This window comes from Pectobacterium parvum (assembly GCF_020971565.1).
In the GTDB taxonomy this organism is placed as follows: Bacteria; Pseudomonadota; Gammaproteobacteria; order Enterobacterales; family Enterobacteriaceae; genus Pectobacterium; species Pectobacterium polare.
In genome coordinates, this window is the sequence record NZ_CP087392.1 from 2,131,732 (window position 1) to 2,362,417 (window position 230,686).

General features: G+C 49.7%; 199 protein-coding genes, 1 tRNA gene, 1 other RNA gene, 17 pseudogenes and 1 riboswitch (1 of these 219 cut by a window edge). Of the genes and pseudogenes, 113 read left to right on the top strand and 105 right to left on the bottom strand.

Annotation, left to right across the window (positions count from 1 at the left end; all coding sequences use genetic code 11):
• Positions 1-89 precede the first annotated feature (89 nt).
• On the bottom strand, positions 90-851 hold the full coding sequence (kduD, locus tag LOZ86_RS09640; protein WP_039480559.1) for a 2-dehydro-3-deoxy-D-gluconate 5-dehydrogenase KduD: 762 nt from the start codon (positions 849-851) through the stop codon (positions 90-92).
• 81 nt (positions 852-932) lie between these two features.
• Positions 933-1,141, bottom strand: a pseudogene (locus LOZ86_RS09645) (5-dehydro-4-deoxy-D-glucuronate isomerase); the annotation flags it as partial.
• A 312-nt stretch (positions 1,142-1,453) separates the two neighbouring features.
• Between LOZ86_RS09645 and LOZ86_RS09650 the strand changes: the two are divergent.
• The gene (locus LOZ86_RS09650) at positions 1,454-1,786 is read left to right on the top strand and encodes a cupin domain-containing protein (RefSeq protein WP_010275594.1); all 333 of its coding nucleotides are present in this window, start codon (positions 1,454-1,456) and stop codon (positions 1,784-1,786) included.
• A gap of 109 nt (positions 1,787-1,895) precedes the next feature.
• Here LOZ86_RS09650 and hxpB read toward each other — a convergent pair whose 3' ends face one another.
• A complete protein-coding gene (hxpB, locus tag LOZ86_RS09655; RefSeq protein WP_039480560.1) occupies positions 1,896-2,561 on the bottom strand; it encodes a hexitol phosphatase HxpB in 666 nt (221 codons plus the stop codon).
• A 307-nt stretch (positions 2,562-2,868) separates the two neighbouring features.
• Here hxpB and LOZ86_RS09660 point away from each other — a divergent pair, with 307 nt between their 5' ends.
• Positions 2,869-3,417 (top strand): YniB family protein, encoded by a 549-nt coding sequence (locus tag LOZ86_RS09660; protein WP_039480564.1) that lies wholly within the window; start codon positions 2,869-2,871, stop codon positions 3,415-3,417.
• Positions 3,418-3,504: 87 nt separating this feature from the next.
• On the opposite strand, the gene LOZ86_RS09665 is transcribed toward LOZ86_RS09660, so the two are convergent.
• The 5 genes from LOZ86_RS09665 to LOZ86_RS09685 form a co-directional block, all read right to left on the bottom strand.
• Positions 3,505-4,365 (bottom strand): fructosamine kinase family protein, encoded by an 861-nt coding sequence (locus LOZ86_RS09665; protein WP_039480567.1) that lies wholly within the window; start codon positions 4,363-4,365, stop codon positions 3,505-3,507.
• A gap of 396 nt (positions 4,366-4,761) precedes the next feature.
• Positions 4,762-5,619 (bottom strand): metal ABC transporter permease, encoded by an 858-nt coding sequence (locus LOZ86_RS09670; RefSeq protein ID WP_039480570.1) that lies wholly within the window; start codon positions 5,617-5,619, stop codon positions 4,762-4,764.
• The gene (locus tag LOZ86_RS09675; protein WP_039480573.1) at positions 5,616-6,479 is read right to left on the bottom strand and encodes a metal ABC transporter permease; all 864 of its coding nucleotides are present in this window, start codon (positions 6,477-6,479) and stop codon (positions 5,616-5,618) included. The genes LOZ86_RS09670 and LOZ86_RS09675 overlap by 4 nt, the downstream gene beginning before the upstream one ends.
• On the bottom strand, positions 6,479-7,369 hold the full coding sequence (locus LOZ86_RS09680) for a manganese/iron ABC transporter ATP-binding protein (RefSeq protein WP_039512600.1): 891 nt from the start codon (positions 7,367-7,369) through the stop codon (positions 6,479-6,481). The genes LOZ86_RS09675 and LOZ86_RS09680 overlap by 1 nt, the downstream gene beginning before the upstream one ends.
• Positions 7,366-8,280: a metal ABC transporter substrate-binding protein gene (locus tag LOZ86_RS09685; RefSeq protein ID WP_039480578.1), complete on the bottom strand. Its 915-nt coding sequence runs from the start codon at positions 8,278-8,280 to the stop codon at positions 7,366-7,368. The genes LOZ86_RS09680 and LOZ86_RS09685 overlap by 4 nt, the downstream gene beginning before the upstream one ends.
• A 994-nt stretch (positions 8,281-9,274) precedes the next feature.
• On the opposite strand from LOZ86_RS09685, the gene LOZ86_RS09690 reads away from it, so the two are divergent.
• The 3 genes from LOZ86_RS09690 to rlmA all read left to right on the top strand — a co-directional run bounded on the left by LOZ86_RS09690 (position 9,275) and on the right by rlmA (position 10,604).
• Positions 9,275-9,391, top strand: coding sequence for a DUF2627 domain-containing protein (locus LOZ86_RS09690; RefSeq protein WP_106389030.1), 117 nt, complete (start codon positions 9,275-9,277; stop codon positions 9,389-9,391).
• 41 nt (positions 9,392-9,432) lie between these two features.
• Entirely contained in the window at positions 9,433-9,642 is a 210-nt protein-coding gene (gene cspE, locus LOZ86_RS09695; RefSeq protein WP_005968829.1) for a transcription antiterminator/RNA stability regulator CspE, read from the top strand.
• Between the two features lie 128 nt (positions 9,643-9,770).
• Positions 9,771-10,604, top strand: coding sequence for a 23S rRNA (guanine(745)-N(1))-methyltransferase (gene rlmA / locus LOZ86_RS09700; RefSeq protein ID WP_039480581.1), 834 nt, complete (start codon positions 9,771-9,773; stop codon positions 10,602-10,604).
• A gap of 188 nt (positions 10,605-10,792) precedes the next feature.
• On the opposite strand, the gene mntP is transcribed toward rlmA, so the two are convergent.
• The 5 genes from mntP to manX all read right to left on the bottom strand — a co-directional run bounded on the left by mntP (position 10,793) and on the right by manX (position 15,118).
• Complete coding sequence (gene mntP, locus LOZ86_RS09705; protein WP_039480585.1) at positions 10,793-11,365, bottom strand: manganese efflux pump MntP; 573 nt, start codon at positions 11,363-11,365, stop codon at positions 10,793-10,795.
• Positions 11,366-11,788: 423 nt separating this feature from the next.
• The gene (locus tag LOZ86_RS09710) at positions 11,789-12,247 is read right to left on the bottom strand and encodes a DUF986 family protein (RefSeq protein WP_039480588.1); all 459 of its coding nucleotides are present in this window, start codon (positions 12,245-12,247) and stop codon (positions 11,789-11,791) included.
• Between the two features lie 77 nt (positions 12,248-12,324).
• Positions 12,325-13,167 (bottom strand): PTS mannose transporter subunit IID, encoded by an 843-nt coding sequence (locus LOZ86_RS09715; protein ID WP_039512598.1) that lies wholly within the window; start codon positions 13,165-13,167, stop codon positions 12,325-12,327.
• A 14-nt stretch (positions 13,168-13,181) separates the two neighbouring features.
• Positions 13,182-13,979, bottom strand: coding sequence for a PTS mannose/fructose/sorbose transporter subunit IIC (locus tag LOZ86_RS09720; RefSeq protein ID WP_039300201.1), 798 nt, complete (start codon positions 13,977-13,979; stop codon positions 13,182-13,184).
• 176 nt (positions 13,980-14,155) lie between these two features.
• Positions 14,156-15,118, bottom strand: a complete 963-nt coding sequence (gene manX / locus LOZ86_RS09725; RefSeq protein WP_039480596.1) for a PTS mannose transporter subunit IIAB — start codon at positions 15,116-15,118, stop codon at positions 14,156-14,158.
• Between the two features lie 569 nt (positions 15,119-15,687).
• Here manX and LOZ86_RS09730 point away from each other — a divergent pair.
• Positions 15,688-17,244, top strand: coding sequence for a TerC family protein (locus LOZ86_RS09730; RefSeq protein ID WP_039480599.1), 1,557 nt, complete (start codon positions 15,688-15,690; stop codon positions 17,242-17,244).
• 127 nt (positions 17,245-17,371) lie between these two features.
• Here LOZ86_RS09730 and LOZ86_RS09735 read toward each other — a convergent pair whose 3' ends face one another.
• From LOZ86_RS09735 to pabB, 3 genes are all read right to left on the bottom strand, one after another.
• Positions 17,372-18,736, bottom strand: a complete 1,365-nt coding sequence (locus LOZ86_RS09735; RefSeq protein WP_039480601.1) for an L-serine ammonia-lyase — start codon at positions 18,734-18,736, stop codon at positions 17,372-17,374.
• Between the two features lie 396 nt (positions 18,737-19,132).
• Positions 19,133-19,726, bottom strand: coding sequence for a CoA pyrophosphatase (locus LOZ86_RS09740; protein WP_039480603.1), 594 nt, complete (start codon positions 19,724-19,726; stop codon positions 19,133-19,135).
• Positions 19,723-21,165 (bottom strand): aminodeoxychorismate synthase component 1, encoded by a 1,443-nt coding sequence (pabB, locus tag LOZ86_RS09745; protein WP_039480605.1) that lies wholly within the window; start codon positions 21,163-21,165, stop codon positions 19,723-19,725. The genes LOZ86_RS09740 and pabB overlap by 4 nt, the downstream gene beginning before the upstream one ends.
• Before the next feature lie 143 nt (positions 21,166-21,308).
• Between pabB and LOZ86_RS09750 the strand changes: the two genes are divergently transcribed.
• Positions 21,309-21,557, top strand: a complete 249-nt coding sequence (locus tag LOZ86_RS09750) for a YoaH family protein (RefSeq protein WP_039481546.1) — start codon at positions 21,309-21,311, stop codon at positions 21,555-21,557.
• Between the two features lie 41 nt (positions 21,558-21,598).
• Here the strand turns inward: LOZ86_RS09750 and LOZ86_RS09755 are convergent, their stop codons facing one another.
• Positions 21,599-21,943: a RidA family protein gene (locus LOZ86_RS09755; RefSeq protein WP_039480608.1), complete on the bottom strand. Its 345-nt coding sequence runs from the start codon at positions 21,941-21,943 to the stop codon at positions 21,599-21,601.
• Positions 21,944-22,168: 225 nt separating this feature from the next.
• Here LOZ86_RS09755 and yoaA point away from each other — a divergent pair, with 225 nt between their 5' ends.
• The 5 genes from yoaA (at position 22,169) to rnd (ending at position 28,837) form a co-directional block, all read left to right on the top strand.
• Positions 22,169-24,088 (top strand): DNA repair helicase YoaA, encoded by a 1,920-nt coding sequence (gene yoaA / locus LOZ86_RS09760; protein WP_039480611.1) that lies wholly within the window; start codon positions 22,169-22,171, stop codon positions 24,086-24,088.
• A gap of 115 nt (positions 24,089-24,203) precedes the next feature.
• The gene (tsaB, locus tag LOZ86_RS09765) at positions 24,204-24,905 is read left to right on the top strand and encodes a tRNA (adenosine(37)-N6)-threonylcarbamoyltransferase complex dimerization subunit type 1 TsaB (RefSeq protein WP_039480614.1); all 702 of its coding nucleotides are present in this window, start codon (positions 24,204-24,206) and stop codon (positions 24,903-24,905) included.
• A gap of 99 nt (positions 24,906-25,004) precedes the next feature.
• The gene (locus tag LOZ86_RS09770; RefSeq protein ID WP_039480616.1) at positions 25,005-25,616 is read left to right on the top strand and encodes a Slp family lipoprotein; all 612 of its coding nucleotides are present in this window, start codon (positions 25,005-25,007) and stop codon (positions 25,614-25,616) included.
• Between the two features lie 200 nt (positions 25,617-25,816).
• Positions 25,817-27,502, top strand: a complete 1,686-nt coding sequence (gene fadD, locus LOZ86_RS09775) for a long-chain-fatty-acid--CoA ligase FadD (RefSeq protein WP_230243112.1) — start codon at positions 25,817-25,819, stop codon at positions 27,500-27,502.
• A 210-nt stretch (positions 27,503-27,712) separates the two neighbouring features.
• Entirely contained in the window at positions 27,713-28,837 is a 1,125-nt protein-coding gene (rnd, locus tag LOZ86_RS09780; RefSeq protein ID WP_039480622.1) for a ribonuclease D, read from the top strand.
• A gap of 219 nt (positions 28,838-29,056) precedes the next feature.
• Here rnd and minE read toward each other — a convergent pair whose 3' ends face one another.
• The 3 genes from minE to minC are packed head-to-tail and all read right to left on the bottom strand — an operon-like array spanning position 29,057 to position 30,849.
• Positions 29,057-29,326 carry a cell division topological specificity factor MinE gene (gene minE, locus LOZ86_RS09785; protein WP_005968801.1) on the bottom strand — a complete coding sequence of 90 codons (270 nt, stop codon included), beginning with the start codon at positions 29,324-29,326 and terminating at the stop codon, positions 29,057-29,059.
• 3 nt (positions 29,327-29,329) lie between these two features.
• Positions 29,330-30,142 (bottom strand): septum site-determining protein MinD, encoded by an 813-nt coding sequence (gene minD / locus LOZ86_RS09790; RefSeq protein ID WP_039480625.1) that lies wholly within the window; start codon positions 30,140-30,142, stop codon positions 29,330-29,332.
• 20 nt (positions 30,143-30,162) lie between these two features.
• Positions 30,163-30,849: a septum site-determining protein MinC gene (minC, locus tag LOZ86_RS09795; protein WP_039512594.1), complete on the bottom strand. Its 687-nt coding sequence runs from the start codon at positions 30,847-30,849 to the stop codon at positions 30,163-30,165.
• A gap of 136 nt (positions 30,850-30,985) precedes the next feature.
• Here minC and LOZ86_RS09800 point away from each other — a divergent pair, with 136 nt between their 5' ends.
• Complete coding sequence (locus LOZ86_RS09800) at positions 30,986-31,243, top strand: YcgL domain-containing protein (protein ID WP_039480629.1); 258 nt, start codon at positions 30,986-30,988, stop codon at positions 31,241-31,243.
• Between the two features lie 186 nt (positions 31,244-31,429).
• On the opposite strand, the gene LOZ86_RS09805 is transcribed toward LOZ86_RS09800, so the two are convergent.
• Both LOZ86_RS09805 and LOZ86_RS09810 read right to left on the bottom strand, forming a co-directional pair.
• Positions 31,430-32,575, bottom strand: a complete 1,146-nt coding sequence (locus tag LOZ86_RS09805; protein WP_080728027.1) for an AAA family ATPase — start codon at positions 32,573-32,575, stop codon at positions 31,430-31,432.
• Between the two features lie 5 nt (positions 32,576-32,580).
• Entirely contained in the window at positions 32,581-33,465 is an 885-nt protein-coding gene (locus LOZ86_RS09810; RefSeq protein ID WP_039481549.1) for an RNA ligase family protein, read from the bottom strand.
• 497 nt (positions 33,466-33,962) lie between these two features.
• Here LOZ86_RS09810 and LOZ86_RS09815 point away from each other — a divergent pair, with 497 nt between their 5' ends.
• The gene (locus LOZ86_RS09815) at positions 33,963-34,556 is read left to right on the top strand and encodes a hypothetical protein (protein ID WP_039480635.1); all 594 of its coding nucleotides are present in this window, start codon (positions 33,963-33,965) and stop codon (positions 34,554-34,556) included.
• Positions 34,557-34,801: 245 nt separating this feature from the next.
• The gene (locus tag LOZ86_RS09820) at positions 34,802-35,866 is read left to right on the top strand and encodes an MBL fold metallo-hydrolase (RefSeq protein WP_230243114.1); all 1,065 of its coding nucleotides are present in this window, start codon (positions 34,802-34,804) and stop codon (positions 35,864-35,866) included.
• 421 nt (positions 35,867-36,287) lie between these two features.
• Here LOZ86_RS09820 and LOZ86_RS09825 read toward each other — a convergent pair.
• Positions 36,288-37,232: pseudogene (locus LOZ86_RS09825) on the bottom strand (omptin family outer membrane protease).
• Positions 37,233-37,505: 273 nt separating this feature from the next.
• Here LOZ86_RS09825 and LOZ86_RS09830 point away from each other — a divergent pair.
• Positions 37,506-38,728 (top strand): IS3 family transposase gene (locus tag LOZ86_RS09830; RefSeq protein WP_230243115.1). Its coding sequence is split into 2 segments (ribosomal slippage): positions 37,506-37,839 and positions 37,839-38,728, totalling 1,224 coding nucleotides; the frame shifts between segments, so codons are not numbered across the junction.
• A 252-nt stretch (positions 38,729-38,980) separates the two neighbouring features.
• Here the strand turns inward: LOZ86_RS09830 and LOZ86_RS09835 are convergent.
• A pseudogene (locus tag LOZ86_RS09835) lies at positions 38,981-39,742 on the bottom strand (IS5 family transposase); the annotation flags it as partial.
• A 228-nt stretch (positions 39,743-39,970) separates the two neighbouring features.
• Here LOZ86_RS09835 and LOZ86_RS09840 point away from each other — a divergent pair.
• The 13 genes from LOZ86_RS09840 (at position 39,971) to LOZ86_RS09900 (ending at position 54,053) form a co-directional block, all read left to right on the top strand.
• Positions 39,971-41,089 carry an MFS transporter gene (locus LOZ86_RS09840; RefSeq protein ID WP_103199495.1) on the top strand — a complete coding sequence of 373 codons (1,119 nt, stop codon included), beginning with the start codon at positions 39,971-39,973 and terminating at the stop codon, positions 41,087-41,089.
• Between the two features lie 23 nt (positions 41,090-41,112).
• On the top strand, positions 41,113-41,814 hold the full coding sequence (locus tag LOZ86_RS09845; RefSeq protein WP_103199494.1) for a CDP-alcohol phosphatidyltransferase family protein: 702 nt from the start codon (positions 41,113-41,115) through the stop codon (positions 41,812-41,814).
• On the top strand, positions 41,811-42,206 hold the full coding sequence (locus LOZ86_RS09850; RefSeq protein ID WP_103199493.1) for an FAD synthase family protein: 396 nt from the start codon (positions 41,811-41,813) through the stop codon (positions 42,204-42,206). The genes LOZ86_RS09845 and LOZ86_RS09850 overlap by 4 nt, the downstream gene beginning before the upstream one ends.
• An 11-nt stretch (positions 42,207-42,217) precedes the next feature.
• Positions 42,218-42,646 carry a cupin domain-containing protein gene (locus LOZ86_RS09855; RefSeq protein ID WP_230243117.1) on the top strand — a complete coding sequence of 143 codons (429 nt, stop codon included), beginning with the start codon at positions 42,218-42,220 and terminating at the stop codon, positions 42,644-42,646.
• Positions 42,647-42,657: 11 nt separating this feature from the next.
• A complete protein-coding gene (locus tag LOZ86_RS09860) occupies positions 42,658-43,866 on the top strand; it encodes a hypothetical protein (protein WP_230243118.1) in 1,209 nt (402 codons plus the stop codon).
• A 68-nt stretch (positions 43,867-43,934) separates the two neighbouring features.
• Entirely contained in the window at positions 43,935-45,458 is a 1,524-nt protein-coding gene (locus LOZ86_RS09865; RefSeq protein ID WP_230243125.1) for an asparagine synthetase B family protein, read from the top strand.
• Complete coding sequence (locus LOZ86_RS09870) at positions 45,455-46,759, top strand: class-II aminoacyl-tRNA synthetase family protein (RefSeq protein ID WP_103199489.1); 1,305 nt, start codon at positions 45,455-45,457, stop codon at positions 46,757-46,759. The genes LOZ86_RS09865 and LOZ86_RS09870 overlap by 4 nt, the downstream gene beginning before the upstream one ends.
• Entirely contained in the window at positions 46,759-48,075 is a 1,317-nt protein-coding gene (locus tag LOZ86_RS09875) for a hypothetical protein (RefSeq protein ID WP_103199488.1), read from the top strand. The genes LOZ86_RS09870 and LOZ86_RS09875 overlap by 1 nt, the downstream gene beginning before the upstream one ends.
• Positions 48,076-48,081: 6 nt before the next feature.
• Entirely contained in the window at positions 48,082-49,980 is a 1,899-nt protein-coding gene (asnB, locus tag LOZ86_RS09880) for an asparagine synthase (glutamine-hydrolyzing) (protein ID WP_230243128.1), read from the top strand.
• Between the two features lie 15 nt (positions 49,981-49,995).
• On the top strand, positions 49,996-50,841 hold the full coding sequence (locus tag LOZ86_RS09885) for a pantoate--beta-alanine ligase (RefSeq protein WP_103199486.1): 846 nt from the start codon (positions 49,996-49,998) through the stop codon (positions 50,839-50,841).
• A gap of 251 nt (positions 50,842-51,092) precedes the next feature.
• A complete protein-coding gene (locus LOZ86_RS09890; protein WP_146043915.1) occupies positions 51,093-51,290 on the top strand; it encodes a hypothetical protein in 198 nt (65 codons plus the stop codon).
• A gap of 114 nt (positions 51,291-51,404) precedes the next feature.
• Positions 51,405-52,513 (top strand): IS3-like element ISEca11 family transposase gene (locus tag LOZ86_RS09895; RefSeq protein ID WP_103164902.1). Its coding sequence is split into 2 segments (ribosomal slippage): positions 51,405-51,657 and positions 51,657-52,513, totalling 1,110 coding nucleotides; the frame shifts between segments, so codons are not numbered across the junction.
• A 26-nt stretch (positions 52,514-52,539) separates the two neighbouring features.
• Positions 52,540-54,053 (top strand): IS3 family transposase gene (locus LOZ86_RS09900; RefSeq protein WP_230243130.1). Its coding sequence is split into 2 segments (ribosomal slippage): positions 52,540-52,987 and positions 52,987-54,053, totalling 1,515 coding nucleotides; the frame shifts between segments, so codons are not numbered across the junction.
• A 36-nt stretch (positions 54,054-54,089) separates the two neighbouring features.
• Here LOZ86_RS09900 and LOZ86_RS09905 read toward each other — a convergent pair.
• The 4 genes and pseudogenes from LOZ86_RS09905 to pth form a co-directional block, all read right to left on the bottom strand.
• Positions 54,090-54,449: pseudogene (locus LOZ86_RS09905) on the bottom strand (cell filamentation protein Fic); the annotation flags it as partial.
• Between the two features lie 154 nt (positions 54,450-54,603).
• Positions 54,604-55,279 (bottom strand): annotated as a pseudogene (locus LOZ86_RS09910) (tyrosine-type recombinase/integrase); the annotation flags it as partial.
• A 97-nt stretch (positions 55,280-55,376) separates the two neighbouring features.
• Positions 55,377-56,468: a redox-regulated ATPase YchF gene (gene ychF / locus LOZ86_RS09915; RefSeq protein WP_039480662.1), complete on the bottom strand. Its 1,092-nt coding sequence runs from the start codon at positions 56,466-56,468 to the stop codon at positions 55,377-55,379.
• A 129-nt stretch (positions 56,469-56,597) separates the two neighbouring features.
• Positions 56,598-57,185 carry an aminoacyl-tRNA hydrolase gene (pth, locus tag LOZ86_RS09920; RefSeq protein ID WP_039480664.1) on the bottom strand — a complete coding sequence of 196 codons (588 nt, stop codon included), beginning with the start codon at positions 57,183-57,185 and terminating at the stop codon, positions 56,598-56,600.
• Positions 57,186-57,499: 314 nt separating this feature from the next.
• Between pth and ychH the strand changes: the two genes are divergently transcribed.
• The gene (gene ychH, locus LOZ86_RS09925) at positions 57,500-57,769 is read left to right on the top strand and encodes a stress-induced protein YchH (protein WP_039480667.1); all 270 of its coding nucleotides are present in this window, start codon (positions 57,500-57,502) and stop codon (positions 57,767-57,769) included.
• A gap of 289 nt (positions 57,770-58,058) precedes the next feature.
• On the opposite strand, the gene prs is transcribed toward ychH, so the two are convergent.
• The 3 genes from prs to lolB form a co-directional block, all read right to left on the bottom strand.
• On the bottom strand, positions 58,059-59,006 hold the full coding sequence (gene prs, locus LOZ86_RS09930; RefSeq protein ID WP_010274915.1) for a ribose-phosphate diphosphokinase: 948 nt from the start codon (positions 59,004-59,006) through the stop codon (positions 58,059-58,061).
• A 137-nt stretch (positions 59,007-59,143) separates the two neighbouring features.
• The gene (gene ispE, locus LOZ86_RS09935; RefSeq protein WP_039480669.1) at positions 59,144-60,016 is read right to left on the bottom strand and encodes a 4-(cytidine 5'-diphospho)-2-C-methyl-D-erythritol kinase; all 873 of its coding nucleotides are present in this window, start codon (positions 60,014-60,016) and stop codon (positions 59,144-59,146) included.
• 3 nt (positions 60,017-60,019) lie between these two features.
• The gene (gene lolB / locus LOZ86_RS09940) at positions 60,020-60,643 is read right to left on the bottom strand and encodes a lipoprotein insertase outer membrane protein LolB (protein ID WP_039480672.1); all 624 of its coding nucleotides are present in this window, start codon (positions 60,641-60,643) and stop codon (positions 60,020-60,022) included.
• Between the two features lie 231 nt (positions 60,644-60,874).
• Here lolB and hemA point away from each other — a divergent pair, with 231 nt between their 5' ends.
• The 6 genes from hemA (at position 60,875) to kdsA (ending at position 66,236) form a co-directional block, all read left to right on the top strand.
• A complete protein-coding gene (gene hemA / locus LOZ86_RS09945) occupies positions 60,875-62,131 on the top strand; it encodes a glutamyl-tRNA reductase (protein ID WP_039480675.1) in 1,257 nt (418 codons plus the stop codon).
• A 33-nt stretch (positions 62,132-62,164) separates the two neighbouring features.
• The gene (prfA, locus tag LOZ86_RS09950; RefSeq protein WP_039480678.1) at positions 62,165-63,247 is read left to right on the top strand and encodes a peptide chain release factor 1; all 1,083 of its coding nucleotides are present in this window, start codon (positions 62,165-62,167) and stop codon (positions 63,245-63,247) included.
• Positions 63,247-64,092 carry a peptide chain release factor N(5)-glutamine methyltransferase gene (gene prmC / locus LOZ86_RS09955; protein ID WP_039480682.1) on the top strand — a complete coding sequence of 282 codons (846 nt, stop codon included), beginning with the start codon at positions 63,247-63,249 and terminating at the stop codon, positions 64,090-64,092. The genes prfA and prmC overlap by 1 nt, the downstream gene beginning before the upstream one ends.
• A 5-nt stretch (positions 64,093-64,097) precedes the next feature.
• The gene (locus LOZ86_RS09960; RefSeq protein ID WP_039480684.1) at positions 64,098-64,499 is read left to right on the top strand and encodes a SirB2 family protein; all 402 of its coding nucleotides are present in this window, start codon (positions 64,098-64,100) and stop codon (positions 64,497-64,499) included.
• 2 nt (positions 64,500-64,501) lie between these two features.
• Positions 64,502-65,311: an invasion regulator SirB1 gene (sirB1, locus tag LOZ86_RS09965; protein ID WP_010304662.1), complete on the top strand. Its 810-nt coding sequence runs from the start codon at positions 64,502-64,504 to the stop codon at positions 65,309-65,311.
• Positions 65,312-65,381: 70 nt separating this feature from the next.
• The gene (gene kdsA, locus LOZ86_RS09970) at positions 65,382-66,236 is read left to right on the top strand and encodes a 3-deoxy-8-phosphooctulonate synthase (protein WP_039480687.1); all 855 of its coding nucleotides are present in this window, start codon (positions 65,382-65,384) and stop codon (positions 66,234-66,236) included.
• Between the two features lie 174 nt (positions 66,237-66,410).
• Here the strand turns inward: kdsA and ydgH are convergent, their stop codons facing one another.
• The gene (gene ydgH / locus LOZ86_RS09975; protein WP_039480689.1) at positions 66,411-67,364 is read right to left on the bottom strand and encodes a DUF1471 family protein YdgH; all 954 of its coding nucleotides are present in this window, start codon (positions 67,362-67,364) and stop codon (positions 66,411-66,413) included.
• 580 nt (positions 67,365-67,944) lie between these two features.
• Between ydgH and pntA the strand changes: the two genes are divergently transcribed.
• Positions 67,945-69,474 carry a Re/Si-specific NAD(P)(+) transhydrogenase subunit alpha gene (gene pntA, locus LOZ86_RS09980; RefSeq protein WP_039480693.1) on the top strand — a complete coding sequence of 510 codons (1,530 nt, stop codon included), beginning with the start codon at positions 67,945-67,947 and terminating at the stop codon, positions 69,472-69,474.
• A 10-nt stretch (positions 69,475-69,484) separates the two neighbouring features.
• Positions 69,485-70,873, top strand: coding sequence for a Re/Si-specific NAD(P)(+) transhydrogenase subunit beta (gene pntB, locus LOZ86_RS09985; RefSeq protein WP_039480696.1), 1,389 nt, complete (start codon positions 69,485-69,487; stop codon positions 70,871-70,873).
• A gap of 140 nt (positions 70,874-71,013) precedes the next feature.
• On the opposite strand, the gene uspE is transcribed toward pntB, so the two are convergent.
• The 3 genes from uspE to ogt all read right to left on the bottom strand — a co-directional run bounded on the left by uspE (position 71,014) and on the right by ogt (position 73,719).
• Complete coding sequence (gene uspE, locus LOZ86_RS09990) at positions 71,014-71,964, bottom strand: universal stress protein UspE (RefSeq protein ID WP_039480699.1); 951 nt, start codon at positions 71,962-71,964, stop codon at positions 71,014-71,016.
• A 190-nt stretch (positions 71,965-72,154) separates the two neighbouring features.
• The gene (gene fnr / locus LOZ86_RS09995) at positions 72,155-72,901 is read right to left on the bottom strand and encodes a fumarate/nitrate reduction transcriptional regulator Fnr (RefSeq protein WP_005968491.1); all 747 of its coding nucleotides are present in this window, start codon (positions 72,899-72,901) and stop codon (positions 72,155-72,157) included.
• 281 nt (positions 72,902-73,182) lie between these two features.
• A complete protein-coding gene (gene ogt / locus LOZ86_RS10000; protein ID WP_039480701.1) occupies positions 73,183-73,719 on the bottom strand; it encodes a methylated-DNA--[protein]-cysteine S-methyltransferase in 537 nt (178 codons plus the stop codon).
• Positions 73,720-74,122: 403 nt separating this feature from the next.
• Between ogt and LOZ86_RS10005 the strand changes: the two genes are divergently transcribed.
• Positions 74,123-75,418: a Gfo/Idh/MocA family oxidoreductase gene (locus LOZ86_RS10005; protein ID WP_039480704.1), complete on the top strand. Its 1,296-nt coding sequence runs from the start codon at positions 74,123-74,125 to the stop codon at positions 75,416-75,418.
• A 111-nt stretch (positions 75,419-75,529) separates the two neighbouring features.
• Positions 75,530-76,849 carry an ABC transporter substrate-binding protein gene (locus LOZ86_RS10010; protein ID WP_039480707.1) on the top strand — a complete coding sequence of 440 codons (1,320 nt, stop codon included), beginning with the start codon at positions 75,530-75,532 and terminating at the stop codon, positions 76,847-76,849.
• Positions 76,850-76,916: 67 nt separating this feature from the next.
• Here LOZ86_RS10010 and sodC read toward each other — a convergent pair whose 3' ends face one another.
• The 7 genes and pseudogenes from sodC to LOZ86_RS10045 all read right to left on the bottom strand — a co-directional run bounded on the left by sodC (position 76,917) and on the right by LOZ86_RS10045 (position 83,123).
• Positions 76,917-77,441, bottom strand: a complete 525-nt coding sequence (gene sodC / locus LOZ86_RS10015) for a superoxide dismutase family protein (protein ID WP_039480709.1) — start codon at positions 77,439-77,441, stop codon at positions 76,917-76,919.
• Between the two features lie 54 nt (positions 77,442-77,495).
• The gene (locus tag LOZ86_RS10020; protein ID WP_039512587.1) at positions 77,496-78,725 is read right to left on the bottom strand and encodes an SAM-dependent methyltransferase; all 1,230 of its coding nucleotides are present in this window, start codon (positions 78,723-78,725) and stop codon (positions 77,496-77,498) included.
• The gene (locus LOZ86_RS10025; RefSeq protein ID WP_039480715.1) at positions 78,722-79,447 is read right to left on the bottom strand and encodes a DUF1365 domain-containing protein; all 726 of its coding nucleotides are present in this window, start codon (positions 79,445-79,447) and stop codon (positions 78,722-78,724) included. The genes LOZ86_RS10020 and LOZ86_RS10025 overlap by 4 nt, the downstream gene beginning before the upstream one ends.
• Positions 79,440-80,708, bottom strand: coding sequence for an NAD(P)/FAD-dependent oxidoreductase (locus LOZ86_RS10030; RefSeq protein WP_039480718.1), 1,269 nt, complete (start codon positions 80,706-80,708; stop codon positions 79,440-79,442). The genes LOZ86_RS10025 and LOZ86_RS10030 overlap by 8 nt, the downstream gene beginning before the upstream one ends.
• Before the next feature lie 4 nt (positions 80,709-80,712).
• Positions 80,713-81,436 (bottom strand): annotated as a pseudogene (locus LOZ86_RS10035) (SDR family NAD(P)-dependent oxidoreductase).
• Complete coding sequence (locus LOZ86_RS10040) at positions 81,433-81,912, bottom strand: nuclear transport factor 2 family protein (protein WP_039480727.1); 480 nt, start codon at positions 81,910-81,912, stop codon at positions 81,433-81,435. Before LOZ86_RS10040 ends, LOZ86_RS10035 begins: the two are co-directional and overlap by 4 nt.
• Positions 81,913-82,082: 170 nt before the next feature.
• Positions 82,083-83,123: an IS630 family transposase gene (locus LOZ86_RS10045; RefSeq protein ID WP_230243131.1), complete on the bottom strand. Its 1,041-nt coding sequence runs from the start codon at positions 83,121-83,123 to the stop codon at positions 82,083-82,085.
• 298 nt (positions 83,124-83,421) lie between these two features.
• On the opposite strand from LOZ86_RS10045, the gene LOZ86_RS10050 reads away from it, so the two are divergent.
• Entirely contained in the window at positions 83,422-83,820 is a 399-nt protein-coding gene (locus LOZ86_RS10050) for a hypothetical protein (protein WP_131522964.1), read from the top strand.
• A gap of 308 nt (positions 83,821-84,128) precedes the next feature.
• Here LOZ86_RS10050 and LOZ86_RS10055 read toward each other — a convergent pair whose 3' ends face one another.
• The 5 genes from LOZ86_RS10055 to LOZ86_RS10075 all read right to left on the bottom strand — a co-directional run bounded on the left by LOZ86_RS10055 (position 84,129) and on the right by LOZ86_RS10075 (position 94,007).
• On the bottom strand, positions 84,129-86,591 hold the full coding sequence (locus LOZ86_RS10055; RefSeq protein WP_039487038.1) for a putative virulence factor: 2,463 nt from the start codon (positions 86,589-86,591) through the stop codon (positions 84,129-84,131).
• Positions 86,588-89,575, bottom strand: coding sequence for a virulence factor SrfB (locus LOZ86_RS10060; protein WP_230243132.1), 2,988 nt, complete (start codon positions 89,573-89,575; stop codon positions 86,588-86,590). Before LOZ86_RS10060 ends, LOZ86_RS10055 begins: the two co-directional genes overlap by 4 nt.
• 2 nt (positions 89,576-89,577) lie before the next feature.
• A complete protein-coding gene (locus LOZ86_RS10065) occupies positions 89,578-91,002 on the bottom strand; it encodes an SrfA family protein (RefSeq protein ID WP_230243133.1) in 1,425 nt (474 codons plus the stop codon).
• Between the two features lie 288 nt (positions 91,003-91,290).
• Positions 91,291-91,479, bottom strand: a complete 189-nt coding sequence (locus LOZ86_RS10070; protein WP_225969941.1) for a hypothetical protein — start codon at positions 91,477-91,479, stop codon at positions 91,291-91,293.
• Between the two features lie 119 nt (positions 91,480-91,598).
• A complete protein-coding gene (locus LOZ86_RS10075; protein ID WP_230243134.1) occupies positions 91,599-94,007 on the bottom strand; it encodes a hypothetical protein in 2,409 nt (802 codons plus the stop codon).
• Between the two features lie 514 nt (positions 94,008-94,521).
• Here LOZ86_RS10075 and LOZ86_RS21535 point away from each other — a divergent pair.
• Positions 94,522-94,566: an IS1 family transposase gene (locus LOZ86_RS21535; RefSeq protein ID WP_072012438.1), complete on the top strand. Its 45-nt coding sequence runs from the start codon at positions 94,522-94,524 to the stop codon at positions 94,564-94,566.
• Positions 94,550-94,851: pseudogene (locus LOZ86_RS10080) on the top strand (IS1 family transposase); the annotation flags it as partial. The gene LOZ86_RS21535 and the pseudogene LOZ86_RS10080, both read left to right, overlap by 17 nt.
• 10 nt (positions 94,852-94,861) lie before the next feature.
• Here LOZ86_RS10080 and LOZ86_RS10085 read toward each other — a convergent pair.
• A pseudogene (locus tag LOZ86_RS10085) lies at positions 94,862-95,524 on the bottom strand (winged helix-turn-helix domain-containing protein); the annotation flags it as partial.
• A gap of 139 nt (positions 95,525-95,663) precedes the next feature.
• On the opposite strand from LOZ86_RS10085, the pseudogene LOZ86_RS21350 reads away from it, so the two are divergent.
• From LOZ86_RS21350 to LOZ86_RS10115, 6 genes and pseudogenes are all read left to right on the top strand, one after another.
• Positions 95,664-95,798: pseudogene (locus LOZ86_RS21350) on the top strand (OsmC family peroxiredoxin); the annotation flags it as partial.
• 298 nt (positions 95,799-96,096) lie between these two features.
• Positions 96,097-96,492, top strand: a complete 396-nt coding sequence (locus LOZ86_RS10095; protein ID WP_039487041.1) for a cytochrome b562 — start codon at positions 96,097-96,099, stop codon at positions 96,490-96,492.
• Between the two features lie 105 nt (positions 96,493-96,597).
• Positions 96,598-97,152: a TetR/AcrR family transcriptional regulator gene (locus LOZ86_RS10100; RefSeq protein ID WP_039487042.1), complete on the top strand. Its 555-nt coding sequence runs from the start codon at positions 96,598-96,600 to the stop codon at positions 97,150-97,152.
• Positions 97,153-97,288: 136 nt separating this feature from the next.
• Positions 97,289-98,485 carry an MFS transporter gene (locus LOZ86_RS10105; RefSeq protein WP_052012100.1) on the top strand — a complete coding sequence of 399 codons (1,197 nt, stop codon included), beginning with the start codon at positions 97,289-97,291 and terminating at the stop codon, positions 98,483-98,485.
• A gap of 137 nt (positions 98,486-98,622) precedes the next feature.
• On the top strand, positions 98,623-99,111 hold the full coding sequence (locus tag LOZ86_RS10110) for a GNAT family N-acetyltransferase (protein WP_039487043.1): 489 nt from the start codon (positions 98,623-98,625) through the stop codon (positions 99,109-99,111).
• A gap of 170 nt (positions 99,112-99,281) precedes the next feature.
• Positions 99,282-101,255: a methyl-accepting chemotaxis protein gene (locus LOZ86_RS10115; protein ID WP_039487045.1), complete on the top strand. Its 1,974-nt coding sequence runs from the start codon at positions 99,282-99,284 to the stop codon at positions 101,253-101,255.
• Positions 101,256-101,455: 200 nt separating this feature from the next.
• Here the strand turns inward: LOZ86_RS10115 and LOZ86_RS10120 are convergent, their stop codons facing one another.
• On the bottom strand, positions 101,456-101,722 hold the full coding sequence (locus tag LOZ86_RS10120; RefSeq protein WP_039487047.1) for a YjbD family protein: 267 nt from the start codon (positions 101,720-101,722) through the stop codon (positions 101,456-101,458).
• A gap of 155 nt (positions 101,723-101,877) precedes the next feature.
• On the opposite strand from LOZ86_RS10120, the gene LOZ86_RS10125 reads away from it, so the two are divergent.
• Together LOZ86_RS10125 and LOZ86_RS10130 are read left to right on the top strand one after the other, a co-directional pair.
• Entirely contained in the window at positions 101,878-102,213 is a 336-nt protein-coding gene (locus LOZ86_RS10125; protein WP_039487049.1) for a nuclear transport factor 2 family protein, read from the top strand.
• A 230-nt stretch (positions 102,214-102,443) separates the two neighbouring features.
• Positions 102,444-103,697 carry a D-amino acid dehydrogenase gene (locus LOZ86_RS10130; protein WP_039487050.1) on the top strand — a complete coding sequence of 418 codons (1,254 nt, stop codon included), beginning with the start codon at positions 102,444-102,446 and terminating at the stop codon, positions 103,695-103,697.
• Positions 103,698-103,734: 37 nt separating this feature from the next.
• On the opposite strand, the gene LOZ86_RS10135 is transcribed toward LOZ86_RS10130, so the two are convergent.
• The 4 genes from LOZ86_RS10135 to yeaG form a co-directional block, all read right to left on the bottom strand.
• Positions 103,735-104,934, bottom strand: a complete 1,200-nt coding sequence (locus tag LOZ86_RS10135; RefSeq protein WP_039487052.1) for a multidrug effflux MFS transporter — start codon at positions 104,932-104,934, stop codon at positions 103,735-103,737.
• Between the two features lie 189 nt (positions 104,935-105,123).
• The gene (locus tag LOZ86_RS10140; protein ID WP_039487053.1) at positions 105,124-105,534 is read right to left on the bottom strand and encodes a hemerythrin domain-containing protein; all 411 of its coding nucleotides are present in this window, start codon (positions 105,532-105,534) and stop codon (positions 105,124-105,126) included.
• Between the two features lie 137 nt (positions 105,535-105,671).
• On the bottom strand, positions 105,672-106,946 hold the full coding sequence (locus tag LOZ86_RS10145) for a YeaH/YhbH family protein (RefSeq protein WP_039487111.1): 1,275 nt from the start codon (positions 106,944-106,946) through the stop codon (positions 105,672-105,674).
• Positions 106,947-106,982: 36 nt separating this feature from the next.
• Entirely contained in the window at positions 106,983-108,917 is a 1,935-nt protein-coding gene (gene yeaG, locus LOZ86_RS10150) for a protein kinase YeaG (protein WP_039487055.1), read from the bottom strand.
• Positions 108,918-109,372: 455 nt separating this feature from the next.
• Here yeaG and LOZ86_RS10155 point away from each other — a divergent pair, with 455 nt between their 5' ends.
• Both LOZ86_RS10155 and LOZ86_RS10160 read left to right on the top strand, forming a co-directional pair.
• Positions 109,373-110,122 (top strand): MipA/OmpV family protein, encoded by a 750-nt coding sequence (locus tag LOZ86_RS10155; protein WP_039487057.1) that lies wholly within the window; start codon positions 109,373-109,375, stop codon positions 110,120-110,122.
• A 157-nt stretch (positions 110,123-110,279) separates the two neighbouring features.
• Complete coding sequence (locus LOZ86_RS10160; RefSeq protein WP_039487059.1) at positions 110,280-111,131, top strand: aldo/keto reductase; 852 nt, start codon at positions 110,280-110,282, stop codon at positions 111,129-111,131.
• A gap of 93 nt (positions 111,132-111,224) precedes the next feature.
• On the opposite strand, the gene LOZ86_RS10165 is transcribed toward LOZ86_RS10160, so the two are convergent.
• Both LOZ86_RS10165 and gapA read right to left on the bottom strand, forming a co-directional pair.
• A complete protein-coding gene (locus tag LOZ86_RS10165; protein WP_039487060.1) occupies positions 111,225-112,094 on the bottom strand; it encodes a D-hexose-6-phosphate mutarotase in 870 nt (289 codons plus the stop codon).
• Positions 112,095-112,201: 107 nt separating this feature from the next.
• Positions 112,202-113,197 carry a glyceraldehyde-3-phosphate dehydrogenase gene (gapA, locus tag LOZ86_RS10170; protein ID WP_010295247.1) on the bottom strand — a complete coding sequence of 332 codons (996 nt, stop codon included), beginning with the start codon at positions 113,195-113,197 and terminating at the stop codon, positions 112,202-112,204.
• A gap of 342 nt (positions 113,198-113,539) precedes the next feature.
• Here gapA and msrB point away from each other — a divergent pair, with 342 nt between their 5' ends.
• Both msrB and LOZ86_RS10180 read left to right on the top strand, forming a co-directional pair.
• Positions 113,540-113,959 carry a peptide-methionine (R)-S-oxide reductase MsrB gene (gene msrB, locus LOZ86_RS10175; RefSeq protein ID WP_039487061.1) on the top strand — a complete coding sequence of 140 codons (420 nt, stop codon included), beginning with the start codon at positions 113,540-113,542 and terminating at the stop codon, positions 113,957-113,959.
• Between the two features lie 131 nt (positions 113,960-114,090).
• A complete protein-coding gene (locus tag LOZ86_RS10180) occupies positions 114,091-114,369 on the top strand; it encodes a YeaC family protein (RefSeq protein ID WP_039487063.1) in 279 nt (92 codons plus the stop codon).
• Positions 114,370-114,424: 55 nt separating this feature from the next.
• On the opposite strand, the gene pncA is transcribed toward LOZ86_RS10180, so the two are convergent.
• From pncA to sppA, 3 genes are all read right to left on the bottom strand, one after another.
• A complete protein-coding gene (gene pncA / locus LOZ86_RS10185; protein WP_039487065.1) occupies positions 114,425-115,072 on the bottom strand; it encodes a bifunctional nicotinamidase/pyrazinamidase in 648 nt (215 codons plus the stop codon).
• A 19-nt stretch (positions 115,073-115,091) separates the two neighbouring features.
• Positions 115,092-116,111 (bottom strand): asparaginase, encoded by a 1,020-nt coding sequence (ansA, locus tag LOZ86_RS10190; RefSeq protein WP_039487066.1) that lies wholly within the window; start codon positions 116,109-116,111, stop codon positions 115,092-115,094.
• Between the two features lie 236 nt (positions 116,112-116,347).
• The gene (gene sppA / locus LOZ86_RS10195) at positions 116,348-118,198 is read right to left on the bottom strand and encodes a signal peptide peptidase SppA (protein WP_039514133.1); all 1,851 of its coding nucleotides are present in this window, start codon (positions 118,196-118,198) and stop codon (positions 116,348-116,350) included.
• A 268-nt stretch (positions 118,199-118,466) separates the two neighbouring features.
• Here sppA and LOZ86_RS10200 point away from each other — a divergent pair, with 268 nt between their 5' ends.
• The 3 genes from LOZ86_RS10200 to LOZ86_RS10210 all read left to right on the top strand — a co-directional run bounded on the left by LOZ86_RS10200 (position 118,467) and on the right by LOZ86_RS10210 (position 121,327).
• Positions 118,467-119,018 carry an NAD(P)H nitroreductase gene (locus LOZ86_RS10200; protein WP_039514135.1) on the top strand — a complete coding sequence of 184 codons (552 nt, stop codon included), beginning with the start codon at positions 118,467-118,469 and terminating at the stop codon, positions 119,016-119,018.
• Positions 119,019-119,114: 96 nt separating this feature from the next.
• A complete protein-coding gene (locus tag LOZ86_RS10205; protein WP_039487073.1) occupies positions 119,115-121,040 on the top strand; it encodes a DNA topoisomerase III in 1,926 nt (641 codons plus the stop codon).
• Positions 121,037-121,327 (top strand): YnjH family protein, encoded by a 291-nt coding sequence (locus LOZ86_RS10210; RefSeq protein WP_039514138.1) that lies wholly within the window; start codon positions 121,037-121,039, stop codon positions 121,325-121,327. The genes LOZ86_RS10205 and LOZ86_RS10210 overlap by 4 nt, the downstream gene beginning before the upstream one ends.
• Before the next feature lie 131 nt (positions 121,328-121,458).
• Here LOZ86_RS10210 and xthA read toward each other — a convergent pair whose 3' ends face one another.
• Positions 121,459-122,265, bottom strand: coding sequence for an exodeoxyribonuclease III (gene xthA, locus LOZ86_RS10215; RefSeq protein WP_039487079.1), 807 nt, complete (start codon positions 122,263-122,265; stop codon positions 121,459-121,461).
• A 410-nt stretch (positions 122,266-122,675) separates the two neighbouring features.
• Positions 122,676-122,771, top strand: a riboswitch (glycine riboswitch).
• Between the two features lie 21 nt (positions 122,772-122,792).
• Between xthA and LOZ86_RS10220 the strand changes: the two genes are divergently transcribed.
• A complete protein-coding gene (locus tag LOZ86_RS10220; protein ID WP_230243135.1) occupies positions 122,793-123,419 on the top strand; it encodes a trimeric intracellular cation channel family protein in 627 nt (208 codons plus the stop codon).
• Between the two features lie 182 nt (positions 123,420-123,601).
• Here LOZ86_RS10220 and LOZ86_RS10225 read toward each other — a convergent pair.
• The 4 genes from LOZ86_RS10225 to LOZ86_RS10240 all read right to left on the bottom strand — a co-directional run bounded on the left by LOZ86_RS10225 (position 123,602) and on the right by LOZ86_RS10240 (position 125,413).
• Positions 123,602-123,731: non-coding RNA, RtT sRNA (locus tag LOZ86_RS10225), on the bottom strand.
• A 43-nt stretch (positions 123,732-123,774) separates the two neighbouring features.
• Positions 123,775-123,859: transfer RNA gene (locus tag LOZ86_RS10230), tRNA-Tyr, on the bottom strand.
• A 154-nt stretch (positions 123,860-124,013) separates the two neighbouring features.
• Positions 124,014-124,862 carry a formyltetrahydrofolate deformylase gene (gene purU, locus LOZ86_RS10235; protein ID WP_010295235.1) on the bottom strand — a complete coding sequence of 283 codons (849 nt, stop codon included), beginning with the start codon at positions 124,860-124,862 and terminating at the stop codon, positions 124,014-124,016.
• Between the two features lie 83 nt (positions 124,863-124,945).
• Positions 124,946-125,413: a YchJ family protein gene (locus LOZ86_RS10240; RefSeq protein WP_072012437.1), complete on the bottom strand. Its 468-nt coding sequence runs from the start codon at positions 125,411-125,413 to the stop codon at positions 124,946-124,948.
• A 132-nt stretch (positions 125,414-125,545) separates the two neighbouring features.
• Between LOZ86_RS10240 and rssA the strand changes: the two genes are divergently transcribed.
• The 3 genes from rssA (at position 125,546) to galU (ending at position 128,694) form a co-directional block, all read left to right on the top strand.
• Positions 125,546-126,451 carry a patatin-like phospholipase RssA gene (rssA, locus tag LOZ86_RS10245; protein ID WP_039487086.1) on the top strand — a complete coding sequence of 302 codons (906 nt, stop codon included), beginning with the start codon at positions 125,546-125,548 and terminating at the stop codon, positions 126,449-126,451.
• 115 nt (positions 126,452-126,566) lie between these two features.
• On the top strand, positions 126,567-127,583 hold the full coding sequence (rssB, locus tag LOZ86_RS10250) for a two-component system response regulator RssB (protein WP_039487087.1): 1,017 nt from the start codon (positions 126,567-126,569) through the stop codon (positions 127,581-127,583).
• 199 nt (positions 127,584-127,782) lie between these two features.
• Positions 127,783-128,694, top strand: a complete 912-nt coding sequence (galU, locus tag LOZ86_RS10255) for a UTP--glucose-1-phosphate uridylyltransferase GalU (RefSeq protein WP_039487089.1) — start codon at positions 127,783-127,785, stop codon at positions 128,692-128,694.
• 146 nt (positions 128,695-128,840) lie between these two features.
• Here the strand turns inward: galU and hns are convergent, their stop codons facing one another.
• On the bottom strand, positions 128,841-129,248 hold the full coding sequence (gene hns, locus LOZ86_RS10260) for a histone-like nucleoid-structuring protein H-NS (RefSeq protein ID WP_039487091.1): 408 nt from the start codon (positions 129,246-129,248) through the stop codon (positions 128,841-128,843).
• 662 nt (positions 129,249-129,910) lie between these two features.
• On the opposite strand from hns, the gene LOZ86_RS10265 reads away from it, so the two are divergent.
• Positions 129,911-130,507: a thymidine kinase gene (locus tag LOZ86_RS10265; RefSeq protein WP_039487093.1), complete on the top strand. Its 597-nt coding sequence runs from the start codon at positions 129,911-129,913 to the stop codon at positions 130,505-130,507.
• Between the two features lie 153 nt (positions 130,508-130,660).
• On the opposite strand, the gene adhE is transcribed toward LOZ86_RS10265, so the two are convergent.
• Positions 130,661-133,336 carry a bifunctional acetaldehyde-CoA/alcohol dehydrogenase gene (gene adhE, locus LOZ86_RS10270; protein WP_039487095.1) on the bottom strand — a complete coding sequence of 892 codons (2,676 nt, stop codon included), beginning with the start codon at positions 133,334-133,336 and terminating at the stop codon, positions 130,661-130,663.
• Between the two features lie 1,081 nt (positions 133,337-134,417).
• Here adhE and oppA (LOZ86_RS10275) point away from each other — a divergent pair.
• The 8 genes and pseudogenes from oppA (LOZ86_RS10275) to LOZ86_RS10310 form a co-directional block, all read left to right on the top strand.
• Complete coding sequence (gene oppA / locus LOZ86_RS10275) at positions 134,418-136,016, top strand: oligopeptide ABC transporter substrate-binding protein OppA (protein WP_230243156.1); 1,599 nt, start codon at positions 134,418-134,420, stop codon at positions 136,014-136,016.
• 191 nt (positions 136,017-136,207) lie between these two features.
• Positions 136,208-137,845 carry an oligopeptide ABC transporter substrate-binding protein OppA gene (oppA, locus tag LOZ86_RS10280; RefSeq protein WP_010295222.1) on the top strand — a complete coding sequence of 546 codons (1,638 nt, stop codon included), beginning with the start codon at positions 136,208-136,210 and terminating at the stop codon, positions 137,843-137,845.
• 53 nt (positions 137,846-137,898) lie between these two features.
• A complete protein-coding gene (gene oppB, locus LOZ86_RS10285; RefSeq protein ID WP_039487100.1) occupies positions 137,899-138,819 on the top strand; it encodes an oligopeptide ABC transporter permease OppB in 921 nt (306 codons plus the stop codon).
• An 11-nt stretch (positions 138,820-138,830) separates the two neighbouring features.
• A complete protein-coding gene (oppC, locus tag LOZ86_RS10290; protein WP_039514141.1) occupies positions 138,831-139,739 on the top strand; it encodes an oligopeptide ABC transporter permease OppC in 909 nt (302 codons plus the stop codon).
• Between the two features lie 11 nt (positions 139,740-139,750).
• Entirely contained in the window at positions 139,751-140,746 is a 996-nt protein-coding gene (oppD, locus tag LOZ86_RS10295) for an ABC transporter ATP-binding protein (protein ID WP_039487104.1), read from the top strand.
• On the top strand, positions 140,743-141,777 hold the full coding sequence (gene oppF, locus LOZ86_RS10300; RefSeq protein WP_039487107.1) for a murein tripeptide/oligopeptide ABC transporter ATP binding protein OppF: 1,035 nt from the start codon (positions 140,743-140,745) through the stop codon (positions 141,775-141,777). Before oppD ends, oppF begins: the two co-directional genes overlap by 4 nt.
• A gap of 228 nt (positions 141,778-142,005) precedes the next feature.
• Positions 142,006-142,964 (top strand): annotated as a pseudogene (locus tag LOZ86_RS10305) (IS3 family transposase); the annotation flags it as partial.
• 144 nt (positions 142,965-143,108) lie between these two features.
• Positions 143,109-143,609: pseudogene (locus tag LOZ86_RS10310) on the top strand (IS256 family transposase); the annotation flags it as partial.
• Between the two features lie 226 nt (positions 143,610-143,835).
• On the opposite strand, the gene LOZ86_RS10315 reads toward LOZ86_RS10310, so the two are convergent.
• Both LOZ86_RS10315 and cls read right to left on the bottom strand, forming a co-directional pair.
• Positions 143,836-144,159 (bottom strand): HI1450 family dsDNA-mimic protein, encoded by a 324-nt coding sequence (locus LOZ86_RS10315; RefSeq protein ID WP_039480014.1) that lies wholly within the window; start codon positions 144,157-144,159, stop codon positions 143,836-143,838.
• A 55-nt stretch (positions 144,160-144,214) separates the two neighbouring features.
• Complete coding sequence (gene cls / locus LOZ86_RS10320; RefSeq protein WP_111778707.1) at positions 144,215-145,675, bottom strand: cardiolipin synthase; 1,461 nt, start codon at positions 145,673-145,675, stop codon at positions 144,215-144,217.
• A 395-nt stretch (positions 145,676-146,070) separates the two neighbouring features.
• Here cls and LOZ86_RS10325 point away from each other — a divergent pair, with 395 nt between their 5' ends.
• The 7 genes from LOZ86_RS10325 (at position 146,071) to LOZ86_RS10355 (ending at position 152,231) form a co-directional block, all read left to right on the top strand.
• Positions 146,071-147,033: an N-acetylmuramoyl-L-alanine amidase gene (locus tag LOZ86_RS10325; RefSeq protein WP_230243136.1), complete on the top strand. Its 963-nt coding sequence runs from the start codon at positions 146,071-146,073 to the stop codon at positions 147,031-147,033.
• A 461-nt stretch (positions 147,034-147,494) separates the two neighbouring features.
• Positions 147,495-148,517 (top strand): methionine ABC transporter ATP-binding protein, encoded by a 1,023-nt coding sequence (locus LOZ86_RS10330; protein ID WP_039480018.1) that lies wholly within the window; start codon positions 147,495-147,497, stop codon positions 148,515-148,517.
• On the top strand, positions 148,510-149,169 hold the full coding sequence (locus LOZ86_RS10335) for a methionine ABC transporter permease (RefSeq protein ID WP_039480020.1): 660 nt from the start codon (positions 148,510-148,512) through the stop codon (positions 149,167-149,169). Before LOZ86_RS10330 ends, LOZ86_RS10335 begins: the two co-directional genes overlap by 8 nt.
• 41 nt (positions 149,170-149,210) lie before the next feature.
• A complete protein-coding gene (gene menC / locus LOZ86_RS10340) occupies positions 149,211-150,323 on the top strand; it encodes an o-succinylbenzoate synthase (RefSeq protein WP_039480022.1) in 1,113 nt (370 codons plus the stop codon).
• Between the two features lie 302 nt (positions 150,324-150,625).
• Positions 150,626-151,450 carry a MetQ/NlpA family ABC transporter substrate-binding protein gene (locus LOZ86_RS10345; protein ID WP_039480024.1) on the top strand — a complete coding sequence of 275 codons (825 nt, stop codon included), beginning with the start codon at positions 150,626-150,628 and terminating at the stop codon, positions 151,448-151,450.
• An 87-nt stretch (positions 151,451-151,537) separates the two neighbouring features.
• On the top strand, positions 151,538-151,876 hold the full coding sequence (locus tag LOZ86_RS10350; protein ID WP_039480026.1) for a type II toxin-antitoxin system RelE/ParE family toxin: 339 nt from the start codon (positions 151,538-151,540) through the stop codon (positions 151,874-151,876).
• Positions 151,877-151,943: 67 nt separating this feature from the next.
• On the top strand, positions 151,944-152,231 hold the full coding sequence (locus LOZ86_RS10355) for a helix-turn-helix domain-containing protein (protein WP_039481503.1): 288 nt from the start codon (positions 151,944-151,946) through the stop codon (positions 152,229-152,231).
• A 103-nt stretch (positions 152,232-152,334) separates the two neighbouring features.
• On the opposite strand, the gene LOZ86_RS10360 is transcribed toward LOZ86_RS10355, so the two are convergent.
• The gene (locus tag LOZ86_RS10360) at positions 152,335-153,753 is read right to left on the bottom strand and encodes a M20 family metallopeptidase (RefSeq protein ID WP_111778705.1); all 1,419 of its coding nucleotides are present in this window, start codon (positions 153,751-153,753) and stop codon (positions 152,335-152,337) included.
• 142 nt (positions 153,754-153,895) lie between these two features.
• Here LOZ86_RS10360 and LOZ86_RS10365 point away from each other — a divergent pair, with 142 nt between their 5' ends.
• The gene (locus LOZ86_RS10365) at positions 153,896-154,828 is read left to right on the top strand and encodes a LysR family transcriptional regulator (protein WP_111778704.1); all 933 of its coding nucleotides are present in this window, start codon (positions 153,896-153,898) and stop codon (positions 154,826-154,828) included.
• A 125-nt stretch (positions 154,829-154,953) separates the two neighbouring features.
• Here the strand turns inward: LOZ86_RS10365 and LOZ86_RS10370 are convergent.
• Positions 154,954-155,443 (bottom strand): annotated as a pseudogene (locus LOZ86_RS10370) (EscU/YscU/HrcU family type III secretion system export apparatus switch protein); the annotation flags it as partial.
• A 136-nt stretch (positions 155,444-155,579) separates the two neighbouring features.
• Here LOZ86_RS10370 and LOZ86_RS10375 point away from each other — a divergent pair.
• The 3 genes from LOZ86_RS10375 (at position 155,580) to LOZ86_RS10385 (ending at position 157,169) form a co-directional block, all read left to right on the top strand.
• Positions 155,580-155,723, top strand: a complete 144-nt coding sequence (locus LOZ86_RS10375; protein WP_230243157.1) for a LuxR C-terminal-related transcriptional regulator — start codon at positions 155,580-155,582, stop codon at positions 155,721-155,723.
• 610 nt (positions 155,724-156,333) lie between these two features.
• Positions 156,334-156,546 (top strand): transcription antiterminator/RNA stability regulator CspE, encoded by a 213-nt coding sequence (cspE, locus tag LOZ86_RS10380; protein WP_005967874.1) that lies wholly within the window; start codon positions 156,334-156,336, stop codon positions 156,544-156,546.
• Positions 156,547-157,022: 476 nt separating this feature from the next.
• A complete protein-coding gene (locus tag LOZ86_RS10385; protein ID WP_165707433.1) occupies positions 157,023-157,169 on the top strand; it encodes a hypothetical protein in 147 nt (48 codons plus the stop codon).
• 42 nt (positions 157,170-157,211) lie between these two features.
• Here the strand turns inward: LOZ86_RS10385 and LOZ86_RS10390 are convergent, their stop codons facing one another.
• Positions 157,212-157,694, bottom strand: coding sequence for a cupin domain-containing protein (locus LOZ86_RS10390; RefSeq protein WP_039480033.1), 483 nt, complete (start codon positions 157,692-157,694; stop codon positions 157,212-157,214).
• Positions 157,695-157,929: 235 nt separating this feature from the next.
• On the opposite strand from LOZ86_RS10390, the pseudogene LOZ86_RS10395 reads away from it, so the two are divergent.
• Both LOZ86_RS10395 and LOZ86_RS10400 read left to right on the top strand, forming a co-directional pair.
• Positions 157,930-158,997: pseudogene (locus LOZ86_RS10395) on the top strand (malate/lactate/ureidoglycolate dehydrogenase).
• Between the two features lie 39 nt (positions 158,998-159,036).
• Positions 159,037-159,732 (top strand): extensin-like domain-containing protein, encoded by a 696-nt coding sequence (locus tag LOZ86_RS10400; protein WP_039480037.1) that lies wholly within the window; start codon positions 159,037-159,039, stop codon positions 159,730-159,732.
• 19 nt (positions 159,733-159,751) lie between these two features.
• On the opposite strand, the gene LOZ86_RS10405 is transcribed toward LOZ86_RS10400, so the two are convergent.
• From LOZ86_RS10405 to yebS, 4 genes are all read right to left on the bottom strand, one after another.
• Positions 159,752-159,943 (bottom strand): YdfD/YebW family protein, encoded by a 192-nt coding sequence (locus LOZ86_RS10405; protein WP_010302631.1) that lies wholly within the window; start codon positions 159,941-159,943, stop codon positions 159,752-159,754.
• A 125-nt stretch (positions 159,944-160,068) separates the two neighbouring features.
• Entirely contained in the window at positions 160,069-161,523 is a 1,455-nt protein-coding gene (gene rsmF, locus LOZ86_RS10410; protein ID WP_039480038.1) for a 16S rRNA (cytosine(1407)-C(5))-methyltransferase RsmF, read from the bottom strand.
• A gap of 144 nt (positions 161,524-161,667) precedes the next feature.
• Positions 161,668-164,307 carry a PqiB family protein gene (locus tag LOZ86_RS10415; RefSeq protein ID WP_039480040.1) on the bottom strand — a complete coding sequence of 880 codons (2,640 nt, stop codon included), beginning with the start codon at positions 164,305-164,307 and terminating at the stop codon, positions 161,668-161,670.
• Positions 164,297-165,574 carry a membrane integrity lipid transport subunit YebS gene (gene yebS / locus LOZ86_RS10420; RefSeq protein ID WP_230243137.1) on the bottom strand — a complete coding sequence of 426 codons (1,278 nt, stop codon included), beginning with the start codon at positions 165,572-165,574 and terminating at the stop codon, positions 164,297-164,299. The genes LOZ86_RS10415 and yebS overlap by 11 nt, the downstream gene beginning before the upstream one ends.
• 312 nt (positions 165,575-165,886) lie before the next feature.
• Here yebS and LOZ86_RS10425 point away from each other — a divergent pair, with 312 nt between their 5' ends.
• The 3 genes from LOZ86_RS10425 (at position 165,887) to prc (ending at position 169,256) form a co-directional block, all read left to right on the top strand.
• Positions 165,887-166,393: a GAF domain-containing protein gene (locus LOZ86_RS10425; protein ID WP_039480043.1), complete on the top strand. Its 507-nt coding sequence runs from the start codon at positions 165,887-165,889 to the stop codon at positions 166,391-166,393.
• Positions 166,394-166,477: 84 nt separating this feature from the next.
• Positions 166,478-167,221 (top strand): RNA chaperone ProQ, encoded by a 744-nt coding sequence (gene proQ / locus LOZ86_RS10430; protein ID WP_039480045.1) that lies wholly within the window; start codon positions 166,478-166,480, stop codon positions 167,219-167,221.
• 19 nt (positions 167,222-167,240) lie between these two features.
• Positions 167,241-169,256, top strand: coding sequence for a carboxy terminal-processing peptidase (prc, locus tag LOZ86_RS10435; protein WP_039480046.1), 2,016 nt, complete (start codon positions 167,241-167,243; stop codon positions 169,254-169,256).
• A 155-nt stretch (positions 169,257-169,411) separates the two neighbouring features.
• Here prc and LOZ86_RS10440 read toward each other — a convergent pair whose 3' ends face one another.
• The 6 genes and pseudogenes from LOZ86_RS10440 to potA all read right to left on the bottom strand — a co-directional run bounded on the left by LOZ86_RS10440 (position 169,412) and on the right by potA (position 175,008).
• A complete protein-coding gene (locus LOZ86_RS10440; protein WP_039480048.1) occupies positions 169,412-170,278 on the bottom strand; it encodes an AraC family transcriptional regulator in 867 nt (288 codons plus the stop codon).
• Between the two features lie 22 nt (positions 170,279-170,300).
• Positions 170,301-170,933: pseudogene (locus LOZ86_RS10445) on the bottom strand (YbhB/YbcL family Raf kinase inhibitor-like protein).
• A 209-nt stretch (positions 170,934-171,142) separates the two neighbouring features.
• Positions 171,143-172,186, bottom strand: a complete 1,044-nt coding sequence (gene potD, locus LOZ86_RS10450) for a spermidine/putrescine ABC transporter substrate-binding protein PotD (RefSeq protein WP_039480050.1) — start codon at positions 172,184-172,186, stop codon at positions 171,143-171,145.
• 89 nt (positions 172,187-172,275) lie between these two features.
• Entirely contained in the window at positions 172,276-173,052 is a 777-nt protein-coding gene (potC, locus tag LOZ86_RS10455; RefSeq protein ID WP_230243138.1) for a spermidine/putrescine ABC transporter permease PotC, read from the bottom strand.
• Positions 173,049-173,909 (bottom strand): spermidine/putrescine ABC transporter permease PotB, encoded by an 861-nt coding sequence (potB, locus tag LOZ86_RS10460; protein ID WP_039480053.1) that lies wholly within the window; start codon positions 173,907-173,909, stop codon positions 173,049-173,051. The genes potC and potB overlap by 4 nt, the downstream gene beginning before the upstream one ends.
• Positions 173,893-175,008: a spermidine/putrescine ABC transporter ATP-binding protein PotA gene (gene potA / locus LOZ86_RS10465; RefSeq protein WP_039480054.1), complete on the bottom strand. Its 1,116-nt coding sequence runs from the start codon at positions 175,006-175,008 to the stop codon at positions 173,893-173,895. The genes potB and potA overlap by 17 nt, the downstream gene beginning before the upstream one ends.
• A 359-nt stretch (positions 175,009-175,367) precedes the next feature.
• On the opposite strand from potA, the gene pepT reads away from it, so the two are divergent.
• Entirely contained in the window at positions 175,368-176,600 is a 1,233-nt protein-coding gene (gene pepT, locus LOZ86_RS10470) for a peptidase T (protein WP_039480056.1), read from the top strand.
• A gap of 78 nt (positions 176,601-176,678) precedes the next feature.
• On the opposite strand, the gene LOZ86_RS10475 is transcribed toward pepT, so the two are convergent.
• The 8 genes from LOZ86_RS10475 to rluE form a co-directional block, all read right to left on the bottom strand.
• On the bottom strand, positions 176,679-177,800 hold the full coding sequence (locus LOZ86_RS10475; RefSeq protein WP_039480057.1) for a ribosomal protein uL16 3-hydroxylase: 1,122 nt from the start codon (positions 177,798-177,800) through the stop codon (positions 176,679-176,681).
• Between the two features lie 262 nt (positions 177,801-178,062).
• Complete coding sequence (gene phoQ, locus LOZ86_RS10480; RefSeq protein ID WP_039480059.1) at positions 178,063-179,517, bottom strand: two-component system sensor histidine kinase PhoQ; 1,455 nt, start codon at positions 179,515-179,517, stop codon at positions 178,063-178,065.
• A complete protein-coding gene (gene phoP / locus LOZ86_RS10485; protein ID WP_039480061.1) occupies positions 179,514-180,203 on the bottom strand; it encodes a two-component system response regulator PhoP in 690 nt (229 codons plus the stop codon). Before phoP ends, phoQ begins: the two co-directional genes overlap by 4 nt.
• A gap of 243 nt (positions 180,204-180,446) precedes the next feature.
• Positions 180,447-181,817, bottom strand: coding sequence for an adenylosuccinate lyase (gene purB / locus LOZ86_RS10490; RefSeq protein ID WP_039480063.1), 1,371 nt, complete (start codon positions 181,815-181,817; stop codon positions 180,447-180,449).
• A gap of 122 nt (positions 181,818-181,939) precedes the next feature.
• Positions 181,940-182,578 (bottom strand): high frequency lysogenization protein HflD, encoded by a 639-nt coding sequence (gene hflD, locus LOZ86_RS10495; protein ID WP_039480065.1) that lies wholly within the window; start codon positions 182,576-182,578, stop codon positions 181,940-181,942.
• A 2-nt stretch (positions 182,579-182,580) separates the two neighbouring features.
• Entirely contained in the window at positions 182,581-183,687 is a 1,107-nt protein-coding gene (gene mnmA / locus LOZ86_RS10500; protein ID WP_039480068.1) for a tRNA 2-thiouridine(34) synthase MnmA, read from the bottom strand.
• 143 nt (positions 183,688-183,830) lie between these two features.
• Positions 183,831-184,277 (bottom strand): NUDIX hydrolase, encoded by a 447-nt coding sequence (locus tag LOZ86_RS10505; protein ID WP_039480069.1) that lies wholly within the window; start codon positions 184,275-184,277, stop codon positions 183,831-183,833.
• The gene (gene rluE / locus LOZ86_RS10510; protein WP_165707487.1) at positions 184,270-184,896 is read right to left on the bottom strand and encodes a 23S rRNA pseudouridine(2457) synthase RluE; all 627 of its coding nucleotides are present in this window, start codon (positions 184,894-184,896) and stop codon (positions 184,270-184,272) included. Before rluE ends, LOZ86_RS10505 begins: the two co-directional genes overlap by 8 nt.
• A 130-nt stretch (positions 184,897-185,026) precedes the next feature.
• Here rluE and icd point away from each other — a divergent pair, with 130 nt between their 5' ends.
• The gene (icd, locus tag LOZ86_RS10515) at positions 185,027-186,280 is read left to right on the top strand and encodes an NADP-dependent isocitrate dehydrogenase (protein WP_111778702.1); all 1,254 of its coding nucleotides are present in this window, start codon (positions 185,027-185,029) and stop codon (positions 186,278-186,280) included.
• A gap of 141 nt (positions 186,281-186,421) precedes the next feature.
• Here icd and LOZ86_RS10520 read toward each other — a convergent pair.
• Positions 186,422-186,633 (bottom strand): annotated as a pseudogene (locus tag LOZ86_RS10520) (site-specific integrase); the annotation flags it as partial.
• Positions 186,634-186,665: 32 nt separating this feature from the next.
• Here LOZ86_RS10520 and LOZ86_RS10525 point away from each other — a divergent pair.
• From LOZ86_RS10525 to LOZ86_RS10535, 3 genes are all read left to right on the top strand, one after another.
• The gene (locus LOZ86_RS10525) at positions 186,666-186,776 is read left to right on the top strand and encodes a hypothetical protein (protein ID WP_080728023.1); all 111 of its coding nucleotides are present in this window, start codon (positions 186,666-186,668) and stop codon (positions 186,774-186,776) included.
• A 47-nt stretch (positions 186,777-186,823) separates the two neighbouring features.
• Positions 186,824-187,012 (top strand): hypothetical protein, encoded by a 189-nt coding sequence (locus LOZ86_RS10530; RefSeq protein WP_131522947.1) that lies wholly within the window; start codon positions 186,824-186,826, stop codon positions 187,010-187,012.
• Between the two features lie 99 nt (positions 187,013-187,111).
• Positions 187,112-187,990 carry a hypothetical protein gene (locus tag LOZ86_RS10535; protein ID WP_039480074.1) on the top strand — a complete coding sequence of 293 codons (879 nt, stop codon included), beginning with the start codon at positions 187,112-187,114 and terminating at the stop codon, positions 187,988-187,990.
• Positions 187,991-188,125: 135 nt separating this feature from the next.
• Here the strand turns inward: LOZ86_RS10535 and LOZ86_RS10540 are convergent.
• A pseudogene (locus tag LOZ86_RS10540) lies at positions 188,126-188,752 on the bottom strand (IS4 family transposase); the annotation flags it as partial.
• Between the two features lie 25 nt (positions 188,753-188,777).
• Positions 188,778-189,954: pseudogene (locus LOZ86_RS10545) on the bottom strand (IS3 family transposase).
• Between the two features lie 757 nt (positions 189,955-190,711).
• Here LOZ86_RS10545 and LOZ86_RS10550 point away from each other — a divergent pair.
• The 6 genes from LOZ86_RS10550 (at position 190,712) to LOZ86_RS10575 (ending at position 197,244) form a co-directional block, all read left to right on the top strand.
• The gene (locus LOZ86_RS10550) at positions 190,712-191,833 is read left to right on the top strand and encodes an ABC transporter substrate-binding protein (RefSeq protein ID WP_010295561.1); all 1,122 of its coding nucleotides are present in this window, start codon (positions 190,712-190,714) and stop codon (positions 191,831-191,833) included.
• A 695-nt stretch (positions 191,834-192,528) separates the two neighbouring features.
• Positions 192,529-193,587, top strand: coding sequence for a hypothetical protein (locus LOZ86_RS10555; RefSeq protein WP_130621518.1), 1,059 nt, complete (start codon positions 192,529-192,531; stop codon positions 193,585-193,587).
• A 21-nt stretch (positions 193,588-193,608) separates the two neighbouring features.
• Positions 193,609-194,721, top strand: coding sequence for an HBL/NHE enterotoxin family protein (locus tag LOZ86_RS10560; RefSeq protein WP_039480080.1), 1,113 nt, complete (start codon positions 193,609-193,611; stop codon positions 194,719-194,721).
• Positions 194,722-194,793: 72 nt separating this feature from the next.
• Complete coding sequence (locus LOZ86_RS10565; RefSeq protein WP_039480083.1) at positions 194,794-195,483, top strand: hypothetical protein; 690 nt, start codon at positions 194,794-194,796, stop codon at positions 195,481-195,483.
• Between the two features lie 198 nt (positions 195,484-195,681).
• Positions 195,682-196,164: a PI-PLC domain-containing protein gene (locus LOZ86_RS10570; protein WP_165708520.1), complete on the top strand. Its 483-nt coding sequence runs from the start codon at positions 195,682-195,684 to the stop codon at positions 196,162-196,164.
• Positions 196,165-196,221: 57 nt separating this feature from the next.
• The gene (locus tag LOZ86_RS10575) at positions 196,222-197,244 is read left to right on the top strand and encodes a PI-PLC domain-containing protein (protein ID WP_161546996.1); all 1,023 of its coding nucleotides are present in this window, start codon (positions 196,222-196,224) and stop codon (positions 197,242-197,244) included.
• Between the two features lie 173 nt (positions 197,245-197,417).
• Here the strand turns inward: LOZ86_RS10575 and LOZ86_RS10580 are convergent, their stop codons facing one another.
• The 4 genes from LOZ86_RS10580 to LOZ86_RS10595 all read right to left on the bottom strand — a co-directional run bounded on the left by LOZ86_RS10580 (position 197,418) and on the right by LOZ86_RS10595 (position 202,001).
• A complete protein-coding gene (locus LOZ86_RS10580; protein ID WP_111779107.1) occupies positions 197,418-199,124 on the bottom strand; it encodes a pectate lyase in 1,707 nt (568 codons plus the stop codon).
• A gap of 314 nt (positions 199,125-199,438) precedes the next feature.
• Positions 199,439-200,191 carry an oligogalacturonate-specific porin KdgM family protein gene (locus tag LOZ86_RS10585; protein ID WP_039487622.1) on the bottom strand — a complete coding sequence of 251 codons (753 nt, stop codon included), beginning with the start codon at positions 200,189-200,191 and terminating at the stop codon, positions 199,439-199,441.
• A 131-nt stretch (positions 200,192-200,322) separates the two neighbouring features.
• On the bottom strand, positions 200,323-201,141 hold the full coding sequence (locus LOZ86_RS10590; RefSeq protein ID WP_039487633.1) for an oligogalacturonate-specific porin KdgM family protein: 819 nt from the start codon (positions 201,139-201,141) through the stop codon (positions 200,323-200,325).
• Between the two features lie 683 nt (positions 201,142-201,824).
• Positions 201,825-202,001, bottom strand: coding sequence for a hypothetical protein (locus LOZ86_RS10595; RefSeq protein WP_165707478.1), 177 nt, complete (start codon positions 201,999-202,001; stop codon positions 201,825-201,827).
• A gap of 145 nt (positions 202,002-202,146) precedes the next feature.
• Here LOZ86_RS10595 and LOZ86_RS10600 point away from each other — a divergent pair, with 145 nt between their 5' ends.
• From LOZ86_RS10600 to urtE, 9 genes are all read left to right on the top strand, one after another.
• Positions 202,147-203,154 (top strand): Gfo/Idh/MocA family protein, encoded by a 1,008-nt coding sequence (locus LOZ86_RS10600; protein ID WP_039487620.1) that lies wholly within the window; start codon positions 202,147-202,149, stop codon positions 203,152-203,154.
• 192 nt (positions 203,155-203,346) lie between these two features.
• The gene (atzF, locus tag LOZ86_RS10605; protein ID WP_230243139.1) at positions 203,347-205,149 is read left to right on the top strand and encodes an allophanate hydrolase; all 1,803 of its coding nucleotides are present in this window, start codon (positions 203,347-203,349) and stop codon (positions 205,147-205,149) included.
• Complete coding sequence (uca, locus tag LOZ86_RS10610; RefSeq protein WP_165707479.1) at positions 205,142-208,756, top strand: urea carboxylase; 3,615 nt, start codon at positions 205,142-205,144, stop codon at positions 208,754-208,756. The genes atzF and uca overlap by 8 nt, the downstream gene beginning before the upstream one ends.
• An 85-nt stretch (positions 208,757-208,841) precedes the next feature.
• On the top strand, positions 208,842-209,630 hold the full coding sequence (locus LOZ86_RS10615) for a GntR family transcriptional regulator (protein WP_111778696.1): 789 nt from the start codon (positions 208,842-208,844) through the stop codon (positions 209,628-209,630).
• On the top strand, positions 209,627-210,895 hold the full coding sequence (gene urtA, locus LOZ86_RS10620; RefSeq protein WP_111778695.1) for an urea ABC transporter substrate-binding protein: 1,269 nt from the start codon (positions 209,627-209,629) through the stop codon (positions 210,893-210,895). Before LOZ86_RS10615 ends, urtA begins: the two co-directional genes overlap by 4 nt.
• 55 nt (positions 210,896-210,950) lie before the next feature.
• Positions 210,951-212,540 (top strand): urea ABC transporter permease subunit UrtB, encoded by a 1,590-nt coding sequence (urtB, locus tag LOZ86_RS10625; protein ID WP_230243140.1) that lies wholly within the window; start codon positions 210,951-210,953, stop codon positions 212,538-212,540.
• A gap of 11 nt (positions 212,541-212,551) precedes the next feature.
• Positions 212,552-213,628, top strand: a complete 1,077-nt coding sequence (gene urtC, locus LOZ86_RS10630; protein WP_230243158.1) for an urea ABC transporter permease subunit UrtC — start codon at positions 212,552-212,554, stop codon at positions 213,626-213,628.
• An 85-nt stretch (positions 213,629-213,713) separates the two neighbouring features.
• Complete coding sequence (urtD, locus tag LOZ86_RS10635; protein ID WP_205625206.1) at positions 213,714-214,502, top strand: urea ABC transporter ATP-binding protein UrtD; 789 nt, start codon at positions 213,714-213,716, stop codon at positions 214,500-214,502.
• Between the two features lies 1 nt (position 214,503).
• The gene (urtE, locus tag LOZ86_RS10640) at positions 214,504-215,202 is read left to right on the top strand and encodes an urea ABC transporter ATP-binding subunit UrtE (protein WP_230243141.1); all 699 of its coding nucleotides are present in this window, start codon (positions 214,504-214,506) and stop codon (positions 215,200-215,202) included.
• A gap of 247 nt (positions 215,203-215,449) precedes the next feature.
• Here the strand turns inward: urtE and LOZ86_RS10645 are convergent, their stop codons facing one another.
• Positions 215,450-215,845: a hypothetical protein gene (locus tag LOZ86_RS10645; RefSeq protein ID WP_039487605.1), complete on the bottom strand. Its 396-nt coding sequence runs from the start codon at positions 215,843-215,845 to the stop codon at positions 215,450-215,452.
• A 328-nt stretch (positions 215,846-216,173) separates the two neighbouring features.
• Between LOZ86_RS10645 and LOZ86_RS10650 the strand changes: the two genes are divergently transcribed.
• Positions 216,174-216,377 carry a hypothetical protein gene (locus LOZ86_RS10650; RefSeq protein WP_039487603.1) on the top strand — a complete coding sequence of 68 codons (204 nt, stop codon included), beginning with the start codon at positions 216,174-216,176 and terminating at the stop codon, positions 216,375-216,377.
• 121 nt (positions 216,378-216,498) lie between these two features.
• Here LOZ86_RS10650 and LOZ86_RS10655 read toward each other — a convergent pair whose 3' ends face one another.
• The 6 genes from LOZ86_RS10655 to LOZ86_RS10680 all read right to left on the bottom strand — a co-directional run bounded on the left by LOZ86_RS10655 (position 216,499) and on the right by LOZ86_RS10680 (position 222,346).
• A complete protein-coding gene (locus LOZ86_RS10655; protein ID WP_039487602.1) occupies positions 216,499-217,323 on the bottom strand; it encodes an amino acid ABC transporter ATP-binding protein in 825 nt (274 codons plus the stop codon).
• Between the two features lie 24 nt (positions 217,324-217,347).
• Complete coding sequence (locus LOZ86_RS10660) at positions 217,348-218,292, bottom strand: amino acid ABC transporter permease (protein ID WP_039487601.1); 945 nt, start codon at positions 218,290-218,292, stop codon at positions 217,348-217,350.
• An 82-nt stretch (positions 218,293-218,374) separates the two neighbouring features.
• The gene (locus LOZ86_RS10665; protein WP_039487600.1) at positions 218,375-218,929 is read right to left on the bottom strand and encodes a GNAT family N-acetyltransferase; all 555 of its coding nucleotides are present in this window, start codon (positions 218,927-218,929) and stop codon (positions 218,375-218,377) included.
• An 85-nt stretch (positions 218,930-219,014) separates the two neighbouring features.
• Positions 219,015-219,986 carry an ABC transporter substrate-binding protein gene (locus tag LOZ86_RS10670; RefSeq protein WP_039487598.1) on the bottom strand — a complete coding sequence of 324 codons (972 nt, stop codon included), beginning with the start codon at positions 219,984-219,986 and terminating at the stop codon, positions 219,015-219,017.
• A 73-nt stretch (positions 219,987-220,059) separates the two neighbouring features.
• Positions 220,060-220,995 (bottom strand): ABC transporter substrate-binding protein, encoded by a 936-nt coding sequence (locus LOZ86_RS10675; RefSeq protein ID WP_039487596.1) that lies wholly within the window; start codon positions 220,993-220,995, stop codon positions 220,060-220,062.
• A gap of 22 nt (positions 220,996-221,017) precedes the next feature.
• Complete coding sequence (locus LOZ86_RS10680) at positions 221,018-222,346, bottom strand: LLM class flavin-dependent oxidoreductase (RefSeq protein ID WP_230241840.1); 1,329 nt, start codon at positions 222,344-222,346, stop codon at positions 221,018-221,020.
• A gap of 319 nt (positions 222,347-222,665) precedes the next feature.
• Between LOZ86_RS10680 and LOZ86_RS10685 the strand changes: the two genes are divergently transcribed.
• Positions 222,666-223,211 carry a flavin reductase gene (locus LOZ86_RS10685; protein WP_165707480.1) on the top strand — a complete coding sequence of 182 codons (546 nt, stop codon included), beginning with the start codon at positions 222,666-222,668 and terminating at the stop codon, positions 223,209-223,211.
• A 184-nt stretch (positions 223,212-223,395) separates the two neighbouring features.
• Here the strand turns inward: LOZ86_RS10685 and LOZ86_RS10690 are convergent, their stop codons facing one another.
• Positions 223,396-224,592, bottom strand: a complete 1,197-nt coding sequence (locus LOZ86_RS10690; RefSeq protein ID WP_052012115.1) for a M20 peptidase aminoacylase family protein — start codon at positions 224,590-224,592, stop codon at positions 223,396-223,398.
• Between the two features lie 331 nt (positions 224,593-224,923).
• Between LOZ86_RS10690 and LOZ86_RS10695 the strand changes: the two genes are divergently transcribed.
• From LOZ86_RS10695 to LOZ86_RS10705, 3 genes are all read left to right on the top strand, one after another.
• Complete coding sequence (locus LOZ86_RS10695) at positions 224,924-225,904, top strand: LLM class flavin-dependent oxidoreductase (protein WP_039487589.1); 981 nt, start codon at positions 224,924-224,926, stop codon at positions 225,902-225,904.
• A gap of 205 nt (positions 225,905-226,109) precedes the next feature.
• On the top strand, positions 226,110-226,616 hold the full coding sequence (locus LOZ86_RS10700; protein WP_039487626.1) for a ClbS/DfsB family four-helix bundle protein: 507 nt from the start codon (positions 226,110-226,112) through the stop codon (positions 226,614-226,616).
• A gap of 180 nt (positions 226,617-226,796) precedes the next feature.
• Positions 226,797-227,024 (top strand): hypothetical protein, encoded by a 228-nt coding sequence (locus LOZ86_RS10705; protein WP_072012457.1) that lies wholly within the window; start codon positions 226,797-226,799, stop codon positions 227,022-227,024.
• 294 nt (positions 227,025-227,318) lie between these two features.
• Here the strand turns inward: LOZ86_RS10705 and LOZ86_RS10710 are convergent, their stop codons facing one another.
• Together LOZ86_RS10710 and LOZ86_RS10715 are read right to left on the bottom strand one after the other, a co-directional pair.
• Complete coding sequence (locus tag LOZ86_RS10710) at positions 227,319-228,113, bottom strand: hypothetical protein (protein ID WP_165707482.1); 795 nt, start codon at positions 228,111-228,113, stop codon at positions 227,319-227,321.
• Between the two features lie 319 nt (positions 228,114-228,432).
• Positions 228,433-229,458 carry a LacI family DNA-binding transcriptional regulator gene (locus tag LOZ86_RS10715; RefSeq protein WP_165707483.1) on the bottom strand — a complete coding sequence of 342 codons (1,026 nt, stop codon included), beginning with the start codon at positions 229,456-229,458 and terminating at the stop codon, positions 228,433-228,435.
• 357 nt (positions 229,459-229,815) lie between these two features.
• Between LOZ86_RS10715 and ascF the strand changes: the two genes are divergently transcribed.
• Positions 229,816-230,686, top strand: the 5' portion of a protein-coding gene (gene ascF, locus LOZ86_RS10720) for a PTS cellobiose/arbutin/salicin transporter subunit IIBC (RefSeq protein ID WP_165707484.1). The gene runs 590 nt beyond the window's last position; 871 of the gene's 1,461 nt are visible here — the first part of the coding sequence; its start codon is at positions 229,816-229,818; its stop codon lies beyond the right edge, outside the window.

Below are 230,686 nucleotides of genomic sequence, written 5' to 3' on the forward strand. Positions count from 1 at the left end.
AAATAACAACTTGAAAAACAAATAAAAAGCACAACCGAAATTGTGCTTTTTATCGTAGGTTGGCGAAATGCCGCTAAGAAAAATTTCCCTTAGCGAGCCAGCCAGCCACCATCAACGGCAATCGTGTAACCATTGATGTAGTCAGATGCGCTGGATGCCAGGAAGACGGACGGGCCCATCAGGTCCTGTGGCAAGCCCCAACGGCCAGCTGGGATACGATCCAGAATTTCTTTGCTGCGTTCTTCATCGGCGCGCAGTTGCTGGGTATTGTTGGTAGCCATATATCCAGGTGCAATTGCGTTGACATTAATACCGTGTTTTGCCCACTCGTTCGCCATCAGACGGGTTACACCCATAACGGCGCTTTTTGATGCGGTATAAGAAGGAACGCGGATACCACCCTGGAAGGACAGCATAGAAGCGATGTTGATGATCTTACCGCCTTTACCTTGCTTGATGAACTGGCGAGCAACGGTCTGAGACATAAAGAAAACGCTCTTAATGTTCAGGTTCATTACGTCGTCCCAGTTTTTCTCGCTGAAATCGATCGCATCTTCACGACGGATGATACCGGCGTTGTTGACCAGAATGTCAACGTGACCAAATTCAGCAACGGCTTTTTCTACCAATTCGGCATGACCAGCGACATTGCTCATGTCGGCAGTCAGGCTGAGGAAACGGCGTCCCAGAGCGGTGACTTTCTCGATAGTGTCTTTCGGTTCAACGATGTTGACGCCGACGATATCACAGCCTGCTTGTGCCAGGCCGATAGCCATACCCTGACCCAAACCCGTATCACAACCCGTGATCAGAGCAACTTTACCTTGCAAATCAAAAGAATTTAAAATCATATCTGTAATCTCTCTATAAGCGACAATACATAGTCGTTAGCTGTTACTGTAGGGAACACCGGTAATTCCGGTTGAAAGCGATTAACGTAACTCGCTAACCTTGACGTGATCCATGTCACCGAAAACGTGATTCTCGCCAACCATGCCCCAGATAAAGGTGTAGCGTCTGGTGCTAACACCGGAATGAATCGACCAGATCGATGAAATCACCGCCCGCTCGTTTTTTATTACGCTATGACGGGTTCCTGCTGCTGACCCACCATGTGGAAAACTGCCGTTTCATTACTGACTGTTTCGGGTGAAAGCGCCGGGCGAAACAGATGATGTTGCGTGGCAGTGACAACGTCACCTGTTCCTCAACCTGCCCGGTTCTTTCTTGTTATGCGGGATGATAGTTTGGATGGGATGTGAATTCAATAAAAATGAAATAATGTTTTATTTATTTCTTGAGGGCCGTCATGGTTTTGCTTATTTTATGTTTCTTCTGGTACTGATGTGGCTAAAATGTCGCAATCCATAGTCATACCCTTGTTGTCGGTCGTACACGGTTTGTTGACGCAATAAAAGGTATGGGCAATAAAAGCGTTAGAGGAGAGATGATGATGAGAAGATACTTTATTGATGATGAAACGCCATGGGAAGAGTTGGGCGGTGGCATTAAACGTAAAATCATGACCTGGAGCGATGAGCTGATGATGGTTTACGTGCACTTTGATAAAGGTGCGATTGGTACGCCACACTTCCATGAGATTCACGATCAGATTGCTTATGTTGCCGCTGGCAGCTTTGAAGTCGTGATCGAAGGTGAGAAACGTATCCTGAAAACCGGCGACGCCTATCTGGCGGTGAAAAACGAGATGCATGGCGTGGTCTCGCTGGAAGACGGCAGCGTTCTGATCGATGCTTTTTCGCCTAAGCGAGCTGATTTCCTGTAATGCTTCAAAGCGTGGTCAGCCAATAGACTGACCACGCTTTCGTCATATCCCGCAAGGTCTGTTTTTCTATTCCTTTCCTTCTTTATTCCTAATTCCTACACCCAAATTTCTAGACTACGTGTTTAGCGGCAAGCTGATTCAGAGAATCCAGCTTATAATCGGCCAGCGCCCAGCGTGCGTCATCGCGAAACTCAGCCTGTGGAATAACGATTGAACGCATGCGTGCCGCCTTGGTTGCGATCATGCCGTTCACCGAATCTTCCAGCGTCACACATTGTGTCGGAGGAACGCCGAGTCCGTTTGCTGCATTCAAATACACTTCTGGATGAGGCTTGCTATACGGCAGCGTCTCGGCTGACATTAAGACATCAAAGTCGTGTTCCAGATTAAACATTCGCAGCACCTGCTGCTGCATGTGAAGCGGCGAAGCGGAAGCCAGCCCGATTTTGAGATTCTGTTTACGACACAGTTGCAACGCGTGTTCGACGCCGGGCAGGAGGGGACGCTGTTCGGCAACGAGCTCAATGGCGCGATCGATAATACGGCGGACAACCTCGTCCCGGCTTGGTGTCGCCCAGGGGGAATGCTGATACCAGAGTTCAACCACCATATCGATGCGTAAACCCAGAGTATCTTTCATGGATTCTCGTCGTGAAATATCGACGCCAAGCGAGGCGATAACCTCCAGTTCAGCTTTGTCCCACAACGGTTCTGAATCAATCAGCAGCCCATCCATATCGAAAATCGCCGCTCGTATAGAAGAATCAAAGGACATACCACTGGCTCCGTCAGCAAAGGAAAAGAAAATTTACTGGTAAACTATACCCTAAATAAGTCGAGTTGCAGGGCGCTACGCGAGCATTTTGAACAATGCGAAGCGCTGGACCAGTAGGGAGAGGCACTTGGAAGGGCTGAGTGACAGCCAACGTACACGTAGCGTGATGTATGACGGGGTAAACCGCTATTGTGGCCGATCAGGCGGTGCGGGAGATAAAGTGTTGACTGCGCGTAAAGTTACAGTAGGCTACCCGTCGTACTAAAACGATACATTACCGATGTTGCGTCGCTAAGAAGGGGTTCTCATGACGTATCAACAGGCTGGCCGTATTGCCGTCGTTAAACGCATTGCCGGATGGATCTTTTTTATTCCCGCGCTGCTTTCAACCTTCGTCTCGCTAGCTAATTATCTCTACGCTTATACCCAGAAAAAACAGGGTATTGATGCTGTTCTTCTGGATTTTGTGCACCTGATGGTCGACATGGTGCGCTTTAATACGCCTTTCCTGAACATTTTTTGGTACAACTCGCCAGTACCGGATTTCACGCGTTTTTTTAGTGGGGCGACGCTGATGTTTTGGCTGATTTACATCCTGATTTTTATTGGCCTAGCTTTGCAAGTTTCGGGTGCCCGGATGTCGCGTCAAGCGAAGACCATTAAGGAAGGCATTGAAGATCAACTGATTCTGGAAAAAATGAAAGGTGATGGCGGGAATACGCGTGAGACACTGGAATCACGTGTTACTGTTCCTGGACACTCGATTTTTGTGCAATTCTTTCCGCTTTATATCCTGCCAGTGATTATCGCGGGTATTGGCTACCTGGTGTTACGTTTACTCGGGTTGCCAGTCTGATTGACGGTCTGGCGCAACGATTGCGCCAGACGCTGTATTCTTCTCATTTTTTAGATCAAGCCCTCATCTAAGTGCCACCGTCTCGCCTTAGATCAACAGCTGCTGCTCAATGAGCTGTTGTGCCTCAACAATATGTTTACCACCGAAAAGATTGGCCCGGTTAAGCAGATAATAAATCTGGTAAATGGGCTGGCGATCGATAAAGCCTTTATCCAGCGGCCACACGCTCTGGTAACCATCATAAATCTGTGGGGGCAGGGCCGGATAGCGTGGTAGCATCGCTAAATCACATTCTCTGTCTCCCCAATAGCAGGCCGGATCGAACAGATAAGCGCCATCCTGACTATTCGCACAATTATCTGGCCATAGGTCACCATGCAAGAGCGACGGCTGAGGCTGATGTCCTGCCAGACGTTCCTCAACGCGTGCGATCAGCGTTTCAATGTGGCCAAAGTGCATCCCTTTTTCTGCCGCCAGCTGTAATTGCCAGCCAATACGCTGTTCGGCAAAAAAGGTCGCCCAGCGCCGCTGCCAGCTGTTTGGCTGCGGCGTTGTTGAGAGGTCGTTATCGAAATCCAGCCCAAATTGCGGCTGGTCGCTCCATTGATGCAGGCGTGCTAACTGTTCACCCAGGCACCAGGCGCTGTGCGCATCCAACGGTTTGACGGGAAGATATTGCAGAAGCAGGAAACTGTTATCGCGTGAGCTACCGACACCATAGACGATGGGTACACGCACCGTATTACTGCGGCTCAGCAAATGAAGTTGATCGGCTTCAGCCGTGAATTTAGCCAGCATCTCACGACTATCGCATTTTACGAAGACGTCATGCTCACCGTAGCGGACGTACCAGGCGGGATGTATTTCACCGCCGGATAATTCTCGACGCTCCTGAATATCCGCAGCACCGTGATGTTCTTCCAAAAGTCGGCTGATAGCTTGCCACATAAGGTCATCCTCCCGTTGATGTTGCCAGATACCCTGCTGTTCACTGAGGTGATTTGTTTACGGTAACCCATTGAGCGCAATAAAAATGGAATCTATACCTCAAATAATTCGAGTTGCAGGAAGGCGGCAAGAGAATGAATCCCGATGAGCTTACTCATGTAAGTGATTCGGGTGAGTGAACGCAGCCAACGCACATGCAGCTTGAAGTATTACAGGTATATAGCACAGTGATAACCGATAGGCGGTGATAGCGAGAAACAAGTATAGCCGGAATTAAAAATAGCGGGGTTAGGATGACGCTCAATCTGCTGGATGAAGATATGACATCGCAGATTAATGACGTAACCGGCGTTTTTTCCGGTTACGTCATGCAAAGAGGCCTTTGAATCGAGGGAATTACAGTGTGTCGGTGACAACCTGAGAGGTTGCCTGACGACGCTGTTTAAACTGGTGGTAGGTCAGTGCTAGCGTAAAGAACAGTGCCTGAACGATGACGATGCAAGGGCCTGTGGCACCATCGATGTAGAAACTGATCAGGGTGCCAGCAATGCAGGAAATGACGGAAACCAGCGTGGCAACGAGAACCATCCGTTCGAAGCGCTTACAGACCATGAAGGCAATAATGCCCGGAGCAATCAGCATCGCGATCACCAGAATAACGCCGACGGCTTGTAATGACGCAACAATCGTCATCGCCAGCAGACTCAGTAATCCGTAGTGCAGCAGCTTAACGGGCAGGCCGATAACGCGGGCATGGTTGGGATCGAAGCAGTACAGCATGAAATCTCGCCGCTTCAATAAAATGATGACTAGCGTCACTCCGGCAATCAGTAAGATTTGCGTCAGCTCTTGCTGAGTGATGCCCAGCACGTTACCAAACAGAATATGGTTCAGGTGCTGATCGGTATCGATGCGCGCAAACATCACGAGCCCCAACGCAAACATGCCGGAAAAAATGATCCCCATTACCGTGTCTTCTTTTACCCGGCTGTGTTCTTTCACGTATCCCGTTGCTACCGCACAAAAAATACCGGAAACGAAAGCGCCGATAACCAGCGGGATCCCCAGTAAGAACGCAACAACGATGCCGGGCAGCACGGCATGGGAAATGGCATCACCCATTAACGACCAGCCTTTCAGCACCAGATAGCACGACAGCACGGCGCAGACCGTACCGGTGACGACGGCGGCGAGTAGCGCACGCTGCATGAACGGGTAGGTCAGGGGATCGATGAGCCAGCTAATAAGCGTCATAATGCATCTCCTGATTGATCGCGTAACCGTAGGCGGCGCGAGGCCAGCAACCCATGCTTAGGTGCAAAGACAAACGCCAACAGGAAGACGACGGTTTGCAACGTGACAATCACGCCGCCGGTTGCACCATCAAGGAAGAAGCTCAGATACGCCCCGACCGCGCTGGTGATCGCGCCCAGTGCAATAGCAATCACAACCAGACGACCAAACCGATCGGTGAGCAGGTAAGCCGTGGCACCCGGTGTAATCACCATCGCAATGACCAAAATTGCGCCGACAGTTTGCAGCGCCGCGACCGTACAGGCACTCAGCAGCGTAAAGAACAGAATTTTCAGCTTCAGCGGGGAAAGACCGATCGAGCGGGCATGGTTCTCATCAAAGAACACGGCCAGCAGATCCTTCCACAGCAGGCAGAGAATCATGAACGTCACGCCGATGATGATTTCAACTTGCAGGACATCTTCGTCGGCGATGCCCAAAATATTGCCGAAAATGATGGATTGCACGTTAACCGATGTCGGGTTGAGCGAAATAATCAGCAGGCCAACAGCGAAAAACGTTGAGAAAATAAAGCCGATAATCGCATCTTCGCGCAATCGGGTAATGTGACGGATGAGGGTCATTGCCAGTGCGGCGAGCATGCCGGTAAAAAAGGCACCCGCCGCGTAGGGCAGGCCCAGAGCATAGGCTCCTGCAACACCGGGGACGACAGAGTGGGAGAGCGCATCGCCCATCAACGACCAGCCTTTCAGCATCAGGTACGCCGAAAGAAAAGCACACACGCCGCCGACAATCGCGCTGACCCAGATCGCCTTGACCATGTAGTTATAGCTGAATGGCTGCAACAGGATATCGATCATCAGGGCTTTTTCTCCTCCGGTATCACGCGTGACGCAGGAGGATCGCTCTTGGTCGACCCATAGAACACGGCCGGACGCTCATCGTCGGTCAACACCGTCACCGAACGGACATCATCATCATCGTGAAGATGAGATCCCCCGAGGTTGATGTGTCGCAGAACACCGCCGAATGTTTTCTCCAAGTTGCTTTGGGTAAAGGTACTGTGCGTCGGTCCTGCGGCTAAAACGGTGCGATTGACCAAGATAACGTTGTCACAAAACTCAGGAACGCTACCGAGGTTATGGGTTGCCACCAGAATCAAATGCCCTTCATCACGCAAGGTGCGAAGCAGGTCGATAATGGCGTTCTCTGTCTTGACGTCTACGCCAGTAAAAGGCTCATCCAGCAGCAACACGCTGCCTTGTTGAGCCAGCGCCCGCGCCAGAAAGACGCGCTTTTTCTGGCCGCCGGACAGTTCACCAATCTGGCGATGTTGCAGCGTCGATAGCCCGACGCGCTCCAGCGATTCCGCCACAATAGCGCGGTCTTGTTTGCTGGGAATGCGTAGGAAATTCATCCTCCCGTAGCGCCCCATCATGACCACGTCGGAAACCAAAACGGGGAAATTCCAATCCACGTCTTCCGTTTGTGGAACATAGGCAACCAGATTCTGTTTCAGCGCCTGGTAGATCGGTTGCTGGTTGAGCAGTACCTGCCCTGAGGTTGGTTTAACCAACCCCATGATGCTTTTGAACAACGTCGACTTTCCGCTGCCGTTGATGCCAACCAAGGCGCAAATCGTTCCACCGGTCAGGGAAAAAGAAGCATGGCGAATAGCCTGATGCCCGTTGCCGTAAGTAACCGAAACATCATTGACGTCTAATGACTGTACTGCTCGATCACTACTCATTGATTAAATCCTTTAGCGATGGTCTCCACCGTCACTTGTAACAGGTCGATATAGGTCGGCACAGGGCCTTTCTCTGTAGACAGCGAATCAACATACAGCACGCCGCCATATTTCGCCCCGGTTTCTTTACTGACCTGCTTTGCTGGCTTATCGGAAATAGTACTTTCGCTGAATACGACAGGGATAGCCTTCTCTCGCACGGTATCAATAACCCGACGTACCTGCTGCGGCGAACCTTGTTCGTCAGCATTGATTGGCCAGAGATAGACTTCATTGAACTGATAATCCTTCGCCAGATAGCTGAATGCGCCCTCACTGGTGACTAACCAGCGTTGTTGCTCTGGGATACGGGAGAGACGTTCACGCAGCGGCGCGTCGAGAGCCTTGATTTTTTCCACATAGGCTTTGGCGTTACGGTTATACGTCTCTGCATTGGTGGGATCGGCTTGCACCAGACCTTTGCGGATATTTTCAATATAGATTAATGCATTGGAAGGGGACATCCAGGCATGCGGGTTTGGGTTGCCATTATAGGCACCTTCGCGGATAGGAAGCGGCGTGATGCCTTCCGTCACCACAACGGCCGGCACATCTTTCACGTTCTCGAAAAAGCGCGTAAACCAACGTTCGAGATTCATGCCGTTCCACAGCACCAACTGTGCGGACTGTGTTTTAACAATATCACGCGGTGTCGGTTGATAATCATGAATCTCCGCGCCGGGTTTGGTGATGGACTCAACCGTTGCGGCATCGCCTGCAATATTCTGTGCGATATCCTGAATGATGGTAAAGGTCGTGATGACTTTAAGCTTTTCAGCCGCCTGAACAGAGGTGCTGGCTAAAAGCAGTAAAGCGCACGGCAGCGCGATGCGACGGAATAGGGCAGGTAGATGAGCGTGAAAACCGATCATGCGGATATCCTTACAAACCGTGAAAGTGTTATTTGAGAATAATTATCAATATCATTTAAGTCAAGGGGCAGAAAAGGTCGGGGAGTGAATATTAGAAGGTGTCTCATGACACAAGGAATCACTGTTCGCAGGCACGTAGCACGCACTTTCACGGGTAAGGAATGCATCATGCCCCTTTGATAACAGAAATGTTGCCTTAATTTAATGAATCGTACTTAAGGTTACAACGAAAATCTAACGGTAACGACGATAGCCGGTGTGCACAGAGTAAGGTTTATATCCGTTATACTTCAAACTGCTTGTGTGTTGGCAACACTTGGGTTATCTCTGAGCCTCACCTGATTTGAGCAGCGTTGTTCAAAAGTGTTAGCGTTTTGTCATACAACTCGAATATGTCAAAAAACGAGAAAAAAACGATACAACCTTAAAAAAACCTCGATAGCTGCCGATAAATTAGAAATCATGTAGATGATGATATTTCTTGATTTAATATGAAAGGGTTACAGTGATATGAGTACTAAATCAGAACGACGTTGGAAGCTGGCAAGTATAGTCTTATTGACGTTTTTGGTGATGTTATTAGCTTTATTGATTCAAACAAGTTAATTCATCTCATGGCTGAACAATTAGGTTATAAATAATATCCATTATGTAGTGTATTAATGAAAATTAATAGATAGCATAAAATAGATAATCGATTTTAAACATCGAAATAGGTATGCAAATTATAATTTTTTGTTATTTTTGCAGTCGCTTCTGTAGCAGAAGCATGACGATTCTTGCGTATTTATTACATAATAGAACCTGAAATGCGCTTATTGTGTAGCTTCAAAGAAGCTGGTGAATATAGATGCCAACGTGTGCTATCGAGTATTAATGAATCAGTGATGACGTGAATTTGTGCGGCATATCCACGACTGATAAAAAAGCCCTTGCCATCGTTTACAGAGTGTGTAATAAACCTTTCTGGGTAAAACGAGGTACAGTTCTGTATATGAATGGCATTTTCAGTAAAGAAGACCTAAGTACAACCTTCAGTGTTGCATGCTGCTTCTCTGCCGATCTTTATCTTAGTGCCTCAAGCAGTAACGACTTTGGTTTGTCTGTATAACGCCTTTTTGGCGGTTTAAACAATTAAAGGAAATATTTGAAATGGCAAAGATTAAAGGTCAGGTTAAGTGGTTCAACGAGTCTAAAGGCTTTGGTTTCATCACTCCTGCTGACGGTAGCAAAGATGTATTCGTACACTTCTCTGCAATTCAAGGCAACGGCTTCAAAACTCTGGCTGAAGGCCAGAACGTAGAATTCGAAATTCAGGATGGCCAGAAAGGTCCTTCTGCAGTAAACGTTACTGCGCTGTAATTTTACAGCTCTGTTGCAAAACCCGCCATGGTGCGGGTTTTTTGTTGTCTGCGTTTTATCTACACCCGTAATACTTTTATCTACACGCATAATGCAATGAAGACGTTTTTAATGAGGAAAATGTGCCGATGAGTTATCAGTGTCCGCTATGCCAGTTACCTCTGGAGCGACACCCGCGGCAATGGACGTGTGGTAAACATAGTTTTGACCGTGCGAAAGAAGGGTACGTTAACCTGTTGCCGGTACAGTTTAAGCGTTCAAAGCAGCCTGGTGATAGCGCTGAAATGATGCAGGCGCGTCGCAGCTTTCTGGAGGCCGGTCACTATCAACCGCTACGTGACGCCGTTGCGCAGCACGTTGATCGTATTGTGACAGATGACGCTGCGGCGTTGTTGGATATCGGCTGTGGTGAAGGGTATTACACTGCAGAGTTTGCCCATCGTCTGACATCTCGCAGAACGATGACGATATACGGGCTGGATGTTTCCAAGGCGGCGATTCAGCGGGCGGCAAAGCGGTATGACAACGTTGAGTTTTGTGTCGCATCCAGCCAGCGACTGCCTTTCCAGGACCAATCCCTTGATGCTGTGGTAAAGATCTATGCGCCCTGTAATGACGCGGAATTGCAGCGCACCGTTAAGGTTGGCGGTTGGGTGGTGACGGTATCTCCGGGGCCACGACATCTTTATCAACTGAAAGCAGAAGTCTACGATGAGGTGTTATTACACCCAAGTAAAGATGAAGTGCTTGCAGGTTTTCAGCTTATTGATCAGCAAACGCTCGCGTACCCAATGCAGTTATCTGGGAATGAGGCCGCGGCGCTATTGCAAATGACGCCCTTTGCCTGGCGGGCAACGCCAGACGTTAGCGAGCGACTGCAAGCGGCCACCGCTTTTAGTTGTGAAACGGATTTTATTATCCGCTTGCATCAGCGTGTTGATAGCGATGCGGTAGGTGCGTAATCAGGAATAATAAAAACGGGCAGCGCGATAATCGGGCTGCCCGTTAATGTGAAATGTATTTTATACCCTAGATAATTCGCGTTGCGTGAAGGCGACAATCGCGGGAATCCCCAGAAGCTTACATGAGTAAGTGACTGGGGTGACTAAGAGCAGCCAACGCACAAGCAACGTGAAGTATGACGGGTATATCAGGCGGCGTAGCCGAGGTGCTCGTACAGAATATTGCAGCCGATACCAATCAGAACCAACCCGCCAACAACTTCCGCTTTCTTGCCGAAGATAGGGCCGATATAGCGGCCAATCATCATTCCGAGCGTCACCATAATCATGGTGGCACAGCCAATGACCATCGCGGTATGGAAAATATTGACCTGAAGGAAGGCCAGACCGACGCCAATTGCCATGGCATCCAGGCTGGTGGCGATGGCGGTACAAACTAACAGTGCCAGGCTATGGTTTTTGACTTTTTCGCAGCGGCAGTCTGAGGAGTTTTTGAGCCCCTCAACGACCATACGACCGCCCAAAATGACTAACAGGGTAAAGGCAACCCAGTGATCCCATTCGAGAATATATTGGCTGGCAAAAAGACCAAGTGCCCAGCCGATGAGCGGGGTGATAGCTTCGATAACGCCAAAGATGAGGCCGGTACGAATGGCATCGCGGAAACGGGGGTTATGCAGTACGGCACCTTTACCAATTGACGCGGCGAAGGCATCCATTGACATACCAAATGCTAGGATAAGTGTTGCTGACATGTTCATTGTAAGTAGCCTCGGCTGGACGATTAACCATATACACGCAGATCATCCCCAACCCGAATGACGATCTTACGTGTCTATGGTCTCGCCTGCCAATCACGCTTGGCCGCCCGCACCACGTCTATGCTCCGGTAATAGGAGATAAAACGAGTATGTTGATACGAGCATTTCTGATGAATTATTGTGAATGTTAATTAATCAGAAATCGGCTACTCCCCAATGACGGCGCAACCTTACCATATTATTTGTGGTGCAAACAACACTAAAAGTTTTAAGTGTTAATAATGCAATTGATAATTATTTTCATTTGGGCGTTGATAATGGAGGATCGTATAAAATAACGACAAAGTCATTGTGGTTAAAATACCATCTAAATATGAGGTGTATAGCCAACGTTATTTTAAATAATTTAAAGGTAAACTTACCTCATTGATTCTCAATCATAAATTTATATATTCTCTCTAAATCGTCGAGCTGTGCAACCTGTATCAATAAACGGCGTTTCTCCAGTTCAATAACTAATATGCCATCCTCAGATAAATTCATATTTTTAATTCTGGTATAAGGAATGAATATATTCGCATAAAAGAATCCGGTTGATTTAAACACCAGTTTGGGACGACGAATATAGGCCAGATAGCACGCCATGAAGGCCAGCGAAATCAAAAGATAGGTGGTGATAATGGCACCATTACTCATCACATTCTGGTAAATAAGAATGCCGACTAAGCCGACAAAAATCAGCGTATCGAGTCGATTCATCCGCTTCAGCGGGACGAGGAGTTGGGTTTTTCCTTTGAGTTTATCCATGATGAACTCATCATAGATGGCATAAACCAGTGCTAACGCAATCAACACCACCAGCGTGATATCCGTCATCGTCATCCGTATTACCCTTGTCCGTTAACTATCTGTGTTCGTGAATAAAATGGCCGGGCGTGTTGGCACCCGGCCACTGAACATTACACGCCGAGCAGGCCGATCCAGTACCCGAAGATACCAATGGCGAAGAAGCCCATAATTAGCCACAGCGCATTTACCTTGCGCCGTAATAGCCACATACAGCCGAACGTCAGCAGCAGGGGAACAAGCCCCGGCATGAGCTGGTCAAGGATGGATTGAACGGTGGTCACCGTGGTTTCCCCGTTCTGATTCGTCACTGTCGACACCACCATCGGGATGTTGACGTGAGTCCATTTATTGACCAATGCCCCCATGACGAACAAGCCGAGGATAGAAGCCGCTTCGGTCATTTTTTGCAGGAAACCGCCGCCCATATCACTGACGATATCGATCCCTTTGCGGTAGCCGTAGGCGACGCCATAGTAACGCACCAGCAGGCGAACCAGGTTAAACAGGACGAAGAAGAGCACTGGCCCCAACAGACTGCCGCTCATGGCAATCCCTGCGCCTAGCGCAGCGAATACCGGACGGGCGGTACCCCAGAATATTGGGTCGCCGACACCCGCTAGTGGCCCCATCAGCCCGACTTTCAGACCGTTTATTGCCGCGTCGTCAATAGGAGCACCGTTAGCACGTTGCTCTTCCATCGCCATTGTTACGCCGAGTATCGGAGCGGCAACAAAAGGCTGCGTATTGAAAAACTCCAGATGGCGCTTGATTGCTTGTTTACGCTCTTCCGAATTTTCAGGATAAAGACGGCGAATCACTGGCACCATGGAAAAACAGAAGCCGAGTGCCTGCATACGTTCAAAGTTCCAGGAGCCTTGAAACAGGTTGGAACGGATAAACACCGCGCGGATATCGCCGTCAGTGAGTTTTTTGACTTTCGTATTTTCGACCATTTCTCTCACTCCTGTTAATCCAGTTCGTTATCAAGACCGTTATTGCCTGATGCGACAGACTGGCCTTGAACCTTGTTATATTTCGGGCTGAGTTGGATATACAGCACCGCCATCACAATACCGATTACGCCCAAAGCCACCAGATTGAACTCAGTGAAGGCAGCGGTAACGAAACCAAGATAGAAGAACGGCATCAGGTAACCCGCGCGCATCATGTTGATGACCATCGCGTAACCAACAACGACAATCATCCCACCGGCGATATTCAAGCCGTTAGTGACAACGTCTGGGATGGAGTTCAGCAGAGCGTGAACGGCGTCGGTGCCAACGGAAACGGCAACGATCACGGCAGGAATCGCGATACGCATGGCTTGAAGCAGCAAGGCGGAGACGTGAATCCAACTGATAGCCGTTAGATTACCTCGCTCTGCCGCGCTGTCCGCCGCATGCTGGAACGCAACCGTGATGGTACGAACAATGATGGTTAAGACTTGCCCAGCTGCCGCAAGCGGAATTGCCAGAGCAATCCCAGCACCAATCCCTTGACCGCCAGCAATAACCAGAATGGTTGAGATAATGGACGCCAGCGCCGCATCTGGTGCCACAGCTGCACCGATGTTCATCCAGCCTAACGCGATCATTTCCAGCGTACCGCCAATAATGATCCCGGTTTTTAAATCACCTAATACTGCGCCAATCAGCGTACAAGCGACGAGTGGACGGTGGAATTGGAATTCATCAAGAATCGAACCCATCCCCGAAACACAAGCGACGAGAAATATCAGCACAATTTGAAGTGTGGTAATCTCCATCGTACTTCTCCTATAAAATGTGTCTGAGTAAAAATAAATCGCCATCCCCGTTGATTTTCTATGTCAACGTAAAATTTTCAATGTCGACATAAATACCTATCTTGAAAATCGTCAGGTCGATAAAACTATTATTGATGGTGACAGTAGCGTTAATAACCTTCGCAGCACGATAGGTATCAACGCGGCATTTTGTTAATCAAGTCCATCATTTTAATCCGGGAATCGGTTGATACTTTTCGAACCTCCAATTCAATACCGCGTTTATCTAATTCACGGAATGCCGCAATATCCTTCTCATCGATAGAGACGGCATTATTCACCTGCGTTTTTCCTTGTTTGAATGCCATCCCGCCAATATTGACCGAGGTGATATTTACGCCATTTTCGATCAGCGTTAAGACATCCGTCGGATTGGTGAACAACAGCATCACGCGGTCGGCGGCATATTTCGGATTGTCATAAACACGAACGGCCTTTGCCACATCCACCACGTGCGCGGTAACGCCCGGTGGCGCAACTTGAGTCAGCAACGTTTTACGCACGTGATCGGCAGCAACTTCATCGCTGACAACAATAATGCGTGAAACATTGGTTTCTTTCGTCCAGCGGGTGGCGACCTGACCATGAATCAGACGGTCGTCGATACGCGCCAACCCAATCTTCATATGTTCGCCGGGTCCTGCCGGTGTGGGGACAGCTTTTGGGGGCGGTGGAGGAGAAAGGGGGGCTACTTTGGCTTTTTCCTGATGCTTTAGGGCTTTTACGCCATCTCTACCAGCTTCCAACGCGATAGAAACCAGATCGGAGAAGGACGGGTTATCATCCCGAGCCATAAAGGTTTCCGCTAGCATGGGAATATTTACGCCGGCGATAACATCATGGTTTTCTTTGTCGGTGACGAGGCGGCTGGCGGCGTTGAACGGGCTGCCGCCCCAGGTATCAACGAGAAACAGCACGCCTTGTGATGTGTCTAACTGCGTGAGTTTTTCCTGATATTTTTCTATCAATGTTTCGGCGTTTTCTCCAGGAACGAAATCAATCCAGGCGACATTACTTTGCTCGCCAAGAATCATTTCTGCTGTCTTTAACAGCGGTCCCGCAGTGGCGCCGTGAGTGCATAACATGATTGCAATACTCACTTGCTACCTCCTCACGTTCACGATCAAAAAAGAGTCAATGTGTCAGGAAACCGGGTCAGCGTTCACAAGCTGAACGTTAACCGTCGCGGTATTAGTATGGCTGCAAGAAAAAATTTTACCGTGGATTCATGACATTCACTGTGTTCCTCCAGGTTGTCAGGTTAGAAATCGTGACTGACAGATTTATTTTACTTATCGAAAAAATAAATAGTGTGATGATGCTCTAATGCTGACCAGTTAAACCAAGGGCTAAAAGGGCTCTGAATGGGAAAGTTTGGGCGTGTTATCAATGCGAAGTCGGCCGGAAGAAATTCTTTGTGAAAATTGGTAACAACCTGTTAGAGTAAACGTCCCTTAAATTGCTTAGGAGCACTGGGCATCAGCCCTTCCCATGGACTGTCACCGACAAAACGTTCTCTGTTTTCCCGCTAATGCTGGCGGTTTTCTGTACTCAGCTGGTCACTCAGACCACATTCAGAATCTCTCTGATTCACACCAACTCTTTTTATTACCATTCAATGCGGCTCATGCATTGATGTCATCTGCTCGTTCATTTTCTGGAGTCTGACATGGAATTTTTGCTAGATCCTTCAATCTGGGCAGGCTTATTGACGCTGGTGGTACTGGAAATTGTTCTGGGTATCGACAATTTGGTGTTTATCGCCATTTTGGCGGATAAATTACCCCCCAAACAGCGAGATAAAGCCCGCATTATCGGTTTAAGCTTGGCGCTGTTAATGCGTCTGGGGCTGTTGTCTTTGATTTCCTGGATGGTCACACTGACGCGTCCATTGTTTAGCCTTGGCGATTTCAGTTTCTCGGGTCGTGACCTGATTTTGCTGTTCGGTGGTGTGTTCCTCTTGTTCAAAGCTACGATGGAGCTGCATGAACGGCTAGAGAATAAAACGCACGATGGCAACGGCAATCGTGCCCACGCGAGTTTCTGGGCTGTGGTGGCGCAGATCGTCGTGCTGGATGCCGTGTTCTCGCTGGATGCTGTGATTACTGCGGTGGGCATGGTCGATCACTTGGGCGTCATGATGACGGCGGTGATCATCGCAATGGGTGTCATGCTGATTGCTTCTAAACCGTTGACCAACTTTGTTAACGAACATCCAACGGTGGTTGTCCTGTGTCTCAGCTTCTTGCTGATGATTGGTTTGAGCCTGATGGCGGAAGGTCTTGGCTTCCATATTCCTAAAGGTTATCTGTACGCGGCGATTGGCTTCTCTATCCTGATCGAAATGTTTAACCAGATTGCCCGTCATAACTTTATGAAGCATCAGTCGCACCGTCCTTTGCGTGAACGTACCGCAGAGGCCATTCTGCGCCTGATGGGCTCACGGAAAAACACGGACGATGTGGATTCTGATGAACCGCAGAAGAAGCTCACAACAGAGGAATTCGCCGAAGAAGAGCGCAATATGATCAGCGGCGTGCTGACGTTAGCCTCGCGTTCACTGCGTAGCGTGATGACGCCGCGGACTGAAATTTCCTGGGTGGATAGTGCAAGTTCTGTCGAACAGATCCGTATGCAATTGCTGGATACGCCTCACAGCCTGTTCCCAATCTGTCGCGGGTCGCTGGATGAAATTATCGGCGTGGTCCGTGCCAAGGATCTGCTGGTGGCGTTGGAAACACAAACTGATGTGGAAAATTTTGCTGCGGCTAACCCACCTATCGTCGTGCCGGAAACGCTGGATGTGATTAACCTGCTGCCCGTTCTGCGTCGTGCGAAAGGTAGCCTGGTCATAATTGCCAACGAATTTGGTGTGGTGCAAGGGTTGGTCACGCCACTGGACGTACTGGAAGCGATCGCGGGTGAGTTCCCGGATGAAGACGAAACGCTGGATATCATCCCAGACGGCGAAGGCTGGCTGGTGAAAGGCGGAACGGATCTACACGCTTTGCAACAGGTGGTGGATAGCAGCGAGCTGGTTGATCCGAAGGAAGAGTATGCATCACTGGCAGGAATGCTGTTGGCGCATAGTGATGAATTCCCGAAAGTCGGTGCCATCATTGAGTTGTACAACCTGCGCTTCCACATCATCGAAGTGTCCGAATACCGTATTGAATTGGTGCGTGTAGAACGTATCGTCGATCGGGAAGAGGATGAAGACGCGTAAGTCGTTCTGCGTAAGTAGATGACAAAATGAAGCCCCGCCAATGTGGCGGGGCTTTTTCGTGGTGTGAATAAAAGCAGGTGTGGAGTTAAAACGAATGGCTCACACTGCTTTTTAATTACAGAGTACGTTAATCACACTGTACTTTAATCGCCAGTCCGCCCCGTGAGGTTTCGCGGTATTTGGCGTTCATGTCTTTACCCGTTTCGTACATGGTTTCAATCACCTTATCCAGCGAGACGCGTGCTTCGCTAGTGCGGCGGGTCGCCATGCGGGCAGCGTTAATCGCCTTAACGGAAGCAATCGCGTTACGTTCGATGCACGGAACCTGTACTTGGCCGGCAACCGGATCGCAGGTTAAACCCAGATTGTGTTCCATGCCGATCTCGGCGGCGACGCAAACCTGTTCCGGGCTCGCGCCCATCAGCTCTGCCAGTCCAGCGGCGGCCATGGAACAGGCGACGCCCACTTCACCCTGACAGCCCACTTCGGCACCGGAGATGGAGGCGTTCATTTTGTACAGAATGCCGACCGCGCCCGCTGCGAGGAAATAACGAATATAAATGGTCGGACTAACGGGCTCGATGAAGTGGTCGTAATAAGCGAGGACGGCAGGGACGATGCCGCACGCACCGTTCGTTGGCGCGGTAACCACTCGGCCACCTGCGGCGTTTTCTTCGTTCACCGCCAGCGCGAACATATTGACCCAGTCCACCACGTTCATCGGGTCGTTGGACAGCTTATCGGTAGACACCAGCATACGACGCAGAGCAGAGGCACGACGTGGTACGCGCAGCGGGCCGGGCAATACGCCTTCGGTGTTCATGCCACGATCGATACAGGCACGCATTGTCTGCCAGATATCGGCGAAGTAGGCGTCAATGTCCTGACGGCTGTGCAGCGCCAGCTCGTTACGCATCACCATCCCGGAAAGCGACAGGCCACTTTGTTTGCAGTGATCCAGCATCTCTTTGGCGGAATTGAACGTATAAGGAACGGATACATCAGTGGCGCTGTCTTTGCCAAAATTCTCTGCATCAACGATGAAGCCACCACCGATGGAATAATAGGTTTTGCTATAAATTTCTTTATTGCCAGCAAAGGCGGTGACCGTCATGCCGTTTTCGTGCAGCGGCAGATTTTCACTGCGGAAAACCATACCGCCTTCGCGTGGGAAATCTACCTCGTGCTGCCCGTTAGCCAGCAGCAGGCGTTCGCGTTGCTCAACATCGCGGATGAAACCGGGAATGGCATCAATATCAACGGTATCTGGCATGTTGCCCGCCAGACCCATAATGATAGCGATATCTGTATGGTGGCCTTTACCCGTCAGCGACAGCGAGCCATACACATCGACGGCAATGCGCGTGGTTGCGGTCAGTCGATCCTGGTCGATCAATTCATCGACAAATTGTTTACCGGCTTTCATCGGTCCAACCGTATGAGAGCTAGAGGGGCCAATACCGATCTTAAACATGTCGAAAACGCTTATCACGCGAAACTCCTCAAAGACTCAGAGCCGTACTCACTCTTTGTTATCTGATCGCCTGCATCCGGTTCCTTCATCATAATCAGATAGTTATGCTGAGAATTATCTGATGATTTCAGTTCCAGCGAGACATGACCTGAATTTTAGTGAATACATACCCCCAAGATTAGAATAAAACTCGTCAAATCGCGCTATTGTAGTGTGGAATATGTCGTGTGGCTTTCTTTTTCGCATGAAATAAACTTATGTCATCACATAATTTAACTTATCCTAAATACGATCTAAGTCATTGTAAATGCTATGGGTGGGTGTTTTTTGATCGTAAAGGCCTCTTTTTAAATAAGGATATTTGGCGAGGGAAAAGAAGTGGTGAGCCAAAAGCCGCTGAACGCGGCCTTAAGCTTAGAGCCTGTCGGAAATCTGTAAGGCGAGCTGGTGGATGATGGCGGCGGTTAGCCCCCAAACAAACTGCTGCTGATACCAGGAAAGATAAACCCGATGCCGTTGCTGCTTGCGCTCGATATCCAGTGGATAATAGCGCGTCAGCGCGAAGGCCTCGTCCAGCGGCATTTCAAACAGTTCGGCGACTTCATCTTCATTGGGATGGAAGCGAGTCTGTGGAGCGATCAGCCCGACAACCGGTGTGACCTGAAATCCACTGACGCTGTCCAGCGGCGGTAATACGCCCAACACCTGTACGTTTTCCGGTGGGATAGCTACTTCTTCCTGCGCTTCACGCAGCGCCGTTTCGATGATTGAACGATCTTCTTTATCCGCCGCCCCGCCGGGGAACGCCACTTGCCCTGCATGCTTACGCAGTTCAGCAGAACGTCGGGTCAATAACAGCGTGGGCGTAGGGTGACAAATAATTGGCACCAGAACCGCAGCCTGACGCTGCTGGTGCACAGGCCGCAGCGATGGCGGAAGCTGTAACTGAAAGCGCGTAATAAAATCGTTCAGCGCAAAAACCGTTGGCGGCAAGGCGATCTCACTCATTGACTCGGTACCTGAATTGTCTGGGAGCCATCCAGCAGGGGAAGAATGCGGCCCACTTTATCAAACGTTTCCTGATATTCAGCCTGTTCCTGACTGTCAGCGACGATGCCGCCGCCCGCCCAGCAGTAAATTCTGCCGTGTTCGGTTAATAGCGTTCTGATGGTGATATTGGTATCCATGGTGCCGCACAGGCTGATGTAGCCGACGCTGCCGCAGTAGGCGTTGCGACGCTGAGGTTCCAGTTCTTCAATAATCTGCATCGCGCGGATTTTGGGCGCGCCGGTAATCGAGCCGCCGGGGAAACAGGCGCGTAGCAGCGTGGTTGCGGGGCAATCTTCCGGTAGCTGTGCTTCAATGGTGCTGACCAGATGGTGCACCGCGGGGAAAGGCTCGACGACGAACAACTCCGGCACGCGGACGCTGCCCGGCACGGCGACGCGACCGATGTCGTTACGCAGGAGATCGACAATCATCAGGTTCTCTGAGCGATCTTTCTCCGAATTAGCGAGCCGCACCGCCTGTTGTTTATCGGCATCTGGGTCGGCGAGGCGCGGCAGTGTGCCTTTAATCGGGCGCGTTTGAATGCGGTGATTTTCCAGCCAGAGAAAACGCTCTGGCGATACGCTGATGACGGTATTTTCCGGCAGGCGCAGGAAGGCGGAAAAGGGCGCTTTATTGCCTACTGACAGTCGTAAAAATGCCTGCCATTCATCGCCCTCGTAAGCCGCAGAAAAGCGCTGTGCCAGATTGACTTGATAGCAGTCTCCCGCCAGAAGGTAGTCCTGTATTTTGCAGAATTTTTCGCCATATGCTTCGCGTGACATATTCGGCTGCCAGGCGCTGGTAAGGCTGAAATCGGATTTTGGGGCGTTAACGGACGGAGTCGCTAACCAATCGAGCCGTGCCTGAAGGGAATGATGTACGATCAACGTTAACGTTTTTCGATGGTGATCGGCAACCAGCGCCCAGTCGTAGAGACCCACCGCCATATCCGGTAAATCAATATCTTGCTCGGCCTGTGCGGGCGGCGTTTCAATCTGCCGTCCCAAATCATAGCCGAACAGGCCAAGTGCACCTCCCTGAAAAGGGAAATCAGGATGTACTTCAGCGGGCAACGCCAATGAATCAAGCTGCTCTTGCAGTAAAGTGAATGGATCGCCGTCCACGATGTTCGTTACACCGTCACGTGTGATTTCCGTTTTGCTTCCGCGCGTGCAAAGTGTGACTCGCGGATCGGCGACTATAATATCGAAGCGATTATGCGGATGATCGGCAAACCCGGAATGCAGCAACATCGCCCACGGCTGGTGGGAAAAGGGCGCAAAGCGATCGAGCAGCACGGTCGGGTAGTAAGGCTGCGCGTGATAAATAGCGGCGGCAGCCGTCGCGATAGTCGAATCGCTGGTGTCAGTTACGTGAGTCGTATTGGCGGCAGTCATGTTCTTCGTGTTGTGTCTACAGTATGGTTGTGTTGATAGCGCGTCGATTTTCCTGACCACAGCGTACCACAAAGCAGAAATGCTGGTGTATGCTGAAGCGGGCATGCGATGATACGCGCGAATTTACCAACCAGGAAACTATCATGATTGCAGGTATGCCCGCGCTGACGCACAAGCAGCAGCAAGATGCTGTAGAGCGTATTCAGGAACTCATGTCTGAGGGCATGAGCAGCGGCCAGGCGATAGCACTGGTTGCGGCGGAGATCCGTCAGAATCATCAAGGTGACACCGTCGCGATGATGTTTGACGAAGAGAATGACGAATTTAATGACAGTAATGACAGCGACGAAGAACACCATTTTGATGATGGTGAAGAAGAGGAAGAGCAGTAACCACAATGTCTCTCCCTCTTCTGGATATATAAGACGGTGGCTTATATCGCCGCAATCGCTTTGATTTCGACTTTGAATTTCGGATGCATCAATTTAGCCTGCACGGTGCAGCGTACAGGCGCACTACCCGCCACGACCCAGGCATCCCACGCGACGTTCATCGCGGCAAAATCATCCGCATTGGCGAGAAAAATCGTCACGTCTAACAGCTTGCTCTTATCCGTTCCCGCCTGTTGCAGGATCGCATCTAACTCGCCCAGCGCGTTTTCCGTTTGCGCCTGTGCGTCATCATCCAGATTTTCTGGCACGCTGGTGTAATAGAGAGTGTTGTTATGGATGACGGCGTCTGACCAGCGTGCTTCAGGATTAATTCGTGTGATCGCCATGAGGTGGTGTTTCTCCATTGTGGGGATAATTAAAGTGGGGATAATTAAAAGAGTGACATCAATCAATGCCAGCCGCCAAGCCTAACACAGCAGGTTGCGGCACGCTTTCCTGATTTAAGGTGGTAGCGTTGGGTGACTCTTGGCATAATCAGCGCGATATTTTGCCGCGACCTGAAACGGTTAGCGGCTTACCGATACAGCATTCCCTTGAAAAAGAGAGCAGGCGTGACGAACGATCGTGTAATTGATGATTTTGCTAATGACGGTGTGCTGGCGAAAGCGATCACAGGCTTCAAGCCTCGTGAACCACAGCGGCAGATGGCGCAGGCCGTCATGCAGGCTATCGACGATAAAACTGCGCTGGTGGTGGAAGCGGGCACCGGAACCGGTAAAACCTATGCCTACCTCGCGCCCGCCTTGCGTTCAGATAAAAAAGTCATCATTTCAACCGGTTCGAAAGCGCTACAGGATCAGCTCTATAGCCGTGATTTACCGACGATCGCGCAGGCGCTGAAGTACAAAGGCAAATTAGCGCTGTTGAAAGGTCGCTCGAACTACCTCTGTCTGGAACGGCTTGAACAGCAATCGCTGGGCGGTGGTGATTTACCCGGCGAAACGCTGAGCGAACTGGTTCGGCTGCGTGGCTGGTCGTCGGAAACGACGGAAGGCGATGTCACGACCTGTTCAGGCGTTGCGGAAGACAGCGCGATCTGGCCGTTAGTGACCAGCACCAACGATAACTGTCTGGGCAGCGACTGTCCGCACTATAAAGAGTGTTTCGTAGTGAAAGCACGGCGTAAGGCGATGGATGCCGATATCGTGGTGGTTAACCACCATCTCTATCTGGCCGATATGGTGGTGAAGGAGAGCGGTTTTGCGGAGCTGATCCCAGAAAGCGACGTCGTCATTTTCGATGAAGCCCACCAGATTCCCGATATCGCCAGCCAATATTTCGGGCAGCAGCTTTCCAGCCGCCAACTGCTGGATCTGGCAAAAGACATCATCATTGCTTACCGCACCGAAGTGCGCGACGCCTCTCAACTGCAAAAAAGTGCCGATCGTCTGACGCAAAGCACGCAGGATTTTCGGCTGGCGCTGGGCGATCCGGGGTTTCGCGGTAATCTGCGTGATGTGCTCGAACAGCCGTTGATTCAGCGTGCGCTGGTGCTGCTGGATGATGCGCTGGAGCTGTGCTACGACGTTGCGAAACTGTCGCTCGGGCGTTCAGCGCTGCTGGATGCCGCCTTTGAGCGCGCTACGCTTTATCGCAACCGCCTGAAACGGCTGAAAGACGTGCAGCAACCGGGTTACAGCTACTGGTACGAATGTAATTCACGTCATTTCGTGTTGGCGCTGACGCCGTTGTCCGTCTCCGATCGCTTTCGTGAACTGATAAAAGAGAAGCCTGCGGCCTGGGTGTTTACCTCCGCGACGCTGTCTGTTAACGATCAACTCTTCCACTTCACCGATAGACTAGGGCTGGATAACGCGAATACGCTCCTGTTACCCAGCCCGTTTGATTATGCCAATCAGGCGCTGCTCTGCGTCCCCCGTAATTTACCGGAAACCAATCGTCCCAGTGCAGCAAAAAGGCTGGCGGCGATGCTGCGACCGTTGATTGAGGCGAATCAGGGGCGCTGCTTTATGCTGTGTACCTCGCATCAGATGATGCGTGATTTGGCAGCCGAATTCCGCGCCACGCTAACGCTACCGGTGCTGTTACAGGGCGAAACTGGCAAGGCGCAATTGCTGTCGCAGTTTGTGTCGGCAGGTAATGCCTTGCTGGTGGCGACCAGCAGCTTCTGGGAAGGTGTGGATGTGCGTGGCGATACGCTCTCCTGCGTCATTATCGATAAGCTGCCGTTTACCTCACCGGACGATCCGCTGCTGAAGGCGCGTATTGAAGACTGTCGCTTGCGTGGCGGTGAGCCTTTCGGCGATGTACAGGTTCCCGATGCGGTGATTACCCTGAAGCAAGGCGTGGGTCGCCTCATCCGTGATGTGGAGGATCGCGGTGTGATTGTGATTTGCGATAATCGACTGGTGATGCGTCCGTATGGTGCCGTGTTCCTTAATAGCCTGCCGCCGACGCCACGTACCCGCGACATTGGGCAGGCGATTAATTTCCTGACGCGTAACACATAATTCCTCACTGGCGATTACTGCATGGCCTGACCGATGGTGGGAATGGCTGCGGCACGGCAGGGGCTTATGCTATGATACGGGCCATTAAGATTTATTTATCCTGCCTGAGGTTGGCATGTCTACGCGAATTCTAGCGCTTGATACCGCAACGGAAGCCTGTTCCGTCGCACTCTGGAATGAAGGTGAAATTCATTCTCTGTTCGAAATTTGTCCCCGTGAACACACACAACGTATTCTGCCGATGGTTCAGCAGGTGCTTGCCGACAGCGGCCTGACGCTCAAGGATCTTGATGCACTGGCCTTTGGTCAGGGGCCGGGAAGCTTTACCGGCGTGCGGATTGGTATCGGCATTGCCCAAGGGCTGGCGTTGGGAGCGGATTTACCGCTGCTTGGCGTCTCGTCATTGGCGACCATGGCGCAGGGCGCTTTCCGCCTGACGCAGGCAACGCAGGTGCTGGCGGCCATCGATGCGCGGATGGGAGAAGTATACTGGGGCTGCTATCAGCGCGATGCTGACGGCGGCTGGCAGGGAGAATCTGAGGAGGCGGTCTTGAAACCTGAGCAGGTGCAGGCGTTAACTGCCGCGCTGTCAGGCGAATGGGCCACGGTAGGAACCGGATGGGAAACTTACCCTGAACTGGTAAACCATTCCTCACTGGTGTTATCAAAGGGCGAGGTGCTGTTGCCGCAGGCGCAGGACATGTTGCCGCTGGCCTGTCAGCTATGGCAGGCAGGAAAAGCGGTCAGCGTCGAGAATGCGCAACCACGCTACCTGCGCAATGAAGTGACCTGGAAAAAACTGCCCGGCCGCGACTAGTCAGAATGCACATTTGGCGTGAAGTATACCCGTCATAAACAGCAACTTATTCGATGCTGAGCAGTCTAACTATCAGATATCTGAAGAGGGGGTTGTGCTATGTCCGTACAAATAAAAAGTGTGCATCTGAATCAGAAAAAAGCACGCCTCGGTATGCTGGTTGCGACAGCGCTTCTGCTGTCAGGCTGTGTCACGGTGCCGGATGCCATTAAAGGCACGTCGCCAACGCCGCAGGACGATTTAGTACGCGTGATGAATGCGCCGCAGATTTATGTCGGTCAGGAATCACGTTTTGGCGGACGAGTAGTCAGCATTCGCAATGAAGCGAATAAAACGCGGCTGGAAATTGCCAGCATGCCGCTGGATAGCGGCGCAAAACCGCTGCTGGATATGCCGTCAGAAGGGCGCTTTATTGCCTATGTGAATCGCTTTCTGGAACCTGTCGATTTTAAAGACCAACTGGTTACCGTTGTCGGGCCGATTGTCGGCACCGAACAGGGCGCTATCGGGGATAAACCCTATCGCTATGTCGTGATCGACGCGCAAGGCTACAAACGCTGGAATGTTGTGCAGCGTCTGATAACACCACCCGGCGGCTATGGCGGCCCGTGGGGATGGCGTGCAGGTTACGGCTACGGCTGGGGGCCTGGATGGGGATTTGACGGCGGTTGGCCTGGCCCGGCGCGTATTGAGAATATTGTCACAGAATAAGAACTTATCCATAGGGCTATTGAGATCAGGCGACGCAGGTTGCCTGATTTTTTTTGAATAAAGAATAAATTAGTGATCGCTCTCGCAACCTTAACATTGTTTGTTAGCTAACTGGTAAGCTGAGTTAAAATAATGTTAATAACAACAAGCCTCTGAGGGCGACGACGATGCCACTAAAAAAATATCTCGGGAGTGACGTCTTGGCAAAAATTTGGTTATCACGTTATCCGGCGGATGTGCCGGCGGAAATCGATCCAGACCGCTATTCGTCGTTGATTGACATGTTTGAAAATAGCGTGAAGCGCTATGCCGACCGACCTGCATTCGTCAACATGGGTGAAGTGATGACGTTTCGTAAGCTGGAAGAGCGGAGTCGGGCGTTTGCGGCCTATTTGCAAAACCAGCTTAAATTGCAAAAGGGCGATCGTGTCGCGTTGATGATGCCCAACCTGCTGCAATATCCCGTTGCGCTGTTTGGCGTGTTGCGCGCGGGTCTGGTGGTGGTTAACGTTAACCCACTGTATACGCCGCGTGAGCTGGAACATCAGCTAAAAGACAGCGGTGCCAGCACGATTGTTATCGTGTCGAATTTCGCGCATACGCTGGAAAAAGTCGTCCATAATACGGCGGTGAAGCACGTAATCCTGACCCGTATGGGAGATCAGCTCTCCACGGCGAAAGGGACGCTAGTCAACTTCGTGGTGAAGTACATTAAGCGGCTGGTGCCGAAGTATCATCTGCCGGATGCGATATCGTTTCGTCGTGCTTTGCAAGAAGGGCGGCGTCAACAGTATATTCGCCCCGATATTATCAATACCGATCTGGCATTTCTGCAATATACCGGCGGCACCACAGGCGTCGCTAAAGGTGCCATGCTTACGCACCGCAATATGTTGGCGAATCTTGAGCAGTGTAAAGGCGCATACGGTGCCGTTTTGCGTGAAGGAACTGAGCTGGTAGTAACCGCACTCCCGCTGTACCACATCTATGCGCTGATGGTGAATGGCCTGCTGTTCTTTGAACTGGGCGGGAAGAATCTCCTGATTACTAACCCCCGCGATATTCCCGCAGTGGTGAAAGAGCTGAAGCAGTATCCGTTTACCGCAATCACGGGCGTGAATACGTTATTTAACGCGTTGCTCAATAATAAAGAATTCCATGAACTGGATTTTTCGGCACTGCGGCTATCCGCAGGTGGCGGCGCGTCGGTGCAGCAGTCGGTGGCAGAGCGCTGGGAAAAATTGACCGGTAAACATCTGCTCGAAGGCTACGGATTGACGGAGAGTTCTCCGGTAGTATCGGGCAACCCGTACGATCTGAAGCATTACAGCGGCAGTATTGGGCTACCGATGCCGTCAACGGATGTCAGAATCATTGATGATAACGGCAACGACGCAGGTCCGGGGGAATCCGGTGAGCTGTGGGTGCGTGGGCCGCAGGTGATGTTAGGGTACTGGCAGCAGCCTGCCGCAACGGATGAGGTGTTAAAAGACGGCTGGCTGGCGACGGGTGACGTTGTCATGTCTGATGATGAAGGATTCCTTCGGGTTATCGACCGTAAGAAAGACATGATTCTGGTCTCCGGCTTTAACGTCTATCCGACCGAAATTGAAGATGTGATCAGCCGTCATCCCAAAGTGTCCGAGTCGGCAGTGGTTGGGGTGGAGAATGAGGTCTCCGGTGAGGCAGTTAAAGCCTTTGTCGTCAGACGCGACAACTCGTTAACGAAAGAAGAACTCATTACCCACTGCCGCCGTAACCTTACGGGCTACAAAGTGCCGAAAGAGATCGAATTCCGCGACGATCTGCCGAAGTCTAACGTGGGGAAAATTCTGCGTCGCGAATTACGCGGCGAGAAAACGGCGAAGAAAGACGCTGCCGCCTGACGATTTTCCACGAAAACGACTGCCAGAGAGAGGCAGGACGCGATATGATGTTTTCACGCCGGTTTATCCGGCGTTCTTTTTTATGGCGGACTTGCAGCCGTCCCCTATGGGCCGTCGCTTGCGACGTTAAAAATATCCGCCGGGAATTTTTTACGGCGATACGGATTTGACCCAGAACCGTAAAGTAAAAACAACCAAGAGAATGACGTTTTGAATTATCAGTTGATCACTTCCGACATCGGGTTACAAGAGGTTTGCGCCCAGGCGCGACGCTTTCCGCAGGTGGCATTGGACACGGAGTTCGTCAGAACCCGCACGTATTACCCGCAATTAGGGTTGATTCAATTGTATGACGGCGAACAGCTTTCACTTATCGACCCGTTAACGATTACCGACTGGGCACCTTTTCAGGCGTTACTGCGTGACGAACAGGTCACTAAATTCCTGCACGCGGGCAGCGAAGATCTGGAAGTGTTTCTCAATGCATTTGGAACACTGCCGACGCCTTTCATTGATACACAGATTCTGGCCGCATTTTTAGGCAAGCCGCTCTCGTATGGTTTTGCTGCGCTGGTGGCCGACTACATGGGCGTGACGCTGGATAAAAGTGAGTCGAGAACGGACTGGCTGGCACGTCCGCTGAGCGAAAAACAGTGTGATTACGCCGCTGCCGATGTGTTCTATCTGTTACCGATGGCTATTCAACTGGTGGCCGATACGCAAGCCGCAGGGTGGATGAACGCGGCGCTGGATGAGTGTCTCCTGCTGTGTCAGCGCAAACAGGATATTTTAGCGCCGGCGCTGGCCTATCGCGAATTTGGCAACGCCTGGCAGCTGCGTGGCCGGAATCTGGCTTGCCTTCAGCGTCTGGCTGAGTGGCGTTTGCGTAAAGCGCGTGAGCGAGACAGCGCAGTGAATTTTGTCGTACGTGAAGAGAACCTGTTGCAGGTGGCGCGTTGTCTGCCGACGTCGCTGGGTGAACTGAGTTCACTGGGGCTGAGCGGCCCGGAAATTCGCTACCACGGCAAAACGCTGCTGGACTGCGTTGCACAGACGGACGGTATTGCTGATGCGGATTGCCCACCACCGGTGATTAATTTGATCGACTATCCCGGCTATAAAAAAGCGTTTAAAGATATCAAAGCGCTGGTGCAGCGCGTGAGCGAACAGAGTGGATTATCCGCTGAACTATTGGCCTCACGTCGCCAAATTAATCGTCTGCTGAACTGGCACTGGAAATTAAGCGGGCAAGATGCGGGAATGCCGGAAATGTTGTCTGGCTGGCGCGGTCAGTTATATGGCGATGAACTGCGTGAAATTGTGCAGGGCTATTAATCACCGATAAACACGTCTTATCAATCCGCCTTATTTGCTGTGATGATGTAATCATGAAAAAAGCAGCAAATAGGGTGATAAGAATGCGGTGAAAAAACAAAACAAGAAAAAAAGGCTGGCTAAATATACAGTTTATTATGAAGTGAAACGCACTTAATTTTATGTATGACGGGAATAGATATCCCCTGCATAAAAGCAGGGGATACTACAGCAGAGAAATCATTTAGGTGTTTCTTCCGCTTCCGGTAATGTAACGTTCAATTCAAGCACGGAAATATCATCTCCTTTTTGCTCAAGCTGAACTGTCACCATCTCAGGATCAATCTGTACATATCTACAGATAACCTCAAGAATGTCTCGCTTTAATTGCGGCAGATAATGGGGTTCGCTATCTCCCCGGCGTCGCTCCGCGACAATAATTTGCAGCCGTTCCTTGGCAATATTGGCTGTCGTTTTTTTGCGGGACAGAAAGAAGTCCAGTAAAGCCATAATTTATCCCCCAAAAAGTCGTTTAAGGAAACCCTTCTTCTCTTCTTCAACAAAGCGGAAAGGGCGTTCTTCACCAAGCAGACGTTCAACGGTGTCCGCGTAGGCTTTACCTGCATCGGCTTCCGCATCCAGAATGACCGGCTCGCCTTGGTTAGAGGCGCGGAGTACGGATTGGTCTTCAGGGATCACTCCAAGCAGTGGAATCCGCAGGATCTCAAGAACGTCTTCCATACTCAGCATGTCGCCACGGCTCACTCGGCCTGGATTGTAACGCGTCAACAGCAAATGCTCTTTGATCGGATCTTCAGAACGCTCCGCACGACGTGATTTCGAAGACAGAATGCCCAGAATACGGTCGGAGTCGCGAACGGAAGAGACTTCTGGGTTGGTGGTGATAATCGCTTCATCAGCGAAATAGAGCGCCATCAACGCACCGGTTTCAATCCCGGCAGGTGAATCACACACGATAAAATCAAATTCCATATTGCCCAGATCGTTGAGCACTTTCTCTACGCCTTCATGCGTTAACGCGTCTTTATCACGCGTTTGTGATGCTGGCAGAATGTAGAGATTATCCGTTCTCTTATCTTTGATCAGCGCCTGATTCAGCGTGGCATCACCCTGAATCACGTTGACGAAGTCATACACTACGCGACGCTCGCATCCCATGATCAGGTCGAGGTTACGCAGACCAATGTCAAAATCGATGACAACCGTCTTTTTTCCTTTCTGGGCTAAACCGGTAGCAATGGCCGCGCTTGATGTGGTCTTGCCAACGCCCCCTTTACCCGATGTAACAACAATGATGCGTGCCATAAATGTTTCCTTGGGAGATTCTAGTCTAGAGGTTTTATCGTTAAAACATTGTCCAGCTGGTTCAGATTGATCCGTGCTGGCTGCCCAAAATACGGTTCAGGGATCTGATCGCTCAGCCAGTAACGGCCAGCAATCGAGACCAGTTCTGCGGCCAGATGCGTACAGAATATCTGGCTCTGAACATCGCCAGAAACGCCTGCGAGGGCTCGGCCGCGCATCATGCCGTAAATATGAATATTGCCATCGGCAATCACCTCAGCACCCGCGCTAACGCTGCTTGTGACGATTAAGTCACAGTTCCGAGCGTAAATCTGTTGGCCGGAGCGAACGGGGGTGTTGATGACTTTTGTTTTCACCGCAGCAGGAACGGCGGCGACGGGCTCGACTACCCGGCGTTGTGCTTTACCTTCGCTCAGAAGGGGAAGCCCCGCTTGTGCAATGGTTTTCTTTAATTCGTCGTCGTTGCATCCGCTGACGCCAACGACATGCAGGCCAGTTGACGAAATGGCCTGCTGCAATTTTATCCAGTCGGTTTCCGCTGTTAATGCAGCAACATTAATGACAACAGGGGCATTTTTCAGGAAAGCAGGCGCTTGCTCTATTTTTTCCTGTAGTGCCTGGTAAATTACCTCAGGTTGGGAATCATGCAAATGAACAACCGATAAGGTAAAGCTGCTGCCTTTTAGCTCTATTGGCGTTTGTGACATCTATCCTGACTCAGTTTCAGCATCTTTTAATCCCTAGAGTAACATTTAAGGCATGATATTCCAGAGCGCTGTAAGCATGTTATAGTCACAATTATATACAGGCAAGATGGCATTCCCATCAAATAGAGTAAAAAAAATGTTTTGTGTGATCTATCGAAGTGCGAAACGCGATCAGACCTATCTTTATGTTGAAAAAAAAGACGATTTCTCACGCGTGCCGGAAGAATTAATGAAAAGTTTCGGCACGCCGCAGCTAGCCATGCTCTTACCGTTAGATGGGCGTAAAAAATTGGCGAATGCCGATATAGAAAAAGTGAAACTTGCGCTAGAGGAACAGGGTTTTTATCTGCAAGTTCCTCCTCCGGTCGAGAGCTTATTAAACATGCCCGTGTAAGTGTAAAAAAATAATACCAAGGTACACTTTCAGATAAAGCCGCAAACATAATTTGGCGTGGAATATCTCGGTTATTTATAGGATATTCCGCGCGATAAATATTCATCTTCCACGTTTTACTCCGTCATAATTTAATTTTTTCATTTTGGTGGTATACGACGCCGCTTCCCTCCTTAAATGGATTGCTTAGCTTTCATAGCTAACCGCATGGGCTTCCGTCGGTGCGGGAAGCTCCCATTTCGTCAGCATGCCTTGCAGCGTTTTATTGCTCAATGTGGTGTCTCGTTTCCCGTTGCGGCGCAGCAATTCCTGACGCGGACGCTCCAGATAGACAATCTCCACTTCTGCGCCGTAGGCGTAGCACAGATCCAACGTGCGGGTGCGCATTTGCTGGCTGAGATGCGTGGCATTCCACACGAACGGTTCATGCGTTCGCAGCAGTGAACGGGCTTTGTCGGTTGCCCAGTGCACGGCTTTTCCTTCATTCTCTCCGTGTTTCAGCCCCAGCTCTGTTCGCGCATCGTCGAAAGACACCACGGGTAAATCGCGCCGATGCGTCCGCACCCAGGTGTCTTTTCCCGACGCGGGCAAACCGCACATCACGGTGACTTTCGATCCCGGCTCCTGAAACAGCGGATAGTCTGGATGAACATCGGCACCGCGAAAATAGCTCAGGCGCGTGTGGGCATCGACAAACGATCTCGGCTGGCCGTAACAGCCTTCTTCCCGCGCCAGCTCGCGAAACAGCTCAATACTGTCGAGCACGCGTGATTGATCCTGACAGATGCGCCCACGCATATCGGCTTCCGCCAGCGTTGCGAGCAGCGGAATGCTCAACTGCCAAGATAATTCGCGAATCGTAAAGATCGGCGACATCCGACGGCGTTCATCCTCAAGGCAGTAAAACGGCACCTGATGCACCGAAATTAAGCGGCAAATTGCTTCCCGAATCGCAAACGGGACGCCTGCATCCCATAGCAGCACGCGGGCGTCGATGGCGCCTTTGCGCGAGTGTCCCGGCTGACCAATCTGACCCGTTACCGGGTCAATTACCGTCGTGCGGTACTTTGCAACGTCATGCAGCAACGCAGCAAAAAACAAGATTTCTTGCTGCTCACGCGTAGCATTCTGGTAATCGGGAAGCTTCAATAGCGACTCGACCACCATGATGGTGTGTGTCCAGACATCGCCTTCGCCATGATAGCGCGGCTCCTGCGACGTCTCTTTGGCGCGTTGAAGCACCGGAAACGCGTCCAGACAATCAGCAAAATCTGGCTGCGCGCCAGAGGCGGGGACCAATCCCCTAATGGTATTCCAATCCATGATAGTCATACTCCTTACTTATTGGGCATGGCGGCGGCGAGTGCGTCTAAAGAACGCAGCGTATTCAGCCCCAGCATTTCCCAGGATAGGGTTGGACAGGGCGCGTACAGATCAACGCCTTCAGCCAGTTGGTTCGGTAAAATTGGGCGTCGGGAATGATGCGATCCGCTGTCCAAAATGGTCTGGATGAAGTCATGGCGTACCAGTTTGTAGCGTGCCAGTACCTGTTCATCATCTTCAACCTTTAAATACAGTCCTTCCGAACGGTCCGATTTATCGGTTTGCTGCCAGCACAGCGCGAGCGGTAAGCCTTCACGCTGAACGGTGGATTCAAACGCCGTCTTCCAGTTCTGGCTTTTCGCCAGCGAACGGAACACCAGTTTCCACAGCAACGCCGGATTCGTTGGCATCTCCCCGGCATAGAGCACCGGAACGGACAACACGGGCGAACCGGCCAGCATCGCGTGTCGGCGTGCCGTCGATAAAAAAACACCGTCACGACGATCGTAAATATCAAATTCGTGAAAGTAGTGCGGCAACCGGTCGTAAAACACGGAATGCTTGCTGTAAGCCCATTCGCCGTACATCACGAAACGGTCTTCCAGCAGCTCAAGAAAACGCATTTCGTGCGCGGTAGCCCAGAGCTTGAACTGGTTGAACTGCCGTTCCCGTGAACCGCCAGCCAGATAGTGGCCGCGTGACTGGAGCAAAAGTTCTGCCGTTTCATTGAAGGACACGCCGCTGTTTGCGCCGTCGATCTTTTCTTCGATCACGACGTAACGGCCTGCCAGCGCTTTCAGTGCAATTTGATCCGACGCATCATCGCCGGGTTGTAAACGTGAACCTTCCAGATGCGGGGTTCGCGGATACTTTAATAACGGTATTGAATGTAAATACATGTTTTTCGCCTGCTGCGTTATTGGCGCAGCCAGGCCCATCTACGGTAAAAAAGAGGGCCGACGAACGTATTCTGGCGCGAGTCAATAGCTGGCCGCTGGCATTCAAGAGGTCAGAGTCGCGGGGGAGGACGCGGGAGGTTCGTTTTCTGCTCCGCACGATAGCGGGGAAAACAGGGAACTTGTACCGCAGCCAACGCTGGCGCAGACTGCGCCGAATCGAGGCTGCTTAATGCAGTCGTCGGCGGTTAGTGGGGGGCTGACGTACAGGGCACTTTGGGGCTCCAAATGACACATGGGGGTGAGTAAACGGCGCGATTCTAGCGAAGGAATTCTCCGACAACAAGTTTTTGTATAAAAAATGCTATTCTTTCCTGTAGTTGTAAAATGCGTTGTCGCGTGTAAACGTGGTAAAAAGGCCAGAGGCTATCGACGTCAGCGTGATAAGAATAGCGAGTGGTGAGATAGGGGATGCACACAATGAAGAGTCGAGGAATATAATGAAAATCAGTGTGATAAAGAAAGGGATTGCGGGTCTGTTACTGGTGCTGCCGCTGTACGGTGTCGCAGAGAAAAAAGATCCAGATTTATTCGTTGGCTATACCACGCAGGATCTTACCGATGCGTTGCCTGCGCAGCTGTTGAACATGATTCAGCGAGACAAAGTGGTCGATCCGGCAAACCACATGGTGCAGACCGAATATGTTGACCCTACGACAGGCAATAAGGCGTTGGTTTCATTGTTCATGCTGCCGCCAGATAGAGATGGCAATGTCCCGATTGCCTCCAAACCCAGCGATCTGGATGCGGTGATCGCCAGTACCGAAAAAGAGATGCTGCGCCAACGTATTAAGCCCGACCAGCGTGCGGGAAACATTGACGGTGCGACGCCTTTTCGCTGCTTACAAACGATTCTGAATAACAAGGTTCTGCATTCGCTGTGTTCGACGCTGATTAAAGGCCGCGTGCTGGAAGTGCAGGCGATCAACACGGTTGAAAATATTCAGGATGAAGCCGGACTGAATAAGGTCATCGGGCAACAGAATGAATTCGTTGTCGAGATGGGGAAAACGCTGCTGGCGCTGAAAAAGTAATCCGTACTGACGTAGCAGGACAGGCGTCAGCGGTGACAGACCACCACGGTTTCTCATCAACATTTCTGAGCGAAGGCGAACACCTTCGCTTTTTTTGCACCAAAAATCCCCCGGTTCTCCCTTGCCAGATTCTCAGCGTTCGTGCATAACTGCCGGTGCCCAAGGGCCGATGCCTGAAATCAGGCATGACGAAACGACATTCATGACGAAATATATTCATCACGAAACGACACCGGATAAACGCTATGCTTTTGTTACTCGTTTTGGCTGTGATTGTAGTCGCCGTTTACGGTTGGTTAAAACAGCCGCAGTATGTATCACCAGAGGTCAAGCCCCAGCCGGAAAACCCACTCTTTCGCGATGGCGCGTTTCATAACCCAGTGGCTCGCCCGACGGTCGATAGCCCGAACCGATTCGCGCTGCTGTACCGCTTTCTTTTCGAGAAAGACGCTGGCGCGTTGCCAGATACTCGCCTGCCGTCGGAAAAGACCGATCTGCACCAGTTGAGTAAAACGGATAACGTCATCATCTGGATGGGACATTCCAGCTATTTCATTCAGCTGGAAGGGAAAACGTTCCTGCTGGATCCGGTATTTAGCGACAACGCCTCGCCAGTGCCGCGCACCAATGTCGCCTTCAAGGGCAGCAATGTGTATTCACCGGACGATGTTCCCACCATCGACTATCTGCTGATCACCCACGATCACTGGGATCATCTGGATTATCCCACGCTGAATGCGCTACGCGGAAAAATCCGCCGCATCGTCACGCCAACGGGCGTAGGTTCCTATTTTGTAAAATGGGGTTTCCCGCAGAAAGATATTACGGAAGGCGGCTGGTTCAGTTGCCTGAAAGAGAACGGGGTCGACATCCATGTGCTTCCGACACAGCATTTTTCTGGCCGACTCCTCAAACATAACCAAACGCTGTGGGGCTCATTTGCGCTGATTACGCCACAGTATCGTCTGTATCTCGGCGGGGATAGCGGCTATGGCGCGCATTACAAAGCGATCGCTGAGCGTCTGGGCGGATTCGATATCGCGATACTGGAATGTGGGCAATACGATCGGGACTGGCCATACGTGCATATGACACCGGAAGAGAGCGCACAGGCAGCCAGTGATTTGCAGGCCAAAGCGGTATTGCCGAGTCATAACAGCAAATTTAAGCTGGCGCACCATCGCTGGAACGATCCGCTGGAACGTATTGCGCAAGCCAGCGAAAACCAAGACTGGCGACTGATGACGCCCCGCATTGGTGAACGCGTTCAGGTTGATAATCCGCAGCAGACGTTTAGTCAGTGGTGGTAGCGGGGCGGAACGAGAGTTAAGCTTGTGCCCCTCCGCCACGGAGCGCTATTCGTGTTCCTTAAAATATTCTGGCGCACCGACCAGCACACGGCGGAACGTGCCCATCTGACGGCGCTTGAGCCCTGAATCCGCCAGGGTTCCGGTGCGTACCATCACCAATAACATCCACTAAACGATCGTGGGGGCTTATGGACGCGTTGGCTGTCAACGTGGTAACGCCTGAGCGGGTCGGAATGGCAACGGAGATTTTTCAATACCGTGCGGGTCTCCGTTGACGGTGTCGCTATCGCCATCATTAGCGCTTTACTCGCCGCCCATGAGCATGTTGCTGAAAACTTCGGCGCGGAGCCATTCGTCCGGCGTCCCCCTACTCAGAATATACGAACTGAGGAAATCAGATAAATGATCCGGCTAACTGAATTTAAAAAGAGTACCTCAGGCCGACTGTTGTCATAAAATTATAGCTCTCAATAGCGCTGCTATTCACTGCGCTATTTATCTCGCCAGTGCTGTAATCATTGGCAGACAAACTGCCTTTTTTGTTGTTTATGCGGTTCCAGGATCCCTCCACATAAACTTTTGCATTGGGCGTTAAGTAATAACCAGCGTTCGCGGCAAGAGAGTAAAAATTCTGGTTCTTAATATTTGCTCTGAAGGTTGTATTTGTTAGGTAGTGTTCATCGTTGTCAGATGCGCGTACCCATCCACTATATTTAAAGCTGCCACCGAACTCGAAACGTTCATAACGGTAGCTACCCACAAGGCCGATATACGGCATTTTAAAGCGCTGCTTGTAGCCGATTACTACTGTCTCGGCAGGGAAAGAGCCAATATCAGGTAAGCCCGTATTCTCATTAGTATAGTGGTAGGATCCTCCAGAAGCCTTGAAGCTGTAGCGACTCTCCTGATAGCCAGCCATCACGCCGAAACGATAATCAGGTTCGTTTAGTACCCACCCTTTTACGTTGAAATCAAATTCGTTTGCGTAGTTTAAGCGGGTATCAGAATGCTTACTCTGATCCGTCCATCCTTCCTGGCTTTCGTCCAGCCAGTCAGTGTCATCCATATAGCCACCACGGCTGGAGAGAGTTGTTCAGCCTGAAGCGCCGATCGATATCAATGGAGTTAAACCCCAGTCAAGAGAACCTTTAATGATTGCGGCATTACTGTATTTCCAGTTTAGTTGGCTGTTCTTATGTCCGGCAGAATCTGGGTCGTAAACCTGTTCCTTGGTCTTGCCACTCAGGCTACCCAAACCAATTTCACCGTTAACACTTTCGGGGGTAAAAAAATGATTTCTCGCATCCGCCATGGCAGCAAAAGGAATAGACACGGCAATGGTTAGAGCCAGAATTGAAAACCTCATTAATATCTATCCTTATACATTAATTAATGTGCTTTAATTTTATTCTCGTAACCACTTTTCGAGTCAACTGCTAACCAATTGTGGTTTAGGTTATATTTAGAACCAGATGAATTTGAATTGCACTATTCTGTACTTCGTAATATTCCTTTCGCTCAACTATAAGCGTCAGCCCCCGTGACTATCGGCAGGTAATTGGTCGATCGTGCATTATCGAGATTGTAGTAGCCCCCATTTAAACCGGACACTTCATCAATAAGACATAGGCATAGACCTATGTTTAAGGAGTGTCTTGTGCAAAGAATCGAAGTGATCACTGGCGAGCAGAAGCGACGCCGTTATACTGCCGAAGAAAAGTCCCGTTTTGTTGCGCTGTCCATGCAACCCGGCTATTCCATTTCTCTGGTTGCCCGGCAATATGGCATTACACCCAGTCTACTTTTTAAATGGAAACGACTTATGAACGAAGGTGGCCAATCTGCGATCGCTGCTGGCGATGACGTTGTCAGTGTTGCTGAAGTTAAGGCACTGGAAAAAAAGGTAAAACAGCTTGAGCAGATGCTGGGACGTAAAACAATGGAAGCCGAAATCCTCCGCGATGCGCTGGAGATAGCGCAGTCAAAAAAGTTGATATCGCGCATGCCATTGCTGCCACCGGACGATATCCCCTAATCCGGATAACACAGGTACTGCAGGTATCACGATCTAATCTTTATGAACGCCTGAGTGGGCAGCGACTGCCCCGTATGGCGCGTTACAGCAAAGAAGCGGATGAGGAATTATTGCCATCAATCAGACAGATATGCAGCCAGCGCTCGACAAATGGCTATCGCAGGGTCACCGCACATCTGAATCGCAGGTTAAAGGAAGGCGGTCGCCGGGTAAATCCAAAGCGGATATACCGGATCATGAAACACCATAACCTGCTGCTGGCAAAATCGGGTCATGAGAAAAAACACCGCAACCATATCGGTAGTGTGATCACACTGAAACCGGATACCCGGTGGTGCTCTGACGGCTTTGAAATCCGCTGCTGGAACCGTGAAGTAGTACGAGTGGTGTTCAGCCTAGACTGCTGTGACCGAGAGGTTATCGGCTGGAGTGCCACCACAGGGGGTATCAGCAGTGTAATGGTACAGGATCTGCTGACAGAAAGTCTGGAGAAGCGGTTCGGTAACGCACTGATGGTTCCACATGCAGTAGAATGGCTGACTGATAACGGCAGTTGCTACATAGCCGATGCCACGCGTACGTTCGCCAGTTCACTGGGGTTCATCGTGTGTACCACCCCAGTACGTAGCCCGGAAAGCAACGGCATGGCAGAATCGTTCGTCAAGACGTTCAAGCGGGATTACGTCTACGTAAATGACCTGCCGGATGCAGTATCAGTGATGGAAAAAATGGCAGAATGGATGGAGGACTATAATAACCTGCATCCGCACAAGGGGCTGAATATGAAATCCCCCACGCGAATATCGCGATGCCATGTTAGCTGTTAATTAGCCGTGTCCGTTTTAGTAGGGGCAACTCCAGAGATTGAACTCTGACCATTTCGCTTTGGTGATTTCGGCAGGCCGTGCCTGCGTCCTTAAAATGAAGATGGGAACTGATTGTACTCATGCCAGTACTCATTTTTGACTGCGCTGTCATGAGATAACCTGAGGCGCCATGAAAAGCAATTGCGTGGATTTTATGGGGCGTGTTGGTCTTCATGCGATGTATTGCGATCCCATGAGACAACCGAAGCAAATTAGACGCTGATTCGCTACTGCACGATGACGATCTCTGTACTCTCCGGGCCAGTAACCTGCGCCTTTTCTCGGCGGGATGAGAGCACTGATTTTCTTACGCCGCAGTTCATCGTGACATAACCGGGTGTCGTAAGCACCATCTGCAGCGGCTGACCTGATTTTTCGGTGGGTCTGCCGGATTAATCCGGGGAAAGCCTCTGAGTCCGTGACGTTGTTTAGCGACAGGTCGGCACAGATGACCTCATGTGTTTTGCTGTCAACGGCCAGATGCAGCTTTCGCCAGATACGACGGCGCTCTTTGCCGTGTTTTTTGACTTTCCACTCGCCTTCACCGAAGACCTTAAGCCCGGTGGAATCAATCACCAGATGGGCAATCTCACCCCGGGTGGGCGTTTTGAAACTGACATGAACCGACTTTGCCCGCTTACTGACACTGGTGTAATCCGGACAACGCAACGGAACGTTCATCATGGCAAAAATAGAATCAATAAAACCCTGCGCAGCCCGCAGGGTCAGCCGGAATAGACGTTTAATCACCAGGACAGTCGTGATGGCAAGATCTGAATAGCGCTGAGGTCTTCCGCGGGATGAAGGCGTTGCTGACTCATACCAGGCCTGAATCGCCTCATCGTCCAGCCATAAAGTGAGGGAGCCACGGTTGATGAGGGCTTTGTTGTAGGTCTTCCAGTTGGTGATTCTGAACTTTTGCTTTGTCACGGAACGGTCTGTGTTGTCGGGAGAGTGCGTGATCTGATTCTTCAACTCAGCAAAAGTTCGATTTATTCAACAAAGCCGATGGCCGATTATGAATAATTATAATTTTATCAGATAGTTAGTGCGTTTGACGCTGGGAAATAGAGAATATAAACAATGATTAAACATTAAATGATGTTTAACAATTAGGAAGCTAATTTGTCATGTTTTTGAAACAAAAGATGTCTATTTTTTACGGTAGCGCATTAGCATACGTCAATCTGGAGTAAGGAAACTATGACACAACGCTGGGTAGCATACACATTTTATTTCCTCCTCTACTTCCAGTCAGGCATGTTATTAGGATTTATGCCACTCTTTATTACAGAGAAAGGATTTAGCCTAAACCAGTTTGGTATTATATCTTCGGTCGCGATTTTAAGTCGACTGTTAGTCAACCCACTTGTAGGATGGTTTGCAACGAAACATTATCTTGCATATAAAACGCTCAGTGCCCTGGCATTAATTTCGGCTATTTTATTTTTGTTGGTAGCCTATAGTGTAAAGCCAGCTATAATTCTCTTTTTTATGCTGGCAAATATTGTTAGCCTGCCTATTCGGCCTTTAGGTGATGCGCAGATAATTTCATGGGTTAAGCAAAGTGGGCAAAACTATAGTACATTAAGAATATGGGGGTCAATTTCATTTCTTATTGCTATTATGCTTTCTCAAAGGATTATAGAACAAACAGGTTTGGTTGTCGTGCCACTTGTTGCATCCTTATCTTATATGCTCATATCATCAATTTTTTTCATAGGTGGCAAGAATTCATCAGTACCGAAAAAGAAGGAAAAACTACAACCTGTTTCTTTAACTATATTTAAAGATATGACCGTTGTAGGTGCGGCTATATGTCAAGCAACACATGGGGTTTTTTACGCATATGCAACATTACTATGGGTCAGTAAAGGCTTCAGTATAACTATAATTTCATATGTTTGGATGTGCGGGATTATCTGCGAAATACTTGCATTTTATTATTTGTCTGCTTTCAAGTTGAAGTTAAAGGAAATTCATTTGATTATAATTTGTTTGATGGCGGCAACTATTAGATGGCTTGGAATTAGTTGTTTCGAAAGCATAATTTTGATATTGGTCTGTCAAGCGTTGCAAGGGTTTACGATAGCGTTGATGCAATATACTTTATCAATGATATGGAGAAAGAAAGAAACAGAAGAAGAAATTGTTCACGCGGTGACACTATATGACGCTGTGAGCTATGGTGGTTTACAGGCTTTATTGGTTTTTATAGCTTCATTCTTATCATTATCTCAAGCGTTTGCAATGGCTGGTGCACTGACATTTATAGCGATAGTTCTCATTGTACTTCAACAAAAAGGAAATATGAGAGCTTAAGGTTCAATATCTCGAGACAATATATGTTAATAAAATATTTTGTAGTGAATGTTCTTACGCTTTTTATCGCAGTTATAAGCATCTTTGCAATACGGTATATTGAGTATCCATCCGTATATGGACTTATATTATGCTTGGCATGGTTTACTGACGCCGTTGATGGCCCACTAGCTAGAAAACTAAAAGTCACATCTAAAGCTGGCGATGATATCGACCGCTTGGTCGATTACGTGGCTTATGGGGTAGTACCTGGCACGATCCTGATTTTTTATGGCTTGGATTATGAAGGCTCAAATTTCTGGCTTTATATATCACTGGGTATTTTATTTATTATGTCAATCACATTACGTATAACATGTTTTTTGGACCCCTTATTTTCTGAACGTTGGAAAATAAATCGAAGTTCACTTTGGCAGCCACGTTATACAATTGGAATGTCACTCCCTATAGCTACGATTATTTTCACATGCGGTTTGCAGTTGATCACCCGCAGTCAATATGAAACCTTAGGCTGGGTGTGTTGTTTACTTTCTATAATGTCATTACAAGTGCCGTTACCATTTATTCGATTCAAAAAACCAGAGTACTTTATTGTATGGCCATTATTGATGGTTTTATTCTATATAGGAAATATAACCTGTCTAATATTAACTCCTGTGATTTTATTAATTGTTTCATACGTAAATATTTTTATTTTTCGATATAACTTGAAGGTGACTGCATGAAAACAGTCATAACATTTGGGACCTTTGATCTTTTTCATGTTGGTCACCTCAATATTATAGAAAGGGCTTCTAAGCTTGGGGGGCGTTTAGTGGTTGGAGTGTCTGCGGATGAGTTAAATATTGTAAAAGGAAAGGAACTTCCTGCAATACCTCAAAATGAGAGGCTGGCGATTATCAAGGCGTTGTATTGTGTAGACGAAGTGTTCCTTGAAGAATCTCTAGAGCTTAAAAGTGAATATATTGTTAATTATAAAGCTGATTTATTGGTAATGGGGGATGACTGGAGGGGGCGATTTGATGATTGCTCACAGGTCTGCGAAGTGATTTATCTACCAAGAACCCCCGGCATCTCAAGCACCTTAATCAAAGCGAAATTATCCAACATTCTATGAAGGAATAAAAAATGCTTAAAAGTAATGCATTTGCGGAATATATTGACGGTAAGCTTGTTTTTGATGACAGTGAAAAAAAATTTAGAATGGCAAACAGTTTTGGTACAGGGATACCTTTGGTTAAACATGATCAATTCGGTGCCGATCTTATTCGTTTCGAAGCTGGAAAAGGTGTAGGCAATCACATCCATGATGGAGACCATATTTTATTCGTTTTGTCTGGCAGTGGCTATGTGGTGTATGCCGGTGAAGCTAAAAAATTAGAGCCGGGAATCTGTTACTTAATTGAAGGTGAAATTGATCATGCAATAAAGGCAGAGACAGATTTGCTGATGATAGCCGTTGGGAATGCACATTTTGATGTTGATAGTAAAAGTAGAATGACACCTGTTCCTTATCGTGATGAAACAGCCCAGAAATACAGAATACATAGCAACTAAGAGAGTAGACGATGTTAAATAAATTAATTAGTGATTACATAGATAATAAACGCTACAAGATAAACTTGGTTGCTAGTGAAAATGTGACATCACCTTTAGTAACTAAGGTTATCGGTTCTGACTTAAACCATCGTTACTGTATTCCTCCTAAAGGGGAGAGACCTGAGGCGATATGGGACTATCCTGATCAGATAGAGCCTAGACAAATATATAAGATTACACAGGACCTTGCCTGTGAGTTATACAACGGTTCAGCAGCTGATATTCGACCGCTTTCGGGTAATCAGGTCGCCCATATAATTATTTCTACCTTGGTTAAACCAGGCGAAACAGTGTGGTCTGTACCTGCTGACTGTGGTGGACATTTCGCGACTAAAGTTATATGTGAAAAACACAACATCGTTCTCCGTGACTTACCATATGATCGTATTAAAGAATGCATAGACCTTAAGGCTATAATGCGTAGGGTAAACATTGAAAAACCTAAGCTTGTCTTTTTAGATTCAAGCATGTTAACACATCCCTATGACGTGAAGGGACTACGTGCTGCGGTTGGTCCAGATGTCATTATTTCATATGACGCTTCACATGTATTTGGTTTGATAGCAGGTAAAGGCTTCCAGTCGCCACTTAACGAAGGTGCTGATCTTATCCATGGTAGCACGCATAAATCTTTATGGGGCCCTCAAAAAGGCATAATCATTTTCAAGCGACGTGACACATTGTATGAGAAAATTCATACTGCAGTGCTTCCCGAATACGTCTCCAATATCCATCTGCACCATGTTGCGGCACTTGGATTGGCTCTTCAAGAACACCAGAAGCATGGTGTTTCCTATGTTGCGGCGATTAACAATTTGATTTTAGCATTAGCACAAGGTCTCGATAGTGTATCTATGAAACCTAGATCTCTAGGGGGGATATACAGTTCTTCTCATCAGCTTATATTGCGCATAGGAAGCCGGGAAGAGGCTGAGTCAGCTTTTGCGCGACTCGAAAAGGTCGGACTAAATCTTAACTTGATCAAAGTACCTTTTACAGATGGCTACGGATTTCGAATAGGCGTTAGCGAAATTGCACGTCGTGGTTTTTGTTCTGAAGAGGCCAATCTTATTGGGATTATGATTGAGAAGGTTATTAGGAACAATTGCGATTTAGACAGTATTCATAAGCAAGTTAGAGATTTAGCTGAAAAAAATAACCAAATTTTTTTTTGCTGAGAGTAAACAATATGTGTGGAATAGCTGGTGTCATTGGAAGAGATGCAAGTCATAACGATCTAAATCTAATGTTAAATACTATCAAGCATCGCGGTGAAATAAGATATAGCCATGAAAGCATATGTACGTCTGGCGTATGTATGGGTACTAACCGTCTGGCGATTGTTGACGAAAGCTACGGGGTTCAGCCAGTAATAACGTCAAATGGTCGATTTTCATGTTGCATGAATGGTGAGATCTACAATCATAAAGAATTGAGAAGGGAATTATCTTTTCATTATGATTTTAAAACCGAAAGTGATACTGAGGTTTGTTTGGCTGCGTGGGTACACTGGGGGAAAGAATTTGTCGAAAAGTTACAAGGAATGTTCGCGATTGCTATATATGACCATGCCGAATCAAAATTTTTACTTATAAGAGACTACTTAGGAGTTAAACCTTTATATTATACCACCATTGGTGAATCGATTTATTTTTGCTCTGAGATTAAAGGAATTACTGCTGTTTCAGATAGCTCGAAAGTTAATCTTCTGGTCCCAGGTTCTTATTATGATGGTGAAAATATTATAACCTATTACACTCCTAAACTAACCTACCTCGATTTAAGCAATGCTGAATATATTTCTGAACAACAGGTAATTAATGAATTAGATGATGTGCTGTCTGGTGCTGTATTAAAAATGATACCGGAAAGTACCTCAAAAATCGCATGCTTACTTAGTGGTGGTGTGGACAGTAGTTCTGTATTGAAAATACTAGCGAAGTATTATAAAGGAGATGTGGTCGCTTATACATTCAGCATAAACCCTGAGTCATCGGAGGATTTATTACATGCCAAACAACTTACTCATGAGTTAGGTATTAAGCATGAAGTGGTTATACCATCGTTATCGGAAATTACGCAATTCTACCTCGAACAAGGAGTGCGTATGACTGAAACATTTGAGCCAGCTTTAGTTCGTAATGCGGTTAGTTACCATTTTTTATGTAAGCGTGTTGTTCAGGATGGATTTAAATGGTGTTTTAGTGGAGAAGGGGCTGATGAAATATTCGGTGGCTATGATTATTTTAAACATGTATCGAACTCTGATGAAGCAATACTTGACTCATTGAAGAATATTCATCAAACATACCTTCAAATGGCTGATCGTGCCTCAATGTTTACTACTCTTGAAGTGAGGGTGCCGTATATGGAAAAGGAGGTTGTTGATTTTGTTTTCAGCTTGCCTCCTGAATATCGCATACGGAATGGACAGGATAAATGGATTCTTAGGAAACACTATTCTGAAGATGGAATAGCTGTCGGGATTGCCGCAAAAGCAAAATTAGGCATGAATGCAGGAGCAGGGGCAGGTAATAATGATTCAGGAAATGGTATCTATTATGATTCAATAAGAATGTTTTATAAAGATTATCCGGAACTACGATCTTATCATCAAAAAATTGCTACTGATATTGGAAGTGATTTTTCCGTTGACCTAAACGATATTGAGGAGGTTTATAATTTCTTTAAGTACTGCGAATATGGATACAAACAGTATGGCAATGGTGCCACCAGACTCCAGCTTAATACAAAGAAAATTGTAAAATGACTAAATATAATAAATATCAATTCCGTGATAAAAAGGATTTTAGAACTTCTTCGAAAGTTGAAAGCGAACAGCTTTTACAAAGATTCAATTTAAGGCGTAACAAAGTTAGCTCCTGTTCTGCCATAACGGAAAATGAGCTTTATAATTTTTGCATTGAAAATGGCTATATAGATGCACATGAGATGTCAAAAGGTTTTACGGTTACTACACCCAAGGGAATGATTTTCGAGGACGCGGCTAGAATCATAAATGAAGAATTTATGGGCGCAGATGATAGCGAATGTCAGCTTCCTGTTGTTTACAAGCTTAATAATGCGTTAGTGAATTTAACTGATCGATTTGAAAAAACGAAACAAGTCTTTAACGTGGTTGGAAAAGATGAGGCTCGACTTAGTTATGCTGCAGATCCTAATCTATTTAACTGGTTGAGCGGGCGTATTTTAGCTGACTCTATCTTAGGGACAAGAATACGTACCTGTATTCCAGCGTTACGTAATTTTCCATCGGGGGCACTTAATAAACTGACTCGTGTGAAGCAGTTTATACTCTATGATGCTCATACCTTCGTTTTGCCGGAAGATGCATGTTCAACATTAGCATCCATCATCGAAAGGAATTATCGTATTTTAGATTCTATTGGTGTTTATTCTCGTTTTGTTTGGCTTGAAACAACCAAAGATTATTATTCACAAAATTCGTGGTTGAAAAATGTAATCACACAGAATGAAAAGGAGTTATGCTGTATCGACTTGATTGAACATCAGAGTCATTACTATATAGCAAAAATAGGATTTATGGTTGACTGCGGATATGGTGAGATGATGCTATTCAATATCCAAATTGATGAAAGGAATGGAGAATCGTTCGATATAAAAATAAAAGATGGACGGCATCCAATTATTATTCATCATAACGAGATAACTGGTTCTGGATTGATGACACTTTATGCTGGTCAACTCTTGGCCTATAAAAAACCATTACCACTATGGCTTGCTCCTTGGCAAATAGAAGTGATTTATTCTCAAGATGCAAGTAGTTATCTTAAAATAATTAATTCTGCTCTGAAATCCTTTTATTTAAGAATTAAATATACAGTTTGTGATGAACCTGAATATTATAATGTTGACTGTTCTGTTCCTTATAAAGTGTTTGTAGATAGTAAGAATATTAGCATAATAGAATGCAAGACGGGGCTACAAATAGACCTTTCTTATTTGGTCAGAAAATTTAAGGATATAGAGATTTTCTCCAGAAATAAAATAATGAAAAAATCTTATGTCAATAACATTATGGTGGGATAATGAATGTTGCTATTATAGGAACGGGCGATGCCCGGGATTTTTCTACTTTTCGAAAGTTAAAGTCTGAAGCGATTTTGGACACGGATGCTGTTTTTCTTTTTATTTATAACATGAGTCCATCTGGCTGTTTTAAAGATACTGACGTTCATTATGTCAAGTCAGATTCTGAACTCATCGGGTTATGTTCTGATTATTCGATAGATTGTGCAGTTGTATTTAATACAAATATTTTATTCTCACCAGTCATGAAAGACTTGTATCAAGTTGGCATGAGGATTTATGGCCCCTCAGAGCAAGCAATCCCGTTAGAGAAAAGTAAAGCATTTGGTAAAAAAATCATTAATGAGGCTGGGATCAAAACCCCGTCATCTAGGGAGTTTGACATTTCTGAAAGCCTTAATAAAATGCTTCCTGAACTAATGCAGAATTCATCTAGGTGGGTTGTTAAATCCGATTTTATGCTGAAGGATGCCAATATCAGAACATGCATTGTCAAGTCAGTAGAACAGGCACAAGAAGCTATCAAAGCAATTGATACTCAAGCAAAACTTGAAGGCTCCACATCACGGATATTACTTGAGGAATTTGTAAGTGGTTCGGAGCTTTCTGTTCATTTATTTATTAGCACTGAAGGATATACATTAATTCCTCCCGTACGTGATTATAAAAAGCGCTATATTGATGGTGAGGGTCTTAACACCCATGGTCTTGGGGCTATTTGTGCCTCAAACTTTCCACTACCTTTATTGGTTAAGATCGAAGAAGAAATTGTAGCGCCTTTATTCCAATGTATGAAGAAAAAACAATTAATTTATACAGGTGTTCTTTATCTTGGAGTAATCTTGACTGATACTGGCCTTCAGCTTCTTGAAATAAATGTAAGGCCAGGCAATCCTGAATGGATTTCAATACTTTCTCTTATGAAATCACCTTTACTCCAGTGTATAAAAAACTCCATAATAGGTTCGCATGGCTCCATAATTTTTCATTCGAATTCAATTTCAATTTCTCGTTTTATTGTTTCTGTTCGTTACCCTCTGATTGACAATGACACAACTATAGATGTTGCAGATAATTATCTAGAGCATGCTCATTCTCTATCTATAGATATTAGCCCAGAAAATTTCTTTCTTGAGCGAGCCGGTAGATACTCCATCAAAGATAGAGCTTTATGTATTACTCTTCGAGGCAATGATTTCTTGCAAATAGTGGAGGCTTTAGATTCATACATTAATCGGAATTTCCCAAAAAATGTGTTTTCTGCATGGAATGTCGGATTCGATTTTAATCGAGAATTCTTAGTTGGTTTAAGGTGATTGAATATGTGCGGTTTATTTGTCGCAATAAGCAAGTCTAAGCCTTTTGAAGATATCAAACCATTCATAGATGCCACAAGAAAAATGAACTCTCGTGGCCCTGACTCATTTAATTACTGGAGTAACGAGTACGTTTTCCTCGGACATACAAGGCTAGCTATTGTAGATATTGAGGGTGGCGCACAACCAGTAAAAAATGAAGATTTAACATTATATGCTGTAGTTAATGGAGAGTTTTATGATTATATAAAAATTTCTAAAATGTTAGATGGAAGAGGGCATAAACTCAACAGTGCAAGCGACTCGGAAGTTATATGTCATCTTTATGAAGAGTTGAAAGGTGATTGTGTTAATGACTTAGATGGTATGTTCGCCATTATTATATTTGACAGTGCCAATAACAGCATTTTCATAGCGCGGGACCGTCTCGGCATTAAGCCGCTAGTTTATTATGAAAATGATGATCATATTTATTTTTGCTCATCGATCTTACCAATAGTTGAGCTACTTCCCGAAAGTCATAGAAAAATCAATCGTGAAGCTGTAAGACAGTTTTTGATTACGGGATATTTACCACCTGATTCCACCCTTGTTAAAGATGTTATGATTTTCCCGGCGGCCACTACCCGCCTTATCAATTTAAATAAAAAATCAAACAATCATACCGAATTTTGGAAGCCTCAATTTGTTGCATCAAAAGAAACTTCATTTTCTGGCGCTACCATGCATGCACTTTTGAAAAACGAAGCTGAAAAAACGTTACCATCTGTACCATTCGCAATTTACTTAAGTGGCGGCATTGATTCATCTTTAATATATAATGTAGTTAAAGATCATGGTGGTAAGGCTCTTAGTCTGCGTTTCGATGATCATTTTGATGAGGGTAAGTTTCAACATCAGGTATGTCCGGAAACTATCGAAACTACTTTCAATAGAAGTGATTATACTTCTGGATCAGACCAATTTCGACAAGTTGTCATTGCTCTAGAGCAACCTCAAATCTTTTCATTAGATTTTCCGATGCAGCTACTTGCTGCTACTGCTAAAGATTTGGGATGTAAAGTTGCCTTGACTGGAGATGGAGTTGACGAACTTCTTGGTGGTTATGATCACTTCCAGGCTATTACAGTTGGGATGGCTATGCGTCGTAAACTCACTAATTATGCTGAGCAACAGTCTTTTCTACGTTATTTAAAGCATCTTGGCTTTCCTTCCGACTACGGGGAAAAACTTATTTCACTTCTTAACACTCACTCAGAGCAAGAAGAAGGGCTGGGTATGTTGTTACCTTGGTCTGTGGTATGGGCATTCAGTGAAGAAGCCAGTGCCGTTGTTCTCAAGGATCCCCCCCCTCCTTTTTGGAATAAACAAGATGCTTATTTGACAAGACAAGCCAGGACTATTTTGGAACAGCATTCAGAATCAGGAGAGTTCAATCGGTTCATTGCGTTTGAGATAAAATCTCGTCTCGTTGCTTGGACACTCTGGAGAGCAGATAAGAATTCTATGACCCATGCCATTGAAGTTAGGCCTCCCTTTTTAACGAATAAAATGACAGAATTTTTACTTACATTACCTGAGAGTAAGAAAAAGGGACTATATAGAGAAAAGTTGATATTAAAATGGGCTGCTAGAGGAAATTTACCCAAAGCGATATATCAACGTAAGAAATTTGCTTTTAACATAGACAATAATAATTTTTTCTGTAAAAAGGAACTTCAGGAGTTATTAGCTAAAAATAGTATTTCAACATATGACATGTTTGACGAGAATGGCGTCAATTTATTGATTGAAAAAATTTTACAACCGAAGTCAAAATTATACTTTAAAGACATCATTGAACAACAAACACTAATAGGCGTTTTATCATGCCTGATTCTATTTGAACATTTTAATATAACCTAGAATGGATATGACAATATGATTTTATATAATTTATCTGATGCTGTATCTATGGTTAATAGTATTAAGGAAAAAGGAACTCTCGGAAGTATTCATACTCTTGGTGCCCTCCACGAAGGGCATGCTGAATTGATCAGACGCTCAAGTAAAGAAAATGACTTCACTTTAATTACAATATATCCTAACAAGTTACAACTTAATCCAAATAAGCCATATGTTTATAATATTGATGATGATATAGCGTTGGCGCAGTCAGCAGGTGCAAGTATTATATTCATTGGTGATAGCGATCAAATGTACCCAGATGGTTTTACTACTTTCCTTGATCAAGGGGATATGTATCATAGACTCGATTGCTTAGCATTACCCGGGTTATATCGAGGTATGGTTTCAATGAGCTTTCGGTGGATAAATCTTTTTCGTCCTACCCGTTCTTACTGGGGAACTAAAGACATTGCACAATATCTTTTAGTAAAGCGTGCTGTTAAAGATTTCTTGTTAGACGTTGAGATTGTTCCGGTTCCTTGCGTCCGTTTGCCGAATGGCATTCCTGTCTCATCAAGGCTTAAGGGGCTTGAACAATGTCATTTAAATGATGTCGTGATGATTTACCAGCAGCTTGAAAAAATAAAAAATAAACTTACTGAAAATATGATTTCTCAGTTCATTATTGAAGATGTCTCGAAGTATTTGGAGTGGAATTTAACTAAATTTAGACTAGTGTATGTACAAATTGTATCGCCAAATGATTTCGCTCCCCTCAAGGTGATAACATTTCCATTGGTTGTTCATATATGTATTCAAAAAGACACGCTTTATCATTTTGATGGACTCTATCTCGAAAGTAAGGTTAGAGAGTTTTAAGTACTGTCATTTTTCAAGAATGCTTTATAATTTTAATTAAACGCCAACAATCACTGTTGGTGTTCTTTTACAAATTGCACTTTTAAAAAATGAACCTTAATTAGGCACTGGTTCGTAAGGAAAGCGCTGGCGGAGGCGGCGGCGATACTGGTGCTGCGAAAGCAGTTGCGGGATTTTTACGGGGAAACCGACGAGGACGACTGACGCCCGGAACAGAGCGGCAGGCACTTATCGGTTACGTGCGGGAAGCGATGGCGTCAGGAGCTCGGCTGTCAATAGCGCTGACGGAAGCTGGATTAAGTGAACGGACGTGGCGACGCTGGCAAACGTCGTGGGAAGACAAGCGTGTCAGCGCGGTCAGGCCCTCCCCAGTGAACCAGTTAAGTGAGCAAGAAGAGCAACAGATACTGGCAGTGTGCCATCAGCCAGACCCCTCAGTGTCAGGATAGTTGTCACCCCCACTGAAAATAAATTCGAGGGTGATGGAATTGTAGTCCCCCCTAAATTTAGTCTTACCGCTTAATGGAGTTCTCTGGTTAAAATACAACCAATGGAGGCTCATCATGAAGAAAGCGCGTTTCACTGAGACTCAGATCCTGCGGGTTTTGAAAGAAGTTGAAGGTGGTCGGCATGTGAAGGATGTGTGCCGTGAAAACGGTGTGTCGGAAGCCAGCTATTACAACTGGAAATCTAAATACGGCGGCATGGAGTCCTCTGATATCAAACGGATGAAAGAGTTGGAAGAGGAAAATCGCCGGTTAAAGCAAATGTACGCATCCCTGAGCTTAGATCATGAAATTCTTAAGGATGTTGTTTCAAAAAAACTTTAACGGTGCCTGAGAAGCGTGAACTGGTGCATTATGTTATGACGGAACATCAGGCCAGCGAACGACGCGGGTGCCGGATTATCGGTATCAGTCGAAGTCTGTTGCATTATTGCCCGAATACGGCGCGGGATCTGCCTGTAGTCGAGGCGCTACAAAAACTGGCGCATCAGTATCCGGCCTATGGTTTTGGACTTATGTTCAATAAGTTACGACAGGCAGGGTTACTGTGGAATGCAAAGCGGGTTTACCGGATCTATCGATTGTTGAAACTCAACTTTCGGCGCAAAGGGAAAAAACGTTTACCTAACAGGCATCCACAGCCGTTAGTTATACCGCATAAAATGAACCACTGTTGGTCAGTTGATTTTATGAGTGATGCCTTGAGCGACGGGCGGCGATTCAGGTTATTTAACGTCGTTGATGACTTTAATCGGGAAGCGCTGGCCATCGATGTTGATTTGAATATACCGGCTCATCGTGTTGTGCGAATTCTGGAACGATTAAGCGCAGAACGAGGCTACCCGGCTTTTATACGAAGTGATAATGGGCCAGAGCTCACCGCCGCAGTCTTAGCCGAATGGGCAGAACGCCACGGTGTGAAACTCGATTTTATTCAGCCCGGAAAGCCGATGCAGAACGGATTTATCGAGCGATTTAACAAAACGCTACGAACAGAAATACTCGATATGTATCTGTTCAGAACCTTGTCTGAAGTGCGTGAACTCACAGAGGACTGGCGCACAGAATATAACGAAGAACGCCCGCATAGCTCACTGGGTGATATGCCACCTGTTATCTATGCGCGGCAAAAACTGGCCGGAGATCCTCATTGGCGGTGGTACTAAAAACCGGAGGGACTACAGAATGACAAATGAAACGTATTTCCCCTGAACGAAAAGCCAGCATACTGGCAAAACTGCTGCCACCCTACAATATGACCGTGGCTGCTGTTGCACAGATGGAAGGAATATCCGAAGCTACCCTCTATAACTGGCGAAATCAGGCTAGATCAGAGGGAAAACCCGTGCCCGGAGCAGAGAAAACAACAGACCAGTGGTCAGCAGAAGCACGCTTTGCCGTGATAGTCGAAACCGCCACGTTCAGTGAGGCAGAAATTGCGGAATACTGCCGCAAGAAAGGACTCTACCCGGAGCAACTTATTCAGTGGAAACAGGGCTTTATGCAGACTGAAAACCCCGGTGATAACGCTGCCCTGAAACAGAGTCAGAAAGAAATTAAACAGCTGAAAAAAGAGCTGCTTCGTAAAGAAAAGGCCCTTGCGGAGGCGGCAGCCATACTGGTATTGCGAAAAAAGCTTACAGACTACTACGGGGAAGCCGACGGGGACGACTGACACCTGAAGGTGAGCGACAGCAGTTTATTCTCTGGATAAATGAAGCGGTAACCTCGGGAGCGAGACTTGCCATTGCCTGCCGTGAAGTCAACATCAGCCTGCGTACCTGGCGACGCTGGCAGTGCTTTCCCCGTGACCGGCGAGCTGAGGCGGTAAGAGCCGTGCCGTTTAATCGGCTGAGTCCGGAGGAAGAAAACCGGATACGGGATGTCTGTCATGAACCGGAATATGCCAGCCTTCCCCCCTCACAAATCGTGCCGCGCCTGGCCGACAGAGGTATTTACCTGGCCAGTGAGTCAACATTCTATCGGGTGTTGCGTCGCTCAGGTGAAGTCCATCGCAGAGGACGTCAGGCACGGCAGCAGAAGGTATCAGCACCGACAACCTTTATAGCGTCCGGGCCTTGTCAGGTGTGGTCGTGGGACATCACCTGGCTACCCTCTGTAGTGCGTGGTCGCTGGTTTTATCTGTATATGATACTCGACCTGTACAGCCGAAAAATCACCGGTTATGAGGTGTATGAGACGGAAAGTGGTGAACAGGCAGCGGCACTGATGCAACGTAGCGTGATACGGGAAGGCTGCTGGCGTCAGCCCCTGGTGTTACATGCTGATAATGGTGCGGCGATGAAATCGCAGACGCTGCGGATGAAACTACATGAACTGAATATCACAGCGTCTCACAGCAGACCGCGAGTCAGTAATGATAATGCGTATGCAGAGTCGCTGTTCCGGACGCTGAAATATGTGCCACAGTGGCCCTCGTCGGGGTTCAGAACGCTGAGTGAGGCACGTCAGTGGGTGGATAAATTTACCCACTGGTATAACGAAGAGCATCGTCACAGTGGAATACGCTATGTGACACCGGCAGAACGACGTCGTGGTAAAGACAGAGCTCTGCTGACCCAGCGGGATGAACTGTATCGTCAGGCACAGAAAGCGCATCCTGAGCGCTGGTCAGGGAAGACAAGAAACTGGCAGCCGGAAGGCCCGGTAACGTTGAATCCGGAACGGGAAAAACAGGCGGCTTAAATTAACCAAGGGTGCCAACTTCCTTGACACTTACCGTCCACTACACGGCGTGTATTGAGCCAGATACCTGGTGTCGAATTCGTTTAGCAGTTTTGGCAACTGTAATGAGAGGGCAAACATAAAGCCGCCCTTGCTGATATTCACAGTTCTTTCTTGTCCAGCCCACTCGTAGATGTTACCTAATCAACGGCGGTGCCAGCTTTTTAGCATGGCTACGCTGATTTGACCTTCCGGGAACTGTTCTTCAAAAACGGACTGGTAGAGTTGTTCTAACAGGACAAGTTCAGCCCCATCCATCTCATCAGAAGTAGCGATCCCCAGCTTATTAGCCAAAACTTGCTCACCAGAGCCTTTCTCATATTGGCCCTCACTGCTGGATACCTGGTATCGGCTCATGGAGGTGCTCTGTGTCAATGGAGGGATGGACATCAGAGAGATGTATAACGCCAAGTATGAATGGCAAAAAATTATGGTAGAATCAGTTAGTTAAATAAATTTAAGTTAATTTATAGCTTTTATCATATTTATGAAAAAAATCGTTATTTATCAATCATGACACACGCAGCATCATCGTTTGCGAAACATCAGTACTAATGTCAGTGCTTCTTACCCATACATCAAGCTTATCTGCCCATTCCTGCATCATCACTTCACGTTCACCAAGATAGGTCGCATGGTTATATGTGCGACGAATATTGTTGGTATCAGCATGCGCAAGCTGAGCCTCAATAGCATCTGGCCAATATTAAACGCGTACTCCCTGTAGTTCTGGTGGCATGGGGGCTGTAAGTGCCACTCCAGCCGAGATTTTTAAGTAGTTGACGTAGAGAGTGCGATGTCATTGGGCCTAGCGGATTATCTCTTCCCGGGAAAAGGTGCTGCCGATGCCCGGTTAATCCCTGTAGTGTTCTGAGCATTTTGACAGCTTGGGAGGGAAGGGGAATAACATGTTCTCTTCGGGCTTTCATTCGCGCTGCCGGAATGGTCCAGAGGGCATTATCTAGATCGATTTCTGCCCACTCCGCTTCAGTGGCTTCTGCTGGACGAGCCAGCGTCCACCACATTAGCCACATGCAATAGTTAACCTGATATGAGCCTCGACTATTGTCAAAGCAGCTTAACAGCTTCCCAATTTGCTGCGGATTCAATGCTTGTTTGTGCTGTGTTTTGTTTGCCGGAAGAGCTTTACGCACCGGCCAGACAGGATCGCTGTCATGAGATAACGTGAGACACTATGAAAAGAAAAATCCACGCAAACGCGTGGATTTTATGGTTTTTGTTGGTCTTCATGAGGCTCGCTAAAACTTCATGAGACAAAGCGAATTAGACGTTGAACAGGAAGTTCATCACATCGCCATCTTTTACGATGTATTCCTTGCCTTCTGAACGCATTTTTCCGGCTTCTTTCGCGCCTTGTTCACCTTTGTAGGTGATGAAATCTTCAAAGGCGATAGTCTGGGCGCGGATGAAGCCTTTTTCGAAGTCGGTGTGAATCTTACCGGCGGCCTGCGGGGCGGTTGCGCCGACAGGGATGGTCCAGGCACGAACTTCTTTCACGCCAGCGGTGAAGTAGGTTTGCAGATCCAGCAGTTCATAGCCCGCACGGATTACGCGATTCAGGCCCGGCTCTTCTAACCCTAACTCAGCCATGAATTCTTCACGGTCTGCATCATCCAGTTCGGCAATATCCGATTCAACGGCGGCGCAGACGGCCACAACGACAGAACCTTCAGCGGCGGCGATTTCACGCACTTTATCGAGGTATGGATTGTTTTCGAAACCGTCTTCGTTGACGTTAGCGATGTACATCGTTGGTTTCAGCGTCAGGAAGCTCAGGTAGCGGATAGCTGCTTTATCTTCATCGCTTAAATCCAGCGAGCGCAGCATGCCAGCATTTTCCAACTGCGGTAAACATTTCTCCAGCGCGGCCAGCTCAGCTTTAGCGTCTTTATCGCCGCCTTTGGCTCTCTTCTGCACGCGATGAATGGCGCGTTCACAGGTGTCGAGGTCAGACAGTGCTAATTCAGTGTTGATGACTTCGATGTCATCAGCTGGATCAACTTTGTTGTTTACATGGATGATGTTGTCGTTTTCGAAGCAGCGTACAACGTGGCCGATGGCTTCCGTTTCACGAATGTTGGTCAGGAACTGGTTACCCAAACCTTCACCTTTGGACGCGCCTTTTACCAGACCGGCGATATCAACAAATTCCATGGTGGTAGGGAGGATACGCTGCGGCTTAACGATTTCAGCCAGCTTGTCCAGACGTGGATCGGGCATTGGCACTACGCCGGTGTTCGGCTCGATGGTACAAAACGGGAAGTTGGCCGCTTCGATGCCGGCTTTGGTCAGCGCATTGAACAGAGTGGATTTACCGACGTTAGGCAGCCCAACGATACCGCATTTGAATCCCATGTTTATATCACCTTAAATAACTTATTAATCAGACAATTACTATCTCTTGCCTGTCAGAATGGAAATATTTCGGCCGATTATACACGGAATGGCGATTTATCTCGATCTGCTATCCGCATTCTGACCAGATTATGCCGCTTTAAAGGCATGCAAGCGGTTCATCGCTTTGATCATATCTTCTTTCATCAGGATTTCTGTGCAGCGTACGGCTTCATCAATGGCATCGTCGATCAGCGTCTGCTCGCTCGTCGGCGGTTTGCCCAGCACAAAACCGGTCACTTTGCTTTTATCGCCCGGATGGCCGATACCGATGCGTAAACGATGGAAGTTCGGGTTGTTACCCAATTTACTGATGATGTCTTTCAGACCGTTATGGCCGCCGTGTCCGCCGCCCAACTTAAGTTTGGCAATTCCCGGTAATAAATCCAGTTCATCGTGTGCAACCAGAATTTCATCAGGCTGGATGCGGTAGAAGGTGGCCATTGCCGCGACGGCTTTGCCGCTCAAGTTCATGAACGTGGTGGGAACCAACAGGCGTACATCTTGCCCAGCCAGATTCAGGCGGGAAGTGTAACCATAAAACTTACTTTCTTCTTTCAGCGGCTGACGGTAAGACTCGGCCAGACGATCGACAAACCAGGCGCCCGCATTATGGCGGGTGGCGGCGTATTCAGCGCCGGGATTCGCCAGGCCGACAATTAATTTAATGCTGCTCACGGTATATTCCAGATTACGTGCTTAAACTGACGCAGGGTCGCGTGATAAACGAGAGCGCTAGTTTACACACCGCGTAGTCGATAGCAAAATCTCCATGTCGGAATGTAAAAGTATTGTTATTTGTTTAGTGATGTGATTATTCGGATTTTTGTCTATTTGTTTGTTTAAACGTAAAAAAATATTAATCATTCCCCTTATCTGTGATCCCTCCCGCAATCATCTAAGTACATTATTGTCTATAATTACATCAATAATAAGACAGTAAACAGTAATGGCACTCCGATTCATCCACAGAATTAATCTGGAGGTGGCAGATGAAACGCAAGAACATGACAGTACTAGGTAATGTATTGATGGGTATCGGGATGATCATGATGATTGGCGGCATCGGTTTTTCTATCGCCAGCCAGTTCCCGAAACTGAATGTTCCTGAATATATGACTTACATTGATCTGGTCAGTATTTTTTCTGGTGCAATATTTTGGTTGGCGGGGGCGCGTATTAGCGGGCGTGAAGAAGTTGCAGACCGTTATTGGTGGGTTAAGCACTTTGATAAGCGTTGCCGCCGCCAGCGTCATCCATAACCGTCAATGACGTCATTGTGGCGTTAATGAAAATGAAATAATAGAGCCGCTGTAGCCTCGCTATGGCGGTTTTTTGTTTTTTACAGCGATATACACTAAATAATTCGAGTTTCAGGCAGGCGGCAAGGGAAGGAATCCCGATGAGCTTACTTCAGTAAGTGATTCGGGTGAGTGAACGAAGCCAACGCACATGCAACTTGAAGTATGACGTGTATAGAAATAAGAAAGCCACCTTGTTACAGGTGGCTCCTTCATTATCGTTTTTGAACGGTTACCCGATCAGCGGCGATTAATGCTCAAACATCGCAGAAATGGATTCTTCGTTGCTGATACGACGAATCGCTTCGGCCAACATCCCGGACAGCGTTAGCGTACGAACATTCGGCAGTGAACGAATGTTTTCCGCCAGCGGAATGGTATCGCAGACAATCACTTCATCAATCACAGAGTTCTTGATGTTCTCGTAAGCATTGCCTGAGAAGATTGGGTGTGTGGCATAAGCGAATACACGTTTAGCCCCACGTTCCTTCAGCGCTTCCGCCGCTTTACACAGCGTACCGCCGGTGTCGATCATATCATCAACCAGCACACAGTCACGGCCAGCGACGTCACCGATGATGTGCATCACCTGAGAAACGTTGGCACGCGGACGGCGCTTGTCGATGATCGCCATGTCGGTATCGTTCAGCAGTTTAGCGATTGCGCGGGCACGCACAACGCCACCGATATCAGGAGAAACCACGATCGGGTTTTCCAGATTCTGTTGCAACATGTCTTCCAGCAGGATCGGGCTACCAAATACGTTATCTACCGGCACATCGAAGAAACCCTGAATCTGCTCAGCGTGCAGATCCACTGTCAGAACACGGTCAACACCCACGCTGGACAGGAAGTCAGCAACGACTTTCGCGGTGATTGGCACACGTGCGGAACGCACGCGACGATCCTGACGGGCATAGCCGAAGTAGGGGATAACGGCGGTAATACGTCCCGCGGAAGCGCGACGCAGAGCATCGACCATCACAACCAGTTCCATCAGGTTGTCATTGGTGGGTGCACAGGTGGACTGGATGATGAAAATATCACCACCGCGTACATTTTCATTGATTTGCACGCTGACTTCGCCATCGCTAAAACGACCGACAGCGGCGTCGCCAAGGCTAGTGTACAAACGGTTGGCAATACGTTGTGCTAGTTCCGGGATGGCGTTACCAGCAAAAAGCTTCATATCAGGCACGAGAAGAACCTCAGGCTTGCGTCCAGAGAAATATTGCACCTGCCAAGCAAGGAAAAACAACAGGTACAACATGCATACGGGTGTATGAATTAAGTTTGCTACAGACTGGCCGCATGGCAGCCGGTGTGTGGCAAAACCTAACGTTGCCCAGAGAGCGTACGGTGTAACGGAGAGATATTAACACCTTTCGCGACGAAACCGTTTAACCATTCCGGGGCCTGGTCAAGCACCTGACAGGCTGCGAACTCGGTGTCAAACTCTGCAAACACACAAGCCCCCGTTCCAGTCAGGCGCGCCGGGGCATATTCTAGCAGCCATGAAAGTAGCTGTTCAACCTCACGAAAACGTTTTCTTGCGATAGCTTCACAATCATTGACGAAGGTCTGGTTTAATAAAGTTTCTAAATCACGAATTGGCGAATTCCGCGTCAACTCAGGATCGCTGAAAATCAACGGTGTGGCAATACTTACGCCAGGGTGAGCGACCAGATACCATTTCTCTGGCGGATTTGCGGGGGTTAACCGCTCGCCAATGCCTTCGGCGAAGGCAGAATGCCCACGAACAAAGACGGGAACATCTGCACCCAATTGCAGCCCCAGCTCGGCCAACGTATCCACGTTCAGCCCACTTTGCCACAAATGGTTGAGGGCGACCAAAACGGTCGCTGCATTGGATGAACCGCCGCCCAGCCCGCCGCCCATCGGCAGACATTTCTCAATACTGATGTCTGCGCCGAACTGGGCAGGGCGAATATTGTCGCGTTCGCAGTGTTGCTGTAATAAGCGTGCTGCGCGGACGATCAGGTTTTGCTCGTTCTCTACACCGTCGACAGGAGTAAGCAGGTTAATCTGGTCGTCATCACGCGGTCGAATCGTCAGGGTGTCACCGTAATCCAGAAACTGGAATAACGTTTGCAGCAGGTGATACCCGTCCTCTCTCTGGCCGGTAATATAAAGAAACAGGTTCAGTTTGGCGGGGGCAGGCCATGTCTCGATAACCGTCGGTTGCATCGCTTATTTAACCATCCAGTTATTCATCTTCAGCTTAATACGCTGTTCGCCCTGAACCAGTTCCAGACTGGTTGGCAGCGGAGGCGTTAACTCAGTGTTGTAGCTCTGATAGCTGACATTCCAGTTTTGGTTGCCTTGCCGATAGGTGATGGTTTTCAGCAAATAGCGTTCATCCAGCGTGAATTCGGTGGCATCACCTGGAATGCCGAGAATCCACTGGCGCAGATTGTTCAGCGGGATCGCCATGCCGGTCAGTTGCTGAATCATGTATTCGGCATCTTTACCCACGTAACGCTTGCCCTGATTGTCGGTGATTTGCACGCCGTCAGGTTGGGCACGCAGTTCTAATTCGGTGCTACCGAGCGGGTTAGTCAGCAGCAGCCGATAACGCTGCGGCGGTGTGTCCTGCCAGAAGAAATTGGCTGATACTCTTTTACTATCGGAGATATAGGCAAAAGCGCCGCGCGTCTGATATTGGCTGAGCTGCTGGACTTTTTGCTGATGCTGTTGCCACTCTGGCGAGGTGGGGCTTGTGCCCGTTTGGGTTGGTTGATTAATGCTACAGGCGGCGAGCAATACGCTGGTTAAAGGCAGTAAACGCAGGCATCGGACGGTTTTGGTTGGCATATCGATCGTATCCTGTAATGAACGAAGTCCGTGAAATACGTCACGCTAACGGGCTTACCGCTCAGCGTCAATGGTTGTTATTCGTTAATGGCATTTATTATTTTTTGTCAAAAAGTGACTACCTCAGACGAGGTGTATCGCGTGCTGTCGCTTTTATTGCACTCCTGCATCAAGTAGAATGCGGTTCAAACGAAATCCATACTAAGACCGGTATTACTCAGAAACAGCCTAATGACCCTGCTTGCGCTTGGTATTAATCACAAAACCGCACCGGTTTCTCTGCGTGAACGTGTTGTGTTCTCACCAGATAAACTCGGTGTGGCCCTCGACAGTCTGTTACAGCAACCGCTGGTGCAGGGCGGCGTTGTGCTGTCTACCTGCAATCGCACAGAACTCTACCTTAGCGTTGACGAACAGGAAAACCAGCGTGAACAACTGATTCGCTGGCTGTGTGAATATCATCAATTGCGCCCGGAAGAGGTCAACGGCAGCCTGTATTGGCATCAGGATAATGCTGCCGTTAGCCATCTGATGCGCGTTGCCAGCGGTCTGGACTCTCTGGTGTTAGGCGAACCACAGATTTTAGGGCAGGTGAAGAAAGCGTTTGCCGAATCACAGCGTGGTCATTCCTTGTCCAGCGAGCTGGAGCGGCTGTTTCAGAAATCCTTTACCGTGGCCAAACGCGTTCGTACGGAAACGGATATCGGCGCCAGTGCGGTGTCGGTGGCGTTTGCTGCCTGTACGCTGGCGCGGCAGATCTTTGAGTCACTATCGGATGTCACGGTGCTGCTGGTTGGTGCCGGAGAAACCATTGAATTGGTCGCTCGCTATCTTCGCGAGCACAAAGTACAGAAAATGGTGATTGCAAACCGCACCCGTGAACGCGCACAAGCGCTGGCAACGGAAGTCGGCGCAGAAGTCATCACGCTGGCAGAGCTGGACGAACAACTCGTTCAGGCCGATATCGTGATCAGTTCAACGGCAAGTACGTTGCCGATTATCGGAAAAGGGATGATGGAACGGACGCTGAAGGCGAGACGGAATCAGCCAATGCTGATGGTGGATATTGCGGTGCCACGTGATATTGAGCCTGAAGTCGGCAAATTGCCGAACGTTTATCTCTATAGTGTGGACGATCTGCACGCGATCATTCAGCATAACCTCGCGCAGCGCAAAGCAGCAGCGGTACAGGCTGAATCTATCGTGCAGCAGGAAAGCTCCGACTTCATGGCGTGGCTGCGTGCGCAGTCCGCGGTGGAGACCATTCGCGATTATCGTGCTCAGGCCGATGAATTGCGTGCGGAAATGACGGCCAAGGCGCTGGCTGCCATCCAACAAGGCAATGACGTTGAAGCGGTGATTCAGGAACTGACACACCGTTTGACCAATCGTCTGATTCACGCGCCGACCAAATCTCTTCAGCAAGCCGCTCGTGACGGCGACCAAAACCGGTTACAAATTTTACGTGACAGCCTTGGGCTGGACTAGCATTCATCTCTATTACAGGATTTAACCGCCCGCATGAAGCCTTCTATTGTTGCTAAACTGGAAGCGTTACAAGAACGCCATGAAGAAATCCAGGCGTTACTCGGTGAGCCCAGCGTCATCGCTGATATGGATCGCTTTCGCGCGTTGTCGCGAGAATATGCGCAGCTCACTGATATTACCCGCTGTTTCCAGCAATGGCAGCAGGCGCAAGAGGATCAGCAAACCGCAGAAATGATGCTGGACGATCCTGAAATGCGCGATATGGCTCAGGAAGAGTTGAAAGAAAGCAAAGCAACAATTGAAGCACTGGAGCAGCAGCTTCAGGTGCTATTGTTGCCGAAAGATCCCGACGATGAGCTCGGCTGTTTTCTGGAAGTGCGCGCCGGAACGGGCGGCGACGAAGCAGCGATCTTTGCCGGCGATCTGTTCCGTATGTACAGCCGTTATGCCGAATCACGCCGTTGGCGTGTTGAGGTGGTGAGCGCCAGCGATGGTGAACATGGTGGTTACAAAGAGGTTATCGCCAAAATTTCCGGCGACGGCGTGTACGGCCAGCTCAAATTTGAATCCGGCGGCCATCGTGTGCAGCGCGTTCCTGCCACGGAATCGCAAGGGCGCATTCATACGTCAGCCTGTACGGTCGCCGTCATGGCAGCCGTGCCGGAAGCCGAACTGCCAGAAATCAACCCTTCAGATTTACGTATCGATACCTTCCGCTCTTCTGGCGCGGGCGGTCAGCACGTTAACACCACCGATTCCGCCATCCGTATTACCCACTTGCCAACCGGTATTGTCGTGGAGTGTCAGGACGAGCGCTCACAGCACAAAAACAAAGCTAAAGCGCTGTCTGTGTTGGGGGCCCGTATTCGCGCAGCAGAAGTACATAAACGTCAGCAGGAAGAAGCGTCAACGCGCCGTAACCTGCTGGGTAGTGGCGATCGCTCAGACCGCATCCGTACTTACAACTTCCCACAGGGAAGGGTGACCGATCACCGTATTAACCTGACGCTTTACCGGCTGGATGAAGTCATGGAAGGGAAACTGGACACGCTGATTCAACCGGTCGTGCAGGAATACCAGGCCGATCAGCTTGCTGCGTTGTCCGAGCAGGAATAATGACGTATCAGGATTGGTTAATCTCGGCTACGGCGCAGCTCGTAGCGGGAGAAAGCCCGAAGCGAGATGCGGAGATTTTGCTGGGCTTTGTGACTGGCAAGTCCCGCACGTTCCTGCTGGCGTTTGGTGAAACTGAGCTGAACGCGGCAGAACAGCAGCAATTAACTGAACTGCTGGCGCGTCGTGAACAGGGAGAACCTATCGCTTATTTGATTGGCGTGCGCGAGTTCTGGTCACTGCCGCTGGCCGTTTCACCCGCCACGCTGATTCCTCGGCCTGATACCGAATGTCTGGTCGAACAAGCCTTGCTACGCTTGCCTCAAACGCCGTGTGCCGTTCTGGATTTGGGCACGGGAACCGGCGCGATCGCGCTGGCGCTGGCCAGTGAACGGTGTGATTGCCGGGTGACTGGCGTTGATGTTCAACCCGATGCCGTGGCGTTAGCGACAAAAAACGCCCAGCAATTGGGGCTCGATAACGCCCATTTCTTATCTGGAAGCTGGTATTCACCGCTTGATCACACGCGCTTTGCGCTTATCGCCAGTAACCCACCCTATATCGATGCGGATGATGTGCATCTGTCGCAAGGAGATGTCCGTTTTGAACCTGCCAGCGCGCTGATTGCTGCCGATAACGGACTGGCGGATCTACGTACCATTATTGAATCCGCTCCGCAGTATTTAGACGCCGGTGGCTGGCTGCTGCTAGAACATGGCTGGCAGCAGGCTGACGCGGTGCGTCAGCTATTGCAGGCCCGAGGATTTACACAAATAGAAACTTGTCAGGACTATGGTGGCAATGACCGCGTGTCGTTAGGACGCTGGTTGGATACCCCAATTTATTAGGAGCAATGGACGTGATCTCTCTTTACCCAGCCACGATATATCTGCATCTGGCAACGGTTGGCATCAGTATTTCTCTGTTTGTAATTCGTTTTTTTTGGCTGTGCCGGCAATCCGCTATGCTGCAACAGCGCTGGGTGAAAATCCTGCCGCATATTAACGACACCTTGTTATTAATCAGCGGTATTGGTTTAATCGTTCTCAGCCATACGTATCCGTTTACTCCCGAGCAAAGCTGGCTGACGGAAAAACTGTTTGGCGTTATCATTTATATCCTTCTTGGCGCTATCGCCTTGGGGAAACGCCCCCGTAGTCAGAACGTTCGCTGGCTGGCGTTTGTATCTGCTTTAATATGCTTTGGTGTGGTCGTGCTGTTGGCACTGACGCAGTCACCGTTGCTGATGGAATAATTATGAGTGCTATTGCTGATTTTGAATTCAACCAGTCACTGCTAAGTGATGGTGTCGTGTTGGTTTCACAGGCGATTCGCCGCGACTTTCCCGCTCAGGATGTGCGGCAAAATCTGCAACAGCTGGTTGAGAGCGCCCGAGCCGCTATTCCTGACGGCCTTGAGCAAGATCTTCAGCTTGAAAAACTGATTGAGCTGTTTTATCACACCTGGGGATTCGGCGGTGCGGGCGGCGTTTATCGCCTGTCTGATGCACTGTGGCTGGATCAGGTGCTTGAATCTCGTCAGGGCCTGCCTGTGTCGCTGGGTATCATCTTTCTGCATATCGCCAATGAGCTTGGTCTGCCGCTGATGCCGGTGATTTTCCCGACACAGTTGATTCTGCGTGCCGACTGGCTTGATGAAGAGATGTGGCTGATCAATCCGCTAAATGGCGATACGCTGAGTGAGCACGTTCTGGAAGTGTGGCTGAAAGGTAATATTGGCCCGTCAACTCGTCTGCTGGATGAAGATCTGGATGAAGCTGAGAATGTCCTGATCGTGCGTAAAATGCTCGACACGCTGAAAGTTGCCCTGATGGAAGAAAAACAGATGGAGCTGGCGTTGAGAGCTAGCGAAGCGGTGCTGCAGTTTGACCCGGACGACCCTTACGAAATCCGCGATCGCGGCCTGATTTATGCTCAACTGGATTGCGACCATATTGCGCTGTCCGATCTCAACTATTTCGTTGAACAGTGCCCGGAAGATCCGGTGAGTGAAATGATAAAAGTACAGATTCACTCGATAGAGCAGAAACAGATTGTCTTGCATTAAAAAAACAGTCTTACATTAAGAAACCGTTTTGCAGTTACGTTAATTTATTTCCCGACATGAAGGTAAAAGTATGACGAATAAAGTGGTCAAGATAGGGGATATCCCAGTCGCCAACGATCTGCCTTTTGTGCTGTTTGGCGGCATGAATGTTCTTGAATCACGCGATCTGGCGATGCGCATTTGTGAGCATTACGTCACGGTCACGCAGAAGTTGGGCATTCCTTACGTGTTCAAGGCGTCATTCGATAAGGCTAACCGCTCCTCGATTCACTCTTACCGTGGTCCAGGTCTGGAAGAAGGGATGAAAATCTTCCAGGAACTGAAACAGACCTTTGGCGTAAAAATTATCACTGACGTGCATGAATCACATCAGGCCCAGCCCGTTGCTGATGTCGTTGATGTGATCCAGCTTCCTGCATTTTTGGCGCGTCAAACCGATCTGGTGGAAGCAATGGCGAAAACCGGTGCAGTAATCAACGTGAAAAAACCGCAGTTCGTCAGCCCGGGGCAAATGGGTAACATCGTCGACAAATTCATCGAAGGTGGCAACGATCAGGTGATTCTGTGCGATCGCGGCAGCAACTTCGGTTACGACAATCTGGTTGTCGATATGCTGGGCTTCAATGTCATGAAGCACGCTTCTAACGGTGCGCCGGTGATTTTTGACGTGACACATGCGTTGCAGTGCCGCGACCCGTTTGGTGCGGCGTCTGGTGGCCGTCGTGGACAGGTCACTGAACTGGCGCGTGCTGGTATGGCTGTCGGTCTGGCGGGGCTATTCATTGAAGCTCATCCAGATCCTGCGAATGCGAAGTGTGATGGTCCATCTGCGCTGCCGCTGGATAAGCTGGAACCGTTCCTGCAACAGATCAAAGCGATTGACGATCTGGTGAAAAACTTCCCAGAACTGGATACCAGCAAGTAATCTTACTCACAGTCGATTGATTGTTGACGTAAAAAAACGTAGGGAACGTTTTTCAACGTCGCTTGCGACGGCCCGCAGGGTGGCGGGCAGGACGCTCGCCATAAAAAACCCGCGATATCGCGGGTTTTTGTGTTTATAACGTTCGGCGTTTTCTACGACACAGCGTGATGGCGGTTATTTATAGAGGTCGGCGCTGATCGTGAGGTTGTTGCCTTTACCTTCCCACTGTCTGGTGATGTGGTAATACTTAGCCCCTTTCTCGCCTGCACGTTTAGCAACGGCTTCAGACACCTGCGTCATGTTGGTGTAGTTGCCGCGGAATTTAATCGAATCGAAAGGCACCATCTGCGCTGCCGTAGCATTGTTCAGTTCCTGAATTTGGGAACCATCCGCTAACGTTACCGTGTAACGTCCACCTTTTGACGACTGCGTTTCGAAGAAATTACCTACGTTACGGCTAGGGCTGCCAGAGTTGGCAACACCAGGAATTTCCACTTTGGCGGCTTCTGCACCACCCGCAGCCAACGCGGCACGGCCTGCATCAGAATCTGCAGGGATGACGTCGGTACTCTGGGTCTGGCGCTTCGGTGCGTCAGCTTTATAAATGTAGGCGGTAATTTTTTGGTTGCCGCTATTCGAATTCACATCAACCTGACGAACGATGTAGAACGAATCGGCATTTTTCTCTTTTGCCGCTTTCGCAATGGCGTCGTTCACGTCCGGTTGGCTGCGGAAGAATCCGCCAACGGTTACCGTGTCATAGGGTTCCAACCCGTACGCCACATCTTTCGGCAGCTCTTTCACACCGTAGAAGGTGCGGAATTGGACGTCCTGATTCGCCTTTGGTGCATCTTTGCGATACAGGTCGACCGTGACATTCCAGTTGCCACTCGAATTAGCGTCATCCATCGCTTGTACATAAAACGACTCTGCACCCAGCTTGTCGGCGCGTTTTGAGGCTGCGGCTACCGCTTCATTGATCGCGTTAAAACGTCCTTTAAACGTAATTCGTTCAAAGGGTTGCAGGGATTCTGCCTGCTCAGGCGTAAGTTCCTGTGCAGCCTGCGCTGAAAATGCTGAGAGTGATAACAACAATGTGGATGCAATAACAGTAGTCTTCAGCTTCATAAAAAATCCTTTCGCCTTCCTGCCACTCGAATTATTTAAGGTATAGCAATCAACCTGTAACGGAATAGGGCTGATTATCGCACGGAATAAATTCTTGTGCTTTAGCATTTTCAGCGGGCTGAAAAGCCATGATACTTCGGCTCGCAACAAGAAAAGTGCTAATAATAACGGTTAATGATTGTTTTAGCATCATAAGGGATATTTATACAATTTATCGCGTTAACAACCTTGTAACACGTCATTTTTGTGAAACAGCCCAGAAAAATACTTCTGTAATAATGCTACAAAAGGCGGAGAAAACCATGATTTTCGACCAAGAAAGGTCGGCAGAACCTGTGATAACTCGGCTTTTCTGTGAAATTCATTTTATTTATGGATCATCGATCACATTTTCAGTACGTTATAAATGAGTTCGCCTACAGTGAGACGCCTCAAAAAACGTGTGGTAAGAAGATGATAAGACCCTCTTCCTACCGCGTGAATGTGAGGATACAGGGTGCGGTAGGTCTCGGCGAATTCGTATAACAGAATAGGGTGAGAATAATAACCTTCGTTAAAAATAAGCGAAAAGGGTATCAGCATGCGTATTGGTGTACCAAGAGAGCGGTTGGCCAATGAAGCCCGTGTAGCAGCGACGCCGAAAACGGTTGAACAGCTGCTGAAACTGGGTTTTACGGTCTCGATAGAACGTGAAGCGGGAAAACTGGCAAGTTTTGACGATGCGGCATATGAAGAAGTCGGTGCGTCAATTGTTGACAGTTCGGAAGTCTGGCAAGCCGATATTGTCCTGAAGGTGAATGCGCCGCAGGATGATGAAATCGAACTGACCCGAGCGGGCAGTACGGTTGTCAGCTTTATCTGGCCAGCGCAGAACCCAGAACTGCTGGCGAAGCTGTCTGCCCGTCAGGTGACGGTGATGGCGATGGATTCCGTGCCGCGTATTTCGCGCGCGCAGTCACTGGATGCGCTCAGTTCGATGGCTAACATCGCGGGCTACCGTGCCATCGTTGAGGCCGCCCACGAATTTGGCCGCTTCTTTACCGGACAGATTACCGCTGCAGGTAAGGTTCCGCCTGCTAAGGTCATGATTATCGGTGCTGGCGTGGCTGGTTTGGCTGCGATCGGTGCCGCAGGTAGCTTAGGTGCTATCGTGCGTGCTTTTGATACCCGCCCTGAAGTAAAAGAGCAGGTTAAGAGCATGGGGGCTGAGTTCCTCGAACTCGACTTTGAAGAAGAAGCAGGCAGCGGCGACGGCTATGCCAAAGTTATGTCCGAAGCCTTTATCAAAGCGGAAATGGAACTGTTTGCCGCTCAGGCAAAAGACGTCGACATTATCGTCACTACCGCCCTGATCCCTGGAAAGCCGGCACCACGCCTGATCACCAAAGAAATGGTGCTGAGCATGAAGCCCGGCAGCGTGATTGTCGATTTAGCGGCGCAAACAGGCGGGAACTGCGAACTGACCGTAGCCGATCGCATCACCGTGACGGAAAACGGCGTCAAAATTATCGGTTACACCGATTTGCCTAGCCGTCTGCCGACGCAATCTTCTCAGCTTTACGGCACGAACCTGGTTAACCTGCTGAAATTACTCTGCAAAGAGAAAAATGGCGAAATCGACGTCGATTTTGACGATACCGTGATTCGCGGTGTGACCGTCATTAAAGACGGTGAAATCACCTGGCCAGCACCGCCGATTCAGGTTTCCGCACAGCCACAGCAGGCAAAACCCGCCGCTGCGGTGGTGAAGGAAGCAGCTAAACCGACGTCGCCGTGGAAGAAATATGCCTTCCTCGTGATCGCTATCCTGCTGTTTGGCTGGCTGGCCGATGTTGCGCCTAAAGAGTTCTTGTCTCACTTTACCGTTTTTGCGCTGTCCTGCGTGGTGGGCTATTACGTGGTCTGGAATGTCAGCCACGCATTGCACACGCCATTGATGTCAGTCACTAACGCAATATCAGGCATTATCGTTGTCGGAGCATTGTTGCAGATCGGCCACGGTGGATGGGTGTCGTTCTTCTCATTCATTGCCGTATTGATCGCCAGCATCAATATTTTCGGTGGTTTCACCGTGACTCAGCGCATGCTGAAAATGTTCCGTAAAAACTAAGGGGTAACACATGTCTGGTGGATTAGTAACTGCTGCATACATTGTTGCCGCAATTCTCTTTATTTTCAGTTTGGCTGGGTTGTCCAAGCACGAAACGTCGCAACAAGGGAACATCTTTGGTATCAGCGGTATGGCGCTTGCGCTGATCGCGACGATTCTGGGGCCGGATTCTGGCAACGTAGGTTGGATTATCGTCGCGATGGCGATCGGTGGGTCAATCGGTATTTATCTGGCGCGTAAGGTTGAAATGACCGAAATGCCAGAACTGGTCGCAGTTCTTCACAGCTTTGTGGGCTTGGCTGCGGTACTGGTTGGCTTTAACAGCTTCCTCGATCACGGTGAAATCACCGATCCGGTGATGGTCAATATCCATTTGACGGAAGTCTTTCTGGGTATCTTCATCGGTGCCGTGACCTTCACGGGCTCGGTGATCGCGTTCGGTAAACTGCGTGGCAATATCTCCTCCAAGCCACTGATGCTGCCTCATCGCCATAAAATGAATCTGGCGGCGCTGATTGTGTCCTTCCTGCTGCTGCTGGTTTTCGTCAATACAGGCAGCGTGGCGTTGCAGGTACTGGTGCTGATCCTGATGACGGCTATTGCACTGGTATTTGGCTGGCATCTGGTTGCATCGATTGGCGGCGCGGACATGCCAGTAGTCGTTTCTATGCTGAACTCCTACTCCGGTTGGGCAGCAGCAGCAGCGGGCTTCATGCTGAGCAATGACCTGCTGATCGTGACCGGTGCTCTGGTGGGTTCTTCTGGTGCGATTCTGTCTTACATCATGTGTAAAGCGATGAACCGTTCCTTTATCAGCGTGATTGCCGGTGGTTTTGGTACGGATGGCGTTTCCTCTAGTGAAAGCGAAGAGGTGGGTGAATATCGTGAGGCTTCAGCGGAAGATGTGGCTGATTTGCTGAAGAATTCGACCTCAGTCATCATCACGCCAGGATACGGTATGGCCGTCGCACAAGCGCAGTACCCTGTGCATGATATCACCGCAAAACTGCGTGCGCGTGGTATCAAGGTTCGCTTTGGTATCCACCCGGTTGCAGGACGTCTGCCTGGCCATATGAACGTGCTGTTGGCTGAAGCAAAAGTCCCTTACGACATCGTGTTGGAAATGGATGAAGTTAACGACGATTTCACCGATACCGATACCGTTCTGGTCATTGGCGCGAATGACACCGTTAACCCGGCGGCGCAAGAAGATCCACACAGCCCAATCGCTGGCATGCCAGTGCTGGAAGTGTGGAAAGCGCAGAATGTCATCGTGTTCAAGCGTTCCATGAACACCGGTTACGCTGGCGTACAGAACCCGCTGTTCTTTAAAGAAAACACGCAGATGCTGTTTGGCGATGCCAAAGATAGCGTTGAGGCGATTCTGAAAGCGCTGTAAGCGTGGCAGGAAGTAGAAAACGAAAGGGGCGATTTCGCCCCTTTTTTACATCTTAAGTATAGCGATGCATGACATCGCCAAAAAATAATGCCAGCGCTGAGGCTGGCATTATTTGGTGCTGAGTGTGATGACACCAGCAATCAGCTGTTGTCGCCTTCTTCGAGCGTAATTGGTGACACGAAATCATCGGGTTTGATCGCAAGTAAATCGCACTTCAAGTGGTCGATAACATGCTCGACGGTGTTGCCGATAAAGGCCGCGGAAAGGCCGGTTCTACCCAGCGAGCCTAACACCACGACACCCGCCTGCAAATGCTCCGCCAGATCGGGAATCACTTCTTCCGGCAACCCTTTTTCTACGTGCGTCACGCGTTCATCCAGGCTGAATTTCTGCCTTAGCGATTTCATGGCGATAAGGTGCTGCCCTCGAATCGCATCGTTGTAGACGCTGGGATCGAAATCAGGCAGTTCAATGGCGATATTGATGGGGGTAACAGGGTAGGCACCGACCAGATGAACCTCGGTCTGGTCAACCTGCTGTGCCAGCTCCAGCGTTTCCGATACCAGTTTGATATTGAGCGGATCGTGATAAGGGTCTTCGCTAGCCAGATTGACGGCAACCAGCGCACGGCCTTCGACTGGCCAGGGCTGATCTTTCACCATCCACACAGGGCAAGGGCATTTGCGCAGTAGTTGCCAGTCGGTTGGCGTAAAGATAACCGCTTCCAGCCGATCGTGCTGATGTGCCATTTTCAACAACAGGTCATGTTGCCCGGCAATGACTTCCCGGATAATGGCTTCAAAGGGTTTATTGTGCCACACCACTTTGATTTCTATCGACACGCCAGCGTCAAGGTAGTATTTGCACTGTTCCGCAATCCACTCGGTCCGCTGCTGAATAACGCCCTGACGCATTTCCACCCGTTCATCGGGGGAAAGTAGGGTGGTCATTTCATAAGAGAAATCATAAATCGGCAGAAATGCCTTGATACGGCCGCCAAGTCGCTGAACCAGATAAACCGCCCGACGCAGTGCTGGTTGGTCATCCTGATTTGGGTCAATAGCTACCAGTAAGTTCTGATACTTTGCCATAGCTCCTCCAAACAGCTGTTACTCCACAGCCTGTCATTCAAGAGTACCGCAATGGAATCGTTTTGGACAACAGAGATAAGCCGCAGAATAACAAAATAGGAAATATCACGGATGAGGCGGAAAAGAGGGGATAAAATTGACGTTGCCACAGTAAAAAAAGCGGCAACGTCAAATAGTTAGGCTGGAAAGATTATTTGCGTGAGGAACCGGCTAATTCGGAAAGCGCATCAATATTTTCGATCGTGATGTATTTTCCTTTTACCGCCAGCGTACCGCTTTTCTGGAAACGCCCCAGCAGACGGCTGATGGTTTCAACGGTCAGCCCCAGATAGTTACCGATATCACCACGCGTCATGGTCAAACGGAACTCACGCGGCGAGAAACCACGCTGAGCGAAACGGCGGGAGAGGTTGTAGACAAAGGCCGCCAGACGCTCTTCAGCATTCTTTTTCGACAGCAGCAGAATCATGTCCTGATCGCCACGGATTTCGCCGCTCATCAGACGCATCATCTGCTGGCGCAGGTTAGGCATTTTCCCTGAGAGATCGTCCAGCGTCTCGAAAGGAATCTCGCAGACCATTGAGGTTTCCAGCGCCTGCGCGAAGCTCGGGTGTTGGGCTGTACCGATAGCATCAAAGCCCACCAAGTCACCCGCCAGATGAAAACCGGTGATCTGCTCGTCGCCTTGCTCCGTGATGGTATAGCTTTTTATCGTACCGGAGCGGATGGCGTATAGCGATCTCAGTTCATCGCCAGCCTTAAACAGCGCCTGCCCCTTCTGGATAGGCTTCTTCCTTTCAATGATGTTGTCGAGCTGATCGAGCTCGTGTTCATTCAGGGTGAAAGGGATGCATAGCTGACTGATACTGCAATCCTGACAGTGGATTGCACAACCGCCAGACTGGATGCGTCGGATAATTCGCTTTTCCGGGATCATAGGCTTTGCTCAGGCAATAATTGATATTGGTCAATTTTAACAGCTTTTATCGGCTCTGATAAGACCGATAATCACCGGAATAGACCAATAAATAGTGAACTAACTATAATTTTTCGATTTTGCTGGAAAATATTCCGATATATAAATCCCGTGTGGCGATAATATTTTCGTCCATTACGTTACCGAACGGTTAACACGTTGATTAATCCGAATCACTTACGATGATAGGCAATTCGGAAGGCATTTTCGTGTGTCGCGAAGCGTAAAATTATAACGGCAAACTATTCTGTTGAAACAAATAGCGGTTTAGGTAAATAGCCTTCGTGAGTGAGCAGCCACTGCTTACGGTGAATGCCACCCGCATAGCCCGTCAACGCACCGCCAGTACCGATAACACGATGGCACGGAACCACGATGCTGACAGGGTTTGAGCCGTTTGCCATGCCGACTGCACGCGCTGCGCCGGTGCGTCCCAGCAGCGTCGCGAGCTCGCCGTATGTGGTAATTTCTCCACAAGGGATTCGACGTAATTCCTGCCAGACCTGCTGTTGAAATTCGGTCCCGACAGAAGCAACGGGTAGCGTATCAATAATCGCTAATTCACCCTCAAAATAGCGTTGCAGGCTCTCTGTCAGACCACCGGGATTATGACGCGACTGTAACGAAAAGGGATCATTTCGATAACGGCGATTGAGCGAGCGAAATAAATCGTCTTCATACTCGCGCCACTCGACGGCACGCAAATGATTATTTTCATCCGCAATAATCAATAACTCTCCAAGCGGGGTTGCCATCGTGTCCTGAAAAAAAGTCTGCATAGTAATTCCTTACGCGCTCGTCGCTTTCTTGCTTCTCTCGTGAGTGACGTGTCGATTATCCGGCATCCTCAGGCGGATTGAAAATAAAGTTTGAATGTGGCGATCGGCATCCCGTCAGAACGAATTCCGTTGACGTACGAACACTGAAGAAAGGCAATGCACCTCCAACGTGAGGTATGAGATGCCATCCATCTAATATTGCTAATAAAATCAATTGTTAATGTGGAAGATGCTCAATTTGTATTTATGAGAGATGGAACATGCCAATCTTCATCTTACTGCCAGACAACATCATCACATGGCAATAATATGAAGGTGAACGAGGTTGGGATGTTTTATTTTTTTATGGCAAAGGCTGTATGAATAGCTATGTGCCCTACGTTATTTGGAGGAAATGCGCAGAATGAAAAAAAAATATGCCGTAGTGGGAACGGGAGGCCGCGCGGGCCTTTATCTGGAGTCGATCGCCAGGGATTATCAGGATCAGGGACAGTTTGTTGCTTTTTGCGATACCAACCAGACGCGAATGAATTACGCCAACCAGATTGTCCATAAATATGGACACGATAATGTGCCGACGTACCTCGCCGAACAGTTTGAGCAGATGATCGCGGAAACCAAGCCGGATGTGGTTATTGTGACGTCTCTGGATCGTACGCATCATCACTATATTATCCGGGCAATGGAATTAGGCTGTGATGTCATCAGTGAAAAGCCGATGACGATTGATGAAGAAAAATGTCAGGCGATTATCGATGCGATTGACCGTACTGGCCGTCAATTGCGTGTGACCTTTAATTACCGCTATGCACCGCATCACAGCAAAGTCCGTGAATTAATTGCTGCTGGCGTGATTGGCGAAGTCTATTCCGTTCACTTTGAGTGGCTGCTGAATACCGAGCACGGGGCGGATTATTTCCGTCGCTGGCACCGTGACAAACGCAATAGCGGCGGGCTGTTGGTACACAAATCCACGCACCATTTTGATCTGGTGAATTTCTGGCTGAATAGCGAACCGGAAACGGTCTATGCGCAGGGCGATTTACGTTTTTACGGTAAAGCGAATGCTGAAGCGCGCGGTGTCACAGAATTTTATTCCCGTTCACATAATAGCGCGGCGGCAGAAAACGATCCGTTTGCGCTGCATATGAATAAAAGCGAACAGCTGACCGCCTTATATTTAGACGCCGAACATGAAGACGGCTATTACCGCGATAAAAGCGTGTTCGATGACGGTATTAATATTGAAGATGTGTTAGGTGTGATGGTGCGCTATAAGAGCAAAGCCATCATGACGTACTCATTAAACGCCTATTTGCCCTGGGAAGGGCTGAATGTGATGTTTAATGGCAGCAAGGGCCGGTTAGAAATGAAACTGGTAGAAAAATCTTATGTAAACGGAGGCGGACAAAAAGAGGATGAAGGTGCGCTGAATGAATGTGAAATAAAGATCTATCCGATGTTTGACGAGCCTTATGTCGTACCGGTTGAATTTAAATCTGGCGGACACGGCGGCGGCGATCAGGTCATGTTAAACGATCTGTTTGGTACACCGGAACCCGATCCATTACATCGCGCAGCAGATTATCGTGATGGGGCAATGTCTATTTTAACTGGCATCGCTGCCAATCGATCATTACGCACCGAACTGCCAGTGAAAATAAGCGAACTGGCCGTTAACCTGAAAAGAGGGAATTAATCAGAGTACCTGCCATTTCAGGCAGAAAACGCTTCCGCATCCGTAGTACCCGTCTGTCTGCATACCGGCAGACGGGTGGAAACCTCCGAATACTATTATAAGGGTTCTATTATGGCGAAAACACGGAAAAAATTATCTCACCTACTCCTGCTCTGTGCTGCGCTTCCGGTGGGCGCGGCATTTTCTCACTCTGCTGACGCCGCCGAGATCCGTATCTCCTGGTGGGGTGGCAATCAGCGGCATGAGGCGACACTCGCTGCTATTAACGCGTTCCAAAAAGCCAATCCGACGATTACCGTCAAAGCCGAATATGCTGGCTGGGACGGCTATCTCTCCCGCTTATCAACCCAGATGGCGGGTGGACAAGAACCTGATGTCATGCGTATTGACTGGAACTGGCTGCCGCAGTTTTCACGCAATGGCGACGGCTTTTATGATTTGAATAAGCAAAAAGAGGTGCTGGGGCTTGGAGATTTTCCGCCTAGCGCCCTGAAAACGGCGGACGTAAAAGGGAAGCTGCAAGGTCTCCCTATTTCCATGACGTCCCGTAGCATGATTTACAACAAAACCACCTGGGATAAAGCAGGCGTCGCCTACCCGCAAACCTGGGATGAGCTGTTTGCCGCTGGCCCGGTGTTTAAACAAAAACTGGGCGACAATTATTACCCGCTTGGCGTTGCTCAAGGTTCAAGCGATGTGCTGGATATTTTGACGCTCGGCCGTAGTTACATGGCACAGAAATACGGCATTGATATGATCGATGAGAAAAAGCAGAGCATTGCCTATAGCCGCGATCAGGTACGGGAACTCTTCAGCTTTTATAAAAAGCTGGTTGATTCCCATGTGATACCCGATCAGCGCTATTTCTCCTCGTTCGGCCGCACCAACGTCTATGAAATTCGCCCCTGGATTAACGGTGAATTAGCCGGGATGTATTTATGGGATTCAGCCATCTATACCTATTCCAGCAATATGCCGAAGGATGCGGTGCTGGAAACCGGGCCGTTCCTCACCATGCCCAATGCCAAAGATTCAGGGCTGACCACCAAACCGTCTTCGCTGTTCGCCATCAGCAAGAACAGCAAGCATCCTAAAGAGGCGGCGATTCTGATGAGTTTCATGCTGAGTAACCCGGAAGGCGTGAAAGCATTAGGATTGCAAAACGGGATGCCTGCTAACCCGAAAGCGCAAAAATTGCTGGAAGATATCGGCGTGATCAACCCCGGTAATCTGTTAGCGAATGCCTATCGGGCGGCAGCGGAGCAACCGGCGTCTAAGGTGCCCGTTTCACCGTTTATGGAAAATCAGGAGTTGGTTCAGCTGTGGACAAGCAGTCTGCAAAAACTGGATTACGGTAACGGAGAAGTGAATAAAGTTGCTGATGATTTTCTGAACGGCGCTAACCGTATATTAAAACGTGCTATCCGCTAACTACCGCTGTTAATGTGCGATGCCATGTCAAAAACGATATGGCATCGCATTTCTCGAACGCTACGCTTTACTTAATCACACCACACGCCATTCTGGCACCGCCACCGCCCAGTTTTGCTGGCATGTCAGCGTAGTTATCTCCACCGGCGTGAACCATCAGCGCGTGATTTTTTACTTCAGACAGCGATTTTATCCGAAGAGCCAGAATCGGATAGGTTGATGTTCCATCCGCATTCACGACCAGACCGGGGAGGTCGCCCAAATGCCCCTGATCGTTATAAGGCCCAAGGTGTTTACCGGTTTTTTTCGGATCGAGATGGCCGCCTGCCGCCAGTGCGGGAACTGACTTACCGTCTTGCTCGGCAGGTTCACAGCTGGCATTTTCATGCACATGGAACCCGTGAATCCCCGCTTCCAATCCCTTCAGATTCGGCGTGAAAAGCAGGCCGTACGGCGTTTCCGTAATGGATATCTCCCCGATGCTGTTTCCCGCTCCCGTTGGCAGCGCTTCATTTAGCGTCACCGTGGTATCTGCCGCGAAGGTGGAACAGGAAAAGAACACGCCTGTCAGGATAAGTGCCTTCAGTTTCATTGCCTTTTGCCTCTTAGGGGGTGAGTGTAAAGGATCGAACACCATGCTTTTTGCTCATGGCCTTTCTGCGGTGAGCTGTACCGTGCTGATGGTGCGTGCGCGAAAGCCCGCTTCGCAATAGCACAGGTAAAACACCCACAGACGTTGGAATGGTTCATCAAAGCCCTGAGCACTAAGCATATGCCACTGCTGATAAAAGCGTTGCCGCCATTCGCTAAGGGTGCGGGCATAATCCTGACCGATATCAAACAGATCGCGAGTGATAAAATCGGTATGCCGCGTCATGGTGGTGGTCATCGCGGTAATCGAGGGTAGAAAACCGCCGGGGAAAATATAGCGTTGGATAAAATCGACATTGCGGCTGTAGTGGCTGTAGCGTTGGTCGGCAATGGTGATTGCCTGAAGCACCATGCGACCTTGTGGACGTAGCAGTTGCTGGCAGCGCTTGAAGAAGGTGGGTAAATACGCTTTTCCGACCGCTTCGATCATTTCGACCGACACCAGCTTGTCATACTGACCGGTCAACGCGCGGTAATCCTGTAGCAGCACCGTCACTTTATGGCTCAGACCGGCTTGCTGAATGCGCTCAACCGCGTAGTCATACTGCTGTTGCGACAATGTAGTCGTGGTGACATGACAGCCATATTCACGCGCGGCCAGCTCGGCTAATCCTCCCCAGCCAGTGCCAATTTCCAGTAAATGATCCGTTTCACAGAGTGCCAACTGTTCGCAGAGGCGATGCAGTTTGGCGCGCTGTGCGTCTTCCAGCGTCATCTCGGGTTGCTGATACCAGGCGCTGGAGTAGAGCATCTCGCTATCGAGAAAGCTGCGGTAAAAATGGTTACCCAGATCGTAATGGGCGGCGATATTTTTTTGCGCCTGCTGTGGACGGTTACGGCGGCACCAGTGGATGAAACGATGAAATGGCCCCGTCAGCCAGCCAAAGCGCGTTTCAAGCGTATCGACTAGCGCCTGATTCTGCGCCAAAAGCTGGAGAACGCGCGTGAGGTTAGTTGAGCTCCAGTCGCCATCGATATAGCTCTCACCCGCAGCGATACTTCCACCTAGCAAGACGCGGCGATAAACACGGGAGTTATGTATCGTGATATCGCCTTGCAGTGCCGCGTGGCGATCGCCGAATAACGTTTCATTGCCTTCTGGTTCGCGAAGGCGCAACCCTCCGCCTTCTATCCGACTAAGCAGAAGAAAGACCACTTTTCTGGCCCGAGTATAGCGAGCGCTATTGCTTGGGTGACGCACCAACTGTGTTTCCGTTGAACTCATGAGTTGTCCTTCTTTCCAGACTGCGGATGAGGATAAACGGGCGAGCGTTTAATCAACAGTTTCAAAGCCTGCCAATATATGGTGCAGGCGGTTTTCATCGTCATTAACGGCAGAGACCAAAGCTGAGCGCGCAGGGCGGCACGAGTGAGCGGCTGACGATGCAGCACCAGCGTCGCGTCAAACTCGCGTCCTTGCCTGTGGTTCTCGATGTGGATCCGCAGACGCGCGTCGGGCGGCGTGAGACGCCAGTGATACACCATGTCCATCGGGTTAAAAGGCGACACATGAAACGCTTTGGAAATCGGCATAGAACCATCGGGGACGACGGCATAAGTATGACGTTCGTTCCAGGGGGTATTACGCACTTCCGCCAATAACCAGCGTAGTTCGTTATGCTCATCGTACAAATAATAGAAATTGACCGGGTTGAAATAGCAGCCCAGATAGCGTAACTGGCACAGTAGCAGCACTTTCCCGGTGAGGCGTTCCTCAGTTAGTTCCGCAATCCGATCCTGTGCTTTGGTTTTGATATCGCCGCCACCGAGATAATCGCCGCGACAAAATGACGCAGGGGAAAAACGCTCCAGTGCAATGCCGATATGCGGCAAAGCGGGAATCTCATCTAAATCGATTAACGTCATGAATAACGCATAGTCGAAACGATGCGTGACGGGCGTGAAACGTCGATGACGAACCTTGCCAACATATAAAGCGCTATTCATCTTGCACACTCTGATGGAGGAGGTTGACGACATCCAGCGCGCTTTTGACGCCATCTTCATGAAAACCGTTGTACCAATAGGCACCACAAAACCAGCTGCGGTTGTGCCCATTAATACGTTCACGCTGCTGCTGGTACTCTGTCGTCTGTTGAGTAAATACCGGGTGATGATAAATCGCGTGGTGCAGTATTGTATTCGGGTCGATATCCTGCTGAGGGTTCAGCGAGACACAGAAGGTGGTGGATGAATGAATACCTTGCAGGATGTTCATGTTATAGGTCACAGAGGCACGCGCGCGGCTAAACGCCTGATCGACCGGCAGACGGTAATTCCAGCTTGCCCACGCTCGCCGACTATGAGGTAGAAGCCGGGTATCGGTATGCAGGATCACGTGGTTCGGCTGATAGTGCATGCCGCCGAGGATTCGCTGTTCATCGGGCGTACTCGTTGCCAGCAGCGCCAGCGCCTGATCGGAATGGCAGGTGAAAATCACCTGATCGAACCGATATGTCTGATCGGCGGTACATACCGTAACACCCGCGTCATCGCGTATGACCTGACTGACGGGCGTCTGGAGGTGGATCGTCGCCCGATCGCGGATACGTTCTGCGAGTCGCCGTACATACTCCCGTGAACCACCGGGTACGACCATCCACTGCGGGCGATTGACCAAATCCAGTAACCCGTGATGGTTGAAGAAGGTCAGGAAAAGCGACAGAGGAAAATGCCGCATATCCTCAAGCGACGACGACCAGATCGCCGCGCCCATCGGCAAAAGATAGTGCTGGGCAAAGAACGGCGAAAATTTTTCCTGCTGCAACAAATGGCTTAGCGTCAGCCCTTGATAATCGCCGTTGGCAAGATACCGCTTGCAGACGCGGTTAAAGCGCACAATCTCCGCAACGAAACGATAGAAACTGAGGCGGAGCAGGTTGCCGCGTTGGGCGAACAGCGTGTTTAACGTATGGCCGTTATATTCCAGACCCGAAACTGGATTACTGACTGAAAAGCTCATTTCTGTTGGCTGGCCGATTAATCCCAGCTCATCCAGCAGCGCAATAAAATGGGGATAGGTCCGCTCGTTGTAGACAATAAATCCCGTATCGATGGCGTAGGTCGTGCCATCCTGAACCACATCGACCGTTGCCGTGTGGCCACCCAGATAATCGTTCGCTTCAAACACCGACACCTGAAAGCGCTCGGATAATCTGAGTGCGCAGGTTAAGCCAGAAATACCGCTACCAATAATGGCAATCTTCATACTTTTACCTTACTAACCGGCTGGCGAGCAGACGTTGCCATGACTGCGGGAGCACAGAAATCGCTTTGAGCAGTAGCGCAAAGCGCAAAGCGCAAAGGGAAGGCGATCTCGCGTTTTTTCTTTGCCAGACCACGGCGAATAGCTTCTGAGGCGTGTGATACGGAAATCAGCATCGGCATCGGGAAGTCATTACGTGCGGTCAACGGGGTATCGACAAAACCGGGCAGGATCAGCGACACGGTGATATTGCGAGCCTGCAGATCCAGCGACAGGCTGCGGGCGAAGTAGGCCAGCGCGGCCTTTGAGGCACCATAGGCTTCCGCTCTTGGCAGCGCAACGAGGCTGGCGGTCGAGCCAACCAGCGCCAGATGGCTTCCGTTGGCAAGTTGTGGCAATAACACCGACAGGCAATTCACCGGGCCGATCACATTGGTTGTTAGCACCCGACTGACTTTTTCCGCTTCAACGACGCCGTTATCCAGATACTCACCGATTCCCGCACTGAGAATCACCAGATTGACCGTGACGCCGTCCAACGCCTGCTGTGTATCTGCCAGATTCGTCATATCAAAGGCTATCGTGCGAATGGTTGGGAAGGCGACAGTTAATGCGTTAAGTCGTTGTTCATCGCGCCCGCAGGCGAGGACGTCCCAGCCGTCTCTGGCATAATCCAGCGCCAACTGCTGGCCGATTCCAGAACTCGCCCCGGTAATCAACACGCGGTTCATGTCTGAAGTCTCGACTTCAGGTGGCTGATGAGCGAGCCAAGCAAGGGAACATGCTGATAAAGCATCGCGCCCATGTCGTAATAATCACGGTGATAGATAACTTTGTTGTCGGCGAAGAGCAGGTGGCTACAGCCTGCTAACGTCAGCGGTGCGTTACGCTTTAACGACGGATGCGCATAGTGCATCGTCCAGAACATTGTCGCACCGCCGCGGAAGGTATGGATATCGGCGATCTCGAACTGACAGTAGCTCAGATTGTCGAGTGAATGAGAAAAGTAGCGATGCAAAGCACTCAACCCATGATGGCTGGAAACAGGGTCGATAAAGTGGATATCCTGATGATAGATACCACCCAACTCCGTTAATCTCTCGGCTGTCAGCCCTCGATAAAATGCCCTTATTTTCAGCAGAATAGGTTCATACTCGCCATTTTCTACCGAGATGCCGTCTTCCTCGCGCGCTTTTTCTATCGTCATAACCACTCCTGTTAAGGTCACCCATTCCCACACGGTGGAAATGGCTAACAGATAGAGGAACGTCAACGCTTATTAATTGAAAGATATCAACTTAGGTATAGATTGAATCCGCCGTTCGTCAATAAGATTTTTCAGAATGGCTAAGGTTCAGTGATCCTAAATAGCTGCGCCTAATACCGCTCCACTTTTGCCAACCCATGTTTACCTCCCGGGAATGGACTGACAGTTTTCATAAAATGGTGAACCTTTCTCAGTAACTGCCACATCGAACGGCACTGATGGTTGCGGGTTATCGTGTCGTGAAGCGCCTGCCATAGACGCTCAACATGGTTCACCCACGGCGAGTAGACCGGCTGATAAATTACGCTGAACTTCGGGTTACCTTTCAGCCAGCGCTGTGTTTCACGGCTCTTGTGGATGATGTAGTTATCCACTATAAGCGTGACGGTTTTTGCCCGTCGATAAGTGGATTTCAGGTGCTTCAGCAGGCCGATGAACAGTACCGAACTCTTGCTGTTGCCGCCAACGTAACTGACTTTACCCGTACCACTGTGCAACGCTCCGGCCAGGTAGTATTTTTCATTCTGCCCCGGCGTAACTACACGCTTTTGGTGACCACGCAACTGCCAGTCTGCACCGATTTTTGGATTAAGGTGGATATCCACCTTATCTTCGTAAAACACCGGATGTTCAATGCTACATTCATCCAGAGCCTTACGGATTACCGCCATTTTTTCATCTTTATGCGGGTCACGGATACGCAATGTAGGCGCGGCTCTGCGCCACACAAGCCCCGCTGACGGAAGCCAGCGACGGACGGTTCCGGCGTGTAACCGGCACCCGGTTATCTCATTGATTTTTATTGCCAGAAGTTCGGTGCTCCAGCGTGAACGCTGATAGCCAAAATCAGCGGGAGAGTGCTTTATCAGTTCCCGTAATAAGGTACAGATGTGCTCAAAAGGCCAGCGACGGGAGCGCCCTGCGGGTAAGGATGTCAGGCCTTCAACACCCGACAACGTAAACCAGTTAATCCAGCGACCGACGGATGAACGGGCGCAACAGAGCGTTTTGGCGACATCGCTGACACGGTCTCCTCGGTGCAACATCAGTATGGCGGTGAGTCTGCGGGCATGATTTTTATCGCGCGTTTTATGGATAGCTTTCTGCATCAGGCGTCGCTCGTCGCGAGGAATGGGTGCTATGATCGGCATTGCTCAGTCCGGTTGGTGATTTGTTTTGATTTGGCGATTGATCAGATCGCACAATCCGGGCTGAGTTCCCTCAAAGTGATCTACTATTCCGCGCAGCTATTTAGAGTCATATAGAAAAGGGGGATATTTAATTATTTTTAATAAAATCATTAATAAATAAATGATTGCCGGTTGATTTTTTATTTTATTTGCAATTTTTAAATGTTCGGTTATATAAATTTTTTCTGGAGTTATATGCTTGATGTGTGAAATTTAATTTCCATATGTGGAATATATTAAAAATAAACAAGGATAAACCATGCCAATAGTTTTTAAATCAATAAACAACACAGTTAGCACTTCATCTCAATCATGGGAAGATATCCCTGACCTTGCTATTAGTGTAACCGATTTTGCCTATCAAGGTTCAAAGGAAGCATTAGTTACATTAACTATCCCCTCTCCATACGCTACTGGTAATAATTATCCTGGGATAGGTTTTGCAATCACTATGAATGGTAAAATCCTTTCATCTGGTTCAGTGACTAACTCTATTGAAAAGCCCACGGCCTTCGGGAGAACTCCATTTTCTCTTCAAGTGCTTGTAGATTTATCTAACCATACTCAATTGGGTTTAATAAAAGCACAATGGCACGGTATTCGGGGTAGCAAAATAAATATTGATAGTCCCTGCAGTATTAGTGCGGTTGTTAATTAATTTAATTGCCCTAAATATAATAATTCTGGATATTATCAATTAAATCTATTTGGTTAATTTTCGATATGTAGTAATCGAGAAGTCAGAATATCAAGCTTATGATGTTTGGTATTCTGATCTTTACAAAGAGTGTATTATGTTTTTTAATTTATGAGATTCTCTTCCAGTGTATAAATATTAATTAAGTATGTCTGAGACTTAGTTGATTTTCCTCTCAAACCTTGTATTGCAGAAAAAAGGAAACATGACGTAAAATGTAGTGACGACGTCACGCCATGTTTCCTCGGTCGACAGCAGTAGGTCGAATGTTATTTCTCAGCAGGCTTAATCAACGTCAGAATCGTGCCCAACTGCTCACGCTGTTCATCACTGACTTCGCGCGCAGCGGAATAGCCCGCATTCTGGATGATCATCTCATTCAGACCCACCAGCCAGTCATAGATATAAAACGCCGTATTGTTGGTCGGCGTCAGCGACAGTTTGGTTAAGCGCTGTGAAGCACCAAAGCTGACCGCCTGTTTTTCGGGTTTAGCGAAAATTTTATGACCACGATTGATACGGCTTGCAGGGCGCAGGGATTCATCGAGCTGCTGAAAGCCGAGCCAGGCAACGAAGTCGCCGAGAATGGTCAGCACGCGTGAAACCTGACGGTCTGCCTTATTCTCGCGGTTGATGCCCAATTGCTCGCCGTCGACCAGCATATCGACCAGCGCCTCTTCGATCCGTAAGCGGATGCTGCCGGTAATCAATTCTTCAACCAGCATTTCGATCGTCGCTTTCGGCACGTTCAGCAAATCGAGAAGCGGGGCATTTTCCGGCAGGCCACGCAGATAGTTAATCCAGTAACGATAAACGCCGTGCGCGTAGTCCGCCTCATAGCTGTGGTCGATCGTCAAAATCGGCGGTGCAGGCTGATCGATAGCGATCGGCTCATCGGCAAACAGATCGATTTCGATCCCGACACCAAACGGATCGCTATGAGCGGACGGGGCGGAGAGGTCTTCGGCATCAGCGTGGAAACCGCCATAGCTTGCCCCTTTCTGTTGCAAGTACAGACGGCGCAGTTCATCACGCGAAGGCAGCAGCCGTTCCAGCAGTTCACCGTGTACGCCGGTGCGAGTCTGGAGCGATTTGAGCAAGGTTTCTGCGATGCGTTGTTTTTCCGCCGGATCGTCAACATCAACGGGCAGATACCAGTTACCCAGCAAGTTATCGCTGAGTTCACGTTGAATCTCGCTAAGCTGTTCGCTGATGCGCCCCAGTTTTACATCCCGGTGAACTTCCGCGCCCAGCCACGTTGCCATCCGCGCTACGCCGCGTTTATCCATCGCCAGCATCGTTCCCCAGGCGTCGCCCGGATTACCGACATAGCGCTGTACCGCGGCATCATAGTTTTGCCCGTGCGTAATACGGCGGTCGTGACGGGTGACCGCCCAAATCAGCCCCGGTTTACGGTGGCTACGAACCTGTGCGTTTTCGCCTTGAGTCTGTTTAACCCAGTGATCCAGCGCCTTGCCGACGACTTTAACGTCGGCGCGGTTGCCTGCGGCGCTGCATACCATCAGTACGTTCATTTCCTGATTGTCGGTATAGCGCTCCAGCAGATAGGCACGTTTCGCCCGCAATAGCGTGTGCGCCAGTGGATGCTGCGTGCTTTGCTGTTTTGCTGGTGGCTCGTTCCGCGCCTCGCGGATCTCACCAAAGCCGGGGAAATCCAGCACATCAACCTGCTCGAACAGCGCTTCTTTAGGCGGCAAATGCAGTGGGATAAGCAACTCCGCCGTCAGCATTGTTAATTCAGCCAGCGAAAGCTCCGTTGTTTTCCCTGCGCGACCATTCTGAACCGGCCGCACCAGCACGCCGGGATCGTCGGCACTGTGTAAGCGTTCCAGCGCCGAACCGTCGATCAGACCGTCTGCCGGATTTAACTCATCATCCACCAGTATTCGCAACGGTGCTAACAGCTTGCGCGTACCGGACAGGTGTTGCAGCGTGTGGCTGAAATGACGATATGCAGTGGTCAGCGAATTCAGCTCGCCCCACAGTACGGAGAAGAGCTGGGCGCGATCGTCAACGGTGAGATAAGGCGCTAATTCAATCGCCACCGGCCAGAAGTGGGCTTCCAGCTGTTTTTGCCGTTTGACATCGTGACGCGCGAGATAGTCCCAGAGTTCGACGACTTCATCGCGGCTCATCCCCTCAACGGGTTCTGGCTGACGGTGCATCAACAGCGTTTTAATGTGTTCGGCAATATGGCGCTCGTCCAGCTCTTCAAACGTGCTCTCTTGATTGAGATCGTTTAAAAACGCGTTGGCCATGATCTTGCCGATATCCAGCTCGCTGAGCAGTTGCAGCTGAACGGGGAACGATTTGTTCTTCACGCCCGACTGTCGGCTAAAGCGCGTAACGAGTGCGGTTGCTCGGTCGGACGGATTAATATGATCGATAAAATCCAGCTGTTGCCCCTCAAACGAGGTTTCCAGCTTGCCGTTTTCGCCCCCGGCCAGCGCTGCGATCAGATAGGATTTTCCCGCCTGAGACAGGCCAAAAAAGCCGATGGCGATCTCTTTCTGCGCCACGTCGGACAGGTGCTGCGCTTTATTGTGATTACGGCGCAGTTTGACGATAAGACGGTCGGCTTCGATATCCAGACGCGGAGCGTTCTGGCGTGTGCTGTCAACCCAGTCGATGGCCTGTTCAACACCTTGCGCGACGGCCTGTAGCTGGCCGTGAAGTCGGGTAGAGAGCTGTTTGGGCGTTAATCGTTTCATTTTTTAAATACACTCCCACTATCGATCCAATAATGGGTCGCACCTGAGCCGTTAGCGGATAATGTGTTCAATTTGAGTCGTAAATGATGTGACGGAACGCGAGTGCCGTCTTCCAGTACCGCATCGGCAATTTCAAAGCGCTCGGGGCTGTCTTGATCGTCGCTTTTCGTCACGGCCAATCGGACACGCAGCTTACTGTCACCGACGACTTTACGCGCTAAATCCTGATCGACAATTGAGAGCATATAGAGCGAGGATGCAGGCCAGCGTTCGTTGTCCAACTGGCGGAAGCCGAGGCAGAGTGAGCCACGTACCTGGAAGCTGAGTTTCGGGTCAAGCTCGAAATCCGGCGCATCCAAATCGATATCGCTGTAGTAAACGTTATCCAGCGTCAGCGCGTTGCTGCTGTCCATCATGCCGAGGTAGCGCACTGTAGAATAAGGCTGGAAATCACCGACCTTAAAGTAAAAGCCCGGCAAGCGCAGATCGAGCGCCAGCAGGCACAGCATCGCGCCGACGGCGGCAGTAGATTTCGGGTTATCGATGCGTCCACGTTTGTTAAACGGATACCAGTCGTTGGTGTGATAACCATCCAGCGATAGCATCCGGTTAATCGGCAGCGGCTGCAGGTGGCGGAACAGCGCCTGAATTCCTGGGAAGCGCGAAGGGCGACCGGTCAGCAGCAGCACATCGCATGAATACAGCGATACCACTTCAGACATCAGGCGCAGATTCTGCGTGATGTTCATTTTGTTAGACAGGAATTCGCCGTGCAGCTTGTTCAGTTTAAGAATCAGCGGCACCTGCAAAATATCGAAAACTTTGTCGCTGACTGGCAGCTCGCGCTGTACTTCCGTATTGATGTATTCCAGCACTTTTTCCGTTGGTGCCTGTTCCAGCAATTCGCCGAAGGTGGATTCGATCTCGGCGCTGGTATCCAGCGGGTCAAAGCGCTCATAGGCTTCCAGAATCGCGCGACCCATCGGGATGAAGACCTGCAACGTTATCTGTTGACGCAGCGTGAGCTGTGCGTCCATACGGCCTTCATTGCCAAACAGTTTCGCCATTAGCGCATCTGGGCTGGCCATTCCGGCGGTTTTTAGCGCAGTCTGTAGCGCGGGGAGGATATAAAGCTGAATCACATCCAGCAAGATATCGTCGCCCGCGACCTTAAAGCCTTCGCGGAACAGCAGGCGGGGAATGATTTTAACGTTGTTGCCGACGCCGTCATCAAGCAGATATTGCGTAATGGCGAGGTCGGTGGTGCCGCCGCCGATGTCGATTGAGGCAATGCGCAGCGTTTTGCCCGCGGGTTCACCTTCATCGAGTTCTTTATCGGGGCGAGCCATGCTGGCGAAGAAATCTTCCGCACGGCCACCAAAGTTCACCTGCGCTTCGTTATACAGATAAACCATCTGTCCGCATGTGGCTTCATCCCATTCGATTTGCACGTCAGGCACCGGAACTCGGCTCTGCTGCTTGGCGGCTGGCGTGGTGAAATCCTCATCCATCGGGTGCCAGTCCATCGCTTTCCAGACCAGCGCGATCGCTTCATGCATGCGGCGGCGGAAAATTTCACGCTCGGGTTTCGGCATCGCGGAAGGCAACGTCAGAATGATATTTCGTAATTGGCGCGGTGCGCTGCTGTGGATCATCTTCAACCGCTGAGCGGCGCTGTTCATCTGCATCAGCGCTTGGGCCAGCAGTTCGGAGAGCATGAATGTCATGATCGAACTGCGGCTGTAGTGCGGTGAAAACACCGGTAGGCGCTCTTCCAACGGCTGGTTATAGAGCGGCTGGCCTTCATCATTCAGCATGATGGTCAACGGCATGGCTGTCGCTAACGGTTCAGTCTGCGAATGGGCATCCGTCTGGCTAAAACGCCAGCCTGGTGCATAGCTTTCTTCGTCCCATAGATAGCGGCCCGGGCTGGAAATACCGCTCGATCCTTCCGTTCCCTGACGCAGCAGCGCCATGTGGCTGGCTTCGCGTCCGACGCGGGTGATTGACGGCCAGATGAACGCGTCATCACGACCGCTTTCCACGGAGAAGTTGTCTTTACCGAATTTCGCCTGCGAGAACTCAACGCGGCTCTCAAACAGTTCGTTGTACAGATAATGTGGCTCACTCAGATCGCGCAATTGCAGTTCATAGGTCTGCTTCAGGCCGTTACTTTCGTCCGCATGGTCCTCAACCAGAATGCCGCAAGTGTGCGAGTTACCGACGTCCAAAATCAGGTCAACGTTGACTGCAGGTTCCTGTAGCGTGCTGGTATTGATGCGAATTTCGGGTATTTCGAGTTGGTTGCCCAGCATATCCAACACATTCAGGTAATGTGCCTGATACTCAAAGCCCCTGAGCGCCACTTTCACATCATGGCTGTCACGGTTTTCCTGTTTTTTGACCTGTTGGGCAAAAACTTCGCGCAGCCAACCGTCGACCCAGGTTTCATCAAGGAATTCACCCAGCTCATCGCTGTGGTAAGCGAGTGCGAAGTTCCCGCCAGTTTTGATGTCATTGGCATTAGGTGCCAGCGACTCGTACTCGTGGCCTTCCGGATAGGTTTTGGTATCGAATGCCAGACAAATGCGGTGCGTATTGCCGTCCTGATCGGGCTTATCCAACGCGAGAATCTGCATCCGCGCCCAGTTATCCGGCCCGCCCATGAAGGTGCGCGGCGGGTTAAAGCGGAAGAAGGGCAGCGGCAGCCAAATGTTCTCTAGCAGCTTCAGCGATTGCTCAAGCGAAACACTCAACTCAGGTTTCACGACTTCAGGCGGCATACCCGTTGCAGAAGGCAGCAGGAATTTGTCCGACTGCTCATCGTACAGCAGGTGCAGCAGGGGGCCGTTAGCACTTTTGCGCACATAGCGGTTAGGTTGTTCAGCCGAAAATTGCGGCTTTAAAGCAAAATCCAGAAACTGAATTCCGCTGTCCTGAATCAACGTAATGCGTTGTTTATAATCGGTAATCGTCGCCAGCATGATTATTTACTCTCGCGCTTTATCGTCATCGGGAAAACGGTGTCTGCATCATAACGACCAATACACTCCGCCGCGGTGCCGGATGCGCCTTGTTTACAGACCAGTTCTGGCATTTGGAAACGAGAATTATCGGAACAGCGGGCGCCGGAACGACTGTTGATGATCAGATTGCCGGAGCTCATTAATCCTGCCTCAATATTGGCGCGACACGTGACACCGTCACCATGAGTGATGCGCGCGGTACCTTTTCCATTTTGAATCTGGTAACGCAGGCTAGGCGGTCTGCCGGTAATCGGGGCTTTGCTATCAACGATGACGCGCCAGTTGCCGTTCAGGAACTTGATGGAGCCAATTTTCACCGCGTCGGCTGGCATGACTAAATCATCCTTGCCTGCAGGAATCGCTGGCACTTGCTCGACAACGGGCTCAACTGGCGGTGCAGCAGGCTCTTTCGGTTCCGTGACTGTAGGCGCTTCCGGTTTGGCCGCATCTGCTACAGGCGCAGCAGCAACCGGTGCCGTAGCAACTGATGGCTCAGCGGCTTTCACGACCTCTTTTTCTGCGACAGGCGGAACGGGTGTGCTTTCTTGCGGTGGCGCAGGTTCAGCCGGAGTAGAAGAAGGCAGGGCGCGTTTTTCTGACTTGACCGTCGCGGCTACATCGGATGTCGGTTTGTCGTCTTGTCCTGATACGCAGCCACGTATTTGCAGTGACAAAATCGCTAACAGCGCAGCGGCAGGTAACAGCCACCACAGGCGGAAGAACGGTGCGCGAACAGGCGCTGCCGCAGCGGCGACAGGCGCAGGCGTTGGCTCGGTGGCTTCCGGTGGGCTGACTGGCTGTGGTTCGGGTTCGGGTTCTGGCTCGGGAACGGGTTCAACCAGCGGTAATGTTGGGGCGCTTGCTGCGGGGGGGGGGGCAACAAAAAGCGGTTCCGCTTCCTTGATGAGCGGTCGCAGGCAGTCCAATGCATCAAGACGGGATTTCTTATCGAGATTGACGAAGCCCCAGAACGTTAAGACCGGTTTGCCATCAACCAGATAGACGTGGTTCGCTCCAGGGAACTGTATCGCTTTTGCCAGCAGGACACCGAAAAGTTTCTGCCCGGCTTTTTCTGCATTTTGCGCACGCTGGCTGATGTCGGCAACCGCAGCTTGATAGGTTTCCAGTAACGCCAGCGCCTTTTCTCGTTCTTCTTCGCTCGCGGCAATCCAGGAGGTGACTTTACCGTCAACCGGCGAATACCAGTCAATGCGGTCGCCATGCTCGTTGGGTTGGGGAATCGCCAGGCAATCGGCAATCTGCTGCTGTTTTCTGAGACGTAACGTTTCCCGCAATTGAAGTGCTGATGCGTAAACTGGCTGCCCGTTCTCACCCAGCGCCAGAAAATCATCCAAACTTCCACTACGTAAAAATAATTTTGCCACGCAAAAGAGACCTTTTGTAATGATGCCTAAAGCAGAAAATAGAGTGTAATCTGCGACAGGGTATACTGTAGTGCGAATGATGGCGAATCAAACGCTTAAAGAAGTGATAAAACTAACAAATATTTGAGCAATAGAAAAAGTGGGAAGCGGGAAGTGTACGCACGTGCAGCCGACGACGTCCAGATAATATGATGAAAACGCTGATAAAAACGAGGCATTCTCTTTCAGTAATGATGTGCGGAAACGAGGGACGCTGCGCGACGTCAGCCTCCCTCAAGGCAGTGAGAATTAAAGCTGGACGTTACCCGTGATCAGGTAAGCGGATGAGGTACTTTGTGACATCGGCGGCAGCGTATCGCTGAGGACATTACCTTTTACGTCGGTAAATTCAACGGGAATATCGTTCATTCCAACGTGCTCAACAATAAAGTGGTTATAATCGGTTTTCTGTGCAGCAATCCATTGGTTATTGCGCATATATTTCATCTCAATAACGGGATATTTTACATTCCTGAATTGCACCGCAGCCCAATGTCCTATCAGCATTCCCATTCACTGGCGATGCCGATAGGACAAGCCACCTTCTCAGCAGTATATCAATAAAGAAATTGTAGGCGCTTCTCAAATCCGGAAAGTTCGGTATCAGTAGAATTCTTATATAAAAAATCAATCTCACCTAAGAATTCGTTGTACAATACTCCATTTTTACTAGAGAAACTAATGATTGAAAGCGGTACGGTTGCATTTTCATGATAAAACGAACCTATGCGCCGTATTTCTATTTTTCTTAATCGATAGGTTTTTTCTTCGGTTAAAGAACTTACCCTTTCATAATGAGAAATGACATTAATTTTGCAATTTTTATTTAGACTTGTTCGTTCCTGAGAAGTCATCGCCTTTTTTATCCTACCTAGTTCCATTATAAATTCATTCATAATATCATGTTTTTTTCCTTCTTCCCCTAATCTATTAAGTTTATTCATGGAACCATCTTTTTTTTCTTTCATTATCAAGGGTATTTTCTCAAAGTCACGCAAAAAACAACTGGCGCGATAATTGCTATCAGTGTCATTTTTTTTATATTTTCCAGTTTTATCATTTAATGGTGGTATATCTCTGTTTGGTTTCTTTTTACAAATTTTAACTCCAAGGGCAGGCCTGTAAGATTTAAGCGCTACGGATTTTTCGGGCAATGGTAAGGGGAAACACCAGAGTTCATTCCCCTGAACCATCGGAATAGGCATGATCTTCGCTTCTCTGAAGACATCACATTCGGGAACTAACCCATCAATGTCGATGCTACTATACTGGGTGAGGTTGTTATTTTCGTTAATAACAGATTCAGTCGTCGAATTAATTTTTAATAAATTTATAGCAGCTCTGGCCCCCAGAGCAGTACGTGGCATCACCATGTAGGTATTTTCATTAATCATCCTCCCATACTGTAACCTGAGCTCACTTTTCGCTTCTAGCATAGCGACTAAATTTTTTTCTTTTATACTCTTTAATTCTGAGTTATTGAAAATAAATTCATTTAAGCTTGAGTTTTTATTTTTTATATTAAATTGTTTGGCGAAAATTTCAAAATTCTCCGGTGATAATGAGAAAGTAAAATTGTGGATATGATTGCGATTCATAGCCAGAATGAAATTTGCTTCAGCAGGTAACACTGTCATATAATCTACCAAACCTGCATTAAGAAAGGCTTTTTCTAACCCTTGGCCAGTACCGGCAAGACCGATAACTCCGCTCTTAGTTTTATTCGAAAATGCTATACTAATATTCCCATCCTTTTTCTTGGATAATAAAAAATGATGTGTGTCGGAGAACTCCCCCAACACGCCAGCAAACCATCCAGGACTAAATGGTATCCCCCCAGCAGCGATGCCAAAAAAACCAGATATCCGGTCGATACTTTGCAGAGTAATTTCATCTCTGGTTTTAAGATTTTTAGTCACCTCGATTAACGAATCCCCTAAATCAAGTTGACCTCTTTTCCCTAAAATATCTGTCAATACATTAGATGACGAATTAGTGCGCGCCTGCATATAGCTTAATATTTCATTTTTATCTTTAACATTGCGGCAAGATTGACGTAATTTAGTATTTTTAGCTATCCCTGATGTGGTAGTGATAATTCCGTTAATACCTAAATCCACACCTTTGATAAAATCAATTGTGGCACGACCTTTATTTCCTTGATATATGTTTTCTTTTCCTGACTTAAGATGAAATCTGAAATTATCGACAGTTGAGGGAAATAGAGGAATGTGTTTACTGCTAAAATTCCCTTTCCGGTCTGAAGAAAATGGCTGTCCGGCATGATATTTTTCATGTGGATCGTTACCAAAATGTGATGAAAAACCTTGTGGGGGTTTATGGCTGAGATGCCTAGCGCGTAGATTACATATAGAAATATGCTTAGGGTCAAGATAATGTATTCTTGTCTTATTATTTTTGAGCGTTTCTATCTGTAAAACGTTTTCCATTCTTTTAACGCTTTTAACACAGCACCCCTTCTTTAGAGGGAGTTGTATCGTGTAATCAAGTATTGTAAAATCATTCTTTTTGTCCGCGTGTTGCAGTGATTCAATCATTAAGTTGTTTTTTACAAATCGTAATGATATAGCATGCTCATCATCTATTTTAAATTTTAGACTATCATCTTCGTTTTTTTTATACTCTACAAAAAATATTTTTATTGATTGTTCATTTTCATCGCTTTTAGTCGGTATATTAACTATATTTATAGAGTAACTTTTCTCACTATCTTTTTCATCACCAATTAGCATACCATTGGCATTAACATAAAGGTGATTAAACTTAATGTTGTAGTTAGCGTCGGTGAGTTTCGCCATTTGAGTAGCGTGTTTTGATTTGTATTTTTTAAACATCCCTTTAATGAGATCATGGCTTTTACCTTTAATTAAAACCAACTCACCCAATTCATTGAGTGATACACCAAGATTATTTTTAGGAAACCCATCAATCCCACCACAATACACATAACTTCCAGCATTAATTACTTAGCTTTTATCTATGCTTTGGTAATTTATTTTTTTCCTAAAATTCAATTTTTTGTAATTAACAATATTGTACAACATTGAGGTCTGCGTATTCTCTATTCGAAAAATATTTTCCACGGATTTTTCATTTACATTGGAAGATAAGGTTTTTTTTCTTTCTGGAAAATCCAAATTACATTTGGGAGGGGTGTTTCTCTCTGAAGTGGATATTATCTTTACCATAAGTCCTCTATTTTTAAATGTAACGTGAGTAATGCGAAAGTTATAAATATTATACTGTATGTAATAGGGTAAACTATGCAATAAAGCAAGGTTTCAATTTCAAATGTGTGATCTGAGTTGCTATTAATAAGTGATTCCATTAGATAATTTGCTAACTTAAAGCCAAGCAGCCAAGCGTGAAATATAATATAGCGATATTTTAATTACTTAACCTAGCAATTCCTCCAATTAGTAGATTGTGATATGTAATGCTCGCTTTTAAGGTTTTCTCATGGCCAGCGTTAATGTTCATTGTCCCCGTTGTCAGTCTCGATGAGCAATGGAGTTTTGTCAGCAGTAAAGCCTGCCGTGAGTTATTGGCACTCCTTATACCGTTTAGCATCGGAATGGTAACCAGTGATGAGTGGGCAGCTATGTCAGAGTAGTTTCGAAGAATAAGCATCTGATAGGTAAAATCTTCACTCAATGTATTGAGCGTAACAACCTGACATTGAGGACGCGCATTAAACGTCTGGCTCGGAAAATAATCTGTTTCTCACGCTCGATTGAATTGCATGAAAAAGTTATCGGTGCGCTCATCGGAAGTTACATTTTCTACTAATTGAAGGCACTATCAATAAATCAGAACACTTTTTGCTGCCGCCGATGTAATGGCGCCGCCTCGTATCCGAACGAAGTGTCCCTGCCAGATAATACTTTTGGTTATGTCCCAGTGTAGTTATACGTTTCTGTTGCCCTTTAAGTATCCAGTCCGCGCCGATTTTCGGGTTCAGGTCGATATCAACTTCGTCCTGATAAAATACCAGATGGGTCGCCAGCTTCCGAGAGACGGCCTGTTCGATGGCAAGCCGCTTTTCCTCATAATACGGGTCTTTGATTCTCAGTGTTGGCGCGGCTCTACGCCAAACAATGCCCGCTCGTCTCAGGTAGCGGTGCAACGTGGTGGGATAGAGCGCTATATTAAAAAGCCGATTAACAATAAGTGCCAACAACGCAGTGCTCCAGCGGGAACGCAGCCAGCCAAAATCTTGAGGAGAGCACCGAACCAGAAGCGGTAAAATATGCAAGATATCCGTGACTGGCCAGCGAGGTTTTTGTCCAGACTTGAGGTTCTTTAGCCCTTCAATATTCTGTAAAGTAAACTACTTTATCCATCTTCCAACGGATGAGCGAACGGCACAGAGCAGTCTGGAATGGTTTTTATCGCATGTTTGTTGGGCTTCTTTACGCATTAGTCTTCGTTCTTTATCAGGAATTGCTGCTATGATCGGCATCGCTCAGTCCGGTTGGTGATTTGATTTGGCGATTGATCAGATCGCACACTCGGACTGAGTTCCCGTCAAGTGATCTACTATTTGGCAAAGCCATTTAGCCATTCGAGTTTCAGGACAAACCGTTAATGTTTTGAACAATACCAAAATCGTGCTGCACAGTACGGTGAGACGGTCGAGTATTGATGAAATCACATTATCACAAAAAGCGAAGGTGGGCTGCCCGGTGTCAAAAGTGCTCAAAGCCGACATCACGCTGGACTATCAATTGAATTAAGAGCTAGCGGCTGAACGAAGGTTGTTTGCCTTTTTTAGCGATAAAAATTGTGTTGATAAAAAGGCTTACCGGCGTCGCGCGGTAAGCCTTTTTACATTTATACAATTAAAAGTAACGAAACGATTAAAAATAATTTAACATCTTTACGATAATAACCATAAAATTAGCATAGTCATTGCTGCATGATGCGGGCTATGGCGTAGGACGCAATATAACAAGAGCAATATTGGGCTGGCCGGTTTGTGGTGGTCAGATTCTCTGAGTATGTCGTGCTGTGGAACACAAGCGAGAGTTCAAGATGAATAAAATGACCAAGATCTGTTTTTCTGTGCTGTTGGCCGGTAGTTTGCTGACTCCTGTTTTGGCAAACGCCACCACGTCGGAAGACATGCGCGGTATGCAGAAAAGTTATACCGCCGCCACTAAAGCGGACGATGCTGCCGCGCTGAAAACCGCGCTGAACACATTCCGTGAGCACGTTGAGCATGCTAAAACGCAGGTGCCGCCTGATTTCGCTAAACAGTCTGCCGATGGCCCAGACAGAAAAGCCTATGTGGAAGGTCTGGATAAGATTTTGCAAAAAGTGGACAGCGCACAGGCTCTGGCGGATGCTGGTAAACTGAGCGAAGCCAAAGCGGTGTTGGCTGAAATCAATACCTTAAAAGGCGAATATCACAGTAAATTGAGAGGCTAAGCCGCTTTTCGTTTACCATAAGCCGCCAGTGGGATCGCACTCACTGGCGGCTTTTTTTGTTATAAACGTTAGGACAGTCAGGATTGCCAGCTAAGGGGAAACAGGATGATGTCACCATCACACGATGCAACGCATGATGGCAAAGATACACAAAGCAGAATTCTTGAGGCCGCGCTGGAAGTCATACTGGATCACGGCGTGAGAGGGGCAACCTACCGAAAAATAGCGCAGCAGGCCGGATTGTCGCCGGGGACGCTAACCTATCGCTACAGCAGTATTGAATTGCTGTTGAGCAGCGCGTTCATTTATATGGTCGATGGGATCTCACACGCATTCCGTGTTCGCCTCAAGCAGGCAAAGGATATCGACAGCGCGCGCGAAGCGGTAGTTGACCTGATCTGTGGAGACATCTGGGCAACGCCGCGTCACCTGACGTTAAGTTTTGAATTGTACGCGCTGGCATCGCGGAAAGAAGAGTATCGGCTGATATTGCAGGAGTGGATGACGCGCAGCAGAAAATCGCTTCACCTCCATTTCAGTATCGCAACCGCGTGTTCACTGGATGCGATGATTGAAGGATATACGATTCATAACTATCTCAATAATGAAGCCGTCAGCCGTGAAGACATTCTTAATACGGTAATCAAACTGACCTCTTGACTCTGTCCGACGCGATCTTGTCAGGCATCTTCCCATTAAAAAAGAACCTAATGAAACAGGTGCAAAACGGTGTATATTCGTGCGATAGTTGTTCGTACATATGTACGAATTGGTTTAAATAAAGACGACGAGAACCATGACCACAAAACCCGCTATCAATAAATTTGCACTGTTCGGGCTGATGTTCATCCCCGGTTTTACGTGGGCAACCTGGGTGACCCGAACTCCCGTTATACGTGACGTTCTGAATGCCTCAACGGAAACGATGGGCATGATTCTGTTCGGTTTTTCATGTGGTTCCATGCTCGGCGTATTGGGGGCAGGTAAAGTCATTAACGTTCTCGGCATTCGTAAAACCATGGCCGGTGGGTTCCTGCTGCTTCTGCTTGGGCTACTTATGCTTGCTGCGTCGCTTTCGATTCAAAGCACGCCCAGCGCCTTTATGGGATTGTTGATTTTCGGCGCGGGCGTCGGCCTGGTTGATATCGCCATCAACATTGAAGGAGCCGCGTTTGAACAGCATCTGAATAAAAGTCTGATGACCACGCTGCATGGTTTTTTTAGCCTGGGAACGCTGGTCGGCGCACTGACAGGGATGGCAATGACGGCGTTCGATATCAATACTACGCTGCATTTTGTGGTGGCCGTAGCACTGTCGATATTCACCGCGATTGTGCTGATGCGCCAAATGCCGTGGCTGAGCGACTTGGCCCGTTCTGAGCAAGAGGAAAAGGGAGACTACAAGACGCAGGTCTTCAATGAACTTAAAGACAGTCGCTTGCTGATTCTCGGCGTGGTTATTCTTGCGATGGCGCTTGCCGAAGGTTCTGCCAACGACTGGTTGCCACTATTGATGATCGATGGTCACAACTTTGGTCACACGTCGGGGACGCTGGTTTATGTCGGATTCACTGCTGGTATGACGCTGGGGCGTTTTGCCGGAGGGTACTTTGTCGATCGCTTCGGCAAGGTCAATATGCTCCGCTTCAGTGCCGCCTCTGCCGCACTTGGGCTGACGCTGGTCATTTTCTCTAATGCGCCGTTGTTGGCCGCCGCTGCGGTTATCTTCTGGGGTATCGGCGCATCGCTTGGCTTCCCGCTCACCATTTCCGCTGCAGGAAGCGGAGAAAACAGCGCCGTTCGCGTCACGATTGCGGCAACATTGGGCTACTTTGCTTTCCTCGTCGGTCCGCCTGCACTGGGCTTCCTTGGCGAGGTCGCAGGGTTACGCATCGCCATGCTGCCGGTGCTTATTATGGTGGTTCTGGCCTTTGTCTGCTCGTCTGCCGCCCGTGAACGTACGGCCAAAATGGCATCTGAAACCCCATCCTGACGTTTCTGCGCGGTTCCGTTTTGTGTTACCGGAGCCGCGCAATCTGTGCCATTCTATTGATTACGTTGATAATAAATGATGTGATGAATCTCGATTAGCAAGGCTGGTCATCACTCCGAACTGGGAAAGTGAACACAATGGTAAATTTAACAGATATGGCCGAAGGGGATTACCCCGAATATCGCCAGTTTTTTATTCTTGAGTATGCTCAGGATCTACAAGAATCCCGGGGATATGACGCGGAAAAGGCGAGGGCGATCGCCACGCAATCGATCGATATTGCGCTACCGCAGGGCGTTCACACGAGAGCCAATAAGTTATGGTGCATTCATTCCTCAGATAATGCAGGCGTCATCATTGGCTACTTGTGGGTCGTTCTGAAAGAAAACGCAGCCTGGGTGTCTGATTTTTGCCTTCTGCCCGCGTGGCGAGGTCGTGGTTTCGGTAAAGCCTCGCTTGCCGCGATGGACGTCGCACTCATGGCGCTAGATATTGGCGAAATCGGGCTGAGAGTGGCTGCACATAATCCGGTTGCCAAGGCGTTATATGAAAAAAATGGCTTCCAAATCACCGGTTTTAACATGCACAAAACTCTGGAACCGAACCCTCCATCAGACCGCCATTAACCCGATGAAATAGGGCAAGTACATCTCAGCAACCACCGGCCCCCTAATGCCACTCTTTTGTTCACATCTGTGTAACTAAAGTTCAAAAAAAAGACGCCGATAAACAAATAGTAGGAGCTCATTGCAACGGAATGTTGATTACGATAAGTATCAACTCTAGGGGAGCCATAATGGCCAAACAATTAATACAAAAAAAAACAATGAGTACCCGCGCTCAAGTGCTGCTAACTGGCGCATTAACCATCGCACTCGGTTTTGCTGTCACCATTGGGGTGCTCAGTTGGCAGTCTAGTGAAGAACAAAAATCTCTGGCCGAACGCTACTTACAGCAGATAGCCCAAAGTGAAGCATTAAGAATTCAACAGGAACTCAACTACGCCCGGGATGTGGCACATAACCTCGGACAAGGGCTGGCTGCATTGCCCGCCGTAGGCATTAAAGACCGCGCAGTGGTCGATAAAATGGCGGAATATGCCCTGCGGGATAACCCAGAGTACCTCTCGATTTCAGTCATTTTTGAAGAGAATGTGTTTGACGGTCGTGACGCCGAGTTTGCCGATCAGCCGGGTCAGGCACCTAAAGGCCGCTACGCCTGGTTTGTCGACCGCGATCAGGCTGGCAATTACAAGATGCACCCCCTGCAGTCCTACCTGACTCCCGGCCAAGGCGATTACTATCTGTTGCCGCAAAAAAGCCAGAAAGATACGCTCATCGAACCCTATTCCTATGCTTACAACGGCGTTCCAACGCTGCTGACGTCAGTCGCCGCACCGATTGTCAGTCAGGGTAAACTGTGGGGCGTCGTGACTTCAGACATTTCCCTTGCGTCATTACAGCAAAAAGTTAACCAGATTAAACCTTGGGAAGGCGGCGGCTACGCGATGCTGCTATCCAGTGAAAGTAAAGTCATCTCTTATCCTGATAAATCCCAGACGAGCAAAGCCTGGCAAGGGCCGACGGATAATTTCACGTCCTCAGTGGTACAACACGACGACGCCATTCTTGGTGAAGAAGCGTTGATTACCTGGCAACCCATTACTATCGGCAACAGCACAGATAAATGGCATTTGGCCATTGTTGTCCCTGTGAGTCAGGTGATGGCTGCTTCTGAACGCCAGTTAATGAATGCCGTCATCATGATGGTGATCAGTATCCTGTTGGTGAGCGCGCTGCTGGGCTGGGTATTCAGCCGTAAAGTGCTTAAACCACTGGGTGGTGAACCACGCGAAGCGGCCACCATTGCGCTAGCTGTTGCGGAAGGTCGACTGAGTAATGTGATTGACGTGCAACCCAACGATCGTAATAGCCTGTTTTTCGCGCTGAATACGATGCAGTCACAGCTGCGTCAGGTGGTCGGACAGATCAAAGACGCCAGTGATTCCGTGCGACAAGGCGCAGCAGAAATTGCCAGTGGTAACCTCAATCTTGCATCGCGTACGGAGCAGCAGGCTGCTGCGCTGGAACAAACTGCGGCGAGTATGGAAGAAATCACCGCAACGGTGAAACACAATGCCAACAATGCCCATCAGGCCACGACGCTGACAGAAAATGCCACGAAGATTGCTCAGCGCGGCGAATCGCTGGTTAGTCAGGTGGTTCAGACGATGTCGCAGATTGATGAGAGTGCGAAGAAGATTGGCGATATTACCGCCATGATTAATAGCATTGCTTTCCAGACCAACATTCTTGCTCTGAATGCCGCAGTAGAAGCGGCACGAGCGGGCGAGCAGGGAAGAGGATTCGCCGTTGTGGCATCGGAAGTTCGCAGCCTGGCACAGCGCAGTGCCAGCGCGGTGAAAGAAATTGCCGCACTGATTGAGGAATCCAGCCAGCGAGTTGAAAGCGGCGTTAAACTGGTGAACGATGCCGGTAAAACCATGCAGGACATGACACACGCCGTCAACTCGGTGCAAAGTATCATCGGTGAGATCGTCACGGCATCGGATGAGCAAGCGAAAGGCATTAGTCAGGTCACGATTGCCGTCAATGAAATGGATGGTGTGACGCAGCAAAACTCCGCGCTGGTACAGCAGATGTCGGCTGCTGCCAGTTCGCTGGAAGATCAGTCTATGTCGTTAGCGCAGGCGATAGAGCATTTTCGTTTGGAACAGCAGCACGTATCCCCTCATGCGCTCTTAAAGTAAAGAAATGACGCCGTCACTCGGCTGCCTAACGGTTGCCGAGTGACATCTTTAATCCTTCCGTGATTTTCGCTCACATTCCCCCCAATGATCCGTTCTGTATCTCTGGAGGCGTTGAGTCAAGGTGTGCGAGCAACAGCAGTTCGACATCTTTTCTGTAATGAGTGTTAAACCAGAAACACAAACGACCGTTGACGTAAATACTAGCGGCGGCCCCGTAGATTTGTACTGGCTGACCATTCATATGTCGCTGAGGAATCAGGTTTAAATTTATTTTTCTTCTTCTCGGCCTTCGCCTGTTTTGCTACGGCTTCACGTTCCTTCATCAGTTTATCGATGTAATCATCTTTAATATGATTGCTCTCAGAATTGGTCAGCGTGCGGTCCTGTTTTTTTCGTGCCTGATCGAGTAACGTCTTAAGCTGACGTTGTTCAATTTCAGTCATGTCTTTCTGAGTCAGTCTTTGCATGGGAATGAACCTGATAAGCGGGCTGGAAAGTACATTGTAGAGGAAAACGCTCTGAGACCCAGATAAATCGTACCGCGAGCCTTCCTGATTTCTTGATAATTGGCACACAACTTATTTATTCAGGCACAGTAGAAAACACATAGTGGGGAAAAATGATGTCACCAGAATCGGCCGTAGCGGCACAATTTAAGGCCTATAACGAACATGACATCGATGCATTCGTGTCATGTTTTGCACCTGATTTCAAAGCATACCGAATACCGGCAGAAGCACCGTCGATGGTAGGAAAAGAGGCGCTGAGAGAGTTTTACGTGAATAACCGATTCAACAACCCAAAACTGAGAGCGGAATTGGTATCTCGCACCGTGTTAGGCAATAAGGTATTTGACCATGAGTTAATTCATGGGCTTTCAGCTGAGCCTATAGAAAGTATTGCCGTCTTTGAGGTAGATAACGGGCTTATTAATACAGCCTGGTTTTTCTTTTCTTAGTAAATACAAAAGAGAGTGTTGGCGATCTGATTCTGTACTCCATCAATAATTTGATTCATTCAATAAGGTCGAATAATAGATAAATGTTATCGTTGAAACGGGTGACAATTCCCTCCCAACTGCTAGAGTGGTCTTCAATTTCACCTGTTACCTGGTGTTTTATTCCATTAAATAAATAGTTTTCTAGAAGATTAGACGGTCTTTAGTGGAGAGAAAGGGAGAGCGGTAGCATGCGGGTTGTGATTCTGGGAAGTGGTGTAGTTGGCGTGAGTACCGCTTGGTATCTTGCGCAGGCAGGGCATGATGTTACCGTGATCGACAGACAGCCGGAGCCCGCGTTGGAAACCAGCGCCGGGAATGCCGGACAGATTTCCCCCGGCTATGCCGCGCCTTGGGCTGCTCCGGGCATACCGCTGAAAGCGATAAAGTGGATGTTTCAGCGTCATGCACCGCTGGCCATCCGACCGGACTTCACGGCAGCACAGCTATGCTGGATGTGGAAAATGTTGCTCAACTGCGATGCGCGCCACTATAAAACCAATAAAGCGCGGATGGTGCGTCTGGCGGAATACAGCCGCGACTGTTTGCAAGCGCTGCGGCGAGATACTGGTATTGAGTACGAAGGTCGGCAAGGTGGAACACTGCAATTGTTCCGCACTGAGCAGCAGTATGAAAACGCGACACGTGATATCGCCGTGCTGGAAGAGGCTGGCGTACCGTATCAATTACTGACTCGTCATGAGCTGGCCACGGCTGAACCTGCGCTGGGGCACGTGGCGGGAAAACTGACTGGCGGGCTGCGTTTACCGCATGATGAGACGGGCGACTGCCAGCTGTTCACTTGCCAACTGGCGGCGATGGCTGCCGATGCCGGTGTCATCTTTAAACTGGGGCGTAACGTTCGCCAGCTGCGAGTGGAAGGGCAAAGTGTTACGGGCGTCCAGTGCGACGATGAAATGATCGTGGCAGATGCCTATGTGATGGCCTGCGGCTCCTATTCCACCGGATTACTACGTCAGTGGTTCGATATTCCGGTTTATCCGCTGAAGGGCTATTCACTGACAATTCCGCTGACGGATGATGCCTTGGCACCGGTTTCTACCGTATTGGATGAAACCTATAAAATAGCGATTACTCGCTTTGATCGTCGCATTCGCGTCGGAGGAATGGCCGAGGTCGTGGGCTTCAACACCGAGCTGAATCCTAAGCGTCGTGAAACGCTGGAAATGGTGGTGCGCGATCTGTATCCCCATTGTGGCCCGATTGAGCAAGCAACATTCTGGACGGGATTACGTCCGATGACGCCGGACGGTACGCCGCTGGTAGGGCGCTCACCGCTGAAAAATCTGTACCTGAATACGGGACATGGCACGTTGGGCTGGACGATGGCCTGTGGATCGGGGAAATTGCTGGCGGATATTCTGTCGAACAAATCACCGGAGATTGAAGCCGATGATTTGTCCGTGGAAAGGTATGCTCGCTAGTTTGGAACTACTTATTTTTTAACTGCTTAGCTTTGAACTACGTACGGGGCAGTGACGTAATGCTGCCCTTGTGGTGCCGCGTAAGCAGGCGGGCGCGTATTGCCAGCAGGGCGGCACAGAGCATGACCAGCGCCAGTGATACTTTTGACGGCAGAGGGAGCGCCATAGCCATCAAGCCCAGCGCTGCGCCGCCCGCCATCTGCACAAATCCTACCATCGCCGACGCAATCCCCGCCTCATTGGAATAAGGTTCCAGTGCATAGCTGGTGGACGGCCCGATCAAAAATGCCAGACCGGCACAGGCCAGCGCGACGGGCAGCATGTAGGTCGGCCAGGTGTCTTGCATCGTTTCGGGTAAGAGAACGACGCCGCTCAGCAGCGAAACAAACCCAGCACCCATCAGCAGGCTACCGATAGCCAGACAGCGCGGTCGGCCGACTTTGCGAATAATGCGATTTGCAAAGAAGCTAACCAGCATGATCCAAAAGCCGTTTGCGCCAAAGGCAATGGAAAACTCAAGCGGCGTGAGCTGAGCCTCGTTCATCAATACCACGGGAGAGAAGGTGACATAGGTCAATGCCATCCCCATGGCACCCGCGTTGACTGAGGCGAATCCCAGAAATTGGCGATCGGATAACAGACGTGTGTATTGGCGCAGCGGTAAGCCGTGTACGGGCAACGTTGAGTCTGGGCGCGTTTCGGGCAGGAAGCGGATGACGAGTGCCAGTACCAAAATGCTGTAGCCCGCAAGGAACCAGAAGGGCGCTCGCCAGCCGAAGGCTTCGGCCAAAAGCCCACCTAATAGCGGCGCCAGCGCCGGCACAATGTTCAGCGTGCCGTTAAGAAAGCCATAGGTTCTAGCGGCATCGTCGCCGTTCAGTTTGTCACGCACGCTGCTGAAAATGGCGACGGCGGTACAACAGACGGCCAGTCCCTGAAAAAGGCGTGAGAGGATGAACAGCGTGGCGCTGGTAGCCAGCGCAGCCATGATCGCACCGACGAGATAGATAATCACGCCAGCCAGCGCCATAGGGCGGCGACCATACTTATCGACTAGCGGCCCCGCCAGCAGTTGGCCTAATCCCATGATCAGAATAAACAGTGCGACGGTGGATTGAATCAGCGATTCAGGGCTGTTCAGTGCCACGGCGATAGCGGGAATAAGCGGTAAATAGATGTCGATGCCCAGAGGGCCGAGTAGAACCAGAGTCAGTAAAATCAGAACAAATCGTTGCATAACAAAAGCAGAAATCTATGTTTTATGGGTTCGACAGGGTAATGCGCACACTGGCGGAAAGAAAGCGTTATCTTTGTGACAATGTCACGATAATGCGAAGGAAAATGGCGTGGCGAGGTTGCATGAAGGCGCTAATCAACAGGGCGGAGCAGAGATTTTCCGCCCTTTAGTCAAACGTGCTTAATCCACTCAGGCCGTTTCAATGCGGGGATAAAAATCGTGATTCTCCCGCTGCATACGTTCATAGACCTTACGCAACACGTTATTGGCGTCAGCCCGGAAATCCCTGTCGTGACCCATCAATTGCGAAGCCGTATTCCAGCGACGGGAAAACGCATCGTAATCGGCGGCAATGGTTTGCATTTCATTCTGATAATGCTGACTCATCTTCGTTAACTGCTCGTCACCGCTACGCTGAAGCGAAGGGTACAGCACGCGATCTTCTGCGGAAAGGTGCAGCTTGATGGTTGAGCTCATAGCGACGATGGCGCGGGCGATGTCATTGGCGTTCTCTGTCACACCGGCCCGGGATAGCTGACGCAGGATATCAATGCTTTCGAGTATTTCGTTGTGCTGGTGTTTGAATTTATCAATGTTCATAAGCGATTCTCTGTGCAGGTATAATGCTATTTATAATACATGTATTTTAAATACATGTTTATAGAAAAATGCCCAGAGAGAAAAAATCAGCCAGCTAACGATTAATCATTAACAGATAACTGGCCGATCGAGAAGGGTCAATGCCCTACCGTTTGTTTACGGAAGAGTTCACGGAAGACAGGGTAGATATCATCCTGATCGCGAATATGTTGCATGGCGAAATTATCGAATTTATCGCGTAGCGTTTCATATTCGCGCCAGAGCGTCTGGTGTGAACGCCGGGTGATTTCAATGTAGCTATAGTAACGCACCATCGGCAGAAGTTGATTTGCCAGAATCTGGTGGCACAGCGGTGAATCATCGGCCCAGTTATCGCCATCCGAGGCCTGTGCCGCGTAGATATTCCACTGCGACGGATCGTAACGTTCGCGAACCACTTCCTCCATCAGCTTTAACGCGCTGGAGACAATGGTGCCGCCGGTTTCCTGAGAGTAGAAGAACTCCTGTTCATCGACCTCTTTGGCCTGCGTGTGGTGGCGAATGTAGACGACGTCGACGTTTTTATAATTTCGGCTGAGGAACAGATACAGCAGAATATAAAAGCGCTTCGCCATGTCTTTTGTCGCTTGATCCATCGAGCCGGACACGTCCATCAAACAGAACATCACGGCCTGACTCGACGGCTCTGCCCGGCGCTCGTAGTTCTTGTAGCGCAGGTCAAACGTATCGATAAAAGGCACGCGGGCGATTTTCTGGCGCAGTTCGGTAATTTCCTGCCGTAGCCGTTCCTCTTCCAGCAACTGTGCGGGTTCGGTATGCGCCAGCTGTTCCAGTGACTCTTCCAATTCATGCAGCGTGCGCCGTTTACCTGCTGTCATCGCCATACGACGTGCCAGCGAGTTTTGCAGCGAACGTACCACGCTGATATTGGCAGGGACTCCGTTAGCAGTGTACCCAGCGCGGTGCGTTTTGTACTCGTTCATCTGCCGATGCTGGGTCTTCTTCAGGTTCGGCAGCGCCAGATCTTCAAACAGCAGGTCCAGATATTCATCTTTGGAGATCTGAAAGACAAATTCATCTTCGCCTTCGCCATCTTTACTGGCGTCCCCCTGACCGGAACCACCGCCGCCACCTCCTTGTGGCCGCTCGATTTTGTCATTCTGTACGAAATGATCGTTGCCCGGGTGGACGCGGTGGCGGCGTCCTCCACGGCCCTGATGGAACATCGGTTCGTTGATGTCTGCATTGGGGATCGAGACTGACTCCCCGCTTTCGATGTCGGTCACCGAACGCTTATTAATGGCCTCGGAAATCGACTGTTTTATTTGCGACTTATAGCGGCGCAGAAAGCGTTGGCGGTTCACCGTGCTTTTGTTTTTTCCGTTCAGTCGTCGGTCAATAAAATAGGCCATGTTTCCCCCAAACGCTGCTGCTAGCATCGTGCGTCATTATGATGACTTCCTCACCCGCAGATACCATTCGCATAGCAAACGAACCTGTTTCCGGGTGTAGCCTTTCTCCATCATGCGATCGACGAAGTCGTCATGTTTTTTCTGTTCATCCGTTGAGGTTTTGGTATTAAACGAAATCACAGGCAGCAGCTCTTCCGTATTGGAGAACATCTTCTTCTCAATGACCGTACGCAGCTTCTCGTAACTGGTCCAGTTTGGATTCCGGCCGCTATTGCTGGCACGGGCGCGCAGGACGAAGTTGACGATCTCATTACGGAAGTCTTTAGGGTTGCTGATGCCCGCAGGCTTCTCGATTTTTTCCAGCTCGGCGTTTAACGATTCGCGGTCAAACAGCTGGCCAGTATCTGGGTCACGGTACTCCTGATCCTGAATCCAGAAATCCGCATAGGTAACATAACGGTCAAAAATGTTCTGGCCGTATTCGGAATAGGATTCGAGATAGGCGGTCTGGATTTCTTTACCGATAAATTCGGCGTATTTCGGCGTCAGATAGCCTTTCAGGTGCTCTAAATACTTCTCTGCCAGCTCCTGTGGGAACTGTTCGCGCTCGATCTGCTGCTCCAGCACGTAGAACAGGTGTACTGGGTTGGCCGCAACTTCACTGTGATCGAAGTTAAAGACGCGCGACAGAATCTTAAACGCAAAGCGGGTCGACAGGCCGTTCATTCCCTCATCGACGCCCGCATAATCGCGATACTCCTGATAGGATTTTGCTTTCGGATCGGTGTCTTTCAGGCTTTCCCCGTCATAAACCCGCATCTTGGAGTAGATGCTGGAGTTTTCGGGATCTTTCAGACGTGACAGAATGGAGAAACGGGCCAGTGTTTCCAGCGTGCCAGGCGCGCAAGGGGCGTGCGTCAGTTCGCTGTGATCCAGCAGCTTGTCGTAGATCTTGACCTCTTCGGATACGCGCAGGCAGTACGGCACCTTCACGATATACACGCGGTCAAGAAACGCTTCATTGTTCTTGTTGTTACGGAACTGCACCCATTCGGATTCATTGGAGTGCGCCAGAATAATCCCGTTGAACGGCAGGGCGGCAATGCCTTCCGTGCCGTTATAGTTGCCTTCTTGTGTCGCCGTCAGCAGTGGGTGAAGCACCTTGATTGGCGCTTTGAACATTTCGACGAATTCCATAATGCCCTGGTTCGCGCGGCACAATGCGCCGGAGTAGCCGTAGGCATCGGGATCGTTCTGAGCATAATGCTCCAGCTTGCGGATATCGACTTTACCGACCAGCGCTGAAATGTCCTGGTTGTTCTCATCGCCGGGCTCGGTTTTCGCGATCCCAATCTGTGCCAGAATCGATGGCCACACTTTGACGACTTTGAACTTGGTAATGTCGCCGCCGAAATCCTGAAGACGCTTAGCCGCCCACGGCGACATAATAGTGCCGATATAGCGACGTGGAATGGCATACTCTTTCTCAAGTATCGCGGCATCTTCCTGCGGATTGAACAGGCAGAGCGGATGGTCATTCACTGGGCTACGCTCGCCGTTGGCGCTGAGGATGTAAATCGGTACGCGCTGCATCAGTGCTTTCAGGCGTTCGGCCAGAGAAGATTTCCCGCCGCCGACCGGCCCCAACAGATACAGAATTTGTTTCTTCTCTTCCAATCCCTGCGCGGCATGTTTCAGGTAAGAGACAATCTGTTCGATAGCCTCTTCCATGCCGTAAAATTCTTCAAAAGCAGGGTAGCGAGCAATCACCCGGTTCGAGAATAGGCGTGACATTCGTGATTCTTGGGCGGTATCCACCATTACAGGCTCACCGATAGCCGTTAACAATCGTTCAGCCGCGTTCGCATAAGCGTTGCGATCCTGCTGACAGATGGTAAGGAATTCCTGCAGAGTGAACTCTTCGTCCTTGGCAGCGTCGTAGCGCTGGCGGTAGTGATCAAATATGTTCATAGCGATGCCCGTCCTTCGTCGATTAGCACAGATTAAGAGAGCGTGTGGAATATATGCCTATTAATGTATTGCCCTCCGAAAGAAGAAATCTCCTGAGTCCAGCAACCCTTATGCCAACTTGTCGCATCAGGGCGTCGTGATTTTATTCATACCGGCTGGTCAGGAAGACGTCACCTTCTGTATTAAAGCGTAGTTTGCATCCGTAAAATTTCCTCTAGTCCACAGACGTATTTTTAAGATATTTCAAGGACTCACTTTCAGGAAAACCCGTGTAACATTATAGAGAATGGGCGTTCAGCCTTAAGGACACTGCCTATTACCGACGTTAGCGCACGTAAAACCTATCGAATAGTTAGGTTATTCGTTAATGTTATTTTTATATAACCTGAACGCGAACGTGTGTAATTGGCTTATCATGTTTCATGATATTTATCTGTAATAGGAAATAGAAAACTGTGAAAAAACCTCAACTATGTGTGCTGGCCGCACTGATTTCTGGTGCTGTGCTCCTGCCTTCAGCCTATGCCGCAGATGTCTCTCTGGGCCTTGGCGCTGCGGGTTCAACGTCCGTATACCGTGGTGTTGATAATGATGTTTATCCGCTTCCTGTACTGAATTATGAAAGTGAAAGTTTTTATTTCCGCGGGCTGGGTGGTGGATACTACCTGTGGAATGACGGCGCAAATCGTTTCTCTTTAACGGCGTACTACCTGCCTTTAGGGTTTAAGCCGGGAGATAGCGACGATCTGCGTATGAAGCAGTTGGACAAACGACGCGGTACGCTGATGGCGGGTGCGGCTTATCGTCATACTGCCGACTGGGGTGAAATTCGTACTGTGCTGGCCGGGGATACGCTGGATTACAGCAACGGCTTTGCGTGGGATACCGCCTATCTTTACCGCTTCTCAATGGGCGATTTGAGTATCACTCCCGGTATCGGTGCCACCTGGTTCAGTGAAAACATGAACCAGTATTACTACGGCGTTAGCGCACAGGAGTCAGCCCGTTCTGGCTTTAACCAGTATAGCCCTGGCGATGGCTGGGCCCCGTATCTTGAACTGAGCGCGGGTTATCAAATTAACCAAAGCTGGAGCGCCTGGGCCGTGGGCCGTTACACGCGTCTGTCTGACGAAATGAAAGACAGCCCGATAGTTGATAGTAACCACAGCATCTTAATGAGCGCGGGCGTCAGCTATCGCTTCTGATGCTTTTCGTGAGCGCTTTTAATGCTCTTCGTAAGCATAGTGCATCTGCCGTACAATAATGGGGTGATATCACCCCATTTGCACATTTATGGTGCGCTGAATGCCATGTTAGGTTGACGGTAAATTCGTTACGTTGACAGCAAACAGGGAGGAACACGTGACAAAAGCGATTCGTTTTCCAGATGACACTCGCGTACCGGCGATCGGTCAGGGAACGTGGTACATGGGCGAAGATGCCCGAATGAAAGCGCAGGAAGTGATGGCGCTGCAAACGGGGATCGACCTTGGGTTAACGCTGATTGATACGGCCGAAATGTATGCGGAAGGCAGAGCGGAGGAGGTCGTCGGTGAAGCGATACGTGGCCGGCGTGACCGCGTTTATTTGGTGTCGAAAGTCTATCCGCACAATGCAGGAGGCGAAAAGGCGATACAGGCGTGTGAGCGCAGCTTGAAGCGGCTGCAAACCGATCGCATTGACTTGTATCTGCTGCATTGGCGCGGCGGTATCCCGTTAGTGGATACGATTGTGGCGATGGAGCGATTACAGCAGGCGGGAAAAATCGGCCAGTGGGGCGTCTCCAATCTCGACCTTGAGGATATGCAGGAGCTCTGGTCGCTAAGCGGCGGACAGCGCTGCATGACCAATCAGGTGCTTTACCATTTGGCCTCGCGCGGTATTGAGTTTGATTTGTTGCCGTGGTGTCAGCAACAGCAGCTTCCGGTGATGGCGTATTGCCCGTTGGCGCAGGCAGAGCGTTTACGTGATGGATTATTCTCGCATCCGGTGGTGAACCGTATTGCGGGTGAACATAACATCACGCCTGCTCAACTTTTACTGGCGTGGGCAATTCGTCAACCGGGCGTGATCGCGATTCCTAAAGCCAGCTCTGTGAAGCATGTTCAGGAAAATGCCAAAGCGCTGGACGTGGTGCTATCGACGGAAGATATCGTGCAGCTCGATCAGGCCTTTCCACCGCCGACGCGTAAACAGCATCTGGACGTGGTGTAACGGAAGCGAAAGGATTGGCGTAAAAGGATTTGCAGAAGGGGTGTATGGCGAAGCCGCCGTACACCTTATAGCTAAGGGTATAGATAGTTGTGGTTATTTCTTAATGCGGATAACCGTCGATAGACGCGCTGGCGCGTTGGCGGATGCGACAAACGGTTGATTAATGCGCGCAGTTTCCACACACACGAACGTTTTATAGCCCTCATCGGTCATATCGCTAATCGTTCGAGAGAGCTCTGCACCGGGGTTCCATGACACCACATCGCTATGGTGCGTATGGTGCACTTCGATAGCGCGTTTCAGCACTGCATCATGTACCACACTGGTGTCTTGCGGCTGGGTATAAATGCGGTCTGTACGGTCGGTAAAGACCAGATCGCCTTGCTGCGTTGCTAGCTTGCCCTGATCCACTTTATCAATGAATGTCTCACCCAGACCCGCAATGCGGATATCGCGGATATCGCCGATATTGAAATAGGTGTGCAGCGCGCTGGTAATGCTGTAATCGCCATGCGCTTCCAGTTCAATGCCACACTCCTTGCCCAGCTTGAAGCGGGCGATGAGCGTGAACGCATGCGGCCAGCTCTTGCGCGTTTCTTCATTGTCTTGCAGCGTGAACGTGAGCTGTACGCCGTGTTCATCTTCGCTGTGGGCGGTAAATTCCCACGGCAGCAGACGGGCAAAACCATGGTTAGGATCGGCGAAAGGGCCAAACCAAGGGAAACAGATCGGGACACCGCCGCGAATCGCAACGCGATGAGTAAAAGGCGTATTGTCGCTCAGCCAGAGCACCGGCTCTTCGTTTGTTGGCTGCCAGCTAAGCAGGTGAGCACCTTGTAAGGCGACTGCCGCGCGAACTTCAGGATGGTCAACGACGATAATAGGTAATTGGTCCAACTGACGCTGGGTGAGGGCGGCGCTAATTTGCTTCGTGACGGGGAGCGAGAAAATTGTGTTATGCATGATAGTGCCTTTTTTTGATTGTTTTTCGTGGTAAAAAGAAATCTGCAATTAACAATAAAAAAGGGCGACATTACGTCGCCCTTTTTTCACAGAATCATCGCTGACGTTTATTTAGAGATGTGAGCGATCAGATCCAGAACTTTGTTTGAGTAACCTGTTTCGTTATCGTACCAAGAAACCAGTTTCACAAAGTTATCGCTCAGTGCGATACCGGCTTTAGCATCGAATACGGAAGTCAGTTTTTCACCGTTGAAATCGGTAGAAACTACTTCGTCTTCGGTGTAGCCCAGAACGCCTTTCAGCTCGCCTTCAGAAGCGGCTTTGATTGCTGCACAAATTTCTTTGTAAGACGCTGGTTTTTCCAGACGTGCAGTCAGGTCAACAACAGAAACGTTCGGGGTAGGAACGCGGAACGCCATACCCGTCAGTTTGCCGTTCAGCTCAGGAATCACTTTACCTACTGCTTTAGCAGCACCGGTAGAAGATGGAATGATGTTCTGTGCTGCGCCGCGGCCGCCGCGCCAGTCTTTGTGAGACGGGCCATCAACCGTTTTCTGTGTTGCAGTGGTTGCGTGAACAGTGGTCATCAGTGCTTCAACGATACCGAAGTTGTCGTTGATAACTTTTGCCAGTGGCGCCAAGCAGTTGGTGGTGCAAGATGCGTTAGAAACGATTTCCTGACCAGCGTAAGTTTTGTGGTTTACGCCCATAACGAACATCGGGGTGTCATCTTTAGATGGACCAGTCAGAACGACTTTCTTCGCACCAGCAGCAATGTGTTTACGTGCAGTGTCGTCAGTCAGGAACAGACCAGTTGCTTCAGCAACAACGTCCACGTTGACTTCGTTCCACTTCAGGTTTGCAGGATCGCGCTCTGCGGTAACACGAATGGTTTTGCCGTTAACAACCAGGTGGCCATCTTTAACTTCAACGGTGCCGTTGAAACGACCATGAGTTGAGTCGTACTTCAGCATGTACGCCATGTAATCAGCATCTAACAGGTCGTTGATTGCAACGATCTCGATGTCAGAACGCTCTTGCGCAGCGCGAAAAACAATACGGCCGATACGGCCAAAACCGTTGATACCTACTTTGATAGTCATATATTCCACCAGCTATTGGTTTGTGAATAAAGGTTGGTTGTAAAATTACAAAAACCTTGCTGAGCGTCAAGCGGAATCGTGTCAATAGTTGCTGTAAGTCAAACCTATGACCAAACTTTGTGCGAAAACCGCTCGACCCTGTAACTAAGTAACATCTAAGCCTGATATGAGGGCGGAATGCATCATATAAAGCCTGTGTAATCTCAATGTGTGATGTGCATCACAATTAAATATTGATGCTAATAACATTCCTAATATTAGGCCAGAACAGCCTGTTAGGTTGTTAATTTTTTGTTATAATCAATGATTAATTGAATTGATAGCACCCGCTGTGAGACTTCTATGACTAACGACTCCGCTTCGCGTACCCCGTCCGACAATACTGAATTGACAGAGATGCAGCGCTATGTCACCCAGCAACGTGGTACGGAACCTGCGTTTTCAGGTAAATTGCTGCATAACAAGCGCACTGGCGCTTATCACTGCCTGTGCTGCCAGGCTCCGCTGTTTTATTCCGACAGCAAATACGACTCCGGTTGTGGCTGGCCGAGTTTTGATCAGCCGATCTCTTCAGAGGCTATTCGCTACCTGGAAGACGATTCACACAATATGCGCCGTATCGAGATCCGCTGCGGGCAGTGTGATGCGCACCTAGGCCACGTGTTCCCTGATGGTCCGAAAACCACGGGCGAACGTTACTGCGTGAATTCGGCTTCACTAAGTTTCATCGACGACGTTGATGGCGAACGCGTTGACGGGTAATCTGTCTGTGATAGATGCGACGGCGATAGGCTAGATGATAGATTGCTTTAAACGATTCAGCTATTAAAGACGCTTTTAGCACAAGAACCCAGTAAGAATAAATCGGACCTTTCTCGGAGCAGAAACCGGATATGGAACTCAATGATCTGATCGACGTTATGACGCCAGAAATTTACCAACGGTTAGTCACGGCGGTGGAACTGGGCAAATGGCCAGATGGTGTCGCATTGACGGCTGAGCAGAAAGAAAACTGTCTGCAAATGGTGATGATGTGGCAGGCTCGCTATAACGAACAGGCTGAGCACATGACGATTGGCACTGATGGCGAAATCGTGATGAAGAGTAAGCAGGAGCTGAAACGCGAGTTTAACATCGCTGACGCTATTATTACGCTGAAACCCAACGCGTAAAACATAAGCAGGCAGCCGCAACGGCTGCCGCTATTTGTTGTCAGTAGCCGTTGCGTTAGTGGGCGGCAGATAACGTAGTAAGAAACTGCGTCATATCCGTCAGGATCGCCCCACGCTGTGCCATTTCCCTGAATGCCGATTCGCTGTCATCAGGCGAAAGATTCAGGCCACGACAGCCATCCACCAAAACTTCGGTGTGATAGCCCAGAGCAATCGCATCCAGCACGCTGAACTTGACGCAATAATCTGTCGCCAGCCCAAGAATCGTCAAATGAGTGATGTGATTGGCGTGTAGCCATGCATCCAATTCGGTTTTCACCCGATGTCCGTTATCGAAAAAAGCGCTATAGCTATCGATCTCCAACTGAGTTCCTTTTTGCACTACCCACTGAATAGCCGACTGATTCAGTGCTGGATGAAAATCAGCGCCGGATGTTCCCTGTACACAGTGAACCGGCCACCAAATCTGTGGCCACCCGTTTAACTCACCGAGTTCTCCGATTTTGGTATTTGCATTAACCGCAAAACTGCCGTGATTAGCGGGGTGCCAATCCCGACTGGCAATTACCGCGATGCCAGCGGCGACGCAGGCTTCAATAGCGCGGTTAGCCACCTCAATGACGCGATCGCCTTCATTAACCGCTAATGTACCACTGGGACAAAAATCATTTTGCAGATCAACTAATAGTAATGCTTTTTTCATTATCTACTCCGTGATTGACTCAATCGTTATCGCTCAATTCCCCGCGCAGGTTCTGCTGCATCAACTGGCGAATGTCATCGGCGCTTAAGTCTTGCTGGCTTAGTAAGTAATGCAGCTTGGTCAATGCGGCTTCGACGGTCATGTCAAATCCGCTGATAACGCCCGCATTCGCCAGCGCATTGCCTGTCGCATAGCCGCCCATGTTCACGCGCCCAGAAATGCACTGTGTCAGGTTAACGACCACAATACCGCGTGCAGAGGCTTCACGTAATTCATGCAGCAGCCCAGGGCTTTGCGGCGCGTTGCCAACGCCGTAGGAGCGCAGGATAAGCGCTTTTACCGGCTGACGGAGGAAATTACTGATGACATCAGCAGAAATGCCGGGGTAAATCGTAATCACCCCGATAGGCTGCGGCGTAATGTGATGCACTTTCAGCGGAGGACAATTGCTGCATTCCACGGCCGGTGCCAGCCGACGAATATGGATACCAGCTTCCAGCAGCGGCGGATAGTTGGGGGAGGCAAAGGCATCAAAGCCATCCGCGTGGGCTTTGGTGGTGCGGTTGCCGCGCAGCAGTTTGTTATTGAAGAAGAGGGCGACTTCATTAATCGGATGGTTAGCCGCAACATACAGCGCATTCAGCAGGTTGGTCTGGCCGTCTGAGCGCAATTCCGCTAACGGAATTTGTGACCCTGTCACGATAACTGGCTTGGCAAGATTTTCCAGCATAAACGAGAGCGCGGATGCGGTGAACGCCATCGTGTCAGTACCATGCAGAATCACGAAACCGTCGTAGTCATCGTAATGGTTTTGAATATCGTCCGCGATGGATTGCCAATCCGCTGGCGTCATATCGGACGAGTCAATCAGTGGGTCATATTCATGAATCGTGAACGACGGCATCTCTTCACGGTGGAATTCCGGCATTTTTGCCAACTGCTGCTGTAAATGACCGGATACCGGAACATAGCCATTGGCGGAGCGCTGCATACCGATGGTACCGCCCGTGTAGGCGACATAAATGGATTTCTTTCGCATGGTGGTGTGAGTCAGGATTAAACCGAGAATTATAGAGGGAAAAGTAGCCCGATAATATCATCATAAGTAATGACTATTACTACCGGGCTATACCCGTCATACTTCAAGCTGCTTGTGCGTTGGCTTCCCTTACTCACCCCAGTCACTTACTGGTGTAAGCTTCTGGGGATTCGTTCAGTTGCCGCCTTCACGCAACTCGAATTATTTAGGGTATATATGGGCGGCCGATGTAACTGCTACCGGACTTCTCCGCAGTTGAGGCAAAATGCGTACCGGTTCTGCGGGTCGTTCAGGTTATTCATGATGGACGGCTGTGACCGCATGACTTCCGCCAGCTGTGCGACCGGCGCTGGCAGCATAGACTGGACGACAACGGGCAGCAGGGCATAAACGGAAGCGTTCACCTGATTCAGCATTGTGTCGAGCAGACCTGGCTGTTCGGCATACCAGTTCAACTGATATTGCCCCAGTTTTGCCAGCTCAGCGGCTTTCTTCACCGCATCATCAAAATCGCCGATCTGATCGACCAAACCATTTTCTTTCGCATCGCTACCGACCCAGACGTGACCTTGCGCGATCTGATCGATTTGCTCAGGCGTTTTCTTACGCGCCTGCGCCACGATATCGACGAAGTTCTTATAACCACGTTCGATACTCAACTGCATCATCTGCGAGAATTCAGGCGGCAGTGATTTCGTAATCGACAGATCGGCCAGCGGCGAGGTAGCTACGCCATCCGTGTGGACGCCAAGGTTTTCCAGCGAATCTTCGAACGTGGTAATCACGCCAAAAATACCGATAGAACCGGTCAGCGTACTGGCGCTGGAGATGATTGCGTTCGCAGGCGTTGAGATCCAGTAGCCGCCTGATGCCGCCATGCCGCCCATGGATACCACGATCGGTTTACCCGCCAAACGGAGCGCCATCAGTTCTGAGCGAATCAGCTCCGACGCGGTAACGCTACCACCGGGGCTATTGACGCGTAATACCAGCGCTTTGACTTTAGGATCGAGGCGCGCGGCGCGGATTTGTGCCGCCGTGGTATCACCGCCGACCATTCCCGGCGTTTCCGGACCATCAATGATTGCGCCATTGGCAAACACAACCGCGATCTGGTTGTTGTTTTGTACCGGTGGTTTGATGGTGTAGTCGTAAATGCTGATGAAATTAAAGTTGTTCTTCTGACTATTCCAGCCGAACGCTTTAACCAGCGATTGCTCAGTCACGGAACGTGATGCCACTTCATCGACCAGCTTGTTATCCAGCGCATAGCGTGCGGTATCGCCCTGAACGGCCTGCAGGCTTGCAAGGATACTGGTCGCGCCCGGGAAGAGCTGCTGAGGTGTAATCTGGCGGTTAGCGGAAACGGTATTTAAATACTGCTGCCACAGGGCATTGATCCAACGGCCATCGGCATCGCGCGCAGCAGGTGACATATCGTCACGCAGATACGGCTCAACGGCTGATTTATAGGTTCCCACACGGAAGATATTGGTGGTCACTTTCAGCTTGTCCAGCATGGACTTGAAGTAGAGATTGTTGGTCGCGAAACCGTGCAGATCAACACTGCCTTGTGGCGTCAATGACACCGTATTGGCAAAACTGGCCAAATAGTATTGAGACTGGTTGTAGCTGTCGCCGACTGCATAAATAGGTTTGCCGCTATCGCGAAATTCGCGCAGCGCCTTACCGATGTATTGCATAGACGGTTGGTCGGCACCGGTAAAGTCGCTGAGATCCAGCACCATTCCCGTGATGTTGTCGTCACTCTTTGCCTGACGAATACTGTCGACAATATCGAACAGTGAGTTCTCCTGGCGACGGTTGTTCGATGCGCCGAAGAATTCGCGTCCTAATTGACGCAATTTGTTGTTAACGGTGGGTTGATCAACGACCACGCCCGTCAGATCGACCAGCAGCGCACCCTTCGTGGCTTCTTCAGGCGTCGTTTTTACCTGTGAGTAGATCCCAACACCCACTAAAATCAGAGCAATAAGGAAAATATTGAGAATAAATTCTCTGATAAAATTAAGCAGACGCCATGTCCACTTAAAAAATCCGCTAAAAATTCGCCACAATGTGCGCATGATATCTCCATGAACGGGTAAACAGCGTGTGCCCTACGTCCTTCAACTCGCCCTCTGGCAAGTGATGAAGCACAAGGAGTGATAGTATCCTAATGAGCGGACAGTAAAAAGTCAGCATTAAATCACCGTAGGAGCGCGCCCTGTCGGGGTTATCTTGTAACAAAACTTCTACTTGTGCTAACGTGGCGCGCAACGTTGCCGTTCAGTCGTTTCTACCGTAGAAATAGGTTGTACCGCAGAAATTATATTGCCAGACAGGAGATGTGCGATGGATGCTCTTGAATTGCTATTGAATCGTCGTTCGGCCTCGCGCCTGACCGCGCCAGCACCGACGGGTGACGCATTGAATAACATTATCCACGCCGGTATGCGTGCGCCGGATCATGGCGCAATGAAGCCGTGGCGCTTTTTTATGATCGAAAATGACGGTTTGGATCGTTTTAGTTCGCTACTGACCCGTGCAGCGCAGCAGGAAGGATTGGACGATGCCGGTATCGATAAAGCGCGTCAGGCACCTTATCGCGCGCCGCTGATTATCACCGTTGTTGCGCATTGCGAAGAGAACCCGAAAGTCCCGCTCTGGGAGCAAATTGTCTCCGCAGGCTGTGCGGTTCAGGCCATGCAGATGGCGGCATTGGCGCAGGGCTTTAACGGTATCTGGCGTAGCGGTGCCTGGACGCACAATACGCTGGTGCGTGAAGCGTTCAACTGCCGTGAACAGGATGAAATCGTCGGTTTCCTCTATCTGGGGACGCCCGTGCTCAAGGCCTCGACGACGGTCACGCCGCTTGATACCGACGCGTTTGTTCACTACTTCTGATCGTCATCTCTTGAACAATATCGATTTCCACCCCGTTTTACAGCGTGCTTTCCCGCGAGTTACGCGGGAAATGCCCAGTCTGCTTGATGGTGAATAATGCGACTTTTTATTGCCGAAAAGCCCAGCCTTGCGCGGGCGATTGCAGACGTGTTACCCAAACCGCATCGACGCGGCGATGGCTTTATTGCCTGCGGTCAAAATGATGTTGTGACGTGGTGCGTGGGGCACTTGCTGGAGCAGGCGCAGCCAGATGTTTATGATGCGCGCTATGCTCGCTGGTCGCTTGCCGATCTGCCGATCATTCCCCAGAAATGGCTGTTGCAGCCGCGACCCTCTGTCAGTAAGCAGCTCAACGCCATAAAAAAGCTCCTGAATGATGCCACCGAAGTAATTCACGCGGGAGACCCCGATCGTGAAGGTCAGCTGCTGGTGGATGAGGTGCTGGAATATCTTTCGCTGCCGGAAGAAAAACGCCAGCAGGTACGTCGTTGTCTGGTTAACGATCTCAACCCACAGGCGGTGGAACGTGCCGTTTCTCGTCTGCGTGAGAACCGAGAGTTCATCCCTTTGTGTGTATCGGCGCTGGCGCGTTCCCGTGCAGATTGGCTCTACGGCATTAACATGACCCGCGCCTATACGATATTAGGGCGCAATGCGGGCTATGACGGCGTGCTGTCGGTTGGCCGCGTGCAAACGCCAGTGCTGGGGCTGGTGGTGCGACGAGATGAAGAGATAGAAAACTTCGTTTCCAAAGATTACTTTGAAGTGAAAGCCCATATCGTGACGCCTGCCGATGAGCGTTTTGTCGCGATGTGGCAGCCTAGCGAATCCTGTGAACCTTATCAGGATGAAGAAGGGCGATTGCTGCATCGCTCGTTGGCGGATCATGTCATCAAGCGTATCGAAGGCCAGCCCGCGATTGTCACCAGCTATAATGATAAACGGGAATCAGAAATCGCGCCGTTGCCTTATTCGCTGTCGACATTACAAATCGAAGCGGCGAAGCGTTTCGGGCTGAGTGCGCAGCAGGTGCTGGACGTGTGCCAGAAGCTCTATGAAACCCATAAGCTGATTACGTACCCGCGTTCTGACTGTCGCTATCTGCCAGAGGAGCATTTTGCCGGGCGTCATGCCGTCTTGAATGCGATATCCGTATACCAACCCGATCTGTTGCCACAGCCGGTCATGGATGTGGATCGACGTAATCGCTGCTGGGACGATGGTAAGGTCGATGCTCACCATGCGATTATTCCCACCGCCCGCAGTGCAAGTGCCTCGCTGACGGAGAATGAGCGCAAGGTGTATGGTTTAGTCGCGCGGCAGTACATCATGCAGTTCTGTCCGGACGCCGTGTTTCGCAAGTGTGTCATTGAACTGGATATTGCGGGTGGTAAATTTATTGCCAAAGCGCGGTTCCTGGCCGAAGCCGGTTGGCGCACGTTGTTAGGTGGCAAAGAGCGGGACGAAGAAAATGAAGGGACTCCGCTGCCCGTGGTGGCAAAAGGTGATGAGTTACTGTGTGAACGCGGTGAGGTGGTTGAGCGCCAAACACAGCCGCCGCGGCCGTTTACCGATGCCACGCTGTTGTCGGCGATTACGGGCATCGCGCGTTTTGTGCAGGATAAAGAACTGAAGAAAATTCTGCGGGCGACCGATGGATTAGGAACTGAGGCGACGCGCGCGGGTATTATCGAGCTATTGTTTAAACGGACATTTCTGTTTAAGAAAGCCCGCTATATTCACGCGAGTGAAGCGGGGCGGGCGTTGATTCACTCACTGCCTGCGAGCGCGGCGCACCCTGACATGACAGCACATTGGGAAGCGACGTTGACGCAAATCAGCGAGAAGAAATGTCGCTATCAGGATTTTATGCAACCGTTGACCCACTCCTTGCAGGAGCTGATTCAGCAAGCAAAACAGAACGGCGCGGTGAGGGCGTTTAAAGGGCTTTCTGCACCGGCGTCGGGTGCCTCAAAACGGCGTAAGCCTCAGACTAAAAAAGCGAAGGAGCAGGAGCAATGAAATCGTTAGTGTCTTTGTGTTTCGCCAGTGTGATGCTGGTGCTGCCCACGTTGGCACAGGCTAATCGTGGCGGAACGGATATTGTTGTTCCTGTTCCACCGGAAGTGTGGGGCGCTGGGACCACGGTACGTGAGCAAAATAACAATTGCCTGCGCTGCTGCGTGTATGAAAACCGGAACTACTCTGAGGGCGCGGTGGTAAAGGTCGACGGGGTGATTCTGCAATGCGTGCGAGACAAGCAAACGCTGGGAACGAACAATTTGATATGGCAGTTGGTTAAGCAATAACGGTGATAAAAAAGCACTACGCTTAATACTTTTACCTATTTTAATCACCGCTGTGGCTTTGATGCACAGCGGTGATGTTATTTTTACTACGTACGATCTTTTACAACGTACTATTTCTACAGCGAAAATGTCTACAACGAAAACTGTGCCCAGATCGGTGCATGATCGGACGGTTTTTCCATCCCTCGGATATCGTAATCAATCCCGGTAGCGACACAGCGTTCGGCCAAAAAAGTACTGGCGAGAATCAGGTCAATACGTAGGCCGCGGTTGTCATCGAACCCAGCGGAACGGTAGTCAAACCATGAAAAACGATCGTTGCTGTCTGGATTCGCGGCACGGAAGGTATCGATAAGCCCCCAGCCTTGCAAACGCGCCATCCATTCACGCTCTTCCGGCAGGAAAGAACATTTACCGGTACGCAACCAGCGCTTACGGTTCTCTTCGCCGATGCCGATATCCAGATCGGTAGGGCTGATATTGACATCACCCATCACGATCAGCGGTTGTGTCGCGCTGTGGTGCTGTTCCAGATAGGTTTGGAGGTCCTGATAAAAGCGCGTCTTGGCGGGGAATTTCACCGGATGGTCGCGGCTTTCTCCCTGCGGGAAATACCCGTTAACGACCGTGAGCGTGCCGTGCTCGGTGGCAAAGTCAGCCATGATGATCCGGCGCTGTGCGTCTTCTTCATCCGTTGGGAAACCGCAACGAACCGCGATGGGCTGCGTTTTACACAGCAACGCGACGCCGTAGTGACCTTTTTGTCCGTGATAATAAACGTGGTAGCCGTATTGGCTGACATCCTCTAACGGAAACATGTCATCGTGGACTTTGGTTTCCTGCAACCCGATCACATCCGGCTGGTGTTGTTCGATAATGGCGGCCAACTGATGAGGGCGCGCCCGCAGGCCATTGATATTAAAAGATACAAATTTCATGTTCGCTGCCATTCGCTAAAAAATGTGACCAGATGGTAGCAGAAAATGAGGGATGCCGTCACGGTGAGGCGGCACTTTCTAACGGCGTTGATGGGCTTATTGCTGTGGCTTCAGAGACGGTTGGCGCAGATGAGAATCGTTAAAAATAAGATTCACTTATATTCAGTTGAACACGAGGCTTGTCGACCGTTATACTCCGCTCTCTCGCAGGAGAGAGGGCGTATACCCGTCATACTTCAAGCTGCATGTGCGTTGGCATTCCTCGCTCACCCCAGTCACTTACTGGTGTAAGCTCCTGGGGATTCACTGTGTCGCCGCCTTCATGCAACTCGAATTATTTAGGGTATATAACGCTCCGCCGAAGGCGCAAACTCCCATAATCGCTCAGGCTACCCTAACTGCGAATTCCATTGAAGCCAACTGGAGAGAGGTTGCAATGCAACCCACCGAAGGGGCAAGCAGCACTGCTGCGTAAACTCTCAGGTAAAGCGGACAGAGGGAGTGGCACATTTCACAGGATAACTTGTGTGCTGACTTACATCTATCTGATCGCGATTACGGCTGAAGGGATGTCCGGGGCGCTGGCCGCTGGACGTCGTAATATGGATATTTTTGGCGTAGGCATGATTGCCTTTATCACCGCGCTTGGCGGTGGCACCGTTCGCGATATTCTCCTCGGTAATTATCCCATCGGCTGGACGCAACATCCCGGCTATATCTACCTCACCATTGGTGCGGGTCTTTTCACGATTATCATTGCGCGCTTCATGCACCACTTGCACCGACTCTTTCTGGTGCTGGATGCGAGGGGGCTGATTGCGTTTACGGTTATTGGCTGCAACGTCGCACTGCAACTGAATTATTCAACGACGGTGGTGGTGATGGCGGGTATCGTAACCGGAATTTTCGGTGGAATATTGCGTGATATTTTCTGCAACCGTACGCCAATGGTGCTGAAGAAAGAGCTGTACGCCAGCGTCTCGCTTTTAGTCGCACTTTTATATCTGGGACTAAAGTCGCTTAATATTAATCACGATATTAACCTGCTGGCGTCATTCACTATCGGTTTGGCCGTGCGTCTGGCAGCAATTCGCTGGTCGTGGCAGCTTCCCGTGTTCTCTTATGTTCCTGGGCGCTGGAAAGGGAAGGCGTAAGGTTATATTCCCCCCATTCTATATAGCGCCTGATATTGGTGCGAGTACGAGTGGGGAAATAACGCTGCGCGTTGCTCAAAACCGTGCCGGTTTTGTCGAACCTTGGTCGAAGGTTCTCACCTTCCCCTGATGGGAATCTGATGCTTTAGCGTTGGGATTTAATTCAGAAGTATTACTTGAAATGGTGGTGGGGGAAGGATAATTCGGTGCTTCGCACCTCACCCTGCGGGTCAACGCTGCGCGTTGCTCAAAACCATGCCGGTTTTGTCGAACCTTGGTCGAAGGTTCTCACCTTCCCCTGATGGGAATCTGACGCTTTAGTGTTGGGATGTAATTCAGAAGTACTACTTTGAAATGGTGGTGGGGGAAGGATTCGAACCTTCGAAGTCTGTGACGGCAGATTTACAGTCTGCTCCCTTTGGCCGCTCGGGAACCCCACCACTGGCCTTGCTGCAAGAAGCTTTCGCTTCAAGCGGGGCGCATCATATCAAATGACGCGCCCCTGTAAAGCGGTATATATCAAAAATAAATGCGGTTGCCGTTTTTTTATTCCTTTCGGCGCATCCTTATACAAAAAGATGCCCGATCAACCAATTACAGAATAATGGTGCGGTTACCGTAGACAAAAACACGCTGTCCCAGCACGCGATACAGCGCACGACTCAGGACATTTTTCTCAACGTCACGGCCTGCACGCATCATGTCGTCGCCTGAATAAGTATGGTCGACGTGAATGACGTCCTGCATGATGATTGGGCCTTCATCCAGATTATCGTTGACGTAATGTGCCGTCGCGCCAATGATTTTTACTCCGCGCTCATAAGCCTGGTGGTACGGGCGAGCACCGATAAAGGCGGGTAAGAACGAATGGTGAATGTTGATCACCTGATTCGGGTAGTGCTGAACAAACGCTGGTGTAAGAACGCGCATATATTTCGCCAGCACGACGTAATCGGGTTTGTATTGATCGATCTGCGCGATCATTTTTTGATCGTGCTCTTCGCGAGTCAGTCCTTCATGGCTGACCAAATGGAAAGGAATATCAAACCGCTCGACCAGCGTCTGCAAGGTATCGTGGTTGCCGATGACGGCAGAGATTTCGACATCCAAACCACCATAGGCGCTTTTCATCAACAGATCGCCCAGACAGTGGGCTTCTTTCGTCACCAGAACGACGATGCGACGACGGCCAGCCGCAGTTAATTCGCGAGAAGATCCTTCGGGAAGCGCGCTATCCAGATCGGCTAACAGCGTGGTGTCGTTGAAAATCCCTTCCAACTCGGTCCGCATGAAAAAGCGCCCCGTGCGATGATCGACAAACTCATTGTTTTGCACGATGTTCAGTTCGTGCTTATAACAAATATTCGTAATTTTCGCGATGAGCCCTTTTGCGTCGGGGCAAATGGTTCGTAATACTTTTCTTTGTATATTTTGGGATTGCATGAGCGTGTGGATCCTGTCCAAAAACTAAAATAACGATCTTATGGTAACGCAGCAATAAAGCCGCGTGGGCGACTGCCTGTGTTCTATTGTCCGCAACACTTTTTATATTTCTTGCCGGAACCACACGGGCAAGGTTCATTTCTGCCGGTCTGCAAATGAACGCCGTCTATATAGTACCAGCGATTATGCTGGCGAAGGAAGCGTGAGCGCTCTCGCATCACTTCTGTTCGCTGATTGTCGGTTTCCGATATATAACGTGCGGCGAATTCCACATAGTCCTCATCGGACGTTTTTCCGGGAGACGTTGCCAGTATAGTAAGGCCGAGCCACTGCGAATTCTGGCAGCTTTCAGCGAGGGACTCGCGCCATTGCTCGGGTTGAAGATCGGGATGCCAGGTGGCGATAAGGTAATCGACATTGTGTTTGACATAGGCGGTATAGCGCGATCGCATTAATATGGCGGGCTCAGCCGCTGTTGCGGCATGCGTGAGGTACGGTTGACAGCATGCGTTATACTGCAACCCACTGCAACAGGGGCAAGATTCTGACACAACGTCTCCTGAAGAAAATTTAAGATAAAAACTGATAGATAATAGACAGATCACTATGCAGGATGCCGATATGTTACCTAAGAAACTCTACGTGTAGCAATGTACGCTAAAATGAAGGCAGGTGGATCGATCATGCAGCGGAAAAAAATTGGAATAGCCTTGGGATCTGGGGCAGCGAAAGGATGGGCGCATATTGGTGTGTTTAATGCGTTAACAAAAATGGGGGTAAATATTGATATTGTGGCCGGTTGTTCTATCGGCGCACTGGTTGGCGCGGCGTATGCCACAAACAATCTATCTTCGATGGATCGCTGGGTGAGGGCGTTTGGTTACTGGGACGTGATTCGATTGATGGATCTCTCCTGGCAGCGTGGTAGTTTGTTGCGTGGAGATCGTGTTTTTAATAGTGTGAAGCATTTGTTACATACAACACAGATTGAAGACTGTGATATTAAATACGGCGTAGTGACGACAAATCTCAGCACAGGGCGTGAACTCTGGCTGACGGAAGGCGACCTGCATCAGGCTATGCGGGCGTCTTGCAGTATGCCAGGCCTGCTATCCCCCGTTCGATTTAACGATTACTGGCTGGTGGATGGCGCGGTGGTAAACCCTGTTCCTGTGTCTCTGGCGCGGGCAATGGGGGCCGACATTGTTATCGCAGTTGATCTCCAGCACGATGCCAGTCTTAATCATCAGGATTTGCTGTCGATTAAACCGACGGCGTCAGACATTGATGTGGAGAATGTTCCGCAGGATTGGCGTAGCAGAATTCGTGAACGTTTACTGCGAAGCCGTCGTCAGCCAGCGGAAAGTTCGCCAACGGCGATGGAGATAATGAGTACGTCGATCCAGATTCTGGAAAATCGGTTGAAGATGACGCGGATGGCGGGCGATCCGCCGGATGTGCTGCTACAACCGCATTGTCCCCAGATTGCTACCTTAGATTTTCATCGGGCGCAGGAGGCGATTGAGGCGGGTTATAAGGCGGTGGAAAAGATGCGTGATGAATTGTTGCCGCTCGTGAGAGAGGCATAATGAGGCGCGCAGCATGTAGTTAAACATGTAGCGAAGAAGACAAGGTGTGCCATCTATCCGGCACATTGGCGCTAAAGCAGGTGTGATTATTCGGTGTTTGAAGTAAGGGGTACTGATGGAACGACCACTGGCGGGTAAGCATATTTTAGTCATTGATGACGAGGCTGTTTTTCGATCTGTGCTCGCTGGTTATCTGACTTCTCTTGGGGCTTCCGTTCAGGAGGCGATTAATGGATTAGACGCACTAAGTATTCTTGAACATTACCAACCCGATTTAATAATTTGCGATCTGAAGATGCCGACGATGGGAGGTATCGAGTTCCTTGAACGTCTGCGCTTGAAAGACAACGACACGCCAATATTGATCATTTCCGCAACCAGCCAGATGGCAGATATCGCCAAAGTCTTGCGGCTTGGTGTTCAGGATGTATTACTGAAACCGATTCGTGACTATGCACGTTTACGTGAAGCTGTAATGTCCTGTCTGTATCCTGATATGTTCACCTCACAGCTGAATGAGCTGGATCAACTCATGCAGGATATGGATTCCCTTAATCAATCTCCTGAAGCCGTCACCAAACTGCTTACTCAGCTACAGCCGCCTGTTCAGCAAACACTTGCTCGTTGCCGTGTTAACTATCGTCAGTTGACGGCAGCGGAACAACCAGGGCTGGTGTTGGATATTGCCGCGCTTTCGGAGACGGAGCTGGCGTTCTACTGTCTTGATGTCACTCAGGGCGTCAATAATAATGGGACACTGGCAGCGTTACTACTTCGAACCTTGTTCAATGGGGTACTTCAGGAGCATTTGACCGATCAGCAACATCGTTTACCGTACCTGCCTACTCTATTAAAGCAGGTAAACCAGCTGCTGCGTCAGGCGAGTCTGAAAGGTCGTTTTCCTTTACTGGTGGGGTATTACCATCAACAGTTGAAACAGCTGATACTGATTTCTGCTGGGCTAAATGCGACGCTGAACGTTAACGAACAGCAGATTGCGCTAAATAGCGGTGTCCCTTTAGGCACGCTTGAAGGGGCTTATCTCAACCAGTTAAATTACCAGTGTGAAGCATGGCAATGCCAGATATGGGGAGGGGGCGGCCGTTTACGACTGATGTTGACTACAGAATAGTCTGATAGCGCGAGATGAAGCTGGTTTCAGGTGATGCTCATCTTTCGGTATTATTTTTTACTATGTAGGGAGTTATCTTATTTTTTATTGAACGGTAACGTTGGGACAAGCGTGCTCTTGTTAAAGTCGTTATACTCTCGCGGTTATCTTGATTAGATAAATAAAGTTCATTATTTGAACGGTATATAAGAGGCTGTTTATGTCTATTGTGAATAAAAAAGTAAAAAAAGCGGTCATACCGGTTGCTGGGTTAGGGACGCGTATGCTGCCCGCCACCAAAGCCATTCCTAAAGAAATGCTGCCATTGGTAGATAAACCGCTGATCCAATATGTTGTTAATGAGTGTATCGCTGCAGGGATTAATGAAATTATTCTGGTTACACACTCTTCTAAAAATTCTATCGAAAACCATTTCGATACCAGTTTTGAACTGGAAGCCATATTAGAAAAGCGTGTTAAACGTCAGCTGCTGGAAGAGATTCAATCCATCTGTCCTAAGCACGTCACTATTATGCAAGTACGTCAGGGATTAGCGAAAGGGTTAGGTCACGCCGTATTGTGCGCGCACCCGTTAGTTGGAGATGAACCTGTCGCAGTTATTCTGCCGGATGTGATTATTGATGAGTATGAATCCGATCTGAAGAAAGATAACCTAAGCGAAATGCTGCAACGTTTTTCCATTACAGGCCACAGCCAGATTATGGTTGAGCCGGTTGAAAATGTAAGTAGCTACGGCGTTGTTGATTGTAAGGGCGTGGAATTAAAGGCTGGGGATAGTGCACCTATGGTTGGTGTGGTTGAGAAACCTGAAGCTTCTGAAGCTCCGTCTAATTTAGCTGTCGTTGGCCGTTATGTCCTTTCTGCGGATATTTGGTCTCTGCTGGAAAAAACACCGCCAGGCGCAGGTAATGAAATTCAGTTAACTGATGCTATCGCGATGTTGATGGAAAAAGAAATAGTAGAAGCGTATCACCTGAAAGGCGTGAGTCATGACTGTGGTAATAAATTAGGCTATATGCAGGCATTTGTGGAATATGGTTTACGCCATGATGGTTTAGGCCAGGAATTTGCGCAGTGGCTGCAGGAAACGATTGAAGCAGAAGAAAAATAACAGAATGTAATGATTGCTCTCTGTTTACAAAAAACAGAGAGCAGGCAAAAATGGCGACATATCTGTTGTCTCTTTGCAATATGCGTTACCAAAGAAAAACCCCCGATAGTTATCGGGGTCTTTTCGTATTCAGTACTTATAAATGATTACAGCAGGAAATCGTCTAAAGATTTACCTTGCTCTTCGATTGCTTTCTTGATTACTGCTGGTGTGCGACCCTGACCGGTCCAGGTTTTAAGTTCGCCGTTTTCGTCAGTGTATTGATATTTTGCCGGGCGGGCAGCGCGTTTGCTTTTACCTGCAACTTTCGCTGAACCTAAAGATTGCAATAATTCGTTAGGGTCAATACCATCCGCAATCAGCATATCGCGATATTGTTGCAATTTACGCGCACGTTCTTCAACTTCAGCCTGAACTTGGCTATCTTCTTCGCGGCGTTCATTAACTACGACTTCCAATTTTTCCAGCATTTCTTCCAAAGTGTCTAAGGTACATTCTCTTGCTTGGGCTCGTAGAGTACGGATGTTGTTAAGAATCTTTAGTGCTTCGCTCATTGTGATAATCTCAAATTAATATTATTGGTGGCATGTAATGTGATAATAGAGCGCTATTTTCCTTTCTGCAATAGTCAAATTTGTAAGTTTGTTAAAAAATATCATTTTTAAAACAGAACTCACACTGCCTGTTACATAAATATAAATATTTTTCTGTTATCAAAAAATACATTTGGTACGCTGTCTTTCTATCTCAAACGGTAGGGAATGACTTATTGATGCCGCACCGTTGTTATAGGGAACGTTTATATATTTTATCATAACGGACCGTCACTGGTAGGCGTGTGGACAAAATGTGGTCGAAGAATAGACCATTGCGCAGCATGAAGACGAGTTGTTACAATAAGTGTTTACGACCCGAAGATCATTACCCCAAATAATTCAAGTTTCAGGCAGGCGGCAAGAGACGGACAAATTCGTCGGGAACGAATTTAACCAGCCAACGGCTGGCCTCTGGTGAGAGACAGGATGTCTATCATTTAATCCCGATGCGCTTACACAGGTAAGTGATTCGGGTGACAAATCTGCTCTCGGCAGATTTGAACGCTGCTCGCAGCGGCTTTTTAGGGCGAGGACCACGACGGGCCGAGTATTTAAACGTAGCCAACGCACATGCAACTTGAAGTATTACGAGTATATAGCCTGCCTTTTGGAGTAGCTAAGTGGCCCAACTTTATTTTTATTATTCTGCAATGAATGCAGGGAAATCGACGGCGCTATTGCAGTCGTCATATAACTACCAGGAGCGTGGGATGCGCACGCTGGTGTTCACTGCAGAAATAGATAATCGGCATGGCGTGGGGATAGTCAGTTCACGGATTGGCCTTTCTTCTCCGGCATTATTGTTTAATCCGCAGACATCCTTATTTGGATTGCTGGAGAAAGAGCACCGTGCTCAGCCCGTAGATTGTGTATTAATTGATGAATGTCAATTTTTAACCCGCGAGCAGGTGGGGGAGCTTTCCGATGTCGTGGACCAATTAGATATCCCGGTATTGTGTTACGGACTGCGTACTGATTTCCGTGGTGATTTGTTTTCCGGAAGTCACTATTTATTAGCGTGGGCAGATAAGCTGATCGAGTTAAAAACGGTCTGTCATTGCGGCCGTAAAGCCAACTGTGTATTGCGGTTAGATGCACAAGGTAATGCTGTCCACGAAGGAGAGCAGGTCGTTATTGGCGGCAATGAGAGCTATGTTTCTGTGTGCCGTAAGCATTATAAAATTGCGCTGGGATTAACCCGTAAAGAAAGCGAGTAATGCGGTTAAATATTCGGCAGGCAGAGCAATTAATAAACGGCGTATTGATGCGTGTCGATGCGGAGTACGAGTAATAAAAATGCCCAACCTTAAAAGGTTGGGCATCATTGAGAGATAAACCGCCTTTAGGTTAAGACGGTTACAGCCAGAACGTTAGTGTGCGGCTTTCTTGCTGATTTTAGCGGCTTTTGCTACAGGCTCAACCGCTTCTGTTTTTTCTTCTTCAGAGAATTTACGACCATAGTAAGTATCCAGCAGAATCTGTTTCAGTTCGGAAATAAGTGGGTAACGCGGGTTAGCGCCAGTACACTGATCGTCGAACGCATCTTCTGACAGCTTATCGACCTTAGCCAGGAAATCGGCTTCCTGTACGCCCGCTTCACGAATGGATGTTGGGATCCCCAGCTCAGTCTTCATTTCTTCCAGCCAGTTCAGCAATTTCTCGATTTTCTGCGCGGTACGATCGCTTGGAGTAGTCAAACGCAAGTGGTCGGCTATTTCCGCGTAACGACGGCGAGCCTGCGGACGGTCATATTGGCTGAACGTCGTCTGCTTGGTCGGGTTGTCGTTCGCGTTATAGCGAATCACGTTTGAAATCAGCAGGGCGTTAGCCAAGCCGTGTGGAATATGGAATTCAGAGCCCAGTTTATGCGCCATGGAGTGACAGACGCCGAGGAAGGCGTTGGCAAACGCGATACCTGCAATCGTCGCGGCGTTATGCACACGCTCACGGGCAACTGGGTTTTTCGCGCCGTCGCGGTAGCTGTCTGGCAGGTTCTCCTTCAGGAGTTTCAGCGCTTGTAACGCCTGGCCATCTGAATATTCGTTTGCCAGCACAGAAACATAAGCTTCCAGCGAGTGGGTTACAGCATCGAGCCCACCAAACGCACACAGTGATTTCGGCATATTCATGACCAAATTGGCATCAACAATCGCCATATCTGGCGTCAGCGCGTAGTCCGCTAACGGATATTTTTGCCCAGTTGCATCGTCGGTCACCACGGCAAACGGTGTTACTTCAGAACCGGTACCGGATGTGGTGGTAATCGCCACCATTTTGGCTTTGACGCCCATTTTCGGGAATTTGTAGATACGTTTACGGATATCCATAAAGCGCAGCGCCAGCTCTTCGAAGTGCGTCGTCGGGTGCTCATACATCACCCACATGATCTTCGCGGCATCCATTGGAGAACCGCCACCCAGCGCAATAATCACATCCGGTTTGAAGGAATGCATTTGTTCTGCACCTTTACGCACGATGCTCAGCGTCGGGTCAGCTTCAACTTCGAAGAACACCTCGGTTTCCAGTCCGTGCTGTTTCAGTACGGACGTCACCTGATCGACATAGCCGTTGTTGAACAAGAAGCGGTCGGTCACGATAAATGCACGTTTTGCGCCATCGGAGGCGACTTCTTCCAGTGCGATAGGCAGTGAGCCACGACGGAAATAAATAGATTTAGGAAGTTTATGCCACAACATATTCTCTGCTCGCTTGGCTACCGTTTTCTTGTTGATCAAGTGCTTCGGACCGACGTTTTCGGAGATGGAGTTTCCGCCCCAGGAGCCACAGCCCAGCGTCAGAGACGGAGCGAGTTTGAAGTTATAGAGATCGCCGATACCACCCTGAGACGCTGGGGTGTTAATCAGGATACGCGCCGTTTTCATCATATTACCGAAATGATTCACGCGCTCTGGCTGATTGTCCTGATCGGTATACAGGCAGGATGTGTGACCGATGCCACCCATTGCGACCAGTTTTTCCGCTTTAATGACGGCATCGTTGAAGTCTTTCGCACGGTACATCGCCAGCGTTGGCGACAGTTTTTCATGCGCAAACGGTTCGGATTCATCGACGGCTGTCACTTCACCGATCAGCACTTTGGTGTTCGCTGGGACGGTGATGCCCGCCATTTCTGCGATCTTCGGTGCAGGCTGGCCCACAATATCGGCGTTCAGTGAACCGTTTTTCAGCAGGATACCCTGTACGGCATGCAATTCTTTGCCTTTCAGCATGTAGCCGCCGTGGGTGGCAAAACGCTCACGCACAGCATCATAGATGCTGTCTACCACGATGACTGACTGTTCTGACGCGCAAATTACGCCGTTATCGAAGGTTTTCGACATCAGAATAGACGCAACAGCACGCTTGATATCCGCAGTTTCGTCAACGACAACAGGCGTGTTACCGGCACCTACGCCGATTGCTGGTTTACCGGAGCTGTATGCGGCTTTTACCATGCCCGGGCCGCCAGTCGCCAGAATCAGGTTGATATCTGGGTGGTGCATAAGCTGGTTGGACAGGTCGACAGACGGTTGGTCGATCCAGCCGATGATATCTTTCGGCGCACCTGCCGCAATTGCCGCTTGCAGAACAATGTCAGCGGCTTTATTGGTCGCATTTTTTGCACGTGGATGGGGAGAGAAGATAATCCCGTTACGGGTCTTCAGGCTGATCAACGCTTTAAAAATTGCAGTAGACGTGGGGTTGGTGGTGGGAACAATACCGCAGATCAGGCCAATCGGTTCGGCAATCGTAATGGTACCAAAAGTGTCATCAGTAGAGAGGACGCCGCAGGTCTTTTCATCTTGGTAGGCGTTATAAATGTACTCGGATGCGAAGTGGTTTTTGATGACTTTGTCTTCCACTATCCCCATGCCAGATTCGGCAACCGCCATTTTTGCCAGCGGGATACGGGCATCCGATGCAGCGAGTGCGGCGGCGCGGAAGATTTTGTCCACTTGTTCCTGAGTGTAAGTGGCAAATTCCTGCTGTGCCTTTTTCACTCTTTCGACCAATGCGTTAAGTTCAGCAACGTTGGTTACGGCCATAATGCTCTCCTGATAAATGTTAAACTCTTTCAGTCAATTGTTCGCCGGATAGAACAGTATAGATAAACAAGCGGGGTGCGTTTTCGTTACCTTGCTATTCTTTTCTGCCTATTTCGCATTAATTGACTCAAAGAGCTTGTCAGCCGCCGTTGTGGCGCGATTGTTGCTTTTTAAAATACTGTAACCGCCAATATCGTAGATTTTTGAAATATTGTTTTGAAATTACGTCAAAATTAAGAACATCTACGTGTCCGTTACGGTGTGAAGTGAGCATACCCATTTGTGGGTGCTTTTTTTGTGATCAATATCGATTTTTCTTTAAGCTGACACCATTCAGCAGGTTGATATTGATAACGATTATCATTAACCAGACAAAATAAGCGGCTTTTCTACCCAAAGGGGATTGTAAGGGATGGAACAGGCACCAGAGCAGGGCGTTGTTAGGGGGAAATTCCGGGCACGACGTTGTGCACATAATCGGAATGATCTGTTCGTATAAAACGTGTTCGCATAAACGAGGCTTATATCTTAATCGAGTTAGTTATTTTACGCGTGGCCGGCCGTAAGGGAATCGTGTGCTGTTGTCGTGCAAGATGAGTAGCGGAGTTGTTAAAATAATAACATTTTGGTCAGGTAATGACGCGGATAGGTAAGCATGCATCATCATTTTTGTGCTATGAAAATGATGAAACCCACTACGATGTTTTTTTGTTCAAAATATATAAATTGCTTAATATTTAAAAAACATCTGTTCTAAAATAGAAAAATAATTGTTTATCATGTAGTTAGTTATTATTTCGAACGATTGAAATAAAATGTTCACTGGGCTGTAGTAAAGAAAATTAAGCAACATCAATGTAAACATATTGGCGAATGTGTCTGCTTTTGATAGCTTCGAGTATCGACCTGCTATTCGTTATTCACCCATAAATTAATTTTATGATTTATTTGGATAATAGGCGATCTTTTCTGCTCTATGTGACGGCGATTTTTATACATAGGGTCCGGTATGGCGTTGTATCAAGACAGGGGCGTTTATAAAGTGAAAATTCGCAAAACAAAACGATGCTTTGTTACCAGTATGATTGCCGCAGCAGTGATGGCGTCATGCGTGAATGTTCAGGCTGCTAATGTACCTGCCGGTGTTGAGCTGGCGAAAGAGCAGGTTCTGGTGAGAAACAATGGCGCTGAGGTGTCATCACTGGATCCGCATAAAATAGAAGGTGTGCCGGAATCCAACGTCGCGCGCGATTTATATGAAGGGTTGGTGATTTCCGATCCTGATGGACACCCGATTCCTGGCGTCGCTGAGAAGTGGGAAAGCAGCGATTTTAAAGTCTGGACGTTCCATTTACGTAAAGATGCCAAATGGTCTAATGGCGAACCGATTACCGCACAAGATTTCGTTTATAGCTGGCAGCGTCTGGCCGATCCGAAAACCGTTTCTCCTTACGCCAGCTATTTGCAATATGGTCATCTGCTGAATATCGATGACATTATCGCCAGCAAGAAATCTCCCGATACGTTGGGTGTAAAAGCCCTCGACGACCATACGCTGGAAGTCACATTAAGCGAACCGATCCCTTACTTTTATAAATTACTGAATCACTCATCCCTGTCGCCTGTAAATAAAGCTACGGTGGAGAAATTTGGTGATAAATGGACCCAGCCGGAAAACTGGGTAGGGAATGGCGCCTACCGCCTTAAATCTTGGGTCGTGAATGAGCGGCTTGTGCTAGAGCGTAATACCCAATATTGGGATAACGCCAAGACCGTGATTAATCAGGTCACCTATCTGCCGATTGCTTCTGAAGTGACGGATGTCAACCGCTACCGTGCGGGTGAGATTGATGTCACCAATAATAAATTACCCATCGAGCTATTTCAGAAGCTGAAAAAAGAAATCCCACAAGAAGTTAACGTCAATCCCTACCTCTGCACGTATTATTACGAAATCAATAATCAGAAACCGCCATTTAACGATGTCCGGGTACGTACGGCTCTGCGCATGGGGCTTGATCAAGACATATTGACCAATAAAGTGAAAAATCAGGGCGATATTCCTGCCTATGGCTATATTCCTCCGTTTACGGACGGCTTGAAAGCGCATACGCCAGAGTGGTTTACCTGGCCACAGGCGAAACGTAATGAAGAAGCAAAAAGACTGCTGGCGGAAGCGGGTTATACCGCAGAGAAACCGCTGACATTTAATTTGCTCTATAACTCGTCAGATCTGCATAAAAAGATGGCGATCGCGGCGGCTTCTATCTGGAGACAGAATCTGGGCGTTGACGCGAAGTTGGAAAACCAAGAGTGGAAAACTTATCTCAGCACGCGTCATCAGGGCAATTATGACGTTGCGCGTGCCGGATGGTGTGCGGACTATAACGAACCGACATCGTTCCTGAACAGCATGCTGTCAGACAGTAGCAACAACACGGCGCATTATAAGAGCGCGGCGTTCGACAAACTGATGGAGCAGGCGGTTCAGGCGAAAACGGACGACGAACGTGCGCAAGTTTATCAGCAGGCAGAATCGCAGTTGGATAAAGATGCCGCGATTGTACCGGTCTATTATTACGCGAACGCTAGACTGATCAAACCTTATGTCGGTGGCATCACTGGCAAGGATCCGTTGGATAATATACGGGTGAAGGATCTCTATATCATTAAGCATTAATCCGCGGCTGTTTACGGTTTGATGCAAATGAAGTGAGCAAGCAGTGATTAATTTGGTGTTTAATCTCTGGTTACCCATTCCTGCCATGTGGGAATGGGTCGTGAGTCGAATCGATTAATCTTTTTCTCACCGGGCTCTAATTCAGGAATCGTGCTGGGATAACTTGCACGACAACATTACAGGAGAAAATAATGACACACATCACAACTAAAAAAAGAGTAGCTGCCGCTATTATCGCGGCATTAAGTAGCACGATGGCTGTTTCTGCCTTCGCCGCGACCGTTCCCGCAGGCGTTCAGTTAGCAGAAAAACAGGAGTTGGTCCGTAACAACGGTGCTGAAGTTTCCTCCCTTGACCCGCATAAAATCGAAGGCGTACCGGAATCCAACGTGTCGCGCGATCTGCTGGAAGGGTTGGTTATTTCCGACGTTAACGGTAAAACCAGTCCCGGCGTAGCAGAAAGCTGGGATAACAAAGATTTTAAAGTGTGGACGTTCCACCTGCGTAAAGATGCCAAATGGTCCAACGGTGAGCCGGTTACTGCACAAGATTTCGTCTATAGCTGGCAGCGTCTGGCCGATCCAAAGACAGCATCGCCTTACGCTAGCTATCTGCAATATGGTCATCTGCTGAATATCGATGACATCATCGCTGGCAAAAAATCCCCAGATACGCTGGGCGTGAAAGCGATCGACGATCATACCTTTGAGGTGACGCTTTCTGAAGCGGTGCCTTACTTCTATAAGCTGCCTGTTTACGTTGCGATGTCCCCAATCAATAAAGCCGTTGTTGAAAAATTCGGTGAAAAATGGACGCAGCCGCAAAACTGGGTCGGCAACGGTGCCTACAAGCTGAAAAGCTGGGTCGTAAACGAAAAAATGGTGCTGGAGCGTAACCCGCAATATTGGGATAACGCCCACACCGTGATTAATCAGGTGACGTATCTGCCGATTGCGTCTGAAGTGACGGACGTTAACCGCTACCGCAGCGGTGAAATCGACATGACATACAACAACCTGCCAATCGAACTCTTCCAAAAGCTGAAGAAAGAAATCCCGGATGAAGTGAAGGTTAACCCGTACCTGTGTACCTATTACTACGAAGTTAACAACCAGAAGCCGCCGTTTAACGATGTACGGGTGCGTACGGCGCTGCGTCTGGGCCTGAGCCAGGATATTCTGACCAACAAGGTGAAGAATCAGGGCGATATTCCTGCCTATGGCTTTGTTCCACCGTATATCGATGGCCTGAAAGCGTCAGTTCCAGAGTGGTTCACTTGGCCACAGGCGAAACGTAATGAAGAAGCGAAAAAACTGCTGGCAGAAGCGGGTTATACCGCGGACAAACCGCTGACGCTGAACCTGCTGTATAACACCTCCGATCTGCATAAGAAAATGGCGATCGCGGCGGCTTCTATCTGGAAACAGAATATCGGTGTGGACGTTAAGCTGGAAAATCAGGAATGGAAAACCTTCCTCAGCACGCGTCATCAGGGGACCTATGATGTTGCACGCGCCGGATGGTGTGCCGACTATAACGAACCTTCAACCTTCCTGAACAGCATGCTGTCTGACAGTAGCAGTAATACCTCGCACTATAAGAGCAAAGAGTTTGATGCACTGGTGGCGAAATCCTTGCAGGTGAAAACCGATGAGGAGCGCGCTGCGGTTTACCAGCAGGCGGAATCGCAGCTGGATAAAGACGCTGTCACCATACCGGTCTATTACTATGCGAATACCCGACTGGTGAAACCTTATGTGGGTGGATTAACGGGCAACGATCCGCAGGATAATGTTTACGTGAAAGATCTTTATATCATCAAGCACTAATAATAATGGCTGGCGCACGCTGCTGTGCTGCCAGCCTTTTATAGGTACGAGCAATGTTAAAATTTATTCTTCGCCGCTGTTTAGAGGCGATTCCAACGCTATTTATCCTGATCACCATCTCGTTTTTCATGATGCGATTGGCACCCGGCAGCCCTTTTACCGGTGAACGTAATTTACCGCCGGAAGTGATGGCGAATATTGAAGCCAAATACCATCTGAACGACCCCATTATGACGCAATACGGCAACTACTTGCTGCAATTGGTGCAGGGTGATTTCGGTCCTTCTTTTAAATACAAAGACTATTCCGTGAACGATCTGGTCGCGACGTCTTTCCCTGTTTCTGCAAAACTGGGGGCTGCGGCATTCGTTCTGGCCGTTGTTTTTGGTGTGAGTGCCGGTGTGATCGCCGCGCTGAATCAGAATACGAAATGGGACTATACCGTGATGGGCTTTGCCATGACGGGGGTGGTGATACCCAGCTTTGTCGTCGCGCCGTTGCTGGTGCTGGTTTTCGCCATTACGCTGCGGTGGCTACCCGGCGGTGGGTGGAACGGTGGGGCACCCAAATACATGATTTTACCGATGGTGGCACTGTCTCTGTCTTATATCGCCAGCATCGCGCGTATTACCCGAGGATCGATGATCGAGGTTTTACACTCTAACTTTATTCGCACCGCGCGCGCTAAAGGGTTACCGATGCGCCGCATCGTCCTGCGCCATGCGTTAAAACCTGCGCTGCTGCCCGTGCTCTCTTATATGGGGCCGGCGTTTGTGGGGATTATTACCGGTTCGATGGTTGTTGAAACCATTTTTGGTTTACCCGGTATTGGGCAACTGTTCGTAAACGGTGCACTGAACCGCGACTATTCACTGGTACTGAGCCTGACGATTCTGGTTGGCGGCTTAACTATTTTATTTAATGCGATCATTGACGTGCTCTACGCTGTTATCGATCCGAAAATTCGCTATTAATTGGGGGCGTTATGTTTTGGAATCGAAAAAACGTTGAAGCGTTAGAGAACTTCACCGAGCAGTCTGAGATTGAAGGACGCAGTTTGTGGCAGGATGCGCGTCTGCGCTTTATCCACAACCGTGCGGCGCTGGCCAGTCTGCTTGTTTTGGCCGTGATTACCGTGTTCGTGATTTTCGCCCCGATGCTGTCTGCATTTGACTACGCGGATACAGATTGGGGAATGATGTCAGCCGCGCCGGATATGACGTCTGGACACTATTTTGGTACGGATTCCTCCGGTCGTGATCTGCTGGTCCGTGTTGCCATCGGGGGCCGCGTCTCGCTGATGGTTGGCGTCGCGGCGGCGCTGGTTGCGGTGATCGTCGGAACGCTGTACGGCGCGATGTCCGGCTATCTGGGCGGGAAAGTGGATTCAGTGATGATGCGTCTGCTGGAAATCCTCAACTCATTCCCGTTCATGTTCTTCGTTATTCTGCTTGTGACGTTCTTCGGGCAGAACATGCTGTTGATCTTCGTGGCTATCGGCATGGTGTCCTGGCTGGATATGGCGCGTATCGTGCGCGGCCAGACGCTGAGCCTGAAACGTAAAGAGTTCATTGAAGCAGCGATGGTTTCCGGTGTCTCCACGCGCGGTATCGTGCTGCGCCACATTGTGCCTAACGTGCTGGGCGTAGTGGTCGTTTACGCCTCTCTGCTGGTGCCAAGCATGATCCTGTTCGAATCCTTCCTGAGCTTCCTGGGTCTGGGAACGCAGGAACCGTTAAGCAGCTGGGGCGCCTTGCTGAATGATGGTGCGAACTCAATGGAAGTGTCGCCGTGGTTACTGTTCTATCCGGCGGCGTTTCTGGTTGTGACGTTGTTTTGTTTTAACTTTATCGGCGATGGCCTGCGTGATGCCCTCGACCCGAAAGATCGCTGAGGAATATCGACATGAGCAAGATTGAATTAACTGGCGCGCACGACGCGCTGCTACATGTTCAGGATCTCCGGGTAACGTTCAAAACGCAGGATGGCGACGTGACGGCGGTTAACGACCTGAACTTCACGCTTAACGCCGGTGAAACGCTGGGGATTGTTGGTGAGTCCGGTTCCGGTAAATCACAAACGGCGTTTGCGTTGATGGGGCTGCTGGCTCGCAATGGTCGTATTGGCGGCTCGGCACGTTTTCGTGGCAAAGAGATTCTCAATTTGCCTGAAAGCCAGCTGAATAAGCTGCGCGCTGAAGAAATCAGTATGATTTTCCAGGACCCGATGACCTCGCTGAACCCTTACATGCGCGTCGGCGAACAGCTGATGGAAGTGCTGATGCTGCACAAACGTTTGAGCAAAAGCGAAGCGTTTGAAGAATCCGTCAAAATGCTGGATGCGGTCAAAATGCCGGAAGCGCGCAAGCGTATGAAGATGTATCCGCATGAGTTTTCCGGTGGGATGCGTCAGCGCGTGATGATCGCAATGGCGCTGCTGTGTCGTCCGAAGCTGCTGATTGCTGATGAACCGACAACAGCGCTGGATGTGACAGTTCAGGCACAGATTATGACGCTGCTGAACGAGCTGAAACGTGAGTTCAATACATCCATCATCATGATCACCCACGACCTGGGTGTGGTGGCGGGTATTTGTGACAAAGTGCTGGTGATGTACGCCGGACGTACCATGGAATACGGCGCTGCACGCGACGTCTTTTATCATCCGAGCCACCCGTATTCTGTTGGCCTGCTCAACGCCGTGCCGCGTCTGGATGCGGAAGATGACGTGCTGGCAACCATTCCGGGCAATCCGCCTAACTTATTACGTTTGCCGAAAGGCTGTCCGTTCCAACCACGCTGCCCGTATTCAATGGATGTCTGCCATAGCGCACCGGCGCTGGAATCTTTTGGTGATGGCCGCTTGCGCGCCTGCTTTAGAGCGATTGAGGAGGTGGTATGAACAACGCGGACGAAAAAAAGGTGTTGTTAGAAGTGGACGATCTGAAAGTCCACTTTGATGTCAGAGATGATAAGCAGTGGTTCTGGCAGCCGCCGAAAAAACTGAAAGCCGTTGATGGTGTGACGCTACGTTTATATGAAGGCGAAACGCTGGGCGTGGTGGGGGAATCCGGCTGCGGCAAATCCACGCTGGCGCGTGCGATTATCGGTCTGGTAAAAGCGACCGACGGACGCGTCACCTGGCTGGGCAAAGACTTGCTGGGTATGAGCGCTGCTCAATGGCGTGCCGCGCGTAGCGATATTCAGATGATATTCCAAGATCCGCTGGCATCACTGAATCCGCGTATGACCATCGGCGAAATTATTGCCGAGCCGTTAAAGGTTTATCACCCAGAGCTGGATCGACAGACGGTAAAAGATCGTGTGAAAGCGATGATGCTGAAGGTTGGGCTGCTGCCAAACCTGATCAACCGCTATCCGCATGAATTCTCTGGCGGGCAGTGTCAGCGTATCGGCATCGCGCGCGCGTTGATTCTGGAACCGAAGCTGATTATCTGTGATGAGCCGGTTTCCGCGCTGGACGTGTCGATTCAGGCACAGGTGGTTAACCTGCTGCGTCAGCTACAGCGCGAAATGCGTCTGTCACTGATTTTCATCGCTCATGACTTATCGGTCGTGAAACACATCTCCGATCGCGTGTTGGTGATGTATCTGGGTCATGCGGTAGAACTGGGAACGTACGATCAGGTCTATAAAAACCCGCAGCACCCGTATACCCGCGCGCTGATGTCCGCTGTGCCGACGCCCGATCCCGATCAGGAGCGGAACAAGAAGATACAGCTGCTGGAAGGGGATTTGCCTTCGCCAATCAATCCGCCATCGGGCTGTGTGTTCTGCACGCGTTGCCCGATTGTCGGCCCTGAGTGCTCGAAAACCCGGCCATTGCTGGAAGGGAGCTTTACGCACGCCGTTTCGTGTCTGAAGGTCGATCCGCAGGCGTTATTACCGGTGGCAGAAGCCGAAGCACAGTAATCGGTTATCGGCTATCGATGTAAAAAAGGCGTCTCCTGCGGGAGTAATGCTGATCAGTTAAGGATCAGTTGAACGAGCCAATAGCTGTGTAAGAATCCGGAAATGTTCTTCATTTCCGGATTTTTTTATGCGTATCTCTCAGGCCATCAACCTCGTTTGGTAATCCCCCCGAAAAAGCGGTGTGTTTATAAGTAGAATTTTCTCGTAATCTGAACTGGGGAGATCTCTATGAAAAAATCACGTTTTACTGACAGCCAGATCATGTCCATCCTGAAGCAAGCCGAGGCCGGAACACCTGTGGCCGAACTGTGCCGCGAGCATGGTATGAGCAATGCCAGTTTCTATAAGTGGCGTTCTCGCTTTGGCGGTATGGACGCCTCCATGATGACCCGTCTGAAAGAACTGGAAGACGAAAACCGTCGCCTCAAAAAAATGTATGCTGAAGAACGGCTCAAAGCCGAAATCATTCAGGAGGCCATGGCAAAAAAGTGGTGATGCCATCGTGTCGAAAGCAGATGGCACAGGACGCGGTCAGAAACCGAAACGTCAGTGTGCGTTTTGCCTGCCAGTTGTTTGTTGTCAGCGAAAGCTGTTATCGCTATCAGCCTCATCTGAATGAAGAAAATGACCTCATTGCTGACTGGCTGCTCCGCATCACTGACAGTCAGCGCAACTGGGGATTTGGTCTGTGTTTTTTGTACCTGCGTAATGTCAAAGGCTTCAGGTTCAACCACAAAAGGGTGTACCGGATTTATTGCGAGTTGTCGCTGAACATGCGAATCAAGCCGAAAAAACGACTGAAACGGGATAAACCTGAACCGCTGGCGGTGCCTGAAAACAGAAACGAATGCTGGTCGATGGACGTCATACATGATCAGCTATCGGATGGTCGTTCAGTCCGTTTGCTGAATGTTATTGATGACTTTAATCGTGAAGCACTGGCAATTGAGGTGGATTTTTCCCTGCCCGCCAGTCGGGTAATCAGAACGCTGGAACAACGTATTGAGTGGAAAGGAAAACTGACGGCAATACGGTGTGATAACGGGCCAGAATATACGGGGAAGATGCTGATGTCGTGGGCGGTTCATCAGAATATAACCCTTCGTTTTATTCAGCCCGGCAAACCTCAGCAGAATGCCTATATTGAACGATATAACCGGACGGTGCGTTATGACTGGCTGGCAGAGACTGTAATTAAAATTGTGTAATTGCCTGTTTTTGATATGTTCACTCCAGCAAAGGAGACAGGCAATTATGGACGAAAAGAAACTCAAAGCCCTCGCGGCTGAACTGGCTAAAGGTCTTAAAACCGAAGCCGACCTCAATCAGTTTTCCCGGATGCGATAAACAGCGTCTACCCCCAGACCCATATCCAGCTGTTCATCATCCATATGGTGCGTAACAACCTGAAATACGTATCCTGGGAGGACTACAAAGCGGTCACCAGCGGGCTGAAGGCGGTTTATCAGGCCCCGACCGAAGAGGCGGCACTGATGGCGCTGGATGCGTTCGCGAAAGTCTGGGACGACAAATACCCGCAAATCAGCAAAAGCTGGCGTGCGCACTGGGAAAACCTGAATACGTTCTTCAACTATCCACCGGATATCCGCAAGGCCATCTACACCACAAACGCTATCGAATCGCTGAACAGCGTAATCCGTCAGGCGATAAAGAAACGTAAAGTGTTCCCGACAGATGACTCGGTACGGAAAGTGATTTATCTGGCGATCAGGGATGCGTCGAAAAAATGGAGTATGCCGATCCAGAACTGGCGACTGGCGATGAGTCGTTTTATTATCGAGTTCGGTGACCGCCTGAGCGATCACCTTTAACGACTGGGCAGTTACACAGAATTACTGACAGGCTCTCGAGCTGCGCAAATATGAATCTCATTACTGAGATTCACCCTTTCAGGGCCGTCGTAAGCGACGTTCAAAAGCGTTAGAAACGCTTTTGTCCCTGTCGCGGACGCTTTACCCTTCTATTCCATTATCACCGTTTTCGTTTCGTAAATAGAATTACCCGTATTTTAGAGGCTTTGCATTGAGGCGAAATGAATTATTCTTTCCACAGGATGTGGCAAAGCTTGTGATCTTTTTCCCGGCAAATCAGCACGCGGGCAAAAATATCCGTGATCTGTTCACCGTCTTCTTCGGCCAGCCCAATGACGACTTCGGCAAAAAAGTCAGGATTCAGATCGAAATCAACGTGCTCGACCCAGTCTTCAGCGGGATCGAACAACTCTGCACCGCCTCGCTCTTCGAATTGAAGGTTGAACAGCAGAATATCTGCTGGATCGAGATTATCAGCCGCGAGTTCCAAAAAGATATCGTAGGCCTGTTCCAATGCTTCGTCTTCGGTCAGGCGATTATTCAAATCCATAACGTCATTCCTGTTAATTCCCAATAGCCTTATTAGAACACGGGAAAACGCGTATTTATAGCAGAGGGCTGAAAAAGTAGAACAGCCTCTCGACGATGCGTTGCCAGTAAGGGCGGTTTTGCCACTGCGTCGCGTTTAACAGGCGTGAACGGGCGATATAGTCTTCCTGTACGCAGGCTAAATCGCTGCCGAAGCCGGCATCGTCAATCACCAGCGTAATTTCAAAATTCAGCCACAGGCTGCGCATATCCAGATTCACCGTGCCGACCAGACTGAGCTGTCCATCAACCAGTACGCTTTTGGTGTGCAGCAGTCCATCCTTAAACTGATAAATCTTCACACCTGCGGCAAGCAGTTCTGTGAAGAATGCACGACTGGCCCAGCCGACCAGTACGGAGTCGTTTTTGTGTGGAACAATAATGCTGACATCAACACCGCGCTGGGCGGCGGTACAGATGGCATGTAGCAGATCGTCGCTGGGCACGAAGTAGGGGGTCGTCATGATCAACTGCTTACGTGCCGAATAGACGGATGTAAGCAGCGCTTGATGAATCATCTCTTCCGGGTAACCGGGGCCGGAAGCAATCACCTGAATGGTGTGGCCGCTCTCCTGCTCGAACGGCATGACGTTCACATCCGGCGGCGGCGGAAGCAGGCGTTTTCCCGTCTCCATTTCCCAGTCGCAGCAGTAAATAATCCCCAGCGTAGTCGCTACCGGGCCTTCAATACGTGCCATCAGGTCAATCCATTGCCCGACGCCGGCACCTTGTTTGAAGAAACGCGGGTCGACCATATTCATGCTACCGGTATAGGCAATACGGTTGTCGATCAGGATGATTTTACGGTGTTGTCGCAAATCCATGCGGCGCAGGAAAGCACGAAACAGATTGACTTTCAGGGCTTCGACCACTTCGATCCCGGCGGTGCGCATCAGTTCGGGATGATGTTGGCGGAAAAATTGTACGCTGCCAGCGGAGTCCAGCAGAATGCGGCAATGTACGCCGCGTCGTGCCGCCGCGATCAGGGAAGAAGTGACTTGCTCGACCAGTCCGCCGGGTTGCCAGATATAGAACACCATCTCGATGTTATTACGTGCGAGTTCAATATCACGCACCAACGCTTTAATGGTGTCATCAAACGTGGTTATCAGCTGCAATTGGTTGCCTTTGACACCGCCCACTCCCTGCCGGCGTTCACAAAGCTGAAATAATGCGCTGGCGACTTCGCTGTTTTCCGTCGCGAAAATGCGGCGATACTCCTTCAATTCGCGGAGCCATTTTGCCGTTGATGGCCACATTTTACTGGCGCGTTCAGCTCGACGTTTTCCCAGATGGAGTTCGCCAAACGAAAGATAAGCGACAATACCGACAAGTGGCAGAATATAAATCACCAGCAGCCAGGCCATCGCAGAAGGCACCGCCCGACGTTTCATCAGAATACGTAAGGTCACACTTGCAATCAGCAACCAGTAGCTAAAAACCAGTAACCAACTTATTACGGTATAAAATGTCGACATAAAAGCAGCATCGTTCTCTTCTGCAAGGAATTAACAAAGTGTACGCATAGATTTATAAAAGGGGAAATGCCTTTCCTCTGAATATAGCGCTTACCGCAGTAAAACGTTGGTGGGATGCTACGTCGAGCCGGCTGGGGAAATTGAAGCGACGCCTATCAATCACACATTTGTTGTGTGCTTAATCCGCTTGCAAGGCACTAATGGTTAGACAGCCCAGTATCATTGACGGCCATGCCATCTGATTTCTTCTCTCTATAATGAGAATAAAGACATAAAAAGGCATGTTTGCACAACGATCGATTAACGCCTATTCCTGCAATTTATTTTCCTCTGGCAGATTTCGTTTTTCTACCAAGAGGGCTATACATTAAGAAATACGAAGAAAGGACGATATAATGGAAATAAATAAAATCAACGCTAATAATTCATATAAAAATAATAAGAGCAATATTAATGAAAGAGAAGTGAATGAAAACTGTATGAATACTTTACCTAAACATGGTGCGGGTAATCTTGAAGGGAATATCGTAACAAGCCAATTGGACCATGTTCGACAAACCGTCGATGATGATGAACTCTCAGTTCAACCGTTAAAAATAGAGTATAACGCATATCGATCTGTGAAAAGCTTCAATTCCCGCATTCGCTTTATCGTCATGCATTACACGGCCTTAAATTTTAAGGACTCGGTCAATGCGTTGACAGGCAACAGCGTTAGCGCACATTACCTTGTTCCAGACCCGACCGAACAGTCTTATATTGATGCGGGTTTCAACAATATGCGCGTTTTTAATTTGGTGGATGAAAAAGAAAGAGCGTGGCATGCAGGGAACAGCTCATGGGCTAACCGTACAAATATAAATGACACATCAATTGGTATTGAGATAGTTAATTTAGCATCTGATGATGGTCATGGGAATATTACCTATCCTGCATTCAATGCGGTTCAGGTAAACACCGTAAAAGCGCTAGCTTTAAATATTATCCAACGCTATCCAGATATTACACCTGTCAATATCGTCGGTCATTCGGATATTGCGCCTGGCCGTAAGAACGATCCCGGAGCCGCTTTCCCATGGGAAGAACTTTATGCTAGTGGGATTGGTGCGTGGTTTGACCAACGCACCAAAGAAAAATATGAATCACAATTTCAGCAGGCATTGCCCGCAGAGCGTGAAATTATTTTGAAGCTCAAGGAATATGGCTATGATGTGACCGATGCGGATTCAGACAAAGGGCGACAAGGTCTGATTCGAGCTTTTCAACTTCATTTTCGGCAGAGTGATTACAGTGGGATTATCGATATTGAAACAGCCGCTATTCTTTACGCTTTGGTAGAGAAATATTTTCATAAATAGGCGATTTTATCGGTAATTTGGTTTTTCCCGCGCCCCTCAATTTTAAGGGGAGCGCGTTTATTGATGAGTTAGGGGATAAAGGTAAACGTGATATGTTGGTGATGTAATAGAAAAATCTGTTTTCTAAAAAACAGAAAGGTGATTTGCTTTTTTTATCATTGACGCAAAGCTCATTTCTCTCTAATTTAAATAGACGAATATTTTTTAATATATCATTGATTTATAAGAAATTAATTTAATTATAACAAAAATGGCAACCATAAATAGCCCGGTTATTCCTCAATGCAAAAATGCGATGAAAAGCCTATTTCTGTTCAACATAACAAGTGAAACGGTTCTGTGGAATAGGCTTAACACCCGTTAATGCGAAATCAGCGTTTCCCTACATCAAACAGGCATACGTTTGCTTATGCCGACGATACATTTCTTAAAATAGTCAGTCAGCAGGAGTGAGTCAGGTAATGATTCGGTTAGAAAACGTGAGCGTTGATTTCCTCGCCGGTAAAGCAGCACAGTCCAGGGCGGTAAACAACGTCAACCTGACCATTCAACAGGGTGAAGTTTTTGGGATTGTCGGCACCAGCGGCGCAGGAAAAAGTACGCTGCTGCGGACGATCAATTTATTGCAGCGCCCAACTGAAGGGCGCGTGTTTCTGGGCGATACGCTGATTAGCGATGCGTCCGGCCGCGAACTGCGGCAGCATCGGCAGCGGATCGGGATGATATTCCAGCATTTTAATCTGATGCATACCCGCAACGTGTATGACAACGTGGCGTTCAGCCTGCGTGCTGCGGGGAAGGGTAAAGAAGAGATTGCCTCGCGCGTGCCGGAAATCTTGGCGCTGGTCGGGTTGCAGGACAAAGGGACTGCCTATCCGGCACAGCTGAGCGGCGGACAGAAACAGCGTGTGGGCATCGCCCGCGCCATCGCTAACCATCCCGAAGTGCTGTTGTGTGATGAACCCACCTCGGCGCTGGATCTGGAAACGTCGGCGTCTATTCTGGCGCTCTTGAAAAGTATCAATGTCCGGTTAGGTATCACGATCGTGCTTATTTCCCACGAAATGAGCGTGATTAAAAGTATTTGTCAGCGAATGGCGGTGATGACGGGCGGAAATATTGTGGAAGAGGGCGACGTCTTTACGATCTTCTCCTCACCGCAGCACGCCTACACCAAACAGCTGGTTAGCCATACCAACCCAGTCGAATTACCTGAACGCTTTAAGCAGAATAATAAAGGCGTCTTGCTGAAAATACTCTTCGCTGATGATTCGGTAGAACAACCGATATTATCCGACGTGGCGCAGCAGTTTCAGGTATCGGTCAATATTCTGCACGGCAATATTGAATACATTAACGATCGCGCGCTGGGGCATATTATTGCTCAGATTTCATACCGTGACGATCCGGCGGCGGATAATTTAGCCGCTGCTATTGCTTATATTCGACAGAATACCTTTGGGGTGGAGGTCATCAATGACTGATTTAATCGGTGAATTAATCTTCGCCTTCGGTGAAACCTTCACGATGGTCTGTATTTCAACGCTCTGTGCGGTGATATTCGGCCTGCCGTTAGGTATCGCGATTTATGTGACCGATCGTCATTTATTCTGGCAGAACCGTTTTGTCTATCTGGTCTCGACCATTCTGGTGAATATCATCCGCTCGATTCCGTTTGTGATCCTGCTGGTGCTACTGTTGCCATTAACGCAGCTGCTGCTGGGGAACACAATTGGGCCAGTTGCGGCGGCGGTGCCGATGTCGGTCGCGGCGATTGCCTTTTATGCGCGTCTGGTGGATTCCGCGCTGCGTGAAGTCGATCCGGGCATTGTGGAAGCGGCAGAAGCCTTTGGTGCCAGCCCAACGCGTATCATCGGGACTGTGTTGTTGCCGGAAGCGCTGGCTGGATTGTTACGCGGCCTGACGATCACGCTGGTCAGCCTGATTGGCTACTCGGCGATGGCCGGGATTGTTGGCGGCGGCGGTGTCGGCGATCTGGCGATCCGCTTTGGCTATTACCGCTATGAAACCGAAGTGATGGTGGTGACCGTGATTGCACTGGTGGTGTTGGTGCAGGTCGTGCAAACGCTGGGCGATATGTTATCGCGTCGGGCGAATAAGCGCGAACGCCGCTAAACCACGACAGAATAGGGTATTCAGGGCAGCAGAGAGATGTCATGAAAATAGACAAAATTGTATTAAGAAAAATGAAAATGGCGCTGAAAACGCCATTTACGACCAGCTTTGCGACGCAGACGGAGAAACACTTCTCCATCGCGGAAGTCCACGCTGGCGGACAGATTGGTTACGGCGATTGCTCGGCAATTTCGCTGCCGTTTTATAACGAAGAAACCAACGTCACCGCCTGGCATATTATGCGTGACTTCCTGATCCCGATGATTAAGCAGGCTGGGGATATTGAACATCCTTCGCAGGTGCGCGATATTTTCGCCCCGGTAAAGCGTAATAACTGCGCTAAAGCGGCAATCGAAGGCGGTATTTGGGATGCTTACGCGAAGATAAAAGGCGTACCGCTGCATCAATTACTGGGCGGCGTGCGAAATAAAGTCGAAGCGGGAGTGAGTATTGGTATTCAGGAAACGCCCGATAAATTAGTCAGCGTGGTCGATAATTTCCTGAATGAAGGCTACAAGCGCATCAAAATAAAGATCAAGCCGGGAAAAGATTACGACTATATTCTGGCGCTGCGTCAGGCATTTGGTGATATCACGCTGATGGTGGATGCCAATTCCGCCTACACGCTGGACGATATCGATTTCTTTAAGCGTATTGATCAATTCAACCTGTTGATGATCGAGCAGCCGCTGGCGCACGACGACATTATCGACCACCGCAAACTTCAGGCGGCGGTGAATACCCCTATCTGTCTGGATGAAAGCATTGCGTCGGTAGAGGACGCGCGTAAGGCGATCGAGCTGGGCAGCGCCAAAATCATCAATATTAAAGTCGCGCGTGTCGGCGGGATTACTGAAACCAAGCTGATTCATGACTACTGTCAGGCCCACAATATTCCGGTGTGGTGCGGCGGTATGCTGGATACGGCGGTCGGTAAAGCACACAACATTGCGGTATCTACGCTGTCGAACTTTATCTACGCGCACGATATTCCGCCATCTTCCCGCTACTGGCATGAAGATTTCATGCTGCCGTTTGTCGAATTAGACAACGACAGCTGCGTCGCAGTGCCAAATAAACCGGGAATCGGCTTCGAGATTAACCCTGAACTGTACGACAAATATTGCTACGGACAGGAAACCTTCTTGTTTTAACTGATTATTAAATAATCCTTTTTTAGTAACCTTTTTTTAGTAAAACATGTGAGCAGTAAAGCGTTATCCAACACCAGGGAATAACGTTATAAAAATAGAGAAAAATAATGAGCGATGTTGCATCGCGCGTAAGAGGATGGATTTAGGGAGAAACACGGTGATTAGGTTCCCTCAGGGATGCCTCGCACCGTGGTCGCTCCCGGTATCTCGATCTTAACCGTGGCGACAGACGCCCAACATAACGAGAATGCCGTTAGCAAAACGGCGAAGACTGACTAACTCGGACAGACAGGAACGCGACGATGCGATTGAAAAAACTCATTCCACTCATGCTGGCATTGGGCATCTCTCAGGCCTACGCAGCAGATTCAGGCAAAGAAATCACCATCGGCGTCTCGCCGGGGCCGTATGGCGATATGGTCACGAAAGCGATCAAGCCGGAAATGGTGAAAAAAGGCTACGAGGTAAAAGTGCGCGAATTCAGCGACTATATCCAGCCGAATCTGGCGCTGTCGAACAGCAGTATCGACGCCAACCTGTTCCAAAACCGCCGCTATCTTGATCGTTTCAGCGCGGATAAAGGGTTGAAACTGGCAGAAGTGATTTCCGTACCGACAGCCAGCATGGGCTTTTACTCCAACAAAGTACGCTTGTTGGATGAGCTGAAAGCGGGCGATATCGTGACGCTGCCAAACGATCCGTCCAATCTGGCACGTTCGCTGGATTTCCTGCAAAAATACGGCCTGATCAAGATCAATCCAGACATTACGCCGACTAAAGCCTCGCTGCGTGATATCACCGAAAACCCGAAAGGGTTGGTCTTTAAACCGCTGGAAGCCGCACAACTACCGCGTGCTTTGGGTGGCGTAACGGGCTCGCTGATTAACGCCAACTTCGCGATTTCTGCGGGTCTGAACCTGTCTGACGCGATTCAACTGGATGTGCTGCCGGAAGATCTGAAAAACATGATCGTTGTGCGTGCGGAAGATGCCGACAAACCGTTTGCTCAGGATCTGAAAGCGGCCGTTCAATCCTCGGAATTCGCGGCGTTCTTTGAGGATAAAAACTCCATGTTCCACGCGTTCCAAAAGCCTGAGTGGATGAAGAAAGGCACGCAATCCGAGTAAACGATTCCCGAACCAATTGACGCTATTGCTCGATATTACTATGGTAGTTATTACTCTAGTAATGTCGGGCATTTTTATGGGGCAAGCATGGGACAAAAAAGGATTTTTGTTGAGTGCCACTACGATAAATCTCATAGAAAATCAGGCATAACCGATCAACAGTTACGTGATATTGCGGTAGACATTATTGATCATCCAGATAAAGGAGGCCTCGGTGGCGGTGTTTATAAAAAGCGGGAGGCTACCAGTCTGGGTAAACGTGGCGGTGCTTGGCTTATCATCGAGAAGGTAAGGTGTTTTTTTTTGATGGATGGGAGAGAAACACGGTATCAACGCGTGGGAAAGAAATTCCCGATGATGTATTGGCGGCTTTTAAAATTGCGTCAACGGTGTTTAAAAATAAATCAGCTGCCGATCTCGAAATAGACCTTAAAAACAAAGAGCTTGTTGAGGTGATAAATGGTTGATAAGCGCTGTATTAAATATACAGAGTATGATTCAGCGTCAACATGCCGCAGGTACGGCCAGTGACGTCGATCTTGACGCTATCAATCGCTTGGTAGCGGAAAGTCAAAAAACAGAATCACGTGCCAGCATGGACGCGAGCAGAGTGCGGGCCATCCGTGAGCGTGAAAAAATTAGTCAAAGCCAACTAGCTGGCATCATTAATATGTCGGCTAACAGCGTTCAGAAATGGGAACGTGGAGTAAGTGCACCAACGGGTGCGGCGTTACGAATACTGGAGGTCATCGAGAGAAAAGGCTTAAATGCTATTCTTTGATGATACAGTTACGAAAGATAAATGGTTGTTTCATTGCTATACACAAAAGTGGCCGTTTGATACGGCCACTTTTGTGTATAGCAATGAACTCAGGTTCTAAACATCACTCATGACGCGCATATTCCAAGTGTTTTTCTAATAGCGTATGCCCTTGCTCCCCCAGTTCCCAGAACATACCGGTCATGATCGCTAACCCTTCGCGGGCGACAGATTTCAGCAGATGTTCGTTGACCGCGTGCTGGCCGCATGCCGGATAAGAGTGGGGGATCCACAGCGTCGGCAGGCCGAGGATGTCGGCGAAAACGTCATTAGGTAGCGATCCGCCCAAATTCGGTAACAACGCGGGCTGTTTGCCGCTGATGTGCTGCATCAGTGCCAGCGTCCAGTTCACCAGCGGATCTTCGGGGTTAAAGCGCGTCGCCGGAGATGTGTTAAGCACCTCAACGTCCACCTGCGTAAAGCCGTGCTGGTCGAGGTGTTGACGCACATGTTGCGCCAGATGCTGCCAGTCGGTGCCGACCACAAAGCGCAGTTGGCAAATCGCCGTCGCGTCGGCGGGAATCGCGTTCACCGGTTTGCTCGGGTTGCCGGTAATAAACGACAGCACTTCCAGCGTGTTCCAGCCAAATAGCCGTTCGGCAGGCGTGAGACCGTCTTCGCCCCAGTTTTCATCAATCGCCGGATCGCCCTCGCTGCCTGCGGGGGCGATTGTGCTGAGGATTTCGCGCAGCGCTGGCGTTAACGGTGGTGGCAGCAGGGCGTCGATCTTCATCCGTCCTTGTCCATCAACCAGACTTGCTACGGCGTTCGCCAACTGAGTGCCCGGATTGCTCAGCAGGCCGCCCCAGTTGCCAGAGTGGTATGCCTGATCGCGCGCCTGGATGCGCAAACGGAAATTGATGCAGCCGCGAGAGCCGAGGAACAGCGTCGGGCGCTCTGCGCTGAGGCGCGGCCCGTCGGAGGCGATAAAGATATCGGCCGCCAGTGCCTGCTTGTGCTGTTGGCACAGCTCAGCTAGTCCCGGTGAGCCAATTTCTTCACCCATCTCGAACAGCAGTTTGCAGTTGAAGCCTAAACGCTGTCCGCGAGCCTGAAACACCTGCTCCAGTGCCATCAGGTTGATGCTGTGCTGACCTTTGTTATCGGCGCTGCCGCGTCCGTACCAGTGGTCACCTTCTTCCACCAACTCCCACGGTTTGAGCCCGTCGCGCCAGTTTTCTTCATCACCGAAAACCACGTCGCCGTGGCCGTAAGACAGCACGGTCGGCAGGCTAAGATCTTCAATGCGTTCGGCCAGCAGAAAAGGGGGATAACGCTCATCTGGCGAGGCAATCAGCCTTACGCTGAACCTCATCGCCTGCAAGGCGGGCTGGATCTCGTCCGTCAGATAGCGGTTCAGCGCGGGATGGTTACCGGCTTTCTGGCTCTCGCTGGCGTGGGCAATACGCCGGGCCAGTGTCTGTTTAAATTCTCCGCGATCGAAACGCTCACAGGCGATACGAATAAGGTCTGCGCTGGTCATGCCTTTCCTTGCTGGATAATGTGTCGAAGTTACCGATATTTAAAGAAAAAATGAGCTTTGCAACAATAATAAAAATTGCAATTAAGCTTTGCTTTTAATATAAACCTGCGAATCCCCCGCGATGTCTGAAAGGAACGCCGCCATGCACAGCTCCGAGATTCGTTATTTTCTGGTGGTTGCCACCACCGGTTCGCTCAGCGCCGCCAGTCAGCACCTGTTTGTCGCCGTATCTGCGATCAGTCGCCAAATCCAGCGGCTGGAAGAACGCATAGGCGTGCCGCTGTTCGAGCGTCATGCGCGCGGCATGGTGTTAAACGATGCCGGACGCATTCTGGAAAATCACGTGCGCAAGAGCATGATGGACATGGATGCTGCCGTGGCGGAGATTCAGGGGCTGAAAGCCAGCCGCCGGGCGCTGCTGCGTATCGGCTGCACGGAGGGGATGGCGTTTGATCTGCTGCCGACGCTATTTGCGCGTTTTCGTCAGCATGATCCGGATACCACCTTTGCACTGAAAGTGGACTCGGCGATGCAGGTGTCCCAGATGATCCGCAATGGCGAAGTGGATATTGCGCTCCAGTTTGCGCTAGCGCCCGAGCAGGGCGTGAATGTGGAACTGGCGCTCCCTGCGCCGCTGATGCTGCTGATGTCTGACGATCACCCGCTGGCGCAGCAGTCTATTCAACTGGCGGATCTGCATCCTTTCCCGCTGGCCTTGCCGGAATCCTCTACCACGTTACGGCAGCTGTTTGACCTATCATGCCGCATGAACGGTACCTTTCTGGAACCGACGCTGTGCTGCAACAACTTCACCACGCTTTATTACTATGCGATGAGCACGCCGGGGGCAGTCACCGCCTGTAGTTTCTATTCCGTGATGTACAAGTGCTTACAGCAACCGATGTGCCTGAAACCGCTGAATATTAAGCAGCTTGACCAGCGCTCGCTTCAAATCCAAACGCTGGCAGGCAAAGCGCATGCGCCGCAGCAACAGGCTTTCCTTGATTTCATGATGGCGGAGCTGCGTCAGGGGGAAGTGTATTACCTGAGTCAGGTGGCTACGGATACGGTTTGATACTGTTTATTGCTATCGCTGGCTAGGAGAAATACGGGGATGAGGTTCCCGTAGGGATGCCTCGCCCCGTGGTCGCTCTGGATATCTCGATCTTTCCCCAGCGATTTTATGTCTTTGTTTCGCCTTCACTCCATCTCAGTAATGTCGCACTTTTGCTCGTCTTCGAGCTGGCGCAGAACGCGATACACTTGCGCTACGGCCTGAGGTGTTTCGCGCGGAATGTAGTGGCCTTCTGGCGAGGTGCGATACAGCGTACGGGTCAGCCAGATGAAGCGAATCACTGGAATGTTCGCTTTTTGCGCCTGTGCGATAAGTTCCCGCACCGTGCTGTCTTCCCCCTTAAACAAGATGCGTGGTAACGGCGTTTTGCCGAGGCTATAGTAAAGACCCACCGCATAGTGCGTCGGGTACCAGTAGCATATCAGCGTTTTCTATTTTGGTTTTGGGGCGCAGGGCGGCAGGTTCGTTCATCAGTTCGTGTGCCAGCGATTTACGGTGACCTTTCATATGCGGATCGCCTTCGGAATCCTTACGCTCGTTGCGTAAATCCTCGTGGCTCATACGCTGCTGCTTGAGGAAGAAATACGTTTGCAGACCGAAATCCAGTGCGGGCAATGCGCATCAGCAGCGCTTTAACCCTTTGCTTGACCACACGATTGCCGAGCTGCTGGTGTTTTCCAATTATACGGGGGGTGACAGAGCCGCGCACGATGTGCTGATGGTCCAAATTATGATTATGTTTGCGCAGGGGATGGGCATCAGCGCCATCGCCAATGAGCTGGCTATCAGCAATAAAACGGTCAGCACTCATAAAGCGCGTCCGATGGAGAAAATACAGTTCAGTACCAATGTGGAAATTGTGAAGTATGTTGTTAGTGAGAAGCTCATTCCCTAGTAATCATTATCACTACGAATGTTTAACGAGTTTGGTTTTTCCTCAGTGATGTCGAATGCCATTGGGTCGCTTTTCTGGATGTGTGATCTTACCCACGTAATGTGGACACTGCGCCAAGTGAAAACGTGGTTTTTTATCTTTAATATCAATTGGTTATTTAATTTAAGGCGACTAAAGAAATCGTATTCAGTCTTTTTTGCTTCAAAAAATCAATACGAGAAATAATGTATCTAGCCTTCCATGTCTTTGGCTTACTCCGCATTTTGTATGTGCGCATAAAATAGTACAGGTGGAATCTCATATGACCACTGTTTTTCTGGTGTACCGGTTGCCGATTTTTGCCAATTAAGGTGTTGAGATGAGATGAATTTCGTCTCTGTGGGCCTTTATAAAGGTTTTTTAAAATAAATGCTTGCTAAAGATATTGATACATGAGTTAATGACTCGTCGGTTTGATTCGCAGACGTGAAAAGCAGTTTAGTAAAGCAGTTCTCATTTCAAAGTGTTATCCATAGATATCCCTTCTTTTGAGCCTCCTTATCGTTGCTAATTAAATTCTGTGCACAGGCCCTATTTGCCGGAAGGCGCTATACAAATTAAGGTAATTTCTATGTCTAATAAAATGACTGGTTTAGTAAAATGGTTTGACGCTGGTAAAGGTTTTGGTTTCATTACTCCTGACAACGGCAGCAAAGATGTATTCGTACATTTCTCTGCTATTCAGAGCAACGATTTCAAAACTCTGGACGAAGGCCAAAAGGTTGAGTTCACCATTGAAAATGGCCAGAAAGGCCCATCAGCTGGCAACGTTGTCGCGCTGTAATAGCCGCGCCATGATAGCCAAGTGAGCTAATGTTTCTCTTGCGATAGCGATGATGGTTTAATCCGGAGCGGTCAAGAAAAGCACTCAGAACCCCTAGCGTAAAGCTAGGGGTTTTTGTTTATATCGCATCGTGATTTACTGCGTTTTTTATATTTCGATCTCAGCAACTCGTATTGCTTCATACCTAATCGTCCGTAAGTGTTCGGCTTAATGAGCTACTGCATAGCGAACGGACATAGTTATTATCCCTCTATTATAAAAATATCTTTTGTCGCGATCCAATCGATGAAAATGTGGCTATTTTCTCAACGGTAAGCCAATGCTTTTTTCTCTGAAATGAATTTTCGGTATTTATTTGATGATCAAAGCTAAAAATAGATACTTTCTGATGGTATTTAAGCGTAATCGACAGATCCATATCCCATTCTAAAGATTATCGACTAAATTGATAGAACACGACGTAATGGGAGAAAACGATGACTGAGAAAAATACGGGCACCAAACATCAGGATGAAAATGACCATCCAGCAAAAGATGCGCCGAAAGATCAGGGCGAGATTCCGCGCAAACGTGATGACAGCAAGGATGATGTCGATGATCCGTTTGATGCGAATAAGGATTAATAGGTTGGCGACAGGCTTCTGTCGCCAATATATAGCGAAAAATTAGTGCGCTTTAGGCGCGACGGTAACCGATGCATCGGGGGTGAAATAATCACTATCATCCACAATCGGAATATAAATCCTGATCCATTCAGTTCCTTCAACCATCTCCCAGCTATGTCCTTCTCCCTGCGTATCGGCGGCAATCAAGACGGTGCCAGGAGAAAGCAGAAAAGTGGAACCATCGCTAACCCGAAATTTCAACGTGCCTTTCAGCGTGATGACATATTGTTTACGCGGAGCTGTGTGAACGTTCATCTCCCACGCTTCCGTGGAATTACTGAGCCAAAATTTTTGTGCAGTGATTTTTTCCAGCGCAGGCACGCTGCCTGTGACGAAGGCCGAGTGATTATCTGGTGTATTGATGAGTTTGATGGCCGGTATCCGGGTTTTCTCTGTCTGAGTCGAAGAGGTCGTTGCGGAATAAGCTGTAACGGAAAACCATAATCCGGCAAGCGCCAGAAGAAAACGCGATGTCTTTTTCATTTAAATAAAGTCCATATTATCTATGCCCGATAAGCAGGCAACCCTATATATGTCAGCCGTCTCTGTGTACGCCTTACAACGTCGGGGATGGTACTGCTGGGGGAGATCCTTCACCAGATGGTTAAAGCAATCGCACTGATTGGTATCTCGCTTGATTTGTTTATATTTTATTCGCTCCAGTTCCGCAGTAGGATGAAATCGGTGAAGCGTAAATCAGTAAATGAAGGGAAGAGAGATGCAGATTTCAGCCAGTCGTCTGATGGCGATGATACAAAGCGTATTGCAAAAAGCAGGATGTGAAGAAAACGAAGCTCGTACTGTTACTGAACACCTCGTGGCCGCTAACCTTAAAGGGCATGACAGCCACGGTGTGGGGATGTTGCCACACTATGTGGCGTTCATCGAGAAAGGCATCATGCACCCGAATACGCCCGCGCGCTTAGTGCGTGACTGCGGTGCGGTGCTGCAATTTACTGGCGATCGCGGTTTTGGTCAGCGTACGGGCAAAGAAGCGATGCAGGCGGCTATTGATCGGGTGAAAACGACGGGCGTGTGTTTAATGACGCTGTCGTCTACCTGCCATTTGGGACGCATCGGCACCTAGGGGGAAATGGCGGCTGACGCCGGGCTCGTATCGATACACTTCGTCAACGTTAACGATCTCGACCCTATTGTGGCTCCTTGGTGTGGCAGTGAAGCCCGTTTCGGAACGAACCCTATCTGCATTGCGTTCCCGCCAACGGAGCATAACGCAGCCTTTGTGCTGGATTTCGCCACCAGCGTGGTTGCGCTGGGGAAAACCCGCGTCGCGTATCTGGCGGGCAAAACGTTTGATGAAGAGGTCATGTTGGATTGCCACGGCGTTTCCACTAACGATCCGAAAGTCATGTGGGAAGGTGAAAAGCACGGTGCCTTGAAACCCATTGCGAAACATAAAGGCGGCGGGTTGATTTTAGCGGCTGAAATGCTGGCTGGGCTGTTGTCTGGCGGCGGAACGATTCAACCGGAAAATGCGCGTCAGGGGGCGATAGTGAATAACATGACGACGATTGTTATCGATCCCGCCAGTATGGTTTCTATGGCGTGGTTGCAGAAAGAATATGATGCGATGCTGGATTACGTTCGCACGTCAACGGCTCCCGATCCGACACAGCCTATTTTAATCGCTGGTGAACCAGAACGTATTTCGCAGGCGCAACGTAGCGCTGACGGTATTTATTTGTCCGATCAGGAGTGGCAGAAAATCGTGGAGGCGGGAGTTTCTTTGGGGATGAATCCGGCCGAGTTCACGTTAATAGCATAGTATTATTCAGGAGAAGACAATAATCGGGAGACGAAACGGATGCGGGGATGGGTAATCGTTGTGGCGATATTAGGAGCCTTAGTGGCTCTGGCACCCTGGATCCAGCGTCAACTCCCGCCTGGTTACGATCCTTTCTCTCCACTGTCCGTTGATGATCCACCCACGTTTATTACTCGGCTGAAAATGAAGTCTGTCGCCAACGATCCTGAGGCCTGTCTGGCAATATTAAAGCAGGCGCAGGAAAACGGGCGACTGCGATTCTCCGAGGCCAATGATATCAGTGGGCAATGTCCGGTCGTGTCACCCGTGCGGGTACAAGGCTTTGGCTCGGTCACGCTCAGTTCCAGTTTTCTTGCCAGTTGCCCACTGGCGCTGAGTAGCACCATGTTTGTGGCACAGGTCGCAGTGCCGCAGGCGCAATCTCTTGGCACGTCGCTGACGCGTATCGACCATATGGGTAGCTACGCCTGTCGGAATATCTACCATCGACCGGAAGGACGATTGAGCGAGCATGCGACGGCAGACGCGTGGGATATTGCCTCTTTTCGTCTCTCTGACGGTCGGCAGATTAGCGTCCTGAATCAGTGGTCGGCAACGGACGATCGCGGCAGCTATTTGCGTACCACGTTCAGGGAAAGCTGTCGCTTTTTCGGTAACGCGCTAGGGCCGGAATATAACGCCGCACACGCTAATCACTTTCACTTTGGCATGCGCGGTTTTGGCGTGTGTCGATGAAAATACTCAGGCGGGAAAACTAAAAGTCAGCGTATTCCTGAGCGGGGATCCAGAAGCCGTCAATATACTCTTCGATGGGGAAGCAGCCGGCGCGGCGCAGGCGCTGTTCATCCATCGCTTGCAGGCACTGTGCTTCGGTGTTGTAGGCACCGACGACCAAATCGTCACAGCCATGCCCGAGATAACAAACAAATATCACTAACGCAAACATGTCGTTCTCCAGACATTACCGATTTTCTCTATCTGTCAGGATAATTGTAGATGAAAATCAGTGAGGAAAGGGAGAACGGGCGGTTCATCAGGTGGTTTTATCGCCACCTGATGCAGAAACCGCATTTATTCTTTAGAAAGAGGCTGGGCAGCGGATGCGCCATCTCGCACTAAATCGCGTGGCAGGCTGTTTTTTATCCGGCTGCTGATACGTTTTGCCAGACCGACAGGCGTGTTTTGGTAGGTTAAAATCAGCTCATCCGCAGTAGGAAGCGGTTCTGGGTAGCTGTCTTTACCCTGAAACCACTCGCAGGCGATGCGATCGGTTAGCGCGTAGGCATTCTTCGCGTTCGGATCGGCCAGAGCGACAATGGCTTCATGCTGCCAGCGGAAACCTTTGGGGAAACGCTCAGCGAGCTTAAGGCCAATACGTGAGAATCTGATATTGCCAAAAGCGGAGGTCAGCGCCGCAGGGAAGAGCCAGATCTCGCTATCACGCTGCCACAGCTGAAGTAACGTCTCATCCCAGTGGATGCCCTGTTTGCCTGCCGCCTGTGTAAGTAACGCACTGTCTTTGGGCGGGATCGGAGAGAACGGGAATTTACCCACTTTATAGCCAGGCCGCGGTAGCGGTGGCACGCTGGCGGTTTTCCGCAAACGGGCAACAAAGAAGCCTTCGCTGTCATAAATCTGTGGGAAGACGTGCAGGAAGCCTTCTTCGGTTATGGCGCGTTCGGCGTCAGCGAAGAGATCGTGTAACGATTCAAATTCGCACGCATCAGGAAACTGTGCCTGCAACCAACGGCAGACCTGTTGGTTTTCCTGTCTATTCAGCGTACAGGTGGAATAAATCATCACGCCGCCGGGCTTCAGAGCATGGAACGCGCTCAGAATCAGGTCGCGCTGTGTGGCGGCAATATCGGTAATGCTCTCTTGCGACCAGTGGCTCATCGCCGCGGGATCCTTACGCACCACGCCTTCACCCGAGCACGGGGCATCCAGCAGAATCGCATCAAAATATTCCGGCAGCGCTGCACCGAAAACCCGCCCGTCAAAGTGTGTAATCGCGGTATTGCTGACGCCGCAGCGGCTGATGTTGGCATGCAACACTTTTACCCGGCTGGCTGAATACTCGTTGGCGACGATAGCCCCTTCATTATTCAGTCTCGCGGCAATCTGAGTCGTCTTGGAGCCCGGCGCAGCCGCGACATCCAAAACTGTTTCCAGCGCATCGTTACGATGGAACAGGGCGCTGACGGGCAGCATGGAGCTGGCTTCCTGAATATAAAACAGCCCGCTCAGGTGCTCCAGCGTATTGCCTAGCCGCGTGTTTTCTTCTTCCGCATTCAGCAGCCAGAAACCTTCCTGACACCAGGGAATCGGCTCAAGCTGCCAGCCATAAGGCTGCACAAGCTGAAGAAAGGCATCGACGCTGATTTTTAACGTATTCACGCGGATGCTCCGGCGCAGCGGACGCTGGCAGGCGGCAATAAAATCCTCCATCGAAAGGGATGAAGGCATGATGTCCCGCATAGTGTCGAGAAATTCAGCAGGTAGGTTGGCTGGGGTAAATTTTGCCACGGCGAGGTTCCGTACAGGTTATTCTGTAAAACGAGGGGAAGAAGCGGCGAAGTGTAGCACGGATCCTTCATACATTATGTGAAAACGGCGAGACGGCACGTGAAAACGACAGGGCGACCATCGCCGCCCCGTCAGGTGTAAGCATTAATTATTCGGTGTCGGAATCGCCGTACCCCATTGGCGCCACTCTTTGGGCTCTTCGTTCCTCAGCAGGAAATGCTTTCCTTCCTGTGCTTTGGGGGCGAGAGGCGTGCTGGGTGGCGTGGCAAACGCGATACCGCCGCGAATGAACTGCTGGAAGGTTCCGCTCTTGATGACGCCGCCAACCAATCCGAATTCCAGGTTGTAACCCGAAGCCTGCCAGAAGACGGAATTGTCGCGTACCAGATGCTGATAGCGTTTGCTGATGCGCAGCGACACCGCGATACGATCGGAAAGCGTGCCCAGCGACAGCCCGGTTACCGTACCGACTTCAATGCCGCGGAACAGCACTGGCGTACCAACCTGCAATGCGCCCGCTTCCGGCGCATCAACGCTGATATTCAAGCCGTCCTGATAGCGAGAATCGGAGATAGTTGCCTGTTGCAACTCAAAATTGCGTGTTACGCTGCCGTTACCCGGTTCGACGTTGATATAAGGTTGGAATAACGTCTCCAGATGATTCACACCGGCGGCGGAAATTTCTGGCGTGACGACGGAAAAACGCGTCCCAGAACGGGCGAAATTACGCACGTATTCAGGGTAGAGAACAGCCTGCACCAGCACTTCATTACGCTGTTCGGATAGCTTCAGCGAATCCAACTGGCCGATATCGATTCCCAGATAGCGGATCGGCATGCCCGGCGCGAGTTTGCTGGCATCGTAGGTGCGCAGAATGATGCGACTCCCCACGGCGCGCGCCGCCGTTTCGTTGTTATACAGGACGCGTTTGCCGCCTTTAATTTCCGGGGCGCCCTCCAGATTGTCAAAACTGATCGCCCCTTTAAGCGCTCTGTTCAGCGGGGATGCCTGCACGGTCAGGCCCGACGTATTCAACTGCACACGGGCTCCGCCTTCTGCCCAGAACACGCTGTTTTCCGTCAGCAGCTTGCGGTGTTCGGGACGAATATAAACGTCAACCTCAAAGGTATCCGCCTTCGGCCGCACCCGCATGATTTCGCCCACCTGGAACTTACGGTACAGCACGATAGAGCCATCCTGAATATCCGGCAGGCTGTCGGTCACTAAGGTGAGTGTCGGGGAAGGCGTGGCACCGCGAATGCCTTCTTCGGCTTTTTCGAGATCGCTGAACAGCGGGTAACGTGTCTGAACCTCACCTTTGCTGCCCGGTAAAACCTGAATACCACCGCTGACCCATTCTTGCGCGCTGGCACCCAACACTTGAATCCCATCCAGCCCCATCTTCACATTCACACGGCTGTTCACGATGAATTTGCTGTCACGGTGTAATAACTGGCGATATCGCGGCTCGATCACCAAAAGGAAGCTGACACCTTGTTCGTCCAACGTGCGCTTCACTACCTGACCGACCTGCACGCCGTGCAGCAGCACGGGTTGACCGCTATCAATGCCATAGCTTTGTGCGGCCGTGAGCTGAATAGAAAGCGCGCCGGGTTGGGTGAGCTGCTGTTGCCCGCTATCCAGTACGTCAAAATGCTGTCGCGGTTCGCCTTCGCCGGGGATGAGCGTCAGCGTTGGGCCGCTCAGCAGACGTGAAACATTCAGGTCACTGAGCGAAAGCTGGGGCTTGCTGAGTTCGATACGCGTGCCTTCCCGCATCAGCGAAATAACGGAAGGATCGATGATGAGCTCTCCGCTGACCTTGCCGTTGTCTGGGTTCAACGTGATTTTATTTAGCGTGCCGACTTCCAATCCCTGATACATCAGCGGGGTGCGCCCTTCGGATAGGCTGTCGCCGGAAGGTAAATCCAGCGTGATTTTTACACCGCGCTGGCTTTGCGCCAGATCGGGATAGAGACGGTAGGATTGCTCGGCACCCGCATTCTCGCTCTCTTCCGGTGAATCGAACGCGATCGCGCCGTTAACCAGCGCCGCCAGATTCTCCATCTCAATTTTTGCGCCGCTGACGCTAATGTCCGCATTAAAGCCAGACACATTCCAGAAGCGGCTATTTTTCTTCACCAGATGGGTAAAGCGGCGTTCAACCAGCACGTCAATCATCACACCGTGGCTATCTTGGGAAACGGTGTAATCGTAGACTTTCCCCACCGGGATTTTACGGTAGTAAACCAGCGAGCCGGTATTCAGTGAACCGAGATCGTCGGCATGGAGATGAATCAGCAGTTCTCCGGTATTCAGGCGGTATTTGGGCTGCGTATCCAGTGCGGAAAAGTGCTCTTGCGGCTCGCCAGAGCCGGGCATCATGCCGATGTAGTTACCGCCCACCAGCGCATCCAGCCCTGACACCCCAGCGAGAGACGCTTTCGGGGTAACCAACCAGAACTGCGTGCCGCTGCGCAACGCTTCCTTCATGTCGCTTTTGATACTGGCTTCGACCTGTATGGTGCGCAGGTCTTCACTCAGCTTGATATTTTGTACGGTGCCGACTTCGACCCCCTGATAGCGCACGGGGGTACGCCCGGCGACAATACCGTCAGCGGAGACAAAATCGATAGTGACCGTTGTGCCGCGCTCCTGCTGATTGGTGTAAATCAGCCAGCCGGCAATCATCAACGCAATCAGCGGCAACAGCCAAAACGGCGACAGGCGACGCTTGTTCTTCACGGTAGCTTCAGTTGGTGTCCCAGGCGTATTATCTTGCATTGTTATTCCACATCAGTCGGCTATCCAGCCATTCAACGGCAAGGATAGTGAGAATCACTGCTGCGCCAAAGTAAAAGGCAGCTGGCCCCATGGTGAAAGCGAGTAATTGATCGCGATTGACGAGCGACATCGTCAGAGCAATCACAAATAAATCGAGCATGGACCAGCGACCGATCCAACGGATAACGCGCAGCATCTTCATGCGCATCATTATGTTGCCTTCTGAGCAGAGATGGATACTCACCAGCAGCCCGAACAGCACAATAACCTTAGTAAACGGCACCAGAATACTGGCGATAAAGACCACCAGCGCAATCGGAACATTGCCTGATGCAAGCGAAAGAATGCCGGAGAAAATCGTGTCCTCCGTCCGCGCGCCGTTGACATAAATCATCGATATGGGCAACAGGTTGGCGGGGAACAGTAAAATTATAGAAGCAATGAGCGCTGCCCAGGATTTTTGCAGGCTTTGCCGCTGACGCAAGCGAAGCGGAATGTGGCAACGGGGGCAGCGTCCTCGGTTGTCGGGCGAACTGGTGAAATGGCAGGAAAGGCAGATTCGATAGCGATCCGGCGAAATCAACGGCCTCATGCGCGGATAAAATCGCTGCCAAAGCTGGTCAGTATTTAAATGGATCAGCGTCAACAGGCTTAAGATCATCAGCGCCAGAAAGGCGACCAGCCCGATACCTGCCTGAACATCCGCGAATTCACGGACTTTGATTGCGGCGACGGCCATGCCGACCAGATAGATATCCAGCATCATCCACTCTTTTAGCCGTTGCAACATGAGCAAAATGGGGCGCAGGTTCATCCCAATTCGGGGAGCAAAAAACAGGTACAGCAGAGAAAAAACCAGCGTGAGCGGGGCACCAACGGTACAGAAGGCAACCATGCTTGCCGTGAGTGGATGTCCTTGACGGGTGATTTGCCAAATGCCTTCGAACAGGCTGGCATTGATGGTCACACCCAACAGGCGAATACTGATCAACGGTTCGGTGAAGGCAAACGGCATCAGGACCAGCATGGCGACGGCCATCGCCGCCAACCGGGAAATGCTCCAGTCTCTGCCTGAACTGACTTTGGCATCGCAGCGTGGACAATTCGCCGTCTGGGTACGCTTCAACTGCGGCAGTGCAAAAAAGGCATCGCATTCCGAGCAGCGATGATAGCGATCGATTGCGGACGCGGCGTTTTTCGCACCACCCGCTAGCGGCGGTCGGGGAGAGGAAAACGGCGCAGGACTGACTATATTATGTATTTTCATCTTTCCTGCGATCCGGTAAAAGGTGTTAAGTCCACGATGGATAACGTATTCACAGCTATTCAGTGTAACTGAAGGTCCACTGAATGATAAATTCATAATTAAGGTTCTGATCTCTGCCCGATATTATTTTGCCAACGGAAATAGCACGATATGCATGACAACGGTACAGTAAAGCGGATGATTCTTCGCGCGAAGGCGCGAATCTTATGGCATTCTGTAACCGATGCTAATGTAGTCTGTGTGGAAACTGTTCGCACTGTTTTGAAAAGACAACAATATACTTTATGAATAAACAAGCATGAATAAACAAGCATGAATAAACAAGAATTTTATCAGGATCTCATTCGCGATATGTCATCGCTTATCGCGGATGAAAACCGTTTTATTACGATTTTATCAAACAGTAGTGCGCTGCTGTTTGAGCGTTTGGATGGGGTTAATTGGGCAGGGTTTTACCTGTTGGATAACGACACGCTTTTCTTGGGACCATTTCAGGGCAAGGTTGCCTGTATGCGTATTCCGGTTGGCAAAGGCGTATGCGGTGCGGCGATAACTGAAAGTCGCATTCAACGCGTGGATGATGTCCATGCGTTCCCCGGTCATATTGCCTGTGATGTCGCGAGTAATGCTGAAATTGTGCTACCGCTTGTCGTTAAGGGGCAACTGATTGGCGTTCTGGATATTGACAGTACCCTTTATCAGCGTTTTGACGCGGATGATGAAGAGGGGCTGAAGGCCGTAGTTAGCGTGCTTTGTGCTCAACTGGACGCGAGCGATATGATGACATTCATCAATTCTCTCACGTTGAAGCAAGGTTAACGTGGCAATTGCCGATAGCGTCATTATAATGACGCCTGTTCATGCCTGCGCCGGTTGGCAAACCCGTTGTAATCAGGAAATTTCATGGAAAATCAACCTAAGTTGAACAGTAGTAAAGAAGTCATTGCCTTTTTGGCAGAGCGGTTCCCGCTTTGTTTCACCACTGAAGGTGAAACTCGTCCGTTAAAGATCGGTATTTTTCAGGATCTTGTTGAGCGTGTATCGGAGTCCGATAACGTCAGTAAGACGCAATTACGCTCTGCGCTGCGTCTTTATACCTCAAGCTGGCGGTATCTGTACGGTGTAAAATTGGGTGCCCAACGTGTGGATCTGGATGGTAACCCATGCGGTGAGTTGGAACAGCAGCATGTCGATCATGCTCGTAAGCAGTTGGAAGAAGCGAAAGCGCGAGTTCAGGCTCAGCGTGCTGAGCAACAGGCGAAGAAACGTGAAGCAGCCGGAGAATCGGCAGAAGCAGCGCGTACGCCTCGTCCCGCTCAGAAACGTGCGCCGCGCCGTGATGCTTCAAACAATGCATCTCGAAACAACGCACCGCGTAATCCACGTCAGCCTTCTTCCGGCCGATCGCAGCCTTCTTCTCAGCAATCCGAGAATGCTCAATCTCGTCAGGCAAAGCCTGCCAGTAATGAGCGTCAACGGGTAGCGGTTACGGATGTTTCCAAACTGCAAATCGGTCAGGAAATCAAAGTCAGAGCCGGCAAAGACGCCATGGACGCCACCGTGCTTGAAATTGCCAAAGGCGAAGTCAGAGTACAATTGGCTTCTGGATTGGCAATGATTGTACGCGCAGAACACTTGCAGTTCTGATACGGAGGCCAACCTGGGCATGAACAACTTAGTCAAAATAACCGCCATCGCAGGTTTACTGCTGGCGGGCTCTAGTTTTGCAAATGAAAACATTACGCGTGTTGAACAGATTCCTCAGCTACATCAGGAGCCTCAACATGCTACCGTTAGCGACAGGGTGGCCTCACGTTTCCTGCGTTCGCACTATCGCCAGTTTATGCTGGATGCGCAGTTCTCTGAGAAAATTTTTAACCGCTACCTCAATATGCTGGACTACAGCCACAACGTGCTGTTGGCCTCTGATGTGGCACAATTTTCCGGGCAAAAAGCCCAGTTGGGCGACGCGCTGAAATCCGGTCAACTGGATATTCCGTACGCGTTGTACAATCTGGCGCAGAAGCGTCGGTTTGAGCGTTTTCAATATGCATTGTCGCTGCTGGATAAACCGGTCGATCTGACGGGCAATGATACGTTTGAGCTCGATCGCAGCAAAGCCCCTTGGCCGCAGAACGCGGGTGAACTTAACCGCCTGTGGGATGCCAAGGTAAAATATGACTGGCTCAGCCTGAAGCTGACCGGTAAAGATGATAAAGACATCAAAGAGACGCTGACCAAGCGTTACCAGTTTGCCATTCGCCGTCTGGCGCAGAGCAACAGCGAAGATGTTTTCCAACTCGCCATGAACGCCTTTGCGCGTGAAATCGACCCGCATACCAGCTACCTGTCACCGCGTAATACCGAGCAATTCAATACCGAAATGAGCCTGTCTCTCGAAGGGATTGGCGCGGTGCTGCAGATGGATGACGACTACACCATGATTAATTCCATGGTGCCAGGCGGTCCGGCAGCGAAAAGCAAAAACATTACCGTCGGTGACCGCGTAGTTGGCGTAGGCCAAAGCGGCAAGCCAATGGTGGATGTTATCGGCTGGCGTCTGGATGATGTCGTTGCGCTGATTAAAGGCCCGAAAGGCAGCAAGGTCCGTCTGGAAATCCTGCCTGCTGGCAAAGGGACGAAAACCCGCATTGTTACGCTGACGCGTGAGCGTATTCGCCTTGAAGACCGCGCGGTTAAAATGTCCGTCAAGACGGTCGGCAAGGATAAAGTCGGCGTCCTGGACATCCCCGGTTTCTATGTCGGCCTGACGGATGACGTGAAGGTTCAGCTCCAGAAGCTGGAAAAACAGAACGTCAGCAGCATTGTGATTGACTTACGTACTAACGGCGGCGGTGCGCTGACGGAAGCGGTAGGGCTTTCCGGTCTGTTTATCCCAGGCGGCCCTGTGGTTCAGGTACGCGATAATAATGGTAAAGTGCGCGAAGACAGCGACACCGACGGCATTGTGTATTACAAAGGCCCGCTGGTGGTGCTGGTAGACCGCTTCAGTGCTTCCGCTTCCGAGATCTTCGCGGCGGCGATGCAGGATTATGGCCGCGCCTTGATCGTGGGTGAACCGACGTTTGGTAAAGGCACCGTGCAGCAGTATCGCTCGCTGAATCGGATTTACGATCAGATGCTGCGTCCTGACTGGCCAGCGCTGGGCTCCGTGCAATACACGATTCAGAAGTTCTATCGTATTGACGGTGGCAGTACTCAGATGAAAGGCGTGACGCCTGACGTGATGATGCCAACCGGTACGGAAACGGTCGATACCGGTGAGAAATTTGAAGACAACGCGTTACCGTGGGACAGCATCAAAGCGGCTAACTACACGAAGAGCAACGATCTGAAGGCACTGATTAGCAAACTGAATGAACATCATCAGGAGCGTATCGCCAAAGATCCTGAGTTCCAGTATGTCGCGCAAGATATTGCCCGCTACAACGCGCTGAAGGATAAGCGTAACATCGTGTCGCTCAATCTTGCCCAGCGCGAGAAAGAGAATGACGATGATGAAGCGATGCGTCTGAAGCGGATTAACGATCGACTGACGAGAGAAGGTAAAAAACCGCTCAAATCACTGGAAGATCTGCCGAAGGACTATCAGGCACCCGATCCTTATCTGGATGAAACGGTGAAAATCGCTAACGATTTGGCACAGGAAGAGAAAGAGTAAAGAGTCATACGCTAAAATCGTTCTGAGCATCTGAGATCATCAAGCGCCTTGTGGGTTTATCCGACAGGGCGCTTTTTTTTGAACCTAATCGTTGTTTTTGGATATGTTCGTTGTTGAACGCTACAGAATGACAGCACTGCACCGTCAATGACGGACTAACGAATCTTGGTTGGCGAACAGCCAAAACGAGTTTTAAACCGTTCGGAAAAACGTGCTGAGGATTTATACCCGCAGGCTTCGGCCAGACGCTGCATACTCCATGACGTTGTCTGTACCAGCATCATCGCGTGTTGCATTCGCGTCTCCAGCAAGAGCACTTCAAAACGCGTCTGCTCGGCGGATAGCCTCCGGCGCAGCGTGGCCTCGCTCATCGCCAGCAGGCGACCCGCAGACTGTGCGGTCCAGTGGTGTTCCGGCTCTTCGCTGATAAGTGCACGTAACTGAGCGGTAACGCTGGGCTGTGGCGGTGCGCCAAAACGATATCCCCGTTCTGACAGCGCCAGCAGCATATCCATCAGCCGCAGTTCGAGACGTGATTCATTAAGTGTGTTGCCCGTGATCCCTTCAACCAGATACTGCAATGTGCAGGAGAGATCGTTATCCAGCGCGAGAGTAGTGAAGGGGCGGGGATGATGCGTAGCGGGGAATTCATCAGGATAGCGATGATAAAACCGCGCCAGAAGCGCGGATGAAAACGTCAGAAAGATCGACCGGAAAGCGGAGTCATGGCCGCCGAGCGTTTTCGCCAGATCGGCATTTGCGTCAGGTGTAATCAGGCAAAGCTGAGACGGCGTGTCGACAACCGTCGTTTCGTTCTGTTCAAAAATGGTTAATCTGCCAGAGAGAACCAGCAGAAGCGTGGCCTCATAGAAATGGAAACGCGTTGTCTGCTGTGGCGTACGCAAGTGAGGCTGAGCTAGCGCACACAGGCCATACCGCTGTAGCGGCTGGCCTGATGGCAATCGCCAGTCCGCCTCTGCAATGAGAGACGGAGAAGCAGGGCGTAAAGCGGTCACGCTCATAGCCAGTCATTCTTATAACAAATCATGATAATGCTGGATTCAGCGTATACAGCCCGGTGAGTGTCGCTTCTGCCAATACCGGTGCGTTAGCCAGCGCAGCGCGTACATTCGCTCCGTTAAGTTCACCTTCTATCGTTAAAGCAGGCGTCGCGAGAGCGTAGAGAGTGAAGATGTAATGATGGACGATTGCATCGTTCCACGGTGGGCAAGGACCATCATAGCCATAGTAGGTACCTTTCATCTGTTCGTCCGTGGCGAACCAGCCTGTGTAATCATTGATGCCGTGTCGGAGCCCTGCCAGTGCATCCGGGCCTGCTTTCCCACGCGGTGTGATGCCTCTGGAATGTGAGGCGGCAGGAATTTCATTAATGCTGGCTGGAATGTCCAGCAATAGCCAATGGTAGAAATCGACACGCGGCAGAGAGGCACTAACTTCGCGACCTTCCTGATTCACATCGTCACCACGGCTGGGTACATCTGGATCGTGGCAGATCAATACGAAAGACTGTGTCCCTTCGGGCGCGCCGTGCTAGGCAAGATGGGGATTGTGGTTAGAAGACTGCGCAATGTGGCTAGTGGCGTCCGGCACGGCAAACGCAAATTCGCCCAGAATAGTTTCGCCGTCCTGAAAACTGTGGCTGGAGAGTTGCAGCATGGTGGTGCTCCTTATCGTGATTCCGGTGGGTGTGGAATCATTATAGAAGAAGCTGCGCGTAATTATTTTCCTAATGCCGTCAGGATAATGATTTTAGCGGTCAATTTGAGTGGTTTTGATGTTATGACTTGCCGGGTGATGTAAAAACGGCTTCCCATAAGAGAAGCCGCTGTGACTTAGTCGGATGTGTATCGGTGTAGCGCGTGTGATTAACGACCGGCTTTTAGCTGCTGGAAGTAGGTTTCATACAGCGTGCTGGCGCTGCCAACGTCATTCTGCCATTCGCCTTTCGCGATGGTTTCATCATCCGGGTACAGCGTTTTGTCCCCTGAAACTTCTGGCGGCAGTAATTTTTTCGCCGCCAGATTTGGCGTTGGATAACCGATAGTTTCCGCGACCTGTGCCGCGACTTCTGGGCGCAGCAGGAAGTCGATCAGCTTCATCGCACCGTCAACGTTTTTGGCATTGGCCGGAATCGCCAGACTGTCCATCCAGAAGATGCCGCCTTCTTTGGGCCAAATGACATCCAGCGGAGTACCTGCCTGACGCGCCACGTAGGCAGAACCATTCCACACCATACCCAGATTGACTTCACCTTCAATGAACGGGTTGCCGGGGTTGTCTGAGTTGAATGTCAGCACGTTCGGCATCAGAGCCTGCAGTTCTTTATAGGCCGCCTCAATCTCTTTAGGGTCGGTGGTATTCGCGGAGTAACCCAGTTTACGCAGAGCGATTTGGAACACCTCACGCGCGTCGTCTGTCAGCAGCAGGCTGTTTTTGTACTTTGTATCCCACAGGTCGGCCCAACGGGTAACGCTGGCAGGGTCAATCATTTCATGATTAATGCCAATCGCCGTTGCGCCCCAGATATAGGGAATGGAGTAGTCGTTATTTGGGTCGAAGGATTTGTGCAGCAGATTTGGGTCGAGATTATGGAAGTTGCTGAGCTTGCTAGTATCAATCTTTTGCAGCATGCCTTCTTTGCTCATCTTAGAGATGAAATAAGTTGAAGGCACAACCAGATCGTAAGCACCGTCCTTATAGGTCTTCAGCTTGGCATACATACTTTCGTTGGATTCATAGGTGGAGTAAATCACCTTGATGCCCGTTTCTTTAGTGAACTGTTCTAACAGGCCCGGCGGCACGTATTCGGTCCAGTTATAGAAATAGAGCGTTTTGCCATCATCGGCGTTGGCGGTGCTGATGCCAAACGCCATCGCGCAGGCTGCCAGTAGGTGTGGCCACTTTTTCATTATGTTTACCTCCTTACAGGTCCCAAAGGAAATACCCACTGATATCAGCAGATATGAAAATAACAGTATTCATCGTGCTCGCCACTACCTTACTTTCCGGTGCGATCGCGTAAAATCAGCTGGCTACTGAGCACCATCACCAGCGACAGAATGAGTAAAATCGTTGCCAGCGCGTTGACTTCTGGGGATACGCCGACCTTTACCATCGAGTAAATCTTCAACGGCAGAATCTCATACGCGGGCCCGGTGACAAACGAGGATACCACTACGTCATCCATCGACAGCGTAAAGCTGAGCAGCCAACTGGCGGCTACTGCCGGCATAGCCAGCGGCAGAATGATTTTGCGCAGAATAATCACTTCGCTGGCCCCCAAATCGCGCGCGGCTTCCAACATCCGCACGTCAAAGCCTTTCAGGCGCGAATAGACCGTCACTACCACAAACGGCAGGCAGAACGTGATATGGTAAAACAGCAGCGACCAGAATCCGAGCGAGATGCCCAGCAGCATGAAGAGCACCAGCAGTGAGATCGCCATAACGATATCCGGTGACATCATCACCACGAACAGCATGCCGCCGACAAAAGGCTTGCCGCGAAAGCGGTAGCGATACAGCGCGACGGCCGTCAGTGAGCCAATCAGCGTGGCGAATGTTGCAGAAAAAACGGCCATCGTCAGTGAGTGCTGTGCGGCCTGAAGCAGGCTGTCGTTGTTTATCAGCAGCCGATACCAGTCCAGCGTAAACCCCTGCCAGTTGATGCCGAAACGCGCCTGATTAAACGAGTTCACAATCAGAATGATGATCGGGATATACAGGTAAGCGTAAATGATGGACATAAATCCACCGCGGATTAAGCATCCGGTCATTCCAGCTCTCCCTTTTTATTCAGCAGGCGGGCCGTGCGGTAATAGATAAATAGCAGTACGCCCATGACCAGCGTCAGGCAGATGCTGGTGGCGGCACCAAACGGCCAGTCGCGGATATTAAGGAACTGACTTTTAATGACGTTACCGATCAGCAAATTCTTGGCCCCGCCCATCAGATCGGCAACGAAGAACAAGCCCATGGCAGGCAGCAGCACCAGCAGGCAGCCAGCGATAATCCCCGGCATGGTCAGCGGGATGACGACGCGAATGAAGGTTTGCCATTTATTGGCACCCAGATCGCGGGCGGCTTCAAGGTAGGATTTATCTAGCTTCTCAATGCTGGAGTAGAGCGGTAGCACCATGAACGGCAGCAGGATATAAATCAGTCCGAGAATCACCGCTTCGGAGGTGTACATAATCCGGATCGGCGTATCGATAAGGCCCGTCCAGAGTAGAAATTCATTCAGATGGCCGCGTGTACTCAGAAAGATTTTCAGGCCGTAAATGCGGATCAGCGAGTTAGTCCAAAACGGCACAATCAGCAGAAACAGCATCAGGGGCTGAGTTTTTTTCGGTAAGCGCGCCAGAATAAAGGCGAACGGGTAACCCAGCAGCAGACAGCAGAGCGTGGCGATAGCAGCCATGTTCAGCGAATGCAGCAGCACAGAGGCATAAAGCGGATCGGCTAGTCGCGTATAGTTTTCCAGCGTAAAGACCAGGCTGACGAAATGAGTGTCATCGCGCGTCAGGAAACTGGTTCCGATGATCATCAGGTTGGGCAGGAAAACAAACAGCACCAGCCAGGCAACGATGAGTGTGATAATGATGTTTTGAAAGCGTTTACGCGACTTCTTCATCGTGCAGGACTACCTCCCAACTTTCCACCCAGGTGACATCTACTTTCTGGTTGAGTGAATGGTCGAAGTCGGGATCGTCTTCGTTAAAGAACTCGCTGACCATGACCATCTTGCCGTTTTCCAGCTCAATGTTGGATTCCAGCGTCATGCCTTTATAGTTGCGCTCACGGACGTAGCCCACCATGCCTTCCGCCTGCATGCCGTCGCCCAGTTCTTCGACGCGTAAATCTTCCGGTCGCAGCAGCACGTTGAGGTGTTGCCCGACGTTGACGGGAAAGCTGACGGTGATAACGCATTCGTGGCCTTCGACCTGAGCACGCACCCGCTGTTCGTCTAACTGCTCCAGCACCACGGCATCAAAGATGTTGATTTCACCGATAAAACTGGCGACGAACAGGTTTTTTGGCTCTTCGTAGATTTCACGCGGCGTGCCGTCTTGCTCGATGCGTCCATCTCGCATCACGACGATGCGGTCAGACATGGTCAGTGCTTCTTCCTGATCGTGCGTGACGAAAATAAAGGTGATACCTAGCTTGCGTTGTAGCGCCTTCAGTTCGTTCTGCATCTGCTTGCGCAGTTTATAATCAAGCGCGGACAGGGATTCATCCAGCAACAGAACCTTCGGCTGATTGACGACGGCGCGGGCGATGGCGACACGTTGCTGTTGGCCACCGGATAACTGATGTGGGCGACGCTGCGCCAGCTCTTCTAACTGCACCATTTTCAGTGCTTCAATCACACGTGGCGCAATCTCTGCGGCAGGTGTTTTCTGCATGCGCAGGCCGAATGCCACGTTCTCAAACACGCTGAGATGAGGAAACAGGGCGTAGCTTTGAAATACGGTATTAACGTGTCGCTGCTCGGCGGGCTGGTGGGTGATGTCCTGCTTTTCCAGCATGACGTTGCCGCTATCGACCGTTTCCAGACCGGCAATCAGGCGCAGTACGGTGGTTTTGCCGCAGCCGGATGGCCCGAGGATCGTCAGAAACTCACCGTTATTAATGGTGAGATTAAAATGCGAAATGATGTCTTTACCATCAAAGCCTTTATGGACGTTGAGCAATTCAACGACCGGCACAGTCAGGGAGTTTTCTTTCATTAAGGTATAGCTCTATGTCCTGATTTGGCCGACCAACGGTATGTCCGTTGCGATCGTACCAAGGGTTATCACCTTTCAGCTAGCGTGCGCAGTTAAGGGCGGCATTTTACGGGAAACGCTGCCTGACGCCAACTTGTGTGACCCACTTACTGCCAATTGGTGGCGATTCAGCCAATGAATGAGGGCGTATGTTTCCCGATTGTTACCTGATTTGGGCATTCTTCGTGACGTGTTCACCGCTTTTTGGCCTGAATTCTGGTCTGCCGGTTTGTTAAATCGGAAAAAAACTGACCTGACGCAATATTTACCGTGGGAGCCCTATCCATAATGCCTTTCAGGGTTCAGGGGGCATAAATAAGATGGATAGATTACTCGACAGATTTTTGAATTACGTTTCGTTCGATACACAGTCTAAATCCGGCGTTCGACAGGTGCCGAGCACCGACGGTCAGTTGAAACTGGCGCGTGCGTTGCAGCAGGAACTGCTCGAACTGGGATTTGAGCAAGTGGTGTTGAGCAAACAAGGTTGCCTGATGGCGACGCTTCCGGCAAACGTTGCCTGGCCCGTTCCGGCCATTGGCTTTATTTCACATATGGATACGTCACCGGATTTTAGCGGCAAGAATGTTAATCCGCAGATTCTGGAAAACTACCGCGGCGGTGATATTGCCTTGGGCGTGGGGGACGAAGTACTGTCACCCGTGATGTTCCCGGTGTTACATCAGCTACTGGGGCACACGCTGATTACCACAGACGGCAAAACGCTGCTGGGGGCGGATGATAAAGCGGGGATCGCGGAAATTATTACCGCGCTGGTGCGTTTGAAGAAAAGCCAGTTACCGCACGGCGATATTCGCATAGCCTTTACGCCTGATGAAGAAATTGGCAAGGGTGCTCAATTTTTTGATGTCAACGCGTTTAACGCACAGTGGGCTTATACCGTGGACGGCGGTGGTGTCGGCGAGCTGGAGTATGAGAATTTTAATGCCGCATCGGTTCAGGTGAAAATCGTGGGCAACAATGTACATCCCGGTAGCGCCAAAGGCGTGATGGTGAATGCGCTGACGTTGGCCTCTCGCTATCACCAGCATGTGCCGGAGAGTCAATCGCCGGAGCAGACGGACGGCTATCAGGGGTTCTATCATCTTCACACCATGAAAGGCTCTGTGGAACGCGCAGATTTGCATTACATCGTCCGGGATTTTGACCGCAACGGCTTTGAACAGCGTAAACAGACGATGCTGGATATTGCGGAAAAGGTCGGCGCAGGGCTGCACCCAGATTGCTATATTGAAGTCACGATTACCGATACCTATTACAACATGCGTGAGCAGGTTGAGCAGCATCCGCATATTATTGCGTTGGCGCAGCAGGCGATGCGGGATTGCGACATTGAGCCGAATATGAAGCCGATTCGCGGCGGCACCGACGGCGCACACCTGTCATTTCAAGGACTACCGTGCCCGAATCTGTTTACCGGCGGCTACAACTATCATGGCAAACATGAATTTGTCACGCTGGAAGGCATGGAAAAGGCGGTGTCTGTGATTATGCGCATTGCCGAACTGACGGCGCTGCGCGCGAAGCCGTAAGTGTTTCCATTTTGCAGAAATGAATAAGGCGGGAAAGTCCCGCCTTATCGTTGTACTAACCCGTATTCAAGATGGGTCTTAATCCGCGAAGTACCAGTAACCGCTGTTGATCAGCACGGTGAGCTGTGCGAGGAAAGAGGGATCGTCCAGCGCATCGCCCAGTTGTTCTGCACCAATAGCAGGATGCTCAGCCAGTGCAAACAGCGCCGCTTTGTGCGTACTGTTTACTTTTTCCCCGTTCACGAAGCAGCTATCTCCAACGCAGATGACCCGCAGGCCGCCTAAACGACGCAGCGGTTCACCCTGTTGCAGATATTCATACACCTCGCCTGCCTGATAAGGTGGCTCCGGCGGTGAGAGATCGAGCTCGTGACGGGACTGGGAAATAAATTCGCCAAACCAGTTCTGGAAATGCTCCGGCTGCTGCACCAGCTCCAGCATCATTTTTTGCAGCGCATCCAGCTCTTGTGGTAGTACGCTGGCGATATGATCGCGGGAGGGGATCTCGGGGTCGCTGTAGCGATAGCTGCCGAGTTCGCGGGAAAGCACATAATCCGCAAAGCCGCTGACCAGCTCGCGAGCATTCGGTGCACGGAAACCTACCGAGTAGTTCAGCGAGTTCTCCAGCGAATAGCCTTCGTGCGGGAAACCCGGTGGAATATAGACGATATCGCCCGGCTCCAGTTCCTCATCAATAATGGCGTCAAACGGATCGACCTGAAGCAGATCAGGATGCGGACAGTGCTGCTTCATCGGGATTTTTTCACCGACGCGCCAGCGGCGACGCCCCGTTCCCTGAATGATGAAAACATCATACTGATCCAGATGTGGCCCTACGCCACCGCCGGGAACGGAAAATGAAATCATCAAATCATCGGTACGCCAGTCCGGCAGCTGTCGAAAGGGCTGCATCAAGGCAGAAGAGGGCTCGTGCCAGTGATCGACGGCCTGTACCAGCAGCGACCAGTTACTTTCCCCCAGATGATCGTAGCTCTCGAAAGGACCGTGGCTGACCTGCCAACGTCCATTCTGATGGCTGACCAGACGGCTATCAACCTCATTTTCCAACGCTAGACCTGCGAGTTCGTCAGGTGAAATCGGGTCGATAAAATGTGTAAAACCGCCTTTAATCAGGAGCGGACGTTTTTGCCAGTAGTTCGCTAAAAAATCCTGCCAGTCGAGATTGAGCTGATAGTCCATACTGTTTTCCAGAAACTTGTTTTTTTGAGGAAATGACTGTTCTTGAAGATATGATTTTTCTTGAAATAATCAGCATTTTAAAACAATCAGTATTTTGGCGATAAATAGATACTCTAAATAATTCGAGTTTCATGCAGGCGGCAAGAGAAGGAGTCCCGATGAGCTTACTCAGGTAAGTGATTCGGGTGAGTGAACGTAGCCAACGTACATGTAACTTGAAGTATGACGAGTATAGCGGAAGCATCGTGCGCTGTACCGCTTTTCACCCCTCATTCTGGCTCAGGTTTTGGCGGGAGAAAATAGCTTCGACTCGGGCACCGCCCAGTGCGCTGTCGCTGATGAGGATCTCACCCTGATACTGTTCGATAATTTCGACGGCAACGGCAAGGCCGATACCTTGTCCGGGGCGCATACGGTCTGCACGTTGCCCACGCAGGAAAATCATTTCGCGCTTGCTTTCGTGGATGCCGGGGCCATCGTCATCAATAATTAGGTGCAGTTTGTGATCGGAGTATTGCACGCTAATTTCGACAAACTCCAGACAGTACTTACAGGCGTTATCGAGAATATTGCCGAGCACTTCCATGAAATCATTCTTCTCACCGACAAAGGTCAACTCGGGCGGAATATCGAGCGTCAACACCACGCCCTTGCGCTGATATACCTTATTTAACGCGGAACACAGGCCATCCAGCAGCGCTGGAACCGAATGCACTTCGCGTATCAGTAGATTATGTTCAGAGCGCACGCTGGCGCGATGCAGGTAGTAACCAATCTGCTGTGAGATGCGGCTGATCTGCGACAGCATGATGGGTTCAGCCTGATCGATCGTGATCTCTTTGCCGGTTCGCAGCGCGCGTAACGTGGTCTGTAAAACCGCCAGCGGCGTTTTCAGGCTATGGGTGAGGTCGGTGAGCGTTGTGCGGTACTTATGGTAGCGCTGGCGTTCGTTATTCAGCAGAATATTCAGGTTTTTTACCAGACTGAACAACTCGCGCGGCGGATTTTCATCCAGCTGTTCGCGCGAGCCTTTCTCCAGCTCTGCGATCTGTTTTACCAAATGCTGAATAGGACGCAGGCTCCAGTGAGCGCCCAGCCACAGCAGGGGAAGCACCAGCAGAAGGTTGGCGATTAATACATAGCTGAACCATTCCCACACCATATCTTCCTGCTGAAGCTCCTGCGGGATGCGATCGACCACAACAATCGTGATGGAGGGGAGATGCTCGGTCTTTGGATAAACGTTCACGGCGATGGAGTGCGTTAACGCATGACTCTGCGCGCCATTCAGCGCTCGCAGATTGCCCAGCAGTAAGGTATTGCCCGTTAATACTGCGCTGCTGGTATTCGTATCGGTATCCAGTTCGTGATAGGCCGTTTTGTTCAGCCACTCTGGATTGATTAGCGCTTCCAACTCGGGAACGTATTTTTCGCGCCAGAGCATATTGCCATGTTCATCGTATATCAACACCAGCGTGGGGAAATTGATATCAATGTCGGGGGGCGTGACGATATTCAACTGGTTATTGCGCCATTGTGCAAGACTGTAGTAAAGGTTACTTTCACCGCGCAGTAAACGGAATGACGTTTTATCAAAGTTGATGCTATAACCGATAATCGCAACGATGCCATAAGCCAGCGACAGCGCCAGTACGATGGCCGCTGTCGCGAGTAAAAAACGAATACGAAGCGAGAACGGTAGCTTTCTATCGCTCATGCTGATCCTGAAGGAGTATCTATATCAAAGCGATATCCTTGTCCGCGTATGGTATTGATGACATCCGGTGCCTCTGCCTGCTGAATTTTCTTACGTAGTCGACCCATCAGCACATCGATGGTGTGACTCTCCCGCAGTTCTGCATCGGGGTACAGCTGTAACATCAGTGACTCTTTGCTGACGACTTTTCCTTTGTTGCGAATCAACGTCTCGATAATTGTGTATTCAAACGCGGTGAGCTTGATCGGGTTGCCGTGGATCATCAGTTCGCGGCGTGATAAGTCGATCTCAAAGGGGAACATGCTGATGACTTGCGATGCTAGTCCGCTGTTGCGCCGCATCAGCGCTTGCAAACGTGCCACGACTTCTTCCATATGGAACGGCTTGGTCACGTAATCGTCTGCCCCGGCTTCGAGCACCGCAACTTTGTCCTGCCAGCCTTCACGGGCGGTCAATACCAGAATCGGGAGTTTGACCTGACGGGCGCGCCAGCGACGGATCATACTCATGCCGTCTTCATCGGGCAATCCCAGATCGAGAATGGCGATATCTGGTGTATTTTCATGTAGAAAATAGTCTGCTTCTTTGGCATCAGATGCTGCATCGACCTGATGCCCCATTTCGTTCATTTGAACGGTCAAATGATGGCGTAATAATACATTATCTTCAACGACCAAAATCCGCATTGCGATATCCTCTGTCGAATAGAAATGGTGATGTTTATCGTACAATTTTATTACACCATGTTTTACGCATTTCCCGCCCGTACATATCATAGTTATATACAAGGAGAATAGTCTATTTTACCCACTGAATTATCCATAGTAGAGAGTAAACCGAATGTAAACGGTGTGAAAATGCTGAGTAATTGTTAATGTAGCTAAGAACTAGCGGGCAGGGCGCCCGCCAGAGAGAGTCGTGATAGAGGATTATTTCAGGTCATTGACCATCGCGATAGCACGGCCGATATAGTTGGCTGGTGTCATCGTCTTCAGACGCGTTTTTTCCGCTTCTGGCAATTCCAAACCATCGATAAACTCCTGAATACCGGCAGCATCAACGCGTTTGCCACGGGTCAGTTCTTTCAGCTTCTCGTACGGTTTTTCAATTCCGTAGCGGCGCATCACTGTTTGGATCGGCTCTGCCAACACTTCCCAGTTGTGATCCAGTTCGTCAGCAAGACGATCGCGGTTCACTTCCAGTTTGCTGATGCCTTTCATCGTGGCTTGATACGCAATCAGCGCATAGCCCACGCCGACGCCCAGATTGCGCAGTACGGTAGAGTCAGTGAGGTCACGCTGCCAACGGGAAACCGGCAGTTTGCTAGCCAGATGCCCCAGAACGGCATTCGCCAGACCCAGGTTGCCTTCCGAGTTTTCGAAGTCAATCGGGTTAACTTTATGCGGCATAGTGGAGGAACCGATTTCGCCAGCAATCGTCTTCTGCTTGAAGTGATTCAGGGCAATGTAGCCCCAAATATCACGGTCAAAGTCGATCAAAATCGTGTTGAAACGCGCGATGCAGTCAAACAGCTCTGCGATGTAATCGTGCGGTTCGATCTGCGTGGTGTACGGGTTCCAGTTGATACCCAGTGAGGTAACAAAACTTTCGCTGAACTGGTGCCAGTCCACTTCTGGGTAGGCTGCCAGATGGGCGTTATAGTTACCGACGGCACCATTAATCTTGCCTAGAATCTCAACCTGTTGCAGTTGGCGATATTGGCGGTCCATACGGTAAGCCACGTTAGCGAACTCTTTACCGATAGTGGACGGCGTAGCGGGCTGGCCGTGTGTACGGGAAAGCAGCGGGATATCGCGGTATTCCTGTGCCAGCGTTTTCAGCGCATCAATGATTTGACGCCAGTGCGGCAGGATCACATCGCGGCGAGCGGTATCCAGCATCAGCGCATGAGACAGGTTGTTGATGTCTTCTGAAGTACAGGCGAAGTGAATGAATTCGTTGACGGCGTGCAGCGCCGGAATAGCGGCAACTTTCTCTTTCAGGAAGTACTCCACGGCTTTCACGTCGTGGTTGGTCGTACGCTCGATCGTTTTAATGCGGGACGCATCTTCTTCACTGAATTCAGCGACAATTTTATCAAGGAAAGCGTTTGCGTCAGCGTCAAATGCAGGAACTTCCTGGATCTCTGCACAGGCTGCCAGTTTTTGCAGCCAACGTACTTCAACCTGCACACGGAATTTCAGCAAACCGAATTCGCTGAAAATGGTGCGCAACGTGCTGACTTTATCGCCGTAGCGTCCATCAATAGGGGAAACGGCGGTCAGTGAGGATAATTCCATCGCAAGCAACTCCTGAGATTGGTTTCAATAACGATTAATTTCGATAAGGACAGTAGTTTTAACAATAATCATTTCGTGACGCTGGCATCACACCAGCGTCGCTCATAACGGCAAGAATACCATCAATCGGCTGGGCAACGCGCCAATATCTGTTTTGCTTCTTTAACCAACTTGCCGCGTGAGAGCATCAGCTGTAGGCGTCCGCCGCCAATTTGCTGCCAGAGCACCGCAGAGCGGATTCCGGCCAGCAGTGCCGCGCGCACTTTAGCTTGCACCTGACTGTTTTTCAGCACTTCCGGTGAACCGGTAACCTGAATACGTGGCCCCAGCGTACTGATGACATCCACGTAAATGGCAGCCAACGCGCTCACAATCGTTTCGGAGAGCAGCTCGAAATGCTCTAGTTGGCGCTCCAACTGCCCGATGCGTTTGCCCAATTCGTCAAGCGCAGCAGACTTCGCATTCAGCTTGCGCTCTAACACAATCAGGCTGAAAGCGTAGCGCGATAGTTCTGCACCCGCGCCTTTATTGCTGCTGGTATTCAGAATCCCTAACAGTGTTTCCAGCCCAACTTTCAGCTTTTGCTCGTCATTACCGTAAACGGCCAGCGTGGACGCCGGATTGAGATTCAAAACGCTGTTCAGCGCGGTATGCAGCACATCGTTATTACAGCTACCCGTATGGGCCAACTGCTGGACTACATACGCCGATTGGCAAACGCCTGCTAACGCCAGCGTAATTTCATAATAATTCTTAGCCACGGTTACTCCTGTAAGCGTTCTTCGATGATGCCGCCGCCAAGGCAAACGTCGTCCAGATAAAAGACGGCGGATTGGCCTGGAGTCACGGCTGCGACAGGCTCATCAAAACGCACGGTAATGCGATCGTCGCCCAGTGGCGTGACGGTGCAGGGGATATCCGCCTGACGATAACGGGTTTTCATCGTACAACGTAATTCAGCGGTGAGCGGCTGACGATCGACCCAGTGTAGCTGCTGTGCGATTAAACCGTACGACATCAGGCGAGGGTGTTCGTGGCCCTGTGCGACATACAGAATATTGTTGGCGACATCTTTATCCACCACGTACCAAGGATCTTCGCCGCCATCTTTGACGCCGCCAATACCCAGACCTTTGCGTTGCCCCAGCGTGTGGTACATCAACCCCTGATGCTGCCCCATCGGTTTGTTGTCATCGACGGACAGAATCGGACCTGGCTGTGCAGGCAGGTAGCGCGCCAGAAAATCGGTGAATTTGCGCTCACCGATGAAGCAAATACCGGTAGAGTCTTTTTTCTTCGCGGTTGCCAGTTCCAGCTCTTCAGCAATTTTACGTACCTGCGGCTTTTCCAGTTCGCCGACCGGGAACAGGCTCTGTGCGATCTGCTCGTGGCTCAGCGTATAAAGAAAATAGCTCTGGTCTTTGTTGCCGTCCATGCCGCGCAATAAACGGCTCTTACCGTCAACGTCGTGACGACGAACATAGTGGCCTGTCGCGATGTAGTCTGCCCCGAGATCCTCGGCGGCGAATTCCAGGAAGGCTTTGAATTTGATTTCTTTATTGCACAGGATATCGGGGTTGGGGGTACGGCCCGCTTTGTATTCTTCAAGGAAGAGTTCAAAAACGTTGTCCCAATATTCAGCGGCAAAGTTGACGGTATGTAATTCGATACCCAGTTTGTCGCAAACGGCCTGCGCATCGGCAAGATCGGTGGCCGCTGAGCAATATTCCGTGTCGTCATCCTCTTCCCAGTTCTTCATGAACAGGCCTTCAACATGATAGCCCTGTTGCTGTAACAGGTAAGCGGAAACGGAGGAGTCAACACCGCCGGACATACCGACAATCACTTTTTTCTGGCTGTTATCTGACATGGGAGTCTCACGAACTGAAATTTACTGACGCATTGATGCGAAAAACAAGCGGCATATTTTAGCATGTTGAGCCGAGGGCTGCATCGCTATTCCTGCCGTGAAGTGGTCAGGCCATTCACGGCAGGTTTAAAACAGATTTCTGTCTAAAAAGGCCAGTTGAACGCGCCCAATACGGTTAACGAATAGCGCTCCGGTTGCTGATAGCAGCGAATGCTTTCGGCCACCAGCGGCGAACGAAGCTGGCGCGAATGTAGAATTTCCTCGGCAGTCAGCCAGCGGCAGCATTCGATATCGCTGTCGTGCGGCTGAGTGTCGACCCGCGTAGGCAGATCGAGCGCGAAGCAAAAGCGTAAAAACGGCGTGTTGTCGGGGGCGATCCATTGGTGCAGACGTAAAAAGCTCTGCGGCGTGGCCTGAATGCCGGTTTCTTCCCACAGCTCACGGCTTGCAGCCTGAATCAGCGTCTCGTCAGCTTCCAGATGGCCCGCGGGCTGGTTCCACAATAATTTATCGTTAATTAACTCTTCGACGACCAGAAAATGGTTTTCGGCCTGAACCACACAGGCGACTGTCACATGGGGTTTAAACATCCATTATCTCCTTCCATTCTCCGGGTAACAGGTTTTCTACCGTCTGATTGGCCATGCCGTATCGAATCAGACGCAATGTAGGATACCCGATATTTGCCGTCATACGACGGACTTGCCGATTACGGCCTTCATAAAGCGTGATTTTTAACCAGCAGTCGGGAATGCTTTTACGCTCGCGTATGGGCGGATTACGCGGCCACAGCCAACTGGGTTCTGGTACGATCTCCGCACCAGCGGGCAGCGTTTTGCCGTCATTCAGATCTAAACCCGTACGAAAGCGCGTCAATGCGGCGTCGTCAGGAATACCTTCGACCTGCACATAGTAAATTTTGGCCGTTTTTTGCGTCGGTTGGGTCAGTCGAGCCTGAAGTTTGCCGTCATTGGTGAGAATCATCAGGCCTTCGCTGTCGCGATCCAGACGCCCGGCGGCATAAATACCGCTAATCGGAATATAATCTTTCAGCGTGCGACGCCCAGCTTCATCAGTGAATTGCGGTAGCACATCGAAGGGTTTATTGAACAAAACGATGCGGCGCGGCGCGTTGTCAGGCGGCCTTTTTCTCGCTGGCTGTGAGCTGAATCGTTTAACTTTGTGATTTTTAACAGAGAATTTATTCATCATCTTTATAGTCGCGGATAACAAAAGCATTATACTCAAATGGTTTGCGATTGGCGCGGGCTAAATATTCAAGTAGTATTGACACGTATCTTACAAGTCATTAACAAAATTGCGCTCGAAGGAGAGGTTAATGGAAAGCAAAGTAGTTGTACCGACAGAAGGTCAGAAAATCACGGTTGATGCTCAAGGTAAACTGGTTGTTCCAAACAACCCGGTCATTCCGTTTATCGAAGGTGACGGCATCGGTATCGATGTAACGCCAGCCATGATCAACGTCGTTGACGCCGCCGTGAAGAAAGCCTATCAAGGCAAGCGCACGATTTCCTGGATGGAGATCTACACGGGTGAAAAATCCACGCAGGTCTACGGTAAAGATGTCTGGCTGCCGGAAGAAACGCTGGATTTGATTCGTGAATATCGTGTGGCGATTAAGGGCCCGCTGACAACGCCAGTCGGCGGTGGTATTCGTTCTCTGAACGTTGCACTGCGCCAACAGTTGGATCTGTATGTTTGCCTGCGTCCGGTACGCTACTACGAAGGTACACCTAGCCCGGTTAAACAGCCTGAGCTGACCGACATGGTAATCTTCCGCGAAAACGCCGAAGACATCTATGCAGGTATCGAGTGGAAAGCGGGTTCTGCTGAAGCAGACAAAGTGATCAAATTCCTGCGTGAAGAAATGGGTGTTAGTAAAATCCGTTTCCCTGAGCAGTGCGGTATCGGCGTGAAGCCGTGTTCCGAAGAAGGTACCAAACGTCTGGTTCGCGCCGCTATCGAATACGCGATCACCAACGACCGTGACTCCCTCACGCTGGTACACAAAGGCAACATCATGAAATTCACCGAAGGCGCGTTCAAAGACTGGGGTTACCAGTTGGCGCGTGAAGAATTCGGCGGTGAGCTGATCGATGGCGGCCCGTGGGTGAAAATCAAGAACCCGAACACCGGCAAAGAGGTCGTGGTAAAAGACGTGATCGCCGATGCATTCCTGCAACAAATCCTGTTGCGTCCTGCTGAATACGATGTGATCGCCTGTATGAACCTGAACGGTGACTACATTTCCGATGCATTGGCAGCACAGGTTGGCGGTATCGGTATTGCTCCGGGTGCGAACATTGGTGACGAATGTGCACTGTTTGAAGCTACGCACGGTACAGCACCGAAATATGCGGGTCAGGACAAAGTGAACCCAGGTTCCGTGATTCTGTCTGCTGAAATGATGTTACGTCACCTGCAATGGTTCGAAGCGGCTGACCTGATTGTTAAGGGCGTTGAAGGCGCGATCAAGAACAAGACCGTGACTTACGATTTCGAACGTCTGATGGAAGGTGCTACGCTGCGTAAATGTAGCGAGTTCGCGCAGGACATCATCGATAACATGTAATCCAGTGTTAAGCATGGGTTAACAATAGGGGCCTCGATTGGCCCCTTATTTTTTGTGTTAAAAACCTTTCCCCAAAACCCTCCCCCAAAATGTTTCCCCAAAACCGTTCAATAACTAGGCTAGTTTTGTGCCGATAATCACCTAATCCTTACCTCTGTCATCGTTATATTTGTCAGTCATTTTCCTCGATCTGTGACCTGGTAGTTTCTGAGTGTCGATCCCTCGATCGCGATAAAGCCTTTCTGAAAGAAATCGCTGTTCGTGAAAGGTTGGCTCAGTTCCCTAATCCCATATCGATCCGTTTTTATCTCTGACTTTTTGAATGTAGAAGTCAGTATTTTTGTTGATACGCGTTGCGTATACGGGCGGTTGTTGGAGAAAAATAATGTTGGAGGCGGTGTTATACGGAGTTTTCACACTAGCGGTGATTTTCGCTCTGGAATATCACGACGTCCACAATGAGATTGCCCATCAGGACAATCAGCACAAATATTAAAGTGAATTCAGATGAAAAGCAGACTGTTTACAGGACAATTATCAAATGTGACCCGGTCGGTCGTCAGTGCGTTAGCGATGATGTTACTGACCGGTTGCTTGGCTACACGTACCGTTTACGTGCCAGCGCAATGCATTCCATTACCAACGGAACTGACTCAGCCGGTATTGGTTCCACTGCCACCGGTTGCAGACTGGCATATGCGCAGGCTGTTTATTGGATTGATCCGCTATTGACGGCTATTGATCAAGCTAACAATCAGCTTTCTGGAATACGCAGAACGGAATCCATTTATTCCTCGCAATAGTGGGGATATTTTATCAAGAGGAAGTGAAATGAAAAAATACGTTATTGCGCTAATGTGCCTGTTTTCAGTTTCAGCATTTGCAGAGACCTATAAAGGCTATCCTGATATCCCAGGCAATGCAGTTGGTTTTGCTACAGGGGTCATCAGTTATACTCCAGGGAAAAATGTAGACTCAAATCGTAAAGTGCCAGAGCGGGTTTTGGGGGAGCCTACTGTTTACAGTACCGGTAATGCGTCATTATCTCTTGGTTCAGCAGGCAGTATGGTTGTCGGTTTTGCTCCGTACGCTATTAAGAAAAGTGGCACAGCAGACGCTGATTTTTATATTTATGAAGTTGGGATTTACGAATCATGGGATGCTTATGTTTCTAATGATGGCAATTTATGGATCAAGGCTACTGCGGTATTTACTGAGATCAATCCTGAGCCGGACAGTATCGTCGCAACTCGTGGTTCAGTTATTGGCTATGATGTTGACGTTATTGATTCGACAGAAGATTCATTTGCCTATCTAAAAATCGTAGACACGAGCCTATCATCCTATACAGGGTCAGCCGGTTCAGATATTGATTCTATTGTTATTACGAGTGCTAAAGCACTCGGCACTGAAATATTTGTCGACACCGACTCACGCAACGGCAAGGTTTACAATCTGTATCAGAATGATGTCACTGGAGCAGTAGGCGTCAAAATCATTAATAAAGATAACGTTGTGTCGTATGTCCCTTTCTCTACCGATGACTCTTTGAAGGCTATGGCATTATCGCTACAAGGTGATTTCAATTGTGATGATGAAAAAGATATTAACATCTTGGCAGCGCGTAAATCTGATAACACCTACTTAAACATCATCAAGCAGCAAAATGGCACAGCCATTAAAACTATCGATAACTCAGTTATCAAATAAGGCATTACAGCAGGCATTCACTGAGTGCCTGTGATAATGCTACATTAATTTTTTCAAATATTCGGGATCGCTTATAAAAACTGATAAAGATTATTTGAAGGGGTTACTGGCTGAGGGATCCCCACAAAATCAGCGCTAATAAACCAACACCATACTTCGGTAGGTTTTGGCGAGGTGGTTAAGAACGGTGTTCAACACCGTTCGTCTTAACATTAGCGGAGAGTGTCGCAGGACATTCTCCGCTAACGTCATATACGAGATTACCCGCCGCGATTTGATGCTGTTGGCCTGATATTTCAGGTGTAGTCCTTTATTTTCAGCTTCATAGCCCAAAAGCCAGAGAACTGCTGTTGCCAGCGTCGCGAGCAGACTCAGTACCAACAGGCGTCCTACCGTACCACTGTGACTGGCACGCAGACCAAAACCAAAGCGTTCGCTTTTCTCGTCACGAAAATTCTGTTCAATCTGCATTCTGCAGCTGTAAATTTTCATCACTTCACGCGGCTTAAATTCATCTGTACTGCTGAAAATAAGCCAGGGGTCTTTAGCTGCTGAGCGCCCGTCGCGCTCCTGCGACTTACGCTTAATACGGCAGCGGGCATGGTGATGCTTTCTGCCTTTCGCCTCTTTTTTATGCAGGTAAAAATGACCGTCACAACGGGAATACTCTGCACGGGCGAATGTACCCGGCCCGAGATATTCCGGTTTATTACTGGCCTTCAGTTCCTGTCTTCTGAACCAGTGCTCCCCCTTTCTGTTCAGTCGGAGCAGAGTCGTTCTGTAGTGGTCAAGTAATACTGGCCACAGTTTTACAGTAAGAATGGTATCTGTTCTCTGATTCTTCCGGTGTTAGCCCCCCGTTGTAATGATGAGGTCTGACGCTATTGTAGTAATTCAGGATATAACCGCCGATTTGTCGCCGGGCCTCGTCCTTACCTGCGTAACCATTTGTCGGCACCCATTCTGTTTTCAGACTATGGAAGAAGCGTTCCATGGGGCTGTTATCCCAGCAGTTTCCCCGCCAGCTGACGCTTTGCTTTATTCTGTAACGCCAGAGAACTTGTTGATATTTAAGGCCTGTATACTGGCTCCCTGGTCGCTATGGAACATGACATCACGGGGTTGACCATGCGTCTCATAGGCCATACGCAGAGCACTGCTTATCAGTGTGGTATCGGGATGCGCCGACAGACTCCAGCCGATAACCCTGCGGGCAAAAAGATCCATAACAACCGCCAGATAGCACCAGCGATTTCCTGCCCAGATATACGTAATATCTCCACACCATACCCGGTCTGGCTCCAGCACAGCGAACTGGCGCTCAAGCAAATTCGGCAGGCAGGTATGCTCTTGACGGGCATTTTTGTACTGATGTTTTCCGGGCTGGCAACTGCTCAGGTTCAGATATTTCATCAGACGCCCGGCACGGTAACGTGTCATCGGAACACCATCCTGGGTCAGCATTTCAGCAAGAGTGCGTGCGCCTGCTGAGCCTCGGCTCTGGTTCCACGCCCGGCGTATTTCGCTGTACAGCCTGACTCGTGCCGGATTGACAGTATCGCGCCGTTTTCGCCAGTACCGATAACTGCTACGGTGTATTTCCAGCGCGGAACAAAGGCTTAAAATTGTGTGGCTGTCACTGAGTCTGGCGGCTATCGTGAACCGTTCAGTGAGTCGGACATCAAGAGTGCGGTAGCCTTTTTTAATATCGTATTCTGTTCCTCCAGACGACGAACCTGCTTTTCCAGCTCGCGAATACGTTGCTGCTCTGCAGTAATGGGAGTTGCAGAGGGCGTAATCCCCTGACGCTCTCGCCTTAGCTGGCGCACCCAGCTCTCAAGCGTTGTAGAACCTACATTCATCGCTTCACTGGCTTGTCGATATGAGTAGCCCTTATCAACAATCAGCTGTGCACATTCCAGCCTGAACTCAGGGGTGAAAGTACGCTTAGTTTTCTTGTTCATTAAGTCACCTGTTTTATGTTGTGGTGAGAATATCACCTTTAATCAGGTGGCCAAATTTACTGTGCCACTACAAGATTGAGGGGCGCTGTTTAGTGCATCCTGTACTTCCGGGGCGGAGTACATTTCTGCGCCAGTATTCTGATATGACCTGTCAGGGGACTTTGGCTAGCTTTTTATATCATCAGGAGATATCTTTTTATCTTTAAAAAATGGATTTGAAATTAAATATATTCCTATTAAATAGTTTGATTCTGTATTAAATTCAGCCATCACAAATGTATTGCTTTGCAAATAAAGTGTAGGTGAAAAATAAATTATGCGTAATAATTTAGGTGTCATTAAAAAATTTAATTATTACCGAATAATACTATTTAAATTAAAATTATTTATAAGGTAAATAATATCCCGCCCATATTTTCATCTATCCTGTGACTGAACTGAATACAATGATTTGTTTTTATCCATTCAATATTTTTAACTATATTGTTCGCTTTTTCTTCGTATGTGTTTTTATTTAATCCTGTAAACTCAAGGCTAAATATCCTAATGGAATCGGGGAAATCACCCTCGAACGGGAGATATATCAATGAAGGACCATGCGCTTTCTATTCTGATTTCATTTTTGACGATCTCATCTCGTTGAGCCAATCCTGCGCGTCGCTGGCTTGCGATCCGCTGGTTAGACCGTTGCCGTTTTAACGGCTGCTATCTGCCGTTTGTCGGTACGGGTTTTATTCATTAAGTGAAGGAAATCACAATGCAATACACTGGGAAGTACCTGAAGAAAACAGTGCTGATGCTGGCCATGATGGCCGGGCTCAGCGTCGGGCAAAGTCAGGCGGGCGTCGAAATTGAGACGCGCTCGCTGGATCAAATCTATCAGAGTGCGTTGAGAGAAGGCGGTACGGTCACCGTTTATGCCGGTGGCGATGTGCAGTCACAGCAGGCGGGTTTCAAGCGGGCATTTGAGACACGTTTTCCTGGCATGAAACTGAATGTGATTGTCGATTACAGCAAATACCATGATGCTCGTATCGATAACCAATTGGCGACCGGCACCCTGATTCCTGATGTGGTGCAACTGCAAACAGTGCAGAATTTTCCACGCTGGAAAAAAGAAGGCGTGCTGCTGAATTACAAAGCGCGTGGTTGGGACAAAATATACCCGGAATTCCGTGATGCAGATGGGGCCTGGACCGGTGCCTATGTCATCGCGTTCAGTAACCTGGTCAATACCCAGCTTCTGGATGAAAAATCCTGGCCGCGTGAGGTTAATGATTACCTTCGTCCCAATCTAAGAGGTAATTTGATTCTGGCTTATCCGAACGACGACGATGCAGTACTGTTCTGGTACAAGCTGGTCGTGGATAAATACGGCTGGGATTTTGTGAAAAAATTGCAGGAGCAGGATCCCGTCTATGTGCGCGGCACCAACGTGCCCGGCGCTGAAATCGCGACAGGAAAATACAGCGCGACCTTTACCAGTTCCGGTGCACTTGTGCCAGCAGCCGATGCTGTGACCCGCTTTGTGCTGCCGAAGTCCGATCCTTTTGTCTCCTGGGCGCAACGTGCCGCCATCTTCAAACAGGCGAAACACCCGGAAAGTGCCAAGCTGTACCTGAGCTGGGTGCTGGATCCGCAAACGCAGACTCAGGTCTCGCGTATGTGGTCGGTGCGCACCGACGTTGAGCCGCCAGTAGGTTACAAACATATCTGGGAATACCGTAACACTCGTCCGCAGGCATTTGCTGATTTCATGTACGATCGCGGTGCGGTCGAGCGCTTCCGCGCACAGATGAGCCTGTATGTCGGTGAAGCGAAAGGCGAACCCACGCCGGGCTGGCTTGGTGTGAACCCAGAGGTGCCTCTGGTTAACTAGCACTTGAGAACCTTTAACCTATGCTGATCACATTAATAGTGGTCAGCATTGCACTATGTATAAGCATAACATCACACTTTGTTATGGTGCTCTCGTTCTGTGAATGGTAAAGCTGGGGAGGGAATCCCCCCGAAAAAGCAGAGTGTTTATAAGTGGAACTTTCTCGTAATCTGAATACAGGAGATTCTTTATGAAAAGATCCTGCTTTACTGGTGCCAGACCATCACCATTCTCAAGCAGATTGAAGCCAGCACCTATTGATTTTTCGAGAAACTACAGTTAAGGATGAAGTTATTAACTGCTACAGGCCATTTAATTTATTTGATTATCCGCAGAGTATTCAAAGCTATTTACGGTTAATAAATCACTTCACTTAGCAGCCTCATTATAATTGTACCTAAAATTTAGCAAATGTCTTATTGCTCTATTGATTAATTCACCATGTTTGGTAATATCCAGAAGCATTCTCATTTAATCGAAACTAATGTCTCTAGGGATGTTGGTTTTTATTTTTCCGTAAAATAAAAGTGGCTGATATGGGGCTGGGTTTGATTCATGGTTAGCTCATGGCTAAAGGAGATATATCGAACTTTCAAATATCCATTATCAAAAGAATTAAATCAAAATAAATAGCAGTGAAATTATTAATGCATTTATCCTTCTGGTAATGCTTAATCATGTTTATGGTGAATGAAATGAGTGAAGATAATAATCTTATTGACTTGGATTTTGAGTCGGTTAAAAATGCGATTTTTTCGTTAATGAGTAAGACAATAAAGAACACCAAGCAATCTTTGTTAATTGAAGAGCAAGAGAATGTGGATCTTTACGTAACTGATCTGAATTTAAAAAATTCTCTGATATTTACGCAGAGTTCATTTAAAAATTATGCTCATGATTTTAATAATATTTCTTATTCTAAAGTTTCAAGTTTTCTTCAGTTAATTAGAATTAACAGTAATTATATATCAATCGGTTTTCAGTGTATCGCTGATGACGCTAAATTAGCATCATCTATTATAAAGAAAATCAATGATATCTACGAGAGCTCTGTCACCGTTACAGCTGAATTTGATAATGATTATAGTGATATTACGAATTTTTTTTCTAATAACATTCAAAATAGAATATCTGAATTACAAGGTTCTGACGGAATAGAAAAAACAAGGGCGGAGATTAAAAAGTGTCAGGAAAAAATGTCAGAAGATCTTGACAAAATACTAGAAATAAATAAAGACATTGGAAAAAACATTAGTAAGATAGTCGTTAAATATTTGAAAGATGCCGTTATGCCACTTCAGGCAAATAAAAAAATGAAAGATAATAGCGTGGAAAAACGTAATCTTTCCAGAGGGGAGAACGGGCTAAAAAAAGATCCGACAGACGATATAAAAATAATTGCAGATATTGGATCTGATGAGGTCGAGGTTAAAAAAATATTTGATGATATAAATGAAAATATTGTTGAATTAGACAGATTATACCAAACCCTTGCAAAGGAAAATGCAGCCATAGCTATGGCAACAACGATTGAGTTACAGTCAAATGATTTTAATAATTATTATAAAGAGATTCATCCAAAGGCTGAGGATACAGAAAAAGCGTGGTTGGATGTTTACTCTAAGTATAGTGATCTAAAAGATAGTTTGTTAAATATGAGTGAGAGTGATTCTAATGCATTATCTAAATTATGGGCTGATTTAAGTGTTTATGCAAAATATGTCAGTGATCAAATGTACATAAGTAATAACTAAATTAAACAAAAGGATAAATATATGAAAACTCAACACGTTTTACAATACGTTGATATGCGTCAAAGAGCAGATCAGCAGATTAACGATAGTAATAATCAAGTCAGTAGTGCTCTAATTGTAAACGGTTATTGTTTAGCCTTAACCGAGCAGCCTAAATTTGATTTTAGTGCTGATCCTCATTTAAAAAGTTTACAGAAAGATCTAAATGATAGTTTAGCTGATGCCATCAATCATGCGAATGATTATATAAATAACGTCCAAAATCAATGTTTAGTCACTTTGAACAATCTTTTAGATGTTTTTAACCGCACGGATGAGACGATTAAACTCTATCCCAACTCTATTGCTAGAGAGGATGTTGTAGAATCTATAAATAGCATCCATAAAAAATGCGGAGTATATCAGAATCAGTCTGAAGACTATAAAAAGCAATGTGATGATTTCAGAGAAAATATTACCAAATCGTCTGGTGATTTTTCTGGTGCTAACGATAAGGTACAAGCGGCTGTTACGGGAGACAAAGGTGAAATAACCGATTTGAATAATCAGGTCGCCGATCTTGATAAAAGAATTAATGAATTAACTGCTGGATCAGTTCTGAGTGCAATCGGCATCCTTGGTGGTGCAGTCTTGGTTTGTGTTGGTGCAGCGACAGAGGTATTTACGGGAGGGGCGGCAACCGCAGCTATTGTGGTAGGTGTGGGAGTGGTGGGGACTAGCATTGCAGGGGAGGCAGCATCAACTATTTCGCTGGTTGACTGCTATAAACAAAAAAATACACTTCTAGCTGAAATCTATAGCTTGAAGCAAGAAAGCTCCCAAGCCACAGCGGTAAATGGTCAACTACTAAGCTTAGTTCAGCACGCAAATGATGCGGCCACAGCGCTGGTTGACATCTCAAAGCAATGGACTGATTTGGCATCAAATCTTGAAATTCTAAACAAAAATCTTAACGATGCTGATAGTGATGAGAGTTTCACAGAACATCTTATTGCTTATAAATCGGCGAATCAACCGATAGAAGAATCTGCTAAGCTTCTTAAAAGCCAGTATATGCAAGTTCAACCGACAACAGATAAAACAACCTCTGTTTCTGACCAGTTAGAACAAGCAACGAAAGCATCTGCCGCATAATAATATTTTAATAAGTAAGCACCGTGTATGTTGGTGCTTACTTAATACTATCCATTTATTAATGGGGGAGTTATGCCAGGAAATACAATAAATAGCCTAAAAGAGTATTGTGAGCAATGGAAAGAATACTCGTTGAAGATAATGTTTTCTGATATTGGTACATATATGGTGATTTTAGATTATAATATCAATCAATTTCCTTTGCTTAATGCATTACCTAACAAATTAATCTACTTCATAAACAATTCAAATAATTTAATTTCGGAGTACAAAAAAAACAGATCAAAGGATGTTTATAATAATTTGTTATCTTATGTTCTGACGTTTTGTCAAGAACAAATCCCCATTATAAATTTATGTGATAGTAAGCTTAAAGATATTAGAGTGGAGCTCACCCATGGGGTTTCAGATATAAAATCAGAACTTAATAAACTTAATTATGAATATGACTTGCTTACGAAAAAATATGAAGGCTGTGTTAAGTCAGCACCTTCTTCATCACCATTTATTATGGATCCTAGTGTATATATTATGGCTTGTATGGGGCCGGATTCTTATGAGGAATGGCTTTGTGATGGTTATTTGATAAATCGATTGAATTTTACGGAAAAGATTTTGGATGGAACCGTGGTTAATATCATTGATATTAACCAAATACTTACCCCGCTCAATGCAAAAATAGAAAACATGAAAGATGATATAAATAATGATGACGCCGATCTTGTAGAGATAATATCTTTTATTGATCAACTGGATAGCTGATTTTCTATCTGCTTTGACAAGCATGGTAAGGAACATAGCAGAAGTTGGGCGGTTTTTAGTTCTCTTAGGGTTTAGTCTTACCGTTTAAATTTTTTAAATAGTGATGCACACAAAACCTTACCAATTAGTTTCTTCTCCAATAAATAGATGTAATTTCAGACGTTTAATGAGTTCAAGAATAATATAAAAAGGTAAAAAATGAATAATAATGAAAAACAAAATATTCAATGTAGTGCCATAGGAATTTATCCAAGAGGTTCATATCAAAATCCCAAAATGTGGAATGAGGCAGGTTTTTTTGGCGATATCTATTATTATCCGGAATATAGGTACTATTTTCAGTTTTTGAGTTCAGGGAATCCATCAGTTGGTTATCGCTATTTCCCGACAAAACCTGAAAACAATGCAAATTGGAAATTTTTAGGAGGATTTAATCTGGGTCTAACAGATTGGATGTCTAGTATTCCAGATAATACATCATTAAATAAGATGTCGATACCAGGAACTCACGACAGTTGTACATACACATATACTAACGCTGTAAAAAAAGGATGGGTGAGAACCCAGAATTGGAGCATAGAAGACCAACTTAATAATGGTATTCGATTTTTAGATCTTCGTTGTAGCATCAAGAACAGTAGCGATTGTATAATTTGGATGTATCATGGAGAATATGATTAAAACATAAAATTGACTGATGTACTATCAATTTGTAAGATTTTTTTAGAGAAACATCCATTGGAAACAATACTGTTATCTATACAGAAAGAATATAACAGCTATCGTGGAGTTACCGACTCTGAATTCAGATATTGCTTTAATTCTAACATTAGAGGGTATGAGCAATATATATGGCAACAGAGTAGAACACCCAAATTAGTCGATGTTAGAAAGAAAATGGTAATCGTTTCTCGAATTAATGGATTAGATGGACTTCAATGGGACCAGATGAAGATAGAGGATTACAGTGATGGTGAGATCTTCACTAACTATCCAAATGAAAAAATCAAAAAAATCGAATCACATTTGGTTTTAGCAACATCAACCAATAAAAAGGTAGATGATGTTACATTCGTTACTTTCTTGAGTATAAATCCAACCAGTGACATTTTTGAAACAAATTTCAAGTTATCTAACTATATAAATGAATCAATATATACGTATTTAATGGATGGTGTTGGTATAAACTCGGAACTTACTATTAATGACACTCCTTACTTGGGAATAATTCCGATGGATTTTCCCGATAACTGTAAATATATTGTTCATGCGATAGTTAAATTTAACGATCATACAATCATTAACAATGCAAACTTGATTGATATATATAACACGGAATATAATAATTATATTTACGCCTCATCATTACTTGATGATGTTGTAAAAAATAATGCTAATAATATGAGAAAGATTGTTGGTTGGGAAACAGTAGGACAGCAAGTCTCACAGGGAAGGTGGAAAGTCATACAGGCAGATGAAGGTGTTTATTTATTCAATACATTCTATAAAGAGTTTATGTACGCAAGTTATTATGTTACAGATAATAGAAGATCTGTATGCAGTTGGATACCTGGAGTTCAGAATGAAATTGATGATGCATGCATGTGGTATATATCTAGAGTGGGTGATATGTTTATTATAAAAAATAGACGGTATGCTGAATATTTTTATGCGACATCATTAAATGATGGTGGTAATCGTCGTAAAACAGCTTGTTGGCACCCAGGAAATTTAGTCAAACAAGCCTATTTTAAGCTGTGATAAATATATACCCTAAATAATTTGAATTGTAGGCAACCAAAAATAGTAATAGAGAGCTGAAAATTCGACGGGGATACCTGGTATCGATAACTTTCAAGGTAGTTACCGTGTCCAATTTTATGAGTAAGTTGCCAATGGCAGCGAACCACCATTGGCATGTTGAGGATTAACGCTTATTTCTTGTTGTTGGGTTTCAAGGTTTCGCCAACGTTCAACAGGAAAATCTCGTTATCGCGAGTGGACACGCGAGTTGAGCCATCTTCCATACGGTAGCCACCCTCGGTGAAGCCGGCACCATTCAGGAACGGTGCAATGGACTGTGGCTGATTGCGCACTGCCGCTTCCAGCGCTAACAGGGCATAAGGCTCGATGGTATCGACATCGGCATATTGTCTGTCGGGCTCGGCCATAAAGAAGCCGTTTTGATAACGCGTGCTGATAATGTTATCGCCTATTTTTTCCGCCAGCGACAGATAGTCTTTCACTCTGCTAGCCTGATACAGATCCAGCAGCGCGAACAGAGCGTAAGGATCGTTGTTCTTGGTGGCGAGATCCACTTTAACGTCTTTACCCGGTGCTGAACCTAACTCACCTAACCCCTGTGCGCGAGCGATGCCGCGTGCGACACGCCACAGCTCGGCGTCTGGTAACACGGTATAGGCGCGAGCATAGGAAAGCAGGAATGAATTATCCGCAGGATAAGGCTTGATCACGGTACCTTTTTTGCCGTAGTAACCATCACGCGGCAGAACGTAGTTGGAAAGATCTTTGCCGTTAGCCAGCATCGGACGGAATGTGTTATCTGACTCATTGTAGGCATATTTGGCAAAGGCTTTCAGGCCATCGGTTGTCCACGTTAGCAGTTCTTTGCCTTCCGCCCCTAAATCTTTACCCAACTGGAGCTGCATGAGCGCATTTTCGGAATAGATTGTGCTGGTGCGTCCTTTCAGCATCATATTGCCTTCCAGCGCAGTGGGGCCGAATTCTGGGCCAAACTGACGCTGGGCGCGATCGCCGTATTTGGAATGCGTATCGGCATCGTCGGTAGTTTCATCGCGCTTCAGCGCCTGCGTAAACTGATACACGCCGAGTCCGGTCGCTTTATCCCGTGGCAGCACGTACTGCTGTGCCAGACGTTTTGCCCAGACCAGCGCGCCGTCTTCTTTATTGTATTTGTACAGCAGCGAGGCGGAATAGATCAGATCGTTCCCCGCATTCAGGAAGCTGAGGCCTTTGGTGGCGAAGAAGGGCGGCTGTTGCTCAAACGGACTTTGCCAGAGCGCACCTATTTTTTGCCCGTATTTACCGTGGCGACTGGTTTCCATAATCTTCCAGTCATAAACGTGCGCATTCCAGAAACCGCGGATAAAGCGTGCGGTTGCGTCTTTATCGACGCTGAACATTAAATCGTAGTAGGGATAGGCATTTTTCAGCTCATGCACCATCTCTTTTTCACTCGGGCCTTCCGGCTGTAGCGTTTTTAAATCCACAAAACGGTGGCCGCCCCAAATCAGCAGGCCGCTCTCATCCTGATAATGCTGAAAGTGATACTTCACGATCGCTTCGGCACGCTGCTTATAGCTAGGGTTGCCGCTTAGATTACTGAGCCCGACCAGCACGCGCATCAGGTTCTGCTGAGCGGAGAAATTAGATAACACGGCGTGGCGACCATCGGGGAAGATCCACTCCATTTGTTTGCCCGTGCGAGGATCGACACCATCAGCAAGTAATGGCGTAGGCGACTGACCGTGATAGTGGTCACCGGCTTTGGTCAGCACGTTATCAACATACTGATTGACGATGGTGAGACGGTCAGGCGTAGCGGCGCTGGCCTGTAAAGCGACCAGACCCGCAAGGAGCGACAGCGCAAATTTTTTCATTTTGTCTACCTGTAACGATGATTCATCCATATGCTCGTCATACTTCAAGCTGCATGTGCGTCGGCTACGTTCACTCACCCGAATCACTTACCTGAGTAAGCTCATCGGGATGAAATGAGAGACATCCTGTCTCTCACCGAAGGCCAGCCAATGGCTGGTCAAATTCGTTCCCGACGAATTTGTCCTTCTCTTGCCGCCTTCTTGCAACTCGAATTATTTAGTGCATAGCTTGTAATAAAGGGATCCCGCTTGATGAACAGGATCCCCGAGAAATATGGCGTAGCAGTAAGCTGTTTTAGAAAGGTAAATCGTTGTTAGAACGTATAGGTGAAGCCGACTTTCCCTTTCCCTTCACGCGATTTCACATCGCGCCCGCTGGCGACATCTTCAACGCCAACGTGGGCCGTCCAGTTGTCGTTGATGGTGTAAGACACGTCGAAATCCTGTTGGTAGTCATGCTTTTTGTTGTTTTGCAGCACGTAATCCGCGTGATAGTAGTAAACGGTGTACGCCAGCGTGAAATTGTCGAAACCTTTGTAGGCCACGCCCGCTTCGTAGCGGTGACGGTGAGTGTCATCATCCGTGCTGGTGCGTTTGCTGCGGGTGATTTTTCTGAGGTCATAGCGATATTGCGCATGAAGATCCGTCTTATCAGTCACAGCCCAGGTCAGTTTCAAACCTGGCGTATAGCGTGCGCCGGAACTCTGGCTAGCGCCGATATCGCCCACGGTGCCTTCACCGCTGGTGCCGCCGGAATAGAAGCGCGCTTCCAGATTCGGCGTCAGGGTTAATTCAGGCGTTAAGTTATAGGCATAGCCGGTATAAAAAGCATAAGAATTCGAGACGACATCATCGATGGTCAGATCTTTATTCTTATTATAAAAACTCAGTTCAACACCGACGTACAGGCCATTATCCATAAAGTGCCGCATGCCGATTTCATCACCGTGATAGCGATTCATTGTTCCCCAGCTATGTTCATAGCTGAGTTTAGTATCAGACGCAGACGCGGAAACAGCATAAATTTGGGCAAAAAGAATACCGGCCACAAGGTAGCGTTTTTTCATTATGGGCACCATTAATATTGATCGTTAATTATGAAAACTGTGCGCTGATAGACAAAATTCATTCATGAATTTATTTTTTCATCAACACGGCAGGAAATACGGCGTATTTCCTTTATAAAATTCTGCATTTCTTAGAAAACGTAGTTGAAACCAACTTTGATTTTCCCCTGACGGCTTGATGATGTGCTGGATTGGCTAATATCATCATACTCAATGTAAGGAGTTAGCTGTTTGTTTAACTTATATTGAACTTTGAACTGATGTTCATAATCCGTTTTCCCATTATCGTAAACCGCATATTCTCTTTCTGTGAATTCACCCTTGCTATATTTATACGATTTTGTGGTGTTATCACCGATGTAGTAGTTAAAGACGTAAGTCAGATTAATATTATCCAAACCAGAATACGTTACCCCTGCATCCAGACGATGACGACCGGTGTCGGATTTCGACAAATAAGATTCCCCTGCGTAACCATATTTGTCAGACGTGGAAATGGTTGAATAGCGTGAGCTGCGAGAGGGCTTTTTATATTCATAGCGGTAGCGGCCATAAGTGGACCAGTCGCTGTTAATTCGGTAGTTATATTTCAGCCCCGACTGGTACATCATGGTCGAATTGCCGATGGAGAATTCAAAGGTCGGCGTTAAGGTGGCGGCCTTGCTGAGCTTGAAATCTTTACCGATTACCATGCCGCCAGAGCCGCCCTGCATGTCATCATAGGCAACGTCGTAGTTGCTGTTCCCACCTGCTGAGGTACTGAATTTGACTTCGTACGACCAGCCGTTGGTTTTCTTATGAATGAGCTTAATGGAATCTGAGTGGCGGCGATCTTCCGTCTTCCAGTTATGTTCATACTGGAAGGTGGTTTTGCCGTCGGTTTCTGCCTGAGTGAGGAACGGCGTGAATCCGGCACAAACAATGAGTAGGTTACGGGTATTTATTTTCATTTTATCTTTCTCTTTTGGGTAAACAATATTATTGGCGAGCGCAGTCTCTATCTTTAAAACCAGACAGTTGATGTCATTTTTTGGGCGTAAAAATAGAATCACCAGGAATGATGATGACGCCATTTATAATGTCAGACAGGGATTTCTCCCTGGTAAATCAGGTTGCTATCAATGCATCGATGACTCCTTATATACGACGTAGCTTATGAGTATTTCAATCAGCGAAATGGCTTATGCTGCTGAGTGAAGGTTGATAATTCCCACCGTTTACCGGTTAATCTAATTATCAGCAGACTTGATAATTAGGATGAGTGGCATTATGGTGAAAAGGAAACGTTGTTTCATTTATGTGGATCACACATTTGGTTACTCTTTGAAATTTTTTGTAATTATTTCGTCTGATTATTGTAAGCGTCAGGAATAGGCGTAACGGAGAAAAGGGTTATCAGAGAAGGAGCGGTATCTCTTGAATGTTAGTGATAATAATGGCATGTAATTGAACAACAATTAACCTATTGTCGGCCTTATTTCCCCGCCATCATTCCGAGAATATTCTGTGGAAAGCGATTTCCATAAAAATGAATAAACCGCTAATCGCTATCAAACGTCCCTGAAAATTATCAGGGAACGCACCGTATTGTTATCCCCAAACCATGCTGATGCGTCAGCATCAATTTCAAAGCTTAAATCTCAAAACCCGGGGCGACTTCTTTCACCGGCTTTTTACACGCTTCGGGCTTTGGTTGATTTGCCGGGAGGTTTTTACAGTCCGGCGCAAAAGGATTCAGCGCATCGCGATTCAGATAGAGTACAAACAGGATCAGAATGATGAGAGGGATCAGAATACGTTTTCTTTTCATGGTTATCTTTAGTTGCGTTGCGGAAAATGTGGATAGGTTAAAAAACAGGAAAAATTCTAACGCGTTATACGGCTTTTGTCTTTAGCCCGCTCGGTTTCCGCCTTATTGTAGGTGCTTCGGCATGACGACATCGGCAGAGGTGAAGATGAAAAAGATTCGATTTGCGGCGATTGGGCTAGCGCACAACCACATTTATGACATGTGTCGGCAACTGGTTGAGGCGGGCGCGGAACTGGTCGGCGTGTTTGAGTCCGATCCGCATAATCGGGAAAAATTTATCTCACTGTTCCCCGCCGTTCCTTTTGCCGATTCTGCGGAACAGCTGATTGCCGACGCGTCTATCGATCTTATTGCCTGTGCGGTTATTCCCTGTGACCGAGCCGAACTGGCGCTGCGCACGCTGGATGCCGGTAAAGATTTCTTCACCGCCAAACCGCCGCTGACCACGCTGGAGCAGTTGGATGCCGTCCAGCGTCGGGTTGCCGAAACCGGCTGCAAGTTTGCCGTGTACTTTAATGAGCGAATCAATGTGGATAGCGCGCTGTTTGCTGGTGAACTGGTGCAACAGGGTGAGATCGGTCGAGTGATTCAGACCATTGGCGTTGGCCCACATCGTGAACGCGGCGCGCGGCCTGACTGGTTTTATCAAAAGCGTCAGTACGGCGGGATCCTCTGCGATATTGGTATCCACCAGATCGAACAGTTCCTCTATTTTACTGGCAATACCGACGCGCGAGTGGTGACCAGCCAGACGGCGAATTATCACCACCCGCACCAGCCAGAATTTGAGGATTTTGGCGATGCCATGCTGCTGGGCGACAATGGGGCAACGGGCTATTTCCGCTGTGACTGGTTTACGCCGGATGGGCTGAGCGTCTGGGGCGACGGCCGCCTGACGATACTGGGGACGGAAGGCTATATCGAAATCAGGAAATATGTCGATCTGACGCGCGGTGAAGGCAACGTCGTTTATCTGGCGAATGGCAAGGGCGAACAGCGCTTTACCCCCGCAGGCAGTGTCGAACGCACTTTTTTCCCGGATTTTCTTCGTGACTGCCGTGAGCGCACCGAACTGTCGATGTCGCAAGCGCATATCTTCAAAGCGACTGCGCTGTCAATTCTGGCGCAGCAGGCCGCGAAGAAGATCGCCTGAGAGAAGGCGTTACCTGTGTATCAATGACCAATCCTTTTTTGTAACCGTGCTCCGCGATGGCGCACGGTTGTTCCTTTTCTGTGCATGAAAATTGAGCATCTCAATCTAATTTCATAAAAATCAACAGGGTAAAAGCTGGCATGGTTTTCGCTTTAGTGAATTCAATCTTGTATACCAGATGGGATTCACATCATGCCAAGAATGACAGGGCTCACGCTTCAGGAATGGAAACAGCATTATCAACAGCAGGCCGAACGCGTTGGTGAAACGCTAGGCGCGCTGCTCGCCAGTTTGTCGCCGGACGATCCCGCGTGGATCGCGCTTGCGACACCTGAATTGCTTCAGGCACAGATCGCGGCACTATTGCCTCGGTATCGTGAAAATCCAGACGCGCTGCCGCTGTTCGGCGTTCCTTTTGCCGTCAAAGACAATATTGATGTCGCGGGCTGGCCGACGAGCGCGGCGTGTCCGGCATTTACCTATCTGGCTGATAAGGATGCGACTGCCGTTGCCAAACTGAAAGCGGCGGGGGCGATTGTGATTGGTAAAACCAACCTCGATCAGTTTGCGACCGGTCTGGTCGGCACGCGCTCGCCGTTCGGTGCGGTGCCAAACACCTTTAATGCGGAATACATCAGCGGCGGATCCAGTTCCGGTTCGGCGTCAGTGCTGGCGCGCGGGCTGGTTGCGTTTTCATTAGGTACCGATACCGCCGGATCGGGGCGCGTTCCCGCCGGATTTAACAATATTGTCGGCCTGAAGCCGACGAAAGGGTGGCTATCGGCAAGCGGTGTTGTACCGGCCTGTCGCCTGAATGACACGATTTCCGTGTTTGCGCTGACCGTCGATGATGCATTTACCGTCGCTGAACTGGCTGGTGGGTACGATGCGGCGGATGCCTACTCGCGCCACCATCCCGCTAGTACGCCGGCGGCGCTGCCAGCGAAGCCGCGCTTTGCGATTCCCAGCGATCCCACTTTCTTTGCTGATGCCGTTGCACAGGCGGCATGGCAGCACGCGCTGGTCGAGTTGGAAGCGGCGGGCGCGACGCTGCATCCCATCGATTTCAGCATTTTCACACAGCTAGCCGATCAGCTTTATCAAGGCCCTTGGGTGGCGGAACGCACCGTCGCGGTGGGCAACATGCTGCAACAGCCAGAAAACATGGATCCGGTGGTGCACAGCATTGTGGCGAACGGCGAGCGTTTCAGCGCGGTAGAGGCCTTTAAAGCTGAGTATCTGCGTGCTGAACTGGCGCGTCAGATTCAGCAGACGCTGGCGTCGTTTGATGCGCTAGTCGTGCCGACCTCACCGACGATCCACACGCTTGAGGCGATGAAGCAAGAGCCAGTGCGTTACAACTCACAGTTGGGCACTTACACCAATTTTACCAATCTGGCCGATCTCTCGGCGCTGGCGCTACCAGCCCCTTTCCGTACTGATGGTTTACCGGCAGGGATCACGTTGATTGCGCCCGCCTGGCACGACCGCGCATTAGCCAGCTTCGGCCTGCGCTGGCAGGCGCAATTAGCGCTCACGCTGGGCGCAACGGGAAAAGCGCTGCCCGCCGTATCTGGCACCTTGCCACCTTCGGCATTGCACGTTCGCCTCGCCGTTGTTGGCGCGCACCTGACGGGCATGCCGCTCAATCACCAACTGACCAGCCGCGATGCCGTGCGGGTAGAAGAGACGCGCACGGCGGAAAACTATCGCCTTTATGCACTGGCGAATACGCAGCCGGCCAAGCCCGGTTTAGTGAAAAGCACCGACGGCGCGGCGATTATCGTCGAGCTGTGGGACATCCCGCTAGCGCGCTTTGGTGAGTTTGTCGCAGAAATTCCTGCGCCGCTGGGCATTGGTACGCTGACGTTAATCGACGGGCGACAGGTTAAAGGCTTTATCTGCGAACCGGCTGCGCTGAGCGATGCCGTGGATATCACCGAATTCGGCGGCTGGCGTCACTGGCTTGCCCGTCAGGAGGCGTCCCATGTTTAAGACGGTATTGATCGCTAACCGGGGTGAAATTGCCTGTCGCGCCATACGCACGCTGAAACGTCTGGGAATAACCAGCGTGGCGATGTATTCCGATGCGGATAAAAACGCGCAGCATGTGAAAGACGCAGATATTGCTGTACCGATTGGCGGCGAGAAGGCCAGCGACAGCTATCTGTGTATCGATAAGGTACTGGCCGCCGCACAACAGACGGGGGCAGAGGCGGTCTGGCCGGGCTACGGTTTTCTGTCAGAGAGCCTGCCGTTTGCCGCCGCATGTGAAAAGGCCGGCATTGCGTTTGTCGGGCCAACCGCGCAGCAAATTGGCGAGTTTGGCCTAAAACACCGCGCCCGTGAATTGGCCGCTGCCGCTGGTGTGCCAATGACGCCAGGAACGCCGCTGTTGGCCTCGCTGGAGGACGCGCTGGTCGCCGCCGAAGACATCGGCTATCCGGTGATGCTGAAAAGTACTGCCGGTGGCGGCGGCATTGGCCTGACGCGCTGTTCGGATGCCGTAGCGCTACAGGCTGCATGGGAAAACGTGCGCCGTTTGGGCGAACAGTTCTTTAGCGATGCAGGCGTTTTTCTTGAACGCTGCATCGATCGGGCGCGTCACGTCGAAGTACAAATTTTTGGCGATGGCAAAGGCCGGTTGGTCGCGCTGGGCGAACGCGACTGTTCACTGCAACGCCGTAACCAGAAAGTCGTGGAAGAAACCCCCGCACCGCATTTGCCGGACGCTACGCGAGCCGCGCTGCTGGCCTCGGCGGTGAAGCTCGGTGAACTGGTTAACTATCGCAGCGCGGGAACGGTGGAATATATCTACGATGCCGAGCGTGATGCGTTCTTTTTCCTCGAAGTGAATACCCGTTTGCAGGTTGAACACCCGGTGACGGAGTGCGTCACCGGGCTGGATTTGGTCGAATGCATGCTGTGCGTCGCGGCGGATGAACCAGTGGACTGGTCGCAACTGACGCAGGCACCGCGTGGAGCCGCGATTGAGGTGCGCATTTATGCGGAAGATCCGCTGAAAAACTTCCAGCCTAGCCCCGGCGTGCTGACCGAAGTCGCGTTTCCCGATGGCGTGCGGGTTGACGGCTGGGTGAGCACCGGCACCGAAGTATCGGCGTATTACGATCCGATGATCGCCAAACTGATCGTCCACGCAGAAACCCGTGAGCTGGCGCTGGAAAAGATGCAGCAGGCGTTGAATGCCACGCGTTTGCACGGTATTGCCACCAATCTGGATTACCTGCGACAGATTATCGCTACTGACGCGTTTCGCAACGGAACGGTATGGACGCGGATGCTCGACAGCTTTACGCCGGCCGCGTCGGTGATTGAAGTGATTCAACCCGGCACCTGGAGCAGCGTGCAGGACTATCCCGGACGCCTTGGCTATTGGGATATCGGCGTGCCGCCGTCTGGCCCGATGGATGATTTCGCGTTCCGTCTGGCGAACCGTATTGTCGGCAACGATGAGGCCGCCGCTGGGCTGGAATTTACGCTGCAAGGCCCGACGCTGCGTTTCCACCGCGATACCGTGATTGCACTGACGGGAGCAGACTGTCCGGCGACGCTGGATGGGGAAGCGGTGCCGTACTGGCAACCCGTTACAGTAACGGCGGGGCAAACGCTGACGCTGGGGCGTGCGCAGTCCGGCTGTCGCACCTATCTGGCGGTACGCAACGGCATTGATGTACCGCAGTATCTCGGCAGCCGCTCAACTTTCGCGCTGGGGGAATTTGGCGGTCACGCCGGACGAACGCTGCGCGTGGCGGATATGCTGGCGATTTCTCAACCCGACTTGCCCGCCTGCACCACGCCCGCGCCGGTGAGCGCACCGCAGGCGGTGGACGCTGCACTGATTCCGCAGTACGGCGATGAGTGGCGCATTGGCGTGCTCTATGGCCCGCACGGCGCGCCGGATTTCTTTACCCACGCGGCGATTGATGAATTCTTCGCAGCGGAATGGCAGGTGCACTACAACTCGAACCGGCTTGGCGTGCGTCTGGTCGGGCCGAAACCCACTTGGACGCGGGCGAACGGCGGTGAGGCTGGCCTGCATCCTTCCAACGTTCACGACTGTGAATACGCCATTGGTGCCGTGAATTTTACCGGCGATTTCCCGGTGATCCTCACCCGAGACGGGCCGAGTCTGGGCGGGTTTGTCTGTCCGGTCACCATCGCCAAAGCGGAACTGTGGAAAGTCGGTCAGGTGAAACCGGGCGACCGTATCCGTTTCCATCCCATCAGCGCGGATGAAGCGCTGGCGCTGGAACAGGCGCAGTCTACCTGTGTCTCCACGCTAGGTACGGCGCATTCACCCGCGTTTGACGTGCCTTCGTTGGCAACAACCGAATTGGGTTCCGCCACGGTGCTGGCTGCGGTACCCGCCACCGCTACGACACCCGCCGCCGTGTATCGTCAGGCAGGAGATAACTACGTTCTGATCGAATACGGCGACAACGTGTTGGATCTGGCGCTGCGGCTGCGTATTCACCTGCTAATGGTAGCGATCCGCGCGTCTGAAACAGCGGGGATAGAAGAACTGTCGCCCGGCGTACGGTCGCTACAGGTGCGCTACGACAGCAGGGTTCTCCGCCAGCGTGCGCTGCTGGACGTGCTGCTGCATCTGGAAAGTCAGCTTGGCGACGTGAGCCAGATGAAAGTGCCGTCGCGCATCGTCTATTTGCCGATGGCGTTTGAAGACAGCGCCACGCTCAGCGCGGTGGAACGCTACTGTGAAACCGTACGCGCCAGCGCCCCCTGGCTGCCGAATAACGTCGATTTCATTCAGCGCATTAACGGCTTGCCGAGCCGTAATGACGTGCGCGACATCATTTTCGATGCCAGCTACCTGATTCTGGGATTAGGTGACGTTTATCTCGGCGCCCCCTGCGCGGTGCCGGTCGATCCGCGCCACCGTCTGCTGAGTTCCAAATACAATCCGGCGCGCACCTTCACTGCCGAAGGCACCGTCGGTATCGGTGGGATGTACATGTGTATTTATGGCATGGACTCGCCGGGCGGCTATCAACTGGTGGGGCGCACGTTGCCTATCTGGAACAAATTCCTCAAAAACGATCAGTTCATTGCGGGTGAACCGTGGCTACTGCGCTTCTTCGATCAGGTGCGGTTTTATCCGGTCAGCGAAGCCGAACTTACGGCGTTACGCGATGACTTCCGCGAAGGACGCGCGGCGATCCGCATCGAAGAAACCGAATTTGATTTTGCCGAGCACTCACGCTTCCTGACCACGCAGGCCGACGATATTGCCGCGTTCCGCCAGCGTCAGGCCACGGCGTTTGAAACGGAAGTGGCGCTGTGGCAGCAGGAGGATGACAGCACGCCGCAGGAAGTGATTTCTGCTGCTCCTGTGGAGAACGACGAGAGCGCGTTTCAGGTCAGTGCGGATATGAACGGCAACATCTGGAAAGTGTTGGTGAACGTGGGGGATGTCATCGAAGCCGGACAGCCGCTGATTATCGTCGAAGCGATGAAGATGGAGCTGACGATTAGCGCGCCGGAGTCCGGTCGGGTGAAACGCATTGGCTGCCAGCCGGGTCGACCGGTCAGCCCCGGCGATGCCTTGCTGTGGCTGGAGTAGGCAGCGGTTGGAACAAGCGGTTAGAACAAAAGGACAGACTGGAATAAGGCGCGAACCTAAATAAACGGCAAAGGCGGAGAGCACGATGCGAGCAGGCACACAAAAGAGCAGCAAAGATCGCCCGGAAGCGCTGGCGGAGCGGGTGTATCAAACGCTGAAAAACGACATTTTCGACTTTCGCCTGATGCCGGGTGACCGCTTTAGTGAAAATGAGATTGCCGAACGGATGTCGGTCAGCCGCACGCCGGTGCGTCAGGCGCTGTTCTGGCTGGAGCGGGAAGGCTATGTCGAAGTCTATTTCCGCAGCGGCTGGCAGGTTCGTCCGTTTGATTTCGGATATTTCGAAGAACTGTATGACTTTCGCATCGTGCTGGAGCGCGAAGCCATTCGGCGGCTATGCGGGATGCCGCCAGGGCGCTGCGCCGAGCTATTGGCGGATCTAAAACGCTTCTGGATTGAGGATCCGCGACTGGACGACGGCAAGATCGTCTCCCGCTACGACGAAGGGTTTCACCGTGGGCTGGTGACGGCGGCGGGCAACAGCGAAATGGCGCGGGTTCACGGCGAACTGACGGAGAAAATCCGCATTATTCGCCGTCTCGATTTCACCCGCGAGGATCGCATCGACGCGACCTATAAAGAACATGCCCGCATTCTGCTGGCGATATTGCAACAGCACACCGAGGAGGCGCAGCGCATTCTGACCGACCACATTGCCGTCAGTAAGGCCGAAGTCAGGAAGATCACCTTACACATGCTACAGCAGGCACGGCCTCAATCTGTCTCAACTGAATCCGTTTCAACGGAAGTGGTTCCACCTGACGCCTCACACGATTCCATTCTCACTCAACACGACTTAAGGGCTAATAAATGAAAAGACGTTCATTGCTAAAAGTTTTTGCGCTTTCTGCGACAGTGGTTGGTATGGGGTTGACCTGGAGCGTGCAGGCGGCGGACACCATCAAAGTCGGCATTATGCATTCACTGTCCGGCACGATGGCGATTTCGGAAACGCCGCTGAAGGATGTGGCGTTGATGGCGATTGATGAAATCAACGCCAAAGGCGGCGTGTTGGGTAAAAAACTGGAGCCGATGGTGGTCGATCCGGCGTCTAACTGGCCGCTGTTTGCCGAAAAGGCGCGTCAGCTGCTGACACAGGATAAAGCGGCGGTGGTGTTCGGCTGCTGGACCTCGGTGTCGCGCAAGTCGGTCCTGCCAGTATTTGAGGAACTGAACGGGCTGCTGTTCTACCCGGTGCAGTATGAAGGCGAAGAGATGTCGCCGAACGTGTTCTACACCGGCGCGGCACCGAATCAGCAGGCGATCCCTGCGGTGGAATATCTGATGAGTGAAGACGGCGGGGCGGCGAAGCGTTTCTTCCTGCTGGGTACGGACTATGTGTATCCGCGCACCACCAACAAAATCCTGCGCGCGTTCCTGCATTCCAAAGGCGTACAGGACAAAGATATTGAGGAAGTCTATACGCCGTTCGGCCACAGCGATTATCAGACCATCGTTTCCAACATCAAGAAGTTCTCGACGGGCGGTAAAACCGCAGTGGTTTCCACCATCAACGGTGATTCCAATGTGCCGTTCTATAAAGAGCTGGCGAATCAGGGGATCAAAGCGACTGATGTGCCAGTTATTGCGTTCTCTGTCGGTGAAGAAGAGCTGCGCGGGATCGATACCAAACCGCTGGTCGGCCATTTAGCCGCGTGGAACTACTTTGAGTCGGTCGATAACCCAACCAATGCCGACTTCGTGGAAGCCTACAAAGCCTATGCCAAAGCGAAAAATCTGCCGAACGCGGGCTCGGTGGTGACTAACGATCCGATGGAAGCCACGTATGTCGGCATTCATATGTGGGCGCAGGCGGTAGAGAAAGCAGGCACCACGGACGTGGATAAAGTCCGCGCCGCGATGGCCGGACAGACCTTTGCCGCACCGGATGGCTTTACACTGACGATGGACAGCACCAATCACCATCTGCACAAACCGGTGATGATTGGTGAAATTGAAGAAAACGGTCAGTTCAACGTGGTCTGGCAAACCGAACAGCCAGTTCGCGCCCAGCCGTGGAGCCCGTACATCGCCGGTAATGATAAGAAGCCCGATCATCCAATCAAAGCCGCGCAGTAAGCATTGTTCCTATACGCCCCGTCCAGCATGTCGGACGGGATACTCCCTCTCTTATATGGCGGACATTGCGATGATGAGTCATCGATTATCTACGTTTGTGCTGTCGCTGTGTCTGATGTTTCCCCTGTTGGCACAGGCCGGGCCTGCGGCTGATTTCGCCGCAGCCAGCCGCACGCAACAGGCTGAACTGCTGCAACAATGGGCCGCCGCGCCGGAACCCGCACGCTTGCCGCTGTTACAAGCGCTGCACGACGAGTCGGTTGTGCTCGATCGGAACCAACAGCCGTTTATGGATGTGAAGGGCACGTTAACGCCGCTGGAAGGGAATGCGGAACCGGTGGGCGCGACCAAAAAACTGTTTATGAATAACCGTCTGCGCGGGCTAGTTGCCACTGCGCTGGCTTCGCATCAGCTCGTCAGCGATGACGCAGCAACGCGCCTGAATGCGGTACGGCAGTTGCAAAGCGACAGCAGTGCGGAACAGCTGCCGCTGTTGGTACAGCGTCTTGGGGTAGAAAAAGAGGCGCAGGTGCATGAGGCGCTGAATACTGCTATTGCGACGCGGCAGTTAAACGATCCCAATCCGCTGGTACGTCTTGAGGCAGTCAAACGCTTAGGGCAGGCCGGCGACCCGCAGATGCAGGCGCGCTTACAGCCGTTGACACAGGTGCAGAACGAGCCGGATACCGGCGTGCGGGCGGCGGCGCAGGAGAGTCTGGATCAGATTAAGCAAAGTTTGATCGTCGGCGATCTGCTGGGACAGGCGTTTACCGGGCTGTCGCTTGGATCTATCCTGCTGCTGGCGGCGCTGGGGCTGGTGATCACGTATGGGCTACTGGGCGTCATCAACATGGCGCACGGCGAAATGTTGATGCTGGGCGCGTACGCAACCTGGCTGGTGCAGTCGCTGTGTCAGCAGTTTGCGCCGAGCTGGCTGGCGTATTATCCGCTGCTGGCGCTGCCTGTTGCCTTCTTTATCACCGCTGGCGTCGGTATGGTACTGGAGCGTACGGTGATTCGTCATTTGTACGGTCGACCGCTGGAAACGCTGCTGGCGACCTGGGGTATCAGTTTGATGTTGATCCAACTGGTGCGGATGCTGTTCGGCACGCAAAATCTGGAAGTGGCGAACCCCGCGTGGCTGTCCGGTGGTCTGCGCCTGCTGCCGAATCTGGTACTGCCGTATAACCGCATCGCGGTGATTGTGTTCGTTCTCGGCGTGCTGCTGCTCACCTGGCTCATTCTCAATAAAACCCGTCTTGGTATGAATGTACGTGCGGTGACACAAAACCGGGCGATGGCGGACTGCTGCGGCGTGCCGACCGGACGTGTCGATATGCTGGCCTTTGGGCTGGGCTCCGGCATCGCCGGGCTGGGCGGCGTGGCGCTGTCGCAGTTGGGCAACGTTGGGCCGGAGCTGGGACAGGGCTACATCATCGATTCATTCCTCGTCGTCGTGCTGGGCGGCGTCGGACAACTGGCGGGGACGGTGGTCGCCGCGTTCAGCCTCGGCATTCTCAACAAAGTGCTCGAACCGCAGATTGGTGCCGTGCTGGGAAAAATCGTCATTCTGGTATTGATCGTGCTGTTTATTCAGAAGCGGCCACAGGGGCTGTTTGCATTCAAAGGACGGGTGATTGACTGATGACGCAACCTATTACGCAACCCGTGACGATAACGCTGACGCAGCGCGCGCCACGGCTCATGCTTAGCCTTGGTTCGATCGTGTTTCTGGCTTTGCTGATCCTGCCATTTCTCGCGCTGTTGCCCGCAGAGAACCCGCTGGCGATCTCAACCTATACGCTGACGCTGATCGGCAAAATTCTGTGCTATGCGATTGTCGCTGTCGCGCTGGATCTGGTGTGGGGCTATGCTGGGCTGCTGTCGCTCGGTCACGGTCTGTTTTTCGCGCTGGGTGGCTACGCGATGGGTATGTACCTGATGCGGCAGGCCGCTGGTGAAGGAATGCCTGCGTTTATGTCATTTCTGTCGTGGACGGAACTGCCGTGGTTCTGGGCGGGAACCCAGTACTTTGCCTGGGCGCTGTGCCTGATTGTGCTGGTGCCGAGTGTGCTGGCATTTGTGTTCGGCTGGTTCGCGTTCCGCTCTAAAATCAAAGGCGTGTATTTCTCAATCATGACGCAGGCGCTGACCTACGCCGGCATGCTGCTGTTTTTCCGTAACGAAACCGGCTTTGGCGGCAATAATGGATTTACTGGCTTTACGACGCTGCTCGGTTTCCCCATTACGGCCACCGGTACGCGCATTGGGTTATTTGTCGCCACCGTGCTGCTGTTGATTGCCAGCCTGCTGGTGGGTTTTGCGCTGGCGCGCAGTAAATTTGGCCGCGTACTCACTGCGGTACGTGATGCGGAAAACCGTCTGATGTTCTGCGGCTACGATCCGAAAGGCTTCAAGCTGTTTGTCTGGACACTTTCCGCCGTGCTGTGCGGGCTGGCGGGCGCGCTGTATGTGCCGCAGGTCGGCATTATCAATCCTGGCGAAATGTCGCCGACCAACTCCATCGAAGCCGCTATTTGGGTGGCGCTGGGTGGGCGCGGGACGCTGATCGGGCCGTTGCTCGGTGCGGGCATTGTCAACGGGGCGAAAAGCTGGTTTACCGTCGCCTTTCCCGAATACTGGCTGTTCTTTTTGGGGCTGATGTTTATTCTCGTCACGCTATTTTTGCCACGTGGCGTGATTGGACTGCTGATGAGGAAGAAACATGACTGAGTCTTTATCTGTGCCATCGGTTCCAGCACAAGCCGCGCCTTCACAAACTGCGCCTTCAAAAACTGTCGCGGCTCTGCCCGTATTGATGGAGCCAAAGTTCGCGCAGCCGCATCCGTCGGATCGTCATCGGCATCAGACCGATCCGGTGTTGCAACTCGACAAGATTAACGTGAGTTTTGACGGTTTCCGCGCGCTTACCGATCTCTCGTTGCAGATTGGTGTGGGGGAACTGCGCTGTATCATCGGCCCAAACGGCGCGGGGAAAACGACGCTGATGGATGTCATCACTGGTAAAACGCGACCGGATAACGGCAAAGCATTTTACGATCAGTACACCGACCTAACGACGCTGTCGCCGGTAGACATCGCCCGAGCAGGAATTGGGCGGAAATTCCAAAAGCCGACCGTGTTTGAAGCGCTGACGGTGTTTGAAAACCTCGACATCGCGCTGAAAACCGACAAATCGGTGTGGGCGAGTCTGCGTGCCAGACTGAACAGCGAGCAGCGTGACCGGATTGACGAAACACTGACGCTGCTGCGACTCGGTCATGAACGGCAGCGGCCTGCGGGGCTGCTGTCGCACGGCCAAAAGCAGTTTCTGGAGATTGGCATGCTGCTGGTACAAGAGCCGCATCTGCTGCTGCTCGATGAACCTGCCGCGGGGATGACGGACGCCGAAACGGCTTATACAGCCGAGCTATTCCGCAGTCTGGCGGGCAAGCATTCGCTGATGGTGGTGGAGCACGATATGGGCTTTGTTGAGAGCATCGCTGACCGCGTGACCGTGCTGCATCAGGGGCAGGTGCTGGCGGAGGGATCGCTGCGCGAGGTGCAGGCGAATGAGCAGGTGATTGACGTTTATCTGGGGCGCTAACATGTTAGAGATTGCTGAACTGAATCAATACTACGGCGGCAGCCACATTCTGCGCGGCCTGTCATTTGAGGTAAAACCTGGCGAAATTACCTGCCTGTTAGGACGTAACGGCGTAGGGAAAACCACGCTGCTGAAATGCCTGAGGGGGTTGATTCCGGCGAAGTCCGGCACGATTCGCTGGCAGGGTGAAGCGATTAACTCGCGTAAACCCTATCAGCGTGTGCTGGCGGGGATTGCCTACGTGCCGCAGGGACGAGAGATTTTTCCTCGGTTAACCGTGGAAGAAAACCTACTGATGGGGCTGTCGCGTTTTCCGGGCAAACAGGCGCGGCAGGTGCCGGATGAAATCTACCAGCTTTTCCCGGTGCTGGATGAAATGAAACAGCGGCGCGGCGGCGATTTGTCCGGTGGACAACAGCAACAGTTGGCGATTGGACGTGCGCTGGCCTGCAAACCGCAGTTGCTGATTCTGGACGAACCAACAGAAGGCATACAGCCGTCGGTGATTAAAGAGATCGGCGCGGTCATCCGCCAACTGGCACAGCGTGGCGACATGGCAATTCTGCTGGTTGAGCAGTTTTACGACTTCGCCGCCGAACTGGCAGACAGCTATCTGGTGATGTCACGTGGGGAAATCATACAGCGTGGACGGGGAGAAACCATGGAACAGGACGGCGTACGGGGGCTGGTCGCGATTTAATACGTGCTGTTTATTATTTTGTATGGAATGAGAGATAGGCTGCATCTATAGATTCTCAATATTACAGAATAGAGAGAGGCAGCCTAATTTTCTGTAGCAGACACATCGCTAGTGGATCAACACGTTGCGGTGTTCAAAGCGTTAACGGTTATCCAGAGTTTCGAATTATTTAGAATATTAAATTATAAATTTATCTTGATATTTAAAATTAAATGCAAATTCGAAAATTAATTTAACTGGAAGTGAGTTATTCTGCTTTTTGTATTAATAATGTTGCCTTGCCGATATTATCATTACAATTATCGTCACTGACATAGGCGATAAAAGGCAATCCTGTGGTATCCACCACCGTTGGCGTGCTGGTGACGACGCCTCCCCATCGAGTGGTTTTAAATCCACCTTGTAACAGAACACTATCGATAATGCACTTATTCGGTGTGCGATCACAGTTCATGCTATTAGAAACGAGAGAAAAAACATACCGCCCTTGGTCTAACGTGAATTTCACTGGCGTGCCGGCTAAGGTATCCGTTATCGCTGCACTCACACAATTCCTCTGAGGATCGATAGCTATGCTCGTTGCAGCGTCTGCGGCGAAGGAAAAAAGAGCCAGCATGAACATGCTGATGGATGTCTTGCGCATGAGTAAATCTCCTGAAAAAGTAATTTATTGGTAAATTAATACAATTTTATAATTCATGTAATAATCAATAAATCGGTCCATTAAAAAACCGCCATTAGCTTAAGCGATAAAACTTAAAAAACCGTCAATGTTTTAACCTATCAATTAATTGGTTTTATCCAATATAATTTCTCGACTACGGGTCGTTTATAATTTCCTAAAGTCTGTTTTTTGGAATTTATTATTCAATAAGTTTATACTGTATCAAACGTAATGCCGCGTTCAAAAAATGGTTGTTTCTGGATGAATCAGCAGAATGAATACAGCCGTCGGTAATTAAAGGGGCGGCGTGGTCTTCGTCAACTGGCGCAGCGTGGCGACGGTGAACTTCTATGGCACTGACGATACTGGCAAGGTTCACACCTATCTGATGTCGATGGGTTATGAGAAACAGGATCATTGCGATGTTGAGGCTGAATGTTGGCGAGCGGCGGGCACTCATGATGTTGTGACGGTGGCTGCGTTTGATACAGATAAAAGCGTGATGGTTTAGGTTTACAGCAGTCCGTATGCTGAGCCATTGCCAGCAAAGTAATCATTTACGCGCGATCTCATTAGGCTCACTCATTGCGAGCCTAATGCGTATGTCATCGATGAATAGCCTTCTCTTTTCCTCACAGCACTTTATTCAAAAAGTTGATCGTCCGTGGGTGACGGGGATGGTTCAGTACCTGCCAGGAATCGCCGCTTTCGACGATTTTCCCGTCCACCATGAACACGACGCGGTCGGCTACTTCACGTGCAAAGCCGATTTCATGTGTGACGACGACCAGCGTAACGCCGGAGCGAGCGAGTGATTTGATCACGTCCAGCACTTCCCCAACCAGCTCGGGATCGAGCGCGGACGTCGGTTCATCAAACAACATCACTTTTGGCTTAAGTGCCAGCGCGCGGGCGATGGCGACGCGCTGCTGCTGGCCGCCAGACAGGTGACGGGGATAAGACTGCGCTTTATGACGCAGGCCGACGCTTTCCAGCAGGGTAAAGGCGATGTCTTCGGCTTCCTGACGTGAATAAAGTTTATGCGCCAACGGGGCTTCAATGATGTTTTCCAGCACGGAAAGGTGAGGGAACAGATTGAAATTCTGGAACACATATCCGACGTTGATGCGCTGGCGTAGCACTTCCTTTTCTTTCAATTCATAGAGCGTATTCCCTTTGCGCCGATAGCCGATGTAGTCGCCGTCGATGCGGATAAAGCCTTCATCCACGCGCTCAAGGTGATTAATGGTACGCAACAGCGTGGATTTTCCCGAACCGGACGGCCCCAGGATCACCGTGACGGAACCAGGTGCCAGCGTCAGATTGATATCCTCCAGCGCTTTGTGCTGACCAAAATGTTTCGCCACGTTGCGGATCTCAATCAGCCCACGAGCGTTTTCTGCCTGTGGCTGTGCGGTGGTGCGCGCGTGAGCAAAGTAGTCGATAGCTTCAGACATGGTGACTCTCCAGAATCGGGTAGATTAACGTGCGCGCTTGCGCGTGAGGAAACGGACGAGCCTCTGGCGCGGCGTTAGCGGCATTTCACGCACGGCACCGCGGGACACATAGCGTTCCACGTAGTATTGGACGACGGATAGCACCGTGGTGATCAGCAGATACCAAATGGTGGCGACCATCAGCAGCGGAATAACCTGCTGCGTACGGTTGTAGATGACCTGAACGGTGTAAAACAGCTCTGGCAGCGCCAGCACGTAAACGATCGACGTGCCTTTTGCCAGACTGATGATCTCATTGAAACCGGTGGGCAGAATTGAACGCAGCGCCTGCGGCAGAATGATGCGTACCGTACGGCGACCGCCGGGCAGACCGAGTGCAGCGGAGGCTTCAAACTGCCCAGCATCTACGCCAAGAATACCGCCGCGAATAATCTCTGCTGTATAGGCGGATTGCACCAGCGTCAGGCCAAGTACCGCGACGGAAAATTGATCCAGTAAATCGATGGTCGGATAGCGTAGGAAGACTACGGAGGTAAACGGAATCCCCAGCGCCAGTTCGTCATAGAGATACGAGAAATTGTAGAGAATGATCAGCACCAGAATCAGCGGCAGCGATCGGAATAGCCAGATATAGAGCCACGACAGGGTGGACAGCAGATAAGACGGCGAAAGCCGGGCCAGCGCCAGCGCGGTGCCGAAAATAATGCTGAATAATGTGCCCAGCGCGGTCAACAGCAGCGTTTGCCCCAGACCGGCGAGAATGACCGGATTAAAAAACCACTCGGCAAACACCGCCCATTCCCAGCGTGGATTCAGTGCGATTGACTGAATCACTCCAGCAAAAATGAACAGGGAAAATAGTGCACCGGCAACACGAAAGGGATAACGCGCGGGCACAACGTGCAACGGCGGTTCCTGCGTCTGACCCAGCGGCGCTTGCTGAGAAGACGTGTGTAGAGATTGCGTCATAATCGATACCCTTTGAAGGTGATTCTGAAAAACGTCCTTTTGCTTTTAATCACCGCACAGGGTGAGTCTCGGTGTGCTGGGGTCAACACACTTTCAAATGGCGAGCGATAAGTTCGACTTCCGTTTGGCGGGCAGCCTGAGGCGCTGCGACGTCAAACAGCGCTTTCTTAAATGGCAGCCGTCCATCGTAAGGCGGGATGCTGTAGGTTGCGGGATCGACGCTGATATCGAACTGAGGCGTATAGCCGTGGCTCAGATAGAGATTCACCGCTTCTGGCTGGCGGAAACCCGTGGTCAGAAAAAAGTGCTGATAACCTAACCGTCGGGCGTGCTGCTCCAGTTCCTGCATCACTTTTCCTGCCAGCCCCTGACGGCGCAGCGAATGATCCGTCCATACCCGCTTAATCTCGGCCGTGGTGCTGTCGTAGCGTTTAAACGCGCCGGTGGCAATCGGTACGCCCCGACGCAGCAGCGCAATAAAAATGCCGTGCGGCTGCTGGTAGATTCCCGGAGGATCGCTTTCCCGCTCACCAAAAAAGTCGCCATAGCGCTGTTCATATTCCGCAAACAGGCCGTCGATAATGGGGGCCACGATAGGGTCCTCGGGCTGGGTCACAATGAAGATGTCGTCGGACATGGGATGCTCCTGATTCGTTAACATATTCGAACTATCGGTAACCATTGCGTGTCGAGCGTGGCGTCCCGATAGCCATCGGGCGGTATTAGTCGCCCAGCCCTGGCGGATTGATTTCTGAACGGTCAATACGTTCGATGCTTTCTCCCCAGCGGTTCAGCACCTTGTCGTATTCACCGCTTTTAATTACGCCGTTCAGCGCGGTATTAATCGGCTGCACCAGCCCGCTGCCTTTGCGTGTGGTGACCGCGATATGTGCGACGTTGGGGTAGCCGCCGTTGACCGTACCGACATGCTTAACCTTGCCAGTCAGCTCCGCTTTGTAGGCACCGATAACGTTCGGGCCGAAATAGGCATCGGAACGACCGGATTGCAGACTCAGGTTGGCGGCCGCATCGTCCGTGACATAAATCGGCTGAAAGGCGGGCAGGCCGTTAGCGCGATTCTGCTTATCCCACGCCAGCAGTACCGCTTCCTGATTGGTGCCGGAGCCGACAATAATCTTCAGTCCAGCGATGTCCTTCGCTTCCTTGATGGACTGAATCTTACTGGTGGATTTCACATAGAAGCCGAGCGAGTCGATACGGTAGGTGGCGAAATCGAACTTTTCCTTGCGCGCTTTGGTGACGGTAATGTTGATGATGGCGGCGTCATACTTGCCGGAAGCGACGCCGAGCGGCCAGTCTTCCCACGAGGTTGGAACAATATTGAGTTCCAGCCCGAGGCTGTCGGCCACCAGCCGGGCGATATCCGGCTCGCTGCCCACCACGGTTTTGTTGTCGTCGGCCAGAAACGCCAGCGGCGGTGACGATCCCAGTGCGGCAATCGCGACGGTGAATTTACCCGGCGTGACGAAGGTAAAGTCAGCCGGAATCTGTGCGATAGCTTCTGCATTCTTCGGCGCATGGATCGGCTGCTGATTGGCTTTCAGGTCGATGGCGGCCTGTGCGCCAGTCGTGACGGACAGCGATCCGAGCAGCAGCGATCCCGTCAGTAGCTTTGTCAGCAGTGATGGGCGTAAACGGTGTGTCTTGGATGAATAGACGATCTCTTTTTGCATTTGTTTTTCCCTTGCAGGTGACTATTTATAATGGTTTTAGTGACGCTGTCACTTTATGGTGTTCTGTTGTTACTTAATCGCCGATACCCGGCGGATTCACGACGGACTGTGTGATTTTTTCATCGTCTTCACCCCAGCGATCCAGCACCTGTGCATAACTGCCGTTGTGGATCGCGCCATTGATGGCGGTGCTGATGGGCTGTGCCAGACCGTTACCTTTTTGCGTAGTGACCGCGACATAAGCGACCGTCGGACCTTTGCCTACCATGCGTGTCTTGCCCGTCAGCGCCGCTTTATACGCCCCGATGGAATGCGGACCGAAAAACGCATCAACGCGCCCGGACTGAATGCTCAGGTTGGCGGCGGCATCATCGGTAACGTAAACAGGTTGTACGGGAGGAAGGCCGTTAGCGCGGTTTTGCCGATCCCAGCCCAGCAGAATGTTTTCCTGATTGGTGCCGGAACCGACGATCACTTTCAGACCCGCTACGTCCTCCGGTTTGTTAATCGACGTAATCTTGCTGGTCGATTTCACGTAGAAACCGAGCGTATCAATGCGATACGTGGCGAAGTCGAATTTCTCTTTGCGGAGTTTTGTCACCGCGATATTAAAAATGGCGGCGTCGTATTTCCCCGCGGTGATGCCCAACGGCCAATCTTCCCAGGAGGCGGGCACCAGTTTCAGCTCCAATCCGAGGCCGTCGGCCACCAGACGCGCGATATCGGCATCGCTGCCGATAAGCGTTTTGTTATCGTCGGCCAGCAGCGACAGCGGCGGTGAACTGAGCGCCGAGACGGCAATCGTCAGCTTTCCCGGCGTCACGAATTTGAAATGAGCCGGGATCTGCGCGATAGCCTCGGCGTTCTTCTCGGTACGAATAGGCGTTTGGTTGGCTTTCAGGTCGATACGGCTAACGAATCCCGCATCTTGCGCCTGCGCATGGGTTACCAGCGTGGCGCTTAATAATGTCGCCAGACCGGTAGCGGTGATAAAAGGGGAATGCTTCACGGTGAATCTCCTGTTGCGTGAATTAACGCGTGAATTGATTCACCGGATAATCCAGCGCCAGATTTTCCCGCAGCGTGTAGCCGGGATACTCCTGACGGAACAGGCCGCGCTGTTGCAGTAGGGGAACGACGCGATCGACAAAGTGGTTGAGCGTATCCGGCGTGCCGCCCTGAATGATGAAGCCGTCGGCGGCACCGTTTTCAAACCAACGCTGCAAGCCATCCGCCACCTGTTCGGGCGTCCCGCTGAAGACGGGGCGCGGCGATGCTGCTTCCAGCGCGACCTGCCGCAGCGTTAAGCCTTTTTCCTGCGCGTTGCGTTTGATTTCATCGGTGGTGCTGCGGAAGCTGTTTTTCCCCAGATCGCCGATATCAGGGAAGGGTTCGTCCAGCGGATGCTGTGAGAAGTCGTAGTGTTCAAAGTAGCGTCCCAGATAATTGAGGGCATCTTCAATCGTGACCAGTTGTGCGGTTTCCTGATACTGACGCTCCACGTCTTCCGCATCGTTACCGACAATCACGCTGACGCCCTGAAAAACATGGAGTTGATCGGCTCGGCGACCGTTTTCTTCCAGCTTCTGTTTTACTTCACGGTAATAACGCTGCGACTCTTCCAGCGTGTGTTGGTGGGTGAAGATGGCATCGGCGTGTTTAGCGGCCAGTTTTTGGCCGTCTTCAGATGCACCGGCCTGAAACACAATAGGGCGGCCCTGCGCGGATCGGCCAATATTCAGCGGCCCCTGTACCGAGAAGAATTCCCCTTTATGGTTCAGCGTGTGCAGCTTTTCGGGATCGAAGAACTGTCCGCTGGCTTTGTCACGAATAAAGGCATCGTCTTCCCAGGAATCCCACAGGCCTTTCGCCACCTGAAGGAATTCATCGGCAATGCGGTAGCGCAGCGCGTGTTCCGGGTGCTGCGCGCGGGAAAAGTTTTTCGCCGATCCTTCCAGCGGCGATGTCACCACGTTCCAACCTGCGCGACCGTTGCTCACGTGGTCAAGGCTGGCAAACTGCCGGGCGGTGGTGAAGGGTTCGGAATACGATGTCGAGAGCGTACCGACCAGTCCAATCTGGGTGGTGACGGTAGCCAGCGCAGACAGTAGCGTTAGAGGTTCAAAGCGATTGAGAAAGTGGGGGATCGATTTTTCATTGATATACAGACCGTCGGCCACGAAGACAAAATCAAATTTCCCTTGTTCGGCTTTTTTTACCGCATCCAGAACAAAACCAAAATTAATGCTGGCGTCGGGTACGACGTTTTTATGTCGCCACGCGGACATATTTCCTGCTGCGCCTTGTAATATTAAACCCAGCCTTAATTGTCGGTTTGAAGGTGTTTGTTGTTTACTCATTATCGAGAACCTTTTATTAATTGAATGTGCTTGTTATTCGTTGAATAGGTTTATTCTTAATTGGTCGTACTTCCATGAAAGTGAAAACAGTCCATCAATAAACCGGCTATCAATTAACAAGCCATCAATAGGTATTCACGTATTCAATGAAAGGTTAATAGGGCGTTAACGGCGTGTTTTCACTATTGATGAGGCGAGGCATGATGTAAAACAACAAAAATGGATAATGAAATTCGAAAATTTCAGATGATGACACGGTTTATTTTGTTAGTATAATGTTAATGATTGTGTCTCTCGCCGTATTTAAAGGAAGCATGTAATGTCTGATCTTGTTGCTGAACGACTCGTTACCGCGAATGACGCGGCTCTCTCTGCGGCGGTTGCCAGCGTTGACCAGCAGGCGTTTCGCGATGCGATGGCAAAGCTGAGCGCGGCGGTCAATGTCGTTACGACGGATGGCCCGGCAGGTAAGGCCGGATTTACGGCATCCGCCGTATCCAGCGTTAGTGATACGCCCGGCACGCTGCTGGTGTGTCTGAATCGCGGGTCGTCGGTGTATCCCACGTTTCAGGCGAATACGCATTTGTGCATCAATACGCTGGCCGCCCATCATGAAACACTGTCGACGCTGTTTGGCAGCCGCTCCTCTACTGAAGAACGGTTTGCCGCGGCGGAGTGGGATGTGCTGCACACGGGCTCACCGGTGTTGCGGGATGCGCTGGTGGCGTTTGACTGCCTGGTTGAAGAAGTGGTGAGCGCGGCGACGCACGATATCTTTATTTGCCGGGTGTTAGCGATTAAGCAGGGCGAAAGCACCGATGGTCTGGTGTATTTTTCCCGCCGTTATCATGCGGTTCACGGTTAATCGGTATAACTTTCTCACCCAATGCCCTCATCGTAATTAATTGATTTATAAAAATTGCTGCCTCCGTCAGGTCAATCTGGCGGAGGTGATGAGTTGATTACGTCAGTCCGATATTAGGAGAGACACGGGGATGAGGTTCCCGCAGGGACGCCTCACCCCGTGGTTGCTCCGGGTATCTCGCTCGTCAAACGATCGGCATTACGGCCTTTGGTGGGGTGACTTTCGTGGTACGCAGGCGATGCAGTGCGGCTTCCGCCAATTGAGCGAAATAGCGTGAGGCTGGCGCAATCGCGCTTTCATCCGGGTTGAACTGAGGATGATGCAAGCCAAATTCGCTGTTTGATCCAATGCTGACGAACGTGCCCGGCACGTCCTGAAGATACAGCGCAAAGTCCTCGCCGCTCATTTGCAGTTCGGCGTTTTCTACCTGATAGCCTGCATCTCGGGCAATTTGCTTGCTGAAATCAGCCCATTCGCTAGTATTTACGACCGCTGGCGGGCCGGGATACCATTTCAGCTCCGCTTTTGCGCCCAGCGCAAGGGCAATACCACCAATCAACTGTTCAATGCGTTCCGGAATTTCCGCGCGAATCGCGGCATTGTAGGTGCGTACCGTGCCTTCCAATTCTACCGTTTGCGGCAGTACGTTCCAGGTGTTGCCGCCCTGAATACGCGTGACGCTGATGACCAGCGATTCCAACGAACTGAAGCTGCGGCTCGGTAGTGTTTGCAGCGCATTGACGATATTGCAGGCGGTGACGATGCTGTCGATGCCCTGTTCGGGTTTGGCCGCGTGTGCACCTTTGCCGGTAATGTGAATAGCGAAGCGATCCACGTTGGCATAAAACGGGCCGCTGCGTGTCGCGAAGGTGCCAGCGGGAAGCTCAGGGGCGTTGTGCAGGCCGAAAACGGCGGCCACATCGGCGAGCGCGCCGGCGCGGATGAGCTGTTTGGCACCGGTAGAAACTTCTTCTGCGGGTTGGAAGAACAGCCTGATTTTACCCGGTAAGACAGATTCGCGCTTTTTCAGCAAACAGGCGGCACCGAGCATCACCGCGGTGTGGAAGTCGTGTCCGCAGGCATGCATGACGCCAGCGTGCTGAGAGCGAAACGGCACATCGACCAATTCTTCAATCGGCAGGGCATCAATATCGGCTCGCAACGCAATCGTCGGGCCGCTGCCGTGACCAATCTCGGCAACGACGCCCGTGGTTAAGGCAAGGGGCAACAGGCGGATGTCTTTCTCTTGTAGCCAGCGGGTAATGTGCGCGGTGGTTTGGTGTTCCTGATTGGACAGTTCTGGGTACTGATGCAAGTGCCGTCGCCAGTTAATTAACTGCTGCTCGAATGACGTATCACAACAGGGGATAGAGTCAGCCATATCAATACACCTCCTTAACAAAACGTAAACACGATAAAGGTAGCTGATAGCCACTCAATGGATAAATACCGTCTGGTTATATTTCATATCTTTTTATCCCCGTGTATTTCAGACTTCCTGCATTTTGCCGTTATTAAAATATCTGCTAACAAAACCCATTATTGATATTTATATTTCACGCTATTATGCAACATCCTTCTTATTCTTCTTTTGCACTGACTGATTTTATTGCCCCGTTTATTTAAACGGCGTTTGGAAATGACGGTTTTTTAAATGCATAGCCTTGCAATAAATAGCGCTAACGGGTAGTCGCTGAAAATAAGGAAACATCGTGGGATATAAGCTCAGTTTATTAGATCAAAGCCCGATTGCTGAAGGAATGAATGCGGCGCATGCGTTGGCGCAAACCGTGTCGCTGGCGAAAGCGGCAGAGGCGCTCGGCTATTACCGCTTTTGGGTTTCCGAGCATCATAATTCCGATGAGTTGGCGGGATCGTCTCCCGAGGTCTTGATCACCTGGCTGCTGGCGCACACGACAACGCTGCGCATTGGCTCCGGCGGCGTGATGTTACAGCACTACAGCCCGTATAAGGTTGCGGAGAATTTTCATGTGATCAGCGCTCTGGCCGGCGGGCGTGTGGATTTGGGGATCGGCAAAGCACCGGGCGGATTGCCGCTGGCGACGCGGGCGCTACAGCAGGAGATCGGTGAGACGCAGCGGGTTGCCTTTACGGAGAAGCTACATCAGCTAAACCGCTTTCTCGACAGTCATGACGAGACGGCCGAGCGCCTGAATGCGACGCCATTGCCTGACCATACGCCGCAGCGCTTTCTGTTGGGCGCCAGTCAGGAGAGTGCACGGTTAGCTGCCTCGCTGGGCTGGAGTTTTGTCTTCGCCGGGTTCATCAATGCCAGTGAAGCGCTGCTGACGGAATCTCTCTTGAGCTATCGGGAGTTGAAACCCGCCAACGCCCAGACGCTGCTGTCGCTGTCGGTGATTGCCGCTGAACGTCATGAGGATGCGAAGGCGCTGGCCAGCTCGCAGCATAACTATAAAGTTTACATTGAGAACAAGCCGCCGCTGACGGTAGGCAGTCAGGAGCAGGCCGATAACTTCGTTCGGCAAGCGGGCGCGACGGATTTCCGTATCGTGCAGGAGCCGCGCAATGTGCTTTACGGTACGCCGGAGCACATTCATCAGCGACTGAAAAGCTACCATCAGCGCTTTGGCGTGGACGAGTTCATCATCCACACGCCCGTGACGTCCCCCCGCGAGCGTGAAGCGTCGATTCGGCTGCTGGCGCAGCGCTGAAAACGTGAGCGATGACAAGGCGGTGCCGCCGTTTGATCAGTAACCTGATTCTGTACATATACCCTAAATAATTCGAGTTTCAGGAAGGCGGCAAGTGAGGGAATCCCGATGAGCTTACACTGGTAAGTGATTCGGGTGACTAAACGCAGCCAACGCACATGCAACTTGAAGTATGACGGGGATAGCAGAATAGTTGGGGGAGATGATGGCGGTGCCAGACAGCAAGGAAGCCTTGATCAAGGCAATCAACAGTCAGTTTGCGCTGTTAATGAAGCGAATCGAGGCCGTTCCCGCCGATCGCGCATTCTTGCCGGAAATGGTAGGACATGCGCAGGGAACGCAGATGAGCGCGGCAAATCTGGTGGCGTATTTGCTGGGCTGGGGCAATCTGGTGCTGAAATGGCATCAGCAGGAAGAGCAGGGTAATCCCATCGATTTCCCAGAGACGGGCTACCAGTGGAATCAGCTTGGTTTACTCGCGCAAAAGTTCTATCAGGACTTCGCCCACATTACCGATTGGTCTGAACGGGTCGCGTTGCTTACCGCGAATAAACGGGAACTCATCGCGCTGGTTGAACGCTATACCGATGCACAGCTCTATGGTGAATGCTGGTACGGTAAGTGGACGCGTGGTCGGATGATTCAGTTCAATACCGCCTCGCCTTATAAAAATGCGGCAGGGCGGCTGCGTGCGTGGGAGAAGAATAAATAAACATATGATAATAAATAAAAAATAGTGCTGATTGTTTGTCTTCTCTTTCCCTTCGTCAATAGCGCACTAGCGGTATTTTTTCAGACAAAACCTTACATATTCCCCCTGCTTGATTGTTCTATACTCAGTAGTAAGCAAGATAAGTTTTACTGACAGATGAGATGAATAGGGGGAAGAAAAATGATTGGTCTTAACCTAGTTTCTCCAGTGTCATATAGCGCCATGCCTGACAAACCTGATCATGTTCAGGGTATTTCCCGCTCGTCGCAGCTGTCTGGTTACCCTAATCAGGACGCGTCTACCCGAACCCGGACGACGTACGACAATAGCGCGTCGGTCTTTAAGCCACCGATAGCCGATGGGGTTAATCGCCCAACGGAAAATAACCAGCTTAACGTCTACGTTTAAGATGGGTAACATGGCAATCGCGTGCCGCCCCTTTTTTCTCACTTTATAGCCAACCAGTGACAATATTCTATACTCGCCATACTTCAGGTTGCATGTGCGTTGGAGGGGCCGCTGCAAGCAGCGTTCAAATCTGCCTTTGGCTGGTCAAATTCGTTCCTGACGAATTTGACCTTACCTTGCTGCTTTATGAGGCTCATAAATATATCTGGTCCTAAAGGGTCAACGCTTTGCGTTGTTCAAAACGCTGACGTTTTGTCCTGAAACTTGAATCATTTCGAGCATATAAATATCATATTACTTTCGTATATAAGAGAGGATCATCACTCCTATTTCGGTCATATTGCAACTGGCTCTTCTCTCTTGTACAAGGTGCGCTTCTATCAAACGCATTGAAATCAGTTCATTAATTGAATGACTTATTCTGTTTGTTATTTTCGGGTCCTCAATTTTTTTGCTGTCAGCATATGCTTGTGTAAAATGAGTTAGCCAGTCAGATGTTACTTTTGAGCCATTTGCTGTGTAGCTACCTAGTCCTATTAATGGCCATGAGTCGTTGTCTGATAGTATCGTTAGGGCTTGTGGTGTTAGTTTCTCTATTTGGCCTAGGGCATACTTATGTTCCTCAAAAAGATCTTGGAAGTTATTGTTAACAATGTATTTCAAAGCATTTGAAAGATGCTTTGAAAGCTCCATGTCTGGTGGCGTGTCGTCTAGAATTCGAAGTATTTTATTGAAAAGTGTGTTCCCTTGGGCATTGGATAGGAATTCTTTTATTTTAGTTAAAGCCATTTCATTTCTGTCGTTCTTATCGAAGTATTGTGCAAGTAAATACTCTTTTTTAGCTTCCTTTATATCTTCATCCACTGACTCATTCCATTTTATTATTTCTGAAATTAGTTCCCCAACCTTAAAAAAACCAAGGGCCTTATCTCTTATGAATTTCTTCGCGTGATTTTTGGAAATTTCATTTTCTTCTTCTTCACTTATTTTAATGTTTTCTAACCGTGAATCTAAAGATTTTGACTGTGCGTTAAAATAGTAATCTGGATATTTTATTATCTCTGTTTTTACTAAATCATTTCCAGGCATGAGGTTCACCATTCCTTTTATTATCGTGGTTTTAATTTAAATAGTTAGAGTTGTGTTTACTCTTAGATATCTCCAACGCGATCCATGTGGCTTGTTTCAGGGGAGGTATATATTCCACTTATTTCATAGAAATCGGTTTTCGACAAGAATTTTCAACTATATTCTACTACATGGAAGTGATCTTATCTATGTAAAGTAGGCACAGCCCTAAGCGAAGTTCTGACTTTAAAACTTTTCAGGGCTGAGACTGCCGCAGGCGCTCGTATAGTCCTTTTTTGTTGCCGTGAAAAACGGGGTCTGAAATGACCCCGTAGCAGATTCAAACGGACTGATTACCGTACGGCCCGTTCTGAATGGAATCTCTGACCTGTAACTCCGACAAGAACAGATTTTCTTTCGAGAAATAACCGCCGTCCAGCATCGCGATCAGGCGGTTAATTACTTCGTTGATCATATCGCTCACCGGATCTTTGACGCTGGAGAGTGACGGCTTCAAAAACGGGGCAGTGGGAATATCGTCGAACCCGACGACAGAAACGTCGTGCGGTACGGCAACGCCAGCGTCATCCAGCGCTTTTATCGCGCCAATCGCCATATCGTCATTGCTGGCGAGAACGGCGCTGAATGATACCCGGTTATCGCACAGGGTCGTAATGGCGAGCGACCCGCTGCGCGGCGTCCATTTTCCTTTCACAATCAACTCATCCCGTACCGCGATATTGGCCGCCGTCAGGGCGTCTTTATAGCCGGAAAGGCGTTCGATAGCCGTCGGCGAATCCAGTGAACCGGTGATAAAAGCGATGTCTCTATGGCCGCGCGCAATCAGATGTTGCGTCGCGTTATAGCTGGAACCTTTGTGATCGCAACAGATGCAGTGGCTCTGGTGTTTACGCAGTTTACGGTTGACCACCATGATCGGCTGCTTGTGCTTCTCGATGATGTCGTCCATTTCATCCACGGTGAGAAAACGGGGATAGATGATGATCGCATCACAACGTAACCCCAACAGGAATTGAATCGCGGCGCGCTCTTCATCGGCACTGTGTTTGCCATCGACCAGAATCAATTGACGACCGTTGTCTTCCAATTTCTTGGCGGCCTGTGACAGCAGCTCGTTAAAATAGCTGCCGTTATAGAGCGTGTTGGTCACCACCAGCCCAATGCAGGCGGATTTGCTGGTCGCCAGATTCCGCGCCAGTAAATTTGGCCGATATCCCGTCTCCTCAATGGCCTGATAGACCAGCGTTTTGGTTTCTTCACTGGTATAGCCTTTGCCCGATAGCACGCGCGACACCGTCGCTTTCGATACGCCTGCTTTCTTCGCCACTTCCTGCATTGTCGACATGGGACATCCTGAGACGTTGAACACCTTTGCCATTTTACACACTTTGGACTGGTAGCAGGGTGATGAGTGCAGAACCGAAGCGATCGAGGGGAGTAATACGCTATTCATGACGATCACGATCACATAAGAAAAATATTCATAACAAAATTATTGAAATTGTATTCATATATAAACACTATCATGTGGAACCGGTTACCCATCGGCGTTTCATCACGTTGCATGGAGCAGGGATACCGGCATGAATACTTTCATAACTGTATGAAATTGAATAATAAATGTGCGCGCATCAAGTGATATTCCCGTTTTGGACGTGTTGAATTGGGTGTAGCGCGCGCGATTACGAGAGATTGTCTATCCATGTCAAAGAATTATGCGGCTGTATCCCGTTCGATCGTCGATGCCATCGGTGGTGCTGATAACATCGCCGCCGTGACGCACTGTATGACCCGTCTGCGCTTTGTGCTGAAAGATAATGATGCGGCGAATGTGGCCGAATTGAAGGCGATAAGCGGCGTGTTGGGTGTCGTGAAAAATGATAACCAGTGTCAGGTCATCATCGGCAACACCGTTTCTCAGGCCTACGTCGAAGTGGTGAAACTGCTGCCAGAAGGCGTGGAAGCTGAAAAAACCGTACCGGTGAACAATAAAATTACGCTGCGACGCATCGGCGCGGGGATTCTGGATGCGCTGATTGGCACGATGTCACCGCTCATTCCTGCGATTATCGGCGGCTCAATGGTGAAACTGCTCGCCATGATCCTCGATATGACCGGGCTGTTTGAGAAGGGCGCCTCGACGATAACGATTCTGAACGTGATTGGTGACGGCGCGTTCTTCTTCCTGCCGATCATGGTAGCGGCGTCTGCGGCGGTAAAATTCAAAACCAATATGTCGCTGGCGATTGCTATCGCCGGGGTGCTGGTTCATCCGACGTTTATCGATCTGATGGCAAAAGCGGCGCAGGGTCAGCAGGTGGTGTTTATGGGGCTAACCGTCACGGCGGTGAAGTATACCTACACCGTGATTCCGGCGCTGTGTATGACCTGGATTCTGTCTTACATTGAAAAATGGGTAGACCGCATTACGCCAGCGGTGACCAAAAACTTCCTGAAACCGATGTTAATCGTGCTGATTGCCTCCCCGATTGCCATTATGCTGATCGGCCCGATTGGGATCTGGATTGGTAGCGGTATTTCTGCGGTGGTGTACACCGTACATGACTATCTGG

Bases quoted from the DNA above. Each gene is read 5' to 3' on its own strand.
- pntA (WP_039480693.1), top strand. From the start codon at position 67,945: ATGCGTATTGGTGTACCAAGAGAGCGGTTGGCCAATGAAGCCCGTGTA.
- LOZ86_RS09740 (WP_039480603.1), bottom strand. From the start codon at position 19,726: ATGAGTGAGATCGCCTTGCCGCCAACGGTTTTTGCGCTGAACGATTTT.
- potB (WP_039480053.1), bottom strand. From the start codon at position 173,909: ATGAAGAAGTCGCGTAAACGCTTTCAAAACATCATTATCACACTCATC.
- LOZ86_RS10710 (WP_165707482.1), bottom strand. From the start codon at position 228,113: ATGCCTGGAAATGATTTAGTAAAAACAGAGATAATAAAATATCCAGAT.
- prc (WP_039480046.1), top strand. From the start codon at position 167,241: ATGAACAACTTAGTCAAAATAACCGCCATCGCAGGTTTACTGCTGGCG.
- LOZ86_RS10475 (WP_039480057.1), bottom strand. From the start codon at position 177,800: ATGGACTATCAGCTCAATCTCGACTGGCAGGATTTTTTAGCGAACTAC.
- LOZ86_RS09960 (WP_039480684.1), top strand. From the start codon at position 64,098: ATGGACGTGATCTCTCTTTACCCAGCCACGATATATCTGCATCTGGCA.
- LOZ86_RS10505 (WP_039480069.1), bottom strand. From the start codon at position 184,277: ATGTTTAAACCCCATGTGACAGTCGCCTGTGTGGTTCAGGCCGAAAAC.
- prmC (WP_039480682.1), top strand. From the start codon at position 63,247: ATGACGTATCAGGATTGGTTAATCTCGGCTACGGCGCAGCTCGTAGCG.
- LOZ86_RS09685 (WP_039480578.1), bottom strand. From the start codon at position 8,280: ATGATCGGTTTTCACGCTCATCTACCTGCCCTATTCCGTCGCATCGCG.
- LOZ86_RS10335 (WP_039480020.1), top strand. From the start codon at position 148,510: ATGACTGATTTAATCGGTGAATTAATCTTCGCCTTCGGTGAAACCTTC.
- LOZ86_RS10070 (WP_225969941.1), bottom strand. From the start codon at position 91,479: ATGCGCAATAACCAATGGATTGCTGCACAGAAAACCGATTATAACCAC.
- LOZ86_RS10020 (WP_039512587.1), bottom strand. From the start codon at position 78,725: ATGAGTTCAACGGAAACACAGTTGGTGCGTCACCCAAGCAATAGCGCT.
- LOZ86_RS10595 (WP_165707478.1), bottom strand. From the start codon at position 202,001: ATGAAAAGAAAACGTATTCTGATCCCTCTCATCATTCTGATCCTGTTT.
- minC (WP_039512594.1), bottom strand. From the start codon at position 30,849: ATGTCACAAACGCCAATAGAGCTAAAAGGCAGCAGCTTTACCTTATCG.
- rssB (WP_039487087.1), top strand. From the start codon at position 126,567: ATGGAACGACCACTGGCGGGTAAGCATATTTTAGTCATTGATGACGAG.
- LOZ86_RS09665 (WP_039480567.1), bottom strand. From the start codon at position 4,365: ATGTGGCAAGCTATCAGCCGACTTTTGGAAGAACATCACGGTGCTGCG.
- LOZ86_RS10350 (WP_039480026.1), top strand. From the start codon at position 151,538: ATGGGACAAAAAAGGATTTTTGTTGAGTGCCACTACGATAAATCTCAT.
- LOZ86_RS09670 (WP_039480570.1), bottom strand. From the start codon at position 5,619: ATGACGCTTATTAGCTGGCTCATCGATCCCCTGACCTACCCGTTCATG.
- minD (WP_039480625.1), bottom strand. From the start codon at position 30,142: ATGGCACGCATCATTGTTGTTACATCGGGTAAAGGGGGCGTTGGCAAG.
- kduD (WP_039480559.1), bottom strand. From the start codon at position 851: ATGATTTTAAATTCTTTTGATTTGCAAGGTAAAGTTGCTCTGATCACG.
- LOZ86_RS10665 (WP_039487600.1), bottom strand. From the start codon at position 218,929: ATGTCCGACGACATCTTCATTGTGACCCAGCCCGAGGACCCTATCGTG.
- urtB (WP_230243140.1), top strand. From the start codon at position 210,951: ATGGCGGACATTGCGATGATGAGTCATCGATTATCTACGTTTGTGCTG.
- gapA (WP_010295247.1), bottom strand. From the start codon at position 113,197: ATGACTATCAAAGTAGGTATCAACGGTTTTGGCCGTATCGGCCGTATT.
- mnmA (WP_039480068.1), bottom strand. From the start codon at position 183,687: ATGTCAGATAACAGCCAGAAAAAAGTGATTGTCGGTATGTCCGGCGGT.
- oppB (WP_039487100.1), top strand. From the start codon at position 137,899: ATGTTAAAATTTATTCTTCGCCGCTGTTTAGAGGCGATTCCAACGCTA.
- LOZ86_RS10585 (WP_039487622.1), bottom strand. From the start codon at position 200,191: ATGAAAAAACGCTACCTTGTGGCCGGTATTCTTTTTGCCCAAATTTAT.
- LOZ86_RS10125 (WP_039487049.1), top strand. From the start codon at position 101,878: ATGTCACCAGAATCGGCCGTAGCGGCACAATTTAAGGCCTATAACGAA.
- LOZ86_RS10365 (WP_111778704.1), top strand. From the start codon at position 153,896: ATGCACAGCTCCGAGATTCGTTATTTTCTGGTGGTTGCCACCACCGGT.
- hxpB (WP_039480560.1), bottom strand. From the start codon at position 2,561: ATGTCCTTTGATTCTTCTATACGAGCGGCGATTTTCGATATGGATGGG.
- oppC (WP_039514141.1), top strand. From the start codon at position 138,831: ATGTTTTGGAATCGAAAAAACGTTGAAGCGTTAGAGAACTTCACCGAG.
- LOZ86_RS10600 (WP_039487620.1), top strand. From the start codon at position 202,147: ATGAAAAAGATTCGATTTGCGGCGATTGGGCTAGCGCACAACCACATT.
- pepT (WP_039480056.1), top strand. From the start codon at position 175,368: ATGGATAGATTACTCGACAGATTTTTGAATTACGTTTCGTTCGATACA.
- ogt (WP_039480701.1), bottom strand. From the start codon at position 73,719: ATGCAGACTTTTTTTCAGGACACGATGGCAACCCCGCTTGGAGAGTTA.
- LOZ86_RS09810 (WP_039481549.1), bottom strand. From the start codon at position 33,465: ATGTATTTACATTCAATACCGTTATTAAAGTATCCGCGAACCCCGCAT.
- LOZ86_RS10590 (WP_039487633.1), bottom strand. From the start codon at position 201,141: ATGAAAATAAATACCCGTAACCTACTCATTGTTTGTGCCGGATTCACG.
- LOZ86_RS10525 (WP_080728023.1), top strand. From the start codon at position 186,666: ATGTTGGAGGCGGTGTTATACGGAGTTTTCACACTAGCGGTGATTTTC.
- fnr (WP_005968491.1), bottom strand. From the start codon at position 72,901: ATGATCCCGGAAAAGCGAATTATCCGACGCATCCAGTCTGGCGGTTGT.
- oppF (WP_039487107.1), top strand. From the start codon at position 140,743: ATGAACAACGCGGACGAAAAAAAGGTGTTGTTAGAAGTGGACGATCTG.
- LOZ86_RS09850 (WP_103199493.1), top strand. From the start codon at position 41,811: ATGAAAACAGTCATAACATTTGGGACCTTTGATCTTTTTCATGTTGGT.
- sirB1 (WP_010304662.1), top strand. From the start codon at position 64,502: ATGAGTGCTATTGCTGATTTTGAATTCAACCAGTCACTGCTAAGTGAT.
- LOZ86_RS09675 (WP_039480573.1), bottom strand. From the start codon at position 6,479: ATGATCGATATCCTGTTGCAGCCATTCAGCTATAACTACATGGTCAAG.
- LOZ86_RS10670 (WP_039487598.1), bottom strand. From the start codon at position 219,986: ATGCAAAAAGAGATCGTCTATTCATCCAAGACACACCGTTTACGCCCA.
- uca (WP_165707479.1), top strand. From the start codon at position 205,142: ATGTTTAAGACGGTATTGATCGCTAACCGGGGTGAAATTGCCTGTCGC.
- lolB (WP_039480672.1), bottom strand. From the start codon at position 60,643: ATGCCAACCAAAACCGTCCGATGCCTGCGTTTACTGCCTTTAACCAGC.
- LOZ86_RS10700 (WP_039487626.1), top strand. From the start codon at position 226,110: ATGGCGGTGCCAGACAGCAAGGAAGCCTTGATCAAGGCAATCAACAGT.
- LOZ86_RS09660 (WP_039480564.1), top strand. From the start codon at position 2,869: ATGACGTATCAACAGGCTGGCCGTATTGCCGTCGTTAAACGCATTGCC.
- msrB (WP_039487061.1), top strand. From the start codon at position 113,540: ATGACTAACGACTCCGCTTCGCGTACCCCGTCCGACAATACTGAATTG.
- LOZ86_RS10425 (WP_039480043.1), top strand. From the start codon at position 165,887: ATGAATAAACAAGAATTTTATCAGGATCTCATTCGCGATATGTCATCG.
- LOZ86_RS09870 (WP_103199489.1), top strand. From the start codon at position 45,455: ATGACTAAATATAATAAATATCAATTCCGTGATAAAAAGGATTTTAGA.
- LOZ86_RS10060 (WP_230243132.1), bottom strand. From the start codon at position 89,575: ATGCTGGCGACGATTACCGATTATAAACAACGCATTACGTTGATTCAG.
- sodC (WP_039480709.1), bottom strand. From the start codon at position 77,441: ATGAAACTGAAGGCACTTATCCTGACAGGCGTGTTCTTTTCCTGTTCC.
- potD (WP_039480050.1), bottom strand. From the start codon at position 172,186: ATGAAAAAGTGGCCACACCTACTGGCAGCCTGCGCGATGGCGTTTGGC.
- prfA (WP_039480678.1), top strand. From the start codon at position 62,165: ATGAAGCCTTCTATTGTTGCTAAACTGGAAGCGTTACAAGAACGCCAT.
- LOZ86_RS10095 (WP_039487041.1), top strand. From the start codon at position 96,097: ATGAATAAAATGACCAAGATCTGTTTTTCTGTGCTGTTGGCCGGTAGT.
- rssA (WP_039487086.1), top strand. From the start codon at position 125,546: ATGCAGCGGAAAAAAATTGGAATAGCCTTGGGATCTGGGGCAGCGAAA.
- LOZ86_RS10655 (WP_039487602.1), bottom strand. From the start codon at position 217,323: ATGTCTGAAGCTATCGACTACTTTGCTCACGCGCGCACCACCGCACAG.
- oppA (WP_010295222.1), top strand. From the start codon at position 136,208: ATGACACACATCACAACTAAAAAAAGAGTAGCTGCCGCTATTATCGCG.
- LOZ86_RS09885 (WP_103199486.1), top strand. From the start codon at position 49,996: ATGATTTTATATAATTTATCTGATGCTGTATCTATGGTTAATAGTATT.
- LOZ86_RS10645 (WP_039487605.1), bottom strand. From the start codon at position 215,845: ATGCGCAAGACATCCATCAGCATGTTCATGCTGGCTCTTTTTTCCTTC.
- LOZ86_RS09720 (WP_039300201.1), bottom strand. From the start codon at position 13,979: ATGGAGATTACCACACTTCAAATTGTGCTGATATTTCTCGTCGCTTGT.
- LOZ86_RS10385 (WP_165707433.1), top strand. From the start codon at position 157,023: ATGACTGAGAAAAATACGGGCACCAAACATCAGGATGAAAATGACCAT.
- purU (WP_010295235.1), bottom strand. From the start codon at position 124,862: ATGCAATCCCAAAATATACAAAGAAAAGTATTACGAACCATTTGCCCC.
- hns (WP_039487091.1), bottom strand. From the start codon at position 129,248: ATGAGCGAAGCACTAAAGATTCTTAACAACATCCGTACTCTACGAGCC.
- LOZ86_RS10400 (WP_039480037.1), top strand. From the start codon at position 159,037: ATGCGGGGATGGGTAATCGTTGTGGCGATATTAGGAGCCTTAGTGGCT.
- atzF (WP_230243139.1), top strand. From the start codon at position 203,347: ATGCCAAGAATGACAGGGCTCACGCTTCAGGAATGGAAACAGCATTAT.
- LOZ86_RS10130 (WP_039487050.1), top strand. From the start codon at position 102,444: ATGCGGGTTGTGATTCTGGGAAGTGGTGTAGTTGGCGTGAGTACCGCT.
- LOZ86_RS10050 (WP_131522964.1), top strand. From the start codon at position 83,422: ATGCCAATAGTTTTTAAATCAATAAACAACACAGTTAGCACTTCATCT.
- LOZ86_RS10055 (WP_039487038.1), bottom strand. From the start codon at position 86,591: ATGAAACGATTAACGCCCAAACAGCTCTCTACCCGACTTCACGGCCAG.
- yeaG (WP_039487055.1), bottom strand. From the start codon at position 108,917: ATGAACATATTTGATCACTACCGCCAGCGCTACGACGCTGCCAAGGAC.
- LOZ86_RS10715 (WP_165707483.1), bottom strand. From the start codon at position 229,458: ATGTCGACAATGCAGGAAGTGGCGAAGAAAGCAGGCGTATCGAAAGCG.
- phoQ (WP_039480059.1), bottom strand. From the start codon at position 179,517: ATGAGCGATAGAAAGCTACCGTTCTCGCTTCGTATTCGTTTTTTACTC.
- ansA (WP_039487066.1), bottom strand. From the start codon at position 116,111: ATGCGAAAGAAATCCATTTATGTCGCCTACACGGGCGGTACCATCGGT.
- icd (WP_111778702.1), top strand. From the start codon at position 185,027: ATGGAAAGCAAAGTAGTTGTACCGACAGAAGGTCAGAAAATCACGGTT.
- potC (WP_230243138.1), bottom strand. From the start codon at position 173,052: ATGACCGGATGCTTAATCCGCGGTGGATTTATGTCCATCATTTACGCT.
- LOZ86_RS10135 (WP_039487052.1), bottom strand. From the start codon at position 104,934: ATGCAACGATTTGTTCTGATTTTACTGACTCTGGTTCTACTCGGCCCT.
- LOZ86_RS10345 (WP_039480024.1), top strand. From the start codon at position 150,626: ATGCGATTGAAAAAACTCATTCCACTCATGCTGGCATTGGGCATCTCT.
- LOZ86_RS10570 (WP_165708520.1), top strand. From the start codon at position 195,682: ATGAATAATAATGAAAAACAAAATATTCAATGTAGTGCCATAGGAATT.
- LOZ86_RS10690 (WP_052012115.1), bottom strand. From the start codon at position 224,592: ATGGCTGACTCTATCCCCTGTTGTGATACGTCATTCGAGCAGCAGTTA.
- ychH (WP_039480667.1), top strand. From the start codon at position 57,500: ATGAAACGCAAGAACATGACAGTACTAGGTAATGTATTGATGGGTATC.
- sppA (WP_039514133.1), bottom strand. From the start codon at position 118,198: ATGCGCACATTGTGGCGAATTTTTAGCGGATTTTTTAAGTGGACATGG.
- LOZ86_RS10200 (WP_039514135.1), top strand. From the start codon at position 118,467: ATGGATGCTCTTGAATTGCTATTGAATCGTCGTTCGGCCTCGCGCCTG.
- LOZ86_RS10025 (WP_039480715.1), bottom strand. From the start codon at position 79,447: ATGAATAGCGCTTTATATGTTGGCAAGGTTCGTCATCGACGTTTCACG.
- LOZ86_RS10375 (WP_230243157.1), top strand. From the start codon at position 155,580: ATGGGCATCAGCGCCATCGCCAATGAGCTGGCTATCAGCAATAAAACG.
- yebS (WP_230243137.1), bottom strand. From the start codon at position 165,574: ATGAAAATACATAATATAGTCAGTCCTGCGCCGTTTTCCTCTCCCCGA.
- LOZ86_RS10315 (WP_039480014.1), bottom strand. From the start codon at position 144,159: ATGGATTTGAATAATCGCCTGACCGAAGACGAAGCATTGGAACAGGCC.
- cspE (WP_005967874.1), top strand. From the start codon at position 156,334: ATGTCTAATAAAATGACTGGTTTAGTAAAATGGTTTGACGCTGGTAAA.
- LOZ86_RS10100 (WP_039487042.1), top strand. From the start codon at position 96,598: ATGATGTCACCATCACACGATGCAACGCATGATGGCAAAGATACACAA.
- LOZ86_RS10415 (WP_039480040.1), bottom strand. From the start codon at position 164,307: ATGCAAGATAATACGCCTGGGACACCAACTGAAGCTACCGTGAAGAAC.
- LOZ86_RS10560 (WP_039480080.1), top strand. From the start codon at position 193,609: ATGAAAACTCAACACGTTTTACAATACGTTGATATGCGTCAAAGAGCA.
- LOZ86_RS10105 (WP_052012100.1), top strand. From the start codon at position 97,289: ATGACCACAAAACCCGCTATCAATAAATTTGCACTGTTCGGGCTGATG.
- LOZ86_RS09730 (WP_039480599.1), top strand. From the start codon at position 15,688: ATGGAATTTTTGCTAGATCCTTCAATCTGGGCAGGCTTATTGACGCTG.
- rluE (WP_165707487.1), bottom strand. From the start codon at position 184,896: ATGAATAAATTCTCTGTTAAAAATCACAAAGTTAAACGATTCAGCTCA.
- LOZ86_RS09755 (WP_039480608.1), bottom strand. From the start codon at position 21,943: ATGGCGATCACACGAATTAATCCTGAAGCACGCTGGTCAGACGCCGTC.
- LOZ86_RS10040 (WP_039480727.1), bottom strand. From the start codon at position 81,912: ATGACGATAGAAAAAGCGCGCGAGGAAGACGGCATCTCGGTAGAAAAT.
- mntP (WP_039480585.1), bottom strand. From the start codon at position 11,365: ATGAACATGTCAGCAACACTTATCCTAGCATTTGGTATGTCAATGGAT.
- LOZ86_RS10360 (WP_111778705.1), bottom strand. From the start codon at position 153,753: ATGACCAGCGCAGACCTTATTCGTATCGCCTGTGAGCGTTTCGATCGC.
- oppD (WP_039487104.1), top strand. From the start codon at position 139,751: ATGAGCAAGATTGAATTAACTGGCGCGCACGACGCGCTGCTACATGTT.
- LOZ86_RS10555 (WP_130621518.1), top strand. From the start codon at position 192,529: ATGAGTGAAGATAATAATCTTATTGACTTGGATTTTGAGTCGGTTAAA.
- ydgH (WP_039480689.1), bottom strand. From the start codon at position 67,364: ATGAAGCTGAAGACTACTGTTATTGCATCCACATTGTTGTTATCACTC.
- LOZ86_RS10680 (WP_230241840.1), bottom strand. From the start codon at position 222,346: ATGAGTAAACAACAAACACCTTCAAACCGACAATTAAGGCTGGGTTTA.
- LOZ86_RS10535 (WP_039480074.1), top strand. From the start codon at position 187,112: ATGAAAAAATACGTTATTGCGCTAATGTGCCTGTTTTCAGTTTCAGCA.
- ispE (WP_039480669.1), bottom strand. From the start codon at position 60,016: ATGCAACCGACGGTTATCGAGACATGGCCTGCCCCCGCCAAACTGAAC.
- LOZ86_RS10120 (WP_039487047.1), bottom strand. From the start codon at position 101,722: ATGCAAAGACTGACTCAGAAAGACATGACTGAAATTGAACAACGTCAG.
- LOZ86_RS10145 (WP_039487111.1), bottom strand. From the start codon at position 106,946: ATGGCCTATTTTATTGACCGACGACTGAACGGAAAAAACAAAAGCACG.
- menC (WP_039480022.1), top strand. From the start codon at position 149,211: ATGAAAATAGACAAAATTGTATTAAGAAAAATGAAAATGGCGCTGAAA.
- adhE (WP_039487095.1), bottom strand. From the start codon at position 133,336: ATGGCCGTAACCAACGTTGCTGAACTTAACGCATTGGTCGAAAGAGTG.
- LOZ86_RS10405 (WP_010302631.1), bottom strand. From the start codon at position 159,943: ATGTTTGCGTTAGTGATATTTGTTTGTTATCTCGGGCATGGCTGTGAC.
- urtD (WP_205625206.1), top strand. From the start codon at position 213,714: ATGGAGCCAAAGTTCGCGCAGCCGCATCCGTCGGATCGTCATCGGCAT.
- LOZ86_RS10565 (WP_039480083.1), top strand. From the start codon at position 194,794: ATGCCAGGAAATACAATAAATAGCCTAAAAGAGTATTGTGAGCAATGG.
- oppA (WP_230243156.1), top strand. From the start codon at position 134,418: ATGATTGCCGCAGCAGTGATGGCGTCATGCGTGAATGTTCAGGCTGCT.
- pntB (WP_039480696.1), top strand. From the start codon at position 69,485: ATGTCTGGTGGATTAGTAACTGCTGCATACATTGTTGCCGCAATTCTC.
- LOZ86_RS10210 (WP_039514138.1), top strand. From the start codon at position 121,037: ATGAAATCGTTAGTGTCTTTGTGTTTCGCCAGTGTGATGCTGGTGCTG.
- phoP (WP_039480061.1), bottom strand. From the start codon at position 180,203: ATGCGGATTTTGGTCGTTGAAGATAATGTATTATTACGCCATCATTTG.
- minE (WP_005968801.1), bottom strand. From the start codon at position 29,326: ATGGCTTTACTGGACTTCTTTCTGTCCCGCAAAAAAACGACAGCCAAT.
- LOZ86_RS10440 (WP_039480048.1), bottom strand. From the start codon at position 170,278: ATGAGCGTGACCGCTTTACGCCCTGCTTCTCCGTCTCTCATTGCAGAG.
- LOZ86_RS09875 (WP_103199488.1), top strand. From the start codon at position 46,759: ATGAATGTTGCTATTATAGGAACGGGCGATGCCCGGGATTTTTCTACT.
- LOZ86_RS10615 (WP_111778696.1), top strand. From the start codon at position 208,842: ATGCGAGCAGGCACACAAAAGAGCAGCAAAGATCGCCCGGAAGCGCTG.
- xthA (WP_039487079.1), bottom strand. From the start codon at position 122,265: ATGAAATTTGTATCTTTTAATATCAATGGCCTGCGGGCGCGCCCTCAT.
- kdsA (WP_039480687.1), top strand. From the start codon at position 65,382: ATGACGAATAAAGTGGTCAAGATAGGGGATATCCCAGTCGCCAACGAT.
- LOZ86_RS09855 (WP_230243117.1), top strand. From the start codon at position 42,218: ATGCTTAAAAGTAATGCATTTGCGGAATATATTGACGGTAAGCTTGTT.
- LOZ86_RS10550 (WP_010295561.1), top strand. From the start codon at position 190,712: ATGCAATACACTGGGAAGTACCTGAAGAAAACAGTGCTGATGCTGGCC.
- tsaB (WP_039480614.1), top strand. From the start codon at position 24,204: ATGTCTACGCGAATTCTAGCGCTTGATACCGCAACGGAAGCCTGTTCC.
- LOZ86_RS10030 (WP_039480718.1), bottom strand. From the start codon at position 80,708: ATGAAGATTGCCATTATTGGTAGCGGTATTTCTGGCTTAACCTGCGCA.
- LOZ86_RS09800 (WP_039480629.1), top strand. From the start codon at position 30,986: ATGTTTTGTGTGATCTATCGAAGTGCGAAACGCGATCAGACCTATCTT.
- LOZ86_RS09680 (WP_039512600.1), bottom strand. From the start codon at position 7,369: ATGAGTAGTGATCGAGCAGTACAGTCATTAGACGTCAATGATGTTTCG.
- LOZ86_RS09650 (WP_010275594.1), top strand. From the start codon at position 1,454: ATGAGAAGATACTTTATTGATGATGAAACGCCATGGGAAGAGTTGGGC.
- LOZ86_RS10005 (WP_039480704.1), top strand. From the start codon at position 74,123: ATGAAAAAAAAATATGCCGTAGTGGGAACGGGAGGCCGCGCGGGCCTT.
- potA (WP_039480054.1), bottom strand. From the start codon at position 175,008: ATGAAAGAAAACTCCCTGACTGTGCCGGTCGTTGAATTGCTCAACGTC.
- LOZ86_RS10330 (WP_039480018.1), top strand. From the start codon at position 147,495: ATGATTCGGTTAGAAAACGTGAGCGTTGATTTCCTCGCCGGTAAAGCA.
- LOZ86_RS09710 (WP_039480588.1), bottom strand. From the start codon at position 12,247: ATGACGATGACGGATATCACGCTGGTGGTGTTGATTGCGTTAGCACTG.
- LOZ86_RS10110 (WP_039487043.1), top strand. From the start codon at position 98,623: ATGGTAAATTTAACAGATATGGCCGAAGGGGATTACCCCGAATATCGC.
- LOZ86_RS09815 (WP_039480635.1), top strand. From the start codon at position 33,963: ATGAAAATCAGTGTGATAAAGAAAGGGATTGCGGGTCTGTTACTGGTG.
- LOZ86_RS10115 (WP_039487045.1), top strand. From the start codon at position 99,282: ATGGCCAAACAATTAATACAAAAAAAAACAATGAGTACCCGCGCTCAA.
- LOZ86_RS10205 (WP_039487073.1), top strand. From the start codon at position 119,115: ATGCGACTTTTTATTGCCGAAAAGCCCAGCCTTGCGCGGGCGATTGCA.
- LOZ86_RS10685 (WP_165707480.1), top strand. From the start codon at position 222,666: ATGTCTGATCTTGTTGCTGAACGACTCGTTACCGCGAATGACGCGGCT.
- hemA (WP_039480675.1), top strand. From the start codon at position 60,875: ATGACCCTGCTTGCGCTTGGTATTAATCACAAAACCGCACCGGTTTCT.
- LOZ86_RS09820 (WP_230243114.1), top strand. From the start codon at position 34,802: ATGCTTTTGTTACTCGTTTTGGCTGTGATTGTAGTCGCCGTTTACGGT.
- LOZ86_RS09840 (WP_103199495.1), top strand. From the start codon at position 39,971: ATGACACAACGCTGGGTAGCATACACATTTTATTTCCTCCTCTACTTC.
- LOZ86_RS10580 (WP_111779107.1), bottom strand. From the start codon at position 199,124: ATGAAAAAATTTGCGCTGTCGCTCCTTGCGGGTCTGGTCGCTTTACAG.
- LOZ86_RS10355 (WP_039481503.1), top strand. From the start codon at position 151,944: ATGATTCAGCGTCAACATGCCGCAGGTACGGCCAGTGACGTCGATCTT.
- LOZ86_RS09890 (WP_146043915.1), top strand. From the start codon at position 51,093: ATGGCGTCAGGAGCTCGGCTGTCAATAGCGCTGACGGAAGCTGGATTA.
- LOZ86_RS10140 (WP_039487053.1), bottom strand. From the start codon at position 105,534: ATGAACATTGATAAATTCAAACACCAGCACAACGAAATACTCGAAAGC.
- LOZ86_RS09865 (WP_230243125.1), top strand. From the start codon at position 43,935: ATGTTAAATACTATCAAGCATCGCGGTGAAATAAGATATAGCCATGAA.
- urtA (WP_111778695.1), top strand. From the start codon at position 209,627: ATGAAAAGACGTTCATTGCTAAAAGTTTTTGCGCTTTCTGCGACAGTG.
- purB (WP_039480063.1), bottom strand. From the start codon at position 181,817: ATGGAATTATCCTCACTGACCGCCGTTTCCCCTATTGATGGACGCTAC.
- pabB (WP_039480605.1), bottom strand. From the start codon at position 21,165: ATGACTGCCGCCAATACGACTCACGTAACTGACACCAGCGATTCGACT.
- galU (WP_039487089.1), top strand. From the start codon at position 127,783: ATGTCTATTGTGAATAAAAAAGTAAAAAAAGCGGTCATACCGGTTGCT.
- LOZ86_RS10705 (WP_072012457.1), top strand. From the start codon at position 226,797: ATGATTGGTCTTAACCTAGTTTCTCCAGTGTCATATAGCGCCATGCCT.
- LOZ86_RS10390 (WP_039480033.1), bottom strand. From the start codon at position 157,694: ATGAAAAAGACATCGCGTTTTCTTCTGGCGCTTGCCGGATTATGGTTT.
- uspE (WP_039480699.1), bottom strand. From the start codon at position 71,964: ATGGCAAAGTATCAGAACTTACTGGTAGCTATTGACCCAAATCAGGAT.
- LOZ86_RS10010 (WP_039480707.1), top strand. From the start codon at position 75,530: ATGGCGAAAACACGGAAAAAATTATCTCACCTACTCCTGCTCTGTGCT.
- proQ (WP_039480045.1), top strand. From the start codon at position 166,478: ATGGAAAATCAACCTAAGTTGAACAGTAGTAAAGAAGTCATTGCCTTT.
- LOZ86_RS10325 (WP_230243136.1), top strand. From the start codon at position 146,071: ATGGAAATAAATAAAATCAACGCTAATAATTCATATAAAAATAATAAG.
- LOZ86_RS09770 (WP_039480616.1), top strand. From the start codon at position 25,005: ATGTCCGTACAAATAAAAAGTGTGCATCTGAATCAGAAAAAAGCACGC.
- rlmA (WP_039480581.1), top strand. From the start codon at position 9,771: ATGAGTTATCAGTGTCCGCTATGCCAGTTACCTCTGGAGCGACACCCG.
- LOZ86_RS10045 (WP_230243131.1), bottom strand. From the start codon at position 83,123: ATGCCGATCATAGCACCCATTCCTCGCGACGAGCGACGCCTGATGCAG.
- cspE (WP_005968829.1), top strand. From the start codon at position 9,433: ATGGCAAAGATTAAAGGTCAGGTTAAGTGGTTCAACGAGTCTAAAGGC.
- LOZ86_RS10660 (WP_039487601.1), bottom strand. From the start codon at position 218,292: ATGACGCAATCTCTACACACGTCTTCTCAGCAAGCGCCGCTGGGTCAG.
- LOZ86_RS09750 (WP_039481546.1), top strand. From the start codon at position 21,309: ATGATTGCAGGTATGCCCGCGCTGACGCACAAGCAGCAGCAAGATGCT.
- cls (WP_111778707.1), bottom strand. From the start codon at position 145,675: ATGTCGACATTTTATACCGTAATAAGTTGGTTACTGGTTTTTAGCTAC.
- urtE (WP_230243141.1), top strand. From the start codon at position 214,504: ATGTTAGAGATTGCTGAACTGAATCAATACTACGGCGGCAGCCACATT.
- ychF (WP_039480662.1), bottom strand. From the start codon at position 56,468: ATGGGATTCAAATGCGGTATCGTTGGGCTGCCTAACGTCGGTAAATCC.
- LOZ86_RS09860 (WP_230243118.1), top strand. From the start codon at position 42,658: ATGTTAAATAAATTAATTAGTGATTACATAGATAATAAACGCTACAAG.
- LOZ86_RS09715 (WP_039512598.1), bottom strand. From the start codon at position 13,167: ATGGTCGAAAATACGAAAGTCAAAAAACTCACTGACGGCGATATCCGC.
- LOZ86_RS09805 (WP_080728027.1), bottom strand. From the start codon at position 32,575: ATGACTATCATGGATTGGAATACCATTAGGGGATTGGTCCCCGCCTCT.
- LOZ86_RS09845 (WP_103199494.1), top strand. From the start codon at position 41,113: ATGTTAATAAAATATTTTGTAGTGAATGTTCTTACGCTTTTTATCGCA.
- pncA (WP_039487065.1), bottom strand. From the start codon at position 115,072: ATGAAAAAAGCATTACTATTAGTTGATCTGCAAAATGATTTTTGTCCC.
- asnB (WP_230243128.1), top strand. From the start codon at position 48,082: ATGTGCGGTTTATTTGTCGCAATAAGCAAGTCTAAGCCTTTTGAAGAT.
- LOZ86_RS10165 (WP_039487060.1), bottom strand. From the start codon at position 112,094: ATGCATAACACAATTTTCTCGCTCCCCGTCACGAAGCAAATTAGCGCC.
- LOZ86_RS09690 (WP_106389030.1), top strand. From the start codon at position 9,275: ATGAATGGCATTTTCAGTAAAGAAGACCTAAGTACAACCTTCAGTGTT.
- LOZ86_RS10180 (WP_039487063.1), top strand. From the start codon at position 114,091: ATGGAACTCAATGATCTGATCGACGTTATGACGCCAGAAATTTACCAA.